The 224,540-nt window shown below is 59.5% G+C and carries 212 protein-coding genes, 3 tRNA genes and 6 pseudogenes (2 of these 221 cut by a window edge); 136 read left to right on the forward strand and 85 right to left on the reverse strand.

What is annotated here, in order from left to right; all coding sequences use genetic code 11:
• The 21 genes from pyrH to ispD form a co-directional block, all read left to right on the forward strand.
• Positions 1–434, forward strand: the 3' portion of a protein-coding gene (gene pyrH / locus EL257_RS05815; protein ID WP_003222124.1) for a UMP kinase. 310 nt of this gene lie to the left of the window's left edge; the window shows 434 of its 744 coding nt (coding positions 311–744); its start codon lies beyond the left edge, outside the window; its stop codon occupies positions 432–434.
• Positions 431–988 (forward strand): ribosome recycling factor, encoded by a 558-nt coding sequence (gene frr / locus EL257_RS05820; protein ID WP_126360635.1) that lies wholly within the window; start codon positions 431–433, stop codon positions 986–988. Before pyrH ends, frr begins: the two co-directional genes overlap by 4 nt.
• A 14-nt stretch (positions 989–1,002) precedes the next feature.
• Entirely contained in the window at positions 1,003–1,758 is a 756-nt protein-coding gene (gene uppS, locus EL257_RS05825) for a polyprenyl diphosphate synthase (RefSeq protein ID WP_016771475.1), read from the forward strand.
• A complete protein-coding gene (locus tag EL257_RS05830) occupies positions 1,758–2,564 on the forward strand; it encodes a phosphatidate cytidylyltransferase (RefSeq protein WP_126360637.1) in 807 nt (268 codons plus the stop codon). Before uppS ends, EL257_RS05830 begins: the two co-directional genes overlap by 1 nt.
• Complete coding sequence (gene ispC / locus EL257_RS05835) at positions 2,561–3,751, forward strand: 1-deoxy-D-xylulose-5-phosphate reductoisomerase (RefSeq protein ID WP_126360639.1); 1,191 nt, start codon at positions 2,561–2,563, stop codon at positions 3,749–3,751. Before EL257_RS05830 ends, ispC begins: the two co-directional genes overlap by 4 nt.
• A gap of 54 nt (positions 3,752–3,805) precedes the next feature.
• Positions 3,806–5,158: a sigma E protease regulator RseP gene (gene rseP, locus EL257_RS05840; RefSeq protein WP_126360641.1), complete on the forward strand. Its 1,353-nt coding sequence runs from the start codon at positions 3,806–3,808 to the stop codon at positions 5,156–5,158.
• A gap of 74 nt (positions 5,159–5,232) precedes the next feature.
• A complete protein-coding gene (gene bamA / locus EL257_RS05845) occupies positions 5,233–7,623 on the forward strand; it encodes an outer membrane protein assembly factor BamA (RefSeq protein WP_126360643.1) in 2,391 nt (796 codons plus the stop codon).
• A gap of 45 nt (positions 7,624–7,668) precedes the next feature.
• Entirely contained in the window at positions 7,669–8,172 is a 504-nt protein-coding gene (locus tag EL257_RS05850; protein ID WP_126360645.1) for an OmpH family outer membrane protein, read from the forward strand.
• A 3-nt stretch (positions 8,173–8,175) separates the two neighbouring features.
• Positions 8,176–9,231: a UDP-3-O-(3-hydroxymyristoyl)glucosamine N-acyltransferase gene (lpxD, locus tag EL257_RS05855; RefSeq protein WP_126360647.1), complete on the forward strand. Its 1,056-nt coding sequence runs from the start codon at positions 8,176–8,178 to the stop codon at positions 9,229–9,231.
• A 106-nt stretch (positions 9,232–9,337) separates the two neighbouring features.
• Positions 9,338–9,778, forward strand: a complete 441-nt coding sequence (gene fabZ / locus EL257_RS05860; RefSeq protein ID WP_003222142.1) for a 3-hydroxyacyl-ACP dehydratase FabZ — start codon at positions 9,338–9,340, stop codon at positions 9,776–9,778.
• A complete protein-coding gene (lpxA, locus tag EL257_RS05865) occupies positions 9,775–10,551 on the forward strand; it encodes an acyl-ACP--UDP-N-acetylglucosamine O-acyltransferase (RefSeq protein WP_126360648.1) in 777 nt (258 codons plus the stop codon). Before fabZ ends, lpxA begins: the two co-directional genes overlap by 4 nt.
• 2 nt (positions 10,552–10,553) lie before the next feature.
• On the forward strand, positions 10,554–11,684 hold the full coding sequence (gene lpxB / locus EL257_RS05870) for a lipid-A-disaccharide synthase (protein WP_126360651.1): 1,131 nt from the start codon (positions 10,554–10,556) through the stop codon (positions 11,682–11,684).
• 11 nt (positions 11,685–11,695) lie between these two features.
• Positions 11,696–12,322 carry a ribonuclease HII gene (gene rnhB / locus EL257_RS05875; RefSeq protein WP_126368010.1) on the forward strand — a complete coding sequence of 209 codons (627 nt, stop codon included), beginning with the start codon at positions 11,696–11,698 and terminating at the stop codon, positions 12,320–12,322.
• 76 nt (positions 12,323–12,398) lie between these two features.
• Positions 12,399–15,920 (forward strand): DNA polymerase III subunit alpha, encoded by a 3,522-nt coding sequence (dnaE, locus tag EL257_RS05880; RefSeq protein ID WP_126360653.1) that lies wholly within the window; start codon positions 12,399–12,401, stop codon positions 15,918–15,920.
• A gap of 139 nt (positions 15,921–16,059) precedes the next feature.
• Positions 16,060–17,007, forward strand: coding sequence for an acetyl-CoA carboxylase carboxyltransferase subunit alpha (locus tag EL257_RS05885; RefSeq protein ID WP_126360655.1), 948 nt, complete (start codon positions 16,060–16,062; stop codon positions 17,005–17,007).
• 108 nt (positions 17,008–17,115) lie between these two features.
• Positions 17,116–18,444, forward strand: coding sequence for a tRNA lysidine(34) synthetase TilS (tilS, locus tag EL257_RS05890; protein ID WP_126360657.1), 1,329 nt, complete (start codon positions 17,116–17,118; stop codon positions 18,442–18,444).
• A gap of 274 nt (positions 18,445–18,718) precedes the next feature.
• On the forward strand, positions 18,719–20,350 hold the full coding sequence (locus EL257_RS05895) for a CTP synthase (protein WP_126360660.1): 1,632 nt from the start codon (positions 18,719–18,721) through the stop codon (positions 20,348–20,350).
• A 5-nt stretch (positions 20,351–20,355) separates the two neighbouring features.
• Positions 20,356–21,201 (forward strand): 3-deoxy-8-phosphooctulonate synthase, encoded by an 846-nt coding sequence (gene kdsA / locus EL257_RS05900; protein WP_007908840.1) that lies wholly within the window; start codon positions 20,356–20,358, stop codon positions 21,199–21,201.
• A 156-nt stretch (positions 21,202–21,357) separates the two neighbouring features.
• Positions 21,358–22,647, forward strand: a complete 1,290-nt coding sequence (gene eno / locus EL257_RS05905) for a phosphopyruvate hydratase (RefSeq protein ID WP_126360662.1) — start codon at positions 21,358–21,360, stop codon at positions 22,645–22,647.
• 169 nt (positions 22,648–22,816) lie between these two features.
• Complete coding sequence (ftsB, locus tag EL257_RS05910) at positions 22,817–23,095, forward strand: cell division protein FtsB (protein WP_007908838.1); 279 nt, start codon at positions 22,817–22,819, stop codon at positions 23,093–23,095.
• Complete coding sequence (gene ispD, locus EL257_RS05915; RefSeq protein WP_126360664.1) at positions 23,092–23,799, forward strand: 2-C-methyl-D-erythritol 4-phosphate cytidylyltransferase; 708 nt, start codon at positions 23,092–23,094, stop codon at positions 23,797–23,799. The genes ftsB and ispD overlap by 4 nt, the downstream gene beginning before the upstream one ends.
• A gap of 78 nt (positions 23,800–23,877) precedes the next feature.
• Here the strand turns inward: ispD and EL257_RS05920 are convergent, their stop codons facing one another.
• Positions 23,878–24,774, reverse strand: coding sequence for a LysR substrate-binding domain-containing protein (locus EL257_RS05920; protein ID WP_126360666.1), 897 nt, complete (start codon positions 24,772–24,774; stop codon positions 23,878–23,880).
• Between the two features lie 116 nt (positions 24,775–24,890).
• Here EL257_RS05920 and EL257_RS05925 point away from each other — a divergent pair, with 116 nt between their 5' ends.
• The 8 genes from EL257_RS05925 (at position 24,891) to rpoS (ending at position 32,133) form a co-directional block, all read left to right on the forward strand.
• On the forward strand, positions 24,891–26,003 hold the full coding sequence (locus EL257_RS05925) for an S-(hydroxymethyl)glutathione dehydrogenase/class III alcohol dehydrogenase (protein WP_007908835.1): 1,113 nt from the start codon (positions 24,891–24,893) through the stop codon (positions 26,001–26,003).
• Between the two features lie 103 nt (positions 26,004–26,106).
• A complete protein-coding gene (gene fghA, locus EL257_RS05930; RefSeq protein ID WP_126360668.1) occupies positions 26,107–26,952 on the forward strand; it encodes an S-formylglutathione hydrolase in 846 nt (281 codons plus the stop codon).
• A 43-nt stretch (positions 26,953–26,995) separates the two neighbouring features.
• On the forward strand, positions 26,996–27,469 hold the full coding sequence (gene ispF, locus EL257_RS05935) for a 2-C-methyl-D-erythritol 2,4-cyclodiphosphate synthase (RefSeq protein WP_126360670.1): 474 nt from the start codon (positions 26,996–26,998) through the stop codon (positions 27,467–27,469).
• Positions 27,466–28,524 (forward strand): tRNA pseudouridine(13) synthase TruD, encoded by a 1,059-nt coding sequence (gene truD, locus EL257_RS05940; RefSeq protein WP_126360672.1) that lies wholly within the window; start codon positions 27,466–27,468, stop codon positions 28,522–28,524. Before ispF ends, truD begins: the two co-directional genes overlap by 4 nt.
• A complete protein-coding gene (gene surE, locus EL257_RS05945) occupies positions 28,512–29,261 on the forward strand; it encodes a 5'/3'-nucleotidase SurE (protein WP_126360674.1) in 750 nt (249 codons plus the stop codon). The genes truD and surE overlap by 13 nt, the downstream gene beginning before the upstream one ends.
• Before the next feature lie 41 nt (positions 29,262–29,302).
• Positions 29,303–29,938 (forward strand): protein-L-isoaspartate(D-aspartate) O-methyltransferase, encoded by a 636-nt coding sequence (locus EL257_RS05950; RefSeq protein WP_172604539.1) that lies wholly within the window; start codon positions 29,303–29,305, stop codon positions 29,936–29,938.
• A gap of 211 nt (positions 29,939–30,149) precedes the next feature.
• Positions 30,150–31,019: a peptidoglycan DD-metalloendopeptidase family protein gene (locus tag EL257_RS05955; RefSeq protein ID WP_126360678.1), complete on the forward strand. Its 870-nt coding sequence runs from the start codon at positions 30,150–30,152 to the stop codon at positions 31,017–31,019.
• A gap of 106 nt (positions 31,020–31,125) precedes the next feature.
• Entirely contained in the window at positions 31,126–32,133 is a 1,008-nt protein-coding gene (rpoS, locus tag EL257_RS05960; protein WP_126360680.1) for an RNA polymerase sigma factor RpoS, read from the forward strand.
• 557 nt (positions 32,134–32,690) lie between these two features.
• Here rpoS and fdxA read toward each other — a convergent pair.
• Positions 32,691–33,014: a ferredoxin FdxA gene (gene fdxA / locus EL257_RS05965; protein ID WP_126360682.1), complete on the reverse strand. Its 324-nt coding sequence runs from the start codon at positions 33,012–33,014 to the stop codon at positions 32,691–32,693.
• 163 nt (positions 33,015–33,177) lie between these two features.
• Positions 33,178–35,760, reverse strand: coding sequence for a DNA mismatch repair protein MutS (gene mutS / locus EL257_RS05970; protein WP_126360684.1), 2,583 nt, complete (start codon positions 35,758–35,760; stop codon positions 33,178–33,180).
• Between the two features lie 201 nt (positions 35,761–35,961).
• Here mutS and EL257_RS05975 point away from each other — a divergent pair, with 201 nt between their 5' ends.
• From EL257_RS05975 to recX, 22 genes are all read left to right on the forward strand, one after another.
• Positions 35,962–36,714 (forward strand): LexA family transcriptional regulator, encoded by a 753-nt coding sequence (locus EL257_RS05975; RefSeq protein WP_126368012.1) that lies wholly within the window; start codon positions 35,962–35,964, stop codon positions 36,712–36,714.
• A gap of 527 nt (positions 36,715–37,241) precedes the next feature.
• Positions 37,242–37,580, forward strand: a complete 339-nt coding sequence (locus EL257_RS05980) for a phage holin family protein (RefSeq protein ID WP_126360686.1) — start codon at positions 37,242–37,244, stop codon at positions 37,578–37,580.
• 69 nt (positions 37,581–37,649) lie between these two features.
• Positions 37,650–38,162 (forward strand): hypothetical protein, encoded by a 513-nt coding sequence (locus EL257_RS05985; protein ID WP_126360688.1) that lies wholly within the window; start codon positions 37,650–37,652, stop codon positions 38,160–38,162.
• Positions 38,163–38,165: 3 nt separating this feature from the next.
• Complete coding sequence (locus EL257_RS05990; RefSeq protein ID WP_126360691.1) at positions 38,166–38,774, forward strand: phage baseplate assembly protein V; 609 nt, start codon at positions 38,166–38,168, stop codon at positions 38,772–38,774.
• A gap of 14 nt (positions 38,775–38,788) precedes the next feature.
• Positions 38,789–39,121, forward strand: a complete 333-nt coding sequence (locus EL257_RS05995; RefSeq protein WP_126360693.1) for a phage baseplate protein — start codon at positions 38,789–38,791, stop codon at positions 39,119–39,121.
• Complete coding sequence (locus EL257_RS06000) at positions 39,118–40,113, forward strand: baseplate J/gp47 family protein (protein ID WP_126360695.1); 996 nt, start codon at positions 39,118–39,120, stop codon at positions 40,111–40,113. Before EL257_RS05995 ends, EL257_RS06000 begins: the two co-directional genes overlap by 4 nt.
• Positions 40,110–40,745 (forward strand): phage tail protein I, encoded by a 636-nt coding sequence (locus tag EL257_RS06005; protein ID WP_126360697.1) that lies wholly within the window; start codon positions 40,110–40,112, stop codon positions 40,743–40,745. Before EL257_RS06000 ends, EL257_RS06005 begins: the two co-directional genes overlap by 4 nt.
• Positions 40,746–43,178, forward strand: a complete 2,433-nt coding sequence (locus tag EL257_RS06010; RefSeq protein WP_126360699.1) for a phage tail protein — start codon at positions 40,746–40,748, stop codon at positions 43,176–43,178.
• 11 nt (positions 43,179–43,189) lie between these two features.
• Positions 43,190–43,594 carry a hypothetical protein gene (locus tag EL257_RS06015; RefSeq protein ID WP_126360701.1) on the forward strand — a complete coding sequence of 135 codons (405 nt, stop codon included), beginning with the start codon at positions 43,190–43,192 and terminating at the stop codon, positions 43,592–43,594.
• 101 nt (positions 43,595–43,695) lie between these two features.
• A complete protein-coding gene (locus EL257_RS06020) occupies positions 43,696–43,881 on the forward strand; it encodes a hypothetical protein (RefSeq protein ID WP_126360702.1) in 186 nt (61 codons plus the stop codon).
• A 2-nt stretch (positions 43,882–43,883) separates the two neighbouring features.
• Entirely contained in the window at positions 43,884–45,050 is a 1,167-nt protein-coding gene (locus EL257_RS06025) for a phage tail protein (RefSeq protein ID WP_126360705.1), read from the forward strand.
• The gene (locus tag EL257_RS06030; RefSeq protein WP_126360707.1) at positions 45,050–45,556 is read left to right on the forward strand and encodes a phage major tail tube protein; all 507 of its coding nucleotides are present in this window, start codon (positions 45,050–45,052) and stop codon (positions 45,554–45,556) included. Before EL257_RS06025 ends, EL257_RS06030 begins: the two co-directional genes overlap by 1 nt.
• Before the next feature lie 151 nt (positions 45,557–45,707).
• Complete coding sequence (locus EL257_RS06035) at positions 45,708–46,289, forward strand: phage tail assembly protein (RefSeq protein WP_126360709.1); 582 nt, start codon at positions 45,708–45,710, stop codon at positions 46,287–46,289.
• A 129-nt stretch (positions 46,290–46,418) separates the two neighbouring features.
• Positions 46,419–48,611 carry a phage tail tape measure protein gene (locus EL257_RS06040; RefSeq protein ID WP_126360711.1) on the forward strand — a complete coding sequence of 731 codons (2,193 nt, stop codon included), beginning with the start codon at positions 46,419–46,421 and terminating at the stop codon, positions 48,609–48,611.
• The gene (locus EL257_RS06045) at positions 48,611–48,994 is read left to right on the forward strand and encodes a phage tail protein (protein WP_126360713.1); all 384 of its coding nucleotides are present in this window, start codon (positions 48,611–48,613) and stop codon (positions 48,992–48,994) included. The genes EL257_RS06040 and EL257_RS06045 overlap by 1 nt, the downstream gene beginning before the upstream one ends.
• Positions 48,987–49,199 carry a tail protein X gene (locus EL257_RS06050; RefSeq protein ID WP_126360715.1) on the forward strand — a complete coding sequence of 71 codons (213 nt, stop codon included), beginning with the start codon at positions 48,987–48,989 and terminating at the stop codon, positions 49,197–49,199. Before EL257_RS06045 ends, EL257_RS06050 begins: the two co-directional genes overlap by 8 nt.
• Positions 49,200–49,208: 9 nt before the next feature.
• Complete coding sequence (locus EL257_RS06055; protein WP_126360717.1) at positions 49,209–50,240, forward strand: phage late control D family protein; 1,032 nt, start codon at positions 49,209–49,211, stop codon at positions 50,238–50,240.
• A gap of 174 nt (positions 50,241–50,414) precedes the next feature.
• Positions 50,415–50,981, forward strand: a complete 567-nt coding sequence (locus tag EL257_RS06060; protein ID WP_126360719.1) for a glycoside hydrolase family 19 protein — start codon at positions 50,415–50,417, stop codon at positions 50,979–50,981.
• Positions 50,960–51,478: a lysis system i-spanin subunit Rz gene (locus EL257_RS06065; RefSeq protein ID WP_126360721.1), complete on the forward strand. Its 519-nt coding sequence runs from the start codon at positions 50,960–50,962 to the stop codon at positions 51,476–51,478. Before EL257_RS06060 ends, EL257_RS06065 begins: the two co-directional genes overlap by 22 nt.
• 67 nt (positions 51,479–51,545) lie before the next feature.
• The gene (locus tag EL257_RS06070) at positions 51,546–52,046 is read left to right on the forward strand and encodes a CinA family protein (protein WP_126360723.1); all 501 of its coding nucleotides are present in this window, start codon (positions 51,546–51,548) and stop codon (positions 52,044–52,046) included.
• 83 nt (positions 52,047–52,129) lie between these two features.
• Complete coding sequence (gene recA, locus EL257_RS06075; protein WP_007908746.1) at positions 52,130–53,185, forward strand: recombinase RecA; 1,056 nt, start codon at positions 52,130–52,132, stop codon at positions 53,183–53,185.
• Between the two features lie 8 nt (positions 53,186–53,193).
• Positions 53,194–53,664, forward strand: a complete 471-nt coding sequence (recX, locus tag EL257_RS06080) for a recombination regulator RecX (protein WP_126360725.1) — start codon at positions 53,194–53,196, stop codon at positions 53,662–53,664.
• Between the two features lie 43 nt (positions 53,665–53,707).
• On the opposite strand, the pseudogene EL257_RS06085 reads toward recX, so the two are convergent.
• Positions 53,708–54,040 (reverse strand): annotated as a pseudogene (locus EL257_RS06085) (cytochrome D ubiquinol oxidase subunit II); the annotation flags it as partial.
• Between the two features lie 43 nt (positions 54,041–54,083).
• Between EL257_RS06085 and EL257_RS06090 the strand changes: the two are divergent.
• From EL257_RS06090 to EL257_RS06115, 6 genes are all read left to right on the forward strand, one after another.
• Complete coding sequence (locus EL257_RS06090) at positions 54,084–55,568, forward strand: tyrosine-type recombinase/integrase (RefSeq protein WP_126360727.1); 1,485 nt, start codon at positions 54,084–54,086, stop codon at positions 55,566–55,568.
• 328 nt (positions 55,569–55,896) lie between these two features.
• The gene (locus EL257_RS06095) at positions 55,897–56,511 is read left to right on the forward strand and encodes a Bro-N domain-containing protein (RefSeq protein ID WP_126360729.1); all 615 of its coding nucleotides are present in this window, start codon (positions 55,897–55,899) and stop codon (positions 56,509–56,511) included.
• 587 nt (positions 56,512–57,098) lie between these two features.
• Positions 57,099–57,380 (forward strand): hypothetical protein, encoded by a 282-nt coding sequence (locus tag EL257_RS06100; protein ID WP_060519988.1) that lies wholly within the window; start codon positions 57,099–57,101, stop codon positions 57,378–57,380.
• A 176-nt stretch (positions 57,381–57,556) separates the two neighbouring features.
• On the forward strand, positions 57,557–57,943 hold the full coding sequence (locus EL257_RS06105) for a hypothetical protein (protein ID WP_060520003.1): 387 nt from the start codon (positions 57,557–57,559) through the stop codon (positions 57,941–57,943).
• A gap of 41 nt (positions 57,944–57,984) precedes the next feature.
• Complete coding sequence (locus EL257_RS06110) at positions 57,985–58,995, forward strand: hypothetical protein (RefSeq protein WP_060519990.1); 1,011 nt, start codon at positions 57,985–57,987, stop codon at positions 58,993–58,995.
• 226 nt (positions 58,996–59,221) lie between these two features.
• Positions 59,222–59,767, forward strand: coding sequence for a hypothetical protein (locus EL257_RS06115; protein ID WP_082422076.1), 546 nt, complete (start codon positions 59,222–59,224; stop codon positions 59,765–59,767).
• 580 nt (positions 59,768–60,347) lie between these two features.
• On the opposite strand, the pseudogene EL257_RS28355 reads toward EL257_RS06115, so the two are convergent.
• A pseudogene (locus tag EL257_RS28355) lies at positions 60,348–60,536 on the reverse strand (L-aspartate oxidase); the annotation flags it as partial.
• 51 nt (positions 60,537–60,587) lie between these two features.
• Positions 60,588–61,319: pseudogene (locus EL257_RS06120) on the reverse strand (LOG family protein); the annotation flags it as partial.
• A gap of 349 nt (positions 61,320–61,668) precedes the next feature.
• On the opposite strand from EL257_RS06120, the gene EL257_RS06125 reads away from it, so the two are divergent.
• Complete coding sequence (locus tag EL257_RS06125; RefSeq protein WP_126360733.1) at positions 61,669–61,863, forward strand: hypothetical protein; 195 nt, start codon at positions 61,669–61,671, stop codon at positions 61,861–61,863.
• Here the strand turns inward: EL257_RS06125 and EL257_RS06130 are convergent, their stop codons facing one another.
• Entirely contained in the window at positions 61,864–62,289 is a 426-nt protein-coding gene (locus tag EL257_RS06130) for a PA3611 family quorum-sensing-regulated virulence factor (protein WP_034154935.1), read from the reverse strand.
• 189 nt (positions 62,290–62,478) lie between these two features.
• Between EL257_RS06130 and EL257_RS06135 the strand changes: the two genes are divergently transcribed.
• Positions 62,479–63,225 (forward strand): tRNA-uridine aminocarboxypropyltransferase, encoded by a 747-nt coding sequence (locus tag EL257_RS06135; protein ID WP_126360735.1) that lies wholly within the window; start codon positions 62,479–62,481, stop codon positions 63,223–63,225.
• A gap of 72 nt (positions 63,226–63,297) precedes the next feature.
• Here EL257_RS06135 and EL257_RS27680 read toward each other — a convergent pair whose 3' ends face one another.
• Positions 63,298–63,456 carry a hypothetical protein gene (locus EL257_RS27680; RefSeq protein ID WP_172604455.1) on the reverse strand — a complete coding sequence of 53 codons (159 nt, stop codon included), beginning with the start codon at positions 63,454–63,456 and terminating at the stop codon, positions 63,298–63,300.
• Between EL257_RS27680 and erdR the strand changes: the two genes are divergently transcribed.
• Complete coding sequence (gene erdR, locus EL257_RS06140; protein ID WP_126360737.1) at positions 63,449–64,099, forward strand: response regulator transcription factor ErdR; 651 nt, start codon at positions 63,449–63,451, stop codon at positions 64,097–64,099. The genes EL257_RS27680 and erdR overlap by 8 nt on opposite strands.
• Before the next feature lie 74 nt (positions 64,100–64,173).
• Positions 64,174–64,536: a diacylglycerol kinase gene (locus tag EL257_RS06145; RefSeq protein ID WP_126360739.1), complete on the forward strand. Its 363-nt coding sequence runs from the start codon at positions 64,174–64,176 to the stop codon at positions 64,534–64,536.
• Here EL257_RS06145 and EL257_RS06150 read toward each other — a convergent pair.
• Positions 64,533–65,459: a LysR family transcriptional regulator gene (locus tag EL257_RS06150; protein ID WP_126360741.1), complete on the reverse strand. Its 927-nt coding sequence runs from the start codon at positions 65,457–65,459 to the stop codon at positions 64,533–64,535. The genes EL257_RS06145 and EL257_RS06150 overlap by 4 nt on opposite strands.
• A 131-nt stretch (positions 65,460–65,590) precedes the next feature.
• Between EL257_RS06150 and fpr the strand changes: the two genes are divergently transcribed.
• Complete coding sequence (gene fpr / locus EL257_RS06155; RefSeq protein ID WP_007908723.1) at positions 65,591–66,370, forward strand: ferredoxin-NADP reductase; 780 nt, start codon at positions 65,591–65,593, stop codon at positions 66,368–66,370.
• A 191-nt stretch (positions 66,371–66,561) separates the two neighbouring features.
• On the opposite strand, the gene tsaA is transcribed toward fpr, so the two are convergent.
• From tsaA to rimO, 6 genes are all read right to left on the reverse strand, one after another.
• Complete coding sequence (gene tsaA / locus EL257_RS06165; RefSeq protein ID WP_126360745.1) at positions 66,562–67,260, reverse strand: tRNA (N6-threonylcarbamoyladenosine(37)-N6)-methyltransferase TrmO; 699 nt, start codon at positions 67,258–67,260, stop codon at positions 66,562–66,564.
• A 159-nt stretch (positions 67,261–67,419) separates the two neighbouring features.
• The gene (locus tag EL257_RS06170) at positions 67,420–68,145 is read right to left on the reverse strand and encodes an SDR family NAD(P)-dependent oxidoreductase (RefSeq protein WP_126360747.1); all 726 of its coding nucleotides are present in this window, start codon (positions 68,143–68,145) and stop codon (positions 67,420–67,422) included.
• A gap of 169 nt (positions 68,146–68,314) precedes the next feature.
• Positions 68,315–68,782, reverse strand: a complete 468-nt coding sequence (locus tag EL257_RS06175; RefSeq protein ID WP_126360749.1) for a DUF1456 family protein — start codon at positions 68,780–68,782, stop codon at positions 68,315–68,317.
• A 70-nt stretch (positions 68,783–68,852) separates the two neighbouring features.
• Positions 68,853–69,563 (reverse strand): rRNA pseudouridine synthase, encoded by a 711-nt coding sequence (locus EL257_RS06180; protein ID WP_126360751.1) that lies wholly within the window; start codon positions 69,561–69,563, stop codon positions 68,853–68,855.
• A 156-nt stretch (positions 69,564–69,719) separates the two neighbouring features.
• Positions 69,720–70,193 (reverse strand): GNAT family N-acetyltransferase, encoded by a 474-nt coding sequence (locus EL257_RS06190; protein WP_126360755.1) that lies wholly within the window; start codon positions 70,191–70,193, stop codon positions 69,720–69,722.
• 226 nt (positions 70,194–70,419) lie between these two features.
• Positions 70,420–71,757 carry a 30S ribosomal protein S12 methylthiotransferase RimO gene (gene rimO / locus EL257_RS06195; RefSeq protein ID WP_126360757.1) on the reverse strand — a complete coding sequence of 446 codons (1,338 nt, stop codon included), beginning with the start codon at positions 71,755–71,757 and terminating at the stop codon, positions 70,420–70,422.
• Between the two features lie 349 nt (positions 71,758–72,106).
• Between rimO and EL257_RS06200 the strand changes: the two genes are divergently transcribed.
• Positions 72,107–73,948 carry a potassium transporter Kup gene (locus tag EL257_RS06200; RefSeq protein WP_419866613.1) on the forward strand — a complete coding sequence of 614 codons (1,842 nt, stop codon included), beginning with the start codon at positions 72,107–72,109 and terminating at the stop codon, positions 73,946–73,948.
• 674 nt (positions 73,949–74,622) lie between these two features.
• On the opposite strand, the gene EL257_RS06210 is transcribed toward EL257_RS06200, so the two are convergent.
• From EL257_RS06210 to EL257_RS06225, 4 genes are all read right to left on the reverse strand, one after another.
• Entirely contained in the window at positions 74,623–75,918 is a 1,296-nt protein-coding gene (locus tag EL257_RS06210; RefSeq protein WP_126360761.1) for a virulence factor family protein, read from the reverse strand.
• Positions 75,918–78,557, reverse strand: a complete 2,640-nt coding sequence (gene mprF / locus EL257_RS06215; protein WP_126360763.1) for a bifunctional lysylphosphatidylglycerol flippase/synthetase MprF — start codon at positions 78,555–78,557, stop codon at positions 75,918–75,920. Before mprF ends, EL257_RS06210 begins: the two co-directional genes overlap by 1 nt.
• A 279-nt stretch (positions 78,558–78,836) precedes the next feature.
• Positions 78,837–78,913, reverse strand: a tRNA-Met gene (locus tag EL257_RS06220).
• Between the two features lie 218 nt (positions 78,914–79,131).
• A tRNA-Met gene (locus EL257_RS06225) sits at positions 79,132–79,208 on the reverse strand.
• A gap of 278 nt (positions 79,209–79,486) precedes the next feature.
• Between EL257_RS06225 and dinB the strand changes: the two genes are divergently transcribed.
• Entirely contained in the window at positions 79,487–80,542 is a 1,056-nt protein-coding gene (gene dinB, locus EL257_RS06230; protein WP_126360765.1) for a DNA polymerase IV, read from the forward strand.
• Positions 80,543–80,637: 95 nt separating this feature from the next.
• Here the strand turns inward: dinB and EL257_RS06235 are convergent, their stop codons facing one another.
• The 4 genes from EL257_RS06235 to EL257_RS06250 all read right to left on the reverse strand — a co-directional run bounded on the left by EL257_RS06235 (position 80,638) and on the right by EL257_RS06250 (position 85,410).
• Positions 80,638–81,591, reverse strand: coding sequence for a hypothetical protein (locus tag EL257_RS06235; RefSeq protein WP_126360767.1), 954 nt, complete (start codon positions 81,589–81,591; stop codon positions 80,638–80,640).
• Between the two features lie 17 nt (positions 81,592–81,608).
• Entirely contained in the window at positions 81,609–83,324 is a 1,716-nt protein-coding gene (locus EL257_RS06240; RefSeq protein ID WP_126360769.1) for a proline--tRNA ligase, read from the reverse strand.
• A 129-nt stretch (positions 83,325–83,453) separates the two neighbouring features.
• The gene (locus EL257_RS06245; RefSeq protein WP_126360771.1) at positions 83,454–85,013 is read right to left on the reverse strand and encodes an AmpG family muropeptide MFS transporter; all 1,560 of its coding nucleotides are present in this window, start codon (positions 85,011–85,013) and stop codon (positions 83,454–83,456) included.
• Between the two features lie 43 nt (positions 85,014–85,056).
• Entirely contained in the window at positions 85,057–85,410 is a 354-nt protein-coding gene (locus EL257_RS06250) for an MGMT family protein (RefSeq protein ID WP_126360773.1), read from the reverse strand.
• Between the two features lie 164 nt (positions 85,411–85,574).
• Between EL257_RS06250 and EL257_RS06255 the strand changes: the two genes are divergently transcribed.
• Positions 85,575–86,582, forward strand: coding sequence for a DUF481 domain-containing protein (locus EL257_RS06255; protein ID WP_126360775.1), 1,008 nt, complete (start codon positions 85,575–85,577; stop codon positions 86,580–86,582).
• Between the two features lie 168 nt (positions 86,583–86,750).
• Here the strand turns inward: EL257_RS06255 and EL257_RS06260 are convergent, their stop codons facing one another.
• Complete coding sequence (locus EL257_RS06260) at positions 86,751–86,960, reverse strand: cold-shock protein (protein WP_002554837.1); 210 nt, start codon at positions 86,958–86,960, stop codon at positions 86,751–86,753.
• A gap of 355 nt (positions 86,961–87,315) precedes the next feature.
• Between EL257_RS06260 and dcd the strand changes: the two genes are divergently transcribed.
• Both dcd and EL257_RS06270 read left to right on the forward strand, forming a co-directional pair.
• Positions 87,316–87,882, forward strand: a complete 567-nt coding sequence (gene dcd, locus EL257_RS06265) for a dCTP deaminase (protein ID WP_007904652.1) — start codon at positions 87,316–87,318, stop codon at positions 87,880–87,882.
• A gap of 107 nt (positions 87,883–87,989) precedes the next feature.
• Entirely contained in the window at positions 87,990–88,199 is a 210-nt protein-coding gene (locus tag EL257_RS06270; protein ID WP_126360777.1) for a hypothetical protein, read from the forward strand.
• Between the two features lie 27 nt (positions 88,200–88,226).
• Here EL257_RS06270 and pdeM read toward each other — a convergent pair whose 3' ends face one another.
• From pdeM to EL257_RS06325, 10 genes are all read right to left on the reverse strand, one after another.
• Positions 88,227–88,883: a ligase-associated DNA damage response endonuclease PdeM gene (gene pdeM / locus EL257_RS06275; RefSeq protein WP_126360779.1), complete on the reverse strand. Its 657-nt coding sequence runs from the start codon at positions 88,881–88,883 to the stop codon at positions 88,227–88,229.
• Positions 88,880–91,369, reverse strand: a complete 2,490-nt coding sequence (locus tag EL257_RS06280; protein ID WP_126360781.1) for a ligase-associated DNA damage response DEXH box helicase — start codon at positions 91,367–91,369, stop codon at positions 88,880–88,882. The genes pdeM and EL257_RS06280 overlap by 4 nt, the downstream gene beginning before the upstream one ends.
• A gap of 174 nt (positions 91,370–91,543) precedes the next feature.
• Positions 91,544–92,308: an ABC transporter ATP-binding protein gene (locus EL257_RS06290; protein ID WP_126360783.1), complete on the reverse strand. Its 765-nt coding sequence runs from the start codon at positions 92,306–92,308 to the stop codon at positions 91,544–91,546.
• A 13-nt stretch (positions 92,309–92,321) separates the two neighbouring features.
• Entirely contained in the window at positions 92,322–93,440 is a 1,119-nt protein-coding gene (locus tag EL257_RS06295; RefSeq protein WP_126360785.1) for a succinylglutamate desuccinylase/aspartoacylase family protein, read from the reverse strand.
• 13 nt (positions 93,441–93,453) lie between these two features.
• On the reverse strand, positions 93,454–94,164 hold the full coding sequence (locus tag EL257_RS06300; RefSeq protein ID WP_126360787.1) for an ABC transporter permease: 711 nt from the start codon (positions 94,162–94,164) through the stop codon (positions 93,454–93,456).
• Complete coding sequence (locus EL257_RS06305; protein WP_126360789.1) at positions 94,161–94,889, reverse strand: ABC transporter permease; 729 nt, start codon at positions 94,887–94,889, stop codon at positions 94,161–94,163. Before EL257_RS06305 ends, EL257_RS06300 begins: the two co-directional genes overlap by 4 nt.
• A gap of 56 nt (positions 94,890–94,945) precedes the next feature.
• On the reverse strand, positions 94,946–95,728 hold the full coding sequence (locus EL257_RS06310; RefSeq protein ID WP_126360791.1) for a transporter substrate-binding domain-containing protein: 783 nt from the start codon (positions 95,726–95,728) through the stop codon (positions 94,946–94,948).
• Between the two features lie 387 nt (positions 95,729–96,115).
• On the reverse strand, positions 96,116–97,804 hold the full coding sequence (locus tag EL257_RS06315; RefSeq protein ID WP_126360793.1) for an ATP-dependent DNA ligase: 1,689 nt from the start codon (positions 97,802–97,804) through the stop codon (positions 96,116–96,118).
• Positions 97,801–98,835 carry a ligase-associated DNA damage response exonuclease gene (locus EL257_RS06320; RefSeq protein WP_126360795.1) on the reverse strand — a complete coding sequence of 345 codons (1,035 nt, stop codon included), beginning with the start codon at positions 98,833–98,835 and terminating at the stop codon, positions 97,801–97,803. Before EL257_RS06320 ends, EL257_RS06315 begins: the two co-directional genes overlap by 4 nt.
• Positions 98,836–98,996: 161 nt before the next feature.
• Positions 98,997–101,444, reverse strand: a complete 2,448-nt coding sequence (locus tag EL257_RS06325) for a penicillin acylase family protein (RefSeq protein ID WP_126360797.1) — start codon at positions 101,442–101,444, stop codon at positions 98,997–98,999.
• 201 nt (positions 101,445–101,645) lie between these two features.
• On the opposite strand from EL257_RS06325, the gene EL257_RS06330 reads away from it, so the two are divergent.
• On the forward strand, positions 101,646–102,203 hold the full coding sequence (locus EL257_RS06330; protein ID WP_126360799.1) for a cysteine hydrolase family protein: 558 nt from the start codon (positions 101,646–101,648) through the stop codon (positions 102,201–102,203).
• Positions 102,204–102,387: 184 nt separating this feature from the next.
• Here EL257_RS06330 and EL257_RS06335 read toward each other — a convergent pair whose 3' ends face one another.
• From EL257_RS06335 to EL257_RS06350, 4 genes are all read right to left on the reverse strand, one after another.
• A complete protein-coding gene (locus EL257_RS06335) occupies positions 102,388–102,597 on the reverse strand; it encodes an SEC-C metal-binding domain-containing protein (RefSeq protein WP_008083915.1) in 210 nt (69 codons plus the stop codon).
• On the reverse strand, positions 102,594–103,088 hold the full coding sequence (locus EL257_RS06340; RefSeq protein ID WP_126360801.1) for an LEA type 2 family protein: 495 nt from the start codon (positions 103,086–103,088) through the stop codon (positions 102,594–102,596). The genes EL257_RS06335 and EL257_RS06340 overlap by 4 nt, the downstream gene beginning before the upstream one ends.
• A gap of 118 nt (positions 103,089–103,206) precedes the next feature.
• Entirely contained in the window at positions 103,207–103,683 is a 477-nt protein-coding gene (locus tag EL257_RS06345) for a YchJ family protein (protein ID WP_126360803.1), read from the reverse strand.
• A gap of 4 nt (positions 103,684–103,687) precedes the next feature.
• A complete protein-coding gene (locus EL257_RS06350; RefSeq protein ID WP_126360805.1) occupies positions 103,688–104,185 on the reverse strand; it encodes a DUF6231 family protein in 498 nt (165 codons plus the stop codon).
• 199 nt (positions 104,186–104,384) lie between these two features.
• Here EL257_RS06350 and EL257_RS06355 point away from each other — a divergent pair, with 199 nt between their 5' ends.
• The 4 genes from EL257_RS06355 (at position 104,385) to EL257_RS06370 (ending at position 107,088) form a co-directional block, all read left to right on the forward strand.
• Entirely contained in the window at positions 104,385–105,080 is a 696-nt protein-coding gene (locus tag EL257_RS06355) for an OmpA family protein (protein WP_126360807.1), read from the forward strand.
• 90 nt (positions 105,081–105,170) lie between these two features.
• Positions 105,171–105,893 (forward strand): OmpA family protein, encoded by a 723-nt coding sequence (locus EL257_RS06360; protein ID WP_126360809.1) that lies wholly within the window; start codon positions 105,171–105,173, stop codon positions 105,891–105,893.
• Between the two features lie 162 nt (positions 105,894–106,055).
• Positions 106,056–106,337: a DUF1145 domain-containing protein gene (locus EL257_RS06365; protein WP_126360811.1), complete on the forward strand. Its 282-nt coding sequence runs from the start codon at positions 106,056–106,058 to the stop codon at positions 106,335–106,337.
• A complete protein-coding gene (locus EL257_RS06370) occupies positions 106,330–107,088 on the forward strand; it encodes a collagen-like protein (protein ID WP_126360813.1) in 759 nt (252 codons plus the stop codon). Before EL257_RS06365 ends, EL257_RS06370 begins: the two co-directional genes overlap by 8 nt.
• 215 nt (positions 107,089–107,303) lie before the next feature.
• Here the strand turns inward: EL257_RS06370 and EL257_RS06375 are convergent, their stop codons facing one another.
• A complete protein-coding gene (locus EL257_RS06375) occupies positions 107,304–107,768 on the reverse strand; it encodes a DUF2269 family protein (RefSeq protein WP_126360815.1) in 465 nt (154 codons plus the stop codon).
• 98 nt (positions 107,769–107,866) lie between these two features.
• Between EL257_RS06375 and dinG the strand changes: the two genes are divergently transcribed.
• The 6 genes from dinG (at position 107,867) to EL257_RS06405 (ending at position 116,394) form a co-directional block, all read left to right on the forward strand.
• The gene (dinG, locus tag EL257_RS06380) at positions 107,867–110,011 is read left to right on the forward strand and encodes an ATP-dependent DNA helicase DinG (protein ID WP_126360817.1); all 2,145 of its coding nucleotides are present in this window, start codon (positions 107,867–107,869) and stop codon (positions 110,009–110,011) included.
• Between the two features lie 95 nt (positions 110,012–110,106).
• The gene (locus tag EL257_RS06385; protein WP_126360820.1) at positions 110,107–112,578 is read left to right on the forward strand and encodes a beta-galactosidase; all 2,472 of its coding nucleotides are present in this window, start codon (positions 110,107–110,109) and stop codon (positions 112,576–112,578) included.
• 143 nt (positions 112,579–112,721) lie between these two features.
• Entirely contained in the window at positions 112,722–113,867 is a 1,146-nt protein-coding gene (locus EL257_RS06390) for a serine hydrolase domain-containing protein (RefSeq protein WP_126360822.1), read from the forward strand.
• 113 nt (positions 113,868–113,980) lie between these two features.
• A complete protein-coding gene (locus EL257_RS06395) occupies positions 113,981–115,078 on the forward strand; it encodes an OmpA family protein (RefSeq protein WP_126360824.1) in 1,098 nt (365 codons plus the stop codon).
• 24 nt (positions 115,079–115,102) lie between these two features.
• Complete coding sequence (gene pdxH, locus EL257_RS06400; protein WP_126360826.1) at positions 115,103–115,750, forward strand: pyridoxamine 5'-phosphate oxidase; 648 nt, start codon at positions 115,103–115,105, stop codon at positions 115,748–115,750.
• 179 nt (positions 115,751–115,929) lie between these two features.
• A complete protein-coding gene (locus EL257_RS06405; protein WP_016771369.1) occupies positions 115,930–116,394 on the forward strand; it encodes a glycine zipper 2TM domain-containing protein in 465 nt (154 codons plus the stop codon).
• 67 nt (positions 116,395–116,461) lie between these two features.
• On the opposite strand, the pseudogene EL257_RS27890 reads toward EL257_RS06405, so the two are convergent.
• Both EL257_RS27890 and nhaA read right to left on the reverse strand, forming a co-directional pair.
• Positions 116,462–116,530 (reverse strand): annotated as a pseudogene (locus EL257_RS27890) (hypothetical protein); the annotation flags it as partial.
• A 383-nt stretch (positions 116,531–116,913) separates the two neighbouring features.
• Positions 116,914–118,107 (reverse strand): Na+/H+ antiporter NhaA, encoded by a 1,194-nt coding sequence (gene nhaA, locus EL257_RS06415; protein WP_126360828.1) that lies wholly within the window; start codon positions 118,105–118,107, stop codon positions 116,914–116,916.
• Between the two features lie 251 nt (positions 118,108–118,358).
• On the opposite strand from nhaA, the gene EL257_RS06420 reads away from it, so the two are divergent.
• Positions 118,359–119,453, forward strand: coding sequence for a PLP-dependent cysteine synthase family protein (locus tag EL257_RS06420; protein WP_126360830.1), 1,095 nt, complete (start codon positions 118,359–118,361; stop codon positions 119,451–119,453).
• 185 nt (positions 119,454–119,638) lie between these two features.
• Here EL257_RS06420 and EL257_RS06425 read toward each other — a convergent pair whose 3' ends face one another.
• The 3 genes from EL257_RS06425 to EL257_RS06435 all read right to left on the reverse strand — a co-directional run bounded on the left by EL257_RS06425 (position 119,639) and on the right by EL257_RS06435 (position 122,791).
• Complete coding sequence (locus EL257_RS06425) at positions 119,639–121,252, reverse strand: NAD(P)/FAD-dependent oxidoreductase (protein ID WP_126360832.1); 1,614 nt, start codon at positions 121,250–121,252, stop codon at positions 119,639–119,641.
• A gap of 96 nt (positions 121,253–121,348) precedes the next feature.
• On the reverse strand, positions 121,349–122,002 hold the full coding sequence (locus EL257_RS06430) for a COG3650 family protein (RefSeq protein WP_126360834.1): 654 nt from the start codon (positions 122,000–122,002) through the stop codon (positions 121,349–121,351).
• A gap of 189 nt (positions 122,003–122,191) precedes the next feature.
• Positions 122,192–122,791: a short chain dehydrogenase gene (locus tag EL257_RS06435; protein ID WP_126360836.1), complete on the reverse strand. Its 600-nt coding sequence runs from the start codon at positions 122,789–122,791 to the stop codon at positions 122,192–122,194.
• Between the two features lie 112 nt (positions 122,792–122,903).
• Here EL257_RS06435 and EL257_RS06440 point away from each other — a divergent pair, with 112 nt between their 5' ends.
• Positions 122,904–123,809 carry a LysR family transcriptional regulator gene (locus EL257_RS06440; protein ID WP_126360838.1) on the forward strand — a complete coding sequence of 302 codons (906 nt, stop codon included), beginning with the start codon at positions 122,904–122,906 and terminating at the stop codon, positions 123,807–123,809.
• 169 nt (positions 123,810–123,978) lie between these two features.
• Here the strand turns inward: EL257_RS06440 and EL257_RS06445 are convergent, their stop codons facing one another.
• The 5 genes from EL257_RS06445 to EL257_RS06465 form a co-directional block, all read right to left on the reverse strand.
• Entirely contained in the window at positions 123,979–124,680 is a 702-nt protein-coding gene (locus EL257_RS06445; RefSeq protein ID WP_003222380.1) for an ABC transporter ATP-binding protein, read from the reverse strand.
• Positions 124,681–125,448 carry a high-affinity branched-chain amino acid ABC transporter ATP-binding protein LivG gene (livG, locus tag EL257_RS06450; RefSeq protein WP_041478028.1) on the reverse strand — a complete coding sequence of 256 codons (768 nt, stop codon included), beginning with the start codon at positions 125,446–125,448 and terminating at the stop codon, positions 124,681–124,683.
• Positions 125,445–126,701 (reverse strand): high-affinity branched-chain amino acid ABC transporter permease LivM, encoded by a 1,257-nt coding sequence (locus EL257_RS06455; RefSeq protein WP_126360840.1) that lies wholly within the window; start codon positions 126,699–126,701, stop codon positions 125,445–125,447. Before EL257_RS06455 ends, livG begins: the two co-directional genes overlap by 4 nt.
• Complete coding sequence (gene livH / locus EL257_RS06460) at positions 126,698–127,621, reverse strand: high-affinity branched-chain amino acid ABC transporter permease LivH (RefSeq protein ID WP_090282129.1); 924 nt, start codon at positions 127,619–127,621, stop codon at positions 126,698–126,700. Before livH ends, EL257_RS06455 begins: the two co-directional genes overlap by 4 nt.
• Before the next feature lie 230 nt (positions 127,622–127,851).
• Positions 127,852–128,979 carry a branched-chain amino acid ABC transporter substrate-binding protein gene (locus EL257_RS06465; protein WP_126360842.1) on the reverse strand — a complete coding sequence of 376 codons (1,128 nt, stop codon included), beginning with the start codon at positions 128,977–128,979 and terminating at the stop codon, positions 127,852–127,854.
• Positions 128,980–129,330: 351 nt separating this feature from the next.
• Here EL257_RS06465 and EL257_RS06470 point away from each other — a divergent pair, with 351 nt between their 5' ends.
• The gene (locus EL257_RS06470; protein ID WP_126368014.1) at positions 129,331–129,651 is read left to right on the forward strand and encodes a DUF2288 domain-containing protein; all 321 of its coding nucleotides are present in this window, start codon (positions 129,331–129,333) and stop codon (positions 129,649–129,651) included.
• 241 nt (positions 129,652–129,892) lie between these two features.
• On the opposite strand, the gene EL257_RS06475 is transcribed toward EL257_RS06470, so the two are convergent.
• On the reverse strand, positions 129,893–132,085 hold the full coding sequence (locus EL257_RS06475; RefSeq protein WP_126360844.1) for a hypothetical protein: 2,193 nt from the start codon (positions 132,083–132,085) through the stop codon (positions 129,893–129,895).
• Between the two features lie 196 nt (positions 132,086–132,281).
• Here EL257_RS06475 and EL257_RS06480 point away from each other — a divergent pair, with 196 nt between their 5' ends.
• The gene (locus EL257_RS06480; RefSeq protein WP_172604456.1) at positions 132,282–133,178 is read left to right on the forward strand and encodes an NAD(P)-dependent oxidoreductase; all 897 of its coding nucleotides are present in this window, start codon (positions 132,282–132,284) and stop codon (positions 133,176–133,178) included.
• On the opposite strand, the pseudogene EL257_RS06485 reads toward EL257_RS06480, so the two are convergent.
• Positions 133,069–135,351 (reverse strand): annotated as a pseudogene (locus EL257_RS06485) (putative bifunctional diguanylate cyclase/phosphodiesterase). The gene EL257_RS06480 and the pseudogene EL257_RS06485 sit on opposite strands and share 110 nt — an antisense overlap.
• 149 nt (positions 135,352–135,500) lie before the next feature.
• The gene (locus EL257_RS06490) at positions 135,501–135,869 is read right to left on the reverse strand and encodes a YkgJ family cysteine cluster protein (protein ID WP_126360846.1); all 369 of its coding nucleotides are present in this window, start codon (positions 135,867–135,869) and stop codon (positions 135,501–135,503) included.
• Between the two features lie 301 nt (positions 135,870–136,170).
• On the opposite strand from EL257_RS06490, the gene EL257_RS06495 reads away from it, so the two are divergent.
• A complete protein-coding gene (locus tag EL257_RS06495) occupies positions 136,171–137,520 on the forward strand; it encodes a spinster family MFS transporter (protein ID WP_126360848.1) in 1,350 nt (449 codons plus the stop codon).
• A gap of 153 nt (positions 137,521–137,673) precedes the next feature.
• Here EL257_RS06495 and rapA read toward each other — a convergent pair whose 3' ends face one another.
• On the reverse strand, positions 137,674–140,520 hold the full coding sequence (rapA, locus tag EL257_RS06500; protein WP_126360850.1) for an RNA polymerase-associated protein RapA: 2,847 nt from the start codon (positions 140,518–140,520) through the stop codon (positions 137,674–137,676).
• 267 nt (positions 140,521–140,787) lie between these two features.
• Here rapA and EL257_RS06505 point away from each other — a divergent pair, with 267 nt between their 5' ends.
• From EL257_RS06505 to ccoM, 3 genes are all read left to right on the forward strand, one after another.
• On the forward strand, positions 140,788–141,129 hold the full coding sequence (locus EL257_RS06505) for an aspartate-semialdehyde dehydrogenase (RefSeq protein WP_126360852.1): 342 nt from the start codon (positions 140,788–140,790) through the stop codon (positions 141,127–141,129).
• Positions 141,130–141,263: 134 nt separating this feature from the next.
• Positions 141,264–141,425 (forward strand): hypothetical protein, encoded by a 162-nt coding sequence (locus EL257_RS27685; RefSeq protein ID WP_007918490.1) that lies wholly within the window; start codon positions 141,264–141,266, stop codon positions 141,423–141,425.
• 146 nt (positions 141,426–141,571) lie between these two features.
• On the forward strand, positions 141,572–141,685 hold the full coding sequence (gene ccoM, locus EL257_RS28245; protein WP_331852531.1) for a cytochrome c oxidase subunit CcoM: 114 nt from the start codon (positions 141,572–141,574) through the stop codon (positions 141,683–141,685).
• Positions 141,686–142,664: 979 nt separating this feature from the next.
• Here the strand turns inward: ccoM and EL257_RS06510 are convergent.
• Together EL257_RS06510 and EL257_RS06515 are read right to left on the reverse strand one after the other, a co-directional pair.
• Positions 142,665–144,140, reverse strand: a complete 1,476-nt coding sequence (locus tag EL257_RS06510; protein ID WP_101158410.1) for an inorganic phosphate transporter — start codon at positions 144,138–144,140, stop codon at positions 142,665–142,667.
• A gap of 370 nt (positions 144,141–144,510) precedes the next feature.
• A complete protein-coding gene (locus EL257_RS06515; RefSeq protein ID WP_126360854.1) occupies positions 144,511–144,711 on the reverse strand; it encodes a hypothetical protein in 201 nt (66 codons plus the stop codon).
• Positions 144,712–145,349: 638 nt separating this feature from the next.
• Here EL257_RS06515 and pcaR point away from each other — a divergent pair.
• The 11 genes from pcaR (at position 145,350) to pcaC (ending at position 156,313) form a co-directional block, all read left to right on the forward strand.
• The gene (pcaR, locus tag EL257_RS06520; RefSeq protein WP_122591571.1) at positions 145,350–146,192 is read left to right on the forward strand and encodes a pca regulon transcriptional regulator PcaR; all 843 of its coding nucleotides are present in this window, start codon (positions 145,350–145,352) and stop codon (positions 146,190–146,192) included.
• A 293-nt stretch (positions 146,193–146,485) separates the two neighbouring features.
• Entirely contained in the window at positions 146,486–147,832 is a 1,347-nt protein-coding gene (locus tag EL257_RS06525) for an MFS transporter (protein WP_126360856.1), read from the forward strand.
• 263 nt (positions 147,833–148,095) lie between these two features.
• A complete protein-coding gene (locus tag EL257_RS06530; protein ID WP_073475850.1) occupies positions 148,096–148,953 on the forward strand; it encodes a CoA transferase subunit A in 858 nt (285 codons plus the stop codon).
• On the forward strand, positions 148,950–149,732 hold the full coding sequence (locus EL257_RS06535) for a CoA-transferase subunit beta (protein ID WP_172604540.1): 783 nt from the start codon (positions 148,950–148,952) through the stop codon (positions 149,730–149,732). The genes EL257_RS06530 and EL257_RS06535 overlap by 4 nt, the downstream gene beginning before the upstream one ends.
• Positions 149,729–150,934 (forward strand): 3-oxoadipyl-CoA thiolase, encoded by a 1,206-nt coding sequence (gene pcaF, locus EL257_RS06540; protein WP_172604457.1) that lies wholly within the window; start codon positions 149,729–149,731, stop codon positions 150,932–150,934. The genes EL257_RS06535 and pcaF overlap by 4 nt, the downstream gene beginning before the upstream one ends.
• Before the next feature lie 36 nt (positions 150,935–150,970).
• Complete coding sequence (gene pcaH, locus EL257_RS06545) at positions 150,971–151,675, forward strand: protocatechuate 3,4-dioxygenase subunit beta (RefSeq protein WP_126360860.1); 705 nt, start codon at positions 150,971–150,973, stop codon at positions 151,673–151,675.
• Between the two features lies 1 nt (position 151,676).
• Complete coding sequence (gene pcaG / locus EL257_RS06550; protein WP_126360862.1) at positions 151,677–152,243, forward strand: protocatechuate 3,4-dioxygenase subunit alpha; 567 nt, start codon at positions 151,677–151,679, stop codon at positions 152,241–152,243.
• A gap of 157 nt (positions 152,244–152,400) precedes the next feature.
• Positions 152,401–153,696: an MFS family transporter gene (locus tag EL257_RS06555; RefSeq protein ID WP_126360864.1), complete on the forward strand. Its 1,296-nt coding sequence runs from the start codon at positions 152,401–152,403 to the stop codon at positions 153,694–153,696.
• A gap of 46 nt (positions 153,697–153,742) precedes the next feature.
• Positions 153,743–155,107 (forward strand): 3-carboxy-cis,cis-muconate cycloisomerase, encoded by a 1,365-nt coding sequence (locus tag EL257_RS06560; protein WP_126360866.1) that lies wholly within the window; start codon positions 153,743–153,745, stop codon positions 155,105–155,107.
• A gap of 11 nt (positions 155,108–155,118) precedes the next feature.
• Positions 155,119–155,910, forward strand: coding sequence for a 3-oxoadipate enol-lactonase (gene pcaD, locus EL257_RS06565; RefSeq protein ID WP_126360868.1), 792 nt, complete (start codon positions 155,119–155,121; stop codon positions 155,908–155,910).
• A gap of 10 nt (positions 155,911–155,920) precedes the next feature.
• Complete coding sequence (gene pcaC, locus EL257_RS06570; protein WP_007917093.1) at positions 155,921–156,313, forward strand: 4-carboxymuconolactone decarboxylase; 393 nt, start codon at positions 155,921–155,923, stop codon at positions 156,311–156,313.
• Between the two features lie 157 nt (positions 156,314–156,470).
• Here pcaC and EL257_RS06575 read toward each other — a convergent pair whose 3' ends face one another.
• The 4 genes from EL257_RS06575 to emhA form a co-directional block, all read right to left on the reverse strand.
• Positions 156,471–157,730, reverse strand: a complete 1,260-nt coding sequence (locus tag EL257_RS06575; protein WP_126360870.1) for an OprD family porin — start codon at positions 157,728–157,730, stop codon at positions 156,471–156,473.
• A 441-nt stretch (positions 157,731–158,171) separates the two neighbouring features.
• Positions 158,172–159,632, reverse strand: coding sequence for an efflux RND transporter outer membrane subunit EmhC (gene emhC, locus EL257_RS06580; protein ID WP_126360872.1), 1,461 nt, complete (start codon positions 159,630–159,632; stop codon positions 158,172–158,174).
• A complete protein-coding gene (gene emhB, locus EL257_RS06585; protein ID WP_126360874.1) occupies positions 159,629–162,793 on the reverse strand; it encodes an efflux RND transporter permease subunit EmhB in 3,165 nt (1,054 codons plus the stop codon). Before emhB ends, emhC begins: the two co-directional genes overlap by 4 nt.
• A gap of 3 nt (positions 162,794–162,796) precedes the next feature.
• Positions 162,797–163,954 (reverse strand): efflux RND transporter periplasmic adaptor subunit EmhA, encoded by a 1,158-nt coding sequence (gene emhA, locus EL257_RS06590; protein WP_126360877.1) that lies wholly within the window; start codon positions 163,952–163,954, stop codon positions 162,797–162,799.
• A 266-nt stretch (positions 163,955–164,220) separates the two neighbouring features.
• Between emhA and emhR the strand changes: the two genes are divergently transcribed.
• Positions 164,221–164,853, forward strand: a complete 633-nt coding sequence (gene emhR / locus EL257_RS06595; protein ID WP_126360879.1) for an efflux system transcriptional repressor EmhR — start codon at positions 164,221–164,223, stop codon at positions 164,851–164,853.
• A 392-nt stretch (positions 164,854–165,245) separates the two neighbouring features.
• Here emhR and EL257_RS06600 read toward each other — a convergent pair whose 3' ends face one another.
• Genes EL257_RS06600 through EL257_RS06610 form a run of 3 tightly spaced genes read right to left on the reverse strand, consistent with a single transcriptional unit; the run spans position 165,246 to position 167,827 of the window.
• On the reverse strand, positions 165,246–166,295 hold the full coding sequence (locus EL257_RS06600; RefSeq protein ID WP_126360881.1) for an alkene reductase: 1,050 nt from the start codon (positions 166,293–166,295) through the stop codon (positions 165,246–165,248).
• Positions 166,296–166,323: 28 nt separating this feature from the next.
• The gene (locus tag EL257_RS06605; protein ID WP_126360883.1) at positions 166,324–167,490 is read right to left on the reverse strand and encodes an MFS transporter; all 1,167 of its coding nucleotides are present in this window, start codon (positions 167,488–167,490) and stop codon (positions 166,324–166,326) included.
• Between the two features lie 34 nt (positions 167,491–167,524).
• On the reverse strand, positions 167,525–167,827 hold the full coding sequence (locus EL257_RS06610; RefSeq protein ID WP_126360885.1) for an ArsR/SmtB family transcription factor: 303 nt from the start codon (positions 167,825–167,827) through the stop codon (positions 167,525–167,527).
• Positions 167,828–167,995: 168 nt separating this feature from the next.
• On the opposite strand from EL257_RS06610, the gene EL257_RS06615 reads away from it, so the two are divergent.
• Positions 167,996–168,568 carry an ACP phosphodiesterase gene (locus tag EL257_RS06615; protein ID WP_126360887.1) on the forward strand — a complete coding sequence of 191 codons (573 nt, stop codon included), beginning with the start codon at positions 167,996–167,998 and terminating at the stop codon, positions 168,566–168,568.
• Between the two features lie 82 nt (positions 168,569–168,650).
• On the opposite strand, the gene EL257_RS06620 is transcribed toward EL257_RS06615, so the two are convergent.
• Together EL257_RS06620 and olsB are read right to left on the reverse strand one after the other, a co-directional pair.
• The gene (locus tag EL257_RS06620; protein WP_126360889.1) at positions 168,651–169,445 is read right to left on the reverse strand and encodes a lysophospholipid acyltransferase family protein; all 795 of its coding nucleotides are present in this window, start codon (positions 169,443–169,445) and stop codon (positions 168,651–168,653) included.
• Positions 169,445–170,200 carry an L-ornithine N(alpha)-acyltransferase gene (gene olsB, locus EL257_RS06625; protein WP_126360892.1) on the reverse strand — a complete coding sequence of 252 codons (756 nt, stop codon included), beginning with the start codon at positions 170,198–170,200 and terminating at the stop codon, positions 169,445–169,447. Before olsB ends, EL257_RS06620 begins: the two co-directional genes overlap by 1 nt.
• A gap of 153 nt (positions 170,201–170,353) precedes the next feature.
• Between olsB and EL257_RS06630 the strand changes: the two genes are divergently transcribed.
• The 5 genes from EL257_RS06630 (at position 170,354) to EL257_RS06650 (ending at position 174,671) form a co-directional block, all read left to right on the forward strand.
• Complete coding sequence (locus tag EL257_RS06630; protein WP_126360894.1) at positions 170,354–171,232, forward strand: acyl-CoA dehydrogenase family protein; 879 nt, start codon at positions 170,354–170,356, stop codon at positions 171,230–171,232.
• Positions 171,233–171,412: 180 nt separating this feature from the next.
• Positions 171,413–172,486 (forward strand): serine hydrolase domain-containing protein, encoded by a 1,074-nt coding sequence (locus tag EL257_RS06635; RefSeq protein WP_126360896.1) that lies wholly within the window; start codon positions 171,413–171,415, stop codon positions 172,484–172,486.
• On the forward strand, positions 172,483–172,779 hold the full coding sequence (locus EL257_RS06640; protein WP_126360898.1) for an amidase: 297 nt from the start codon (positions 172,483–172,485) through the stop codon (positions 172,777–172,779). Before EL257_RS06635 ends, EL257_RS06640 begins: the two co-directional genes overlap by 4 nt.
• Positions 172,780–172,921: 142 nt before the next feature.
• On the forward strand, positions 172,922–173,512 hold the full coding sequence (locus EL257_RS06645; RefSeq protein WP_126360900.1) for a YceI family protein: 591 nt from the start codon (positions 172,922–172,924) through the stop codon (positions 173,510–173,512).
• 1 nt (position 173,513) lies between these two features.
• Positions 173,514–174,671, forward strand: a complete 1,158-nt coding sequence (locus tag EL257_RS06650; RefSeq protein ID WP_126360902.1) for a phospholipase D-like domain-containing protein — start codon at positions 173,514–173,516, stop codon at positions 174,669–174,671.
• Positions 174,672–174,794: 123 nt separating this feature from the next.
• Here the strand turns inward: EL257_RS06650 and bglX are convergent, their stop codons facing one another.
• Complete coding sequence (gene bglX, locus EL257_RS06655) at positions 174,795–177,086, reverse strand: beta-glucosidase BglX (RefSeq protein WP_126360904.1); 2,292 nt, start codon at positions 177,084–177,086, stop codon at positions 174,795–174,797.
• Between the two features lie 260 nt (positions 177,087–177,346).
• On the opposite strand from bglX, the gene EL257_RS06660 reads away from it, so the two are divergent.
• From EL257_RS06660 to EL257_RS06685, 6 genes are all read left to right on the forward strand, one after another.
• Positions 177,347–177,955, forward strand: coding sequence for a LemA family protein (locus EL257_RS06660; RefSeq protein WP_126360906.1), 609 nt, complete (start codon positions 177,347–177,349; stop codon positions 177,953–177,955).
• Positions 177,956–178,073: 118 nt separating this feature from the next.
• Positions 178,074–178,826 carry a TPM domain-containing protein gene (locus tag EL257_RS06665; RefSeq protein ID WP_126360908.1) on the forward strand — a complete coding sequence of 251 codons (753 nt, stop codon included), beginning with the start codon at positions 178,074–178,076 and terminating at the stop codon, positions 178,824–178,826.
• 33 nt (positions 178,827–178,859) lie between these two features.
• On the forward strand, positions 178,860–179,477 hold the full coding sequence (locus EL257_RS06670) for a TPM domain-containing protein (protein ID WP_126360910.1): 618 nt from the start codon (positions 178,860–178,862) through the stop codon (positions 179,475–179,477).
• A gap of 452 nt (positions 179,478–179,929) precedes the next feature.
• Complete coding sequence (locus EL257_RS06675; RefSeq protein WP_126360912.1) at positions 179,930–181,156, forward strand: class I SAM-dependent methyltransferase; 1,227 nt, start codon at positions 179,930–179,932, stop codon at positions 181,154–181,156.
• Between the two features lie 200 nt (positions 181,157–181,356).
• Positions 181,357–181,938 (forward strand): DJ-1/PfpI family protein, encoded by a 582-nt coding sequence (locus EL257_RS06680; protein ID WP_126360914.1) that lies wholly within the window; start codon positions 181,357–181,359, stop codon positions 181,936–181,938.
• A gap of 80 nt (positions 181,939–182,018) precedes the next feature.
• On the forward strand, positions 182,019–182,363 hold the full coding sequence (locus tag EL257_RS06685; protein ID WP_126360916.1) for a YegP family protein: 345 nt from the start codon (positions 182,019–182,021) through the stop codon (positions 182,361–182,363).
• Positions 182,364–182,570: 207 nt separating this feature from the next.
• Here EL257_RS06685 and EL257_RS06690 read toward each other — a convergent pair whose 3' ends face one another.
• Positions 182,571–183,590 carry a DUF4917 family protein gene (locus EL257_RS06690; RefSeq protein WP_126360917.1) on the reverse strand — a complete coding sequence of 340 codons (1,020 nt, stop codon included), beginning with the start codon at positions 183,588–183,590 and terminating at the stop codon, positions 182,571–182,573.
• Positions 183,591–183,741: 151 nt separating this feature from the next.
• On the opposite strand from EL257_RS06690, the gene yiaY reads away from it, so the two are divergent.
• The 10 genes from yiaY (at position 183,742) to EL257_RS06745 (ending at position 193,199) form a co-directional block, all read left to right on the forward strand.
• Positions 183,742–184,890, forward strand: a complete 1,149-nt coding sequence (gene yiaY / locus EL257_RS06695; RefSeq protein ID WP_126360919.1) for an L-threonine dehydrogenase — start codon at positions 183,742–183,744, stop codon at positions 184,888–184,890.
• Positions 184,891–184,958: 68 nt separating this feature from the next.
• The gene (locus tag EL257_RS06700; protein WP_126360921.1) at positions 184,959–185,870 is read left to right on the forward strand and encodes a LysR family transcriptional regulator; all 912 of its coding nucleotides are present in this window, start codon (positions 184,959–184,961) and stop codon (positions 185,868–185,870) included.
• 252 nt (positions 185,871–186,122) lie between these two features.
• Positions 186,123–187,316 carry a CaiB/BaiF CoA transferase family protein gene (locus EL257_RS06705; RefSeq protein WP_126360923.1) on the forward strand — a complete coding sequence of 398 codons (1,194 nt, stop codon included), beginning with the start codon at positions 186,123–186,125 and terminating at the stop codon, positions 187,314–187,316.
• Entirely contained in the window at positions 187,313–188,239 is a 927-nt protein-coding gene (locus EL257_RS06710; RefSeq protein ID WP_126360925.1) for a hydroxymethylglutaryl-CoA lyase, read from the forward strand. The genes EL257_RS06705 and EL257_RS06710 overlap by 4 nt, the downstream gene beginning before the upstream one ends.
• Positions 188,240–188,425: 186 nt before the next feature.
• Complete coding sequence (locus tag EL257_RS06720) at positions 188,426–189,757, forward strand: MFS transporter (RefSeq protein WP_126360927.1); 1,332 nt, start codon at positions 188,426–188,428, stop codon at positions 189,755–189,757.
• Between the two features lie 193 nt (positions 189,758–189,950).
• Complete coding sequence (locus EL257_RS06725) at positions 189,951–190,685, forward strand: hypothetical protein (protein WP_126360930.1); 735 nt, start codon at positions 189,951–189,953, stop codon at positions 190,683–190,685.
• A gap of 36 nt (positions 190,686–190,721) precedes the next feature.
• Positions 190,722–191,441: a hypothetical protein gene (locus tag EL257_RS06730; protein WP_126360932.1), complete on the forward strand. Its 720-nt coding sequence runs from the start codon at positions 190,722–190,724 to the stop codon at positions 191,439–191,441.
• A 4-nt stretch (positions 191,442–191,445) separates the two neighbouring features.
• On the forward strand, positions 191,446–191,862 hold the full coding sequence (gene fos, locus EL257_RS06735) for a fosfomycin resistance glutathione transferase (RefSeq protein ID WP_126360934.1): 417 nt from the start codon (positions 191,446–191,448) through the stop codon (positions 191,860–191,862).
• A gap of 61 nt (positions 191,863–191,923) precedes the next feature.
• The gene (locus tag EL257_RS06740) at positions 191,924–192,562 is read left to right on the forward strand and encodes a LysE family translocator (protein WP_126360936.1); all 639 of its coding nucleotides are present in this window, start codon (positions 191,924–191,926) and stop codon (positions 192,560–192,562) included.
• 133 nt (positions 192,563–192,695) lie between these two features.
• Complete coding sequence (locus EL257_RS06745; protein WP_126360938.1) at positions 192,696–193,199, forward strand: DUF4142 domain-containing protein; 504 nt, start codon at positions 192,696–192,698, stop codon at positions 193,197–193,199.
• 132 nt (positions 193,200–193,331) lie between these two features.
• Here EL257_RS06745 and EL257_RS06750 read toward each other — a convergent pair whose 3' ends face one another.
• Positions 193,332–193,742: a low affinity iron permease family protein gene (locus EL257_RS06750; RefSeq protein WP_016771301.1), complete on the reverse strand. Its 411-nt coding sequence runs from the start codon at positions 193,740–193,742 to the stop codon at positions 193,332–193,334.
• A 173-nt stretch (positions 193,743–193,915) separates the two neighbouring features.
• Between EL257_RS06750 and tam the strand changes: the two genes are divergently transcribed.
• Entirely contained in the window at positions 193,916–194,686 is a 771-nt protein-coding gene (tam, locus tag EL257_RS06755; RefSeq protein ID WP_126360940.1) for a trans-aconitate 2-methyltransferase, read from the forward strand.
• Positions 194,687–194,931: 245 nt separating this feature from the next.
• Here the strand turns inward: tam and EL257_RS06760 are convergent, their stop codons facing one another.
• The 7 genes and pseudogenes from EL257_RS06760 to EL257_RS06790 all read right to left on the reverse strand — a co-directional run bounded on the left by EL257_RS06760 (position 194,932) and on the right by EL257_RS06790 (position 199,389).
• Positions 194,932–195,288, reverse strand: a complete 357-nt coding sequence (locus tag EL257_RS06760) for a helix-turn-helix domain-containing protein (protein WP_126360942.1) — start codon at positions 195,286–195,288, stop codon at positions 194,932–194,934.
• Positions 195,288–195,428, reverse strand: a pseudogene (locus tag EL257_RS06765) (type II toxin-antitoxin system HigB family toxin); the annotation flags it as partial. The gene EL257_RS06760 and the pseudogene EL257_RS06765, both read right to left, overlap by 1 nt.
• Positions 195,429–195,520: 92 nt before the next feature.
• Positions 195,521–195,594, reverse strand: a tRNA-Gly gene (locus tag EL257_RS06770).
• 158 nt (positions 195,595–195,752) lie between these two features.
• Complete coding sequence (locus EL257_RS06775; RefSeq protein ID WP_126360944.1) at positions 195,753–196,637, reverse strand: alpha/beta fold hydrolase; 885 nt, start codon at positions 196,635–196,637, stop codon at positions 195,753–195,755.
• A gap of 315 nt (positions 196,638–196,952) precedes the next feature.
• Positions 196,953–197,645, reverse strand: a complete 693-nt coding sequence (locus EL257_RS06780; protein ID WP_126360946.1) for a pseudouridine synthase — start codon at positions 197,643–197,645, stop codon at positions 196,953–196,955.
• Positions 197,646–197,678: 33 nt separating this feature from the next.
• On the reverse strand, positions 197,679–197,909 hold the full coding sequence (locus EL257_RS06785) for a cysteine-rich CWC family protein (protein ID WP_126360948.1): 231 nt from the start codon (positions 197,907–197,909) through the stop codon (positions 197,679–197,681).
• On the reverse strand, positions 197,902–199,389 hold the full coding sequence (locus EL257_RS06790) for a sensor domain-containing diguanylate cyclase (RefSeq protein WP_126360950.1): 1,488 nt from the start codon (positions 199,387–199,389) through the stop codon (positions 197,902–197,904). Before EL257_RS06790 ends, EL257_RS06785 begins: the two co-directional genes overlap by 8 nt.
• A gap of 324 nt (positions 199,390–199,713) precedes the next feature.
• Here EL257_RS06790 and EL257_RS06795 point away from each other — a divergent pair, with 324 nt between their 5' ends.
• Complete coding sequence (locus tag EL257_RS06795) at positions 199,714–200,121, forward strand: hypothetical protein (protein WP_126360952.1); 408 nt, start codon at positions 199,714–199,716, stop codon at positions 200,119–200,121.
• Between the two features lie 61 nt (positions 200,122–200,182).
• Here the strand turns inward: EL257_RS06795 and EL257_RS06800 are convergent, their stop codons facing one another.
• A complete protein-coding gene (locus tag EL257_RS06800) occupies positions 200,183–201,295 on the reverse strand; it encodes an enoyl-CoA hydratase/isomerase family protein (protein WP_126360954.1) in 1,113 nt (370 codons plus the stop codon).
• 132 nt (positions 201,296–201,427) lie between these two features.
• Here EL257_RS06800 and ung point away from each other — a divergent pair, with 132 nt between their 5' ends.
• A complete protein-coding gene (gene ung / locus EL257_RS06805; RefSeq protein WP_126360956.1) occupies positions 201,428–202,120 on the forward strand; it encodes a uracil-DNA glycosylase in 693 nt (230 codons plus the stop codon).
• 125 nt (positions 202,121–202,245) lie between these two features.
• On the opposite strand, the gene EL257_RS06810 is transcribed toward ung, so the two are convergent.
• Genes EL257_RS06810 through EL257_RS06825 form a run of 4 tightly spaced genes read right to left on the reverse strand, consistent with a single transcriptional unit; the run spans position 202,246 to position 206,280 of the window.
• Entirely contained in the window at positions 202,246–203,280 is a 1,035-nt protein-coding gene (locus EL257_RS06810; RefSeq protein ID WP_126360958.1) for an AbrB family transcriptional regulator, read from the reverse strand.
• Positions 203,273–204,787 (reverse strand): tripartite tricarboxylate transporter permease, encoded by a 1,515-nt coding sequence (locus EL257_RS06815; RefSeq protein ID WP_126360960.1) that lies wholly within the window; start codon positions 204,785–204,787, stop codon positions 203,273–203,275. The genes EL257_RS06810 and EL257_RS06815 overlap by 8 nt, the downstream gene beginning before the upstream one ends.
• A gap of 1 nt (position 204,788) precedes the next feature.
• Positions 204,789–205,247, reverse strand: coding sequence for a tripartite tricarboxylate transporter TctB family protein (locus EL257_RS06820; RefSeq protein WP_126360962.1), 459 nt, complete (start codon positions 205,245–205,247; stop codon positions 204,789–204,791).
• A gap of 55 nt (positions 205,248–205,302) precedes the next feature.
• Positions 205,303–206,280 (reverse strand): Bug family tripartite tricarboxylate transporter substrate binding protein, encoded by a 978-nt coding sequence (locus tag EL257_RS06825; protein ID WP_126360964.1) that lies wholly within the window; start codon positions 206,278–206,280, stop codon positions 205,303–205,305.
• A gap of 442 nt (positions 206,281–206,722) precedes the next feature.
• On the opposite strand from EL257_RS06825, the gene EL257_RS06830 reads away from it, so the two are divergent.
• A complete protein-coding gene (locus EL257_RS06830; RefSeq protein WP_126360966.1) occupies positions 206,723–207,394 on the forward strand; it encodes a response regulator in 672 nt (223 codons plus the stop codon).
• Positions 207,387–208,772: a sensor histidine kinase gene (locus EL257_RS06835; protein WP_126360968.1), complete on the forward strand. Its 1,386-nt coding sequence runs from the start codon at positions 207,387–207,389 to the stop codon at positions 208,770–208,772. The genes EL257_RS06830 and EL257_RS06835 overlap by 8 nt, the downstream gene beginning before the upstream one ends.
• A gap of 169 nt (positions 208,773–208,941) precedes the next feature.
• Here the strand turns inward: EL257_RS06835 and EL257_RS06840 are convergent, their stop codons facing one another.
• On the reverse strand, positions 208,942–209,763 hold the full coding sequence (locus EL257_RS06840; RefSeq protein WP_126360970.1) for an HDOD domain-containing protein: 822 nt from the start codon (positions 209,761–209,763) through the stop codon (positions 208,942–208,944).
• Between the two features lie 35 nt (positions 209,764–209,798).
• Positions 209,799–210,740 carry a YgfZ/GcvT domain-containing protein gene (locus EL257_RS06845; RefSeq protein ID WP_126360972.1) on the reverse strand — a complete coding sequence of 314 codons (942 nt, stop codon included), beginning with the start codon at positions 210,738–210,740 and terminating at the stop codon, positions 209,799–209,801.
• A gap of 150 nt (positions 210,741–210,890) precedes the next feature.
• On the opposite strand from EL257_RS06845, the gene EL257_RS06850 reads away from it, so the two are divergent.
• The gene (locus tag EL257_RS06850; protein WP_101158472.1) at positions 210,891–211,145 is read left to right on the forward strand and encodes a succinate dehydrogenase assembly factor 2; all 255 of its coding nucleotides are present in this window, start codon (positions 210,891–210,893) and stop codon (positions 211,143–211,145) included.
• Complete coding sequence (locus tag EL257_RS06855) at positions 211,129–211,581, forward strand: protein YgfX (RefSeq protein ID WP_126360974.1); 453 nt, start codon at positions 211,129–211,131, stop codon at positions 211,579–211,581. Before EL257_RS06850 ends, EL257_RS06855 begins: the two co-directional genes overlap by 17 nt.
• Here EL257_RS06855 and nadB read toward each other — a convergent pair.
• Positions 211,550–213,166, reverse strand: a complete 1,617-nt coding sequence (gene nadB / locus EL257_RS06860; protein ID WP_126360976.1) for an L-aspartate oxidase — start codon at positions 213,164–213,166, stop codon at positions 211,550–211,552. The genes EL257_RS06855 and nadB overlap by 32 nt on opposite strands.
• Positions 213,167–213,720: 554 nt before the next feature.
• On the opposite strand from nadB, the gene rpoE reads away from it, so the two are divergent.
• The 4 genes from rpoE (at position 213,721) to EL257_RS06880 (ending at position 217,534) form a co-directional block, all read left to right on the forward strand.
• Positions 213,721–214,302: an RNA polymerase sigma factor RpoE gene (rpoE, locus tag EL257_RS06865; RefSeq protein ID WP_003172477.1), complete on the forward strand. Its 582-nt coding sequence runs from the start codon at positions 213,721–213,723 to the stop codon at positions 214,300–214,302.
• A 30-nt stretch (positions 214,303–214,332) separates the two neighbouring features.
• Entirely contained in the window at positions 214,333–214,920 is a 588-nt protein-coding gene (locus EL257_RS06870) for a sigma-E factor negative regulatory protein (RefSeq protein WP_126360978.1), read from the forward strand.
• An 8-nt stretch (positions 214,921–214,928) separates the two neighbouring features.
• On the forward strand, positions 214,929–215,894 hold the full coding sequence (locus EL257_RS06875; protein WP_126360980.1) for a MucB/RseB C-terminal domain-containing protein: 966 nt from the start codon (positions 214,929–214,931) through the stop codon (positions 215,892–215,894).
• Between the two features lie 260 nt (positions 215,895–216,154).
• Entirely contained in the window at positions 216,155–217,534 is a 1,380-nt protein-coding gene (locus EL257_RS06880) for a DegQ family serine endoprotease (RefSeq protein WP_419866614.1), read from the forward strand.
• Between the two features lie 83 nt (positions 217,535–217,617).
• On the opposite strand, the gene EL257_RS06885 is transcribed toward EL257_RS06880, so the two are convergent.
• A complete protein-coding gene (locus EL257_RS06885) occupies positions 217,618–219,051 on the reverse strand; it encodes a M48 family metalloprotease (RefSeq protein ID WP_126360984.1) in 1,434 nt (477 codons plus the stop codon).
• Between the two features lie 98 nt (positions 219,052–219,149).
• Here EL257_RS06885 and EL257_RS06890 point away from each other — a divergent pair, with 98 nt between their 5' ends.
• Positions 219,150–219,389 carry a sulfurtransferase TusA family protein gene (locus tag EL257_RS06890; RefSeq protein ID WP_041478863.1) on the forward strand — a complete coding sequence of 80 codons (240 nt, stop codon included), beginning with the start codon at positions 219,150–219,152 and terminating at the stop codon, positions 219,387–219,389.
• Positions 219,390–219,421: 32 nt separating this feature from the next.
• Positions 219,422–220,492 carry an AI-2E family transporter gene (locus EL257_RS06895; protein ID WP_126360987.1) on the forward strand — a complete coding sequence of 357 codons (1,071 nt, stop codon included), beginning with the start codon at positions 219,422–219,424 and terminating at the stop codon, positions 220,490–220,492.
• 100 nt (positions 220,493–220,592) lie between these two features.
• Here the strand turns inward: EL257_RS06895 and EL257_RS06900 are convergent, their stop codons facing one another.
• Positions 220,593–221,066, reverse strand: coding sequence for a peroxiredoxin (locus tag EL257_RS06900; RefSeq protein WP_126360996.1), 474 nt, complete (start codon positions 221,064–221,066; stop codon positions 220,593–220,595).
• 10 nt (positions 221,067–221,076) lie between these two features.
• Positions 221,077–221,637, reverse strand: coding sequence for a glycine cleavage system protein R (locus EL257_RS06905; protein WP_126360998.1), 561 nt, complete (start codon positions 221,635–221,637; stop codon positions 221,077–221,079).
• A gap of 324 nt (positions 221,638–221,961) precedes the next feature.
• Between EL257_RS06905 and dapA the strand changes: the two genes are divergently transcribed.
• The 3 genes in view from dapA to EL257_RS06925 are tightly spaced (at most 17 nt apart) and all read left to right on the forward strand, a layout consistent with a single transcriptional unit that may run on beyond the window.
• Positions 221,962–222,840, forward strand: a complete 879-nt coding sequence (dapA, locus tag EL257_RS06915; RefSeq protein WP_126361000.1) for a 4-hydroxy-tetrahydrodipicolinate synthase — start codon at positions 221,962–221,964, stop codon at positions 222,838–222,840.
• Between the two features lie 17 nt (positions 222,841–222,857).
• On the forward strand, positions 222,858–223,973 hold the full coding sequence (gene bamC / locus EL257_RS06920) for an outer membrane protein assembly factor BamC (RefSeq protein WP_126361002.1): 1,116 nt from the start codon (positions 222,858–222,860) through the stop codon (positions 223,971–223,973).
• Between the two features lie 6 nt (positions 223,974–223,979).
• Positions 223,980–224,540, forward strand: the 5' portion of a protein-coding gene (locus tag EL257_RS06925) for an MBL fold metallo-hydrolase (RefSeq protein WP_126361004.1). The gene runs 201 nt beyond the window's last position; 561 of the gene's 762 nt are visible here — the first part of the coding sequence; the start codon lies at positions 223,980–223,982; the stop codon falls past the right edge of the window.

Genomic DNA, 224,540 nt, shown 5'->3' on the forward strand with positions numbered 1-224,540 from the left:
CGGCCATCGTCATGTCGGCGATTTCCATGGTTGGCGTGACCGATCACTATGATCGTCGCAAGGCCATGCGCCATTTGAACTCCAAAGACGTCGTGATCTTCGCGGCGGGTACCGGCAATCCGTTCTTCACCACGGATTCGGCAGCCTGCCTGCGTGCTATCGAAATCGACGCCGACGTTGTGCTCAAAGCAACCAAGGTCGATGGCGTTTACACTGCAGACCCGTTCAAAGACCCGCATGCCGAGAAGTTCGATCATCTGACTTATGATGAAGTGCTGGATCGCAAGCTGGGTGTGATGGATCTGACCGCTATCTGCCTGTGCCGCGACCACAAAATGCCGTTGCGCGTATTCAACATGAACAAGCCCGGCGCCCTGCTGAATATCGTCCACGGCGGCGCTGAAGGCACTCTGATCGAGGAAGGCCAACAATGATCAACGAAATCAAAAAAGACGCCCAAGCGCGCATGCAAAAATCCCTCGAGTCTCTGAACCATGCGTTCGGTCAGATTCGTACCGGCAAGGCTCACCCGAGCATTCTTGGTAGCGTGATGGTGCCTTACTACGGCACTGATACCCCGCTGAGCGGCGTCGCCAACGTTACCGTGAAAGACTCGCGCACTCTTCAAGTCGTGGCCTTCGAGCGCAACATGCTCGCTGCTGTCGACAAAGCGATCCAGAGCGCTGGCCTGAACCTCAACCCGACCAACCTTGGCGAGTTGCTGCTGATCCCGATGCCTGCCCTCACCGAAGAAACCCGCAAAGGTTTCACCAAGCAGGCACGTAGCGCAGCGGAAGACGCCCGTGTTGCGGTGCGCAACATTCGTCGCGATGCGTTGGGTGAGCTGAAGAAGCTGGTCAAGGACAAGGAGATCAGCGAAGACGAAGAGCGTCGTGCTGTCGCTGATATCGACAAGCTGACCAAAGATGCCGAGGCCCAGATCACCAAGGCCACGGACGAGAAAGAAAAAGACCTGATGGCCGTATAAGGGTCGAGCTTTAAATGGACAAGACCAAGCAGACTGCGCCGTCCGCGGTGCCGCGCCATGTCGCGATCATCATGGATGGCAATAATCGCTGGGCGAAAAAACGCTTCATGCCCGGTGTCGCCGGGCATAAAGCGGGCGTGGACGCTGTGCGGGCCGTGATCGAGGTGTGCGCTGAGGCCAAGGTCGAAGTGTTGACGCTGTTCGCGTTCTCCAGTGAGAACTGGCAGCGCCCGGCCGATGAAGTGAGCGCCTTGATGGACCTGTTCTTCAAGGCGTTGCGTCGTGAGGCCAAGCGCCTGAACGACAACAACATCAGCCTGCGCATCATCGGTGACCGCTCGCGCTTCCATCCGGAGCTGCAAGCGGCGATGCGTGAAGCCGAAGCCATGACCGTCGGCGCCAACCGCTTTGTCCTGCAGATCGCTGCCAACTATGGCGGTCAGTGGGACATCGCCCAGGCTGCACAGCGTCTGGCGCGTGAAGTTCAGGCGGGCCATTTGCGCCCCGAGGACATCACGCCCGATCTGCTGCAGACGTGCCTGGCGACCGGCGATCTGCCGTTGCCGGACCTGTGCATCCGCACGGGTGGCGAGCACCGCATCAGCAATTTCCTGCTGTGGCAGCTGGCCTACGCCGAGTTGTACTTCTCCGACCTGTTCTGGCCGGACTTCAAACACGATGCCATGCGCACTGCGCTGGCCGATTTCGCTTCGCGCCAGCGTCGCTTCGGTAAAACGAGCGAGCAGGTTGAAGCTGGAGCCCGGGTTTAATGCTTAAACAACGAATCATCACTGCACTGATCCTGCTGCCCATCGCCTTGTGCGGATTTTTTCTGCTCGAAGGCTCCGCGTTCGCATTGTTCATCGGGCTGGTCGTCACGCTCGGTGCCTGGGAATGGGCGCGGCTGGCGGGCTTCACGGCTCAGTCGTTCCGCGTTGGCTTCGCCGCCGTCGTCGCGTTGATGTTGTTAGTGATGCATCTGCGCCCCGGGCTTGCACCGTGGGTCCTGGGCGCCTCCGTGCTGTGGTGGGCTGTCGCAACGTACCTGGTGTTGACTTATCCACAGTCCAGCAAGCGTTGGTCCAGCGCCGCCACCAAGTTGGCGATTGGCCTGTTGATCCTGCTGCCGGCCTGGCAAGGCTTGGTGCAGATCAAGCAGTATCCGCTGGGCAACTGGCTGATCATGGCGGTGATGGTCTTGGTGTGGGGCGCTGATATAGGCGCGTATTTTTCCGGCCGTGCTTTCGGCAAGCGCAAACTCGCGCCTCAAGTGAGCCCCGGTAAAAGCTGGGAGGGCGTCTATGGCGGCCTCGCCTTGAGTCTGGTGATCACCGCGATTGTCGGTCTGGTGCGGGACTGGGCGGTGGCTGAGCTGCTCAAAGGCCTGATCGGGGCTGCGTTGATCGTGTTCATTTCCGTGGTGGGCGACCTGACCGAAAGCATGTTCAAGCGCCAGTCCGGTATCAAGGACAGCAGTAATCTGTTGCCCGGTCATGGCGGTGTGCTGGATCGCATCGACAGTCTGACTGCAGCCATTCCGGTGTTCGCCGTCCTCCTGTGGATGGCCGCACCGTGAGCCGTCCCCAGCAGATCACCGTTCTTGGCGCTACCGGTTCGATCGGTCTGAGCACCCTTGATGTGATTGCGCGGCACCCTGAGCGCTATCAGGTTTTCGCATTGACCGGCTTCACTCGATTGAGTGAGTTGTTCGCGTTGTGTGTGCGCCATGTGCCGCAGTTTGCGGTGGTGCCGCAGATCGAATCCGCTCGAGGCTTGCAGGATGATCTGCGTGCCGCCGGTTTGCCGACCCGTGTTCTGGTTGGTGAAGAGGGCTTGTGCCAAGTCGCCTCCGCGCCGGAAGTCGACGCCGTGATGGCGGCGATTGTCGGGGCGGCAGGGCTTCGCCCGACGCTGGCTGCGGTCGAGGCTGGCAAAAAAATTCTTCTGGCTAATAAAGAGGCGCTGGTGATGTCCGGCGCCTTGTTCATGCAGGCGGTGCGCAAAAGTGGTTCTGTATTGCTGCCGATCGACAGCGAACACAACGCAATTTTTCAGTGCATGCCGCGGGATTTTTCGCGCGGACTGAGCGCGGTGGGTGTGCGGCGGATTTTGCTTACAGCCTCTGGTGGTCCTTTCCGGCAGACGCCGATGAGCGAACTGGAGCATGTTTCACCGGACCAGGCCTGTGCGCATCCGAACTGGTCCATGGGGCGCAAGATCTCCGTGGATTCGGCGAGCATGATGAACAAGGGGCTCGAGCTGATCGAAGCCTGCTGGTTGTTCGACGCCAAGCCTTCACAGGTCGAGGTGGTGATCCATCCGCAAAGCGTGATTCACTCGCTGGTCGACTATGTGGATGGCTCGGTTCTGGCGCAATTGGGTAACCCTGACATGCGCACACCGATCGCCAACGCGCTGGCCTGGCCCGAGCGCATTGATTCAGGTGTGGCACCGCTGGACCTGTTTGCAATTGCGCGTCTGGATTTCGAAGCGCCGGACGAACAGCGCTTCCCGTGCCTGCGTCTCGCACGGCAAGCCGCCGAGGCGGGTGACAGCGCGCCGGCAATGTTGAACGCGGCCAATGAAGTCGCTGTGGCTGCGTTTCTCGACAGGCGGGTTCGCTACCTCGAAATCGCGAGTATCATCGAGGACGTATTGAGCCGAGAGCCGGTGGTTGCGCTGGGTGATCTCGATAGCGTATTCACTGCCGATGCCAGGGCTCGCGTTCTGGCCGAGGAATGGCTGAAGCGATACGGCCGATAGGTTTTGCAACACAATGGCTGCATGCGGCACTGAACGGGATTGCGGAGAAAGTAGATGAGCGCGCTCTATATGATTGCCGGCACCCTGATCGCTTTGGGTGTTCTGGTCACCTTTCACGAATTCGGCCACTTCTGGGTCGCGCGTCGCTGTGGCGTCAAGGTTCTGCGCTTCTCCGTGGGCTTCGGCATGCCACTGCTGCGCTGGCATGACAAGCAAGGCACGGAATTCGTTGTCGCGGCGATTCCGTTGGGTGGCTACGTCAAAATGCTCGACGAGCGCGAAGGCGAAGTCCCGGTCGATCAGCTTGATCAGTCGTTCAATCGCAAGTCGGTTCGCCAGCGTATCGCTATCGTAGCGGCGGGTCCGATCGCCAATTTTCTTTTGGCCCTGGTGTTTTTCTGGGTGCTGGCCATGCTCGGCAGTGAGCAGGTTCGTCCGGTCATCGGTGCCGTCGAGTCCGGCAGTATTGCTGCCAAGGCAGGGTTGAGTCCGGGGCAGGAGATCATCGCCATTGACGGTGAGCCGACTTCGGGTTGGGCTGCGGTCAATTTGCAATTGGTGCGTCGCCTCGGCGAGAGCGGCTCTCTGCAACTGATGGTGCGCGAGCAGGGCGCTACGGCGGAATCACCTCGTGAGCTGGCGCTGGATAACTGGCTGAAAGGCGCCGATGAGCCTGATCCGATTCGCTCACTTGGCATTCGTCCATGGCGCCCGGCGCTGCCACCCGTGCTGGCCGAACTTGATCCGAAAGGCCCGGCCCAGGCTGCGGGCTTGAAGACCGGCGATCGGTTGCTGGCGCTCGATGGTCAGTCGTTGAATGACTGGCAGCAGGTGGTCGACACCGTTCGTACGCGTCCTGATACCAAAATCATGCTGCGCATCGAGCGCGACAGTGCTCAAATCGACGTCCCGGTGACCTTGGCTGCACGTGGCGACAGTAAATCGCCGAGCGGTTATCTCGGTGCTGGGGTGAAGGCGATCGACTGGCCGCCGGAGATGATCCGCGAGGTCAGCTACGGCCCATTGGCTGCGATTGGCGAGGGTGCCCGACGCACCTGGACCATGAGCATCCTGACGCTGGATTCACTGAAGAAAATGCTGTTCGGCGAGCTCTCGGTAAAAAACTTGAGTGGACCGATAACCATTGCTAAAGTGGCGGGCGCTTCTGCCCAGTCGGGCGTCGCTGATTTCCTGAATTTCCTTGCTTATCTGAGTATTAGCCTGGGTGTTCTGAATTTGCTGCCCATTCCTGTACTGGATGGGGGACATTTGTTGTTTTATCTGATCGAGTGGGTGCGTGGTCGCCCCTTGTCGGATCGGGTGCAAGGTTGGGGGATACAGATCGGTATCAGTTTGGTGGTCGGGGTGATGTTGCTTGCTCTGGTCAACGATCTGGGTCGACTGTAACGCTTCGCTGAATTGCGAATCTGCCGCATTTTGCGGCAGTTTGTTTATTGCCAGTTGGAATAAGAAAGGACTTCATGAAACGTCTGCTGCTAACTGCGGTTCTCACCGTATTGATGATCGCCGAAGTTCACGCCGAGTCCTTCACTATCTCTGATATTCGCGTCAATGGCCTCCAGCGGGTCTCCGCGGGTAGTGTCTTTGGTGCCTTGCCGTTGAACGTCGGCGAGCAGGCGGATGATCGTCGCCTGGTGGAATCCACTCGTGCGTTGTTCAAGACCGGTTTCTTTCAAGATATCCAGCTGGGCCGCGAAGGCAACGTTCTGGTGATCACGGTCGTCGAGCGCCCATCCGTCGCCAGTATCGAGATCGAAGGCAACAAGGCGATCTCCACAGAAGACCTGATGAAAGGTCTCAAGCAATCCGGTCTGGCCGAAGGCGAGATCTTCCAGCGTGCCACCCTTGAGGGTGTGCGTAACGAGCTGCAGCGTCAATACGTCGCTCAGGGCCGCTATTCGGCGACCGTCGATACCGAAGTAGTCTCGCAGCCACGTAACCGCGTTGGTCTGAAAGTGAATATCAACGAAGGTACCGTTGCCGCCATCCAGCACATCAACGTGGTGGGCAACACGGTTTTCCCTGAAGAAGACCTGACCGACCTGTTCGAACTGAAAACCACCAACTGGCTGTCGTTCTTCAAGAACGATGACAAGTACGCCCGTGAAAAACTGTCCGGTGACCTGGAGCGTCTGCGTTCCTACTACCTGGACCGTGGCTACATCAATATGGATATCGCTTCGACGCAGGTGTCCATCACCCCTGACAAGAAGCACGTCTACATCACGGTCAACGTGACCGAAGGCGAAAAATACACCGTTCGTGACGTCAAGCTCAGCGGCGACCTGAAAGTCCCTGAAGACCAGGTCAAATCGTTGCTGCTGGTGCAGAAGGGCCAAGTGTTCTCGCGCAAGCTGATGACCACCACTTCCGAGCTGATCACCCGTCGTCTGGGTAACGAGGGTTACACCTTCGCCAACGTCAACGGCGTGCCGCAGCCGCACGATGATGATCACACGGTAGACATTCTGTTTGCTGTCGATCCAGGCAAGCGCGCTTACGTCAATCGCATCAACTTCCGTGGCAACACCAAGTCGGAAGACGAAGTGCTGCGTCGTGAAATGCGTCAGATGGAAGGTGGCTGGGCTTCGACGTACCTGATCGATCAATCCAAGACCCGTCTCGAGCGTCTGGGCTTCTTCAAGGAAGTCAACGTTGAAACCCCGGCTGTGCCAGGTGTCGACGATCAGGTCGACGTGAACTACAGCGTGGAAGAACAGGCTTCCGGCTCGATCACCGCCAGCGTCGGTTTCGCTCAGAGCGCCGGTCTGATCCTCGGTGGTTCGATCACTCAGAACAACTTCCTCGGTACCGGTAACCGCGTCAGCGTCGGCCTGACCCGAAGCGAATACCAGAGCCGCTACAACTTCGGCTACGTTGACCCGTACTGGACCGCCGATGGCGTGAGCCTGGGTTACAACGCGTTCTATCGCACCACTGACTACGATGACCTTGATGTCGACGTAGCAAGCTATGCGGTAGACAGCCTGGGTGCTGGCGTAAACGTCGGCTATCCGATCAGCGAGACTTCGCGTCTGACTTTCGGTCTGTCCGTTCAACAGGATGAGATCAAGACCGGTCAGTACACCGTTGACGAGATTTTCGACTTCGTTAACCAGGAAGGCGACAAGTACTTGAACTTCAAGGCTTCGGCCGGTTGGTCCGAATCGACCTTGAACAAAGGCGTCTTGCCAACCCGTGGTCGTTCGCAGAGCCTGACGCTGGAATCGACGATTCCTGGCAGTGACCTGTCGTTCTTCAAGCTCGATTACCGTGGTCAGTTGTTCCAGCCGATCACTGAAAACTACACCCTGCGTCTGCACACCGAATTGGGTTATGGCGACGGTTACGGTTCGACTGACGGCTTGCCGTTCTATGAAAACTACTATGCTGGTGGTTTCAACTCGGTTCGTGGCTTTAAGGACAGTACTCTTGGTCCTCGCAGTACCCCGAGCCGTGGCCAAGGGGTAACCGGTAACACAGGCACACTCGCTGACCCGGATCAGGATCCACTGCCGTTCGGTGGTAACGTGTTGATCCAGGGTGGTGTTGAAGTTCTGTTCCCGCTGCCGTTTGTTAAAGATCAGCGCTCCCTGCGTACCTCGGTATTCTGGGACGTCGGTAACGTATTCGACTCCAAGTGCGACAAGACTTCCAACGCTGCAGCCGGTTCTTCTTCCAGCACGCAGTGCAACGACATCAGCCTGAGCAACATGGCGAGTTCCGTTGGTGTAGGCGTGACCTGGGTCACCGCACTGGGTCCTCTGAGCTTCGCGCTGGCCATGCCGATCAAGAAACCGGATGAAGCTGAAACTCAAGTGTTCCAATTCTCCCTTGGCCAGACCTTCTAAGCGTCTGACCCTAGATAACGACAATGGATTTTGTAGGAGTGCATCGTGCGTAAGTTGACTCAATTGGTTCTCCTGGCCTCCGTGCTGGTGGCAGGCCCGGCATTTGCCGACATGAAAATCGCCGTTCTGAACTATCAGATGGCTCTGCTCGAATCCGACGCCGCCAAGAAATACGCCGTGGATGCCGAGAAGAAGTTTGGCCCGCAACTGTCCAAGCTGAAGACCCTGGAAAGCAGTGCCAAAGGTATTCAGGATCGTCTGATGGCCGGTGGCGACAAAATGCAGCAAGGCGAGCGTGAGCGTCTGGAACTGGAATTCAAGCAAAAGGCCCGCGACTTCCAGTTCCAGTCCAAGGAACTGAACGAAGCCAAAGCCGTTGCCGACCGCGAGATGCTCAAGCAACTGAAGCCGAAACTGGACAGCGCTGTGGAAGAAGTCATCAAGAAAGGTGGTTTTGACCTGGTGTTCGAGCGTGGCGCAGTGATCGATGTCAAACCTCAGTACGACATCACGCGCCAGGTTATCGAGCGCATGAATCAGCTGAAGTAACCCATGACCGCGACTATCAAGCTCGGCCAGTTGGCCGAGTTCCTCGGCGCCACCCTGCGTGGCGACCCGGAGAAGCCAATTACTGGGCTGGCCACTTTGCAAGAGGCCGGCCCAGCTCAGTTGAGCTTTCTGGCAAATCCTCAATACCGCAAATTCCTGGCCGGTTCCCAGGCAGCAGCACTGTTGCTCAAGGAAGCCGATGCCGATGGTTTTACCGGTAATGCGCTGGTGGTGCCTGATCCTTATCTGGCTTACGCGCGTATCTCGCATTTGTTCGATTCCAAGCCAAAAGCTTCGCCCGGCATTCATCCGACAGCGGTGATCGCAGCGGACGCAGTGGTCGATCCAACTGCCAGCATTGGTCCCTTCGTGGTGATCGAGACTGGCGCGCGAATCGGTGCGCAGGTGACGCTGGGTGCGCATTGTGTCGTCGGCGCCCGCAGCGAAATCGGTGAGGGTGGTTGGCTCGCGCCCCGCGTGACGCTTTATCACGACGTCCGTATCGGCAAGCGCGTGGTCATTCAGTCAGGGGCAGTGCTAGGCGGGGAAGGCTTTGGCTTTGCCAACGAAAAAGGCGTCTGGCAGAAGATCGCGCAGATCGGTGGCGTGACCATTGGCGACGATGTGGAGATTGGCGTGAATACCGCCATCGACCGCGGCGCCCTGGCCGATACCGTGATCGGCAATGGCGTAAAGCTCGACAACCAGATTCAGATTGCGCACAACGTCCAGGTGGGTGACCACACCGCAATGGCCGCGTGCGTGGGCATCTCCGGCAGCACCAAAATCGGCAAGCACTGCATGCTGGCTGGCGGTGTTGGCCTGGTTGGCCACATCGACATTTGCGACAACGTTTTCCTCACCGGAATGACCATGGTGACTCACTCGATTACCGAGCCGGGCGCTTATTCTTCCGGCACAGCCATGCAACCGGCGGCCGAGTGGCGCAAGAGCGCGGCCCGCATTCGTCAGCTCGATGATATTGCGCGACGTTTGAAACAGCTGGAAAAGCGCGTAGGGGAAGTGACCCCTGACGGCAATGCTTCATCAGATGGCTGATACCATTTCCATATCAAGTGTGCACAGCCTCTAGACTGCCTCCTTGATTTGCTAGAGGAGTGCGCGTCAGTCGCGCTCCCAATCTTTACATAGGCTTCCCCCCGAAATGATGGACATCAACGAGATTCGCGAATACCTGCCTCACCGTTACCCGTTCCTGCTGGTGGACCGGGTGGTGGAACTGGACACTGAAGGCAAGCGCATTCGCGCCTACAAGAATGTCAGCATCAATGAGCCGTTCTTCAATGGTCATTTCCCTGCGCATCCAATCATGCCGGGCGTGCTGATCATCGAAGCAATGGCACAGGCTGCCGGGATCCTCGGTTTCAAAATGCTTGATGTGAAGCCTGCCGACGGCACGCTTTATTACTTCGTCGGCTCCGACAAGCTGCGTTTCCGCCAGCCTGTGCTGCCAGGCGATCAGTTGATCCTGGAAGCCAAGTTCATCAGTTGCAAGCGCCAGATCTGGAAGTTCGAATGCCAGGCTTCGGTCGATGGCAAGCCAGTCTGCTCCGCTGAAATCATCTGTGCGGAACGCAAGCTATGAGTTTGATTGACCCTCGCGCAATCATCGATCCGTCGGCCGTTCTGGCTGACGGCGTCGAGGTCGGCCCGTGGTCGATCATCGGCGCAGGTGTGGAAATCGGCGAGGGTACCGTGATCGGGCCGCATGTGATCCTCAAGGGCCCGACCCGCATCGGCAAGCACAATCGCATCTACCAGTTTTCCTCGGTAGGCGAAGACACGCCCGATCTGAAATACAAAGGTGAAGAAACCCGTCTGGTCATTGGTGACCACAACGTCATCCGTGAAGGCGTGACCATTCACCGCGGCACTGTGCAGGACCGTTCGGAAACGACGCTGGGCGATCACAACCTGATCATGGCCTATGCGCATATCGGTCACGACAGCGTCATCGGCAACCACTGCATTCTGGTCAATAACACGGCGTTGGCCGGGCATGTGCACGTTGATGACTGGGCGATTCTTTCCGGCTTCACACTGGTGCACCAGTATTGCCACATTGGCGCTCACAGCTTTTCCGGCATGGGCACCGCGATCGGCAAGGATGTTCCGGCGTTCGTCACCGTGTTCGGCAACCCTGCCGAAGCGCGCAGCATGAACTTCGAGGGCATGCGCCGTCGCGGTTTCAGCGAAGACGCGATCCACACCCTGCGTCGTGCGTATAAAACTGTCTATCGTCAAGGGCTGACGGTCGAACAGGCGCTGGCTGAACTGGCCGAATCGGCTGCACAGTTTCCGGAAGTCGCGATATTCCGCGACTCCATTCAGTCGTCGACTCGCGGCATCACCCGCTGATCATGGCCAGTTTGCGTATTGCGCTGGTGGCGGGTGAAGCTTCCGGTGACATTCTCGGCGCCGGTCTCATGCGCGCGCTCAAGGCCCAACACCCCTCGATCGAGTTCATCGGTGTCGGCGGTCCGTTGATGCAGGATGAAGGCTTGACGTCGTACTTTCCGATGGAGCGTTTGTCGGTCATGGGGCTGGTGGAGGTTCTTGGGCGCCTTCGCGAGTTGCTCAAGCGTCGCAAAGACCTGATCGCCACATTGATCGCTGCCAAACCGGATGTGTTCATCGGGATCGATGCGCCTGATTTCAACCTCAATATCGAACTCAAGCTGCGTCAGGCCGGGATCAAGACCGTGCATTACGTCAGCCCGTCGGTGTGGGCGTGGCGGCAGAAGCGCGTACTGAAGATCCGCGAAGGCTGCGATCTGATGTTGACGCTGCTGCCGTTCGAAGCCAGATTTTACGAAGAGAAGGGCGTGCCGGTACGGTTTGTCGGTCACACGCTCGCCGATACCATTCCACTGGAAGCGGATCGCGCTGCTGCCCGCGCTGAACTGGGCTTGTCGGACGGGCCGCTGGTGGCATTGATGCCGGGCAGCCGTGGCGGTGAAGTCAGTCGCCTCGGCGCGCTGTTCCTCGATACTGCCGAGCGCTTGCGTGCGATGCGCCCGGGGCTGCGCTTTGTCATGCCTTGCGCCAACCCGGAGCGCCGTGCGCAGCTTGAACAGCTGCTTGCCGGGCGTGATCTGCCGGTGACGTTGCTCGATGGTCAATCGCATCTGGCGCTGGCGGCGTGCAACGCAGTATTGATCGCTTCCGGCACTGCGACTCTGGAAGCGCTGCTGTACAAGCGGCCGATGGTGGTGGCTTATCGTCTGGCGCCGCTGACGTTCTGGATTCTCAAACGCATGGTCAAGAGCCCGTACGTGTCGTTGCCGAACCTGCTGGCCCAGCGCCTGCTGGTGCCAGAATTGTTGCAGGACGATGCGACGGTCGAAGCCCTCGCGCAAACCCTGTCGCCGCTGATCGAAGGCGGCGAAGAGCAGACGCGCGGCTTCGACGAGATCCACCGCACGCTGCGACGGGATGCTTCCAATCAGGCGGCGGACGCCGTCCTTAACCTGATCGGTCAAACGCGATGAGCAAAACAACGATGCAAATGGGCTTGGATTTCACCCTCGTCGCCGAAGTCGAAGAACTGGTCGCCGGCGTCGACGAAGTCGGTCGTGGCCCCTTGTGCGGCGCGGTTGTAACGGCGGCGGTCATCCTCGATCCAAACCGACCGATCCTCGGTCTCGACGATTCGAAGAAACTCACCGAAGCCAAGCGCGAAAAACTCTATGACGAGATCATCGAGAAATCCCTGAGCTGGTGTATCGCCCGTGCCGAAGTCGAAGAAATCGACGAGCTGAACATCCTTCACGCGACCATGCTCGCCATGCAGCGCGCGGTTGCCGGCCTGCACATTCAGCCAAAACTGGCGATGATCGATGGCAATCGCTGCCCGCATTTGCCGATGCGCGCCGAGGCCGTGATTCAGGGTGACGGCAAGGTGCCGGCGATTGCCGCGGCGTCGATTCTGGCCAAGGTCAGCCGCGATCGCGAGATGGCGGCGTTCGAACTGATCTATCCGGGCTACGGCATCGGAGGCCATAAAGGCTATCCGACGCCCGTTCATCTGGAAGCGCTGGCGCGGCTCGGCCCGACGCCGATTCACCGCCGCTCGTTCGCCCCGGTACGCCTGGCTTACGAAGCGCTGGAAAGCCTGGCGCAGGTTTAGTCGCAAGGCTGATGTTTTATTCAAGGCCCGGTACAATCCGGGCCTTGTTGTCTCTCTGTAACTGGACAGGATCACTATGCCGGCTTCATTCGTTCATCTACGCCTGCACACTGAATACTCCCTGGTCGACGGGCTGGTGCGGATCAAGCCGCTGGTCAAGGCGCTGGCCGGCATGAACATGCCGGCGGTCGCGGTCACCGATCAGAACAACATGTGTTCCCTGGTCAAGTTCTATAAAAACGCCATGGGCGCAGGCATCAAGCCGATCTGCGGCGCCGACCTGTGGCTGTCGAACAAGGATCCGGATGCGCCGTTGAGCCGGATCAGCCTGTTGGTGATGAATGCCAAAGGCTATCGCAACCTCACCGAGTTGATTTCCCGCGGCTTCATCGAAGGCCAGCGCAACGGCATGGTCATTGTCGAGCGCGAGTGGGTGGCCGAAGCCAACGAAGGCCTGATCATGTTGTCCGCCGCCAAAGAAGGCGAGATCGGCATGGCGATGATTGGCGGCAATCCGGCCGAAGCCGAAGCCCTGGCACGCGCCTGGATGGCGGTATTCCCGAATCGGTTCTACCTGGAAATCCAGCGCACCAACCGCCCTAACGATGAAGAGCAACTGCACGGCGCCGTAGCTTTGGCTGACAAGCTCGGCGCGCCGCTGGTCGCGACCAACGATGTGCGGTTCATCAAGCAGGAAGACTTCGCCGCCCACGAAACCCGCGTTTGCATCGGTGAGGGGCGGGCCCTCGACGATCCGCGGCGTTCGAAGAATTACAGCGATCAGCAATACCTCAAAAGCGCCGAGGAAATGATCGAGCTGTTCAGCGATATTCCCGACGCAATCGAAAACACCATCGAGATCGCCAAGCGCTGCAACATCGATGTGAAACTGGGCACGCACTTCTTGCCCAACTTCCCGATTCCCGATGGCATGACCATCGACGAATATTTCCGCAAGGTTTCCTTCGAAGGTCTGGAAGAACGTCTGGCGGTGCTGTTGCCCAAGGACACCACCGAAGACTACGAAGCCAAGCGTCAGGTCTATGTTGATCGCCTGAATTTCGAGCTGGATATCATCATCCAGATGGGGTTCCCCGGTTACTTCCTGATCGTGATGGACTTTATCCAGTGGGCGAAGAACAACGGCGTACCGGTCGGTCCGGGCCGTGGGTCGGGTGCCGGTTCGCTGGTGGCCTATGTACAGAAGATCACCGACCTCGACCCGTTGGAATACGACCTGCTGTTCGAACGTTTCCTTAACCCGGAACGGGTCTCGATGCCCGACTTCGACGTCGACTTCTGCATGGATGGCCGTGACCGGGTCATTGACTACGTGGCCGAGAAGTACGGGCGCAACGCGGTGAGCCAGATCATCACCTTCGGTTCCATGGCCGCCAAGGCTGTGGTCCGCGACGTGGCGCGGGTGCAAGGCAAGTCCTACGGGCTGGCGGATCGTCTGTCGAAGATGATTCCGTTCGAAGTCGGCATGACCCTGGAAAAAGCCTACGAGCAGGAAGAGATCCTGCGGGACTTCATCAAGGTCGATGAAGAGGCGGCGGAAATCTGGGAGATGGCGCGCAAGCTCGAAGGCGTCGTGCGTAACGTCGGTAAACACGCCGGTGGCGTGGTGATCGCCCCGACCAAGCTGACCGACTTCTCGCCGATCTACTGCGACGAGGCCGGTGACGGCCTGGTGACCCAGTTCGACAAGGACGATGTCGAGGCCGCCGGTCTGGTGAAATTCGACTTCCTCGGCCTGCGCACCCTGACGATCATCGATTGGGCGTTGAAGACCATCAACCGTGATCGCGCCAAGGTTGACGAGCCGCCGCTGGATATCGCTTTCATTCCTCTGGATGACAAGCCGACTTATCAGTTGCTGCAAAAGGCCGAAACCACGGCGGTGTTCCAGCTTGAATCCCGCGGCATGAAAGAGCTGATCAAAAAGCTCAAGCCCGACTGCCTGGAAGACTTGATCGCACTGGTGGCGTTGTTCCGTCCGGGCCCGCTGCAGTCGGGCATGGTGGACGACTTCATCAACCGTAAGCACGGTCGCGCCGAACTGGCCTATCCGCACTCGGATTATCAGTACGAAGGCCTCAAACCGGTATTGGCACCGACCTACGGCATCATCCTGTATCAGGAACAGGTGATGCAGATTGCCCAGGTCATGGCGGGCTACACCCTCGGCGGCGCGGACATGCTGCGTCGGGCGATGGGTAAGAAAAAGCCCGAAGAAATGGCCAAGCAGCGCGGCGGTTTCATTGAAGGTTGCGCCACCAACGGCATCGATGCCGACTTGGCCGGTAACATTTTCGACCTGGTGGAAAAATTCGCCGGTTACGGCTTCAACAAATCCCACTCCGCTGCTTACGGTCTGGTGTCATATCAGACGGCTTGGCTGAAAGCGCATTACCCGGCGCCGTTCATGGCCGCGGTACTCTCGGCGGACATGCACAACACCGACAAGGTCGTGACCTTGATCGAAGAAGTGCGGACGATGAAGCTGCGCCTCGACGCGCCGGACGTGAACACTTCGGAGTTCAAGTTCACGGTGAACGACGACGGCCGCATCGTCTACGGCCTCGGCGCGATCAAAGGCGTCGGTGAAGGCCCGGTTGAAGCGATCACCGAAGCGCGACAGGAAGGTCCGTTCAAGGACCTGTTCGATTTCTGCGCTCGAGTCGACCTCAAACGCATCAACAAGCGCACGCTGGATGGTCTGATTCGCAGCGGCGCGCTTGATCGTCTCGGTCCGTATTTCCACGACGAACAAAAAGCCTATCAAGCCAACATCGATCGCAACCGCGCCGTGCTGCTGGCGGCGATGGAGGAAGCGATCAAAGCTGCGGAGCAGACCGCGCGCACCCACGATTCCGGTCACGCCGATCTGTTTGGTGGCTTGTTCGTCGAGGAAGATGCCGACGTTTACGCGTCCCATCGCAAGGCCAAAGAGCTGACCCTCAAGGAGCGTCTCAAAGGTGAAAAAGACACCTTGGGCCTGTACCTGACCGGTCACCCGATTGACGAATACGAAGGCGAGATTCGCCGCTTCGCCCGTCAGCGCATCATCGACCTGAAACCAGCCCGCGACACACAGACCGTGGCCGGGATGATCATTGCCCTGCGCGTGATGAAGAACAAAAAGGGCGACAAGATGGGCTTCATCACCCTCGACGACCGCTCGGGGCGGATCGAGGCGTCGCTGTTTGCCGATGCGTTCCATTCGGCGCAATCGCTGCTGCAGACCGATGCAATGGTCGTGGTCGAAGGCGAAGTCAGCAACGACGATTTCTCCGGTGGCCTGCGCCTGCGGGTCAAGCGCGTGATGAGCATGGAAGATGCGCGCACCAATCTGGCGGAAAGCCTGCGCCTGAAGCTGCAAACCCGGGATCTGAAAGGCGATCAGCTACGCTGGTTGGGGGATCTGCTAAAGCGCCATCGCGGCGCGTGCCCGATCACCATGGAATACACCAGCCCGGATGCGAAGACCTTGCTGCAGTTCGGCGAGACGTGGCGGATCGACCCGGCCGATGCCTTGATTCAGGCACTGCGTGACCAGTTCGGGCGAGACAACGTCTTCCTCCAATACCGTTGACCGGCGAGCGCCATCATGGCGCTTGCCCGAAACCTGAATTTTTAATCTCGACCTCAGCGCGCCTCTCCCTTAAGGTAGGGCGCGAATAGACAACCGGCCGGCCCAAGCTCATTTGGGACACGACCCAAGACGGACGCCTATGAACCCGAATTTTCTAGATTTCGAACAGCCGATCGCCGACCTGCAAGCCAAGATCGAAGAGTTGCGCTTGGTCGGTAATGACAATTCGCTGAATATCGGCGATGAGATCTCCCGCCTGCAGGACAAGAGCAAAACGCTGACCGAGGACATCTTCGGCAAGCTGACCAGCTGGCAGATCGCACGCCTGGCGCGTCACCCGAAACGCCCGTACACCCTGGACTACATCGAACATATCTTCACCGAGTTCGACGAGTTGCATGGCGACCGTCACTTCTCCGACGACGCTGCCATTGTTGGCGGCATCGCGCGTCTGGAAGACCAGCCGGTGATGATCATCGGTCATCAGAAGGGCCGTGAAGTGCGCGAAAAAGTTCGCCGCAATTTCGGCATGCCGCGTCCGGAAGGCTATCGCAAGGCCTGCCGTCTGATGGAAATGGCCGAACGCTTCAAAATGCCAATTCTGACCTTCATCGATACTCCGGGAGCCTATCCGGGTATCGACGCTGAAGAGCGCAACCAGAGCGAAGCGATCGCCTGGAACCTGCGCGTGATGTCGCGTCTGAAGACGCCGATCATCGCCACCGTGATCGGTGAAGGTGGTTCCGGCGGCGCACTCGCCATCGGCGTGTGCGATCAACTGAACATGTTGCAGTACTCGACCTATGCGGTTATCTCGCCGGAAGGTTGCGCGTCGATCCTGTGGAAAACCGCGGAAAAAGCACCGGATGCCGCTGAAGCGATGGGTATCACCGCCGAGCGTTTGAAGGGCTTGGGCATCGTCGACAAAGTGATCGGCGAGCCTTTGGGCGGCGCCCACCGCGACCCGGCCGCTGCCGCTGCTTCGATCCGTGCCGAACTGAGTTCGCAACTGGCGATGCTCAAGCAGTTTGATAACGAAGCGCTGCTCAAGCGCCGTTATGATCGCCTGATGAGCTACGGTCTCTAAGTCGAACGCAGTACCCCTGTAGGAGCTGCCGAAGGCTGCGATCTTTCAAGATCAAAAGATCGCAGCCTTCGGCAGCTCCTACAGGATCCTTGAGAAGCGACCCTCTCCATGAATTCTTCGAAGCGTGATTTGCCATCCCGTCTTCTGCTGAACCTTGAGCCCTGGCGCGACGCCGCTCACTGGCGCATCGCCTTCTCCGGCGGCCTCGATTCCACCGTCCTTCTGCATCTGCTCGCCACCCTGGCGAAAACCGAATCCTTCCCTGCGCTAAGCGCAATCCACATTCACCACGGCCTTCAAGCGGTGGCGGACGCATGGCCGCAGCATTGCCAGATTATCTGTGATGCGCTGGGTATCGCGTTACAAGTTGAGCAGGTGACGGTGCAAAAGGGCGCGAGCCTGGAGCGGGCGGCACGGGATGCGCGTTATGCGGTGTTTAGTGCGCTGACCGAAAGCAATGACGTGCTGCTGACCGGCCAGCATCGTGACGATCAAGCGGAAACCCTGTTGTTCCGGTTGATGCGCGGCGCCGGTGTGCGCGGTTTGTCAGGCATTCCTGCGCAACGTCCCGTGGGGCAGGGGATTCTGGTTCGCCCGTTGCTGGACTTTTCGCGGGCCGAGCTGGAGGCGTACGCCAACGCCCACGAACTGACCTGGGTCGAAGATCCGTCGAACCAGAATCGGCATTTCTCACGCAATTATCTCCGCCATCAAGTCATACCGATGCTCACCCAGCGCTGGCCGCAGGCGCAGGCCAGCATGGCGCGCACGGCTGCGCATCTGCGTGAGGCGCAAGGCCTGCTTGATGAGCTGGCGCAGATCGATCTCGCACAAGCTGAAACGGTCCATGAATTCGCTTGGCTGGGCGTCCCATCACTTGCGTTAGCGCCGTTGGCTGCAATATCTGACGCACGCCAGCGAAATTCCCTTAGCCACTGGCTCGAACCGTTGACCAGTCTGCCAGATGCTGACCATTGGTCGGGTTGGATCAACCTGCGCGATGCCACCACCGATGCCTCACCGATCTGGCGTCTGGCCGATGGCGAATTGCACCGCGGCGCCGGTCGCGTCTGGTGGCTCAGCGCCGACTGGCTGCAAGCGCCGGTCATCGGCGTCGAGTGGCTGAGGCCATCGTCAGCGCTACGCTTGCCCGGCAACGGACATGTCAGGTTCAGCGGGCCGACGCCTTCGGGGCCGTTGCGCATTGGCTATCGGCAGGGCGGTGAAGTCATGCACCTGGCCGATCGTGGCCATCGCGATCTCAAACGCCTGCTCAATGAGCGTGGTGTGCCAGGTTTTGTGCGTGGCAGATTGCCGCTGCTGTTTCGTGGTGAAGAATTGCTCGCGGTGGCGAACCTGTCGGGTCTTGATGGTCAGATGGATGCAGGCTGGACATTGCACTGGCAGCCAACAGACGAAGATCAAGGTTTGAGATGAAAGGGGCATTCCGGTAGACTACGCTCCCTTCTTGATACAACTTCTGTGGATTCGCCTGAATTGCAGGAGTTGCCGATTACCAAGCAGTCTTTGCTGGGCGATTCCAAAAAATGTGTAGCGAGCAACGTACCGGTGTTTCATCTGCCGGTCTGTCCCAACGCGGCGGTTTTTTTGAAAGGTGCACTGTGATTAATGCAGGTGATCGGGGGCTTCGGCCTTCCTTCGCTTTCCCCGGCGGCTCGTACCGCTTTAACGCAGACTTCTAGGGTTTTTCATGACGCGCTACATATTCGTCACGGGCGGTGTTGTTTCTTCATTGGGGAAAGGCATTGCCTCGGCTTCATTGGCGGCTATCCTGGAGGCGCGGGGGCTTAAGGTCACCATGCTTAAGCTGGATCCGTACATCAACGTTGACCCGGGCACCATGAGCCCGTTCCAGCATGGTGAAGTGTTCGTCACCCACGACGGCGCCGAGACCGACCTGGACCTGGGCCACTACGAGCGGTTTATCCGCACGACCATGACCCAGAACAACAACTTCACCACTGGCCGTGTCTACGAGCACGTGCTGCGCAAAGAGCGCCGTGGTGACTACCTGGGTGCAACCATCCAGGTGATTCCGCACATCACCGACGAAATCAAGCGCCGCATCATCAAGGGTGCCGGCGACGCTGACGTGGCCATGGTCGAAATCGGTGGCACCGTGGGCGACATCGAGTCGCAACCGTTCCTCGAAGCCATCCGCCAGCTGCGTTTCGAAGTCGGCGCTAAGCGCGCGATGCTGATGCACCTGACGCTGGTGCCGTACATCGCCACTGCCGGCGAGACCAAGACCAAGCCGACTCAACACTCGGTAAAAGAACTGCGTTCGATCGGTCTGCAGCCGGACGTCCTGGTGTGCCGTTCCGATCATCCGATCGACATCTCGTCGCGTCGCAAGATCGCTCAGTTCACCAACGTTGAAGAACGTGCGGTGATCGCGCTGGAAGACGCCGACACCATCTACAAGATTCCGGGCATCCTGCATTCGCAGGGTCTGGACGATTTCGTTGTCGAGCGTTTTGGCCTGCAATGCGGCAGCGCCGATCTGTCCGAGTGGGAAGCGGTGGTTGACGCCAAGCTGAACCCGGAACACGAAGTGACCATCGCGATGGTCGGCAAGTACATGGAGCTGCTGGACGCTTACAAATCGCTGATCGAAGCGATGAGTCATGCCGGTATCAGCAACCGCACCAAGGTCAATCTGCGTTACATCGATTCCGAAGACATCGAAAACCAGGGCACTGCGCTGCTCGAAGGTGTCGATGCGATTCTGGTCCCGGGCGGGTTCGGTCTGCGTGGCGTGGAAGGCAAGATCACTGCTGTTCAGTACGCTCGCGAAAACAAGGTGCCTTACCTGGGTATCTGCCTGGGTATGCAAGTGGCGGTCATCGAATTCGCCCGTAACGTGATGGGCTGGAAAGACGCCAACTCCACCGAGTTCGATCGTGCCAGCGGCCATCCGGTCGTCGGTCTGATCACCGAGTGGGAAGACGCCACCGGCGCTGTCGAAGTGCGTACCGAATCGTCCGATCTTGGCGGCACCATGCGCCTCGGCGCGCAGGATTGCCTGCTTGAGCCAGGCTCCAAAGTCCATGATTGCTACGGCAAGGACGTGATCGTCGAGCGTCACCGTCACCGCTACGAAGTGAACAACAACCTGCTGCCGCAGATCATCGAAGCCGGCCTGAAAATCTCCGGTCGCTCCGCCGATGCCGCGCTGGTCGAAGTGGTCGAAGCGCCGGATCATCCATGGTTTGTCGCTTGCCAGTTCCACCCTGAGTTCACCTCGACCCCGCGCGATGGTCATCCGCTATTCAGCGGTTTTGTCAAAGCTGCGTTGGCTCAACACCAGAAGAAGGCGTAACCCCGATGGCACAGAAGATCATCCGCGTCGGCGACATCGAGATTGCCAACGACAAACCCATGGTGCTGTTCGGCGGCATGAACGTGCTGGAAAGCCGTGACATGGCCATGCAGGTTTGCGAAGAGTATGTGAAGGTCACCGAGAAACTCGGGATCCCTTACGTGTTCAAGGCCAGCTTCGACAAGGCCAACCGGTCTTCTGTGACCTCTTATCGCGGGCCTGGCCTGGAAGAGGGCATGCGCATCTTCCAGGACATCAAGCAAGCCTTCGGCGTGCCGATCATCACCGACGTCCATGAGCCTGAACAGGCCGCGGTCGTCGCTGAGGTCTGCGACATCATTCAGCTGCCGGCCTTTCTGTCGCGCCAGACCGATCTGGTCGTCGCGATGGCCAAGACCAACGCGGTGATCAATATCAAGAAAGCCCAGTTTCTCGCGCCTCAGGAAATGAAACACATCCTGAACAAGTGCGTGGAAGCGGGTAACGATCAACTGATTCTCTGCGAGCGCGGTTCAAGCTTCGGCTACAACAACCTCGTGGTCGACATGCTCGGCTTCGGCATCATGAAGCAGTTCGAGTACCCGGTATTCTTCGACGTGACCCACGCGCTGCAAATGCCGGGTGGTCGCGCCGACTCCGCCGGCGGTCGCCGTGCGCAGGTTCTGGATCTGGCCAAGGCGGGCATGAGCCAGTCGCTGGCGGGCCTGTTCCTGGAAGCCCATCCGGACCCGGACAACGCCAAATGCGACGGCCCTTGCGCCTTGCGTCTGGACAAACTGGAGCCTTTCCTGGCCCAGCTCAAAGCTTTGGACGAATTGGTGAAGAGTTTTCCGACGGTAGAAACCGCGTAACGCTCGATTCTCCGGTAAAGTACCGCACGATTTGTCGCTCATGCCCTCGGGCGTGAGCGTTGTCGTCTGCAAGCTGCCCGCTGCACACCACTTGCCGACGGTAAAAAGGTTTCCTCTAGCTGCGTCGTTTTCGTCAACTTTGGAGTGTTTACAACAATGGCAAAAATCGTCGACATCAAAGGTCGTGAAGTTCTCGACTCCCGTGGCAATCCCACCGTGGAAGCGGACGTGCTTCTCGACAACGGCATCATCGGCAGCGCTTGCGCGCCGTCCGGTGCATCCACTGGCTCGCGTGAAGCGCTCGAGCTGCGTGATGGCGACAAGAGCCGTTATTTGGGCAAAGGCGTGCTCAAAGCGGTAGCCAACATCAACGGTCCGATCCGCGATCTGCTGCTGGGCACCGACCCAAGCGACCAGAAATCGCTGGATCAGGCGATGATCAAGCTCGACGGTACCGAAAACAAAGCGACCCTGGGCGCCAACGCCATCCTCGCGGTGTCCCTGGCTGCGGCCAAGGCTGCTGCACAGGATCAGGATCTGCCGCTGTACGCACACATCGCCAACCTGAACGGCACGCCGGGTGTTTATTCGATGCCGGTCCCGATGATGAACATCATCAACGGTGGCGAGCACGCCGATAACAACGTCGACATCCAGGAATTCATGGTTCAGCCGGTTGGCGCCAAGTCTTTCTCGGAAGGTCTGCGCATGGGCACCGAGATTTTCCATCACTTGAAAGCCGTGCTGAAGGCCCGTGGCCTGAGCACTGCCGTTGGCGACGAAGGCGGTTTTGCACCGAACCTGGCGTCCAACGAAGACGCGCTGAAAGTGATCTCCGAAGCGGTAGCGAACGCCGGTTACAAGCTGGGCACCGACGTGACCCTGGCCCTCGACTGCGCAGCCAGCGAATTCTACGAAGACGGCAAGTACAACCTGTCCGGCGAAGGTCAGGTGTTCACCGCTGAAGGTTTCGCCGACTACCTCAAAGGCTTGACCGAGCGTTATCCGATCATCTCGATCGAAGACGGTCTGGACGAGTCCGACTGGGCTGGCTGGAAGATTCTCACCGACAAGATCGGCGAGAAGGTGCAACTGGTCGGCGACGACCTGTTCGTGACCAACACCAAGATCCTCAAGGAAGGCATCGATAAAAAGATCGCCAACTCGATCCTGATCAAGTTCAACCAGATCGGCACCCTGACCGAAACCCTGGAAGCCATTCAGATGGCCAAGGCTGCCGGTTACACTGCAGTGATCTCGCACCGTTCGGGCGAAACCGAAGATTCGACCATTGCCGACCTGGCTGTGGGCACTTCGGCTGGCCAGATCAAGACCGGTTCGCTGTGCCGTTCCGACCGCGTTTCCAAGTACAACCAACTGCTGCGTATTGAAGAGCAGTTGAATGGCAAGGCCAAGTACAACGGTCGTGCCGAGTTCCGCGGCTGATTCGTACCTGATGAAAGACACCGGATTGTGTCGAAAAAGTCGTGACAGCGATGGATTTGCCACTAATCTGATGCCTTAAGCACAAAGCCTGGATCTTTCCAGGCTTCGTGCTATCAGATGCTTCAAGTTTTCGCGTGGCTGTCTTTTTTCACTGGATACCTGATATTCGATGCGCAGTCCTTACTGGTTGTTTCTCGTTTTGCTCTTGCTGCTGGCCGGTCTGCAGTACCGCCTGTGGGTGGGCAATGGCAGTCTGGCGCAGGTCGCCGAGCTGAATCAGCAGATTGCTGATCAGCACGCCGAGAACGAGGGTTTGCTTGAGCGCAACCGGGTGATGGACGCTGAAGTCAGCGAGCTGAAAAAAGGCATGGAAACCGTCGAAGAGCGGGCTCGTCACGAACTGGGCATGGTCAAGGACGGCGAAACCCTTTACCAGTTGGCCCAATGATTTTTTCCCTGCCGGCCTTCTGGGCCGTGATTCCTGCCGCGGGCGTCGGTGCCCGAATGGCCGCGGACCGTCCCAAGCAATACTTGCAACTGGGCGGACGCACAATTCTCGAACACAGCCTCGGCTGTTTCCTCGATCATCCGAGCCTCAAGGGTTTGGTGGTCAGTCTTGCTGTCGATGATCCCTATTGGCCTAACCTGGCCTGCGCTGCCGACTCGCGAATTCAGCGGGTCGAGGGCGGCGCCGAACGTTCGGCTTCGGTGCTCAACGCCTTGCTGCATTTGCATGCCCTAGGCGCCGCTGATGAAGATTGGGTGCTGGTGCACGACGCGGCCCGGCCGAATCTCAGTCGTGACGATCTCGACAAGTTGCTCGCTGAACTGGCTGATGACCCGGTGGGCGGTTTGCTCGCAGTGCCGGCGCGCGACACGTTGAAACGCGTCGATAAACACGGGCGAGTTGTTGAAACCGTGGATCGCAGCGTGATCTGGCAGGCGTATACGCCGCAGATGTTTCGTCTCGGCGCGTTGCATCGGGCGTTGGCGGACAGTTTGGTGGCGGATGCGGTGATAACCGATGAAGCGTCGGCGATGGAGTGGGCCGGTCTGGCACCGCGACTGATTGAGGGGAGGGCGGATAACCTCAAGGTGACCCGCCCGGAAGATCTGGAGTGGTTGCGCCAGCGTTGGGCTAACCGTCGCTAAAAGATCGCAGCCTTCGGCAGCTGTTACATGGGATCGCATTCCTTTGTAGGAGCTGCCGAAGGCTGCGATCTTTTGCTTTCAACCGCGATATTCCGGCCGCTCAGCCAATCCTTCCTTGAGATAATCCACCAACTTGCGCACCTTCGGCGATAAATGCCGCTGCTGCGGATACAGCGCCCACACTGCGGTATTTGGCGGTTGATGCGCTTCCAGCAAGGAAATCAACGCGCCGCTGTGCAGATGCTCCAGCACGTAATAGTCCGGCAGCTGGCACAACCCCACCCCCTGCAACGCCGCATCCAGCACCGCTTGCCCACTGTTGCAACGCCAGTTTCCCTGCACACGCTGGGAAAATTCCCGCCCGTTCTGTTCCAGTTGCCAGATGTCCGAACTGCCGATGAGGCAATTGTGCCTACTCAATTCCGACAAACTGTGCGGGCGTCCGTAGCGTTCCAGATAGGACGGCGAGGCGCACAGATACATTCGCCGTGGCGCCAGGCGCGCAGCGACCAGACGAGAATCCTGTAACCGACCCAAGCGGATCGCCAGATCCAGACCTTCGTGCACCAGATCCAGCTGACGGTTGCTCAGCTCGATATCGATGCGCAGTTGCGGATAAAGCCCCATGAAACGCGTCACCAGCGGCACGATAAAACGCTCGCCGTACGCCACGGCGCAGGTCATGCGCAGCATGCCTTTCGGTTCACTGGCCAGGTCACCCACCGCACGTAAGGCTTCTTCGCGACCATCCTGCAAGCGCTGACAATGCTGCAAGAACGTCTGCCCGGCCTCGGTCAGCGTCACCCGGCGAGTACTGCGATAGAGCAGGCGTGTCTGCAACCGCTCTTCGAGCCGTACGATTTGTCGACTGACGTGGGAGGAAGAAACCCCCAGACGCTCAGCGGCGGCAGTGAACTGGCTGCATTCGGCAACGGCGACGAACTCGTCGATGCCTTCCCAGCGGTTTTCGGACATCAGGATTATCCCTGTGGGGCAATAATGTTTTGCTTTCGTCCGGATTATTAATCACCAGACGCTGAACTACACTGTTTGTCTGGTTTTTTATTCAATGGATTCACTGGAGAGTCAGCATGATCAAGTCGCGCGCCGCCGTTGCCTTCGAGGCCAAAAAGCCGCTGGAAATCGTAGAAGTCGACGTCGCCATGCCCAAGGCCGGTGAAGTATTGCTGCGTGTAGTGGCTTCCGGGGTTTGCCACACCGACGCCTATACCTTGTCCGGCGCCGACCCGGAAGGTATCTTCCCGTCCATCCTCGGCCACGAAGGTGGCGCCATTGTTGAAGCCATCGGTGAAGGCGTGACCTCGGTTGCCGTTGGCGATCACGTGATTCCGCTGTACACCCCGGAATGCGGACAGTGCAAATTCTGTAAGTCGGGTAAGACCAACCTGTGTCAGGCGATTCGCGCGACCCAAGGCAAGGGCTTGATGCCGGACGGCACTTCGCGCTTTTCCTACAAGGGCGAGACGATTTTCCATTACATGGGTACGTCGACCTTCTCTGAATACACAGTGCTGCCGGAAATTTCCGTGGCCAAGATCTCCAAGGACGCGCCGCTGGAAAAGGTCTGCCTGCTCGGTTGCGGTGTCACCACCGGTATTGGCGCAGTACTCAACACTGCCAAGGTCAAACCGGGCGACACCGTGGCCATTTTCGGTCTGGGTGGCATCGGCTTGTCGGCGGTGATTGGCGCGGTGAAGGCCAAGGCTGCGCGCATCATTGCCATCGACATCAACCCGGCCAAATTCGAAATCGCCAAACAACTGGGCGCCACCGATTGCGTGAACCCGAAGGATTTCGATCGCCCGATCCAGGAAGTGATCGTCGACATGACCGATGGCGGCGTCGACTTTTCCTTCGAATGTATCGGCAATGTGCAACTGATGCGTGCCGCGCTTGAGTGCTGCCACAAAGGCTGGGGCGAGTCGGTGATCATCGGTGTTGCCGGTGCCGGTCAGGAAATCGCTACCCGTCCGTTCCAACTGGTTACCGGTCGCGTCTGGCGCGGTTCGGCTTTCGGCGGCGTCCGTGGCCGTACCGAACTGCCAAGCTATGTCGACATGGCCCAGAGCGGCGAAATCCCGCTGGATACTTTCATCACCCACACCATGGGTCTGGAAGATATCAACAAGGCTTTCGACCTGATGCATGAAGGCAAAAGCATCCGTACCGTCATACATTTCTAACAGCAGCCCCAAGTTTCAAGCTTCAAGCTGCAAGTAAAGGCGTCGGTGCTTTTTCTTGAAGCTTGCGGCTTGCGGCTTGCAGCTTGCAGCTGGGGAGAACCCCTTGAACCTGGAAAACATTTCCTGTCAGAAGAGTTTCGGTGGCTGGCACAAGCGCTACCGCCATCGCTCCGAGGTGCTGGATTGCGACATGGTCTTTGCCGTCTACCTTCCGCCGCAAGCGGAGCAGGGCGGCAAGCTGCCGGTGCTGTACTGGTTGTCAGGCCTGACCTGCACCGATGAAAATTTCATGCAGAAGGCCGGCGCGCTGCGCATGGCCGCCGAGCTCGGTTTGATCATCGTCGCACCGGATACCAGCCCGCGTGGCCCGGATGTCCCGGACGATTCGGACAAGGCTTGGGATTTTGGTCTGGGCGCCGGCTTCTATCTGAATGCCACGCAGGAACCATGGGCGCGTCATTATCGGATGCATGACTATGTCGTGCAGGAATTGCCTTCACTGGTTGAAGCGCATTTCCCGGCGTCGGACAAACGCAGCATCAGCGGACATTCCATGGGCGGCCACGGCGCATTGGTCTGCGCCTTGCGCAATCCGGGGCGTTACCAATCGGTGTCGGCGTTTTCGCCGATTACCCATCCGATCGATTGCCCATGGGGCCAGAAAGCTTTCTCCAATTACCTGGGCGAAGACCGTTCGAAGTGGAAAGAGTGGGACGCCTGCGCGCTGATTGCCGAGGCGACCGAGAAGTTGCCGTTGCTGGTTGATCAAGGTGATCGCGACGATTTCCTCGCCACCCAGCTCAAGCCCGAAGCCTTGCAACACGCAGCAAAACAAGCGGGGCATCCGCTTGAGCTGCGCCTGCAACCGGGCTACGACCACAGCTATTTCTTCATCTCGAGCTTCATTGACGACCACTTGCAGCATCACGCACGCGCCCTTCAGGTGTAATGCAGGTAGAATCACGCCCTGACAAAAATCGGGGCGTTTTTTTATGCGTATTGGCCACGGCTATGATGTGCACCGTTTCGCTGAAGGCGATTTCATTACTCTGGGCGGCGTGCGCATTGCACACAGCTTCGGGCTGCTCGCTCATTCCGACGGTGACGTCCTGCTGCACGCCTTGAGCGATGCCTTGCTCGGCGCAGCGGCGCTGGGTGATATCGGCAAACATTTCCCGGATACCGACCCGCAATTCAAGGGCGCGGACAGCCGGGCGCTGCTGCGTCATGTGGTCAGTCTGATCCACGCCAAAGGCTGGAAAGTCGGCAATGTCGACAACACCATCGTTGCCCAGGCACCGAAAATGGCCCCGCATATCGAATCGATGCGTGCGCTGATTGCGGCGGATCTTCAAGTTGAGTTGGATCAAGTGAACGTGAAAGCCACCACCACCGAAAAGCTTGGCTTTGTCGGTCGCGAAGAAGGTATTGCCGTGCATTCCGTTGCCTTGTTGCTGCGCGCATGAACGAACTGCAATTGCTCGGCCCCAAGGCTTATGGCGAACCTCTCGGCACTGCAGTCCTGAAAGCCATCGCGGAAGATTTCCAGGTCGATGAAGTGCTGGACATTCCATTCAGTGGCGACGGCGAGCATCTGTGGATCTGGGTGGAAAAACGCGGTCTGAACACTGAAGAAGCAGCGCGGCGGATCGCCAAGGCGGCCGGCGTGCCGTTGCGCACGGTCAGCTACGCAGGGCTCAAGGATCGTCAGGCGCTGACCCGGCAATGGTTCAGCGTGCAATTGCCGGGCAAGGCCGATCCTGATCTGGCGGCGGCAGAAAACGACACGCTAAAGATCCTCAAGACCACTCGCCACAAGCGCAAGCTGCAACGCGGTGCGCACTCGGCCAACGGCTTCACTTTGCGTCTCACCCAGTTTGCTGGCGACAAGGCTGCGATCGAACAGCGTCTGCAGTTGATTGCCAGCCAGGGCATTCCCAATTATTTCGGCACTCAGCGATTCGGCCACGATGGCGGCAACGTCGTCGATGCGCGTTCTTGGGCGGCGCGCAAAGCCCTGCCGGAGCAGCGCAATGTGCGTTCCCGGCTGCTGTCCACGGCGCGCAGTTTTCTTTTCAATAATGTGCTGGCTGCGCGGGTGGCTGACGGCACTTGGCAAAAAGCACAAGTCGGCGATCTGCTGGCCTTTACCGACAGCCGCAGCTTTTTCCCGGCGGGCGAGGCTGAATGCAACGATCCGCGTCTGGCGATTCTCGATCTGCATCCAACCGGTCCGCAGTGGGGCGAAGGTGACTCGCCGGCGGCGGGCGCTGTCCATGATCTGGAACAGGGGATTGCCAGCGACGAAGCCGAGCTGCGCGATTGGTTGGTTCACGCCGGTATGAGCCACGAACGTCGCATCCTGCGTCTGCCCATTGGCGGGTTGACGTGGCATTATCCCCAGCCTGACATTCTGCAACTGGAATTCGTCCTCCCGGCCGGATGCTTCGCCACCGTATTGGTGCGCGAACTCGTTGATCTGGTGCCGGTGGGGCAGACGGACAGCCCATGCGTATTCTGATTTCTAACGACGATGGGGTAACCGCACCCGGTCTCGCCGCGCTTTATGCTGCGCTGGCGGATTACACCGAATGCGTGGTTATCGCCCCGGAGCAGGACAAAAGTGGTGCCAGCAGTTCGCTGACGCTCGACCGTCCGCTGCACCCGCAATACCTGGCCAATGGCTTTATCAGCCTCAACGGCACACCGACCGACTGCGTCCATCTGGGCATTAACGGCCTGCTGGAGCGCGAGGCGGACATGGTGGTTTCCGGGATCAATCTTGGCGCCAACCTGGGTGATGACGTTTTGTATTCCGGAACCGTCGCGGCAGCGCTTGAAGGGCGATTCCTTGAACGGCCATCGTTTGCTTTTTCGCTGGTCTCCCGCCAAGTGGATAATCTGCCGACAGCGGCCTACTTCGCGCGCAAACTGGTCGAAGCCCACGCCACTCTCGACCTGCCCCCGCGCACGGTGCTCAACGTGAACATTCCCAATCTGCCGATCGACCACATTCGCGGTATTCAACTGACCCGGCTCGGTCACCGCGCGAGGGCGGCGGCGCCGATGAAAGTGGTGGATCCGCGTGGCAAGGCCGGTTACTGGATTGCCGCTGCCGGTGATGCCGAAGATGGCGGTGCCGGGACTGACTTTCATGCGGTGATGCAGGGCTATGTTTCCATCACGCCGCTGCAGCTCGATCGCACCTTCAACGACGCCTTCAGAAGTCTCGACGGCTGGCTCGGAGGACTAGGCTGATGGCGCGTGAACATGAAGACCGCCTGCGCAGCGGCATTGGCATGACGTCGCAGCGTACGCGCGAACGACTCATCCAGCGTTTATATGAAGAAGGCGTGACAAACGCCAAGGTGCTGGAAGTGATCCGGCGCACGCCACGTCATCTGTTCGTCGACGAGGCGCTGGCGCATCGCGCGTATGAAGACACCGCGCTGCCGATCGGTAACAACCAGACGATTTCCCAGCCTTATATGGTGGCGCGCATGAGCGAGCTGCTGCTGGAGGCGGGGCCGCTGGATAAAGTGCTGGAAATCGGCACGGGGTCCGGTTATCAGACGGCGGTTTTGTCACAGTTGGTCGAGCGGGTTTTTTCGGTCGAGCGCATCAAGGTGCTGCAGGATCGCGCCAAGGAACGTCTGATCGAACTGAACCTGCGCAACGTGGTGTTTCGTTGGGGCGATGGCTGGGAAGGCTGGCCGGCGCTGGCACCGTACAACGGCATCATCGTCACCGCCGTGGCGACCGACGTGCCGCAGGCGCTGCTTGATCAACTGGCACCGGGGGGACGCATGGTGATTCCGGTGGGCTCGGGAGAAGTACAACAACTGATGCTGATCGTGCGCGAAGAACATGGCTTTTCCCGGCATGTTTTGGGCGCTGTTCGTTTCGTGCCTTTGCTCAACGGCCCACTGGCCTGAGCATTTGTTTAAGGGCGCTGAATTCCTTTTAACGGCGCCGGTCTTACATCGGCAGCCACGGTTTAAACGCAGCGTACTTACTACTTGCAAACGTGTGCGCACGGGGATTTCGCTTCATTAAAGGTAAAGCCGTTTCGGCCCGTTATACTTGCGACACTTCATGCCGAAACGCGGCATTCAGAATTTTCAGCCACCACAAAGGGAGCGGCGGGTGAGTCTCACAGTCATTGCGCAGCGTATGGGTAACACGAGCTTTCAGCGCCTGGTGACTGGCCTCGTCTTGAGCACCTTGCTGGTCGGATGCTCCAGCACCAAATCCAGCAATGTGCGCGTTGTCGATCGCAACAACGCGGTCGCGCAACGTCCGACCGTGACGACCGGGCAGTATGTAGTCCGTCCTGGCGATACTTTGTTTTCGATCGCATTTCGTTACGGCTGGGACTACAAAACCCTCGCTGCCCGGAACAACATTCCTACGCCATATACGATCCATCCGGGTCAGACAATTCGCTTTGACGGCCGCACCGGTTCAACGCCGACTGCGGTGGTCAGCAACAGCAGTTCTTCGCCTTCCTCGTCGAGTAAAACCACGGTAATCCGACGTCAGGCAAATGGCACCACGACCACCACGACCACTGGCTCTGCGGGCGCGGCACCGTCCGTCGCCAGCAAGCCAACCCCCGCTCCGATGCCCCCAGCGGGCCCGGCCCCGACCGGCTGGGGATGGCCATCTAATGGCATTCTGATTGGTAAATTCTCTTCAAACGGTAGTTTGAATAAAGGAATTGATATCGCCGGAGATTTGGGACAGCCTGTTTTAGCTGCGTCTGATGGGACGGTTGTTTACGCCGGAAGTGGCTTAAGGGGCTACGGCGAATTAGTCATCATCAAACACAGCGAAACCTACGTCAGTGCTTACGGACATAACCGCAGGCTGTTGGTTCGGGAGGGGCAGCAGGTCAAGGTCGGACAGACAATTGCCGAAATGGGGTCAACGGGTACAGACCGGGTGAAACTGCATTTTGAGATTCGCCGCCAAGGTAAACCAGTGGATCCGCTGCAGTTCCTGCCCAGCCGTTGATTTGTAAGCCAGCCTGTTCCGTCGCGTAGAGGGGACAGGCTCCAGCGCTGCCAAGGATAAAGGCGTCGCTTGAGCTTGGGGTCGAACTCACCAAAGGACTATAACAATGGCTCTCAGTAAAGAAGTGCCGGAGTTTGACATCGACGATGAGGTTCTCCTTATGGAGACCGGCATCGATTCGGATTCGATGTCGAATGATGAAGGGGCTGCTCCACCTTCCGTTCGTTCCAAATCCAAACACTCCGCTTCACTTAAACAACATAAATACATCGATTACACGCGTGCACTTGATGCCACGCAGTTGTATCTCAACGAAATCGGCTTTTCCCCATTGCTCTCACCGGAAGAAGAAGTTCATTTTGCGCGCTTGTCGCAAAGTGGCGATCCGGCCGGGCGCAAGCGCATGATTGAAAGTAACCTGCGGCTGGTGGTCAAAATCGCCCGGCGTTACGTCAATCGGGGGCTGTCGCTGCTGGATCTGATCGAAGAGGGCAACCTCGGGTTGATCCGGGCGGTGGAAAAGTTCGATCCCGAGCGCGGCTTCCGCTTCTCGACCTACGCAACCTGGTGGATCCGTCAGACCATCGAGCGCGCGATCATGAATCAAACCCGGACCATCCGGTTGCCGATCCATGTGGTCAAGGAGCTCAACGTGTACCTGCGGGCGGCACGGGAGCTGACGCAAAAACTCGACCACGAACCTTCACCCGAAGAAATCGCCAACCTGCTGGAAAAGCCGGTGGCCGAGGTCAAGCGCATGCTGGGCCTGAACGAACGGGTTTCTTCGGTCGACGTCTCGCTGGGTCCGGATTCGGATAAAACCCTGCTGGACACTCTCACTGATGATCGTCCTACCGATCCGTGCGAACTGCTGCAGGATGACGACCTGTCGCAGAGCATCGATCAATGGCTGTCTGAATTGACCGACAAGCAGCGCGAGGTGGTCGTACGCCGCTTCGGCCTGCGCGGCCATGAAAGCAGTACGCTGGAAGATGTCGGCCTGGAGATCGGCCTGACCCGGGAACGGGTGCGGCAGATCCAGGTGGAAGGACTCAAGCGCCTTCGTGAAATTCTCGAAAAAAATGGCCTGTCGAGCGAATCGCTGTTCCAGTAAGCGTTTCAAGTGACCGCCCGCAAAAAGCCCCGACTGGTTCGGGGCTTTTTGTTGTCCTCTGAAATCTGCATATGTAGGAGCTGCCGCAGGCTGCGATCTTTTGATCGTCCGAACGCGGCCCGAGCCTGCGGCAGCTCCTACAGGGACAAGTTGTAGTCTTGCTCTGTAAGCCTTGGCTTACTGTTTCGTAAGTGTTCGTTATTTTTACACTGTGGCAGACGACGATGATGTCCGGCGTAGGTGTATAACTTCTTGATTTATATATTTATTATTTGCTGTTAAGCGCTTATGGCAGGCGATTTCATTCCCAAAGGCAAATTGCTCTGCGCCGGGAAATCGCTAGTATCTGAACTGTGTCGACGGACAGACACGCCCTTCAAGGACGAGGGGAACGGACATCGCAGGACGCGATTCATCAGGACGATGAAAAGGAATACAGGGAATAGGGAAAAAATGTGGGCGGGTCATACCGCCCCTTTTTTTGTCTGCAGAAAAGTGAAATCCGCAAAAGCAAAAAGGCCCGCAAGGGGCCTTTTCCAATTCGAGCGCGGGGCAGATCAGCGTTCGAGTTGTTCGATCTTGTTCGGCTTGCCATCCCACTCGGCGGAATCCGGAAGAGGATCCTTGCGCTCGGTGATGTTAGGCCAGACATCTGCCAGCTCGGCGTTGAGCTGGATGAAGTTTTCCATACCGTTTGGCACTTCATCTTCCGAGAAGATGGCCACAGCCGGGCATTCCGGTTCGCACAGGGCGCAGTCGATGCACTCATCCGGGTGAATCACCAGGAAGTTCGGGCCTTCGTAAAAGCAGTCCACCGGACACACTTCTACGCAGTCGGTGTACTTGCACTTGATGCAGTTGTCGGTGACGACGAAGGTCATTTCTAATTTTCTCCTCAGGCGGCGGCAGCGTTGCCCCTTCACGGTTGGGGTCGCCAGGTTTGGGAGCGATACCTGCTGGCCAGGCTATGAACCAGCAGCATCCCAAACCGCGCGAGATTCTAACAGCTTGGAGCCGTTTGCGTTATATCCGCTTCTTCAGTGCTTATATCCGGTTCTTTAGTGCGTAGAGCATTTCCAGCGCGCGACGCGGAGTCATGTCGTCCAGATCGATCTTCGCCAGGTCGTCCAGCACCGGGTGCGGCAGGCTCGCGAACATGTCGCTTTGCTGTGGCGCCGCCGGTTTGCCTTTGACCGCAGGCTTCGGCGCTTCATGAGGCAGCGCGGTGTCCTCCAGACGGCTCAAGTGTTCGCGTGCGCGCGTGATCACTTCGCTCGGCACGCCGGCCAACTGCGCCACCGCCAAGCCATAACTCTGGCTTGCAGGCCCTGGCAGCACATGGTGCAGGAACACGATGCGCTCGTTGTGCTCAGTCGCGTTGAGATGCACGTTGGCCACCAAAGGCTCGGCCTCCGGCAGTACTGTCAGTTCGAAATAGTGAGTGGCGAACAACGTATAGGCGCGCAGTTGTGCCAAACGTTCCGCCGCAGCCCACGCCAGCGACAAACCGTCGAAGGTGCTGGTGCCGCGGCCGACTTCGTCCATCAACACCAGGCTGCGCTCGGTAGCGTTGTGCAGGATATTGGCGGTCTCGCTCATTTCCACCATGAACGTCGAGCGCCCACCGGCCAGATCGTCGCTGGAACCGATGCGGGTGAAGATCCGGTCGACCAGCGACAATTCGCAACTGGCCGCGGGCACGAAGCTGCCGATATGCGCCAGCAGCACGATCAGCGCAGTCTGCCGCATGTAAGTGGATTTACCGCCCATGTTCGGGCCGGTGATCACCAGCATGCGCGTGTTGTCATCAAGGCTCAGGTCGTTGGCCACGAACGGTGTGGTCAGCACTTGCTCGACCACTGGATGACGCCCCTGGGTTATGCGCATGCACGGTTCACTGACGAAGCGCGGGCAGTTCAGATCAAGGTTCAGCGCGCGCTCGGCCAGGTTGCTCAGCACGTCCAGTTCGGCCAGCGCCGCAGCGGTGTCCTGCAAGGGTGGCAACTGGCTGATGAGATCTTCCAGCAGCGCCTCATAAAGCATTTTCTCGCGGGCGAGGGCGCGGCTCTTGGCCGACAGCGCTTTGTCCTCGAAGGCTTTCAGTTCCGGCGTGATGAAACGCTCGGCGCCTTTGAGCGTCTGGCGACGGATGTAGTCGGCCGGCGCCGATTCTGCCTGTTTGCTCGGCAGTTCAATGAAGTAACCGTGAATGCGGTTGTAGCCGACTTTCAAGTGGCTCAGGCCGGTGCGGGCTTTCTCCCGAGCCTCGAGGTCGATGAGGAACTGACCGGCGTTTTCGCTCAGCGATTGCAGTTCGTCGAGTTCGCTGTCGTAGCCGGTTTTCAGCACGCCGCCGTCACGGATCACCGCTGGCGGATTATCGATAATGGCTTTTTCCAGTAGCGCCGCCAATTCCGGATAAGTGCTGGCGGTAGTCGCCAGGCGCTGCAAGTGCGGCGCTTCCAGCTCGGACATCGCCACTTGCAATTGCGGCAGGGCGCCGAGGGCGTCACGCAGACGTGCGAGGTCGCGAGGACGCGCATTGCGCAGGCCGATCCGCGCCAGAATCCGCTCGATGTCCCCGATCTCCTTGAGCTGCGGTTGCAGCTTTTCAAAGCGGTAATGATCGAGCAGGCAAGTGATCGAGGTCTGCCGCGACAACAGTACGGTGAGATCGCGCAGCGGTCGGTTCAGCCAACGGGTGAGCAGACGGCTACCCATGGCGGTCTGGCAGCGATCGACCACCGATTGCAGGGTGTTGTCGCGGCCGCCGGCGAGATTGGTGTCGAGTTCCAGGTTACGGCGGCTGGCGCCATCGAGCACAACCGTGTCGTCGAGACGTTCGTGGCGCAGGCTGCGCAAATGCGGCAGCGCGGTGCGCTGGGTTTCCTTGGCGTAGGCGAGCAGGCAACCTGCGGCACCGATGGCCAGGGTCAGATTCTCGCAGCCGAAGCCTTTCAGATCCTGAGTGGAAAATTGCTGGCAGAGACTTTTCAGCGCCGAGTCACGCTCGAAATCCCACGGCGCCCGACGACGTACGCCGCGGCGTTTTTCCGCTGGCAGGTCCTTTGGCCAATCGTCCGGAATCAACAATTCCACCGGATTGACCCGCTCCAGTTCGGCCAGCAGGTTTTCCCAGCCCTTGATCTCGAGCACGGTGAAGTTGCCGCTGGTAATGTCGAGAACGGCCAGGCCAAACAGGCGTTCGTCGCCCAGAACCGCGGCGATCAGATTGTCGCGACGCTCATCGAGCAACGCCTCATCACTGACCGTGCCCGGCGTGATAATCCGCACCACCTGGCGTTCGACCGGGCCTTTACTTGTGGCGGGATCGCCGACCTGCTCGCAAATCACCACGGATTCGCCAAGCTTGACCAGTTTCGCCAGGTAACCTTCCGCCGCATGGTAAGGAATCCCACACATCGGAATGGCCTGTCCCGCCGATTGCCCGCGCGCGGTCAGCGTGATGTCGAGCAACTTGGCGGCCTTCTTCGCATCTTCGTAGAAGATCTCGTAGAAATCGCCCATGCGGTAGAACATCAGCTGATCGGGGTGCTGGTTCTTCAGCCGCCAGTATTGCTGCATCATCGGAGTGTGGGAGGACAGGTCGGAGACGGCTTTATTCATCGGATTGTCGGGCAACTCGTTAAAAGATGTAGGGCGAAGCGCGGACAATCGCCGGGCTTTTCCGCGATGGGCGCAAGGTTACCATGGGCGGTCTGCGCTACGCAGGCGCTGCGGTCGGGTGATCGTCTGCTTTCATGGAAAAGTTACTTATGCATGATTTATGCAAATCAGCATTTGTCTTCGCGAAAAACTTCAAGCACTATGCGCGTTATGCAAAAACGCAACGTAGCCTCCGTCTTAAGAGCCTTGCTCGATCAACACGGGATCTCCCCCACGGAGCTTCACCGTCGTACCGGCGTGCCTCAATCCACTCTCTCGCGAATTCTCAGCGGGAAGATCGTCGATCCCTCGGATAAACATATTTCGAAGATCGCTGAGTACTTCAATGTCAGCACCGATCAGTTGCGCGGGCGCGCCGACGTCGCGCCCGCGCCCGCGGCCGGTGCCGCCGCACGCGCTGACGTGCATGCTGAACTCAAGGACATAAGCCTGTGGGACGACGACACGCCTGTCGATGATGATGAGGTGTCGGTGCCCTTTCTTCGCGAGGTTGAATTGGCTGCTGGATCAGGAAGATTCGTCATCGAAGAGAGCGAACGCTCCAGCCTGCGTTTCGGCAAGCGCAGCTTGCGCCATAACGGTGTGCAGTTCGATCAGGCCAAATGCGTGACGGTACGCGGCAACAGCATGTTGCCGGTGCTGCGTGACGGCGCAACCGTCGGCGTGAACGCGGGCAAATGTGGTATCGGCGACATCATTGATGGCGACCTCTATGCAATCAATCACAACGGCCAGTTGCGCGTGAAGCAGCTCTACCGCCTGCCGACCGGCATTCGTCTGCGCAGCTTCAATCGCGACGAGCATCCGGACGAGGATTACAGCTTCCAGGAAATTCAGGAAGAGCAGATCGCCATACTCGGTCATGTCTTCTGGTGGGGCATGTACGCCCGCTGACCTTGTCCTTCTCAAATCAGACCCGCCTCGATGGCGGGTTTTTTTTCGCCTGTTGAAGCGCGCCAGCCCTTTGCTGGCGGGGCTTTCATGCGCTCATGCATTTCAGGTGCATAAATAAATGCATTTACGCATTGACTGTATATGCATCCATGCATATTCTTGCAACCAAGCCGCTCGACAAAGCGGCTGGCAAGACAAGCTCTTTAGTTCCAAAAGAACAGGCAGCGATGAACCGGCCTTAACGGTTCAGAGGGTTGGCAACTGACCCGGGTGTGCAGCGTAAAGCACCAGAAGCAGTTATCCGGCGGGCAGGGACCGCGGTCGGAAAAACAATTTAAATGGACTCGTACCGCGCCAGTAGCGCCGAAAAGTCAGCTTCCTTTCACATTTACAGGACTAAAGGGAAGGCGAAGGAGCGCATTACTGAAAAGCCCGGTGTGCAAGCGCCGGGCTTTTTGGAATGCCTGCCTCATGAGAACCCGTTGAACCCAACAAACAAAATCATTCATCACACCAGGAGGCGTGACATGACAAACGAGCAACAAGCGTTGGCGGACATGCCGATCTGGCTGGTGATCCTTCTTGCCGTGATTGGCGGGGTGTCCGGCGAGATGTGGCGCGCCGACAAGGAGGGCGCCCACGGCTGGTCGCTTATCCGCCGTCTGGCCCTGCGCTCGGGCGCCTGCATGATCTGCGGTGTGTCGGCGATCATGCTGCTCTACGCCGCAGGCCTGTCCATCTGGGCCGCCGGCGCATTCGGCTGCCTCACCGCCATGGCCGGTGCCGACGTGGCCATCGGCTTGTACGAACGCTGGGCGGCCAAACGCATCGGCGTCTGCGAACTGCCACCCCGCGACCAGCCTTAACCTCGAACCTGTTCGTGCCGCCCTTTGGGCGGCAGGGCTGCGCGTGGACGATAGAAAAGGAGGTCATGTATGCCCACACCGATCCAACAGCCGTCGCAACTGTTTACAGCCATCGCGACGACGCTGCGCAACACCGCCGGGCTTGACATCAATGTCGGCAATCAAGACGACTTCACTGCGCCGGGCGATCAGGCCTGGGTGTTGATCGGCTTCGACCGCAACGCATCAGGGTGGCGCGCCGCTGACGGGCGTATCGCTCATGTCATGACGGTGTCGTTGCAAGTCATCCCGGCGCTTGCTGCGACCGCGTTTTCAGCCTGCGATCTGATCGCCGTGCTGAAAAATCTGATCACCGACAATCGCTGGGGCGTGCCCGGCGAGCAGTGTGATCTGCCAACCAACATCGATGGCTTGCCGTCATTGCTCGGCCAGCAATACAAGGCCCGGACCCTGACATTCGAGCAGACCCTCTATCTCGGCCCGATCTTGCTCGACGATCCGCTCGGCACGCCGAAATTCGCCCGCACCTGGGAAGTCAGCGATATCGACGATCCCGATCAATACACCGCGCTGGAGGGCTGACCGATGCTCGACGCATTATTGCGCATGCAACTGGGCCCGATCATCGAACGTCTGGCGGAGATGGAGGCAGAAATCGAAGACCTGCATCGCCGTGCCGAAAACTACTGCCGCATCGGCATTTGCCAGACCGTCGACGCAGCGAGCAACACCTGCCAGGTCAGTCACGGCGGCTTGCTCACACCGGCCATAAGGTTCTTTAACCCGAGTGCCGGCGCGCAGAGCGAATCGCGCATTCCCAGCGTAGGTGAGCAATGTCTGCTGCTGAACTACGGCAGCGGCGAAAGCGGCGCGCAAAGTGTCGCGCTGTTCGGGCTGAACAGTGATCGTTTTCCCCCGGCCTCGACCATCCCGACGTTGACTCGTCGGGTGCATCAGGACGGCAGCGAAAGCGGCTACGACGATGCAACGCACACCTTGCACTGGCAGAACGGCCCGGCGCACTTCAACGGTTCACGGGAAACGCTCGAGCTGAGCATCGGCCCGGCGCACCTGCTGATGACGCCCCAAGTCATCACCCTGCAACTGGGCGCGGTCGGCCTGACCCTCGACGCTTCCGGCGCGCACTTCAACGGCCCGTTGGTCGATCACCAGGGCCGGGTCATCAGCCCCTGATTCAAGAGCTAACCATGATCGGAATCGATAGAGACAGCGGGGCCACGGTCGACGACTGGCTGCAGTTTGTGCAGCGCGCGACCCGAGCCCTGACCACGCCGCTGGGCACCCGGCAAAAACGGCCCTTGTACGGATCGCTGATCCCCTCGCTGCTGGGGCAAAACCTCGGTGATGACGTCCTGCTTTTGGCGCAGAGCCACGCGGCGCAAGCGTTCTACAACGCGCAGAACGGCATCAGCGATTTTCAGCCGCAAGTCATCGTCGCCAGTCGGCAGGGCGCCGGTTTGTTGCTGCGCTTCGCCGGCATCTGGAAAAACCGCCAACAAACCTTCGAGGTCGTGACATGAGCATGTTGATCCCCGGTCAGAATCAACTGGCCGAACCTTCGCTGATCAAGGTCGAGGCCTTTGAGGATCTGCTCGCCGAGTTCAAGGCGTTCGTCGTCGAATACGTCGCTGCGCGCTCGCCGGACAGTGCAGCAAAACTCAAAACCAGCCTGGAAAACGAAAGCGAACTGCTGACGCTCGCTTTGCAAGCGTTCTGCGTGCGTCTGCAAATCCACGAACGCAAATACAATGCGCGCATCAAGCAGATGCTGGCGTGGTGGGCCACCGGCAGCAATCTTGATGCGCGGCTGGCGGACATGGGCCTTGAGCGGCAGTTGCTGGATCCCGGTGACCCCGCAGCATTCACGCCGGTGCCGGCGATTTATGAAAGCGACGATGACGCCCGTTTGCGTTATTACCTGGCGCCGCATGCACCGGCAGCGGGGTCGCGGATGCAGTATCGCCGGGAAGTGTTCACCCTCGGCGAGCGGCCAGCGGTGAACGTCGAATCCAGCGATGCCGGGGTGGTGACGGTGACCTACACCTTCAACCCGGACGGTCTCGCTGCTCAGGTCAAGGATGGCAACGGTCGACGCACCGCTCCCGGCGAAGTGCAGGTTACGGTGCTGTCGCGAGAAGGCGACGGCACAGCGTCCGAAGCCCTGCTCGAGGATGTGCGTCAGCACTTTGCCCGCGCCGACGTGCGACCGGAAACTGACCTCGTCACCGTCAAGTCTGCCGATATTCAGCGCTACCAGATTCGCGTCGTGGCCAAAATCAATTCCGGCCCCGATTCGGGCCTGACCAAAGTCGCGGCGCAAGCGCAGTTGCAGGCCTACGCCGACAGCTGTCACCGCCTCGAAGGTCGGGTTGATCCGAGCTGGATCGACTTCACGCTGCACAACGCCGGCGCCGTCCAACTACAGATTCTCGAGCCGCTGGCGCCGATCATCACCACTGCTTTCCAGGCGCCGTACTGCACGGCGGTGGAAGTCGAGGTGCTGACCCTATGAGTGAAAAAACTCAGCGCCCGACGCTGTTGCCCGCCAACAGCTCGGCCCTCGAGCGCGGTCTGGATCTGGGCTTCGGCGCCTTGCTCGATCGCATCGCACCGCCGTTTCCCGAACTGATGAACCCCAGCGAAACGCCGGTGGCTTTTCTGCCGTATCTGGCAGCGGATCGTGGGGTCGCCGAATGGAGCACCGATGCACCGCAAGCAGAAAAACGTCTGACCGTCGAACTCGCTTGGCCCACTGCGCGGCAAGCCGGCACTCGCACGGCGCTGGAAAACGCCGCCAAGGGTTTGCAACTGCGTCCGGAAATCCGCGCCTGGTATGAACAGACACCGCCCGGCGCGCCCTACAGTTTTTCCGTGCGCGCCTTCAGCGAACAACCCTACAGCGAAACCATCGATGCCCGTCTTGATCGACGCCTGGCCGATGCCAAAAGCGAACGGGATGTGCTGTCGGTCTCGGTGGGGCTCAGTGCGTTCGGCAATCACGTGATCGGCGCCGCGACGTTCTGCGGGGAGCTGACCACGGTTTATCCGATCGTTATCGAAGGGCTCGAAACCTCGGGCGAAGCGTTCATCGCGGCGGCGCTGTACACCGTCGAAACATCCACTATTTATCCTCAGGGGGCCTGAATGGCTGACTATTACACCCTGCTCACCAACGCAGGGATTGCCTACGAAACGGCGTGCAAAGCCGCGGGCACGCCGATCAAGCTGACGCAGATTTCCGTCGGCGATGGCGGCGGCGCGGTCTACAACCCAGCGGCCACCGCCACCGCGCTGAAACGCGAAGTCTGGCGCGGACCGCTCAACGCGCTGTTCCAAGACGAGAAAAATCCGAGCTGGCTGCTCGCGGAAGTGACTATTCCGCCGGACGTCGGCGGCTGGTATGTGCGCGAAGCGGGGCTGTGGACCGACACCGGCGTGCTCTACGCCATCGTCAAATATCCGGAATCGTTCAAACCGGTTCTGGCCACTTCGGGCTCGGGCAAAGAGTTCTACATTCGCTCGATTTTCGAGACAAGTAATGCGTCGCTGGTGACGTTGTTGATTGATGACACCGTGGTCAAGGCTACTCGTGCCTGGGTCATGAGTTATCTCGCCGAAGAACTCGGCAAACTCGATGGCAAGCACTCGGTACGCGTTGCGGCGACTGGCAATGTCGTACTGAACGGTGCGCAGCAAATCGACGGTGTCGCCGTGGTTGCTGGCGATCGTGTGCTGCTGCCGAGCCAGACCCTGGCCAAGGACAACGGCCTGTGGATCGTCGCCAATGGCGAATGGCTGCGGGCGACCGATGCCAACAGCAGCGCCAAGGTAACGCCCGGCCTGACAGTAATGGTCGAGGAGGGCGTGGCGAATGGAGATTCGTTGTGGCACCTGACTACCAATGCGCCGATCACCCTTGGCACCACGGCACTGACGTTCAAGATGCTCGCGGGGCGGACCGGGATTGCTGCCGGGACTTACAAGAGTCTGACGGTTGATGAATATGGCCGGGCGACTGCCGGGGCAAATCCCGAGACGCTCGCAGGATTTGGAATCAAGGATTCGTACACCAAGGCTGAAGTTGAGGCGTTGATTGCCAAGGCGTCGGCGTTGCCGGTGGGATCGATTGTGGCGTTCCCGGTTGATACGCCGCCGCCGGGTTTTCTGGAGCTGGATAACAGCGTCAAGAGCAGCGCGACTTACCCGGACTTGAGCGCTTATCTGGGCGGTAAGTTTAATAAGGGTGATGAGGGGGCTGGAAATTTCCGGTTGCCGGAGACTCGCGGGGAGTTTTTGCGGGGTTGGGATCATGGGCGGGGGGTGGATGCCGGTCGCCAGCTTGGTACGGCTCAACTCGATGCAATGCAGCGTCTCACTGGTGCGATATCTGCAGCAGACTCTACTGGTATGGGTCAAATACTCAACGGTGTATACGGTGGGACGAAATCCGGCGTGTCGAAGGGTGTTAATGCTGCGGCCGACGCCTACACTTCCATAGATTTTGACAACGCGCGACAAGCCCGGACATCGGCAGAAAACCGCCCACGTAACGTCACCGTCATGTGGTGCATCAAAGCTTGGAATGCCCCGATCAACCAAGGAAACATTGACGTAGCGGCACTCGTTAAAGAGGTTTCACGTCTTGGCTCTGCAGTACCCGTAGGTGCTGTTATGGCCTTCCCTACGGGAATCGTGCCTCCCGGATTTCTGGAACTGGATGGCAGCGTGCAAAGCTCCGCAACCTATCCGGATCTGGCATCTTACTTGGGCGCTACCTACGTCAAGGGTGATGAGGGCGCGGGAAATTTCCGTTTGCCAGATTCACGCGGCGAGTTTCTCCGTGGTTGGGATCATGCGCGTGGAACAGATCCGGGACGAAACATAGGTAGCTATCAGGCTGGTACAAAAACTCAGGGCGATAATGGAGACGCTCCAGCCGTTCAGGGGATTGGCAACTCGAATGCAATCGACGCTGACCCCGCACCGGATTTCAAAGGCGATATTTACTACACAACCACAGGCGCAACAGTCGGCAGCTTCACAGGCTCGTATTGGAAAACTGTCCGTCCGCGCAACTTGGCGGTGATGTGGTGTATCAAGGCCTGGAACGCGCCGATCAATCAGGGAAACATTGATATCGGCGGGCTCTCTGCATTGGCGCAACAAGCCTCTGAAAGCAATCAAGGCACAGCGAAAGTTGCCACCCAAGCCCTTACAGACTCAGGCACCGATGACGCGACGATCGTCACGCCGAAAAAGTTGCGCTTGGGCTTTCAGATTCTCAAGGCTGCCAATGGCTATGTGGTTTTTCCATCTTGGCTAGGGAGTTTTATTATCCAGTGGGGTTACGCTTCAATTCCCGCTACGTTAACGACGGTCCCATTTTCACTGAGCTATCCAAATGCGTGTCTCTGCGTGCAGACCTCAGGGGTCAGCACATCGGCTGCAGCGGATGTTATTGAGTTGATTCCGTTGAATGGCAAAAACGGATTTACGGCAGTCGGAGTGAGTTCGGGGGTTTCAGGATCTCCTGTGCAAACAGCGACCAATTTCTATTGGCTTTCGATTGGGCATTGATGGTGGAAAAAATGAAATACGTGACATTTGACTCCCAAGGTGTTCTTGAATCGCGCCTTATTCGCGGGCTAAACGATATTCCAGAAGGTGCTGTCGAGGTTAATGAACGCCTGTGGATGCGCATTACTCAGGAACTTGATGGCGTATGGAAATTGGCGGATGACGGCGCCATTACCAAGCATGCGCTTCCCGAATTACAACCCGTCGAATATTCCGCTGAGGAAATTGAAGCTCTGAGGCGTCGTGCGTACGCCGACCCCATTACCGGATCCGACCGGCTATTCGCTGAAGCCCAGCGCATGCAGGTTATGGACGAACCCGGTTGGGAAACCGTTCGCACGGCGGGCATAAAACGATTCAAGGAAATTCAGCAAGAGTTTCCTTGGGTGAAACCCTCAGCACAATCCTTGAACTAAACGCCCCGAACCCCGGGGCGTTTTCTTGCCCGCCCCACAACATTCAACACCCACCAAGCCCCTCCCCACGAGGGGCTTTTCCGTTTATGGAGAAACGAAAAATGGCAAACCGCCAAACCTACACCGTGCTCGTCCCATTCCCCACCGGCGGTGGGCATTGGTCGAGCATCGGCCAAGAACTCGATCTGCTCGACGTCGAGGCCAGTGCGCTGCACTTCGCCGGTCGACTGGAACTGAACACCCAATCCACCCAGGCCAAAACGGCCGCTGCCAAGAAGGCTGACTGAACATGGCTGAGGTTTTGAACTTCGAGCACAACGGCATTACCGTCAATGCCACCGAGTCCCCCGAGGCCATGGGCGGCCTGGGTGACAATGTCATCGGTTTGATCGGCACCGCGCCGAACGCCGATCCGCTGATTCCGCGTAACGCACCGTTCCGCATCAACAGCTTCACCACCCATGCGTTGCTCGATCCGACCGGGTCGGAAGAGGGCACGCTGTACCACGCGGTCTACCAGATTCTCAAAGTGGTGAAAGTGCCGGTGTACGTGGTGATCGTCGAAGCGGGCGCGACCCCGGCCGATACGGTCAACAATGTGATCGGCGGTGTCGAGCCGGCGACCGGGCGCAAGCTCGGTCTGGCGGCGCTGGGCAGTGTCCCTGAAGACCTGACCATCATCGGCGCGCCGGGCTTTACCGGCAGCAAAGCCGTGGCCGGCGAGTTCGCCTCGTTCGGCAAACGCATCAAGGCCCGTGTGGTGCTCGACGGCAAGGATGTCTCGGTGGCCGATCAGGTGCTGTACAGCCAGGAACTCGGTGGCGCTGAGCTCGGTTTCGACCGTTGCCTGGTGGTGCACAACATGCCGGCCGTGTATTCGAAAGCCGCGAAGAAAAACGTCTTTCTGTCGCCGTCCAGTCTGGCGATTGCCGCGCTGGCCAAGGTCAAACAGTGGGAAAGCCCGGGCAACCAGGTGACCTATGCCGAAGACGTTTCGCGGGTCGTTGAATACAACATTCTCGACACTTCCACCGAAGGCGATCTGCTCAACCGCTACGGCGTCAGCTACTACGCCCGCACCGTGCTCGGCGGCTTCTCGCTGCTGGGTAACCGCTCGGTTACCGGCAAGTTCATCAGCTACGTCGGCCTCGAAGATGCAATCAGCCGCAAGCTGGTCAAGGCCGGCCAGAAAGCCATGGCCAAGAACCTCACCAAGTCGTTCATGGATCAAGAGGTCAAGCGCATCAACGACTGGCTGCAGACTTTGGTTGCCGACGAAACCATTCCCGGCGGCAGCGTTTATCTGCACCCGGAACTCAACAGCGTCGAGAAATACAAGAACGGCACCTGGTACGTGGTCATCGATTACGGCCGCTACGCGCCGAATGAACACATGGTTTATCAACTCAACGCCCGCGATGAAATCATCGAGCAGTTCCTGGAGGACGTTCTCTAATGTTTACCAACCGCGTAAGACAGGCCATCGCGGCCACTCTGCAAGGCCTGCCGTTGTCGGCGACCGTTGAAGAATTCACCCCGCCGAAAATCGATTTCGATATGGAGAGCATGACCGGCGGACGTTTCATCGTTGAAGAAATGGCGAAAAGCGCCAAAGCGCTCAATGCCAAGTTGATTGTCCAGGGCGTCGGCGCCGAAGTGATGCTGGCGCTGGGCGTGAAGCTGGGTGACGACATCCTGCTGAACGTGCGGGAAGCCGGTCAGGATCAGGACGGCAACACCTGGTTCACTTATCACACTGTGGGCGGCAAATTGAAATCCCTGGAGGAAGCCGTGCTGAAAATGGGTGAGAAACCCAAGACCACGCTGGAGCTGTCCTGCCGCACCTACAACCGTCTGGAAAACGGCGTGCCGGTGATCGACATCGACGTACGCACCCAGAAGTTCGTGCTCAACGGCGTCGACATCCTCGGTGATGCCCGGCGTGCGGTGTTGATGCCGTAAACCGCGGTTTACCAGCAATCACAAAACCCTGTGGGAGCGAGCTTGCTCGCGAAAGCGGTCGTTCAGTCACATGAATGTCGAATGTGCCGAAGCCTTCGCGAGCAGGCTCGCTCCCACAGTGGATCTGGACAAAACTTTCAGGAATTCATCCATGTCATGGACACCTCCCCTGCACGAGCTGCTGTCGCCGATCACCGGCGATGACGGTTCGCAAATCGAAACCCTGCAGCTCAAACCGCTGTTCTACGCCGCACAAAAAGAAGCGCTGGAACGCGCCGGTGATGACGAAGATGACCAGTTCTTCGAGCTGGCGCTGCTCGCCACCGGCCTGTCGGTCAAGGAACTCGACCAGCTCAAACGTCCGGACTACGTGAGCATCGCCCAGTACGTGCATGAGATGTCGACTCAACCGTCCTCGCATTTTCTCGATCAGGTCGAAGACGCGGAAAAATCCGCCGATCCCGATCAGGTGCAACTGCTGCAACCGCTCGCCGTGAGCGGCCGCACCGTGACATCGCTGAGCCTGGAAATGCCCGTGCTGCGCGCCACCAAAGTGATGAAGAAATTGAAAACGGCCAAGGAACGCGCCGAATTCATCACCGCCCATTGCACCGGCCTGATGATCCCCGATCTGGCCCTGATGACCGTCCCGGACTGGACGCAACTGCAGGTGCGCATAGACGATTTTTTAAACCAGCCGGCGGCCTACTTTCGGAACGCGACATCGAAGTAATCCTCGATATCGTCCCGCTCATTTACCCGGTAAGTGAAGCGGAAATTCTGGAATGGGACGCCGAAAAGGCGTTGCGCCGCTACGACATAGCGATCACTCGCCTTGGCGTAAAACAGGAGTAGAGCGGCAATGGCAGAGAGTAAATATGCGCCGGCTCACGCTGATCTGAGTGGAAGCGCGGCGGACGCGTTGCCGGATAGCCTGGGCAAATCGCTGCAGGACCTGAACGTGACGCTGTCCCTGGCAAGCGTGGACATTCGTCTGCTGACTCAGGAACAGATCAAGCTGCGCGAACAGTTGGTCAGTCAGCATTCTTTGTTCAAGGTCGTGGCAGCGACACCGGCTGCCAATAGTGAGCCGAAGTCAAAGCTCAAGGCAGAAATCGAGCAGCGTCAGCCACCGAAAAAACTGCAGTCGGCGATGGCAAATGAGACCGCGCTGGTGGAGCTTGATCAGGTATTGCAGCTGAATAAGACATCGCTTCAGGCGCTTTCGGAAAAGAACCTGGAAATCGCCAGCGAGAAACGGATTGCGCCGAGTGGTGCAACGGGCGCGGATTTGCTGCAAGTGCAACTGGCTGCGGCCCGATCCGGCATCGGCGATGGTTTGAAGGGTGAGCAAAGGACGGATGAACTACAAGGTTTCGCCAGCGATGCCGCAACCAATGCGTCGGCGTTCAAGATTGACGTCAAGGACGCCGGTGAAATGCTGGCGAGCTGGCGCACTTCGCTGAAGCTCAATCGCTTGCAAGGTCAGGATCTTGCTGACGTAACCAATTATCTTGGCAACAGTGGGCTGAACGCCAAAGCCGCAGACATCGGTTCAGTGGTTCAAAGCACTGGCGAAGATGCAAAAGCGGCGGGGCTCAAGCCCGAGCACATCGCGGCGCTGGCCGCAGCGTTCCTCAATAGCGGGGCTGGCAAGGCTGATGCTGGCGCTGCACTGAAAACTCTGGCCAGCGTGTTGGGCAAAGGCGAATCGGCATCGTCGGCGCAACGTGGAGCATGGGCGGAGATCGGGCTTAATCCCGAGTCGCTCGCGCGCGGTCTCAGTGACGATGCTCCCGAAACGATCAAGCTGGTACTTGAACAACTCAAACAACAACCGGATGACAAACAAGCTTCACTGACCAAGACATTGTTCGGCGATAACGCTGCAATCCTCGATCTGTTGAAGAAGCCTCAGGACGTTCAAACAGCGTTCAGGCTGGTGGGTGACAAGACTCGTTATGCGACATCGGTGCGGGGGGCGGGTGCAGGTTCGGCAACCGAAACTGCCGAGGCGTACGGCAACACATCTCAGGGACGCTGGAATGCACTGGATGCGAGTCTCAATCGGCTTTCCACAGCGGTCGGTAACGCACTGGCTCCAGTGACTGACGGTATGGCGGTGGCGCTTACTGCATTGGCCAATGGCGTCAGTGCGGCGGCCGAGACCTTCCCCGCGCTTACGGCAGGGCTGGTGTTATTTGGCGCAGCGGCAATGCCGTTTGTGGGTGGTGCATTGAAATCCGGCGTGACTTCGGTACTCGACGCTGTCACCTCCAGACTGTTGCGTCTGGCAACTGCGCGACTGCCGCCAGGGATACGCGACGCAATCAACGACGACGATGGCGATGATAGGCGCAACAAGAAACGCTCCGGACGTGCGAAAAAATCCAAACCACCGTCCAAGGCCGTGCAGCCCCGCACAAGCGCTGTACGGTCAGGCCTGGGCGCACGATTGCGCAGCGCCGCAACCAAGGTCATGCCTGCTATCAAAGGGGCTGCCTCCAATGTCGGACCGATGATCAAGAACGCAGGCTCGAAAGTTACGCCGTTGCTGGCGCGGGCGGCACCGTTAGCCAGATTTGCCGTGCCACTGACGGTCGCTCATGCCGCTTACAAGGGTCTGAAGGGCTGGCGCGAAGGCGATAATCAGGCGGTTGCCGGAGCCACAGGTGAACTCGCGGGGACTGCCATCGGTGCCGTCGTCGGGTCGCTTTTCCTTCCTGGGATCGGGACCGCCATTGGTGGTGTCGTGGGTGGCGCCATTGGTTCGTTTCTGGGTGAAAAACTGGCTGATCCTCCTGCCGACAAATTGGCCCCGCCGGGTGATGTCGCCAAGAACCTCGTCAACGCGCCAAACCAGAACCAGTCGCAGCAAGTCACCTTCTCGCCGTTGATTCAGGTCACCTGCCCGGCACCGGATACTGCCGAACAGATTCGTACGATCATCGGCCAGCAACTCAGCGGGCAATTCCACGGTCAGTTCCTGCCGCTGTTGACCAACAACGCCCTCGCCACCCGCCGCGATGCAGCCCTCACCGATGGAGTCGCCTGATGAAACAACAAATGGCATTGGGCAGTTTCATCTTCGGCCTCTCACGAAGTTTTGCGTACCACCAGTTGTTGCGCAAAACCGATGGCGGCTGGATGGAATTGCCGATCCTCACCAGCAAGCCCAAATCCAGTCAAACCGGACAGAAAACGGAAACCCTGACCATCACCGGCAAATCGATGTACGCCGTCGCCATGGATCGGCTCGATGAATTGCGTGCCTTGCAGGCGCTGCGTATTCCGCTGCCGCTGATTGACGGCATCGGTCGCAATTGGGGGCTGTGGCGAATCAGCAACGTTCAGGAAACCCAGACCCAGATCATCGATGACGGCACGGCGATGGTGGTCGATTGGGTCATCGAATTGGCGGAGTTCAACAATGCGTAAGGTACGAAGCGTGGCTGGTGATTCGGTGAATCTGCTGCTCTACCGCGAAACCGGGCGCAGCGATGACGCCGCCGAAGAAGCGCTGTGGAAACTTAACCCGACCCTGGCCGAGCACGGCGCGGTTCTGCCCGCAGGCATCTGGGTGGTGCTTCCCGAATTTGACGCGCAACCCGCCGCGATCAAAACGCTCACGGCCTGGGATTAAGGAGGTTGTATGGCACTGGGTTTTACCCCGCTCGTGCAGATTTATGGCGCAAACGCGGATCTGCTCAACAAGCGTCTGATCAGTTGGGAGCACATCGATGCCGCTGGTATCGAGTCGGATCAACTGACCCTGACCATTGATCTGGAAGGCCTCGAAGGGCTGCCAAATCTCGGCGGAAAAATTGGCCTGTTGGTGGGTTACCAGGAAATGGACGAGATGGTCGACAAGGGGCAGTTCAAAGTCACTCGCCTGACGCCGACGCTGTTTCCGTTTCGCCTGACTTTGGTGGCCACGGCAGCGCCATTCAGCAAGGATGACGAAACCGGCTTCAAGCAGCGCCGGACCGCCAGTCACGGGCCCACGACGCTCGGTCAATTGTTTAGCAAACTGGTGTCGGCGCACGGCTTTTCGTCGCGTGTCGCAGCGGACGTGTCGTTGATCAAGATTGCCCACGTCGACCAGTCCAATGAAACCGACATGGGCTTTCTGACGCGGCTGGCCAGGAAATACAACCTGGTCGCCAAACCCTATGGCGATGCGTATGTGCTGGCCCGGCCCGGTCAGATCAAATCAATCTCGGGCCAGAAACTGACGGATGTAACGTTGTCGGTCACCCACGATAATCGTCCCGGGGATCACGCCTTTATCAGCGCCACCCTGGAAGAAGGCGCCCGCGAACAGACCCAAGGCTGCAAGACCTGTTTCTGGGATGCGGCGGCGGCTGTGGTGCGCTGGATTGAAACCGGCGTGGCACCGCACAAGGTCATCCGCCAGCAGCAGCCCAACGAAGCCGACGCCATCGCGGTCGGCGAGGGCGAAGTGCGCAAGATGTTGCGCAAGAAATTCAAGGTGAAAATCACCTGTCCGGGTAATCCGCTACTGACCGCCGAAGGATTGTTGTTGCTCGACGACACCTGGCCGGACTTCATGCGTGGGCGCTGGTCGATCGAAAAAGTCACTGCCAATGGCAATCGCGAAAACAGTTATCGCTGCGTGATTGATGCCGCCTGCCTCGATCCCAAGGCCGAAGGCAAAGATTGATTCAGCTATTTCTTGCGAAGCGCGCACGCGACTTTGGTCACTTCAGCAGGGTTTTCACAGCGCCCGAGAGGATGGCCCCTCACAGTCTTTTGAAAATCCTGGAAAGAAATGGCTGGCCCGCATCAATCGTCAGCCGTGCTTCAATCGGAGCGTATCCAGGGAGGATCAAGCATCATGCAAATAACTGAAAACAACCTTATCGACATCATGCCCAACGCCCGCTCCCAAGCGGGCGTTTTTGTTTCTGCGCTCAACGCCGCCATGACTCGGCGCCGCATCGACACGCCCAAACGCATGGCTGCGTTTCTGGCGCAAATTGGCCATGAATCCGGCCAACTGCGCTATGTGCGGGAACTGGGGAACAACCAATATCTGAGCAAATACGACACCGGTACGCTGGCCTTGCGTCTGGGCAACACTCCGGAGGCTGACGGCGACGGGCAAAGGTACCGCGGACGTGGACTGATACAAATCACTGGCCGTAGCAATTATCGCCAATGCAGCGTTGGCCTGTTTGGTGACGAACGCCTGTTGACCTTGCCCGAACTGCTCGAACAACCGCAATGGGCGGCGGAGTCCGCTGCGTGGTTCTGGGAGCAGAACGGCTTGAATGAACTGGCCGACCGTGATCAGTTCAACACCATCACCCGTCGCATCAACGGCGGGTTGAACGGTTTACAGGATCGTCTGGAAATCTGGGCGCGGGCGAGGGCGGTGCTATGCCAATCCCCTGGCGCGTGATCGGAATCTCGTTGTTGGCGCTGGGGGCGTTTGCCGCGGCCTGGCAGTTTCAGGGCTGGCGCTACGGGCAACAATTGGCCGAGCAGGCGCGGTTCAACGCCGAAACGCTCAATCAACTGACTCTCTCCGCTGCCACCGCGCAACGGGTTGAACAGGATAAACGTCTGGCGCTGGCGCAACGGCTCGCGACCAGTGAACAAAGCCATTACCGAGCATTGAGCGATGCCCAACGTGATCAGGATCGCCTGCGCGATCGCCTTGCCACTGCTGATGTGCGCCTGTCAGTCCTTCTCGACACCAGCGAGATTGCCCCAGGCTGCAACGTGCCACCCGCCGCCGGCGCCGGCCGCGTGGATCCTGCAACCGTACGCGCCCGACTTGACCCGGCGCATGCTCAACGAATTATCGCCATCACCGCCGCCGGCGATCGTGGATTGATCGCTTTGCAGGCCTGTCAGGCGTATGTCAGAGCGCTCGCGCCCCAACATTTTGAATGAGTCGGTGTATTGAAAGCGCGACCGGCTCGTGTACGGTGGAGGCATTCCACATGCTTCGGAGCTCGCCGTGAAAGAGACCACCCAACTGGCCGCTGATTTGGGCCGACGTCTGCAAGTGCTCAATGCCCACGTGACCACCGCCGAGTCTTGCACCGGCGGCGGGATTGCCGAAGCGATCACGCGAATTCCGGGCAGTTCGGCCTGGTTCGAGGCGGGCTACGTGACGTACTCCAATCGGCAGAAAACCCGACAGTTGAATGTGCCGGGCGATCTGTTCGAGACGGTGGGGGCGGTCAGTCGCGAGGTGGTCGAGGCGATGGTCCGCGGTGCGCAGCAGCAAAGCCTGGCGCATTTTGCCGTGGCGGTCAGCGGCGTCGCCGGGCCTGACGGTGGCACGCCGAACAAACCGGTGGGTACGGTGTGGCTGGCCTGGGCCGTGGGCGATGCTGTTTACAGCGAGGTTCAGCACTTCCCGGGTAACCGCGATGAGGTTCGCCGACAAACGGTGAAGGCCGCGCTAGAGGGGCTTGCGCGACTAGCGGCACGAGAAATCGAAAATCAGGGGTAGGCGATCTTCGAGCGCTGTGGAATAATACTGTCTACTTATACAGGTGTTGGCCGTCAGGCCTTATTGATTACGTGAGGACTTTAATGGACGACAACAAGAAGAAAGCCTTGGCTGCGGCCCTGGGTCAGATCGAACGTCAATTCGGCAAGGGTGCCGTAATGCGTATGGGCGATCAGGATCGTCAGGCGATCCCGGCCATTTCCACTGGCTCTCTGGGTCTGGACATCGCACTCGGCATCGGCGGTCTGCCAAAAGGCCGTATTGTTGAAATCTACGGTCCTGAATCCTCCGGTAAAACCACACTGACCTTGTCCGTGATCGCTCAGGCGCAAAAAGCCGGTGCGACCTGCGCATTCGTCGACGCCGAGCACGCCCTCGATCCAGAATACGCCGGCAAGCTGGGCGTCAACGTCGATGACCTGCTGGTGTCCCAGCCGGACACCGGTGAACAGGCTCTGGAAATCACCGACATGCTGGTGCGCTCCAACGCCGTTGACGTAATCATCGTCGACTCCGTGGCAGCACTGGTTCCGAAGGCTGAAATCGAAGGCGAAATGGGTGACATGCACGTGGGCCTGCAAGCCCGTCTGATGTCCCAGGCGCTGCGCAAGATCACCGGTAACATCAAGAACGCGAACTGCCTGGTGATCTTCATCAACCAGATCCGTATGAAGATCGGCGTGATGTTCGGTAGCCCGGAAACCACCACCGGTGGTAACGCGCTGAAGTTCTACGCTTCGGTTCGTCTCGACATCCGCCGTACCGGCGCGGTGAAGGAAGGCGACGAAGTTGTCGGCAGCGAAACCCGCGTCAAGGTTGTGAAGAACAAAGTGGCTTCGCCGTTCCGTCAGGCCGAGTTCCAGATTCTTTACGGCAAAGGCATTTACCTCAATGGCGAGATGATCGACCTGGGTGTGTTGCACGGTTTCGTCGAGAAGTCCGGCGCCTGGTATGCCTATGAAGGCACCAAAATCGGTCAGGGCAAGGCCAACTCGGCCAAGTTCCTGGCAGATAACCCGGAAATCGCCGCGAAGCTCGAGAAGCAACTGCGTGACAAGCTGTTGACACCAGCAGTGATCGACTCCAAGGCTTCTGCAGTCAAAGAGACCGAAGACGATCTGGCCGACGCTGATATCTGATTGCAGCGATGACCACCGCCGTACTCGATACCCTCGTCGCTGTGCGGCGAACCGCGATGGACCTGCTCGCGCGCCGCGAGCATGGTCGAGTCGAGCTGACGCGTAAATTGCGTCAGCGCGGCGCTGAGGCAGAGATGATCGAAACAGCTCTCGACCGTTTGACGGAAGAGGGCCTGCTTTCCGAAGCCCGCTACCTTGAAAGCTTTGTTTCCTATCGTGCGCGTTCCGGTTACGGCCCGTTGCGGATTCGTGAAGAGCTCAGCCAGCGCGGTTTGCAACGCCCCGATATCGAACTTGCCTTGCGCGAAAGCGGTATCAATTGGCAGGAGCAGCTTCGCGAAACCTGGCAACGAAAATTTGCCGGACATTTGCCGATAGATGCCAAGGAACGGGCCAAGCAAGGTCGATTCCTCGCTTATCGAGGGTTCTCGATGGAGATGATCAACCGCTTGTTCAGCGGCAGAGGGGTGGATGATTAAAATAACGGCCCGCTATGAAAATAGCGGGCCGTTTTTTTTGCATTCAAATCATCTTTGACGGTTCGCGAGAACGCTGGATTGCTTGCTGCGGCGGCGAGTCGGCCCAGTTTTGCGGCAGGTTGATGTAATCGATCAACTCTCTCAAGCGTCCGTGAGTGCGGGCGTTGAAGGCGAAGGCAAGTCGCGCCAGATGGCTGTATTGCGCTTCGTCGTGTTCCTCGCCGCTGTAGGCGTGTTGATGAAAGCGGTCACTCAGGCACAAGTCGGCGAACGCTTCCTGCATCTGTTCCAGTGCTTGATCGCTGAGCTTGTGATTCATGCGGATCACGAACTGCCGCTTGAGCCAGCGGCTGGAGTGAAAGTTGCTGTAGAACTCGACCCAATGAGGCTAAACCCAATGGATACAGGGGTTTCAGCCGATGAGCGTCCTCAAGAGTCCCCAAAATGGGACAAACCTGTTACAAACCGCCCTTGCCAAGCCGTACCACTATCGTCGGTCTGGCCGCTATTACCTTCGCCTTCGCCCGCAAGGCGCCACTCAAGGCTTCTTTACGTTATCGCTTAGGACCACCGATAAGGCCACCGCAATGCAAATCTCGAAGGACATCCTCAAGACCCTCTCTCTTTTCCACTTGGATAACCCAAAGGCCTCCTGGAGGGAGCTTAAAGAGCGCCTGATTACCATCGCTGAGGAGTGCCTTACGATGGCCCACGGAGACGACTCCTTGGTGGCCTATGAGATGATCTATGACGAGCTTCGGTTGTCCTTACGTGAGGCCTCGGCTAAAGAACCGTTGACCGTTGACCAACAAAGGGCTGCCGGTAAGTACGTGGAGGTCCTTGAGGCTGCTCAGGAGCGTTTGAAGGGCAGACCTCAGAAGCTGGTAGAGATCATAAGAGAGCTGAAGGGTGAGTCTTGTGGCACGTCAATGGCCCCATATCTGCCCCTATCTGTATTGCCGTCCACACCAGTGGCGCTCAGCACACCGATGACCTTCAAGACCCTCTCGGGGCTCTACATGGACGAGCGCAAAGACAGCATTCAGGCCAGCACCATGAGGGACGTGAAGTCCTCGTGTGAGGCTATCGGTTCGATCCTTGGGGACCTGAACTTGAGGACCCACACAAGGGAGGACATGAGGAATCTGAGGGATAAACTCTTGGAGGACCGCAAAGCTTCGACGGTGAAGAAGCTGCTCACCAGATTCTCGACTGTAATGGACTGGGCTGTGAACAATGGCTATCTCGAAAAGAGCCTTGATAAGGGCTTGAAGCCAACTAAGGGAGCCGATAGCTCTCGTGAGCCGTTCTCTCGGGATCAGGTGAAAGCCCTGATGGATCACGCGAAGACCCTTCCAGTAGACGCATGGCAGCGCTGGGCGTTGTCCCTTGGGGTCATCACTGGGGCTCGCATCGAGGAAATCAGGCAGTTGACCAAGGCGGACATCAAGGAGGTCCCAGGTGTCAGTGGTGCGAACCGCACTTGGGTCATCGACATAAACAGGAACGATGGGAAGTCAGTTAAGACCAATAGCTCAGTGAGGGTCATTCCGTTGACCGATGGGGCCTATGGGTTTGATCTTCAAGCGTTCCTTGAGTTTGTCGCAAAGGCCGACTCTCGGTTGTTCACGTTGGGCGCTGGGCAGTTCTCCGGGGTGCTCAATGGGACCCTTAGGGAAGTCCTGGGCCTCAAGACTGATAGAACACAAACCTTCCACTCACTGCGTCACTCTCTCGCGGGAGCCTTGAAGGCCGCTGAGGTCCCTGTGGGCACCGCCGAGTCGATCTTGGGGCATTCCTCGGGGTCGATCAGTTACGACCTTTATGGGGCCGGGAGTGCCGTAGAGGTGGGGCGGATGGCTGAGGCATTGAGGGCAGCCTTCAAGATGGAGGCCGCACAATGAGCAAAGTGACCATCACTAACAATCCACTGGTCGCGCTTCGCTTGGGTCTACCTTTCCGGCTATGCCGTCTGCCTGACAAAGGGCCTCAATTCGGCCACGGTGTTTATATACCGCCAGGGCACCTACAGCGATTCATGACAATGCACGCTATGTCTCTAATTGAGGACTTGGAGGCCTTGGCGATACGCGATGAGATGATGCAAGAAGAAGTTGATAGGCTTCGGCTCAGTATCGACACTCGACGGGCTACTTGTGGACTTTCTCCAAGGGCACTGGTGGGGCATACCGAGCAATCGGACATAGTGGGGCGCGTGGAGGTCGCACTGTAATGACGATGAAATTCGTTAAGCAGAACTTTATGGGCATCGAACTGGATGTCCTAATTGGGCATCCTGAACATAGACTTCTGTTTATCGCTACGCAGGTCGCTAAGGCTGCTGGGTTGAAGAACCCGGCTGTAGCTATCAACGTGGCACGCCGCAACCACGGTTCTGGCGGGGCTTTGGAGACACTAATACTGCCAGATAGTATTAGTCTCCCGGTGGACTCTAAGGGCGCAGTGAATAAGGCTCGGCGCTATCGGGGTGCGGGGATGCAGCTTCTTGAGGCACTGGTGGCGGAAAACGCCACTTGTGAACTACCACTCGACCAGGGAGGGAAGAAGTACCGCATCACCACCACGCTTTTCACTGAGGCTGAGACCTATCAGATGCTCCTTCGGGGTCACGCCCCAGCCTCTGAACCATTCCGCAAGTGGGTCACTGAGGAGGTTCTCCCTTCGATCCGCAAGACTGGCACCTACAACATCCACGAAAGCGAAACTAAGGAAGCCCAGCAGTTCGCGGGGGAGTTCGCACAGCTCCACTCGGCAATCTCTGAGCTGACCAGTGAGGTCCTCAGTCTCAAGGAGATCATCGCGGGCTTCCAAAAACCCTCACTATAAGGGGAACCCAAGGATGGGACCCCGAGTGTGTGCGTGTGAGGTGAGGCCTGAATTAAAAACCCTCACTATAAGGGGGACAGGAGGATAAGCCCGCTTGGTTAAACCAAGTGGCACCTTCTGCCCACCTACTGCCAGTCCTTTGGGCTGGTCACTGCTGACCCATTGCCTGTGTCTCTGGGTCGCCTTCTTGTCTATCGCCAGTCGCTGCCCCTCGGGGTCATGCCAAGGTGGGCAACGGGAGGACAATCGGGAGCTATGAGCCCGAGCCTAAGGCAGACAGGCGTATCGTGGTGTTCGCTCAATGTGACCTGGTGTTCACTTTGGGCCTTTTCGAGAACTGGGGGCGCTCGAACTGACCACGAGAACAGGGGGGGCTTAAAGAACTTAAAGATTAACTAAGAGGTTCTCTTGGAGATCATTAATTATCTTGTGTAAACAAGTAATTAAATCTTTAGGTTTATCTTTGGGTCTTAGTGATTAACTTTAAGTTTCTCTCTTGGTGTCTTAAGGTTAGGACGGGTCTTGTCAGACCACGAACCTGGGAACTTCGAGGTAGCTCAAAGAGCAAACAAAAGGAGCCTGTATACATGACCAAAAAGATAGTCCCGAGACCTGATGCCTCAGAGGAGCACTTGGCGATTATAGGGTCTCTCCGTGAGGCCATCGACGTGCCCGCTAAGTTGCACCTGCTAATTGACCTGAGGTCTTCCTATAAGCCCCACCGTGAGTGGAGCCGGGAGGAGCAGTACCTCATTGACCACCATAGGTCGCCACTGCTGCCCAAGCTGATAGCGTCCCTTGGAGCTGCTGGTGTCTCACTTCGGGACGCCCTGAGCGTGCCACTGTTATTCAAGATGAACGCGAAGTAATTACACCGGTTGTCCTCACAGCGTTAGCCGCACTAACCAAGGGCACTTAATAGAAATCAAGAATCCATAGAGCAACTTTCAGGGTAGGCGTATCGTCCGTCTTCTCCGTGTCTTGTCGTGCGCTCTACGTGCGGACTGAAAGTTGCTCTATGGGTAGGTCGGAGAAATATACCCAAATGAACATCAACATCACCGCTGTAACTCCCTCTAAGGCCACCGTGAACGGTCAGCCAATGGCCCGAGAGTATGTCGAGACTTTGTTGTTGCCCCTATTGGTGGCAGCACACGGCAAGAACTACTCGGGAATCCTTCAGGTTGCTCAAGTATTTGCCGCTGCTGGTCTGTCCCTGAGTGCATCCCCTGAGGCCGCTCGTAGTTATCGAGAGCATATGGCCGAGAAGGCAGCACTTGAAGCTCGTCAGATTGCTGAGGCTAAGGCCAACGCTGAGCGGTGCCGTGTGCCGACCCCACAGGAAATCGCAGAGAAGAAGGCCGAGCGTGCGCGTCAGGCTCAAGCCATCCGTGAGCGCGGTGAGCGTCTCCGTGCCCAGCTTGGCCGCTGATAGCAACCACACCCATTCATAACCTTTAGGAGTTACAAGCAATGAAGCCTTTTCAATACAAGACCCCTGAGCGGGTCTACACCCAATCCGTGAAGTCCCTCGGGCTTACCCAAGCGACATTCCACAGTTCGGACATTCGGGCCGAAGAGGTGGCTGCAAGCGACCCAGCAGTCTACGCCTTGGCAATGCAGGAAGCCGCCGATGAGCACCTGAATGGCGAAGAGTGGCGGGAGGACATGAACAATGCTTTCCCGTCCGAAGTGCGCCCTTATGGTTCAATCCCAACGTGCCCCCAAGTTGCCCTGATGGCTGATCGGTCAGTGACCTTCGATCCCCGGCAGACCTACGATGGTCGCACAGTGACCAAGGGTGTAGCTCTGGCAGGCTCGCTTGTGTCCATGGAGGCCCCTGAGGTCGGCGTGTTGGTGTCGGCTCGAATCTCTATCCTCGACCACACCGTCCAGTTTGGTTTCACTGAGCGGAGCATGGAGCAGACCGCCAATAAGGTCCTAAATGACCTTGAGCTGACCATGGCTGGTAAGATCGCTGAGAGCCTGGAGAGCCAACCCTCGGTCTCTAAGGTCTACGTTGGGCCACTCACTGGCACACCGGCTGCCCAGGCTGAGGACTTCCTTGACCTCATCGCCACCCACCTGGACACCTACTGGGGCCGTGACATCTCAGAGTTTGGCGTTCTGATTCCCGTGAGTCTTCGCCCTGTTCTTAATCGTGCCGCCCAAAGGGCAGGCTTGGAGGACATCGACGAATTGGTGGGCACTCGTGTGCAGGTCTACAGCGGACCAGATCGAGGCATCTTCTTGGCACCCAAAGCGTTCGCTCTGTTGTCCTTTCGTGAGAACCGTGAAGGCGACGTGTGGCGCATTGAGCTGAGCCGCAATAGTGCCTCGCTGAGCTGGGAGCTGGAGGTCAGCGCAGTGGTAGACGTAATGGCTACCGCTATGGTCGAGGTGAAGGTAAACGGTTCTGACTGGGAGACCACCCCAGTGGCCTTGCCTCTCATCAAGCAGATCGTCCTTTCGGATGCGCCTTGAGGGACCCGCAAGTAGGGCCTAAAGGGTCCCCTCAAGTCTGAGGGGGCCTCGCTGGATTCCATCAATCAACGAGTCCAAATCTGGACCGGTTAACGCCCGTCGCTGGGCATTCATCAAACACAGTCTTTCTGTTTGCTCTCTGTGCCATCGATCAGAGCCCGTCATGGGGCCTGTGTGCTGGTCTGTGGGAGCGAACTCAGAGAGCAAACAAAAGGAAAACATGAACATGATCGATATCAAACACAAGCACGCGGCCCACGTAATCATCATTGAGGGTAAACCTTTCAAGGCTAATGACTCGGGTATGTGGGACCTGACTGACATCTGGCGGACCCTGAAGCTACCCAAAGGCAAACAACCGGGTAAGTGGGTAGACACCAAGAAGGCCAAGACCTTGGAACAAACCGGAAATATCGGTTCGTTAAACAAGGGGCGAGCAGGCTCCGTGACTCAGGCCACCAAGCGGGCCACTCTGGCATATGCCGGATGGGTCTCAGATGAGTTCGAGGCAATGGTCTATGACGCCTTCGAGGCGATCCTTGAGATGCCTGAGGTCGCCTTACTGGTGGCCGACAAGATGCGCAACATGGGCAATGACCATAGTGCTGCAATCCTTGAGCGGTCCGCCTTCAATGATCGCTGTGACTGGAGGGCTCTCAAAGCTCCCCACAAGAACACCCAAAAGGGGCTGAGGGCTGCTGTAGCCAAGGGCAACCTGTCCCTTGAGCGAGCCATTGGTTTAGGCCTCAATAGGTCCCCGCTTAGAGCGTGAAGTTGCTATGCTCAGCCGCTAAACACTCCAACGTAAGGTCAGCCATGAGCTTCACGCTGTGTTTCACTTACAACAATAAACGAGTGGTCACGAAGGTGTCAGTCGATCATCTGACCCCATATGCGGCTGTTTGTTTTGCCCTGCTTCAGTCGGGAGCCACCAACGACTCAAGCCGTGGAGGCTGGCCTGACTCCTATGAGGGCATCCTTGAGGTTGCCAAGCATTACGGCCTTACAAACTTCAGCTTCCACCACTCCCTGAAATCATAGGTGACCTCATGGACCGCTTGCAGGCCCTTTACTGGGTCTGTGTGGCTGTGCATATGGCCTTATGGTGCGTCAACGCGTGCCGTTGGCTATACGGACACCTCAAAGACCCTTGATGAAAAACTGACAGAAAAATCTGAGACCCCATTCCACACAATGTCTTCCCAGGCTTTCCCCCGTATGCCCCTCCCTGGAGACCCCGGACGAATGAGCCGAGGACTGGGACAAAGGTGGAACAAAGGTGGGACAAAGGTGGGACAAACCTGTTGCAAAACGGGGTCTCTCCTCGCTAACCTGAAGGCTCCTAACGTGCCTCAAAAGGTCGGTGTGAGGATCGTATCCTTCGCCTCTGGCAGCATCTCCGGGTAGTCCAAAGTGTAGTGCAGGCCCCGAGATTCCTTGCGTTCCATGGCAGACCGGATCATCAGTTCCGCTACCTGAGCAAGGTTCCTCAATTCGATCAGGTCTCTGCTTACTCGGTAATTGCTGTAGAACTGGTTGATCTGTTCCACCGCCTCGTCAACGCTGTAGACCAGTCGCATCAGCTTCATGTCGGTCGGCAGGATATAACGGTTTTCCTCCAGTTGCTGGCGGATGAAATCCAGCGCGCCTTGCCAGAATGTCCCGCCCGGAACATCCAGCAACACCACCGGCACCAATGGGCTTTTGCCGGTCTGAATCAACGTCAGAACTTCCAGGGCTTCATCCAGGGTGCCGAACCCACCAGGGCATAAAACCAGTGCGTCAGCCTCTTTGACGAAGAACAGCTTACGCGTGAAGAAGAAATGGAACGGCAGCAGATTGCCCGTGCCATCGACAGTGGGGTTGGCATGTTGCTCGAAGGGCAGGGTGATGTTGAAACCCAGGCTGTGGTCACGCCCGGCGCCTTCGTGTGCCGCGGCCATGATGCCGCCGCCAGCACCGGTGATGACCATCATGTCTGAGCGCGTCAGCGCTGCGCCCAATTCTCGGGCCATGGCATACAAGGGATGCTCGACCGGTGTTCGCGCCGAGCCGAAAACGGTGACTTTGCGCCGTCCCTTGAATTGCTCCAGCACCCGAAACGCCTGCTCCAGTTCACGCAGCGCTTGCAGGGTGATCTTGGCGTTCCAGCGATTGTGGTCTTCCTGGGCCATGCGCAGCACGGTCAGGATCATGTCGCGGTAAATGGGGATATTCGGGCTGTCGGGGGAAACACGGCTGAGTTGTGCTTCGACCTGGCTGATGAGGTCGGGGCCGCTTTCCTGAAAATGACGACTGAGCAGGTCATTCGGTTGGTAAGGCATTCAACTTCTCCTTCTGCACAAAGCGACTGGCCCCAACAATCAACGTCCGGGCCGCGCTGCAAAAACGCACACGGCGGCAGTTCCATTTCTGCCGTTCAAGAATGATCGAGATACTTTGAATCTAGACCCTCGCACGCATTTGCGCTGACTTGAACAGTGCGCTGTAACGTTTTGCCTAGCAAACGCTTATCGGTTTTTAGTCGAGGCATCGCCGCTCGTCTGAACATACGACCTGGCGCGAACCCTCTGATTTACTCAAGTACAGATGTCATACGACAACTTTGCGTCAGCGCGCATACGCAAGGTGCAGGCAATTGAAGGATTCGTGGATGGCAAGGAGGCGGGATGCATGGCCAGAGTGGTTCTGGAAATCGATACGCAGCTGTATCGAATGCTGAAGGCATCAGCCGAGGCCAATCAAGTCAGTCTCGAGGAGGAGTGTTGCCGGCGGTTGGCGGGTGGCGAGCGCCGTTCGCGCTATCTGCAGGCCTTGTTGGCCGAACTGCGCGCCGAGGATGAACAGCGGCGCGCCAATTCGCGATGATTACTTCTTCTTCGCCGGGCCGGCTTTCGGGCAATCCGATTCCTGGTAGCTGGCAGAGCCGATCGCCTTGTTGGTTTTCACTTCGGTGAAGTCGTAACGCATGATCGCGCCCTTGGCCATCAGCTTGCGGAACGACGGGTTGTTGCACACCGAGGCGCCCAACTGGAAATACACGGCTTTGGGATCAGCGCGCATCTTGTCGGCATGGCTCTTTTGCACGCTCAGATGGTTGATCAGCTGAGTGCCTTCGACGGTGTAGCCCTGATCGAGAATGTCTTCATTGATGGCCCGTGGCGTGCCGACGCTGCTTTGGGCGGCGACGTTGCGCAGCTCTCTGTTCAGATTCTGCTCACTCAGGGATGCAGCCTGAGCGGTGAAGGACGACGCCAGCAGAATGGCAGCGGTGGGAACGATAAGGCGCAGCATGAAACTCTCCTGATTCGGTGACTGGTGGTTCGACCAGCCTCGGGGCTGTGCGTTCAGTGGCGGCGAATTATAGGGGAGCCGGTCGGGAGGGTACAGGCTTGTGCCCATCGCTCTGGTAAACTGCCGGCCTTTATTGCCCTGCCGAGTGTCGTTCGTGTCGAGTTTTCCAGCTTTTCGGCCTTGCCCGAGATGAATCATGCGTCCAATGCCGTCGCCCGCCTGCGCGATCAGCGCGAAGATGAAGGCATCAAGCCGATTCAGGCCCGTGGCTTTCGCTCCGAGCGTTGCCGTGATTGCCGGGTGATCATCAGCCATTGCCTGTGTGCCTGGCGGCCGAACGTCGAAACGCGTTCGGGCGTGTGCCTGATCATGACCGGCAAGGAAGTGTTCAAACCGAGCAATACCGGTTGGCTGATTGCCGATGTGGTGCGCGACAACCATGCCTTTATCTGGTCACGCACTGAGCCCGATCCGCAAATGCTCGCGTTGCTCAATGATCCGCAATGGCAGCCGTATCTGGTATTTCCGGGCGAATATGTCGAGCCGTCACGGGTGACCAACACCGTGGCCGTCGATCACAGCAAGCGCCCGCTGTTTATTCTGCTCGATGCTACGTGGACCGAGGCGCGCAAGATCTTTCGCAAAAGTCCCTATTTCGACCGCCTGCCGATCCTCAGCCTCCTGCCCGACAAACTCTCGCGCTACCGACTGCGCCGTTCGACCCGCAGCGAGCATTTGTGCACCGCCGAAGTCGCGGCGTTGTGTCTGGAACTGGCCGGTGACAGCGATGCAGCCTCAGCACTCGACGCTTATTTCGATGTGTTCAGCCAGCATTATCTCGGCGCCAAACAACAACTGGACATGAATGAATCGACACCCGCTCACGCCGAGCTGCTGCCCTATATACGAAAGCCGCAGCCTGAGTTGGCCCAATAGTGGCCCATACTGTCGAGAGGGCTGGCCGTGTTGCTTGACCACCCCGGTTTCGCTGGGCATGCTTGGCGCCGATTAGGGTGCGGCCAAGGTTTGATACGCCGTTTTTGCTGATGATTGGCGTTGAACGTGCCCCTGTGGATAGCGCTTCGAAGCGCTATCTCGAGTTGTTTTGGCCAGAGCGGAATGCACCGCGTCTGCCATCAAAAACAGGATCATTTGAATAATGGCCACATACGACATCCTGATTGCCGACGATCACCCCCTGTTTCGTAGCGCCCTGCATCAAGCGGTGACGCTGGGCCTTGGCCCGGATGTGCGATTGGTGGAAGTGGCAAGCATCGCTGAATTGGAAGTTCGCCTGACCGAAAAGGCCGACTGGGATCTGGTCCTGCTCGACCTGAACATGCCCGGCGCTTATGGGTTTTCCGGACTGGTGCTGCTGCGCGGGCAATACCCGCAGATTCCGGTGGTGATGGTTTCGGCGCAGGAAGAAGCTTCGGTGATGGTCAAATCCCGCGAATTTGGCGCCAGTGGCTTTATTCCCAAATCCAGCGACCTCAGCGTGATTCAGGATGCGGTGCGTAAAGTGCTTGATGGCGATGTGTTCTGGCCACCCCAGGCGTTCGAAGCTGTCAGTGTCTCCGACGAAGCCAAAGCCGCCAGCGATGGCCTCGCCAGCCTGACGCCACAGCAGTTTCGGGTGCTGACCATGGTCTGCGAGGGCCTGCTGAACAAGCAGATCGCTTATGAGTTGAGCGTGTCGGAAGCGACGATCAAAGCTCACGTCACGGCAATTTTTCGCAAACTGAATGTGCGCACTCGCACGCAAGCGGCTTTACTGCTGCAACAACTTGAGTCAATTCCGAGCCAGTAATGGCTGGTGGTTTCACGCTTTTTTGACTTTTGTTGATCTAGCTTCCCCACTCCTTTTTGGTTGGTTTCTTCCTTATGTCACCTTTCAAGGGCCAGACCGGCCTGAAACGAATCCTCAACGCTTCCGGCTATTCGCTCGACGGCCTGCGCGCCGCCTTCACCGGCGAAGCGGCGTTCCGCCAATTGGTATTGCTCAATGTCGTGCTGATTCCGCTGACGTTCTTCCTGAACGTCAGCCGTGTCGAACAGGCGCTGCTGATTGCGGTGTGTTTGCTGGCGCTGATTGTCGAGCTGCTGAATTCGGCAGTGGAAGCGGCCATCGACCGCATCTCGCTGGAGTTGCACCCGCTGTCGAAGAATGCCAAGGACATGGGCAGCGCCGCGCAGTTTGTTGCGCTGACCATGATCGGGCTGGTGTGGGCGGTGATTCTGCTTTAAGCAATGGTCGGCAAGACGATCTCGTCGCTGCGCTGCACCCCGGCGGTGAACGCGCGGCACAGCTCGAGAAACTCGCGCATCGCTGAGGTCTGGTATTTCTGCTTGTGCCAGATGAAATAGAACTGCCGGGCCAGATCCAGGTCCGGCGTCTCCACCGGCACCAGGCTGCCGCGGCGGAAAGCATCGCGCAGCGCCAGCCGCGAAATGCAGCCAATCCCCAGACCTGATTCCACCGCGCGTTTGATCGCTTCGGTGTGCTCGAGCTCGAGACGAATGTTCAGCGCGCTGCGGTGGTGGCGCATGGCTTGGTCGAAGGTGAGGCGGGTGCCAGAGCCTTGTTCGCGCAGAATCCACGCCTCGTGGGTCAACTCTTCCATGCTCGCACTGCCGCGCTTGGCCAATGGATGCTGCGGCGCGCAGAAAACCACCAGCTCATCCTCGACCCAACTTTGCACTTCGATGTCCGGATGGCTGCAATCGCCTTCGATCAGACCCAGATCAATTTCGTAGTGGGCGACTTGTTGCACGATATTAGCTGTGTTCTGAACATGCAGCTTCACCTGGCTTTCCGGGTGCCGCTGCATGAAGCTGCCGATCAGCAGTGTCGCCAGATAGTTGCCAATGGTCAGCGTCGCCCCCACTGATAAAGAACCGAAACCGGATTTGCCGTTGAGCAGGTCTTCGATCTCCTTGGCTTGATCGAGCAAGGCCACGGCTTGCGGCAACAGCTGTTTACCGAGGGCGTTGAGGCTCAGCCGTTTGCCGGCGCGGTCGAACAGCTGGCAGCTGGACTGGCGCTCAAGCTCGGTGATCGAGGTGCTGGCCGCCGATTGCGAAAGGTTCAGCAGACCCGCAGCACGGGATACGCTTTCCTGCTGGGCGACGGCGACGAAAACTTGCAGTTGACGGAGAGTGAATCGCATATCGATATAACCGATAACCCTTATCTTAATAATCCAGTTAACAGATATTGTCGTCGCTATTAGAATGCGATGCAATTGCGCACGTAAGCCTTATTGAGCCGCGCAGACCAATCTCCAGGAGTCAAACGTACATGAGCAACATGAACCACGAGCGTGTCCTCAGTGTTCATCACTGGAACGACACTCTGTTCAGCTTCAAGTGCACCCGCGATCCAGGCCTGCGCTTCGAGAACGGTCAGTTCGTGATGATCGGCCTGCAGCAGCCCAACGGCCGCCCGCTTATGCGCGCTTACTCGATCGCCAGCCCGAACTGGGAAGAGCATCTCGAATTCTTCAGCATCAAAGTGCAGGACGGTCCGCTGACGTCCCAGCTGCAGCATTTGAAGGAAGGCGACGAGATCATCATCTCGAAGAAGCCTACCGGCACCCTGGTTCTTGACGACCTGAACCCGGGCAAGCATTTGTACCTGCTGAGCACCGGCACCGGTCTGGCGCCGTTCATGAGCGTGATCCAGGATCCGGAAACCTACGAGCGCTTCGAAAAAGTGATCCTGGTTCACGGTGTGCGTTACGTCAACGAAGTCGCCTACCGCGAGTTCATCACCGAGCACCTGCCGCAGAACGAGTTCTTCGGCGAAGCGCTGCGTGACAAGCTGATCTACTACCCGACCGTGACCCGCGAGCCGTTCGAGAATCAGGGCCGTCTGACCGACCTGATGCGCAGCGGCAAGCTGTTCAGCGACATCGGCCTGCCTCCGATCAACCCGCAGGATGACCGCGCGATGATCTGCGGCAGCCCTAGCATGCTCGACGAGACCAGCGAAGTGCTCGACAGCTTCGGCCTGAAGATCTCGGCGCGTATGCGTGAGCCGGGTGATTACCTGATCGAGCGTGCATTCGTCGAGAAGTAAGCCTCACTGAAAAAGCCCCCATTGCCAGCACAGGCAACGGGGGCTTTTTCATGCCCGAAATATTTCATTCATATCTGCCACGACCCATGTAGGAGCTGCCGAAGGCTGCGATCTTTTGATCTTGTTTTTCAAGATCAAGATCAAGATCAAAAGATCGCAGCCTTCGGCAGCTCCTACATCGACCGCGAGCATCAATCCCCGGCACGGATGACTTCCAGCACGCGGATCTGCTCGGGCGTCGGATAATGCCAGCGCACATCCAGATCCCAGAACTGCGCACCATATTCACGTTCCGGCGCCGGTGCCTGATACGCCGGACGCGGATCCTGCGCCAGACACTGTTCGATCAGCTCAACCAGCGGCTCGTCGAGGCGCTGAGCGTGTGTGTGCGCCTGTTTCAAAGCCGAATCCGTCCACTGCACATCAATCAGCTGTGGCGCGGCACTGGCGATCTCGTTGGTCGCGCCCGGAATGATATCGGCGTACGGCACATACGGTTTGATATCCAGCACCGGCGTGCCATCGAGTAGATCGATGCCGGAAATAAACAGTCGATGCCCTTCAACCTTGTCCAGTCTCACCACTGATTGGCCGATGCCATTGGGGCGGTGCGTGGCGCGCGTGGCAAACACGCCCATCGACTTGTTGCCGCCCAAGCGAGGCGGGCGCACCTTCAGGCGTGGTTTGTCCTCCAAAGCCTGATGGAACAGGAACAACAGCCACACGTGACTGACCTGTTCCAGGCCCTGCACGGCATCACCCTGATCGAACGGCGCTACCAGTTCCAGCACGCCGCGGGCGGCCGGGGCCAGTTGTGGCTGGCGGGGAATGGCGAACTTCTCCTTGAAGCAGGAGCGCACGAAGCCGATGGGGGAGACGCTGTAAGTCATGGTTTTGGATCGAAGCGGAGTAGGGCGGGAATGATGCCCTAAAGATCAAAAGATCGCAGCCTTCGGCAGCTCCTACACTTTCGTCCTGTAGGAGCTGCCGCAGGCTGCGATCTTTTACAGGCTGAACCCACCGTCCAACGGGATGACATTGCCGGTCATCTATGCTCCAGCGGTACTCGCCAGGCTAATCGCCAGTGCCGCCATCTCTTCCTCCCGCCCCCAACGCTTCATCGGAATCAGCGCGGTATCTTCAGCCAGCGCCTGCTCATCATTTTCAATGTGCTGAGTCATCTTGCTCGGAAACCGTCCCGGCGCAATCACATTGACATTGATGTGCTGGCTCACCAGTTCCCGCGCGAGAATCCGTGACAGTTGGTGCAGGGCCGCTTTGCTGGGTCCGTAGGCATACGCCTGCTCGCCGAAGGAAGAGATGCCCGCCACCGAGCCAATATTGATAATCCGCGCCGGATTCGCCGCCGAGCCAGCCTTGCGCAGCAGCGGTAGAAATTGCTGAATGCAACTGAACACAGACGTTACGTTGAGCTGCATGACCTTTTCCCAGCCTTTGACTGGATAACTTTCGAGCGGCGCACCCCACGTGGTTCCGGCGTTGTTCACCAGAATATCCAGATGCGGAATCTGCTCGCCCAGACGCGCTGCCAGCTCCTGAACCCCTTCTTCAGTGGCCAGATTCGCCGCGACGCCGTGGCAAACGCCCAGCGCGCCGAGTTCTTCAGCGGTTTGATGACAGGCTTCGGCGTCGCGCGAGCAGACGTAGACGTGAGCGCCGGCCTCGACGAAGGCTTTGGCAATCATTTTGCCGATACCGCGAGTGCCGCCGGTCACCAGAGCGGTGCGGCCTTGCAGGGAAAAGTAGGGGTGCATGGCGAGTCCTGAGGGCTAGGGATCCATACACCCTAGTCGCCAGTCGCGCAAAGCGGAGCCACTATTTTCGGAGGGAATGAGGGGCCATGCGGCCAGCTTCGAGCTGCAAGCCACAAGCGGCAAGTTAAAGCGGGGCAGTAACTTGCAGCTTGCAGTTTGCAGCTGCTGTTTACGCTCTCACGCGCAGCGTGAGCCCTTTGAGGAAGTTGCGCAGCAACTGGTCGCCGCACGGGCGATAGTTGGTGTGGCCGACCTTGCGGAACAGTGCGCTCAGCTCAGGCTTGGATACCGGGAACTCGGCAGCCTTGAGGATCGCATGCATGTCGTCTTCTTTCAGCTCGAAAGCCACACGCAGTTTTTTCAGGATGATGTTGTTGGTCACCGGAACTTCGATCGGCTGTGGCGGACGGCTTTCGTCCTTGCCACGTTTGAAGATCACCAGGCCATCGAGGAAGTGCGCGATGACTTCGTCCGGGCAGCGCACGAAACCTTCTTCGTCTTCTTCTTTCTTGTCGAGCCAGGTCAGCACGTCAGCGAGCGCCACGTCCATGCCGCCCAGTTTGATGATCTCGACGACTTTCTTGTCGCTGATGTCGAGCATGTAGCGCACGCTGCGCAGTACGTCGTTATGAACCATGTCGGTATTCCTGATGCGTTGTTGGCAGCGCTCGCGAGCGCTGCCGAAATGTGGGGCGGCAGTGCAAGTGTCAGAACTTCTCTTTGCCGGACAGGTAGCGCCACTGACCGAGCGGAACCTTGCCGATCGAGACGCCGCCGATGCGGATGCGGCGGATGCCGATGACCTTCAGGCCGACCGCTTCGCAGAACTGCGCGATGATTCCCGGCTGCGGGTTTTTCATGGCGAAGCGCAGGCGATTTTCGTTCTGCCAGCTGGCCTTGACCGGCGGCAACTCCTTGCCCTTGTGCGTCAGGCCGTGCTGCAAGCGATTTAGGCCGTGGGCAACCATGTCGCCTTCAACTTCGACGATGTATTCCTGCTCGATCTTCGCAGCGTCGGCGGTGAGCTTGCGCAGGATTTTCCAGTCCTGGGTGAACACCAGCAGGCCACTGGCCTTGGGCTGCAGGTCGGCGCTGGCGGTCAGGCGCAGGAAGTGGCCACGCAGCGGGCGCTTGCCGTAGCGGTGTTCTTCGCTGAGGGTCTCGGCGCTCAGCGATTGCATGGCGCTTTCGACATCAATACCCGCCGGCGCGTTGAGCAGGATTGTCACCGGCTCCGGCGCAGTGGCCTGGGCATCCTTGTCCAGCTCGACTTTTTGCTCGCCGACTTTGTATTGCGGCTCGTCAATCACTTCGCCGTCGACGGTGACCCAGCCGCCCTCGATGAACAGCTCGGCCTCCCGACGGGAGCAACCAACCAGTTCGATGAGGCGTTTGGAGAGGCGAATCGGGTCAGTCATGACAGGGCCGTAACAAAAAAGGGGTTGGCATTGTACCTGTGTGGCGCCGGTTAAGCCCGGTTCCATTTGTAGGAGCTGCCGAAGGCTGCGATCTTTTGATCTTTAAAAAGCAAAGATCGCAGCCTTCGGCAGCTCCTACAAGAGTTCTGTGGTGTGTCAGGCGTGGCTTGAGCGTTGCTGGTTCTGCCGCAGGCGCATGTGCAGCAGCGGATACGGCTGGCCCATGCCATCGACTTCGGAGCGGCCGATCATCTCGAATCCCTGCTTTTCATAAAAGCCCAGCGCCTGCGGATTCTGTTCGTTGACGTCGAGTTCATCGGCATTGAGCCGTTCGATCGCATATCGGAGCAGCTGCTTGCCCAGTCCCTGATTACGATGCTCGGGATCGATGAACAACATTTCAATCTTGCCCGCCGCGACACCGGCGAACCCGGTAATGCGTTGCTGGCGGTCGCGGGTACAGATCAGCATCACCGCATCGAGATAGCGGGTGAGCACCAGATTGCGCAGCAGCTCGATGTAGCTGTCCGGCAGAAACTGGTGAGTGGCACGAACCGAGGCCTCCCAGACCCGGGTCAGTTCTTCGTAATCGCTGGTTTTCGGCGTGTGGATGACCGAATGCTGACGCATGTGCGTGTGTCTCTTGTGCGGTTCAAGGGAGTCCGTCCCCCGCTAAACGATAGCCGTAAAAAAGCCCCGCATCTCGGAAAAAGAGCGGGGCTTTTCAATACAGCGCTATCGCGAATCCCTGTAGGAGCTGACGAGTGTAACGAGGCTGCGATCTTTTGTTTTTCAAGATCAAAAGATCGTCCGTTCGCGCCCCGAGCCTTCGGCAGCTCCTACAGGGTATGCGGTGCTAGATCTGCTCAGCCCACAAATCGTATTCGTCAGCATCCGTCACCTTGCACCAGACCTTGTCGCCCGGCTTCAGGTTGCTGCCATTGTCGATAAACACGTTACCGTCGATTTCCGGTGCGTCGAAGAAGCAACGACCGACTGCGCCTTGCTCGTCAACTTCGTCCACCAGCACTTCGATCTCACGACCAACGCGCATTTGCAGACGTGCCGAGCTGATCGCCTGCTGGTGAGCCATGAAGCGCTCCCAACGGTCCTGCTTGACGTCGTCCGGAACCACTTCCAGATCCAGATCATTGGCCGGCGCGCCTTCCACCGGCGAGTACTGGAAGCAGCCAACGCGGTCGAGCTGCGCTTCGGTCAGCCAGTTCAGCAGGTACTGGAAGTCTTCTTCGGTTTCGCCCGGGAAGCCGACGATGAAGGTCGAACGGATGATCAGGTCCGGGCAGATCTCGCGCCAGTTCTTGATCCGCGCCAGGGTCTTGTCTTCGAACGCCGGGCGTTTCATCGACTTCAACACTTTCGGGCTGGCGTGCTGGAACGGGATGTCCAGGTACGGCAGGATCTTGCCGGCGGCCATCAGCGGGATCAGCTCGTCGACGTGCGGGTACGGGTAAACGTAGTGCAAGCGGACCCAGACGCCCAGCGTGCTCAAGGCTTCGCACAGCTCGGTCATGCGAGTTTTCACCGGCGCGCCGTTCCAGAAACCGGTGCGATATTTCACGTCGACGCCGTAGGCGCTGGTGTCTTGCGAGATCACCAACAGCTCTTTGACGCCGGATTTGACCAGGCGCTGAGCTTCGTCGAGCACATCACCGACCGGACGGCTGACCAGTTTGCCGCGCATCGACGGGATGATGCAGAAGGAGCAGCTGTGGTTGCAGCCTTCGGAAATCTTCAGATACGCGTAGTGGCGCGGGGTCAGCTTGATGCCTTGCGGCGGCACCAGGTCGATCAGCGGGTTGTGATCCTGACGCGGCGGCACCACGTCGTGCACGGCATTGACCACTTGCTCATATTGCTGCGGGCCGGTCACGGCCAGCACGCTCGGGTGCACGTTGCGGATGTTGCCTTCTTCCACGCCCATGCAACCGGTGACGATGACCTTGCCGTTTTCCTTGATCGCTTCGCCGATCACTTCCAAAGACTCAGCCTTGGCCGAATCGATGAAACCGCAGGTGTTGACCACCACGACATCGGCGTCCTGATAGGTCGACACCACGTCATAGCCTTCCATGCGCAGCTGGGTCAGGATGCGCTCGGAGTCGACCAGTGCTTTCGGGCAACCCAGAGATACGAAGCCAACCTTGGGATTGGCCGGCGCAGGAGTGGTGGACATGTCTAACCTCGGTGTTTTGTGACGTCGCTTTCGGGGTATCAAAACCGACGGATGGGCGCTTGAGATGCGCCTCTGATCAAAAAGTGCGCAATTCTAGCGGCGGGCAACGCACTTGACCAGCTTTATACGGGGAAATACGACGAGTGCTGCGCTATGCTTCGCGCCGTTGAGCTTTACCGATTTCGTGCAGTCAATCATTGGTCTGTAACAACAGGTAAAACAGCGCATGCTGCAAGACAAAGCATAGTGCTTCCTTCAAAGAAGCCGGTATCGAGATCAGGAGTGTTGGATGGGTCAGGCAAGTAGTCATGCGGCGGGCGCCGAGGGTTCGGCAAGCAGGCCGCTGAGCATGCTGGTCGCGGCAGTCGGGGTAGTTTACGGCGACATCGGCACGAGCCCGTTGTACACCCTCAAGGAAGTGTTTTCGGGCGGTTACGGTGTACCGGTCAACCACGACGGCGTGCTGGGCATTCTGTCGTTGATCTTCTGGTCGCTGATCTGGGTGGTCTCGATCAAATACATGATGTTCGTCCTGCGCGCCGACAACCAGGGCGAGGGTGGGATCATGGCGCTCACCGCGCTGGCCCGGCGCGCCGCAGGACATCGCAAGAAGCTGCGGTCATTGCTGGTGGTGTGCGGGCTGATCGGTGCGGCGCTGTTTTATGGCGACAGCATGATTACCCCGGCCATTTCCGTGCTGTCGGCGATTGAAGGTCTTGGACTGGCGTTCGATGGCATCGATCACTGGGTGGTGCCGCTGTCGCTGGTGGTGCTGGTTGCGCTGTTTCTGATCCAGCGCCACGGCACCGCGCGGATCGGTATTCTGTTCGGGCCGATCATGGTTACCTGGTTCGTCGTCCTCGGCGCGCTCGGCGTCTATGGCATCAGCCACACGCCAGAGGTGCTGCACGCGATTAACCCGATGTGGGCAGTGAATTTCTTCATCGTGCATCCGGGCATGGGCGTGGCGATTCTCGGCGCCGTGGTGCTGGCTTTGACCGGCGCCGAAGCACTGTATGCCGACATGGGGCACTTCGGCCGTAAACCGATCGCCCGCGCGTGGTTTTTGCTGGTGCTGCCGGCGCTGGTGCTCAATTACTTCGGTCAGGGTGCGTTGCTGCTGGAGCATCCCGACGCTGCGCGTAACCCGTTTTACCTGCTGGCGCCGAGCTGGGCGCTGATTCCATTGGTCGGTCTATCGACCATGGCCACGGTGATCGCCTCGCAAGCGGTGATTTCCGGCGCGTTCTCCCTGACCCGTCAGGCGATTCAACTCGGCTACATTCCGCGCATGTATATCCAGCACACCTCCAGCGACGAGCAGGGCCAGATCTATATCGGTGCGGTGAACTGGGCGCTGATGGTCGGCGTGGTGCTGCTGGTGATTGGGTTCGAATCCTCCGGCGCGCTGGCCTCGGCCTACGGCGTGGCAGTGACGGGCACCATGCTGATGACCACTATTCTGGTGTCGGCGGTGATGCTGCTGCTGTGGAAGTGGCCGCCGATTCTCGCGGTCCCGGTGCTGCTCGGCTGCTTGCTGGTGGACGGCCTGTACTTTGCCGCGAACGTGCCAAAGATCATCCAGGGCGGCGCGTTCCCGGTCATTGCCGGTATCGCCCTGTTCGTACTGATGACCACCTGGAAACGCGGCAAACAACTGCTGGTCGAACGCCTCGACGAAGGCGCGCTGCCGCTGCCGATCTTCATCAGCAGCATCCGCGTGCAGCCCCCGCATCGCGTGCAGGGCACCGCCGTGTTCCTCACCGCGCGCTCCGACGCCGTGCCGCATGCGCTGTTGCACAACTTGCTGCATAACCAGGTGCTGCACGAACAAGTGGTGCTACTGACAGTGGTCTACGAAGACATCCCGCGCGTACCGCCATCACGACGCTTTGAGGTCGAAGCGCACGGGGAGGGGTTCTTCCGGGTGATCCTGCACTTCGGCTTCACCGACGAGCCGGACGTGCCGCAGGCGCTGAAGCTGTGTCATCTGGATGATTTGGATTTCAGCCCGATGCGCACCACGTACTTCCTCAGCCGGGAAACGGTGATTGCCTCGAAACTTGAGGGCATGGCGCGTTGGCGTGAAGCGCTGTTTGCGTTCATGTTGAAGAATGCCAATGGGAATTTGCGGTTCTTTAATTTGCCGTTGAACCGGGTGATTGAGTTGGGGACGCAGGTCGAGATGTAAAGCCCCCGCCGCAATTGAAAAGCCCCCGTCAGCCTCGCAGCTGGCGGGGGCTTTTTTGTGGGCGGCAACTTCAGAGCAAAAGATCGCAGCCTTCGGCAGCTCCTACAGGTTTCGCATTTCATGTAGGAGCTGCCGAAGGCTGCGATCTTTTGATCTTCAAACCTCTACAAGCTTTCAGGCATTTCCATTTCAGGCTCGGTCTTAGTCCGCACAGGTCGTGGGATCAGCGCTTGGGTCACGTCATCAACCGAGGCTTTGCCCATCACCGTCAGGTAATGCGCACGCCACGTCCTCGGCTAAGGATTCTGCGAGGAATAGCAGGTCAGACGCGTATGACGGCATCATCGGAACACGAAAAGGATGATCATGAGAACCTTCGAATTGAAGCCGAAGCGATGGAACGATTGATCAGCCTGGATCCGGCTGAAGTGATCAGCCATGACGATCTGCGGGCAAGGTACGCTTGCGAGGGTTGATGATTATTCGAATCCAGCGCAATTCCCTGTAGGAGTGAGCCTGCTCGCGATAGCGTTGTGTCAGCTAATAATTGGGTGACCGACACTACGCTATCGCGAGCAGGCTCACTCCTACAGGGGGAATGGTTTGACCCTTGAGATGTAATAAAGCCCCCGTCATCGTGAGATGGCGGGGGCTTTTTGGTGGTGCGGCTCAGATCACTCTTCCGCCACCGAGTCCTTGCTCTGGCGCTTTTGAATCAGATCCACCAAACGCTTGGCCAGCGCCGGGTAGTTCTCATCAAAGTGATGCCCGCCAGGCAGCTTCACCGGTTCGCCGACGGCAGTCTTGTCGGTGCAGCCACTCTCATCCGTCTCTTCTTCACCGTAAATGCACACAACCTTGGCCGCTGGCAGCTTGGCCATTTCCGGCCCGGTGGCGGCTTCTTTGCCGGCGTTACCCAGCCAGCCTTCAACTTCGATCTCGAAGCTGCCGGTGCGGGCGAAGGCGAGCAGGATGATCGCGTCGACGCGCTGCTGTTCGTTCTCTGGCAGGCGGTTGTAGATGGCTGGCAAGACGTCAGCGCCGAACGAGTAACCGGTGAGGATGAAGCGCTTGGTGCCCCATTTCTGCCGGTAGTGCTGCATCAGTTCGGTGAGGTCCAGGGCGCTTTGCTCCGGGCTTTTGTGCTGCCAGTAGTAGCGCAGGGTGTCGATGCCGACGACCGGATAGCCGATCTTGGCCATTTCACCGGCCACGTCGCGGTCGAGGTCGCGCCAGCCGCCGTCGCCGGAAAGGAACAGGGTTACGGTGTCGTTGGCCTGACCGGCCGGCACTTCAACCACCGGGATCGCCAGGCCGCCGTTGGCCTTGTCGCCGCCAACGAGGATTTTGCGCAGTTCGTTGTTCAGTACTTGCGGCAGATTGATGTCGTAGTCGCTGATGCTGGTTTCCGCGTTCGGTTGGTCGCGCACGAAGCCTGCGCTGGCGTCGTCCGGGTTGTCGTTCCAGGCGACGAGCCAATGGCCATGGGCGGCAGATTTCGGCAGCAGGTGAGTGCAGCCGGGTTTTTCCAGGGCCAGATCGACGGACACGGCCTGGGCCTTGTCGTCTTTCTGTTCCGCCAACCAGCGCCACGCCAGCACCGCACCCGGGCCGATGCCGCTGACTAAAGTGGCCGGGCCGTTCAGTTCGCGCAGGCCCGATTGCAAGGCGCGGCTCTGCAGCAGGCAGTCCTTGGGCAGGATCACCTGAACCAGTTGCGCCGAGGCGCTGCGGCTCAGCGTAGTCAGTTGTTTTTCGGAGAGCTTCTGTTCGTCGCTTACGGCGATCAGCACCTGCGCCTTGGGCTTGGTGCCGGGGATGACACGGGTCATCGTCGCGCCATCGGCGGGTTTCAGCTGTTCGACGGTCGGTTCCGGTGCCGGGCGTTTAAGGTACCAGTAACCGCCGCCGGCAATCACGGCCAGCACCAGCAGCGCGGCCAGGATGTACTTCAGGGAGCGTTGAATCATCAGCGTTTCACCAATCCAGTCAAGCCGCCCGCGATCAGGGCAGCAGTGTCGGCCAGCGCCACCAGCGGATCGAGTCCGGCGGGCACGGCCATATAACGAGGTTCCCAGTCAGGCTGGAATTTGTCTTTGAAACGGCGCAAGCCTTGGAAGTTGTACAGCTGCTCACCACGGCGGAATACCATCGAGCCCAGTCGCTGGGTCAGCGGTGCACCACGCCGGGGTTGCAACCCCGACAACGGCACCATGCCCAGGCTGAAGCGCGCGTATCCGTGACTCTTATAATGTTGAATCAGGCCGACCATCATGAATTCCATGGTCAGCTTCGGCGCTTCCGGGTGCGCACGCATCAGGTCGAGACTGGCCAGATCGTGGTTGTAGGTCTCGAGCAGATTGGCGAACGCCACCGGGCGACCTTCGAAGCGAATCACCGCGATGCGGAAATGCTTCAGGTAATCGTCGCTGAAACGGCCCAGGGAGAAACCTTTCTCGCGCACATTCTTGCCGGTCAGCCAGGCATCGGAAATCACCTTCAGCTCATCCATCGGCGCCTGCCCCGGTTCATGGATTTCCAGCGACAAGCCATCGCGGGTGCCTCGGTTCCAGGTGTAGCGCAGATCCTTCATCTCTTTGCCCTTGGCTTCGAGGTCAAAGCGCAGCAGATCGACCCGGGCTTCCTCGCCAAGCTTGATCGCGGTCAGGCCGATGTCCATGTAGTACGGCAGATTCTCCGCGCGCACTTGGTAGAACACCGGCCGAGCGTGATGGATGTCGCACAGGTCGCGGAACTGCCAGATCATCTCGGCGCGTTGTTGGCTCGGCCCGATCGGGTCGTACAGCGCAACGAGACTGCGGCCACGACGGGCGTACATGAGAAAGGCCTCGTCGTTCGGGTGAAATAGCAGCGCTTTGTCACCGGTCAAGGCAAGGCCGCCGTCGGGTTGCGATGAGGCCATCAGTATTTTGGCTGCGCGATCCAGTTCGTCACGTGTCGGCAGATGAATGACCGGGCGCGCGGTGCGCAGCAGCCAGGTCAGGGCGATGACCAGTAAAAGCACGGCGGCCCCGAGCAGGGAGCGCAGGCCCCGTGGCGCGTCGGCGTCGAGCGTGAACTGCCACCACAGTTGATGGCTGTACGGCACGTCTTGATAGGCGAACAGCAGCAGCCACGTCGATGCGCCAAGTACGCACAGGCTGGCCACCAGATACAGCGGCGAGAAAGGCAGTTCGGTCAGACGGCTCGGGCGATAGAACGAACGGCGGAATACACCGAGCAGCGCAGCCGTCAGCGTCATCAGCGTGGCTTCTTCCCAGTCGAAACCTTTAAGCAGCGAGAGCAGGGCGCCGACCAGCAGCAGAATGGTGGTCAGCATCCACGCCGCCGACAGGCGCCGACGCAGGCCCTGCGCGAGCAACAGGCAAAGCACGCCGATCAGGCTGGCGCCGAAGTGCGACGCGTCGACCAGACGATGCGGGATCAGAAAACCGATGTGCTCCAAGCGCGTGTCGATTTCCGGGGTGGCGCCGGAAAACAGCAGCACCACGCCGGACAAGAACACCAGCACCGCCAGAATCGGCGCAGCCAGACCGGAGGCTGCGCGCATCGTCTGGGTCTGAAACAGCCGCTGGCCTTCGTTGATCAGCAGCAGGACACAAGCCACCAGCAGCGGCAGCACCACATAAATCAGGCGATACAGCAGCAGGGCGGCGGCCAATGGCGCGGCGCCGAGCTTGTCGGCGAAAGCCGCCAGCAGGATCGCTTCGAACACGCCGACGCCGCCCGGCACATGGCTGAGTACACCGGCGGCCAGGGCCAACAGGTAGACCAGCAGGAATGGCGCAAAGGGCGGCGCTTCAGGTAGCAGCAAATACAGCACGGTGGCGGCAGCCGCGACGTCGAGTGCGGTGATCAGCAGTTGCAGGAGCGTCAGGCGGCGACCTGGCAAGCGCAGCGTGCGGCGCCCGGCTTTGACCAGCAGGTTGTCCGGGATCGGTTGTTCCGGCAAGCGGCGGCGATAGATGCCGACTGCCAGAATCGCGCCGAGCACCAGCACGGCGGCGGCGACGCTTCCCAACAAAACCTCCGACAGCCCCAGCGCCTGGGACGCAGCAGGCAGGTTGCTCAAGGTGGCCAGCGCAGCCAGCGGCGGCAAGGCGCAGCCCAGCGAGAGGCTGGCGAACAGGGTCATGTGCGCAACTTCCGACGCACCGACGCCCAATCGCGCATACAGACGGTAGCGAACCGAACCGCCCGACAGCAGCGACAGGCCAATCGCATTACCGATTGCAAACGCGGTGAAGCCGCCGAGCGCCAACATGCGTGGCGGTAAATTTACGCCGGCATAACGGCTGGCCGACCATTCGTAGCCCAACAGAATAATAAAGCCGATGACCGTCGCGCCGAGCGCGCCGAGGAGGGCGGGTTTCGGCACATCGAGAATCGAGTCGTGCAAGGCGTCGAGATCGAGTTCGGCCAGCAGATGACGGCAGGCAATCAGCGCAATGGCGAACAGCAACAAAGTGACCGCCAGACCGATCGGTTGCCGGTATTTGCTCAACCGATCAAGCAAGCGCAGGCGCTCGGGTTTGATCGGTTGTTCCGCTGTGACGGTGTCTTGTGGATCAGACGAGTTGGCGCGCATCAATCACCTCTTGGATTGTGCGCGACAGGATGGAGGTATCCAGCCAAGTTACCAATCCCTGTAGAAAAAAATAATCACAAAATACTACGCCTCTCGTCGGGCATCGGCGAGGGCAGTTCCTGGATTGCAGAAGCCCTGTCTGCGACTCAAGCATAGTCGCAAGTCAGCGGTTCTGATGATCCCCAGCGGTTCACTGCACAGTGACAGATCATTGTTGCGAAAGGACTTTTTCGACAGATACAAAAAAGGCCACTCTTTCGAGTAGCCTTTTTTGATGTTTGGTTGCGGGAGCCGGATTTGAACCGACGACCTTCGGGTTATGAGCCCGACGAGCTACCAGACTGCTCCATCCCGCGTCTGTGTGGCGGCATTCTACAGGCGAACGGCGAGGTGTCAACCGCTAATCCCATAAAGGGTCAAATAAGTGTGCAATCGCGTCAAACGGTCGCAGGCGCTGCATTAACTTAAGGAAGTGCAACGAATTCCTGTTAGCGGATCGGCCTGGCAGTGATGTCGCTGACAAAACAAGCGCGCACAAAAAAGGCCACTCTTTCGAGTAGCCTTTTTTGATGTTTGGTTGCGGGAGCCGGATTTGAACCGACGACCTTCGGGTTATGAGCCCGACGAGCTACCAGACTGCTCCATCCCGCGTCTGTGTGTCGGCATTCTACAGAGGATCGCGAGGCTGTCAACCTTCAATGTGCATAAAAGTGTTCAGCTTCAATCGCTTAGCGCGTTTTCGGCGCTGTCGATTAGCGTGCAGGGCAGGCGGTGCAAGGCCTCCAGCTCTATTGACCATTGATTCGTGATTGAGAAAACAAATTCATACGACATTTCCTACGGTCGGAAAAGAACGTTCGACCACTGGTGCTATATACAGGTGTCAGTGAGATACTGCCGATCCGGCTTGCCACGTTTCCTTTTCTGACATGACTCAGCGAAAAATCATCCACATCGACTGCGATTGTTTCTACGCCGCCATCGAAATGCGCGATGACCCGCGTCTGGCCGGCAAGCCGTTGGCGGTGGGCGGTTCGGCGGACCGGCGCGGGGTTATTGCGACCTGCAATTATGAAGCGCGCGCCTATGGTGTGCGCTCGGCGATGGCCTCTGGGCATGCCTTGAAACTGTGTCCGGACCTGACCATCGTTAAACCGCGGATGGATGCGTACCGTGAAGCATCCAAAGAGATACACACCATCTTCACTGACTACACCGATCTGATCGAGCCGCTGTCACTGGACGAGGCTTATCTCGATGTCTCCGATAGCGCGCATTTCGGCGGCAGCGCCACGCGCATCGCCCAGGACATTCGCCGGCGCGTCTCCAATCAATTGCACATCACCGTTTCTGCTGGCGTTGCACCAAACAAGTTTCTGGCGAAGATCGCGAGTGACTGGAAGAAACCCAATGGCTTGTTCGTGATCACCCCGGATCAGGTCGAAGATTTTGTCAGCGGTTTGCCCGTAAGCAAGTTGCACGGCGTCGGCAAGGTCACCGCTGACAAGCTCGGCAAGCTGGGGATTGTGGATTGCCAGCACCTGCGCGAGTGGGATCGGCTGGCGTTGGTGCGCGAATTCGGCAGTTTCGGCGAGCGCTTGTGGAATCTGGCCCGTGGGATTGATGACCGACTGGTACACAACGACAGTCGTCGTCAGTCGATCAGTGTGGAAAATACCTACGACGTCGATCTGCCCGATCTGCGCAGTTGCCTGGACAAGTTGCCGGAGCTGCTGGAAACTTTGAAAACCCGCATGGCGCGAATCGACAGCAGTTATCGACCGGGCAAGCCGTTCGTCAAAGTGAAATTCCATGATTTCACCCAGACCACATTGGAGCAGGCCGGGGCAGGGCGCGACCTGGGCAGCTATCAGTTGATGCTGACGCAGGCATTCAATCGCGGCGGCAAACCGGTGCGGTTGTTGGGGGTAGGGGTGAGGCTGGAAGATTTGCGCGGCGGGTTTGAGCAGATGGAGTTGTTCTAAAGTTAAAAATCAAAAGATCGCAGCCTGCGGCAGCTCCTACATTGGGATGCGATCCCCTGTAGGAGCTGCCGCAGGCTGCGATCTTTTAATAGACGTCAGTTCGGTCCCGGATCAGCCACTAAACGCCCAGCGTCCTTGGTCAATGCCTTGAGAAATTCAGCCTGCAGTTCAGGATCATTGCGCGTCAGTTCGATCAGGCTTTGTTCGAGTTCGCTGGCTTCTTCTTCCAGGCCCAGTTCCGACAGGCGTTTGACCCGGTGCACCCACTGGCTCACCTCGTCATCTTCCAGATCGTCATAAATCAGCCCATGCGCCTCCAGCAGTTTGTCGCGAAGGTGGCCGCTGAGCATCAGGGTCGAGTCGGAATGCACATCGTCCTTGGCGTCTTCGACACTGATTTGCAAACGGCCGATATGATTGAGGTCATGTTCGGCAAACGGACTATCGAGCAAGTTCAAGCGCAGCACGCCATTGCGGTCGGTAGTCATGTCGAACGTCTGCTTGCCGGCCTTGACCTGCACCGGTCGCTCGCTCCACGGCAGGCTCGAATACTCCGTGCGCTTGTCGCGCTGGACTTCATCGATGCCGGCGAGGTTTTGCTGCGCACGGCCGTTGGACTGCACGTTCATGAACGGGTTTAGCCCGGCAAAACCGTAGCTCAACCAGTCCTTGGTCACGCTGTCGGGCAGGCTGCCCAACGCAAACACATTGACCACGTTCGCGCCAACACCGCCGACCACAGCCACAGCGCCAAGCGGAATCTCGTAAGCTTCGCGCCAGGGTTGGTAAGGTGTGTAACGGTCGTAACGCCGGGTGACCTCGAACTCGGTGACTTCGAAAGTCTTCTGTTCGTTGATCTTCACGCGACGTTGCGGCAGCTCAAGCACCTTGGGCTCACCGACATCAATCTGCAGGCTGTGGTCGAGCAGCTTTCGCTCGACCCGCTCTTCGTGCTCGCTGCGTTGTGACATTTGATTGGCACAGCCGCTGACCAGCAGGGCACCGCACAGGGCGGTGCCACCGAGGCCTAAGGTGTTTCGCTTGAACATGACGTCTCTATCTGGTTTCAGCGGCGGATACGGGCCTGCAGGAAAGACAGTACATCGGCGACCGGCAATGCTTGCGCCTCGCCTTCGGTACGACTCTTGTATTCCACGTTGCCTTCGGCGAGGCCGCGGTCGCTGACCACGATCCGGTGTGGAATGCCGATCAGCTCCATGTCCGCAAACTTGATGCCCGGGCTGGTTTTCTTGTCGCGATCGTCCAGCAGCACTTCGAAACCGGCCGCCGTCAATTCGGCGTACAGCTTGTCGGTGGCTTCGCGCACCTGCTCGGTTTCATAGCGCAGCGGTACCAATGCGATCTGGAAAGGCGCGAGGGTGTCGCTCCAGATGATGCCGTTGGCGTCGTTGCCCTGCTCAATTGCCGCAGCCACCACGCGGGATACGCCGATGCCGTAGCAACCCATTTCAAGGGTGACTGGCTTGCCGTTCTCGCCCAGCACTTCGCACTTCATCGCTTTGCTGTACTTGTTGCCCAGCTGGAAGATGTGCCCGACTTCGATGCCGCGCTTGATTTCCAGAGTGCCTTTGCCATCCGGGCTTGGGTCGCCAGCGACGACATTGCGCAGGTCAGCAACGGTCGGAACTGGCAGATCACGCTCCCAGTTCACGCCGAAGTAATGCTTGTCGTCGATGTTCGCGCCGATGCCGAAGTCGCTCATCATCTCGACCGAACGGTCGATGATGATCGGCAGCGGCAGGTTCAGCGGGCCGAGCGAACCGGCGCCGGCGCCAATCGCGTCACGCAGTTCGGCATCGGTGGCCATGACCAGCGGGCTGGCCACGCCAGGCTGGTTCGCAGCCTTGATTTCGTTCAGCTCGTGATCGCCACGAATCACCAGCGCGATCAGCTTGCCTTCTTCTTCGGCGCGCACGATCAGGGTCTTGATGGTCTTTTCAATCGGCAGATTGAATTTTTCCACCAGCGCCGCGATGGTTTTGGTGTCTGGAGTGTCGACCAGACGCAGCTCTTCGGTCGGTGCAGGACGCGAGGTTTCGCGTGGCACGGCTTCGGCTTTTTCGATGTTTGCGGCGTAGTCGGAGCCGTTGCTGAAGACGATATCGTCTTCGCCGGACTCGGCCAGCACGTGGAATTCATGGGAGCCGGCGCCGCCGATCGAACCGTTGTCGGCTTCTACCGGACGGAATTTCAGGCCCAGACGCGTAAAAATGTTGCAATAGGCTTCGTGCATACGGTCATAGGTGACCTGCAGCGACGCCTGGTCGGCGTGGAAGGAGTACGAGTCCTTCATGATGAATTCGCGGCCGCGCATCAAACCGAAGCGTGGGCGGATTTCGTCACGGAATTTGGTCTGGATCTGGTACAGGTTGATTGGCAGCTGTTTATAGCTGCTCAATTCGTTGCGCATCAGATCGGTGATCACTTCTTCGTGGGTCGGGCCCGCGCAGAAATCACGACCGTGGCGGTCTTTGATGCGCAGCAGCTCAGGGCCGTATTCTTCCCAGCGCCCCGATTCCTGCCACAATTCGGCCGGTTGGGTGCTCGGCATCAACACTTCCAGAGAGCCGGCAGCGTTCATCTCTTCGCGAACGATGGCTTCAACCTTGCGCATGACCCGCAGGCCCATGGGCAGCCAGGTGTACAGGCCCGAGGCGAGTTTGCGGATCATGCCGGCGCGCAGCATCAACTGATGGCTGATCACGACCGCATCGGAAGGCGTTTCTTTCTGTGTGGCGAGCAAAAATTGACTGGTGCGCATGGTTGGCCGTTGTCGGTTGCTATGACTGGAAATGACGCAGCAGTGTACCGGCGAGTGTTGCCGACGTACAGGCGTGCGGTCGGTGGGGCAGCACGACGGCGGGATTCCTCCCGCCGTTGGCGAAACGTCTTACGATTCTTCGACGGCAGACGTCGGCGCTGGCTCTGGAGTAGGTGTCGGGCCTGCGCGGCGGCTTTCCTGAAACCAGTGCAGGGCGATCAACAGCAGGGTCGGCACGCCAAGCAGCGCGGTGATCAGGAAGAAACTGTGATAGCCGAACTTCTCTACCAGGACTCCGGAATAGCCGCCCATCAAGCGTGGCAGCAGGAGCATGATCGAGCTGAGCAACGCGTACTGCGTGGCCGAGAACTTCAGGTTGGTCAGGCTCGACAGGTAGGCAACGAAGGCCGAGGTGGCGAGGCCGGAACTGAAGTTATCAAGGGAAATGGTCACCACCAGCATTTGCAGGTTTGCGCCCATGTCCGCGAGCATCACGAACAGCAGGTTGGTCGCCGCCGAAGCGACGCCGCCGATAAACAGAATCGGCAGGATGCCGAAACGCACGATCAACAGTCCACCCATGCCGGCACCGACGAGGGTCATGATCAGCCCGAAAATCTTGCTGACGCTGGCGATCTGATCCTTGGTAAAGCCTTGGTCGATGTAGAAAACGTTGGCCATCACGCCCATCACCGTGTCGGACATGCGATAGGTGGCGATCAGGCCGAGCAGCAGCAATGCCTGCCAGCGGTAGCGCAGAATGAAGTCATTGACCGGCGTCAGCACCGGCGCCAGCCCGCGCCGACCCATGGCTGAGAGACACAGGCCGGTGAGGAGGGTGTAGAGGATAGCGCGCAGGAAGGCGCGGTCCTCGAGCAGCAGATCCAGCGGACTCATGTCGCCGAACAGCACGCCGGCGAAGTCGGTGTTGTACAGTTGGGTGAACATGGCCGGCACTGACACCAGCAATACGATCAGCACGAACACCGACATCAATTGATGCATGAACGTGTAGCGACCTGCTTGCAACTGCGTGCGCAGCGGCACCGGCGGTTCGCGCATGAACAGCGTCGTCAGCAGCGCGGGCACCATCAATGCACCGAACAGCACGTAAGTGCCGGTCCACGCTGCGTGCTTGTAGTTGAAACCGGTGGAGCCGAAACCTTCAGCGAAGAACAACGCCCCGGCGGTGGCGAGCAGGGCCGCGACACGGTAACCGGACATATAGCTGGCGGCGAGGGCGGCCTGGCGGCTGTCGTCGGCGATTTCCAGGCGATAGGCGTCGACCGCAATGTCCTGAGTGGCGGAGGCGAAGGCGACGACGACGGCGATGGCGATCAGCCAGGACAAGTGCTTTTGCGGATCGCAGAAGCCCATGCCGATCAGGCCGAGAATCACCAGCGCTTGCGACAGCACCAACCACGAGCGGCGTCGGCCGAGCTTGCCCAGCAAGGGCAGGCGCCATTGGTCGAGCAGCGGCGACCAGACCCATTTGAACGCGTAGGCCAGGCCGATAAGGCTGGCGTAACCGATGGTTTCGCGGGCGACACCGGCCTCACGCAGCCATACCGACAACGTTGAAAACACCAGCATGTACGGCAGGCCGGCAGCGAAACCGAGCAACAACAGCACGAGCGTCGAAGGACTGGCATAGGCGGCGAGCGCGGCGCGCCAGGTTTTACGGGGCATGGGCTGAAGTCTGCCTCAAAATTGCGAAAACAAAGCGCGCACTCTAACCGCTGTGCTCTACCGGGCGCCAGCCATGACGCTGAATATCCACACGATTGTTCAGGATGGTAATGCCTTCCATGCGCAGTCGTGCACGTTGTTCGTCGCCCGATGCGCTGCCCGTTGGCAAGCTGATCCGGCCGCCGGCGCCGAGCACGCGATGCCACGGCAACTTCGTATCACCGGGCAATTGGCTCAGGGTGCGGCCGACCCAGCGGGCGGCGCGGCCCAGCCCGGCAAGTTCCGCCAGCTGACCGTAACTGACCACTTTGCCTTCGGGCACTTGTGCCAGGGTCGAGTAGAGCGCCGTGCGTCGGATTTGCGCTTCGCTGTCATCTGCATGGATCCGGTCTGTCACGGGCGTAGTTCCTCAACATGGGCGAAATAAGCGCGTTCAGGGTAGCCCGTCGCTGCGCAGTTGAGAAATGAACTCATCGGGATTCGTCCGGTCAGTGCTTGTCAGAGGTTTATTCCTACGGATAATGCCGACCTTTTCTCGCAAATTTGAGCCTAAATTCGCTTATGTTGCCCAGAACTTTGCTGTGCCTTGCTGTTTTCAGCGCGTCCACGCCCTTGCTTGCCGACACCGTCTGGTTGAAGAACGGTGACAAGTTGAGCGGCACCATTACCGTGTTCGATGGCGGCAAGCTGTTGATCCAGACCAAATACGCTGGCGCAGTCTCGATCGACTGGAAAGAGGTCAAGACGCTGGACAGCGATCAGCACCTGCTGGTAAAGCAGGATGCCTACGCCGGCGAAGTGTCGAAGTCGCTCACGGCGGCGGACGACGGCAAGGTGACCCTGGCCAACGGCGAGGCGCCGAAGACCGTTGAGCTGGCCAGCATTCAGCAGATCCTCAAGCCCAAGCCGATCGTCACCGACCTGGTGTGGAAGGGCAACGTCGATATGGCGCTGGACTATCAGCGCGCCGAAAAAGACACCGACGATTACGACGTTGGCTTCAAGACCTCCGCACGGCATGGTCGCTGGCGGCATACCGCCGAGGGCGAGTACAACCGCGAAGTCCAGGATGCCGAAACCACGACCAACAACTGGCGCGCCGAATACTCCCTCGACCGCTTCCTCACCGATCAGTGGTTCTGGCAAGGGCGCATCAACTACAAACGCGATCACATCGAAGAGCTGGCCCGCCAGCGTGTGGTCGGTACCGGTCCGGGTTACCAGTTCTGGGACGATGAACTTGGCGCTTTCTCGCTGGGCTCGCTGCTCAACCGCACCGACTACGAGTATCGCGATGGCAGCAAGGACAACTTCTATTCCGTGGCCATGAAGTGGGATTACAACCGCTATCTGATCGGCAAGAAAGTCGAGTTCTTCACCAACGGCGAAGTCGGCAAGCCGTTGTCGGGTGTTGCCGATTACGCACTGGATGCTGAATTGGGGTTGCGCTACAAGGTCACGGACTGGGCTTCGCTTAACCTTAAGGCCGAGCGCGATATCATCAGTGGCACCAACGATGCGGATTTGAACAAGACCCGTTATACCGCAGGGTTTGGCGTGGCCTGGTAAAGGCCAGAGCAAAAAGATCGCAGCCTGCGGCAGCTCCTACAGAGGATTGATGTACATCCTGTAGGAGCTGCCGAAGGCTGCGATCTTTTTTTCGCGCCATGAAAAAACAGGCGCCCACAAAAAAGCCCCGCTTTTAAGGGCGGGGCTCTTTTCTAAAGAAGCTACAAGTTAGATAACTTGTACTTCTTCAGCTTGCATGCCTTTCTGACCGCGGGTAGCGATGAAAGAAACCTGTTGGCCTTCTTTCAGGCTTTTGAAGCCGTCGGATTGGATAGCTTTGAAGTGAACGAACAGGTCGTCACCGGATTGTGGAGTGATGAAGCCGAAGCCTTTTTCATCGTTGAACCACTTAACGGTACCGGTTTGGCGATTAGACATGGTGTAACTCCTTGAACAAAGATAACTGCGACTCAGGAAGAACCCTGGCCGAGACTGAGTGCAAAGAGCAGGAAAAATTCTTGTAGATGGTTGGATCGAAATTCAACATATCGTGTAGAGATTCTCAGTGACACAAGCAGCACAGTGGCGCCACCTTAACTCTTTTTCCGGAACGTGCCAATGCTTCTTGCAAAGGTTTCTGTGTTTTAGGGATCGGCGGTGCGACGGTTCGTCGCCACACCGCGTAAATACGGGGTGTTCGCCGAGAATTGCGTTGCGCACTTTGAAGGAGGCGATGCGCCCGGTAAGATGCCGGACAGAATTTTTCCACCTCGCTATTCAGGACAACCCCGCCATGAGCATCAAATCGGACAAGTGGATTCGCCGCATGGCGCAGGAACACGGCATGATCGAACCGTTCGTCGAGCGCCAGGTGCGCGGCAGCGATGACAGCCGGGTGATCTCCTATGGTGTGTCGAGCTACGGCTACGACGTGCGTTGCACCAACCACTTCAAAGTGTTCACCAATATCAATTCCGCCATCGTCGACCCGAAAAACTTCGACGCCGGCAGCTTCGTCGACATTCACAGCGACGTCTGCATCATCCCGCCGAACTCCTTCGCACTCGCCAGTACCGTCGAATACTTCCGCATCCCGCGCAACGTATTGACCATCTGCCTGGGCAAGAGCACCTACGCGCGCTGCGGCATCATCGTCAACGTCACACCGCTTGAGCCCGAGTGGGAAGGCCACGTGACGCTGGAGTTCTCGAACACGACCAACCTGCCGGCGAAAATCTACGCCAACGAAGGCGTCGCACAGATGCTGTTCCTCGAATCCGACGAGGAATGCGAAGTGTCCTACAAGGACCGTGGCGGCAAATACCAAGGGCAGCGCGGCGTGACACTGCCGCGCACCTGAGGTATCCGTCCGGCGGATCCCGGGAATTCTTTGGCGGGCAGACACTCTATGAGGTGTACTGCCCGTTTTTGTTTGCGCAAATGCGGGCCTTCACCGAGGAGTGCCCTATGAAGATCAATCCGCAAATCACTGCCGAGCTGGCAAGGCTTGAGCCCAATCAGATAGGCGTAATGGCCTGGTCCTTGTTGGCGAATCCGTCTTTGAGCCTGGCGGGCGGCGTGCCTGGGCAGCCCGATCCCGATACTCCCAATGAACAACCGACCGAGCCGGGCGAGCCGACCCTTCCGGATGAGCCGCCACCGGCCCCTGTCGCCTGATTTCGCTGCACTTGTGGCCAGTCAATCTCAGTTGACTGGCCACACTTCGTTGTCGCCGATGACAAAGATCCTGCACGTGTTGTCCTGCTCGACGGCGTAGCCGCCGGTAAACGCGCCGAACGCCGGCATCAGGCTGATTCGCTCGCCGAGCCGGAAACACGCCAGGCGCAATCGCTGCCGTCCCTTACCGTATAAGTGATAGACCGGGTGTACGTGGCCCGCGAGTACGTGGCGCTCGGGATGTGGATCCGGCTCGTGCTGCAGGGCAAACGGCCCGAGCAGCATGGGCTCGGGCACCACGCGGATGTTCAGCGAGGCGGGTGGGTCGCCGGCGCGCTTGTCGTGATTACCGCGAATCAGCGTCATCGGCAGGTCGGCGTGGCGGCTGCGCCACCCGGCTAACGCATTGAGTGTGCCCGCAGCATGCGAACCGGGGCCGTGAAGGAAGTCGCCGAGGAATATGAGTTGCCGGCAGGGCAGTTTCGCCAGCAATTGGTCGATCAGCGCAATGTTGGCTGACGTCGTGCCCTGCGGCACCGGCTGACCGAGGCTGCGATAAGCCGCCGCTTTGCCGAAGTGCACGTCGGCAATCAGCAGCGCCTCTTGCGCGGGCCAATACAGCGCTTTCTCCGGCAGCAACCAGAGCTCTTCACCCGCCAGACGCACCGGATACGCCGCACTCACGACGATTTTCCGTTATCAGCGGTTTTTTCCAGGTCACCGACCATTCTTCTGATCCTGTCAGCCAGTTTTTCCGAACTCATACTCTCGCGCATCCGCTCCACCAGCAGCGGAAAACCCAGCGGCGTAGGCCGTTTAACCTGATGCACGTCGAGTTTCATCTGATTGATGCGTTCCAATGTCTGCTCCAAGCGGCGAATATCCAATTCTTCGCGTAGGACTTCTTCCCCGGCCTGCGCCAGCAGCAGGTTCTCGGCGTCATATTGCTTGAACACTTCAAAGAACAAACCGCTCGAAGCTTGCACTTGTCGAGTGCTTTTTGGTGCGCCCGGATATCCGGCAAACACCAGGCCGGCAATCCGCGCAATTTCACGAAAGCGGCGCAATGCCAGTTCACCGGCGTTGAGGCTGGCCAGCACGTCGAGCAACAAATCTTCGGCATTGAACAGCGACCTATTCAGATGGGTTGCCCAATCCACCGGCGTGGCGCTGAGCAACTCCAGACCATAATCGTTGACCGCGATCGAGAAGGTCACTGGCTGGCGCTGACTGACGCGCCACGCCAACAGGCTCGCCAGGCCCAGATGCACTTGCCGCCCGGCAAACGGATAGAGGAACAAGTGCCAGCCTTCGCGAGATTTCAGCACCTCGGCCAACAGGTTCTTTGTGGTGGGCAGGCCAGACCAGCGCATCTGTGTCTCCAGCAGCGGGCGCAGCGCCTGCATTTCCGGACCAGTGAACTCACCGTCAGCGGCGGCGCTGAAGCGCGTGACCACCGCTTCGGCCAACTCGTTGGATAGCGGCATGCGCCCGCCATTCCAGCGCGGCACGGCGGCTTTTTTCGTGGTGCTGCGTTTGACATAGGCAGTCATGTTTTCCACCCGCACCAATTCCCGCAGACGGCCGGCAAACAGAAAGCCGTCGCCCGGTTTAAGCCGCGCGATGAAGCCTTCTTCGACACTGCCCAACTGTTTGCCGCCGCCTCCCTTGCTCCAGAATTTCAGGTTGATGCTCGCATCGCTGACGATGGTGCCGATGCTCATGCGGTGCCGCCGCGCCAGGCGCGCATCCGGGACGCGCCAGACGCCGTGCTCGTCCGGTTCGACGCGGCGATAATCCGGATAGGCTGTCAGCGACATTCCACCATGGCGTACGAAAGCCAGCGCCCAGGCCCAGTCAGCCGGCGTGAGGTCACGATAGGCCCAGGCGCCACGGACTTCTTCGTACAGATTCTCGGGAACAAATCCGCCGCCCAGCGCCATGCTGACCAGATGCTGCACCAGCACGTCCAGTGGCTTGTGCGGTGACTGCCGCGGTTCGATGCGCCGCTGTTCGACGGCATCCCGCGCGGCAACGGCCTCGACCAGCTCAAGACTGTGGGTCGGCACCAGAGTCACCCGCGAAGTGCGCCCCGGCGCGTGTCCCGAGCGTCCGGCACGTTGCATCAAACGCGCGACACCCTTCGCGGAGCCGATTTGCAGGACGCGCTCCACCGGCAAAAAATCCACGCCCAAATCCAGGCTGGACGTGCAGACCACGGCTTTCAGGTGGCCGTCTTTCAACGCTTGCTCCACCCAGTCGCGGGTATCTCGCGACAGTGAGCTGTGATGCAGCGCGATCAGTCCGGCCCAGTCCGGGCGGGCTTCGAGCAAGGCCTGATACCAGATTTCCGACTGCGCCCGAGTGTTGGTGAACACCAGCGTGCTGGCGCAGGCGTCGAGCTCGGCGACGACCTGCGGCAGCATCTTCAGACCGATATGCCCGGCCCACGGAAAACGCTCGATGGTCGGTGGGAGCAGGGTATCAACCTTCAGCGATTTTTCGTTTTGGCCCTGAACGCTGATGCTGCCGCCCTGTGGGATCAGCACTTGCTCGGCGTGGGATTGATTACCGAGGGTGGCGGATACGCCCCAGACGATCAGCTCGGATTGCCAGTGCCGCAGGCGTGCCAGTGCCAATTGCAGTTGCACGCCGCGTTTGTTACCGAGCAATTCGTGCCATTCATCGACGACGATCATGCGCAAGGTCGACAGCGCGGTGCGAGCATCGGCACGGGCCAAGAGCAAGGTCAGGCTTTCCGGGGTGGTGATGAGCGTGGTCGGCAGGCGTCGGCCTTGCCGGGCGCGTTCGCTGCTGCTGGTGTCGCCGGTGCGCAGACCGATGCTCCACGGAATCTGCAAGTCATCGACCGGGCGTTGCAAGGCGCGTGCGGTGTCGGCGGCGAGGGCGCGCATTGGCGTGATCCACAGCACTGTCAACGGTTCGGCCGGTGCCTTGCGTTTGCGTGGCGGCGCATCGACAGGCCGGGTTTTGGCGAAACGATTGAGGGCAGCGAACCATACCGCGTAGGTTTTACCGGCACCGGTGCTGGCATGCAGCAGCCCTGATTTGCCGTTTTTTACCGCAGCCCACACCTCTTTCTGAAAGGCGAAGGGCTTCCACTCGCGGGCGCTGAACCAGGTTTTTGCAAAGTCGGGGGATTTCGCCATGCCGGCTGCGTGCGCTCTGGAGGTGTTGTTTCAGAGACCACAGCGACAGACCAAAGGTTTAAAACAACACGGCACCTGTGTAGGAGCTGCCGCAGGCTGCGATCTTTTGATCTTGTCTTTAAAAAGCAAAATCAAAGGATCGCAGCCTTCGGCAGCTCCTACAGGGGCATTGTGTTATTTCAGGTTGCCGCTGAGGAACTGCTTCAGGCGTTCACTCTTGGGATTGCCAAGCACTTCTTCGGGGGAGCCTTCTTCTTCAACCAGGCCTTGATGCAGGAACAGCACCTGGCTGGACACCTTGCGTGCAAAGCTCATCTCATGCGTCACCATGATCATTGTCCGGCCTTCCTCGGCCAGCCCCTGGATCACCTTCAACACTTCCCCGACCAACTCCGGATCGAGCGCTGAAGTCGGTTCATCGAACAGCATCACCTCCGGCTCCATCGCCAGTGCCCGGGCAATCGCTACGCGCTGTTGCTGGCCGCCGGACAGGAAGGCCGGGTACTGATCGGCGACCCGCGCCGGCAGACCGACTTTGTCCAGATAACGCCGGGCGCGGTCGTCAGCCTCCTGTTTGCTGCAACCCAGCACCCGGCGTGGCGCCATGGTGATGTTTTCCAGCACCGTCATGTGACTCCACAGGTTGAAATGCTGGAAGACCATCGCCAAGCGCGTGCGCAGGCGTTGCAGTTCATCGGCGTCGGCCACGTGCATGCCGTGACGGTCGGTGACCATGCGGATCGCCTGGCCATCGAGGCTCATGGCGCCGTAATTCGGTTGTTCGAGAAAATTGATGCAGCGCAAAAAGGTACTTTTGCCCGAGCCGCTGGCGCCGATCAGGCTGATCACGTCGCCGGTCTTGGCTTTGAGCGAAACGCCTCGAAGCACCTGATGATCGCCATAGCTTTTGTGCAGGCCTTCAACGGTCAGTTTGTACATGGGACGAGCATCCTCAAGGCGAAAGTAGGTAGCCGCTGCGATAGGCTTCGGCGCCCGCGACGTGGGCGATGACCATGCCGGCGGTGGCCATGCGCCGCAACGAGCGGGCGTAGAGCAGGCCGGCGGCGGTGCAATGAATGGGGGTGACCCGGTCGTGGATCGGGTCGATGATTTCGGCGATCTGCTGACCGGCTTCGAGGTATTGCCCTGCTGCGGCGGTGTACACCAGCAGCCCGCCGACCGGAGTGGTCACCGGTTCTACGCCCGCCAGCGGCGTGGCGGGGCGCGGCAGTGGCGGCTGCGGTTTGGTCTCGCCGACAATCGCGTCAGACTGAATCAGATAGTCGATCAACGCCTGGCAATCGCGGCTGGCCAGTGGGTGATTGACGTCACCCTGGCCGCGCAATTCGACGGTCACCGAAAAACTCCCCTGCGGAATCTCGAACTGTTCGCCGAACCGCTCGCGCAATTGCCACCACAGCAGGGTGAAGCATTCGTCGAATGACTGGCCGCCGGAGTCGGTGGTCAGCAGACTCGCCTGCGCTTCGAGGTAACGCGCCAATGGCTCGACCTGCGGCCACGCTTCGGGCGTGGTGTAAAGGTGCACCACCGATTCGAAGTCGCAGTGCAAGTCCAGCACCATGTCGGCATCGCAGGCCAGGCGTTGCAGGATCAGGCGCTGGGACTGCAGTTGCGTGGTCGCGGTCTGGCGGGCGAGGGCATTGCGCAGCTGAGCGCGGATCAGCTCAAGGTTGTGATGCGGGTCGTCGCTGAGCTTGCCCTCGATGGCATTGCCGATTTCTTCACTGAGATCGACGAACCAGCGGTTGAAGTTTTGTCCGCTCTCCAGCTCGTAGCGGCCCAGCGGCACGTCCATCAGCACTTGTTCGAGGCCGACCGGATTGGCCACCGGCACCAATACGATTTCGCTGCGCAGGCGGCCGGCGGCTTCCAGCTCGGCCAGGCGTTGCTTGAGATGCCAGGCGACGAGCATGCCGGGCAGTTCATCGGCATGCAGCGAGGACTGGATGTAGACCTTGCCCTTGGCCTGCTCCGGGCCGAAGTGAAAGCTGTGGATCTGTCGTGCGGTCCCCGGCAGTGGGGCCAGCAGGTCATGAATCAGGTGGCGCATTTGCGGTGTTGTCCTAGTGAGTCGGGCCGAGGAAGGCCAGCCATCGGCGTTCGGCGAGACGGAACAGGCCGACCAGTGCAAAGGTGATGGTCAGGTAAATCAGCGCGGCGATGCCGAACGACTGGAACGTCAGGAAGGTTGCCGAGTTGGCATCCCGCGCGACTTTCAGAATATCGGGGATGGTCGCGGTGAAGGCCACGGTGGTCGAGTGCAGCATCAGGATCACTTCGTTGCTGTAATACGGCAATGAACGGCGCAGTGCCGACGGCATGATCACATAGGCATAGAGTTTCCAGCCGGTCAGGCCATAGGCCTTGGCGGCTTCGACTTCGCCGTGGTTCATGCTGCGAATCGCCCCGGCGAAAATCTCCGTGGTGTAGGCGCAGGTGTTCAAGGCAAAGGCGAGGATGGTGCAGTTCATCGCATCGCGAAAGAAACTGTCGAGCAGCGGCTGCTCACGTACGGCGGCAAGGCTGTAGATCCCGGTGTAGCAGATCAGCAACTGGATATACAACGGCGTGCCACGGAACAGGTAGGTATAGAACTGCACCGGCCAGCGAATGTAGAAGCGCGGCGAAACGCGGGCGATGGACAGCGGAATCGAGACGATAAAACCGATGCAGATCGATGCGCTCAGCAGCCACATGGTCATGGCCAGCCCGGTGATGTTCTGGCCGTCGGTATAAAGGAAGGCGCGCCAGTATTCCTGCAGGAGCTCGATCATCGTACGGCCTCCCGGGAACCGGCGGCATAACGGCGTTCGAGCCAGCGCAGAATGAAGTTCGAGGCGCTGGTGATCAGCAGATAGATCAACGCGGCAAGCACCAGAAAGTAAAACAGTTGATAAGTGCTTTTACCGGCGTCCTGCGCCGCTTTGACCAGATCGGCCAAGCCGATGATCGATACCAGCGCAGTGGCCTTGAGCATCACCATCCAGTTATTGCCGATGCCCGGCAGGGCGAAGCGCATCATTTGCGGGAACACCACGAAACGGAAACGCTGGCCGCGCTTGAGACCGTAGGCCGTGGCCGCTTCGACCTGACCACGCGGCACGGCGAGGATCGCGCCGCGAAACGTCTCGGTGAAATACGCGCCATATATGAAGCCCAGCGTCAGCACCCCGGCACTGAACGGATTGATCTCGATGTATTCCCATTCCATGTAATCGGTGAGGGAGGTCAGCCAAGTCTGCAGGCTGTAGAAGATCAACAGCATCAGGACCAGATCCGGCACGCCGCGAATCAGTGTGGTGTAGAGCTGGGCCGGCAGGCGCACCAGTTTTATTTTCGACAGTTTGGCGCTGGCGCCGAGCAGGCCGAGTAATACGGCCACCAGCAGCGACAGCGCCGATAATTTGATGGTCATCCAGGTGCCTTGCAGCAACAGCGGGCCGAAGCCTTGCAGGCTGAACGAGGCAAGCCCCAGATTTTGCAGGAGGGTTTCAAACATAAATCAGCAACCTGAGCGGATGGAAAAGGCGCCCATCGAGGATGGGCGCCGGGGCATTATTTGCCGCTGTACAGATTCAGATCGCCAAAGTGTTTCTTTTGAATCTCGGCGTATTTGCCGTCGTCGTGTAACGCTTTGATACCTTTATCCAAAAGTGCTTTCAGCTCAGTGTTACCTTTCTTGATACCGATAGCGGTTTTTGCTGGCAGCAATTCGCTGTCGACTGGCTCGCTGATTTGGTAATCAGCGCCTTTTGGCGACTTCAGAAAGCCCAGTTCGGCTTGCAGCATGTCTTGAATACCGGCATCGAGACGGCCGGATGTCAGGTCGGAATACACCTGATCCTGGTTCTGATAGGCCTGGGTTTTCACGCCGGCCTTGTCCAATACGGCTTTGGCGTAGGCTTCCTGAATGGTGCCTTGCTCGTAACCCACGGTTTTGCCCTTCAGCGAAGCGACGTCTTCGGTGATCCCAGAGCCCTTTTTGAACACGTAAGCGGTAGGGCCTGAAAACAGCTCGTTGGAGAAGTCGATGACTTTCTCGCGGGCCGGGGTCACGGTCATCGACGAGATAACACCGTCGAATTTGTTGGCCTTGAGGCCCGGAATCATGCCGTCGAAATCGCTTTCGACCCACTTGCACTTGACCTTCAGCTCGGCGCAGATCGCGTTGCCCAGGTCGATGTCGAAGCCCACCAGGCTGCCGTCGGCCGCTTTCGACTCGAACGGTGCATACGAAGGGTCAACGCCGAAGCGCAGCTCTTTGTATTCCTTGGCCAGCGCGGAGCCAGCGGCCATGCACAACGCCAGTGCAGAAAGGGTCAGCAATGCTTTTTTCATTATTCAATCCCTAAGAACCAATATGAGCGCTTGTGGCGCAGAATTATTGTTACTGCAACGCTTACGACCTATAGAAAGTAGCAATTTCCGAACCAGAGTCCCGAACAAGTGTTTTAAAAGGTTGGGCGGGCAGAGGCAAGGGGGATTGCATGCCCGAAAATGGGCATCGCCATATCGATGCACCGTTTCGGATCAAATGCGCAGCGCAGGGCAGGTGAAAACTGTGGTGAGAGGATTCCTGTGGCGAGGGAGCTTGCTCCCGCTCGACTGCGCAGCAGGCGCAAGCCTGCAACTTGAGTTTCTAAGGGAAAACGCCGGGGAGTGCTTCGCCCTCCAGCGGGAGCAAGCTCCCTTGCCACAGGATTTACGTGCAGCTTCGAGAGCGGGTCAGGCCAGCAGATCCTGCAAAGTGGCCAGGCTGTCGGCTTCTTCCACGGTCTTGTCCTTGCGCCAGCGCAGCATCCGTGGAAAGCGCACGGCGATGCCGCTTTTGTGCCGCCGGGACAACGCGATGCCTTCAAAGCCCAGCTCAAATACCAGACTCGGCGTCACACTGCTCACCGGGCCGAATTTCTCTATCGTGGTTTTGCGCACAATGCTGTCCACCTGGCGCATTTCCTCGTCCGTCAGCCCCGAGTAGGCTTTGGCGAACGGCACCAACGAGCGTTGACTGGATTCCGGCGGCCCGTCCCACACGGCAAAGGTGTAATCGCTGTACAGACTGGCGCGCCGACCGTGGCCGCGCTGGGCGTAAATCAACACGGCGTCGACGCTGAACGGATCGACCTTCCACTTCCACCACACGCCCATGTCCTTGGTTCGGCCGACGCCATACAACGAATCCCGCGCCTTGAGCATCATGCCCTCGACGCCGAGTTTGCGTGAGGCTTCGCGCTGACGGGCGAGGTCGAGCCAGTCCGTGCCGGTCAGCACCGGTGACTGCAGCAACACCGGGCTGTTGCAACGCGCGATCACCTGTTCCAGCTGCGCACGCCGCTTGACCTGCGGCTGGTTGCGCCAGTCCTCACCCTGCCACTCCAGCAGGTCATAGGCGAGCACGACCACCGGCACGTCTTCGAGAATTTTCCGGTCGAGGGTTTTGCGCCCGATGCGTTGCTGCAGCAGGGCGAACGGCTGCACTGCCGGTGGTTCGCTCGATTGCGGATTGAAGGCATCTTCGGTGGTGGGATGGGTGCTTTTCCAGACGACGATTTCGCCATCGATCACCGTGCCGTCGGGCAATCCGTGAACCAGCACATCGAGTTCGGGAAAACGCTCGGTGACCAGTTCTTCACCGCGCGACCATACCCACAAACGCCCGTCGCGCTTGACCACTTGCGCGCGAATGCCATCCCACTTCCATTCGATCTGCCAGTCACTGGCAGGCCCGATCAGAGTGTCGAATTCCTCTACCGGTTGCGACAACGCGTGGGCCAGGAAGAACGGGTACGGCTGCCCACCGCGCTGGGCGTGTTCATCGGCGGATTCGGCAGCGATCAGTTTCAGATAACTCGCCGCGTCAGGTCGGTTCGACAGATCGGTATAGCCCACCAGTCGTTGCGCGACGCGTTTGCTGTCGAGCCCGGCCATCGAAGCCAAAGCCCGCGTCACGAGTAATTTCGACACGCCAACGCGAAAGCTGCCGGTAATCAGCTTGATGCACAGCATCAGGCTGGGCCGGTCCAGTTGCGCCCACAGCGCTGGTAATTGTCGCGCCAGATAATCCGGGGTTTCGCCGCGCAACGGCAGCAATTTTTCCTCTATCCACGTGGCCAGGCCGGCCTCCGAACTGTGAGAGTTTTCCGGCAGCACAAGGGAAATTGTCTCTGCCAGATCGCCTACGGCTTGATAGCTTTCCTCGAACAACCAGGGTTCCAGCCCGGAAACCTCGACCGCGACCTCACGCAGCACGCGCACCGGCACCAATTGCCGCGGCCGGCCACCCGAGAGGAAATACACCGCCCACGCAGCATCCTCTGGCGCCGCCATGGCGAAATAAGCCTGCATTGCCGCCAGTTTGGCGTTGCTCGAGGTGGTGGCGTCTAGTTCGGCATAGAGATCGGCGAAGGCTTTCATGCAGACGTCTCGGCAGCGGTGGGCTCGGTGGCGATGTTGTCTTCTTCGTCGTCACCGTATTCGGTAGTGAAACCCTGGGCATCGAGGCCCTGTTCGCGCAGATGACGCACCAGAACGCCAATCGAGCCGTGGGTGACCATCACCCGTTCGGCGCCGGTCTGGTTGATTGCCCATAACAGGCCGGGCCAGTCGGCGTGATCGGACAGTACGAAACCGCGATCCACCCCGCGTCTGCGGCGAGTGCCGCGCAAGCGCATCCAGCCGCTGGCGAAAGCGTCGCTGTAGTCACCGAAGCGGCGCATCCAGCTGCTGCCGCCAGCCGAGGGCGGGGCGATGACCAGCGCTTGGCGCATCATCGGATCATTTTTGGCGACGTCGCCGGCGTAGAGAGTTGGTGGCAAGTACACGCCAGCCTCGCGATACACACGATTCAGCGGCTCGACCGCGCCGTGGCTGAGGATCGGGCCAAGGGTTTCATCGATGCCATGGAGAATCCGCTGGGCCTTGCCGAACGAATAGCAGAACAGCACGCTGGCCTTGCCGGCGGCGATATTTTCCGACCACCACTGATTGATCTCGGCAAACATTTGCGCCTGTGGCTGCCAGCGATAGATCGGCAGGCCGAACGTCGATTCGGTGATGAACGTGTGGCAGCGCACCGGTTCGAACGCCGCGCAGGTGCCATCCGGCTCGATCTTGTAATCGCCAGACGCGACCCAGACTTCGCCGCCATACTCGAGACGCACCTGCGCCGAGCCGAGCACGTGGCCGGCCGGATGAAAACTCAAGGTGACGCCGTGGTGGATCAGGCGCTGGCCATAGGCGAGGGTCTGCAGGTTGATGTCCTGACCGAGTCGCGCGCGCAGAATCCCTTCGCTGGCGCTGCTCGACAAGTATTGCTGGTTGCCAGTGCGTGCGTGATCGCCGTGGGCATGAGTGATCACCGAGCGCTCGACCGGGCGCCAGGGATCGATATAGAAATCCCCCGCGGGGCAATACAAACCTTCGGGACGCGCGATAACAAGGTCCATGTCGTTACCTGAATGGAGGGCTTGTCAGTTATGAGGCTGGCGCTGAGCCGGAAGTTCTATCGGGTTTTCGCAGATTTGAAAGCAAAAGATCGCAGCCTTCGGCAGCTCCTACATTCATCTGTGCAGGAGCTGCCGAAGGCTGCGATCTTTTGATCTTGCGGTTACTTACCCGGTGTCAGGGTCAATCGGGTCTTGCCATACACCCGATCAAAATTCTGCGGCTGCATCGGCAAACCGATGTACTGCCCCTTCAGCCACGCATCGATCCCGTTGAGATAATTCGGGCTCATGGGGTTGCCCGACTGTCCCGTGCCGTTTTGCCCCATCAACGGCTCGCTCTGGCCGAAGTCGACGATAAAACGCATCGACGGCGCACGCGTGGTGACGAAATCCTGGCCCCAGGCGAACGCCGCGGTGTTCAGGGTGGTGTGGTCACCGCCCGCAGCCAGCGGCCCGCGAACATTCTGTCCTGCGGCATTCTTCCATTGGTAGCCGTGAAGTTTGCCCCACTGCCAGCCGCGGCGGTCAGCGCCCAGTTGACTGTCGCCCGCGCTGATTGCCGCCGCGAGGCTGCGAGCGAGGATCACCGCTTTGTCTTCCTTCTGCGGCGTGCGCAGGTCATCCCAGAACGGGCTGTCCTCTCGGCCCAGCAAGTGGTCGGCCTGCGCCGCATAGGAAAAATCGCCGCTGGCAACAAAAGCTTTCCACGCCGCACTGGACTCGGGGCCCAGTTCGTCGAGGAAGATTTGCTTCATGCTTTCCTGCAGGAACAACTCATAAATCGCCGCATCTGCCGAGGTCGGGCTGAGCTTGCCGTCGAATGCCATCAATCGGGTAAACGCCTCGCGGGCCTTGCTGCGATCAGCCTCCGGCAGGCCATCGATGGCTTGTTTCAATGGCTGTTTCATGCCCGGCGCCTCGAACATTTTCTTCAACTTGGCGGCGAACGTGGTGGTCTGATCGTATTGCATGGCGATCACGCTGCGACCGTCATGCTTGCCGCTACCAGCCAGTTCGGCCAAGCGTTCGCCGCGCTCCGGCGCCGCCCAGGATTTCGACAGTTGCATGCCGTAACCGTCGGGGATGACGCGCTGGTTGGCGGTGCCGAGCCAGCCTTGTGCCGGATCTTGATCGTACGGATGCAGCATCGGGTCGGCGTAACCATCCCAGTCAAAGCGACCGTCCCAGCCCGGCGACGGCAGCAAGCCTTCGCCTTCGCGGCGGTTGGGGAAGCGTCCGGTGACCTGCCAACCGATATTGCTCGCGTCGGCGAACACCAGATTCAGAGTGATGGCGCGGATTTCGCGGCTGGCGTCCGAGGCGCGTTCAACGGTCTGCGCGCGGGTCAGATCGAAGAATGCATCCAGCGATTTGTCGTCGGTGAAACCCGGCGTTTGCAAGGCCAGGCCGAAACCACTGCCCTGCGCCACTTGGGCGCTGTTGAGCAGCGCACCGTGACGGGTTTCGTACACCGCTTCGCGAATCGGCCGCTGACCTTTGACGAAGTAGGTTTCGTTGCGCACTGTCAGCGGCTGCCATTTGCCATTGACCTCATAGCTGAGGCTGTTGCCCTGACGGCGGACTTTTTCCAGGAACAGGTCCTGGTTATCGCCGAGCACGCTGGTGGTGCTCCAGGCAACTTTGCCGTTGAAGCCGCCGAGGACGATTGGCAAACCGGCGACGGTGACACCCGCTGCCTGATATTTCGGCGCACGAATCTGCACGAAATTCCACAGCGACGGCGCGGCCAGCGGCCCATGGGCATCGCTGGCGAGCAGGCTTTTCCCGCTGCGGCTGCGTTGCGGGGCAATCGCCCAGTTGTTCGAAGATGACGCGCCCAGCAGGTTCAGTGCCGACAGTTGCTGGCTGGCGTTGCTCAGCTCGGTCAGGCCCGGAATCTGCCCAGTGAGTTTCAGGCCTTGCAGCTTGTCGGCTTCGGCCAGCGGCAGGTTCTCGTCGGGGGCGGAGGGTGTCAGCCAGGCGAGTTTGTCGGTGGTCACGGTTTGCGCGAGCACCAACGAGGAGATTTCTTCTGGCAGGTTGGCCGACTGGCTGAAATTCAACAGCGCAAAAATCAGCGCCGAATCTTCCGGTTTCCAGTATTCGGGCTTGTAACCGCTGGCGGCGAGGTCGCCCGGCAACTTGTCGGCATAGCGGAACAGGTAGGCGTTGACGCCCCGCGCATAGACTTCAAAGAAACGCTTGAGACGTGGCGACGAAGCCTTGTACAACTCGCCGGCGCTTTTCTTCAGATTGACCGCACGCATGTAGCGGTCGGCATCGAGCATCGACGCGCCAGACATTTCCGCCAGACGACCCTGAGCCAGCAGGCGCAGGGTGACCATCTGATTGATGCGGTCACTGGCGTGCACATAGCCGAGGCTGAACAGGGCATCGTGGAACGTGTTGCTCTCGATCAACGGCATGCCCATGGCATTGCGGCGCACCGAAACGTTCTGCGCCAGGCCCTTGAGCGGTTGCACGCCGGAGGTCGGCGGCAGGCTGTCCTGAGCGTTCCAGGTCTGGCAACCGGACAGGCTCAAGACACCGGCCACTGCTGCGGCAACGCCGAACCGGGGAAGAAAATGTGTGAGGGCTGGCGAGGCCATGGCGAAGCTCCTGCGGGGGTATAAGGCTGGGGGCGCAATAAAGCCGCTACGTTAGTGAGCGCGCGAGAGCCGCGCAAGCGGGGCAAGTGGTTATTTGTGCAGTTGTCGGCTGGCCGGTCGGAGGGTTGGCAGTTGCCTGTCGCAAACCGCTGATGTTGAACTACGGAAAAATCCCAAGACCTTGCAGGAGAAAAAAACGCCATGGAGCTCGAGGCCAGCGCTGCGCTGATCATCATTGATCAACAGAAAGGCATTTTGCATCCGCGCCTTGGACGGCGGAATAACCCTCACGCCGAAGAGCGAATGCTGGAGTTGCTGGCGCTGTGGCGCCACACCGGACGGCCGGTCATTCACGTACAGCACCTGTCGCGCTCGCCGGATTCGGTGTTCTGGCCCGAGCAGGATGGAGTCGAGTTCCAGCCGCGGTTTTTGCCGCAGGACGGCGAATGGCTGATCCAGAAACAGGTACCCGATGCGTTTTGCGCGACCGGACTGGAAGGGCGCTTGCGCGAGGCGGGGATCGGGCAATTGATCATTGTCGGCGTGGCGACCCATAACTCGGTTGAATCAACCGCGCGCACAGCGGGCAATCTGGGTTTCGACGCTTGGGTAGCGGAGGATGCGTGCTTTACCTTCGACAAGGCCGATTATTTCGGCACATTGCGTACGGCTGAAGAAGTGCACGGGATGTCGCTGGGGAATCTGGATGGGGAGTATGCGACGGTGGTCAGCTGTGCGCAGATTTTGACAGCCGACTGATAAACCTGTGGGAGCTGGCTTGCCAGCGATAGCGGTGTGTCAGCTGACATCAATGTTGAAGTTGCTGGCCTCATCGCTGGCAAGCCAGCTCCCACAGGGTCTGCGGGTCGGCGCAGATCTAATGTGGGAGCGAGCTTGCTCGCGAAGGCGGCGGGTCAGGCGAAGAGGGCCTTCGCCGCAGGCATCAAGCCCCGTGGCACTTCTTGAATTTCTTGCCGTTGCCGCATGGGCAAGGGTCGTTGCGGCCGACGTCTTTCAGGGCGTTGCGCACCGGTTCCTGGTGAGCGTGGCCGCAATTCGGGCCGTGCACATGGCCGTGGTCATGATCGTGATGATGGTCATGGTCATGGTCGTGGTTGCAGTCAGGGCCGTGGACGTGAGGTTGCTGGGTCATCGGTGTTGCTCCGGAATTAAATCGGCGGGGATTATCACGCCATTGCGCTCAAGGTGCACGTAGTGAGCGATGAATAAACCGGTTTCCATCTCGCCTTGCAGTCGATAGGGAATCTGCTGTTTGGAATTTTTCAGCATCTTCACCACGTCCTTGACCTTCGGCCACAGGTTGGTGCGGATCGGCACTTTGAAATACGCACTGCGTTTCGGTCCGACGCTGAACCAGTGCTCGTGCTCGCCCTCGGCCAACAGCATATCGGCCAGATGAATGCGGTATTCGAGGCCGCGCACGGTCAGCTCACTGTCGTTGGGGTTGTCGACGCGAAAGTGCAGGATGAATCTCTGCTCGAGCAGTTTGGCCCGCACCACCTCGACTTTCACCAGATGCACGGCGGGTTCGACGCTGTCATCACTGAACCACGAGGCGCAGCCGCCGAGGTTGAGGATCAGCATCAGAATGAAGCATTGGCAGGTGCGCCGACGACCGAGCATGGTTTGACTCCCTTTGGTGCCAGTCTAGACGCTAAAAGATCGCAGCCTTCGGCAGCTCCTACATGAGATCCCGTAACCCAAGGAGCTGCCGCAGGCTGCGATCTTTTGATCTTCAACCTCAAGCGCCAAAATAACCCGCACAGCATTTCTTGAACTTCTGCCCGCTGGCGCACGGGCAGCTGTCATTGCGCCCCAGCTTCAACTGCACCGTTGGATCGATGAAGTACCAGCGCCCGGCGTTCTGTACGAACGAGGAGCGCTCGCGGTGACTGTGCTCGCCCTGGCTGTCGTGCCAGCGTGCGGTGAAGGTGACGAAGGCGTGCTCCGGTTGGCCGCCGAAGACTTCCGAGCTTTCGACCTCGAGGCCAAGCCAGGTGCTCTGCGCACTCCAGTCACCGATCGATTGCCGGTTCAGACCCGCTTGCTGGGCGGGCAGGGTGGTCGTCACCAGATAGTCGACCAGGCCCAACACGTAAGCGCTGTAGCGTGAGCGCATCAACGCTTCGGCGCACGGGGCCGGATGGCCTGCATGATAATGACCGCAGCAGGCATCCAGCAGATTGCCGCTGCCGCAAGGGCAAATGGCTGTACTCATCGCATTACCACCAGTATTTCCCGAAGTTTTCCGGATTGGCCCAGAAGCGTGAATTGAGCCAGTCGGGGACTTGTTTGTAGTCAAGCAGATCGTAGGTGAACAGGGTCAGCACCTGATCCTCGCGCTGGAACCGCTCGCTGGCTTGCAGTGCCAGTGAATAGAAGTCGGTTTCCTGCCAGCCGCTGGCGCTCAGATCGGCCAGCACGGCAATGCGACTGGCATTGAGGTTGCGAATCCCACCCAGGAGATTCAGGCCGTCGCGCTTGGGCAACTGTTCCAGGCAATCGACCATCAGCGCCAGATCGAAACGCTGGGCCGCGAGTTCGGCGGGCAATGCGCCAGGCGCGGCGTGGGCGACGACGCTTTCCGTGTGCGCCTGTTTGAAAGCGCTGAGCGCCGGAAATTCGCTGGCGCCAATCAGCAACAGTCGCGCCGGGGCGTAGCGATCCAGCAAAGCGGCCAACGCCTGTTGCGGCGTGCGGGAAGAAATGGCGACGTTCATCGAAGCTCCTCAATCAGACCGCCAAGACTAGCCTGCCTGACTGCAGCGGCAAAGGGCCCTGTCTCGCCGGTTTGCGCGAAAAGCGGCAAAGTCCTGTGAACAGGGTCGCAAACAGCAGTGGCCTATTGCTGGCGGAGATTAAAACTCCGGTCTTTACTCCCTGCATCGGTTTTGAGCCGATCCCTCAGGAGAAAACCAGATGAGCATAGTTCGGACAGCATTACCTTTGATTCTGCTAACCAGTGTGTTGACGGGTTGTGCAGGTTTGCAGAAAACCGATTGGCCGACGTGTGCGGCGGTCGGTGGTGTTGTCGGTGCCGGTCTCGGCGCGACCGAAAGTTCGGCGTGGGCCGGCTACGGCGCGTTGCTGGTCGGCGGTACCGCAGCGGCCTATTGCTGGGTGCACGGTGATGGCGACGAGGACGGCGATGGTGTACCGGACAGTCGCGACAAGTGCCCGGGCACGCCAAAAGGCGTACAGGTCGATGCTGACGGTTGCCCTCCACCTGCCCCTGCGCCAGTGGTTGAAGAAGCCGTTGTAGTCAAAGAAGAAACCATCGTCATTCGCGATGTGCATTTCGAGTTCGACAAAGCCACGCTGACCGGTCCTGACAAGCAAGTGCTGGACAAGGTTGCCGATCGCCTGAGACAGGAAGCCTCTACCGCGCAACTGACCGTGACCGGTCACACCGACAGCGTCGGCAGCGATGCCTACAACAAAAAACTCTCGGATCGTCGCGCGCACTCGGTGGTGGAATACCTGATCCAGCAGGGCGTGCCACGTGCCAGCTTTGTGTCGGTGTCCGGCATGGGTGAAAGCCAGCCAGTGGCCGACAACAAATCCGCTGACGGCCGCGCGCAGAACCGTCGTACCGAAATCAAGATTCAACGTTGAGCCCCCTCGCATCCGCGGCTTGTGCAGTCGCGGATGCGGGTCTTTACTCCTGTGTAACCGGTATGGGCCGGTGACACAGGAGCTTTCACAATGTCTGCTTTCTCAAGGTCCGTCTTGCCGGTGCTGTTGCTTGGCAGCTTGCTCACGGGTTGCGCCACGCACAGCGATGGCACTGCACCCCTCAATCAACGTACATGGCCGATCTGCAGCGTCATCGGCGGGCTGGTCGGCGGCGGTCTTGGCGCCATCGAAAGTGCGGGCTGGGCCGGTGGCGGCGCGGCGTTGGGGATCCTCACCGGTGGACTGATCTGCTATGCCCAGGACGGCGACGAAGACGACGACGGTGTTTTCGACCGCCGCGACCGTTGCCCGGACACCCCGCAAAATACCGAAGTCGATCACCGTGGCTGCCCGTTGCCACAGTATCCCGTCACGCCAAAAGCGCCTGAGCCGGCGCCGCAAACCGAAGTCATCACGTTGAGTGATGCCGGCGACGTGCTGTTCGAGTTCGACAAGTCTGACCTTACCCCCGGCGCCCAGGCGCAGCTCGATACGCTGATGGACAAGCTGCGCAATGCCGACGTGGTCAGCATCAAGGTCGTCGGGCACACCGACAGCAAAGGTTCGGATGGGTATAACCAGGCCTTGTCGGAGCGGCGGGCGAGCAGCGTTGCGGCGTATCTGCTGAGTCAGGGCCTGGCGCCGAACAAATTGACCAGCGAAGGACGCGGCGAAAGTGAACCCGTCGCCGACAATGCTACCGATGAGGGCCGCGCGCAAAATCGTCGCGTGGAATTGCACATCAACCGCTAGGATGCCTCTGTAGGACACGGGCTAGAGCTGCCGGACGAATATCCTCATCGTCCGGCAGCCATTTGCCGACGCAACGAAGTTTTTTCATTTGGCCCTCTGGCTTATCCCCCGCAGAAGCCGTTACTGTGCGTCCAAAGAATAATTCGCAACACGGGGGAGCGTATGAAAGTGTTCTGGGGGCTGGGGCGTTTGTTGACCCTGCTGTTCTGCTGCGTGGTGCTGGCCAATCAACTGGTGCCGTTCGTACATCCGCTGCACCTGCTGGTCAATCTGGCCGGCGGCCTGCTGTTGCTGATTCATGTAATTGAAGTGCTGCTGTGCAATCGCAGCCTCAAAGGCCGTCCGCACCCTTGGCGTGACCGTGGCCGTATTCTGTTGTTTGGCGTTTTCCACCTGCAAACCATCCCGGCCCCGGCCGCTCCGGAGGCTAATTCCCATGCGTAAACTTTGCTTGCTCGCTGCATTGATCAGCCCGTTGGCCTGTGCCCAAGTGGTCAGTGTCGAAACCAATTCGCTGATGCGTCTGCCCACCAACGCCAGCACTTTGCAGTTGGAGAAACTGGAAGTCGCCGATTACGGCACGCTGCTGATTCCTTCCAACGTAACCGAGTTGAGCGTCGGCGAGCTGCGCCTCGGCCACGAAGCTCGCATTGCCATCGTTCCGGGGGAGAGGGCGCTGGACATGAAAGTTGCCCACGCCGAGCTGAGCGACGGCAGCCAGATCACTGCGCGGGGTGCGCCGGGGACCTATGAAAAAGCGGCGCGGGCAGGGCGCAATCTGAATCTGCAATTCAAGGCACTGAACGCGCCGCAGCTGCTGGTCGACGCCCGTGGCGGCACCGGGGCGCCGGGTTTTGTCGGTCTCGATGGCGGTAACGGTGAAGACCCCGGCTGCACTTATGGTTCGGCCGGACATGGTTCTGATGGCAGTGACGGCAGCGACGGTCAACCCGGCGCACCGGGCGCGCTGGTACGCCTCGAAGTACCCCGCGATTTTCCTGCCGAGCTGATCAAGGTCAACGTGGCTGGCGGTGCCGGTGGCCCGGCGGGTGTGGGTGGCAAGGCCGGGAAAGGCGGGAAGTCCAAGGGCTGCCTGGTGTATCGCGCCGATGGCGGCAAGAATGGCAAGGCCGGCGCTGATGGCCAGCCGGGGCCGGTGGGGGCGGCAGGGGCTGTGACTGTGCAGCGTCTTTAAAGGCAGACCCTCATCGGAACGCCGCCCAGCCCTCTCCCAGAGGGAGAGGGGGCCGACCGAGGTGACTCAGGCTATCCATCGACCTGAACAACCGTGTCGGTTATGGATTCAAAGCTAGTACTTCAGGTCAGCGTAACTCTGCAATATCCCCCATTCAGTCCCCTCTCCCTCCGGGAGAGGGCTAGGGTGAGGGGCTCTTGATCTTTACCCCAACTTCAGAACATCGGCCGAGCCGCCGCAATCGCCACCAGCGCCAACCCGACAATCAGATTAAGCCCGACCACCCGGCGAATCCGCCCCAACACCGCCGCACCCGTCGGCCAGTCCTTCGCCTCAACTGCCTCGCGCAATTCCGGCAGCATCAACCCCTGAATGCGGATAAACAGCGCGGTCATCACCACATACAACCCGATCATGATCTGCACATACTTCGGTGCAGTTTCAAACCCGACCTGCTGCAAATGGAGCATGCCAACGCCGCTGATCGGCAACAGAATCACCGCGACCCAGACCCAACGAAAAAAACCTTGAAACACTTCCACCCACAAGGTCAGGCGGGCAGGGCCGTCGAGCGCCTTCATGGCTGCGGGGCGCAGGACCATCCAGGCGAAAAACATGCCGCCGACCCACACCAGAGCGGCGAGGACATGCAGCGGGTAAACGAGGCTAAAAGGTGTCATTGGGTTACTCCGTTCTGCGCGGGATCGATTCGCGGGGTATGATAGCCGCCGAATCAAACCACTGAAAATTTATCCAGCGTTTTTGCGCCCGACACTCAATGATCAGCACTGAACTCAAAACCACGATCCAGGGCGCCTACTCGCGTTTTCTAGAGGCCAAGAGCCTCAAACCGCGCTACGGCCAGCGCCTGATGATCGCTGAAATTGCGAAAGTCCTCGGCGATATCGACACCGACGACGAAGGCCGGCGCAGTGGCGACCCGGCAATTGTCGCGGTGGAAGCCGGCACTGGTACCGGCAAGACCGTGGCCTACAGCATGGCCGCGATCCCCACGGCCAAAGCCGCCGGCAAACGTCTGGTCATCGCCACCGCGACCGTCGCGCTGCAAGAGCAGATCGTCTACAAGGATCTGCCCGACTTGATGCGCAACAGCGGGCTGAACTTCACGTTCGCCCTCGCCAAAGGTCGTGGCCGCTACATGTGCCTGTCCAAGCTCGACATGCTCTTGCAGGAAGGTCACGCGCAAACCGCCACTGCCCAGCTGTTCGAAGAAGAAGGCTTCAAGATCGAGGTCGATGAGGCCAGTCAGAAGCTCTTCACCAGCATGATCGAAAAACTCGCCGGCAATAAATGGGACGGCGACCGTGACAGCTGGCCGAATGCGCTGGAAGACGCCGACTGGGCACGCCTGACCACCGATCACAGCCAATGCACCAACCGTCATTGCCCGAACTTCGGCCAGTGCGCGTTCTACAAGGCGCGCGAAGGCATGGGCAAGGTCGACGTGATCGTCACCAACCACGACATGGTCCTGGCTGATCTGGCATTGGGCGGTGGCGCCGTGTTGCCGGATCCGCGCGATACCATCTATGTATTCGACGAAGGTCACCACCTGCCGGACAAGGCCATCGGCCATTTCGCCCACTACACGCGCCTGCGCTCCACCGCCGACTGGCTGGAAACCACCGCCAAGAACCTCACCAAACTGCTCGCTCAGCATCCGCTGCCGGGCGATCTCGGCAAGTTGATCGAGCAGGTGCCGGAGCTGGCGCGGGAAATCAAAGCGCAGCAGCAGTTCATGTTCAGCGCTTGCGAACAGGTCGCCGACTTCAAGCCTGGCGAAGATGTCGAAGGCCGCGAGCGACCACGGCATCGTTTTGTCGCCGGGGTGATTCCCGAACACATGCGCGAAATGGGCATCGAGCTGAAAAAGGGCTTCTCGCGCTTGAACGATCTTTTCACCCGCCTGACCGATTTGCTCAAGGAAGGCATGGACGGCGAGGTCAACATCGGCATCGCCAGCAATCAGGCCGAAGAATGGTATCCGCTGTTCGGTAGCCTGTTGTCCCGTGCTTCCGGCAACTGGGAACTGTGGACCGCGTTCACCGCCGAAGACCCGGAAGACAGCCCGCCCATGGCGCGTTGGCTGACCCTGGCTGAAAGCGGTTCGCTGTTCGACATCGAGGTCAACGCCAGTCCGATTCTGGCGGCGGAAACCTTGCGTCGCAGTCTGTGGAATGTCGCTTACGGCTGTCTGGTGACCTCGGCGACGCTGACGGCGCTGGGCACTTTCGACCGCTTCCGCATGCGCGCCGGTCTGCCGAAAAAAGCCGTCACGGCGGTGGTGCCGAGCCCGTTCCATCACGCCGATGCGGGTGTGTTGCGGGTGCCGGATCTGAAAGCCGATCCGCGCGATGCCGCCGCACACACGGCGGCGATCATTCGTGAACTGCCGGATCTGGTCGAAGGCTCGCGCGGCACGCTGGTGCTGTTCTCCTCACGCAAACAGATGCAGGACGTGTTCGACGGCCTCGATCGCGACTGGCGCAAGCGAGTGTTCATTCAAGGCAACCTGTCGAAACAGGAAACCCTGAACAAGCACAAGGCGCGGGTCGACGGCGGTGATTCCAGCGTGCTGTTCGGTCTGGCCAGTTTCGCCGAAGGGGTCGACTTGCCGGGCGCGTACTGCGAGCACGTGGTCATCGCCAAGATTCCATTTTCGGTGCCGGACGATCCGGTCGAAGCGGCGCTTTCGGAGTGGATCGAAGCCCGCGGCGGCAACCCGTTCATGGAGATTTCCGTGCCCGATGCCTCGCTGAAGCTGGTTCAGGCCTGCGGTCGTCTGCTGCGCACCGAAGAGGACCGCGGCACCATCACCTTGCTTGATCGGCGCCTGGTCACCCAGCGCTACGGCAAGGCGATCCTCAATGCGCTGCCTCCTTTCCGTCGTGAAATATCCTGAGACAACGGTGGGCCGTTTTGCCCACTGTGTTGTCTATCTCTCTGCCACCGCTTTTCCATTGGCCATGTATGGTCGTTAGGGAGAACTCCGTTCTTATGATCCGCCGTTCGTTGCCTGCCGTATTCGCCTTGATCTTCGCTGCGCCGTTGTTGGCAGCGCCTGCCGGTCAGCAGACCCTGTTCAACTTCGTTCGCCCCGCCGATGTGGTCAAAGTGGTGACCGAAAACGCTGATCTGCCGCAAGCCAACGCCGAGCAGACCGCAGAAGGCGAAGTGTTGCGCCGGGTGACGTTCAATCCGGTGGCTCGGCCGACCCTGCGCTTGACGCCGCAGAGCGGTGCCTGGGACTGGTCGCAGTCCTCGATGATGACCCTGCGTTTGCAAAGTGCAATGAACTGGGCTGTCACTGTTTATGTGCAAATCCAGAGTAACGATGGCCGCACGCTGACCAGTCGCGTCGATCTCCCGGCCGGGCCCGCCCAGACGTTGCTGGTGCCGCTGGTGGCATCGACGCCTTTGAGTCAGGGCATGAAGGCCGGCCCGCCGATGCCGATGACTGTCGAGGGTCAGCGGATCCTGCTCGCCAGCAGTAGCGGTGAAGTCGATCGCAGCCAAGTGGTGTCGGTGAGCCTGTCGATGGATCAGCCGAAAGTCGCGCAAAGCTTGCTGCTCGAGCGTTTCGGCGTGCAGGAAGGCGATGCGGTTACCCATGCGGTATACGGCAATCTGGTCGATGCGTACGGGCAATCGACCCGCAGCAAATGGCCGGAAAAAGTCGCCAGCGATGAGCAACTCAAATCCGCAGCAGTCAAAGAACAGCAACAGTTGAACAGCTGGCTGGCCGAGCGGCAGAAGTCCTCGCTGGACAAGTTCGGTGGCTGGAACGAAGGCCCGGTGTTCAAGGCCAGCGGTTTCTTCCGCACCGAAAAGCGTGACGGCCGCTGGTTCCTGGTCACGCCGCAAGGGCATCCGTTTTATTCGCTGGGCGTGAACACGGTCAGCGCAGACGTCAGCCGGACTTATGTGGCCGGCCGCGAATACATGTTCGAATCCTTGCCCAAGCCTGAGGAGCCGTTGGCCATTCACTTCGGCGAAGGCGACAACCGTGGCGGCAACGGCGCCGATCAGGGGCGCGGCTACGGCAACGGGCGCTGGTATGACTTCTACGCTGCCAACCTGCAGCGTTTGTATGGCGAACCGTGCAAAGCCCACAGCCAAGGCAAATCCGGGGTCGCTGAGGCGGCGAAAAGCGAAGCCGCACAGACCGCCGCATTGGAAACCGCAGAACCTGCCACCGTGCCAGCCGAGCCAAAAGCCGGGGTTGCCGAAGCCGCCAAGACCGACGCGGAGCAAGTGACCCGCGAACAAATCAGCGTGCCGTGCAAAGCGACCATCGACGAACCGCGATGGGCCAGCCATACCCTGGATCGTCTGCAAGCCTGGGGTTTCAACACGGTCGGCAATTGGAGTGCACCGTCGCTGGCTGATGCCGAGCGCGTGCCCTATACCTTGCCGCTGTCGATTGTCGGCGATTACACCAGCATCAGCACCGGCAGCGACTGGTGGGGCGGCATGCCCGATCCGTTTGATCCACGTTTCGCCATGGCCACCGAACGTGCCGTGGCCATCGCCGCCCGCGATCACCGCGATGATCCGTGGCTGATCGGCTATTACGCCGACAACGAACTGGCCTGGGCCGGACCTGGCGACGATCCGCAGTCACGTTACGCCTTGGCGCTCGGCACGTTGAAGATGACCACCGATGTGCCGGCCAAGCGCGCATTTCTCAAGCAGCTGCGTGACAAGTACCGCAATCAGGCCGGACTCTCGAAAGCCTGGGGCATCGATCTGCCGGCATGGGAGCTGATGGAGGATCCGGGATTCGTGCCGCCGCTGCCGAATCCTGAACATCCGGAAATCGAAGCTGACTTCAGATACTTCCAGAAAGTCTTCGCCGATACCTACTTCAAGACCATCTCCGACTCGTTGAAATGGCACGCCCCCAACCAAATGTTGCTGGGCGGCCGTTTCGCCGTCAGTACGCCTGAAGCCGTGGCGTCCTGTGCGCAGTATTGCGACGTGCTGAGCTTCAACATGTACACGCTCAAGCCGCAGGACGGCTACGACTTCGCGACGCTGGGCGCGTTGGACAAACCGGTGCTGATCACCGAATTCAACTTCGGCTCGGCCGATCGCGGCCCGTTCTGGGGCGGGGTGACGCAGCTGGCCAGGGAAGAAGATCGCGGCCCGGCCTACGCCAACTTCCTCAAACAGGCGCTGAGCGAGCCATCGATTGTCGGCGTGCACTGGTTCCAGTATCTGGATCAACCGGTGAGCGGTCGTCTGCTCGATGGCGAGAATGGTCATTTCGGCCTGGTCGGGGTCACGGATCTGCCGTATCAAGGCTTCGTCGAAACCGTGCGCAAGAGCAATTTGCAGGCGATTGAGCAGTTGGGCGCGGAGGCGCAGAAAGCCCCCGAGCATGAAGCGCAGGGTGGCCGCAAAGGTGACGCAGGCAAAGCGGCGGGGGCAGGGCATGCGGGTGGGCATTCGGGGAATGGTCATTAAGGCGTGACGCCCTCAAAGATCGCAGCCTTCGGACGATCTTTTGATTTGGCTTTTAACCGTCTGGCCCGCGCCTGTTCCCAAATCCCTCAAGGGCTGGAACAATGCGGGCCACTTTGTAGAGCGTTTTTGCGGGGGAGTTGCGGGTGCAGATTCAGGGACATTACGAGCTTCAATTCGAAGCGGTGCGCGAAGCTTTCGCTGCACTGTTCGACGATCCCCAGGAACGCGGCGCAGCCCTGTGCATCAAGGTCGGTGGAGAAACCGTCGTCGATCTCTGGTCCGGTACCGCCGACAAGGATGGCGCCGAGGCCTGGCACAGCGACACCATCGCCAATCTGTTTTCCTGCACCAAAACCTTCACTGCGGTCACCGCACTCCAGTTGGTCGCCGAAGGCAAGCTGCAACTGGACGCCCCGGTGGCTCGCTACTGGCCGGAGTTCGCTGCAGCTGGCAAAGAATCCGTAACCCTGCGCCAATTGCTCTGCCATCAGGCCGGTCTGCCGGCTCTGCGCGAATTGCTCGGCCCCGAAGCCCTCTACGACTGGCAAACCATGGTCGATGCCCTCGCCGCCGAGGCCCCGTGGTGGACGCCGGGCACCGGTCACGGTTACGCCGCGATCACCTACGGCTGGCTGGTGGGCGAGTTGCTGCGGCGCGCCGATGGACGCGGTCCCGGCGAATCCATCGTCGCCCGCGTCGCCAAACCGCTGGGGCTGGATTTCCATGTAGGCCTGGCCGATGAAGAATTTCATCGCGTGGCGCATATCGCCCGTGGCAAAGGCAATCCTGGCGATGCCGCCGCTCAGCGCCTGCTGCAAGTGACGATGCGCGAGCCGACGGCCATGAGCACCCGCGCTTTCACCAATCCGCCTTCGGTCCTCACCAGCACCAATAAGCCGGAATGGCGCCGTATGCAGCAACCCGCGGCCAACGGACACGGCAATGCGCGCAGCCTCGCCGGGTTCTATGCCGGGCTTCTCGACGGCAGCCTGCTCGAAAGCGATATGCTGCAAGAGCTGACCCGCGAACACAGCCTCGGTGAAGACAAGACCTTGCTCACGCGCACCCGTTTCGGCCTCGGCTGCATGCTCGATCAACCAAACGTGCCCAATGCCACTTATGGCCTGGGCCCGCGAGCATTCGGCCATCCGGGCGCGGGCGGCTCCATCGGCTTCGCGGATCCAGAGCATGATGTGGCCTTCGGGTTCGTGACAAATACCTTGGGGCCTTATGTTTTGATGGATCCGCGTGCGCAGAAGCTCGCGCGGGTGCTTGCCACTTGTCTGTAAAGTTTCACCTGAGGCTCCAGGGTCGGAACCTCGCTGGCTTTTTAGTTTCAAAGCGACTGTTTATCCGGGCGAAAGTGCTCTGATTTTTCATTACTTTATTTTGTGGATTTTCAATGTCATCTAAAAAGACCCTCGCCCTGGCCCTGTGTGTAGCGATCACCGGTTGCGCACAGACCCCGAAAAACGAAGCGGACGGCGGCAGTTGGTGGCCGTTCGGTTCTTCCGACAAAGTAGCCGCCAAAGAGCCAGCTCCCGCGCCTTCGAAACCCGTCGCCACTGCCCCTGTGACAAAAGCCGAGAGCAGTAATCCATGGTACTGGCCGTTCGGTTCCAGCGATGAAGCGGTCAAGGCCGATTTGAAAGCAGAAGTGCAGCCTGAAGCCAAACCGGCGGCGGTGGCCAAGGCTGACGCTGAGTCCGGCGGTAAATGGTGGTGGCCGTTCGGCGGCAAGGATCAGCCGACCGCCAAAGCCGTGCCGATGCCCGATCCGAAAGTGACCCAGGCCTGGCTCGACGACTACGAGCCGCGTCTGCGTGAAGCGGTCAAGGACAGCAATCTGCAACTTGAGCGCCGTGAAAACGTGCTGGTCGTCACCGCGCCGGTGGAAGGCTCGTTCAACCCGGATCGTCCGGCGATGTTGCTGCCTGTGACACTCGGCCCGTTCACCCGCGTGGCGAAAATTCTCGAAGCCGATCCGAAAACCGCTGTGCTGGTTCTTGGCCACAGCGACACCAGCGGTTCCGCACCGGCCAACATCAAACTGAGCCAGGAACGTGCGCAGTCCATCGCGGCGATTTTCCGCCTCAGTGGCTTGCAGCGTGATCGCCTGATGCTGCGTGGCATGGGTTCCGAAGCACCGCGTGCGGCCAACGACAGCGTTGAAGGCCGTGCGCTTAACCGTCGCGTTGAACTGCTGGTGACCCCGCAGAACACCATGGTTGCGCTGTTGAGCAAATACAACATGCCGGCGCCTAAGCCAGTCACACTGGTTGCTGCGCAGGACGTCAAGCCAGTGGCCAAGCCGGCGACTCCGGCGCCTGTGGTGAAAAAAGCCGCTGCGCCGGCGGCGAAGAAGGCTCCTGCCAAGAAGGCCGCTGCCAAGGCTCCAGCGAAAAAGACCCCGGCGAAAACTCCGGCTAAAAAGACTGCGCCTGCCAAGGCCGCTGCGACCGACAAGAAGGTCGCCGCGACTGACGCGACCAAGAAGTGATCCGCTAACGAAAAGGAATGCGCCATGACCCAGGCTCTGGCCGATATGCGTCGCGACTACACCCGTGACGGTTTGACTGAGGCGCAAGCCCCGGCCGAGCCGTTTGCGCTGTTTCACCAGTGGTTCGCCGATGCGGTTAAAACCGAGCAGGCGCCGGTGGAAGCCAACGCCATGACCCTGGCCACGGTCGATGCACAGGGACGTCCGCATTGTCGCATTTTGCTGCTCAAGGGCCTGGACGCGCAGGGCTTTACCTTTTTCACCAACTACGACAGCGCCAAGGGCCAGCAGCTGCTGGCCAATCCGTTTGCCGCCATGACTTTCTTCTGGCCGACCCTGGAGCGCCAGGTGCGCATCGAAGGGCGGGTGGTGAAAGTTACGCCGCAAGAGTCCGATGCCTATTATCAGGTGCGCCCGCTGGGCAGTCGCCTCGGTGCTTGGGCATCGCCGCAAAGCCGGGTCATCAACGGTCGCGGCGAACTGGAAGATTTGCTCAAAGCCACTGAGCGACGCTTCAGCGACACCCAGCCGCACTGCCCGGAACATTGGGGCGGTTACCGCCTGCTGCCCGAGCGCATCGAGTTCTGGCAGGGCCGTTCGAGCCGCCTGCATGATCGCCTCAACTACCGCGCACAGAGCGCCGCCTGGATTCTTGAACGTCTGGCACCCTGAGCAGTCTACCGAGCGGATAGAGTGTGATCGCGCAGGATCAATGATTTGGCGCTACCGTGAGTGGACGCTGGCAGGCATCTGTACCCAGCCTGAATGGAAGCCGATTTTATCCGGCTGGTGCCGTGACAGGCGCCGAGCCACGGAGTTTAATGAACACATGTTCTTTTGGAGTTGATGCTATGCGTAAGTCTGTTCTGCTGGTTGCTTCCTTTTCCACGATGGCGATGTTGCTGACCGGCTGCCAATCAAGCCTCACCGGCGACTCCTACTCCCGTGACGAAGCGCGTCGTGTGCAGACGATTCGCATGGGCACCATCGAATCCCTGCGACCGGTAAAAATCGAAGGCACAAAAACCCCGATTGGCGGCGCAGCAGGCGCAGTGGTCGGCGGCGTCGGCGGTAGCGCCATCGGCGGCGGCAAGGGCAGTATCGTTGCTGCCGTTATCGGCGCAGTGGCCGGCGGCCTGCTGGGCTCGGCCACCGAAGAAGGCCTGACCCGGACTCAAGGTGTGGAAATCACCGTGCGTGAAGACGACGGCAGCATGCGTGCCTACGTCCAGCAAGTGCAGGAGAATGAAGTATTCCGCGTTGGCGAGCGGGTGCGGATTTCGACTGTTGGCGGGACCAGCCGCGTTTCGCACTAAGCGGGATTTCAGGTAAAGAAAAACCCCGATCAGGTGACTGGTCGGGGTTTTTCTTTGCTTGAGTTGCTCATTCAGTATGTGGCGCCGGTGGATCTATCTGCTCACCAGTTCTGTGGTCGTAAGAGCCTAAATGGCTACCATCGCTTGCGCGGTAGGCTTCAAGCTCGCCATGTAAATAGTCCCATTTCGGCCAGTTCCGTGGCCGTCATGTAGCGATAAGTGATGTGATGCCCATCGCCTTGCGGCGGGTTTGGCACCCGCGGAATGTCCTTTTTGCCAGCCACTGATCGTCCTTTCGTACATCCATCGACCGCCCTCCGCAAAGGGCAGCGCAACGTTAACGAGACAGAGAAATTGTGGCTGTAGGACGCGTCTCTAAAGACGGGGGATAGATCGCTGAGTAACTCAGCAAAAGGCATCTGTGGCGAGGGAGCTGACTTCCGCTGGACTGCGCGGCAAGCGCATCATCCAGAGGCGCTGCGCCCCTCAGCGGGAGCGAGCTCCCTCGCCACAGTTATGTTAGGTATTCAGCGATCCGGCGCTGTTGCGCCGACTCGCCCCCGCCGTCACCGCGTAACCAATCAATGCCGCGAGAATCGACCCGGTCAAAATGCCCATGCGATCCATGCCGGCGTAATCACTCACGCCCGGTTCGAAGGCCAGCGAGCCGACGAACAGGCTCATGGTGAAGCCGATGCCGCAGAGTATCGCGACGCCGAGGACCTGGCCCCAGTTGGCGCCTTGGGGCAGGGCGGCGATGCCGATCTTGACCGCCAGCCAGGTCAGGCCGAACACGCCGATGGTCTTGCCCAGCAGCAGGCCGATAGCGATGCCCATCGGTACGTCGTGGGTGAAGCTTTCGACGGTAACGCCGCTCAGCGACAGTCCGGCATTGGCGAAGGCGAACAGCGGCAGGATGCCGTAGGCGACCCATGGGTGCAGCGCATGCTCAAGGGTCAGCAGCGGCGACGGTTCAGCGTTTTTCGTGCGCAGCGGGATGCAGAAGGCCAGAGTCACGCCGGCCAGCGTCGCGTGGACGCCGCTTTTCAGCACGCAGACCCACAGGATCAAGCCGATGATCATGTATGGCCCGAGTTTGACCACGCCAAGCCGGTTCATCGCCACCAATGCCGCGATACACGCCGCCGCGAGGCCCAGCGACAGGGTCGAAAGCTCGCCCGAGTAGAAGATCGCGATGATCACAATGGCGCCGAGGTCATCGATGATCGCCAGGGTCATCAGGAACAGCTTCAGCGACACCGGTACGCGCTTGCCGAGCAAGGCGAGAACGCCAAGGGCGAAAGCAATGTCAGTGGCGGTCGGGATGGCCCAGCCGCTCAGGGCGGCGGGGTTGTCGCGGTTGAGGAACCAGTAGATCAGCGCAGGCACCAGCATGCCGCCGATTGCCGCTGCACCGGGCAGGACGATTTGCGAAGGTTTCGATAGCTGGCCGTCGAGCACTTCACGCTTCACTTCCAGCCCGATGAGCAGGAAGAACATCGCCATCAGACCGTCGTTGATCCACAGCAATAGCGGTTTGGCGATTTTCAACGCGCCGATCTGCGCCACCACCGGGGTGTCGAGCAAACCGGTGTAGAGCCACGACAGCGGCGAGTTGTTGATGATCAGTGCGAGGATGGCTGCAGCGATCAATAACAGACCGCTGGCAGCTTCCAACTGAAAGAAACGCGTGAAAGTGCTACGCAGAGGCAAGGTCGCTCTCCATCGAAACTGAAAAAAGGTGGGATACCCTAACCCGTACCGTTAGTTGTTAAAACAAAAGTTATATTCTTTTTTGTTATATGTCGTTACAAGGTGCCCTGCTCAAGCCACGCTGAGCCTAGCAGTTGTCTGACACATTGAGACTCAGCTGTATCTTTGCCGTCTGCAGGATTTTTCCTAAGCTGACGGGAGACCATTTTCAGGAGACCGATCTCCTGCCTGATTCAACGAGAACCGAGACCATGAGCGACAACCGCCAGTGGGCCCGCGAAGCCATCCGTATCATTGAAGCGGATTTTCAGCGCAGCGCCGACACCCACCTGATCCCTTTGCCGCTGCCTGGTTTTGCCGGCATCGAGTTGTATTTCAAGGACGAGTCCAGCCATCCCACCGGCAGCCTCAAACATCGCCTGGCCCGCTCGCTGTTTCTATACGCGCTGTGTAACGGCTGGCTGAAGCCCGGCGCACCGGTGATCGAAGCATCGAGCGGTTCGACGGCGATTTCCGAAGCCTATTTTGCGCGCATGCTTGGTTTACCGTTCATTGCGGTGATGCCATCGACCACTTCGAAAGAGAAGATCGCGCAGATCGCCTTCTATGGTGGACAGAGTCATCTGGTAACGGATCCGACGCAAATCTACGCCGAGTCCGAACGGCTGGCTCGTGAGCATGGCGGCCATTTCATTGATCAGTTCACCTATGCCGAGCGCGCCACCGACTGGCGCGCGAACAACAACATCGCCGAATCGATCTTTCAGCAGATGCGCTACGAAACACATCCTGAACCGAGCTGGCTGATCTCAAGTCCCGGCACCGGCGGCACCACCGCGACCCTCGGTCGTTACGTGCGCTATCGGCAGCACGGCACCCGCGTGTTGTGCGCCGATGCCGAGCGTTCGGTGTTCTTCGATTTTTATCAGACCGGTGATGCCAACCTGCGTCTCGATTGCGGCTCGCGAATTGAGGGCATTGGCCGGCCGCGTGTCGAGGCGTCGTTTCTGCCCAAGGTGATTGATGCGATGGTCAAAGTGCCGGACGCGTTGTCGCTCGCGGCCATGCATTACCTGGCGCAGCGTCTGGGACGTCATGTTGGCGGGTCGAGCGGGACCAATCTGATTGGCGCCCTGATGGCGGCGCAACAGATGAAAGCGGCGGGGGAGTCAGGGTCGATCGTGGCGATCCTGTGCGATGGCGGCGAGCGTTATGCCGACACGTATTACGATCAGGCGTGGCTGAAAGCGCAGGGGTATGAGCTGGACTGGTTGATCGCAGCGGTGGCGGCGAGTGCCGAGCGGGGGGAAGCGCTGCCGACGTCAGTTCTTCGCGCGAATATCTGATAAAGCTAAAGATCGCAGCCTCCGGCAGCTCCTACATGGAATGCAAAACCTGTAGGAGCTGCCGAAGGCTGCGATCTTCTGATCCTGTTACGCTTCCAGGCCCAGAATGTACCGCGCCTCCGGCAGCTCCTACATGGAATGCAAAATCTGTAGGAGCTGCCGAAGGCTGCGATCTTTTGATCCTGTTACGCTTCCAGGCCCAGGATATCCCGCGCCACGGCCTCGGCAATGCGGATCCCGTCGACCCCTGCCGAGAGAATTCCGCCGGCATAACCGGCGCCTTCACCGGCCGGGAACAGGCCTTTGACGTTCATGCTCTGCAGCGATTCGTTGCGGGTGATGCGCAGCGGTGATGACGTACGGGTTTCGATCCCGGTCAGCACGGCATCGTGCAACGAATAACCGCGAATCTGCTTCTCGAACGCCGGCAGCGCTTCACGAATCGCTTCAATGGCGAAATCCGGCAGCGCCAAGGCCAGATCGCCCAGCGCGACGCCCGGTTTGTACGATGGCTCGACTTCGCCCAATTCCGTGGAAGGAATGTCGTTGATGAAGTCGCCGACCAGTTGCGCCGGGGCCTTGTAGTCGCTGCCGCCGAGAATGAAAGCGTGGGATTCCAGACGTTCCTGCAGCTCGATACCGGCGAGCGGGCCGCCCGGATAATCGACTTCGGGAGTGATGCCGACAACGATGCCGGAGTTGGCGTTGCGCTCGTTACGCGAGTACTGGCTCATGCCGTTGGTGACCACCCGGTTCGGTTCGGACGTCGCCGCGACCACGGTGCCGCCGGGGCACATGCAGAAGCTGTAGACCGAACGGCCGTTCTTGGCGTGGTGCACCAGTTTGTAATCAGCAGCGCCAAGCTTGGGATGGCCGGCGTACTTGCCGAGCCGCGCACGGTCGATCAGCGATTGCGGGTGTTCGATGCGGAAGCCCACCGAAAACGGCTTGGCTTCCATGAACACGCCACGGCTGTGCAGCATGCGGAACGTGTCGCGGGCGCTGTGGCCGAGGGCCAGAACCACGTGTTTCGAATGCAGCGTTTCGCCGCTGGCCAGTTGCACGCCGACCAGTTGCCCGTCATCGATCAACACGTCGGTGACGCGCTCCTGAAAGCGCACTTCGCCGCCCAGTTCACGGATCTGTTCGCGCATGTTTTCAACCATGCCGGTGAGGCGGAACGTACCGATGTGCGGTTTGCTGACGTAGAGAATTTCTTCCGGCGCGCCGGCCTTGACGAACTCATGCAAGACTTTGCGCCCGAGAAACTTCGGATCCTTGATCTGGCTGTATAGCTTGCCGTCGGAAAACGTGCCCGCGCCGCCTTCGCCGAACTGCACGTTCGACTCGGGGTTGAGCACGCTTTTACGCCACAGTCCCCAAGTGTCTTTGGTGCGCTGACGCACTTCGGTGCCGCGTTCGAGAACGATCGGCTTGAAGCCCATTTGCGCCAACAGCAGGCCGGCAAAGATTCCGCATGGGCCGAAACCGACGACGATCGGACGCTGGCTCAGATCGCTCGGTGCCTGGCCGACGAACTTGTAGCTGACATCCGGCGCCATGTTGACGTTGCGGTCGTCGGCGAACTTGCTCAATACCTTGGCTTCGTCGCGCACTTGGAGGTCGATGGTGTAGATGAAGCACAGTTCGGAGGACTTTTTGCGCGCATCGTAGCTGCGCTTGAACAAGGTGAAATCGAGCAGATCATCGCTGGCGATGCCCAGGCGTTGCACGATGGCCACGCGCAGGTCTTCTTCGGGATGGTCGATTGGCAGCTTGAGTTCAGTGATTCGTAACATGGCGAGGATCCGGGTTCGCGGGGCGCACAACTGCGCCAAGGCGTTTGAAGGCGGCGATTATAAGCCGCCGCGACCGGATCCGTGGGGGAAAAACGATCAGTCGTTACGCGCGCCGCCGAAATAGCCGCAGCCACGCTGCACCTGGCCGTCGATGCGCAACTCGGCGCTCATGTGCTGGACGCTGCCGGTGCTGCTGTCGACGCAACGCTGCGGCGCGACCCACAATTCGATGCGCTGATTGTTGGCTTCGCTGCTGAGATTGAAGCGGCCGTCGCCCAGTTGTTCTTCAACATAGGGCACAGCGAGCGGCGGCTGGCCTTCGCGATCGATGACCATGCCTTTGCCGCTGACTTTGACGTTCCACGCTGGGGTGTGGCCGGCTGCGCGGAGGATCAGCAGTTTGAAATTCGGATCATCGCAAGCCGTGCCGGAGCGCTCGACTCGGTATAGTTGAGTCAGGTCGAGGCGATCGCCCGAGGCCTTGCCGCGGACATCAGCGAACAGTTTGCCTTGCTCGTCGGCGAGGGTCGCGGCCTCTTGAAGAACGCTGGTGCCGCCGATGTCGTTGACTATCAGTTGGCGTTGTTCCTGGCATGGCTGGAACACCAGTTTGCCGTCGGCGGCGGTCAGTTGCCCCTGCATCCGCGTTTGCCCTGCGTGCGAAGCACTTTCTCGCGGACCATCGAACAACTGGCAAGCGGCAAACAGCGGCAGCAGGGCAACAACCACTAACGAACGGGCAACACGCATCTTCGGCTCTCCTGACAAGTGCCGCCACGTTACGCAGCCTGTCGGCCAAATGCAAAAGATCGCAGCCTGCGGCAGCTCCTACACGGCAACGCACGCATCGCGGATATTTAACGAACACAAAATATCGCAGCTCCCGCACGAGGACCCAACTCCCGTGTAGGAGCTGCCGAAGGCTGCGATCTTTTGATCTCAACCGACGTGGAACGTCTGACCGGTCTGCAAGCCCTCGACGCTTTTCGCGTAGGCCAGCGCCACGTCCGCCGCAGGCACAGGCTTGTAGCCACGGAAATACGGCGCGTAGCTGCCCATCGCTTCGAGCAGCACCGTCGGACTGATCGAGTTCACGCGCAGGCCGCGTGGCAACTCGATGGCGGCCGCACGAACAAAACTGTCGAGGGCGCCATTGACCAGCGCTGCCGACGCGCCGCTGCGGATCGGATCGTGACTGAGCACGCCCGTGGTAAAAGTGAACGAAGCGCCGTCATTGGCAAACTCGCGGCCAATCAACAGCAAATTGACCTGGCCCATCAATTTGTCTTTGAGGCCCAGGGCGAAGCTGTCTTCAGTCATCTCGCCCAGCGGCGCGAAAGTCACGTTACCGGCGGCGCAGATCAGTGCGTCGAACGTGCCGGTCTGCTCGAACAGCCGGCGAATCGAGGCGCTGTCGCTGATATCCACGTGAAAATCACCGCTGTTGCGGCCAATGCGGATGACTTCGTGGCGCTGCGACAATTCTTTGTCCACCGCCGAACCGATGGTGCCGCCAGAGCCGATCAATAGAATTTTCATCAAACTGTACCTCAGTGAATGAACGAGGTTGCAGTCTAGAGTGGTTTTTTCTGCGGATAAGCGCACTAATAGGCAACCTTTGGTTTTCATTTGGAAACAATCGACGAGCGAGATGGATGACCTGGCGGCGTTCGCCGTGCTGATCGAGGCCGGCAGTTTTACCCTCGCCGCGCAGCGACTCGGTTGCAGCAAAGGGCAATTATCCAAGCGCATCAGCCAACTTGAAGCGCAGTTTTCCGTGGTGCTGCTGCAACGTACCACGCGGCGCTTGAGCCTGACGGCAGCGGGCGCGGCGTTGTTGCCGCAAGCTCAGGCGCTGGTAGTCCAGGTGGCCAAGGCGCGTCAGGCATTGGCGCGCTTGAACGACGATATGGCCGGCTCGGTGCGTATCACCGTGCCGGTATCGCTGGGCGAAACCTTCTTCGACGGCCTCTTAATGGAATTCTCGCAGACGTATCCCGAGGTGCAGATCGAGCTCGAGCTGAACAACAGTTACCGTGATCTGTCCCGTGATGGTTTTGATCTGGGGATTCGCGCCGAAGTGGCCAACGATGATCGACTGGTCGCCAAGCCATTGCTCGCCTGGCAGGAAATGACCTGCGCCAGTCCGGCTTATCTGGAACGCTTCGGCGAGCCGCTGACACCGAGCGCGCTGGCCGAACACCGCTGCCTGCTCAACAGTCACTACAGCGGGCGCGAAGAATGGTTATACCACCAGCAACACGAATTGCTGCGAGTGCGGGTATCGGGGCCGTTTGCCAGCAATCACTACAGCCTGTTAAAAAAAGCCGCACTGTCCGGCGCCGGCATCGCTCGCTTGCCGTCATATCTGCTGCAAACGGAATTGGCGGACGGCCGATTGCGCTGGCTCCTACGCGATTTTCAGACCCGGCGCATGCCGATGTACCTGGTGCATCCGTATCAGGGCGGCTTGCCGAAACGCACGCAGGTGCTGGCGGATTATCTGATCGGCTGGTTCAAGCGCAGTGGTGAAGCGCTGGATCGCCTCTCACGCTGAATGTAGTCCTCTGTAGGAGCTGACGAGTGAAACGAGGCTACGATCTTTTGTTTTTGCGTTGAAAATCAAGATCAAAAGATCGCAGCCTTCGGCAGCTCCTACAGGAGGCTTCACTGAATTTGAATAAAAAAAACGGCCCGAAGGCCGTTTTTTTGTGCAGCAATTAAACTCAACCGCCCAGATACGCTTCGCGCACTTTCGGGTCGGTCAGCAGCGCTTCACCGGTGCCTTGCATGACCACGCGGCCGTTTTCCAGAACGTAGGCGCGGTCGGCAATTTTCAGTGCCTGATTGGCGTTCTGCTCGACCAGAAACACCGTCACGCCGTCCTTGCGCAGCTGTTCGATGATATCGAAGATCTGCTGGATGATGATCGGTGCCAGGCCCAGCGACGGCTCGTCGAGCAACAGCAATTTCGGCTTGCTCATCAGCGCACGACCGATGGCGAGCATTTGCTGTTCGCCGCCGGACATAGTGCCGCCACGCTGGTTGAAGCGCTCTTTCAGGCGTGGGAAAAGTCCGAGAACCTTGTCCATCTGTTCCTGATAGTCGCCCTTGTCGGTGAAGAATCCGCCCATCGACAGGTTTTCTTCCACGGTCAGACGGGCAAATACCCGACGACCTTCCGGCACTACGGCGATGCTCTTGCGCATGATCTGCGACGAGTCCTGGCCGACCAGTTCCTCACCCATATAGCGGATGCTGCCGCTGTGCGCCTGCGGCGAACCGCAAAGCGTCATCAGCAGCGTGGACTTGCCAGCACCGTTGGCGCCGATCAGCGTGACGATTTCGCCCTGACGGACTTCGACGTTGACGCTGTGCAGCGCCTGGATCTTGCCGTAGAAGGTGGAAACGTTTTCGAACTGCAGCATTTACGCTTCCCCCAGGTAGGCTTTGATCACTTCAGGATTGTCGCGGATCTGTTCCGGCGTACCGTCGGCCAACGGCGTGCCCTGGTTGATCACGACGATATGGTCGGAGATGCTCATGACCAGTTTCATGTCGTGTTCGATCAGCAGCACGGTGACGTTGTGCTCTTCGCGCAGCACGCCGATCAACGCCTTGAGGTCTTCGGTTTCCTTCGGGTTCAGGCCGGCGGCCGGTTCGTCGAGCATGAGGATCCGCGGGCGGGTCATCATGCAGCGAGCGATTTCCAGACGCCGCTGCTGGCCGTAGGCGAGGGTGCCAGCGGTGCGGTTGGCAAACTCTTTGAGGTTGACCTTTTCCAGCCAGTACTCGGCAAATTCCATGGCCTCGCGCTCGCTTTTGCGGAACGCCGGGGTCTTGAACAGACCGGCCAGGAAGTTGGTGTTCAAGTGACGGTGCTGGGCGATCAACAGGTTCTCGACCGCGGTCATGTCCTTGAACAGCCGCACGTTCTGGAACGTCCGCACCACGCCTTTGAGCGCAATCTTGTGTCCCGGCAGGCCCTGAATCGGTTCGCCGTCGAGCAGGATGCTGCCGCCGGTAGGCTGATAGAAACCGGTCAGGCAGTTGAACACCGTGGTCTTGCCGGCGCCGTTAGGCCCGATCAAAGCTACAACCTGTTTTTCCTTGACGGTCAGCGCCACGCCGTTCACCGCCAGCAAGCCGCCAAAGCGCATGCTCAGATTTTCGACTTTAAGAATCTCGCGGCTCATTTGCGCAACTCCATGTGTGGGCGTTGCATCGGCAGCAGACCTTGTGGACGCCAGATCATCATCAACACCATCAGCGCACCGAACATCAACATGCGGTACTCGCTGAACTCACGCATCATTTCCGGCAACAGGATCATCACCACCGCAGCCAGAATCACACCCAGTTGCGAGCCCATGCCACCCAATACGACGATGGCAAGAATGATTGCCGACTCGATGAAGGTGAACGATTCCGGAGTTACCAGACCCTGGCGTGCTGCAAAGAAGCTACCGGCGAAACCGGCGAATGCAGCGCCGAGGGTGAACGCGGACAATTTGATGATCGTCGGATTCAGGCCCAGCGCACGGCAGGCGATTTCGTCTTCACGCAGCGCTTCCCACGCACGGCCGATCGGCATGCGCAGCAAACGGTTGATGACGAACAGCGCCGCCAGCGCCAGCAACAGCGCAACCAGGTAAAGGAAGATCACCTTGTTGATCGAGTTGTATTGCAGGCCGAAATACTCGTGGAACGTCTGCAGGCCTTCGGCGGCTTTACGCTCGAAGGTCAGGCCGAAGAACGTCGGTTTTTCGATGTTGCTGATGCCGTTCGGGCCGCCGGTGATATCCGTCAGGTTACGCAGGAACAGACGGATGATCTCGCCGAAACCAAGGGTCACGATCGCCAGATAGTCGCCACGCAAACGCAACACCGGGAAGCCCAGCAGGAAGCCGAACGTCGCCGCCATCAGACCGGCAATTGGCAGGCAGATCCAAAAGCTCAGGCCGTAGTAATGCGACAGCAGCGCGTAGCTGTAGGCGCCGACGGCGTAGAAGCCGACGTAACCGAGGTCGAGCAGGCCGGCCAGACCGACGACGATGTTCAGACCGAGGCCGAGCATCACGTAGATCAGGATCAGCGTGGCGATGTCCACCGCGCCACGGGAGCCGAAGAACGGCCACACCAGCGCCAGCACGATCAACGCAATGATGAAATAGCGCTGGGTGGTCGGCAGGGTCAGGAAGTTGCTGGCCTTGGCCGGGATCAGCGGCAGGCCCGGCGAGGAGCGCCAGGCTTTGCTGATCTGCTGGTTGAACAGCACGCGCAGGAACATCAGCACCGAGCAGATCGCGATGGTCGCGAGGATGGCCGGGCTGGTGTTGTGCACTTCCAGATTGATGCCGACGATGGTCAGTTTCAGACCCAATACCGGGTAGGCCACGGCCCACACCAGCAAGGCACTGAACAGTGCCTGTTTAAGATTCCTAGTCATACTTTCTCAACCTCCGGACGGCCCAGAATGCCGGTCGGACGGAACAACAGCACCAGAACCAGCAGGCCGAACGCGACGACGTCCTTGTACTGGTCGCCGAAGATATCAGCACCGAACGCTTCCGCTACACCGAGCACCAACCCGCCGAGCATCGCGCCGGGAATGCTGCCGATGCCGCCCAGTACCGCAGCGGTGAAGGCCTTGAGGCCGACGAGGAAACCGGCGTTGGGGTTGATCACGCCGTATTGCATGCTCAGCAGCACAGCCGCAACGGCCGCCAGTGCAGCACCAATGACGAAGGTCAGGGCGATGATGTTGTTGGTGTTGATGCCGAGCAGGTTGGCCATCTTGATGTCTTCGGCGCAGGCGCGGCAGGCGCGGCCCAGGCGGGAACGGGAGATGAACAAGGTCAGGCCAAGCATGGCGATCAGGGTCACCACGAACACCACGATTTGCATGTAGGAAATCAGCACTTCTTGTGCGCCACCCGGACCGAAGGCGAGGTTGCCCGGGATCAGGTTGGGGATAGCTTTGTCCTTGGAGTCTTGCGCCAGCAGAACGGTGTTCTGCAGGAAGATCGACATACCGATGGCAGAAATCAGCGGGATCAGACGGTTGCTGCCGCGCAGGGGGCGGTAGGCGATCCGTTCGATGCTGTAACCGTAGGAGCTGGTGACGACGATGCTGGCGATGAACGCCGCGGTCATCAACAGCGGGACACTGTCGAGTCCCATCATGGTCAGCCCGGCGATAGCGATGAACGCCACGTAGGAACCGATCATGTACACCTCGCCGTGGGCGAAGTTGATCATTCCAATGATGCCGTAAACCATCGTGTAGCCGATGGCGATCAAGGCATACATGCTGCCAACGTTGAGGCCGTTAACCAGCTGTTGGAAGAAGTGATAGAGGTCAGGCATTACAGCGCTCCTAAAAACCTGATACGCATTTCACTGGTGGAGTCATTTTCCCGCCCGGCCCCGTGGATCTCTATCCACTTCGAATCCGGGTTTTGCCAGCGAACCGCTGATGACGGTTTTGAGATTTTCAGGTGGGGAGACTGGCGGATCACGCCAGCGCGGCCCATAAATTCGCAAAACAAAGCCCACGGCACGCCGTGGGCTTTATTGGCAGTCAGTCAGGCAAGGCCTTACTGAGGCGAAACTTCGGTTTTAGGTTTGCCGTTGTGCCACTCGTAAACCACGAATTTGAAGTCTTTCAGGTCGCCCTTGTCGTCGAAGCTCAAGTCGCCGGTCGGGGTCTTGAAAGTACCGGCGTGGATGGCTTCAGCCACTTTGGTCGCGTCTTCGGACTTGGCAGCCTTGATGCCTTCGGCAATCACGGTCACCGCGGAGTAGGACGGGAACACGAACGGGCCGCTCGGATCTTCCTTCTTCGCTTTGAACGCGTCAGCCAGAGCAACGTTGGCCGGATCCTGGTCGAAGGACTTCGGCAGGGTCACCAGCAGGCCTTCGGACGCATCCTTGGCAATCTGGGTGATCGAGTCGTTACCCACGCCTTCCGGACCCATGAACTTGGCTTTCAGGCCTTTTTCCTGTGCTTGACGCAGGATCAGGCCCAGCTCCGGGTGGTAGCCGCCGTAGTAGACGAAGTCGACGTTGGCTTGCTTGAGCTTGGCAATGATCGCGGAGAAATCCTTGTCGCCAGCATTGACGCCTTCGAAGACGGCAACCTTGGTGCCTTTCTTCTCGAGGGTCGATTTGACGGCGGTGGCGATGCCTTCACCGTACTGCTGTTTGTCGTGCAGCACACCAACCACTTTCGGTTTGACGTGATCAGCGATGTAGTTACCGGCGGCAGGGCCCTGGGCGCTGTCCAGACCGATGGTACGGAAGATCATTTTGTAGCCACGGGCGGTGATGTCCGGGCTGGTGGCAGCCGGGGTGATCATGATCACGCCTTCGTCTTCGTAGATGTCCGAAGCTGGCTGAGTGGAGCTGGAGCACAGGTGACCGACGACGAACTTGACGCCGTCGTTGACGACCTTGTTCGCTACCGCTACCGCTTGTTTCGGATCGCAGGCATCGTCGTATTCAACGGCTTGCAGTTGCTTGCCGTCGACGCCGCCCTTGGCGTTGATTTGCTCGATGGCCATTTTCGCGCCACTGAACTGCATGTCGCCGTACTGGGCTACTGGACCGGTTTTAGGGCCGGCGATACCGATTTTGATGGTGTCAGCTGCGAACGAATGGCTGGCAACCCCGGCCAGAACCATAGCGGCAAACAGTTTGGAAATCTGCTTAGTAGCCTTAGTCATAGTGCTCCACTCTTACTGTTGTATTTTTTAGAGTTCTGGCGCCGCAGCAGCAGAACCGGGTCAGATATCTTCGCGATACCCTCCGGAAATGCCCCCGGCAACTGTACCGGTACAGTGTAGAGCGCCGCTTGATCAACTGGGAAGCGGGCGCCACGGGGCAAAACTTGGGGGTGTCGCATTTTTGAATGAAAGAGACAGAATTGCGGCGGGGCAATCGGGGGCATATATCCCAAAGGGCAGCTTTCCTTGGCATTCCTGCTCTTTTCGTTCGGTGAAGCGATTTGCAACCGGGTTTTTCTGACGGACCACCAACGTTATTATTCGCGTCGATTTCTTTTCCGGACAGTTCCCATGAATCAAGAACCTAGCACCCTCTATGCCAAGCTGCTTGGTGAAACCGCATCTATCACCTGGAAAGAGCTCGAGCCGTTCTTTGCCAAGGGTGCCCTATTGTGGGTCGACCCTACGCTGGATCTGATCGCCGCCGCCGAGGCCGTGGCATCGGATGATGGCGATAAAGTGGCCGCCTGGCTGGCTGAAGATAAGGTCGCCAAGCTGTCTGAAACGCGGGCGCTGGATATTTTCGAACGCGATCCGGCATTGTGGGCCGTGGTGGTTTCGCCGTGGATTCTGATCCAGGAAAGGGCGGCGACTTCGAGCGATGCACCTTGATGGTGCGGTGAGCGGTTCGTGAAAGTGTGTAGCGGAGTAGCGTGATGGCACCTTGCCGTGGAGAAACACCACGCATCACGGTGACGTAAACGTAACGGGAACAGTTTAATGAGCAGCCTGATGGCTGCTCAATTGTTTCCGGATATTGGCAAAGCAAAAGATCGCAGCCTTCGGCAGCTCCTACAGGAGTGCGGGTTTCACTGTAGGAGCTGCCGAAGGCTGCGATCTTTTCCGGCTTGGGTCAGAACGACTTGCCGGTATGGTTATTCAGCGAAATGACCTTGGTCTTGCCAATCCGGTGACGATAGATCTCGCGCAAGTATTTGATCGACTTCTTCACACAATCACGCGACAACCGAATGTCATTGATCGAGACAAACTTCTCTTTGTCGTTGATCAGTTCGCGGTACTTCTTTTCGTACATCGGTTTGATCGCATACCAGTTGGTGTCGAGAATCTTCGCCGGGTTTTCGAACTCGTTGAGCAGTTCGTCAATGCGCTCTTCGTCGAATTCTTCGTTGATGATGAAATCGAGGATCGAGTTGTCCAGCGTCTCGTCGAACCGGTACGGGTTCTTCGCGAAGCAGCGCTTGATGAACGCCACAATCAGCGTCAGGAAGTCATCGGACAGGCACGGGCTCTTGGCGATAAGGGTGGTCAGCGACAGGTTGGCCGACGCGCCGATCACCAGCGCGTAACGCTTGAGTGTGGTGTTGGGGAACAGGCTGTTGAGGTGAGTCTTCAACCGGTTCAGGTCCATGTACGACAGCTTGTAGTCCTTGGGCAGCGAAACGATCGAGACCACCGACGAGCAGTTCTTGAAGAAGTGCAGGTCATGCAGTGCAGCGGCGTCGTAGCCGGAATTCTTGTACTGCTCGAGAGAAGCACGATAGCGCTTGGATTCGATCGGCAACAGGCTGATGCCTTCGATGGCCTGAGTGACCTTGTTGAAGTGCGGCAGGTCGATCGAACGGAAAAACAGATCGTCGATGTTCAGGCGCTGCGGCTCTTTATCGAAGACCTTGAACTTGTCGTTGCTCGGCGGCGGGGTTTCCGGCACCACGGATTCGGCGTAGGCAATCGCCACCGGGCCGGCGAGACTCATGAACAGGTCGTTGGCGTCGAGGCGAATGGTTTCGCCGATGTCGATGCCGGCGCGACGGAAGTAGTTCTGGTCGTAATCCGTGGTGACCGCTTGGGCGGTGAGAATGTTGAAGATCTGCTGCGAAATGTACTGGTTGGCGTGCTTTTCCATCGCATTGACATCAATGTTCTGGATGTTGCCGTCATCGCTTTCTTCGGCGTAACGCATGATGTCGTTGGAGATCAGCATCATCGCGTTCCATGGGCGGATACGCCCCATCACGCTGGCTTCGCTGCTGTCTTCGTTGGCGAAGTTGTAGGAGAAATCCCATTCCTCCGAAAGGTATTTGCACAGCAGGCGCCCGGCGTTGATGTGCAGCGCCTCGGACATTTCGCTACGGTGATCGGAAATGTTCGGCAGCACGCAAATGCCACTGGTGAAGATCGGCTCGAATACAAACGAATGACCGCTCTTGCCGTCATGTTCGTCCATCGGCTTGGTGTCGAACGTCTTGTTCATGTACGAGTGCTGCTGGGCCAGGCCGAATTCCGAAGCCATGCCCGAACCGGTACCGCCGCCGGCACTGAAGATCGAGAAATACAGGCGCGACTGGTTGGCCTTGATGCCGCAGCTGTCGATCAGGTACGAGTGGATCATTTTCCAGTCGGGGCTGGAGAAGCGCTGGGTGTCCTTGTTGAGGATGATCTTCGCCAGGTATTGGCCGAGGATCGGCGCGTTACCGGCGCCACCGGCATGGACTTCGGACAAGTCCATGATCTTCATTTTGCTGTAGTCGCGCAGGAACCCGCTTTTTTCGCCCTTGCGTGAAAAACGGATGCGCCCGGCGATGTCCTTGTCGAGGTCGCCGAGCATCACCAGCGGTTCGACCAGAAACACTGGTTTGGCCGACTTGTTGGTGCCGATGCGCAGGTTGTTCTTGATCCACTGCGCCGGGCTGTAGCCTTTTTCGGGCAAGCGCCGATCCGCAGCACGATCTTCGTTGTTGAATTCGTTGAGGTAGAACTTGCGCGCGTTGTACACCAGTTCCGCAACATCCAGAGCGATGTTGGAGCCGCAGCGACCGAGACCGATCAGGCACACCGAAGGGAATTCCTGATCGCTGTGCGGCTCGTTGTCACCTTCCTGATGCGCCGGGCGCGGGAATACCGAATCGCGCAGGCCATCGAGGTTATCGAGGATGCGGTCGGTGTTGGTTTCGGTGAAGTACAAATATTGCTGAGTCGACAGCGGACGCGACGGCACCAATGGCTTCGGCGATGACGGGCTGTTGGCAGCGGGGCTCAAGCTCAGATCGGACATCGCAGGGGCGGGATTGTTTTTGGAAGTCATTGTGCGCCATGTACCTGGACTGGGTTGGCTCGCTGACCATTGCCGGCGAACCTCACGGAATAAGATCTCGCGTCTTTTGTGCGCGAATAAGGCCCGGACGTCAGAGTGCTGGCTTGTGTGATGGCCGGGCGGAATCCTTTCCTGATCGCTGATGAATCGGCCATTATTCGGCGATCTTTAATCGAAAAGAGGCAAAATGATGTCAACGCTACCTTCGTTGGGGTTTGCCGGAATCGGCCTGATGGGCCTGCCGATGTGCCGACGTCTGTTGGCCGCGGGTTATCCGCTGACCGTGTGGAATCGCAATCCGGACAAGTGCGCACCGCTGGTTGCTGCCGGTGCCCGGCAAGTGGCAACCCCGGCCGAACTGTGCGAGCACGCCGATGTGCTGATGTTGTGCCTGGCCGATACGGCGGTGGTGCGCGAGGTGGTATTCGGCCCGGCCGGTGTCGCCGCAGGTGGGAAAAAGGGCCAGTTGCTGGTGGATTTTTCCAGCCTCGAACCGACCGCCACGCGCGAAATGGCCGCGCAATTGGCGCAGCGCACCGGCATGGCGTGGCTGGACTCGCCGGTATCCGGCGGTGTGGTTGGTGCCGAGGCGGGCAGCCTGGCGATCATGGTCGGTGGTGAACCGGCGGACCTTGAGCGGGTGCGGCCGATGCTGCTCACCCTTGGCCAGCGCGTCACGCACATGGGCGGCGTCGGCGCCGGGCAGGTGACCAAAGCGTGCAATCAAATGATCGTCGCCTGCAACGCGCTGGTAATCGCCGAAGTGGTGGCCCTTGCTGAACAGGCCGGTGTCGATGCGACACTCATCGCCGAGGCGCTGGCCGGTGGTTTTGCCGATTCCAAGCCGTTGCAGATCCTCGCTCCGCAAATGGCCGAGAGTCGTTTCCAGCCGATCAAATGGCATGTGCGCACGCTGCTCAAGGATCTCGACACGGCGGTGAAATTTTCACGCGAGCAGGGTTCGGCGACGCCGATCAGCGGATTGGCCGCACAACTGATGCGCCTGCATGGGGCGCAAGGCTTTTTAGCGCAGGATCCAGCGACCCTGGTGCAAATGTATCGCGCGCCAGAGTCAGCGGATTGAGAACACGTGAAGGCTTGCGCTGATTGATTTCTTCCAGCACCGGGCGCAGCTCGTCCAGCGGCACCGGGCGGCTGAGCAGGTAGCCTTGAATGAAGTCTCAGCCCGAACGCTCAAGAAATTCGTACTGCTCCAGGCTTTCCACCCCTTCGGTGACCACCTGCAGATGCAGGGTGTGCGCCATGACGATGATCGCCTGGACAATTTCCATGTCCGCCGTGGCGGTGGGGATGTCGAGGATGAACGAGCGATCGATCTTCAAGGTGTTGAGCGGCAAACGCTTGAGGTAAGCGAGGGACGAATAGCCGGTGCCGAAATCATCGATCGACAGCGACACGCCGAGTGCGCGAATCTGCCGCAAAAGCACCAGGGTATTGGCGATATTGCCCATCAGGGCGTTTTCGGTTACTTCCAGTTCGAGCCGCTCCGGCGCAACACCGGCGATCCGCAGCGCGTTTTCGATCTCATCCGCCAGCTCCTCGCGGCCAAGGTTCAGCGGCGAGCAGTTCCAGGCGATCTTCAGATCCGCCCAGCCATGCCGCGACAGCTCGCCGAGATCCTGGCAGGCGCGGCGCAGCACCCAGTTATCCAGCTCGGCGATCAGACCGTTGTTTTCGGCGATGCCGATAAAGCGATCCGGGGTCAGCAAACCCTGCACCGGGTGCTGCCAGCGAATCAGCGCCTCAAGCTTGGTCACGCGCCCGGTTTTCAGCTCGAAAATCGGCTGGTAGTAGAGCATCAGCGCATCGTCTTCGCGCAGTGCGCTGCGCAGTTCTTCTTCCAGTTGCAGCTCGAAACTGGCGCGGGTCTTGAGGCTTGAATTGAAGAAATGCAGCCCGTTGCGTCCGGCAGCCTTGGATTGATAAAGCGCGAGATCAGCGTGTTTGAGCAGTTCTTCGCAGGTGGTGCCGTCCTCGGGAAACAGACTGATGCCGATGCTGGTGGTCATCACCATGCGGCGGCCGGCGAGTTCGATCGGTTCTTTCATCTTCAGCATGATGCGCTGGGCCATGCCGCGCGCCTCTTCGCGGTCGCGCAGGCTGATCAGGATGCAGAATTCATCGCCGCCGAACCGCGCAACCACGTCTTCGTGACTGCGCACCGAGCTTTTGATGTGCTGGGCGATGACTTTCAGCAGAGCATCGCCGGCGTCATGGCCGAGGCTATCGTTGATGCGTTTGAAGTGGTCGATGTCGAGAAACATCACCGCGAGCATGCCGCCCTCGCTGATCTTCTGACTGAGCTTCTCGGCGAACATCTGGTTGAAACCACGGCGGTTGATCAGGTTGGTCAGCGCATCGTAATTGGCCGCTTGCTGTAACGACATGCGCGCCTGATCGAGCTGGCTGAGCAAGGCGTTGACCCGGCGCAGATCCTGTTCCTTGTTTTGCAGCTTCTTGTCAGCGAGGGCGGCGCTGACGGCGCTGCCCAGAATCACCAGGGTAATCAGCGCCACGGTCAGCCCCAGTTGCAGGTGGCCGTTTTCGCCGCCGCTGGTTGCCGGGCCATCCTCGGGAATGACCAGATCCAGCGCGGCCATGCCGGTGAAGTGCATGCTGATGATGCCAGCGCCGAGAATCAGCGCCGCGCTGTATTTGAGCAATTGATGCGCCACGCCGCTGCCTTCGCTCAGATAGCGCGCGACACACAGGGCGGTGAAGCTGGCGCCGATGGCAATCGCCACCGACAGCGCAAACAGCCACGGTTGATAGTAGGCGGTGGCACTCGATTTCATTGCGGCCATGCCAACGTAATGCATGCCCGCGATGCCCAGCCCAATGAGAAACGCGGTTTTCAGGCAGTGCACCGCACTGGTCTGCGCATCGCTCAAGGTGTGCATGGCCAGCCACGAGGCGAGCAGCGCGATCAGCAAAGAGAGGAGGGTGATACCGAGGTCGTACTGAATGTCGATCGGCGTTTGGAAAGCCAGCATGCCAATGAAATGCATGGCCCAGATGCCGCCGGCCAGGCAGGTCGCGCCGATCCAGCGCCACAGCCGTCGCGAGCCCGGATCCTCGGCGTGCACCACGCGTTCGGCCATGTCGAGAGTGGCAAAACTCGCCGCGCAGGCGATCAGATAGGCCACCAGCACCAGCAAGGGGTTGTGGCTGCAGTCGAGCAGCACTTGCCCGCTCTCTGGTAGCTCGGTACCGATCTGCAAACCAAGCCAATCCATTGCATGCCCCGTCTTCGAAGTCGTCCTGACTGCGTCGTCGACGCAGGCGAATGACAGGAGTATAGAGGCGGTTTGCAGGCTGCAAGGCGTAGTGGCACATTGGCGCTAATGATTTCGGCATTAGCGCAATAGCGTTTTGCGCTAAGAAATCAGGCGATCTGTTCGAGCGGGATCTGCGCCCAGTCCGGTTGCAGCGGTGGCAAGCCGAAACGCGCGCGCGCCTTGTCGCAGTCGACGTTCTTTTCGCCGTTTTCCCATGACGATTCGAACTCGCGGCAAGGGCTGGAACGCAGCTCGTATATCGAACACTTCACTTCACTACCGACATCCCCCACCAGTGCCGTGCAACGCGGCGACTTGCAGTCGGTGCCGTTCATCGCTACCCGGCTGGGGCTGATCTGGGTGACCAGTTCATCGGGCACCGTGCCGCCTGAGGAAGCGCACTCACCCCAGAAAAAAGACACGCGAAAATGGGAACAGCAGGCACCGCAATTCAGACACGGACTGACTTCGGACATGGACGGGGGTATCAAAGGGATTGATCGGAAGATCCGGGCGGATCCGGCGGCCATTCTAGGCTTTGCCATGGCGTTGGGAAGGGGGGCGCGAAACTATTTTTTTGTCGCCGGATTTTGCCGGAAAAGCCCCGTATTTCGGGGTATTGCTGACATATCAAAGGCTTACGTTTCGTTACGGAGGGATGGGCCGATATCAGGCTGACGAATGATGACAGACAGCCCTCGCGCGGCTGACTAGATTGCACATTCCGGGCTCAAACGCGCTGGCAGTGAAGCCCCATAACAATAAAGAGACGGACCCATGCAGAACTCGACCCAAGCGGCGAATGCCTGGCGCATTCTGTTCCTGCTGTTCCTGGCCAACCTGTTCAACTTCTTCGACCGCACCATTCCGGCGATCATCATCGAACCGATTCGAATGGAATGGCACCTCAGCGACTTTCAGCTGGGGATTGTCGGCACCGCGTTCACCATCGTCTATGCAATTGCCGGTCTGCCGCTGGGTCGGATGGCTGACACCGGTTCGCGCAGCAAATTGATGGGCTGGGGCCTGGCGACTTGGAGTGCGCTGACCGCAGTCAACGGTCTGGTCGGCAGCTTCTGGAGTTTTCTGATCGTGCGCATGGGAATCGGCATCGGCGAAGCCAGTTATGCGCCGGCCGCCAACTCGCTGATTGGCGATCTGTTTCCGGCGCATCGCCGAGCGCGGGCCATGGGCATTTTCATGTTGGGGTTGCCGTTAGGGTTGTTGCTGGCGTTCTTCACCATTGGCTGGATGGTCAAGGCGTTCGACAGCTGGCGCGCACCGTTCTTTATTGCGGCGGTGCCGGGGCTGGTTCTGGCGATCTTCATGTTCTTCATCAAGGAACCGAAGCGTGGCGCGGCGGAAACCGTGCAGGTCTCGCAGGAGAAAGTCGACAAGCCGATCCGCCGGATTCTCGCGGTGCCGACCTTTCTGTGGCTGGTGATGGCCGGTTTGTGCTTCAACTTCGCGACGTATGCCTGCAACTCGTTCCTGGTGCCAATGCTGCAGCGCTATTTCCTCATGCCCTTGCAGGAAGCGGCGGTGGCGACCGGGGTAATCGTCGGGGTGACCGGGCTGGTCGGGCTGACACTCGGCGGCTGGGTCGCCGACAAGATTCATCAGCGCGTAGCCAATGGACGGCTGTTGTTTGCCGCCTGCAGCCTGATCATTTCAACCTTGTGCACGGCGTGGGCGCTGCATGCCGGGCGTATCGAGATTGGTGTGTTCGTTGCGGTATTCAGCGTCGGCTGGCTGTTTGCCTACAACTTTTACACCTGCGTTTATACGGCGATTCAGGACGTGGTCGAACCGCGCCTGCGGGCCACAGCGATGGCGTTGTTCTTTGCCGGGTTGTATTTGCTCGGCGGTGGTCTCGGACCGGTGGTGGTTGGCGGTTTGTCGGATCATTTCGCGCACACGGCGATGGCGGCGGCGGGCGCTGAGCAGATGACCGAGGCGTTCAAAGCGGTCGGTTTGCACGATGCGATGTATCTGATCCCAGTGGCGCTGTTCCTGACCATGGTGTTTCTGTTTCTCGCGGCGCGGTGTTTTGTGCGGGATGCGCAGCGAATGAAAGAGGGATTGGTGGCGGTGGTTGAGCCAGAGGTTGCAGTGGCGACTGCTTAAGATCAAAAGATCGCAGCCTTCGGCAGCTCCTACACGGGAAACGCATTCACATGTAGGAGCTGCCGAAGGCTGCGATCTTTTGCTTTTGCTTCTGAAATAAAAAAGGCCCGCATCACTGCGGGCCTCTTGGTTTTCAGCGGTGGAGCGGGGCGGTTAGCCCGCCACCAGCACCCGAATCGCTTCCAGACGCAACGCTGCTTTATCCAGCATCGCCAGGCCTTGTTCACGCTGGGTGCGTAAAGCCTCCAGTTCGCTGTCGCGCACGGTCGGGTTGACCGCTTGCAACGCGGTCAGGCGCGCCAGTTCTTCGTCGGTATCGGCCGCCAGACGACGACGCGCCTCGGCGACGCGTTCGGCGTGCCGCGGGGCGATTTTGTCTTCACCGGCGTTGATCCGTGGCGTCAACTGATCGCGCTGGGCCTGGATGAACTTGTTGGCGCTGGCGCGCGGCACGCTTTCGAGCTGATCGTTCAAGGTTTCGAACGAGACCCGAGGCGACAGGTCGTTGCCATTGGCGTCGAGCAGGCAGCGCAGGGCAGCCGGCGGCAAGTAGCGGCCCAGTTGCAATGCACGCGGCGCAACCACTTCGCTGACGTAGAGCAATTCCAGCAATACGGTGCCCGGTTTCAGCGCCTTGTTCTTGATCAGCGCGACGGCCGTGTTGCCCATCGAACCGGACAGCACCAGATCCATCCCGCCCTGCACCATCGGGTGTTCCCAGGTAATGAACTGCATGTCTTCACGCGACAGCGCCTGGTTGCGGTCGTAGGTGATGGTCACGCCTTCGTCGTCGCCCAGCGGGAAACTGGCGTCCAGCATCTTCTCGCTCGGCTTGAGGATCAGGGCGTTTTCCGAATGGTCTTCGCTGTCGATGCCGAACGCGTCGAACAGGGTTTCCATGTAGATCGGCAGAGCGAACTGATCGTCTTGCTCAAGGATGTTCTCGACCAGCGCTTCACCTTCGCCCGCGCCACCGGAGTTGAGTTCCAGCAAACGGTCGCGACCGGTGTGCAGCTCGGCTTCCAGACGTTCACGCTCGGCGCGTGCTTCGTCGATCAGCGCTTGCCACTCGCCGTCGTCGGCTTCTTCGAGCAGCGGCAGCAGGCGGGGGCCGAACTGATGCTGCAAGGCGTTGCCGGTCGGGCAGGTATTGAGGAAAGCGTTCAGCGCTTCGTGATACCACTGGAACAGGCGCTCTTGCGGGCTGGTTTCCAAATAAGGCACATGCAACTCAATGATGTGTTTCTGGCCGATCCGGTCGAGACGCCCGATGCGCTGTTCGAGCAGATCCGGGTGCGATGGCAGATCGAACAGCACCAGGTGATGAGCGAACTGGAAGTTGCGCCCTTCGCTGCCGATTTCCGAGCAGATCAGCACTTGCGCACCAAACTCTTCGTCGGCGAAGTAAGCGGCGGCGCGGTCACGCTCAAGGATGTTCATGCCTTCATGGAACACCGTGGCCGGGATGCCGGAGCGCACGCGCAGGGCGTCTTCAAGGTCCATCGCGGTTTCGGCGTGGGCGCAGATCACCAGCACTTTGGTGCGCTTGAGCATTTTCAGCTGATCGATCAGCCATTCGACGCGCGGATCGAATTTCCACCAGCGCTCTTCTTCGCTGGCGTCCGGCTGGGCCTGGAAGCTGACCTCCGGGTACAGCTCGGCATGTTCGCCCAGCGGCAGCTCGAGGTATTCATCCGGGCACGGCAGCGGGTAAGGATGCAGCTTGCGCTCCGGGAAACCCTGCACGGCGGCACGCGTGTTACGGAACAGCACGCGACCGGTGCCGTGACGATCGAGCAGTTCACGGACGAGGCGGGCGCTGGCTTCGGTGTCGCCATCGTTGACCGCGGTCAGCAGGGCTTCGCCTTCGTTGCCGAGGAAACCGTGAATGGTCTTGTGCGCTTCGGCCGAAAGTCGGCCCTTGTCGAGCAATTCCTGAACGGCTTCGGCCACCGGGCGATAGTTCTCGCTTTCTGCGCGAAACGCGGCCAGGTCGTGGAAACGGTTTGGATCGAGCAGTCGCAGACGGGCAAAGTGGCTGTCCTGGCCGAGTTGTTCCGGGGTGGCGGTGAGCAGCAGCACGCCGGGAATCACTTCGGCCAGTTGCTCGACCAGCGAATATTCCGCGCTGGCTTTTTCTTCGTGCCAGACCAGGTGATGCGCTTCGTCGACCACCAGCAGGTCCCAACCGGCGGCGAACAGGGCGTCCTGGGCTTTCTCGTCGTCGACCAGCCATTCCAGCGCGACCAGCGCCAGTTGCGTGTCTTCGAACGGGTTGCTGGCATCGCTCTCGATAAAGCGCTCTTCATCGAACAGCGCAACCTGCAGGTTGAAACGCCGGCGCATTTCCACCAGCCATTGGTGCTGAAGGTTTTCCGGCACGAGGATCAGCACGCGGTTGGCGCGGCCCGAAAGCAGTTGGCGATGGATCACCAGACCGGCTTCGATGGTTTTACCCAGCCCCACTTCATCTGCCAGCAATACCCGCGGCGCGATACGGTCAGCGACCTCGCGAGCAATGTGCAATTGGTGGGCGATTGGCTGCGCACGCACGCCACCCAGGCCCCACAGCGAAGATTGCAGCTGGCGACTGGTGTGTTCGAGGGTGTTGTAGCGCAGGGAGAACCACGGCAGCGGGTCGATCTGCCCGGCGAACAGGCGGTCGCTGGCCAGACGGAACTGAATGAAGTTCGACAGTTGGGTTTCCGGCAGGGTGACGGCTTCGTTCTGCTCGTTGAGACCGTGATAGACCATCAGCCCGTCGACATCGTCGACTTGCTGCACAGTCATCTTCCAGCCTTCGAAGTGAGTGATGCTGTCACCCGGCGAAAATCGCACGCGGGTCAGGGGCGCATTCCGTAGCGCGTACTGGCGGGTTTCGCCAGTGGCCGGGTAAAGCACGGTCAACAAGCGGCCGTCCTGTGCCAGAACGGTGCCTAAACCAAGCTCTGCTTCGCTGTCACTGATCCAGCGTTGCCCCGGTTGATACTGCTGCGCCATGCTGCCTGACTCCCACCTTGAAAAAGCGGGCTATCTTAACGGAATGCGGGCTTAAGGGCCAAAGATTACTAGGTAGCAGCTGCCAAAGGCTCGGGCCGCGTTCGGACGATCTTTTGATCTTGGGGGAACACTTGGAATCCGTGTTGTCCCATTAAAAGATCGCAGCCTGCGGCAGCTCCTACAGTGCCAACCCGGTCACAAGTTTGCGACCGACGGCTCAAGCCATCATTGCCCAAGCCGATAGCCTGCAGACAGGAGACCCTACATATGTTCCCACCGATGCTCCCCTTGAGCGCTGTGCCGATCACTTCCCAGCAGGATCCGATCCGCCAGCGGCCGGATATTCCGCCGGTGGTGCCTGTGCAGGAAAGCTCCAACGAAAGCACAATCGATCTGCAAAAGCGTGATCCGGAAGAGGATCGGCTGATGGCGCGTGAAGAACAGCGTCGTCAGCAGGAACGTGATCGGCGGCGTCGCGAGGCGGACGAAGATCCCGAAGAGCATCTGGCAGTGCCCGGCACTGAGCTGAACGCCGACAACACTGTGCCGGTGGTGCCGCTGATGGACGATCAGCCACGACAGGGGCTGTGGGTTGATATCGAGATCTGACATTCATCGGTTACATGAATTGTTTGAGAGCGTTTAATCCGGTGGCTGGTCAGCGTGTTGGCGAGTCGGCATTATGAGTGCAGCCCTGCTGATGACTGGCAGTTGTGATTCATTCAAGCGATGTACCGAGCGCCATGAGCCAAGATGACAAACTGATCGACCTCAGCACCGAGCGCGCCAAGCGGGTGCATGACATCAAAGAAAAACGCCTGAATGAAGTGCGTCAGGCTTTCGAGCAAGCCATGCCGTTGGGAAAGGCCAAGAAAAAGTCGAAGAACAAACCGAAAAAGCGTTGATTTCACCGCTGCATCCATTGATGCAGGTCAGTTATTTCCCCTCCTTTGGTTCCAGTCGCTGCGGATATTGATCTCGGTCAATGTGTGCGCCTGTGTGTTTGATAACTTGATCCCATCGCAGCAAGGCAGCGCTCAGGAGGCCAGTCATGTTTTTCGATAACGTGGTGTTTGCCGGGGTTCTGACGGTGGGGCTCATGCTTCTGTTTTTTGCAGGGTTTGGATTTTTTATCTGGAAGGAAGCGCATAAGCGGCGTAAGTGAGTTCTTCCGGGTTGATGGGCACGCAAGGCATTTTGGGGCGACTTCGGTTGCCCCTTTTTTTTGTGCCTTGGCGGCCTTTGGGCCGACCAGGCTGTTGGGGTTTGAGTGAATATCCGTTGCTTCGGTAGCGGCTGCTGGCGGTTTCGCCTGACGGCGACTTACTTTTTTACAAGCGCCAAAAAAAGTAAGCAAAAAACGCTTGCTCCTGCGTTCGGCCCGCTCGCTGGGGCTCGGGATCCCTTCGCTCCGGGATCGATCCGGGCGCAGCGGCTCCGGTTTGCTTCGCTGCACCTCCTTCCGCTGTGTACGACTGCGTCGTACGGTCGCTGCGCTCCCACGCCCGGATCAATCCCTCCACTCAGCCTTCCGACGTCGCCTGGGGTCAAGATCAAGAGCGGTACGCGAGCTTGCGCTCATTGTGGAGTGGTGAAGAGCGCGGGTGTTCCGCCCCTCACCCCAACCCTCTCCCGAGGGAGAGGGAGCCGATTTGTGAGCTCTTCAGAATCTGAGTTCGACGCGATATAGCACGTCGGCGTACCTTCCCCCAAACACCTCGGTTAGTCCCCTCTCCCTCCGGGAGAGGGCTAGGGTGAGGGGCTCTTGATCTTGATCTTGATCTTGCTTTGGCTCTTGATCTTTTGCCCCTTCGGCAGGCTTCGTTACGGGATCGATCCGGGCGTGGGAGCGTAGCGACCGTACGACGCAGTCGTACACAGCGGGAGGAGGTGCAGCGAAGCAAACCGGAGACGCTGCGCCCGGATCGGTCCCGTAACGAAGGTACCCCGAGCCCCAGCGAGCGGGCCGTACGCCGGGGCAAAGCCTTTTGGTTCCTTTTTGGCGTTTGAAAAAGGGACTCGCTGTAAGAGCGAAACCGCCAGCGGCAGCACCCGCAGCAATGGATATGCCCCCAATCCCAACCCCACGTAACAAAAAAGGCGCGATTCCAAAGAATCGCGCCTCCTTCACAAGCAGCTATAGATCAACTACCCAAAGCCTTCGAAGCCAGCCAGAACAACCCAGCCGACAGCGCCACAGTCGCTGGCAAGGTCAACACCCAAGCCAGCAAAATAGTCTTGACCGTACCGCCCTGCAGGCCGCTTTTATTGGCAACCATGGTCCCGGCGACACCCGAAGACAGCACGTGAGTGGTCGACACCGGCAGGCTGAAAATGTTGGCCATACCGATCAAGCTCGCCGTGGTGATCTGCGCCGACATGCCCTGAGAATAGGTCATGCCCTGCTTGCCGATCTTCTCGCCAATAGTCAGCACCACGCGCTTCCAGCCAACCATCGTGCCCAGACCCAAGGCCAGCGCGACCGCCAGAATCACCCAGAACGGCGCGTATTCAGTTGTGGTGGTCAGGTCTTTGCGCAGTTTGTCCAGGTCAGCCTTTTCACGGGCTTCCAGACCAGGCAATTTGCCGACTTTCTTCGCCGTATCATCCAGGCAGAGCAGGTAGCGGCGCACTTCGATGCGGCTATCCGATGACAGCGAATGGTAGTCCGCTACGCCTTTAAGCGTGTGCAGCAGGGCGGAGATGGTCGGTTCGGTCTGCTGCGGGTTGCAGCGGAACTTCTCCGGCAAGTCGCCTTCCACGCTTTTGCCCAACGCCAGGAATTCACCCAGCGAATCGGCGTTGCGCTGGTAGAACTGGCTCAGGTGCAACGTCGCGTCGCGGGTGCGTTCGATCTGGTAGGTGGTGCTGTTCAGGTCGAGCACGAACTGCGCTGGGACGATACCGATCAACACCAGCATGATCAGGCCGATGCCTTTCTGGCCGTCGTTGGAACCGTGCACGAAGCTCACGGCCATGGCCGAGATCACCAGAACCAGGCGGTTCCAGAACGGTGGGTGCTTCTTGTCGTCGATCTTGCGGCGCTGTTCCGGCGTCTTGTGCATCTTCGACAGCGGGCGCCACCACTTCAGGCCGATCAGCACCAGCGCGGCGATGAGGAAGCCGGCCATCGGCGAGAACACCAGCGAGGCGCCGATGTCGATCGCTTTCTGCCAGTTGACGCCATCTCTCAACGGGATGTCGTTGATCAGAGCGTTGGCCAGGCCGACACCGAGGATCGAGCCGATCAGGGTGTGCGAGCTGGACGCCGGGATACCGAAGTACCACGTGCCAAGGTTCCAGGCGATTGCCGCGGCGAGCAACGAGAACACCATCGCCAGACCATGGCCGGTGTTCACATTGATCAGCAGCTCAACCGGCAGCAAATGGACAATGGCATACGCCACGCCAACGCCGCCCAACAGCACGCCGAGAAAATTGAACACACCGGAGAAGAACACCGCCAGGTGCGGCGGCATGGCTTTGGTGTAGATAACAGTGGCTACCGCGTTAGCGGTGTCATGAAATCCATTGATGAACTCGAAGGCGAGGACAAACGTCAGGGCGAGCAAGAGGCTCACAAGCACCCAAGCATCCAGTCCGCTGAATAAATCGATCATGAAGGTTTTCTGACCCGGTCGTAAGGGGGCGCGATTATGCCAGAAAAGACAGGAAATCGATGCCCTCCCTGCTCATCGGTATCACTCTTCTTTCAGTTATTTTGTTGCAGCGCATTAATGCCGATTGATCTGGCTACGCTTTTAACTCATTGATTCTATTGGAAAAAGATATCCGAGATGGGCTTTTTTACCGGCGCTCGCAAGGCTCAAACGCTTGTCTGAAATATCTGTGAAACCTGTAGGAAGCTCTCGTTAGGCCCGTGTAGCGGCGAGTTAGCCGCCGCCCGCGGGTAGCGGGCGCACATGGCATGGTCGTCACACTGCAGGGGTGAGCAATGTGTAAGTGACCTGCGCATCTCAGATCCGCGGCTCATGGCTCATCGGATTTGAGTTCCTTTTCGATTTTCTCGATTTCCTGCTTGAAGACCTGATCCTGAACGGTGGGGCGCTTGCGCCACGCCTTGCGTTCCGGTTCTGGCTGAGCGGCGTAGGTGGTGACTTCCCCGCCGTAAACTTCCTTGTAACGTTGTTCCTGGCGCTCAAGTTCCGCGCGCAGTTCGTCTTTCGTCACAGTGCTACCTGTTTGAGTTGAGTTGAATGTCTGGTGAAACGCTCTGCAACGAGTTCCTCGAGCGGCCCCCTCGAACCGCAACACCTGAAAAGGCATCGGGTAAATCGGCAGGGCAGTTCAGGACTTCCGTGTTACAGGCGGCTACGGCACCAGATTAAAAACTGACGCAGCATCAGTTTCCTGTTTCAGCGAGCGCTGTCGTTACATGGATCATGAGCGTCAGACGCTTGCCGGAGCTGGCCGCGATGGCATCGCGTCAGCGGATGGCGACCGAGTTCGATGAAAACGGCTGCCGGTGCGTTGCATTATAGCGGTCCATTCGGGAATGACTATCTTTGCCAAGTTAAAAACGGTTCTGGATGTGTGATTGTTTTGTTACTCGCAAGTTTCCCGAGAAGTTGAAGTGCAGGCAAACGTTTACTTGTCAGCGTTCTGTTTTTGACGCCATTTAGTCGATCAACTAAATCTCGATTCAAAGTTGCACAAACGTCTCAGATCGCGCGACGAGCCTTTCAGCTCCGATTGCGATTATCGACCGCCGGTTCGATAATCGCCCAATGTCGTCGGTTCGCTGCTTGAACGTTCGCCGACGAGCCGTTTGTATAGCCATTGATCCGTGCCGGACACAAGGACAAGAAATGAACGATCAAATGCGCAACTCCTTCACCTCGGTAGCGCCACCGATTGTCGCCTCGCCGGCCAAGCGGATTCAGGCGCTGACCGGTGACCCGGATTTCATGACCTCGCTGGCCCGCGGGCTGGCAGTGGTGCAGGCATTCCAGGAGCGCAAACGCCATCTGACCATCGCGCAGATCAGCCACCGCACGGAAATCCCCCGCGCCGCCGTGCGCCGGTGCCTGCACACGCTGATCAAACTCGGCTACGCCACCACGGACGGGCGCACTTATTCATTACTGCCGAAAGTGCTGACCCTCGGCCATGCTTACCTGTCGTCGACGCCGCTGGCGGTGTCTGCTCAGCCTTACCTCGACCGCATGAGCGAGCAACTGCACGAAGCCTGCAACATGGCCACGCTGGAGGGCGACGACATTCTCTATATCGCGCGCTCGGCGACGACGCAGCGCCTGATTTCCGTGGATCTGTCGGTCGGCGGACGCTTGCCCGCCTATTGCACATCGATGGGCCGAATCCTCCTGGCGGCACTGGACGACACGTCATTGGGCGAATACCTCGACCACGCCGAACTCGTCGCCAAAACCAGCCGCACGATTCATACGCCCGACGCTTTGCTTGAATGTCTGCAGGAAGTACGGCAGCAGGGCTGGTGCATCGTCGATCAGGAACTCGAGCAAGGTCTGCGCTCGATTGCCGTGCCGGTCTACGACGCCTCGGGCCAGGTGGTGGCGGCGCTCAACGTCAGCACCCATGCCGGCCGCGTCAGCCGCACCGAGTTGGAACAGCGCTTCCTGCCCGGGCTGCTCAGCGCCAGTCGCGATCTCAGTGCGCAATTGTTTGCCTGAGGAAGCTGTTCGATAAACGCACAGTGTTGCGTTTATCGAATTGACGCTAAAACCCTCGGATCATTAATGTCGCGGCAGCGTCATCCGGCGCTGATGTGATGAGCCTGCCGGATTGTCGATCCCCATAATAATGACAAGAGGCAACTCACCATGCGCATTCCCCTCGACTGTCTCAGCCTTCGCCCCTGTTGCCGGATGCAACGCAACGCCTGAATCCAATCTTCTATTCTTGTGCCCGTGCCGCTCTGTGGCCGGTCGCCGTTCGACTGCGTTTTTTGCGTGGAATAAAAATAATGAACCAGCCTCAGTCCGCTGTGGGTCACTGCCTCGACGTGCAGACCTTCATCAACGCCCAACCGATCTCGCGCTATCAGTGGCGGGTGGTGATCCTGTGTTTCCTGATTGTCTTTCTTGATGGCCTCGACACCGCCGCCATGGGCTTCATTGCTCCGGCGTTGTCGCAGGACTGGGGCATCGACCGCGCCAGCCTCGGCCCGGTGATGAGCGCCGCGTTGATCGGCATGGTCTTCGGCGCACTCGGCTCCGGCCCTTTGGCTGACCGCTTCGGGCGAAAAGTCGTACTCGTCGGTGCCGTGGTTCTGTTCGGTGCGTTCAGCCTCGCATCGGCGTACAGCACCAACGTCGAACAGCTTTTGGTACTGCGCTTTCTCACTGGCCTGGGCCTCGGCGCGGGTATGCCGAACGCCACCACGCTGCTGTCGGAGTACACCCCGGAGCGCAAAAAGTCGCTGCTGGTGACCAGCATGTTCTGCGGTTTCAACCTTGGCATGGCTGGCGGTGGATTCATTTCCGCGAAGCTGATCCCGGCTTTCGGCTGGCACGCCCTGTTGCTGATCGGCGGGATTCTGCCGCTGATCCTTGCCGTGGTGCTGCTGTTCTGGTTGCCGGAGTCGGCGCGTTATCTGGTCGTGCGTAACCGTGGCACGGACAAGGTGCGCAAAACCCTGGCGCCGATCGACCCGGTCACCGTCGCCCAGGCTGCGAGTTTCAGCGTGCCGGAACAGAAAACCGTGAAGGCGCGCAACGTGTTCGCGGTGATTTTTTCGGGCACCTATAGCACCGGCACCTTATTGTTGTGGCTGACCTATTTCATGGGCCTGGTAATTGTGTACCTGCTGACCAGTTGGCTGCCGACGTTGATGCGCGACAGTGGCGCGAGCATGGAACAGGCCGCGTTCATCGGTGCGTTGTTCCAGTTTGGCGGGGTGCTGAGCGCGGTCGCTGTGGGATGGGCGATGGACCGCTTCAATCCGCACAAAGTGATCGGCGTTTTCTACCTGCTGGCCGGGGTGTTTGCCTACGCCGTCGGGCAGAGCCTGGGCAATATCACCTTACTGGCGACGCTGGTATTGGTGGCGGGCATGTGCGTGAACGGCGCGCAGTCGGCGATGCCGTCGCTGGCAGCGCGGTTTTATCCAACTCAGGGCCGCGCCACCGGCGTTTCGTGGATGCTCGGCATTGGCCGCTTTGGCGCGATTCTCGGCGCATGGATGGGCGCGACGTTACTGGGCCTCGGCTGGAATTTCGAGCAGGTGCTGACCGCGTTGGTCATCCCGGCCGGTCTGGCGACTGCGGCGGTGCTGATCAAGGGCATGGTCAGTCACGCCGATGCCACCTGATATTTCGGTTTAGAGCGAAAAGATCGCAGCCTTCGGCAGCTCCTACATGGGAATGCATTCCAGGTGCAGGAGCTGCCGCAGGCTGCGATCTTTTGCATTCAGCGCGCAACTTCGGATTAACAACAATATGTTCGATAAACGAACACTCAGTCGATTATCGGATTGTTTGGCAGTTTTTCCAGGCTTAATCTTCAGTCACTCCGGCGCTGAACCTCGCGCCTTTTTATCACTGGCGATTCATTACAAGAACGGGAGCCCGCTCCATGGCTGAGATCCTTTCGCTGCACGACGCGGTGAAGCAATTCGTCAATGACGGTGACACTGTCGCACTCGAAGGCTTCACTCACTTGATCCCTACGGCAGCGGGTCATGAAATCATTCGTCAGGGCAAGAAAGATCTGACGCTGGTGCGGATGACCCCTGACCTGATCTACGACCAACTGATCGGTGCCGGTTGCGCACGCAAACTGATCTTCTCCTGGGGCGGAAACCCTGGCGTGGGTTCGCTGCACCGTCTGCGCGATGCAGTCGAGAAGCAGTGGCCACATCCTCTGGAAATCGAAGAACACAGCCATGCCGACCTCGCCAATGCCTACGTCGCCGGCGCATCCGGCCTGCCGTTCGCGGTGCTGCGCGCTTACGCTGGCTCGGACCTGCCGAAGGTCAATCCGCTGATCAAAACCGTAACGTGTCCGTTCACCGGTGAAGTGCTGGCCGCCGTGCCGTCGGTGCGTCCGGATGTGACCGTGATCCATGCGCAGAAAGCCGATCGCAAAGGCAACGTGCTGCTGTGGGGCATTCTCGGCGTACAGAAAGAGGCCGCGCTCGCCGCCAAACGCTGCATCGTCACCGTGGAAGAAATCGTCGACGACCTCAACGCGCCGATGAACGCCTGCGTATTGCCGACCTGGGCCTTGAGCGCAGTGTGCCACGTGCCGGGTGGCGCGCATCCGTCCTACGCTCACGGTTACACCGAGCGCGACAATCGTTTCTATCAGGCGTGGGATCCGATTGCCCGCGACCGTGAGACGTTTACCGCGTGGATCAACGAATACATCCATGGCTGCGCTGACTTCAGCGAGTTCCAGGCCAAGTTGGCCGCTGCTTCGGAGGCCAAATAATGACTTACACCACCAATGAAATGATGACCGTCGCTGCGGCCCGGCGCCTGAAGAACGGCTCGGTGTGCTTCGTCGGCATCGGCCTGCCGTCGAAAGCCGCCAACCTCGCGCGTCTGACTTCCTCGCCAGACGTGGTGCTGATTTACGAATCCGGCCCGATTGGTGCCAAGCCGAGCGTGCTGCCACTGTCCATTGGTGACGGCGAGTTGGCGGAAACCGCAGATACCGTGGTGCCGACCGGTGAGATTTTTCGCTATTGGCTGCAGGGCGGGCGCATCGACGTCGGTTTTCTCGGCGCTGCGCAGGTCGACCGTTTCGGCAACATCAACACCACCGTGGTCGGCGACTACCACGCACCGAAAGTGCGTCTGCCGGGTGCCGGTGGCGCGCCGGAGATTGCCGGTTCGGCGAAGAGCGTGTTGATCATTCTTAAACAGTCGGCGCGCTCGTTCGTAGACAAACTCGATTTCATCACCTCGGTCGGTCACGGCGAGGGCGGTGATTCGCGCAAACGTCTGGGCCTGCCGGGCGCCGGTCCGGTGGGGATCATCACCGACCTGTGCATCATGGAGCCGGAGGAGGGTAGCCACGAATTTGTGGTCACCGCGCTGCATCCGGGCGTGACCCGTGAGCAAGTCGTAGCCGCGACCGGTTGGGCGATCCGTTTTGCCGACTCTGTTGAAACCACCGCTGAGCCGACCGAAGTCGAGCTGACCGCGCTGCGTGATCTCGAAGCGCGCACCGCTGCCGCCCACGGCCAGGCACCGGGAGAAGCATGATGCGTGAAGTGTATATCTGCGACGCGATTCGCACCCCTATCGGCCGTTTCGGCGGCGGACTGTCTGCCGTGCGCGCCGATGATTTGGCCGCTGTACCGATCAAGGCGCTGATGGAGCGCAATCCATCGGTGGACTGGAATGCCATCGATGAAGTGTTCCTCGGCTGTGCCAACCAGGCCGGCGAAGACAACCGCAACGTGGCGCGCATGGCGTTGCTGCTTGCGGGGCTGCCGGAAACCGTGCCGGGCGTGACCCTCAATCGCCTCTGCGCTTCGGGCATGGACGCGATCGGCACGGCGTTTCGCGCCATCGCCAGCGGCGAGATGGAGCTGGCGATTGCCGGTGGCGTCGAGTCGATGTCCCGCGCGCCGTTCGTGATGGGCAAGGCTGACGCCGGGTTCTCGCGCAATATGAAACTGGAAGACACCACCATCGGCTGGCGTTTCATCAACCCATTGATGAAAGCGCAATACGGCGTCGACGCGATGCCGCAGACGGCTGACAACGTCGCTGATGACTTTAAAGTCTCGCGCGAAGATCAGGACGCCTTTGCCCTGCGCAGTCAGCAACGTACCGCCGCCGCTCAGGCTGCCGGCTATTTCGCTGAAGAAATCGTTGAAGTGCGCATCGCCCACAAGAAGGGCGAAACCGTGGTCAGCCAAGATGAACATCCGCGCGCCGACACCACGCTGGAAGCGCTGACCAAGCTGAAACCGGTCAATGGCGCAGACAAAACCGTCACTGCCGGCAACGCCTCTGGAGTCAACGATGGCGCTGCGGCACTGATCCTGGCCTCAGCCGAAGCAGTGAAAAAACACGGCCTGACAGCCCGCGCGAAAGTGCTCGGCATGGCCAGCGCTGGCGTTGCGCCGCGAGTGATGGGCATCGGTCCGGTGCCGGCAGTGCGCAAGCTCACCGAGCGCCTCGGCGTGGCGGTCAGCGATTTTGACGTGATCGAACTCAACGAGGCGTTTGCCAGCCAAGGTCTGGCAGTGTTGCGCGAGTTGGGTCTGGCCGACGATGCGCCGCAGGTCAACCCGAATGGCGGCGCGATTGCCCTCGGTCACCCGTTGGGCATGAGCGGTGCGCGGCTGGTGCTGACCGCGCTGCATCATCTGGAAAAGACCGGTGGCAAGAAAGGTCTGGCGACCATGTGCGTCGGCGTCGGCCAAGGTCTGGCCCTGGCCATCGAACGCGTCTGACGCGTTGCGGCACTTATAAGAACTGAGGAAAGCGAAATGTCTGACAAGCCTGGTTACCGTCGCCCGCAGGAAGGCACGCAGCCTGAATACCTGCACCCGACGTATCAATCCACCAACCTGCGCTCGCCGTCCAAGCCTTTGGTGTACCTGCCCCATTCCCTCTCGGAAATCACCGGGCCGACCATCGGCGCCGAGCATGTTGCCGAGAAGGACAATGACCTGACCGCACAGCACGACGCCGAGCCGTTGGGCGAGCGCATCATCATCCACGGTCGCGTGCTCGACGAAGACGGTCTGCCGGTGCCAGGGATTCTGGTGGAAATCTGGCAGGCCAACGCCGCCGGCCGCTACAACCACGCCCGTGATCTGCACGACGCACCGCTGGACCCGAACTTCACCGGCACCGGGCGCACGGTCACCGATGCCGACGGCTGGTATCAGTTCCAGACCATCAAGCCTGGCGCCTATCCGTGGGGCAACCACCACAACGCGTGGCGTCCGGCGCACATCCACTTTTCGCTATTCGGGCCGAGCATCCTCACGCGTCTGGTCACGCAAATGTACTTCCCGGGCGATCCGCTGCTGGCTTATGACCCGATCTACAACTGCGTGCCGGACACTTCGGCCAAGGAGCGCCTGATCGCCAGTTTCGATCTGGACAAAACCATTCCGTCCTACGCCCTCGGTTATCGCTGGGACATCGTGCTGCGCGGGCGTGAAGCCACGCCGATGGAGAAATAAGATGACGCTGAATGCGACCACGTCCCACACCGTCGGGCCGTATTACCACATCGGTCTGACCTGGCTGAACCGCGAAGACCTTGCCAGTGAGCTGGCCCTTGGCGAGCGCGTGGCGATCACCGGGCGAGTGGTGGATGGCAACGGCGATATCGTCAACGACGCCATGCTTGAAGTCTGGCAGGCCAACGCTGCCGGCAAATATGACCACCCGGAAGACCATCAGGACAAGCCACTCGATCCGAATTTCGAAGGCTTTGGCCGGGTGCCGGTGGACGCCGAAGGGCGTTTCCGTTTCACCACGATCAAACCGGGCACCGTGCAAGGCCTGAAAGGCTCGACGCAGGCACCGCATCTGGTGGTGCTGGTGTTTGCCCGTGGGTTGGTGAAGCATTTGCTGACGCGAATTTATTTCGATGGCGAACCGGCGAACGTTGCCGATCCGTTGCTGGAGTGTGTGCCGGCCGAACGTCGCGCGACGTTGCTGGCGAAACAGGATGCGGCCGGTGTGTACCAGTGGAATGTGATTCTGCAGGGCACCGATGCCGAGACGGTGTTCTTCGATTATTAAGATCAAAAGATCGCAGCCTGCGGCAGCTCCTACAGGGTGTACTCCTGCCCAATGTAGGAGCTGCCGGAGGCTGCGATCTTTTGATGTTTCGCCTTGTGGAACGGGACTGTTGCAAAGTATGTCTAGACTGTGACTGTCCCTATCGAGTGAAAAAACAATGACAACGCCCACCTCTCATTACACCGGCGAAGAGCGCAGCAAGCGCATCTTCGCCATCGTCGGCGCTTCGTCCGGCAACCTTGTCGAATGGTTCGACTTTTACGTCTACGCCTTCTGCGCGATCTACTTCGCCCCGGCGTTTTTTCCCTCCGACAACCCGACCGTGCAACTGGTCAACACCGCTGGCGTGTTCGCCGCCGGGTTCCTGATGCGACCGATTGGCGGCTGGATTTTCGGCCGGGTCGCGGACAAGCACGGCCGCAAGAATTCGATGCTCATCTCGATTCTGATGATGTGCTTCGGCTCGTTGTTGATCGCCTGCCTGCCGACCTACAAGGACATCGGCGTCTGGGCGCCGGTGCTATTGCTGTTCGCACGTTTGCTGCAAGGTCTGTCGGTGGGCGGCGAGTACGGCACCACTGCGACCTACATGAGCGAAGTCGCCCTCAAGGGCCAGCGCGGTTTCTTCGCTTCGTTCCAGTACGTGACGCTGATCGGCGGGCAGTTGCTGGCGGTGTCGCTGGTGGTGGTGCTGCAGCAGTTCCTGACTGAAGAAGACTTGCGTGCCTACGGCTGGCGGATCCCGTTCGTGGTCGGTGCGGTGGCGGCGCTGATTTCGCTGTTCCTGCGGCGCTCGCTGAAAGAAACCACCAACAAGGAAACTCGCGCGCACAAAGATGCCGGCAGCATTTCCGCACTGTTCCGCGACCATAAAGCGGCGTTCATCACCGTGCTCGGTTACACCGCGGGCGGCTCGCTGATTTTCTACACGTTCACCACCTACATGCAGAAATATCTGGTGAACACTGCCGGCATGCACGCCAAGACCGCCAGCTACATCATGACCGGCGCGCTGTTCCTTTATATGTGCATGCAGCCGCTGTTCGGCATGCTCGCCGACAAGATCGGCCGACGTAATTCGATGCTCTGGTTCGGCGCGCTTGGCACGCTGTTCACCGTGCCGATTCTGCTCAGCCTGAAAAGCGTCAGCAGCCCATTCCTGGCCTTCGTGCTGATCACCTTGGCGCTGGCGATTGTCAGCTTCTACACGTCGATCAGCGGTCTGGTGAAAGCCGAAATGTTCCCGCCGGAAGTTCGCGCCCTCGGCGTCGGTCTGGCCTATGCGGTGGCGAATGCGATTTTCGGCGGCTCGGCGGAATTCGTCGCCCTGAGCCTGAAAAACATCGGCATGGAGAATTCGTTCTACTGGTACGTGACGGCGATGATGGCCATCGCGTTCCTGTTCAGTTTGCGTTTGCCGAAACAGGCAGCCTACTTGCACCACGATCTCTAACCCGAAGTGCGCGGGCCGTCATGGCCCGCGCTGGCAAGGACTGTTTATGACTCAGCGACCGGGCAATCAGTTGTTCGATGCCTATTTCACCGCCCGTGACATGCGCGAAGTATTTTGCGATCAGGGCCGCGTGCAAGCGATGCTCGATTTCGAAGCGGCACTGGCCCGGGCCGAGGCGCGTGTTGGCCTGATCCCTTCTTCCGCCGTGGCACCGATTGCGGCGGCATGCGCTGCGGATCTGTATGACTTCGCGGCGCTGGGCGAGGCGATTGCGACGGCCGGCAATTCGGCGATTCCGCTGGTCAAGGCGCTGGGCAAACAGATTGCCGCAACCGATGCCGAAGCCGAGCGCTATGTGCATCTGGGCGCGACCAGTCAGGACGTGATGGACTCGGGGCTGGTGCTGCAATTGCGTCAGGCGTTGGCATTGATCGAGAGCGAACTGGCGCAACTGGCCGACTCGCTCGCCGCGCAAGCACAACGTTTCGCCACCACGCCGCTGGCGGGGCGCACCTGGCTGCAGCATGCAACCCCGGTGACCCTAGGTATGAAAATAGCCGGTTGGTTGGGCGCCGTGACACGCAGCCGTCAACGTTTGCAGGAATTGAAACCGCGTCTGCTGGTGCTGCAATTTGGCGGTGCCTCGGGAACGCTCGCGGCACTCGGCGAAGACGCTTTGCCGATTGCACAAGCGCTGGCTGCGGAACTGCAACTGACACTGCCGGAACAACCGTGGCACACCCAGCGCGATCGTATCGTCGAGTTCGCTGCGGTGCTGGGTTCGATCGCCGGCAGCCTGGGGAAATTCGGCCGCGACATCAGCCTGTTGATGCAGACCGAAGCGGCGGAAGTGTTCGAGCCGGCCGCACCGGGCAAGGGCGGATCGTCGACCATGCCGCACAAACGCAACCCGGTCGGCGCGGCGGTGTTGATCGGCGCGGCAACGCGGGTGCCGGGGCTTGTGTCGACGCTGTTCAGCGCGATGCCCCAGGAGCACGAACGCAGCCTCGGTTTGTGGCACGCCGAATGGGAAACCCTGCCGGAAATCTGCTGCCTGGTTTCCGGTTCGTTGCAACAGGCGCGCTTGTTGGCCGAGGGCCTGGAAGTCGACGCCGCACGCATGGCGCGCAATCTCGAATTGACCCAAGGGTTGGTGCTGGCCGAGGCGGTCAGCATTGTCCTCGCCCAGCGCGTCGGCCGCGACACTGCCCATCATCTGCTCGAGCAGTGCTGCAAGCGTGCGGTGGCCGAGCAACGTCATCTGCGTGCTGTGCTGGGCGACGAACCGCAAGTCACCGCCGAACTCAGCGCCGCTGAGCTCGATGATCTGCTGAACCCCGCGCATTACCTCGGTCAGGCGCACGTCTGGGTCGAGCGCGCGGTGGCCGAACACAACGCTTTGACTGTCTGAAGGAGAGGGCTGTGGCTTTCGTTCAACTCGCCGATGGCGAACTGCACTATGAGATTCAAGGCCCGGCGGAGGCGCCGGTACTGATGCTGTCCAACTCGCTGGGCACCGACCTGCATATGTGGGATGCACAAATGCCGGCGTTCACCGAGCAATTTCGCGTGCTGCGTTTTGACACTCGCGGCCACGGTCAATCGCTGGTCACCGAGGGGCCCTACAGCATCGAGCAACTCGGCCACGACGTGCTCGCGCTGCTGGATGCGCTGCAGATCGAGCGCGCGCATTTCTGTGGATTGTCGATGGGCGGGTTGATCGGCCAATGGCTGGGCATCAACGCCGGCCAGCGTCTGCACAAGCTGATCGTTTGCAACACCGCAGCGAAAATCGGTGACCCGTCAGTGTGGAATCCACGCATCGAAACCGTGTTGCGCGACGGCCCGGCGGCGATGGTTGCGTTGCGTGATGCGTCGATTGCGCGCTGGTTCACCCCGGACTTTTCCGCTGCCCATCCGGCAGCCGCAAAGAAAATTACCGACATGCTCGCGGCCACTTCGCCTGAAGGCTACGCGGCCAATTGCGCCGCTGTGCGCGATGCCGATTTTCGTGAGCAACTCGCTTCGATCAACGTGCCGTTGCTGGTGATTGCCGGAAGCGAAGATGCGGTGACGCCGCCGTCCGGTGGGCATTTCATTCGCGACCGCGTGCGCGGTGCCGAATACGCCGAGTTCTACGCGGCGCACCTGTCCAACGTGCAGGCTGGCGCCGATTTCAGCGAACGTGTGCTGGCGTTTTTGCAGGCTCAGTGAGGAAGATTTTGTGGACGAGAAACAACGTTACGACGAAGGCATGCAGGTTCGCCGCGCGGTATTGGGCGATGCTCACGTCGATCGCAGCCTGACCACGCTAACCGAGTTCAACTCGGAATTTCAGGAGATGATCACCCGCCACGCCTGGGGCGACATCTGGACCCGCCCGGGCCTGCCACGGCATACGCGCAGCCTGATCACCATCGCCATGCTGATTGGCATGAACCGCGAAGGCGAGCTGAAACTGCACCTGCGTGCAGCGGCCAACAATGGCGTGAGCCGGGGGGAGATCAAGGAAGTGATCATGCAGAGCGCGATTTACTGCGGAATCCCGGCGGCGAATGCGACGTTTCATCTGGCCGAATCGGTGTGGGATGAATTGGGTGTTGAATCCCGCGAGTGATGTTGGCCGAGCAGCCGCTTTCGCGAGCAGGCTCGCTCCCACCTTGGAATGCCTTCCCCTGTAGGAGCTGCCGAAGGCTGCGATCTTTTGATCTTGTTTAAAAAAAATCAAGGTCAAAAGATCGCAGCCTGCGGCAGCTCCTACAGGGGATCGGTGTTTATAGCAGGCTGATCGGGTAGCTGACGATCAGGCGGTTTTCGTCGAACTCGTTATTGCTGAAATCGCGACGCATGGTCGAGTTGCGCCATCTGACGTTGAGGTTTTTGAGCGTACCGCTCTGCACCGTGTAGCCCAGTTCCGATTCGCGGCCCCATTCCTTGCCGTCGGTGATCGTCCCGGTGTGCACGTTGTCGCCGCTGATGTAGCGGTTCATCAGGGTCAGGCCGGGAATGCCCATGGCCGCGAAATTGTAGTCGTGGCGCAACTGCCACGAGCGTTCCTGAGCGTTGTCGTAGCTGGCGTTGTAACTGTCGTTGGCCAGCGTCCCGCCGCTGGTGCCGTTGACGCGCATCCAGGCGCTGTCGCCGGTGAGTTTTTGCAGGCCGAGGTAAAACGTGTTGCCGCCGTAGTTGGCGGAAAACATGCCGTACCAGGTCTTGTTATCGAGGTCGCCGGCGCGGGCGCTGCCATCGTCCTTGCCGTAGAAGAAACCGAGGTTGGCGCCCAGCGTCCACTTGCCGAGCGGCTGGCTGTGCAGCACATTCAGGTACTGCTGGCTGTAGATGTCCTTGAGCTGCGCGTTCCAGAGGCCGATTTGCGTGCGCTTGTCGTTGAACACATATTCGCCACCCTGAAAGTTGAAACGATCAGAGGTGAACTCCGCTTTGCCGGTCATCGACATGTCGCTCATGCTGCTGTCGTCGCGCGGACTGTTGGCGCGGAACTGGCCGCCGTACAGGGTCAGGCCATCGATTTCCTTCGAAGTGATCTGCCCGCCGCGGAAGGTTTGCGGTAGTGAACGTCCGTCGTCCGAACGCAGGATCGGCAGCACCGGCATCCATTCGCCGACCTTCACTTCAGTCTGCGAAAACCTGGCCTTGAACGCGACGTTGGTGCGCCCGAAGTTATCCGCCGGGCGGCCGTCACGATCCAGCGGCAACAGTTGCGTGCCGCCCGTGCCCTTGCCGCCATCAAGCTTGACCGAGTACAGGCCGAGCACGTCCATGCCGAAGCCGACGGTACCTTGGGTGAAGCCGGATTTGGCGTCGAGAATAAAACTCTGCGTCCACTCCTCAGCCTTGCCCTGGGTTTTGCTCGGATTGGTGAAGTTGCGATTGATGTAGAAGTTGCGCAGGTTCAGGTTGACCTTGGCGCCTTCGATGAAACCGGATTCTTCGGCGCTCGCGGGCAGAGCCACACCGGAAATGGCCAAGGCGATCAGGCCGGGCAATGCATAAGGCACGGGGAAAACATTCATGAACTTGGGACTCTCTTGTTTTTGTAAGGCGAACGGCTGCGCTGTCGCGGGAGGTGCGGCGCAGGCGGGGTGATGCAAGTCAGGGATAGAGCGGCGGCGGTCAGCCGGGCGGTGCAGGGCGCTGGAGCATGGTGTTGAACCTTGTTGTTATTGGCGTTCTGGGCTGAATGGTGAAGGGCTTGCAGGTCCGCGTTCAATTGCTGAAAGCGGGTTTTGGGCGATTACCGAACGCAAGATTCGGCCGGTTTTTGGGGGAATGTGAGGGCCTCATCGCTGGCAAGCCAGCTCCCACAGATTTTTGCATCGCTCACAAATTTGGGTACACCACGAAACATTGTGGGAGCTGGCTTGCCAGCGATGAGGCCAGACAAGACAACGCAGTTTTATGGCAGGCAACAAAAAGCCCACCAAAATGGTGGGCTTGATGTGTTCAGCCGATGATCAGAACAGCTTCATCTTCGGCGCTTCTTCTTTCAGCGGTTCGTTCTGCGCGGTTTGCGCATTCCAGCCACCGCCCAAGGCCTTGTACAGATTGACCGCACTGGTCAGCTGCGCGAGCCGGTCGGTGATCAGCGACTGTTGCGCGCTGAACAACTGACGCTGGGCATCGAGGAAGGTCAGGTTGCTGTCGACGCCAATGCGATAACGACGCTCGGCCAGACGGTAGTAATCCTGGTTGGCCTGAACGAAGTCACGTTGCGCTTGCAACTGCTCGGTGTAGGTCTGGCGTGCGGCGAGGCCGTCGGCGACTTCCTGGAAGGCTGTCTGAATCGACTTCTCGTAGTTCGCCACGCCGATATCCTTCTGGATCTTGGCGTAGTCGAGGCTGGCGCGCAGGCTGCCGGCGTTGAAGATCGGCAGGTTGATCTGCGGCTGGAACAGCCACGTCCCCGAACCACCCTTGAACAGGCCGGACAGATCCGGGCTCAGGCTGCCCGCGTTGGCGGTCAGGCTGATGCTCGGGAAGAACGCTGCACGTGCCGCGCCGATGTTGGCGTTGGCCGCCTTCAGGTTGTACTCGGCCTGCAGAATGTCCGGACGACGTTGCAACAGATCCGACGGCAGACCGGCCGGCACATCGCTGAGCAGGTCATCGGACAGCGGTTTGGCCGCTTGCAGGTTGGCCGGAATACCGGTGCCGAGCAGCAGGGTCAGGCTGTTTTCATCCTGCGCAACCTGGCGGGTGTAACGCGCCAGTTGTGCGCGAGCGTTTTCCACGGAAGTGCGCGACTGCGCCAGGTCCAGTGCCGAAGCCACACCGACTTCGTTGCTGCGACTGGTCAGCTTGTAGCTTTCTTCGAAGGCACCGAGGGTGTCTTGCGTCAGCTTGAGCAGTTCCTTGTCCGCTTGCCAGGTCAAGTAAGCATTGGCGACGTTGGCGACCAGACTGATCTGTGTGCTGCGGCGCGCTTCTTCGGTAGCGAAGTACTGTTGCAGCGCTTGCTCGCTAAGGCTGCGCACCCGACCGAACAGGTCGAGTTCATAGGCGCTGATGCCGACGGTAGCCGAGTACGAACTGGTAATGCCCGACTCGCCAGTTTGCGAGGCACGCGCCGGCAGACGCTGGCGGCTGCCAGCGGCATTCGCCGAGACTGCCGGGAACAGGTCCGCGCGCTGGATACGGTATTGCGCCGCGTAGGCATCGATGTTCAACGCCGCGACACGCAGGTCGCGGTTGTTTTCCAGGGAAATCTGGATCAGCTGTTGCAGCGCAGGGTCATGGAAAAACTGCTTCCAGCCCTGCTCGGCAGCGGCTTGCGCTGGTGCCTGCGCCGGCGAATACGCCGGCCCTTGCGGGTACTGGCCTGCGACCGGAGCCTCAGGCTGCTGATAATCAGGTATCAGCGAGCAACCGCTCAGCACGAAGGCGGCGACTGCGATGGAGAGTAGCGACTTGCTCATTGGCCAGCCTCTTTAGGAGTTTCAGTAGTCTCGTGCGCGTCGGTCTTTTTGCGCTGACCGATGGACGACACAGTAACGAAGAACAGTGGGACCCAGAAGATCGCCAGGATCGTGGCCGTGAGCATACCGCCAATCACGCCGGTACCGATCGCATGTTGACTGCCTGAACCTGCGCCGGTGGAAATCGCCAGCGGTACGACACCGAGGACGAAGGCCAGCGAGGTCATGATGATCGGGCGCAGACGCATGCGGCAGGCTTCAATCGCCGCTTCACGCAGGGTGCGTCCCTGTTCATGCAGTTCCTTGGCGAATTCGACAATCAGAATGGCGTTTTTAGCCGCCAGGCCGATGGTCGTCAACAGGCCCACCTGGAAGTACACGTCGTTGGACAACCCGCGCAGGCTGGTGGCCATCAAGGCGCCGATGATCCCCAGCGGTACCACGAGCATGACCGCGATCGGAATCGACCAGCTTTCATACAACGCCGCCAGACACAGGAACACCATAAGCAACGACAGGGCGTACAGCGCTGGTGCCTGCGAGCCGGACAGACGTTCCTCGTAGGACAGACCGGTCCAGGAGATACCGACACCGGACGGCAGCTTCTTGGCGATCGCCTCGACTTCGGCCATCGCTTCACCGGTGGAATAACCCGGCGCCGGAGCCCCGAGAATTTCCAAGGCTTCCACACCGTTGTAACGCGCCAGTTTTGGCGAACCGTAGATCCACTCGCCCTTGGCGAACGCCGAGAACGGAACCATGGTGCCGGCGGCGTTGCGCACGTACCACTTTTTCAGGTCTTCGGGGCTCATGCGCGAATCCGGCTGGCCCTGCACATACACTTTTTTCACTCGACCACGGTCGATGAAGTCGTTCACGTAGCTACTGCCCAGCGCAATCGACAGGGTGTTGTTGATGTCGCCGATGGTGATGCCGAGGGCGCTGGCCTTCTCGTCGTCGATTTCCAGCTGAAACTGCGGTTCATCGTTCAGGCCGTTCGGACGCACCTGGGTCAGCACCTTGCTTTGCGAGGCCATGCCGAGGAACTGGTTGCGCGCTTCCATCAGTTTTTCGTGCCCGATACCGGCGCGATCCTGCAGGAACACGTCGAAACCTGTGGCGTTACCCAATTCCAGTACCGCTGGCGGGGCGAAAGCAAACACCATCGCGTCGCGGAAGCTGAAGAAGTGTTGCTGGGCACGCGCCGCGAGTTTGAACACGCTGTTGTCAGCGTCACGTTCGCCCCACGGCTTGAGCATGATGAACGCCATACCCGAACTCTGACCACGGCCGGCGAAGTTGAAGCCGGTCACAGTGAACACCGACGCCACCGCGTCTGCCTCACCGCCGTCCTTGTTCGGGCGCAGCAGGTATTCACGCATTTCATCAACGACCACTTGCGTGCGCTGGGCGCTGGAACCGGCCGGGGTCTGCACCTGAGCGAACAGAACGCCCTGGTCTTCCTCCGGCAGGAACGCGGTCGGGATGCGGGTGAACAGCCAGATCATGCCGACCACGATCAGCAGATAGGCGAGCAGGTACGGCGCCTTGCGGGTCAGCATGTTGCCGACGCCACGCTCGTAGCTCTGCACACCACGGTCGAAGTTGCGGTTGAACCAGCCAAAGAAACCTTTCTTCGGCGTGCCGTGCTCACCTTTCGGAATCGGCTTGAGCATGGTCGCGCACAGCGCCGGGGTGAAGATCAAAGCAACCAGTACCGACAGGGCCATCGCCGAAACGATGGTGATCGAGAACTGTTTGTAGATCACACCGGTCGAGCCGCTGAAGAATGCCATTGGCAGCAATACCGCCGAAAGAACGAGGGCGATACCGACCAGCGCTCCCTGGATCTGGCCCATGGATTTCTTCGTCGCTTCTTTCGGTGACAAGCCTTCTTCGCTCATCACCCGCTCGACGTTTTCCACCACAACGATGGCGTCGTCCACCAACAGACCGATGGCCAGCACCATGCCGAACATGGTCAGGGTGTTGATGCTGAAACCGGCGGCGGCGAGGATGCCGAACGTACCGAGCAATACCACCGGCACGGTCATCGTGGTGATGACGGTGGCGCGGAAGTTCTGCAGGAACAGGAACATCACCAGGAACACCAGCGCGATCGCTTCGACCAGCGTGTGCACCACGCCTTTGATCGATTCGGTCACCACCGGGGTGGTGTCGTACGGGAACACCACTTCCATGCCTTGCGGGAAGAACGGCTTGAGGCTGTCGATGGTGTTGCGCAGCGCCTTGGCCGTGTCGAGGGCGTTGGCACCATTGGCCAGTTTCACCGCCAGACCGGAGGCCGGGCTGCCGTTGAACTGGGCGCTGATCGCGTAGTTCTCACCGCCGAGGCCGACTTCAGCCACGTCTTTGAGGCGGACCTGCGAGCCGTCCTTATTGACCTTGAGGAGGATTTCCTTGAACTGCTCGGCAGTCTGCAGACGGGTCTTGCCGATGATCGTCGCGTTCAGTTGCTGGCCCTGCACGGCAGGCAAGCCACCGAGCTGACCGGACGACACCTGGACGTTCTGCGCAGCAATGGCGTTTTTCACGTCGACCGGGGTCAGGCTGAAGTTGTTCAACTTGGCCGGGTCGAGCCAGATACGCATTGCGTACTGCGCACCGAAGACCTGGAAGTCACCAACACCGGCGGTCCGCGAGATCGGATCCTGCATGTTCGACACGATGTAGTTGGACAGGTCGTCCTTGCTCATGCTGCCGTCGCGCGAGACCACACCGATCACCAGCAGGAAGTTCTTCACTGCCTTGGTTACGCGGATACCCTGTTGCTGCACTTCCTGCGGCAACAGCGGGGTGGCCAGGTTCAGCTTGTTCTGCACCTGTACCTGCGCGGTGTCGGAGTTGGTGCCTTGCTCGAAGGTCGCGGTGATGGTCATGCTGCCGTCGGAGTTACTTTCCGACGATACATAACGCAGGTTATCGATACCGTTGAGCTGCTGCTCGATGACCTGAACCACGGTGTCCTGCACGGTTTGTGCGGATGCGCCTGGGTAGGTCACCTGGATCGCAATGGCCGGTGGCGCGATGCTCGGGTATTGGTTGATCGGCAATTTCAGGATCGAAAGTGCCCCGACCAACATGATCACCAGGGCAATTACCCAGGCGAAAATCGGACGGTCGATGAAGAATTTTGACATGGGTTACTCCCCTTTGCCGCCGGCGGCTTTGTCAGCTGCCTGGGCGGGGGCCGGGTTCTTGGTGCCAACGTTAGTCGCTTCGGTCGCTTTGACCTCGACGCCCGGTTTGACGTACTGCAGCCCTTCGGTGATCAGACGATCGCCGGCCTTGAGGCCGTCTTCGATCAGCCACTGGCTGCCGACGGTGCGGCTGGCCTTGAGCTGACGCAACTCGACCTTGTTGTCGGCGCCGACGACCAGCGCGGTCGGGGTGCCTTTGAGGTCGCGGGTCACGCCTTGCTGCGGCGCGAGAATCGCTGCGCTGTTGACGCCGGCCTGCAACTGGGCGTGGACGAACATGCCCGGCAGCAGGGTGTGATCCGGGTTCGGGAATACCGCGCGCAGGGTCACCGAACCAGTGGTCTGGTCAACCGAGACTTCGGAGAATTCCAGTTTACCGTCGAGCTTGTACTGGCTGCCGTCTTCCAGGGTCAGCTTGACTGCAGCGGCGTTGTCGCCAGCCTTCTGCAGGCGGCCGCTTTCCAGTTCACGGCGCAGTTCCAGCAGTTCCACCGACGATTGAGTCACGTCGACGTAGATCGGGTCGAGCTGCTGAATCACTGCCATCGCATCGGTCTGGCCATTGCTGACCAGTGCGCCTTCGGTCACCGAAGAACGACCGATACGGCCGGAAATTGGCGCGTAGACCTTGGTGTAACGCACGTTGATCTGCGCGGTTTGCAACGACGCTTCCGATTGCAGGCGGTTGGCCAGCGCGGTGTCGTACTCCTGACGGCTGACCGCTTGCTCATCGACCAACTGCTTGTAGCGGTCGGAGATCGACTTGGTCGAACGCAGGTTGGCTTCGGCGCTTTTCAGGGTCGCTTCATAGACCGAAGGATCGATCTGATACAGCTGCTGGCCGGCTTTGACATCGGCGCCTTCCTTGAACAGGCGCTTGAGAATGATGCCGTTGACCTGCGGGCGAACTTCAGCGATGCGGAACGCACTGGTGCGGCCCGGCAGTTCGGAGGTGAGGGTAAAGGCTTGTGGTTGCAGGGTGACGACGCCGACCTGAGGGGGCGGAGCGGCAGGTGCCGCTTCTTCCTTTTTACATCCGCTGAGCAGCGATGCCAGGGCGACGGCAGTGACCAGAGCGGTAACAGCTGGCTTGAATTGCATGAAGATCCTCGGGTCAGGCGCGCAAGGAGCGCACAAGAAGTTTGAAAGAGTAAAAATCGGGCACCGGGTGGATAAGTAGCTTGCTAAGTAATATACTTACGTTCATGGTTGTTTGTAAACACCTGCGCCGCGTACCCACCCTGTTACAAAAAACGTCGCAAGGTTCGAGATTGTAGGCCGGGGAGCCGATTCATGAGAGATCGCCCCCACATTATTCAGCGGATATTCAGCCATCCCTGAAACATCCTGTTTGAGGTTTTACTGCCATGGTCCGTCGTACCAAAGAGGAAGCTCAGGAAACCCGCAGCCAGATTCTGGAAGCGGCGGAGAAAGCCTTTTATGAAAGGGGGGTCGCCCGCACCACCCTGGCGGACATCGCAACCATGGCCGGCGTGACGCGCGGCGCCATTTACTGGCATTTCAGCAACAAGGCCGATCTGGTTCAGGCGATGCTCGACAGCCTGCACGAACCGCTGGATGAACTGGCCAAGGCCAGCGAAAGCGAGGACGAACCGGACCCACTCGGGTGCATGCGGCAATTGCTGATTCATTTGTTTCATCAAGTTGCACTGGACCCGAAAACCCGGCGCATCAACGAAATTCTGTTTCATAAGTGCGAATTCACCGATGAAATGTGCGATTTGCGCCAGCAGCGCCGGACGGCCAGTCTCGATTGCAACCTGCGCATCGGCCTGACCCTGCGTAATGCGGTGAATCGCGGTCAGTTGCCCGAAGATCTCGACACCGCCCGCGCAGCCATCAGCATTCATGCCTACATCGACGGCCTGTTGTACGGCTGGCTTCTCGCGCCGGACAGCTTCGAACTGCACGCCGAGGCTGAACGCTGGGTCGATACAGGGTTGGACATGCTGCGCCTGAGCCCGAGCCTGCGCAAATGAGAGAAAATGCGCAATTGCCCGGCAGGGTGTCAATCAGCCGGCATGGCTGATGATCGCGGCGGGGAGTTTAAACGTAGCCAGCCGTGGATTTTGTAGGGAAATTGTGTCGCTCTTGTGAATCCGTGTTTCGCCGCTTTTCCCTCACCCTAGCCCTCTCCCAGAGGGAGAGGGGACCGACCGGGTTGCTCTTTCGAGTTACGCCGACCTGAAATATCCCGCCGAACCAAAAATCCGGAAACCCCACAAATCTGCTCCCTTTCCCCTCGCCCCCTTGGGGGAGAGGGCTGGGGTGAGGGGGATCGATTCGAGCCACACCGCATTATCCCGTCCAAACAAAAAAGCCCCTGACTCTCACAAGTCAGGGGCTTTTTCATTGCTGCGCTACCGCGTGATTACAGCGTCGGATAGTCGATATAACCCACCGGGCCTTTGCCGTAGAAAGTTTCCGGATGCGGCTCGTTCAGCGGCGCATCGGCCTGCAGACGTGCCGGCAGATCCGGGTTGGCAATGAACGGCACGCCGAAGGCGACGGCGTCTGCCTTGCCAGCGGCCAGCCACTCGTTGGCGCTTTGCTTGGTGAATTTCTCGTTGGCGATGTACGGGCCGCCGAACGCTTCTTTCAGTTGCGGGCCGAGGCTGTCGGCGCCTTCTTTTTCGCGCGAACAAATGAACGCGATGCCACGCTTGCCCAGTTCGCGGGCGACGTAAGTGAAGGTCTCAGCCAGATTGTCATCGCCCATGTCATGGGAATCTGCACGCGGTGCCAAGTGCACACCGACGCGGCCGGCGCCCCAGACTTCGATTGCAGCATCGGTCACTTCCAGCAGCAGGCGCGCGCGGTTTTCCAGCGAGCCACCGTAGTTGTCGGTGCGCTGGTTGGTGCTGCTTTGCAGGAACTGGTCGAGCAGGTAGCCGTTGGCGCCGTGGATTTCCACGCCGTCGAAACCGGCAGCCTTGGCGTTCTCGGCACCGGTGCGGTAGGCATCGACGATGTCGGCGATTTCAGCGGTTTCCAGAGCGCGCGGGGTTGGATAGTCGGCCAGCGGGCGAACCAGGCTGACGTGACCTTTGGGTTGCAGAGCGCTCGGCGCAACCGGTGTTTCACCGTTCAGGTACGAAGGATGGGAGATACGGCCAACGTGCCACAGCTGCAGGAAAATCTTGCCGCCGGCACCGTGAATCGCCTTGGTGACGTTGGCCCAGCCACGCACTTGATCGTTGGACCAGATGCCCGGGGTATCCGGGTAGCCGACGCCCATTGGCGTTACCGAAGTGGCTTCGCTGAGGATCAGGCCGGCCGAGGCGCGTTGTACGTAGTATTCGGCCATCAGCGCATTCGGCACGCGGCCTTCGTCGGCGCGGCAGCGGGTCAGCGGGGCCATGATGATGCGGTTGTTCAGCTCGATGTCGCCGAGTTTGATCGGGTCGAAAATAGTCGCCATGTCTAAAACCTCTTGAATGGAAAGTTGATCAGTTGGAAGCAGGAGCCAGTTCGGCATTGCCGTTCTGGCGGAAAGTAATCAGGGTCACCAGCAGGGCCAGCACCGCGAGTGCAGCCGCCGCCAGCGGAACGCTGGTCAGGCCGTAACCGTGGGCGATGACGCTGCCACCGACCCAGGCGCCGAGGGCGTTGCCGACGTTGAATGCGCCAATGTTCAGAGTCGAAACCAGATTCGGCGCAGCTTTGCCGAAGGTCACCACGTTGACTTGCAGCGCCGGCACAGCGGCGAAACACGCGGTAGCCCAAAGGAACAGGGTGATTTCGGTCGGGATCAGCGCGACGCTGGTCCAGGTCAGCACCGTGGACACTACGGCCATGGCGATGAACACGCCGATCAACGTAGCGGCCATGCCTTTGTCGGCCAGTTTGCCGCCGATGATGTTGCCGACGGTCAGGCCCAGGCCGATCAGCATCAGCGTCCAGGTCACGCCACGCGGAGATACGCCGGTGACTTCGCCGAGCAGTGGAGCGACGTAGGTGAACAGGGTGAAGACCGAGGCGGAGAACAGCGCGGTCATGCTCAGCGACAGCCAGATGCCGGCGCCTTTGAGGGCGGCGAGTTCGGCGCGCATGTCGAGTTTTTCTTCGTCACGCTTGGCCGGCAGGAAGCGAATCAGACCGATCAGCGCGATCACGCCGATAACGGTCACGGCCCAGAAGGTCGAGCGCCAGCCGTATTGTTGACCCAATGCAGTGCCCAGCGGCACACCGAGGACGTTGGCCAGGGTCAGGCCGGTAAACATCAACGCTACGGCCGAGGCGCGTTTGTTGGCCGGCACCAGATTGGCCGCCACCACCGAACCGATGCCGAAGAACGCGCCGTGGCAAAGCGCAGTGATGACTCGGGCAAACATCAGCACGTTGTAATCACTGGCCATTGCACACAGCAGGTTGCCGATAATGAAAATGCCCATCAACGCGACCAAAGCTGCCTTGCGCGGCAGTTTGGCGGTGGCCATGGCCATGAACGGCGCACCGATCGCCACGCCCAAGGCGTAACCGGTGACCAGCCAGCCGGCGCCCGGGATCGACACACCGAGGTCGGTCGCCACGTCGGGCAACAGGCCCATGATGACGAATTCGGTGGTGCCGATGGCGAAGGCGCTCAGGGCCAGTATGAGAAGCGAGAGGGGCATGCGGGTTTCCTTGTCGGCTGGCTGACGTTAAGGGTCAGAGCTCTTTACTGAGGGTGTTGAGAAACGCCTGAATGACGTCCTCGTTCCGTTTGAAAAAGTGCCACTGCCCGGCCTTCTGGCTGCTGATCAACCCGGCCCGTTGCAGGGTCGCCAAATGCGCGGACACGGTGGATTGCGACAGGCCGCAACGCTGATCGATCTGCCCGGCACAGATACCGTACTCGTGGTTGTGCAACTGCTCGGGGAATTCGTTTTTCGGGTCTTTCAGCCAGTTGAGGATGTCTCGCCGTACTGGGTGCGCCAGGGCTTTTATTATTTCGTCGAGGTCAAGGTTCATGGCATGGGCTCATGTGGGCAGTGGCGATATATCGCGATGGAGCGAACTTTAAATCGTTGAATCGCGATATACCAATATGAATTCGGTCTGAGCATCGTATAAATCGCTATATCGGGTTATAACGATATGGAGGTGCTGCATCAGCGGACGCAGTGCTAAGCTGCGCTCATGAACTATCTCGCGCATTTGCATCTCGGCGGCCAGCGCCCCGGTCAGTTACTCGGCAGCCTCTATGGCGACTTCGTCAAAGGGCGACTGCAAGGGCAGTTTGCGCCGGAGGTCGAAGCGGCGATCCAACTGCATCGGCGTATCGACGTGTTCACCGATCGCCACCCGTTGGTGGACATCGCCTTGGGCCGGTTTACCGAGACGCGGCGGCGCTATGCCGGGATCGTCCTCGATGTATTTTTCGACCACTGCCTGGCGCGAGACTGGACGCTGTACGCCGACCGGCCGCTGGAGCTGTTCACCGCTGACGTTTATCGGGTGCTGTCGCGCGAGCGGCAATTGCCAGAACGGCTGGCGAAGATCGCGCCGCACATGGTTGCCCATGACTGGTTGGGGTCGTATCGCGAATTTGAGGTGCTGGAGCAGGTGTTGCGCGGGATTTCACGGCGGTTGTCCCGGCCTGAGGAACTGGCGGGGGCGATGCAGGAGTTGCGGCGGTTGTATGAGCCTTTGAGCGAAGACTTTAGCCTGTTCTACCCGCAACTTCAGGACTTCGTAGCGTCACAGAGGTAGGCAAAAATCAAAAGATCGCAGCCTGCGGCAGCTCCTACATCGACCTCTGTAGGAGCTGCCGCAGGCTGCGATCTTTTGATTGTCAGGCGGCGATCAGGTCGCCAGCGCGACGCGGTTCGGCAGGTTTCGCTACTTCGCCAAACAACACCCGCTGCACCGCCTGCTGCGCTTCGAACGCCAGCGCCGCACGCTCGCGCCCCTGACAGGCGATCGGCTTGAGCACATGCACTTCGACATCCCCGCAGTCATGGCTGAACAGGCGCATCAGGTGCGAGAGCAAATCATCGTCACCAATGAATGGCGCCAGCGTATCGATCTCGCCGTCACGCAGATAACGGATCGCCACCGGTTGCAGCATCACCTCTGAATCAATCGCCGCCGCCAGCAGGCGACCGTGAAAAGTGCGCAGTGATCGGCCATCGGTGGTCGTGCCTTCGGGGAACATCAGCAAGGCGTGATCGGTTTGCAAATGACGGGTCATCTGCTTGCGGATCAACTGGCTGTCGCCCGAGCCGCGACGGATAAACAGACTGCCAGCCTTCGCTGCCAGCCAGCCCGCCACCGGCCAGGTGCGCACTTCCGCCTTGGACAGAAATGACAGCGGCGTGAGCATGCCCAGCAGCGGAATATCCGTCCACGACACATGATTGCTGACCCACAGCATCGGCTCTTTCGGCAGCTCACCGTGCACGGTCACGCGAAAGGGCAGGGCATTGCTCAGCCGAGCCATGAAGAAGCGCGACCAGCGCTGGCGACGCTCCATCGAATGCGCCAGGCCGATGCGCTCAAACACGCCGAAGACGCTGGCCATGGTCAGCCCCAGCGACACCACGAAAAGCACTCGAGCGATTCGCGCGTACACCCGCAACCGGCTCATCACACGGCCGCCTTGAAGTGTTTGGCGTAACGCGGGCAGAGTTCGTCGCGCTTGAGCAGGATGAAGACGTCGGCGACCTGGAAGTCTTCGTCCCAGCATGGCTCGCCGCAGATCTTCGCGCCCAGACGCATGTAAGCCTTGAGCAGTGGCGGCATTTCCGCGATGACGTTGGACGGAATATCCAGCGTCGGCAGCGGATTTTTCGGCTCGGCGCGCAGGTGTTCGGTGCACAGATAGCGCTCGCGCAGGCGCTGCATGATCGCGTGGGCCTGAATGCCGCCGTCCTGCATCGGAATGCTCGCGCAACCCATCAGATAGCTGTAACCGCCCTGATTCAATACTTCGGCCAACTCGCCCCAGAGTACGGCAATGGTGCCGCCGTTGCGGTACGCCGGATCGACGCAGGTGCGGCCGATTTCCAGGATCGGCCCTTGCAGATGCGCGAGGCCGTGCAGGCTGAATTCTTCCTCACTGTAGAACTTGCCGAGGCTGCTGGCGGCGGTGTGATCGAGCAGACGCGTGGTCGCTACAAGGCGCCCGGTGTTCAGATCACGTACGCCGATGTGGCTGCAGTGAACATCATAATCATCCATGTCCAGACCCAGTTCCGCGCCTTTCAATTTGGCGTTGAACTCGCCACTGAAGACGTTGAAGCGCAGGGCCTGGGCTTGCTGCAAGGCCTCGGTGCCGATCAGGCGTTCGGCTTGCAGGCGGCGTTCATTGCCGGTGTCGCTGATGCGGGCGATTTGCGTCATGTGACTCTCCGTACGGGCCTTTAACCCGTCGTGGGTTGCAGCCGATCGACTTTCTTTATGCAGCCGTGTTGTGCAAAGTCAGGCTATGTAGCCCCGGTGTCATCGCCATGAACGTTCGGTGATGCTTATATGACAGCCCACAAGGAGGCGCTTATGCCCTGGTCAGATCTGCTGCAAAGCCGTGAACGATTGCCCGCCGTTGCTGATTTGGCCGAAGGATTTGCAACCTTGCTGCAGGCGCTGGGCAGCGTCACGCCGTTTGAGCTGGCGGTCGCAGGGGGGCGGCGCATGGCGACGCCGGGGCTGGCGTTTCTGGTCGGTTATCAGGCGGCGCTGCGCATGTTGTGGCCGAGTGCACCGCTGAGCCTCGGCGCTTTGTGCGCGACTGAACAGCGCAGCCTGCGCCCGGCGGATATGCAAACGCGGCTGAGCGATTTGCGCTTGAGCGGGCGCAAGGATTTCGTCACGGCGGGCGATGCGGCGGACTGGTTGTTGATCGCCGCGCGCAGTGAAGAACCTGGCGAAATACCGCGTCTGAGTCTGGCCGTGGTCTATCCCGGCGAACCCGGCGTGAAGGTCGAAAAATTGCCAGCGCTGCCGTTGATGCCAGACATCAGCCACGGTCGCCTGCACCTCGACGGCGCCCTGTGCGAATTGCTTGCGGGCGACGGCTGGGATGCTTACGTCAAACCGTTCCGCACCCTCGAAGATGTCTATGTCCTGAGCGCAATGACCGCGTGGCTGTACGGCGTCGGCCAGGACAGCGATTGGCCGCAACCCCTGCAACTGCGATTGCTGGCGCTGCTGGCCGGATGTGCCGAAGCGAGCCGGCAAGCGCCGAACAATCCGTCAGGGCATGTGTTGTTGGGCGGTTTGTTTGCGCAGTTTGAATCACTCGCGGGGGAGGTGGATCAGGCGCTGGCAGATGGCCCAGTGGAATGGGCGCAGATGTGGCACCGGGATAAAGGCGTGATGCAATTGGCGGCGGGGGCGCGGGCCAAGCGGTTGGCCAAGGCTTTGGCGGCGGGCTGAAGGGCCTCATCGCTGGCAAGCCAGCTCCCACAAGGTTCTTTGGTGGATACAAATTTTGTGAACACCTGTGAAACCTGTGGGAGTTGGCTTGCCAGCGATGGCGACTTCATGGAAAGCAAAATCTCAAAGTTGTCATGAGTCCCGACTAGTCTCAGCAGGTTCTCTCCACGAGCCCTCACCATGTTCAAAGGCTTGCCGCTGTTCCTGCTGCTGATCAGCTTCACCGCCCACGCCGAACAATGGCCGGATGAACAATGGCCAACCGCCCCGGCAATGACCAACGTCGAAGCACTGGAGACGTACGCCTTCCCACCCCGCGACGACGCAACCCGCCAAGGCATCCGCACCGACGCCTTGCTGATCATCCGCGACGGTCAAATCATCTACGAACGCTACGCCGCGCCGACCACCGAACAGACCCCGCACCTGACCTGGTCGATTAGCAAAAGCCTGATGGCCACCGTTCTCGGTGTGGCGTACGGCGAGGGCCTGTTCAAACTCGACGATTCTGCCGCGAAGTTTTACCCGTCACTGGAAAAACACCCAGCGATCAGCCTCGGCCATCTGCTGAACTGGGCCTCCGGTCTCGACTGGCAGGAAGACTACGAATACGCCCCGCTGAAATCCTCGGTGGTGGCGATGCTCTACACCCGAGGCCGTGGTGACATGGCCGCATTTACCGCCGAACACGACACTTACGCAGCGCCGGGGCAGGCGTTCCGGTATTCCAGCGGCGACAGCAACCTGCTCGCCGCCGCTTTGAAAACCATGGTCGGCCCGCAGCGTTATCCGGACTATCCGTGGACGGCGCTGTTCGAACCCCTGGGCATTCGCCACGCCGTATGGGAAGCCGATGCCAGCGGCACTTTTGTCGCCTCGTCCTACGCCTATCTCACCGCCCGGGATCTGGCGCGGGTCGGTTTGCTGATCGCGCGCAACGGACGCTGGCACGACCGGCAATTGCTGCCCAGGGATTGGATCGCCTTCAACCTCAAACCCTTCGCCGGCTACGAGGCGCATCAGGACGAGGCCGTGCCCGGCGCTCATTGGTGGCTCAATCGCCCGCTCGGTGGCGCGACGTCACCGTGGCCCGACGCCCCAACCGACACCTTCGCTGCCCTCGGCCATTGGGGCCAGGCGCTATACGTGATTCCCAGCGAGAAACTGGTGATCGTGCGTTACGGTGATGACCGTGATGGCAGCTATAAGCACAACGAACTGCTCAAACGCGTGCTGCAGGCGGTGCGGCCATGAGGCGATTTCTGCTGTTGCTGCTGATCGTGCTGGTCGGCTGGGGCGTTTATGAACGCGAAAACCTCTGGGCCTTCCCGGACATCATCAGCGCCTACACCGCCAAGGAATATTGCTCGTGCAGATATGTGATGAATAACGATGGCGAGTATTGCCGTGGCTATGTGAAGCAATGGCTGCCCATCAGCCAGTTCACCGATGACAGCGCCAGCAAAACCATCACCGTCAGCGGCATGGGGCGCAGCAATAGTGCGCAGTGGTTGAGCGAACGGCAAGGCTGCCGTTTGCAGCCTTAAAGATCGCAGCCTTCGGCAGCTCCTACAGGGTTGGGTACGCTCGGTAGGAGCTGCCGAAGGCTGCGATCTTTTGATCTTGATGTTGCAATAAACCCACGGGCGGTTAAGGTTCGTGCAGGTTTATCGCGCCCAAGAGTGTTCAATGTTCAACCGCTCCCTTCATCAAGTCTTCGCCTGTCTGTTATTGACCGCCGCGGCATTGCCGGCTCAGGCCAATTGGTATCTGGACGGCGAGTCGTCGCGCCTTTCTTTCGTCAGCACGAAAAACGCCAGCGTGTCTGAAGTGCAGCGCTTCCTGGTGCTGCACGGCAAGGTTGACCCCAACGGTCGCGCCGAAGTCGAAGTCGAGCTGGATTCGATCAACAGCGGCATCCCGTTGCGCGATGAGCGCATGCGCAAAGAGCTGTTCCAGATCGAGCAATTCCCCGACGCGACCATTACCACGCAAATCGACCTGCGCCCGATCAACGATCTGGCGCCCGGCGCGCAACTGGAGCTGCGCCTGCCGCTGACCGTCAACCTGCACGGCAAGCAGCACGAATATCCCGCTGAACTGCTGGCGACGCGTCTTGATGATCGGCGTTTTCAAGTGGTGACCCTGGAGCCGCTGGTGATCAACGCTGCGGATTTCGATCTGGCGCCGGGGCTGGAAAGCCTGCGCAAACTCGCCGACCTGTCGGCTATCAGTCTGTCGGTGCCGGTGGGTGCGGTGCTGATCTTCACGGCGCGCTGACATGCGTGGCGCGGTGTTTCCGTGGCGCGACGGCAACCGTTTCGAACTGTTGATCGACGGCCCGCAATTTTTCCCGCGGATGCTTGAGCACATCGCCGGCGCCAAGCAGCAGATTGAACTCGAGCTGTATCTGGTCGAGGCCGGGGCCTGTGCCGAGGCCATTGTGCAAGCGTTGGTGCAGGCCGCAGAACGTGGCGTGCGCGTGCGCTGCCTGTTCGATGATTACGGTAGCCTCGCGTTCACCCTCAATTTGCGTCAGCGCCTGACTCAGGCCCGGGTCGAGCTGCGCTTCTACAACCGGCTGAGCTGGCGGCGCTGGGTCGGCAACTTTTACCGTGATCACCGCAAGTTGTTGCTGGTCGATCAGTGTCTGGCGGTGGTCGGCGGCACTGGCGTTACCGATGAATTCTGGACGCCGGGCCACGATGTCAGCGAATGGCACGAGGTGATGGTCGAGATCAGCGGCCCATTGGTGATCGACTGGCAATTGCTGTTCGATCGCCAATGGATCGCCAACCGCTACCGCCGGGCCTGGCGTCCCGCCGCGCATTTCGGTTTGCCGCGTCTGCCGCGCGTGCCGGACAAGGGCGAGGGCATGGGCCGCGTGGCCTACGCCGACGCCCGCCAGCATCGTGACATTCTGCAGTCGCTGTTCCGTGCGCTGAACAGCGGCCAGCGACGCATCTGGATGGCCACGCCGTATTTCCTGCCGACCTGGAAAATTCGCCGCTCCCTGCGCAAGGCGGCGGCGCGCGGTGTCGATGTGCGCTTGCTGCTGACCGGGCCGCGCACTGATCACCCGTCGGTGCGCTACGCCGGGCATCGCTACTACCCGCGATTGCTCAAAGCCGGGGTGCAGATCTTCGAATATCAACCGTGCTTTCTGCATTTGAAAATGGTCTTGGTGGACGATTGGGTGAGCATCGGTTCGTGCAACTTCGACCACTGGAATCTGCGCTTCAATCTGGAGGCGAATCTGGAGGCGCTGGATCCCGCGCTGACGGCGGCGGTCGAGGCGAGTTTCGTGAAGGATTTCGGCTTGAGTCAGCTGGTGAGCCTGGAAGCGTGGCAGCGCCGACCGTTGTGGCGGCGGGTCAAGCAGCGGGTGTGGGGCTGGGTGGATCGGTTGGTGGTCAACTTTCTCGACCGCCGCGGTTGAAGCAAGATCAAAAGATCGCAGCCTTCGGCAGCTCCTACAATGGCATGGTGTTCACCCTGTAGGAGCTGCCGAAGGCTGCGATCTTGATCGTTCCCACGCGGAGTGTGGGAACGATCAAAAAACCTACAGCAATTCGAAGCTCTGCTGCGTCACGTCCTGGGAATCCAGGCCGATCTGTACGTTGAATTTGCCAGGCTCGGCGGCGTACTTGAGCTGGGCGTTGTAGAACTTCAGGTCTTCCTCGGTGATGGTGAAGTGCACAACTTTCTGTTCGCCTGCCTTGAGCATGATCTTCTGGAAGTTCTTCAGTTCTTTCACCGGACGAATCATCGAACCGGTGACGTCCTGAATGTACAACTGCACCACGGTTTCGCCGTCACGCTTGCCGGTGTTTTTCACCATCACGCTGGCGTCGAGCTTGCCGGTGGCGTTCAGCGTGGTCGACGACAGCGCCATATCGCTCAGGGCGAACGTGGTGTAGCTCAGGCCATAACCGAACGGAAACAGCGGGCCGGTGGTGTCATCGAAATACTGCGAGGTGTAATTGCCCGGTTTGCCCGGCGTGAACGGTCGGCCGATGCTCAGGTGATTGTAGTAAGTCGGGATCTGGCCCACGGAACGCGGGAAGGTCACCGGCAGTTTGCCCGACGGGTTGTAGTCGCCGAACAGTACGTCAGCGATGGCGTTACCGCCCTCGGTGCCGCTGAACCAGGTTTCCAGAATCGCGTCAGCCGACTGATTCTCTTCGAGAATGGTCAGTGGACGGCCGTTCATCAACACCAGCACCAGCGGTTTGCCCGTGGCTTTCAGCGCGCGGATCAGCTCACGCTGGTTTTGCGGGATGTTCAGGTCGGTGCGGCTCGAGGATTCGTGGGACATGCCACGGGACTCGCCGACAGCAGCGACGATCACATCAGCGTCTTTCGCCGCTTTCACCGCCTCGTCGATCAACACACTGGCCGGGCGCGGGTCATCGACCACTTCCGGGGCATCGAAGTTGAGGAAGTTCAGGTAGTCGAGAACCTTCTTGTCGCCCGTGATGTTGGCGCCACGGGCGTAGATCAGATTGGCTTTGTCGCCGATCAGCGAATGCATGCCATCGAACAAGGTGACCGATTGCGCCGGACGCCCGGCGGCGGCCCAACTGCCCATCATGTCGATCGGCGCTTTCGCCAATGGACCGACCAGCGCGATTTTCGCGTCTTTTTTCAACGGCAGGGTTTCGTTCTGGTTCTTCAGCAGCACCAGACTGCGACGCGCCACTTCGCGGGCCTCAGCGCGGTGCAGGCGGCTTTCGGCGTAGGTGTCCGCCGGGTCATCTTCTGCCTTGCCGATGCGCAGGTACGGGTCCTTGAACAGGCCCATGTCGTACTTGGCCGCGAGCACTTCGCGCACGGCGTTGTCGATGTCTTTCTGTTCGATCTCGCCGGACTTGAGCAGCCCCGGCAGTTCTTTGCCGTACAGGGTGTCGTTCATGCTCATGTCGATGCCGGCCTTGATCGCCAGCTTCGCCGCTTCGCGACCGTCGCGAGCGACGCCGTGCTTGATCAGCTCGAAAATGGCGCCGTGGTCGCTGACCGCCAGGCCTTTGAAGCCCCAGTCCTTGCGCAGCAAGTCGTTCATCAGCCAAGTGTTGGCGGTGGCGGGAATGCCATTGATCGAGTTCAAGGCGACCATCACGCCACCGGCGCCAGCATCGATCGCAGCACGGTACGGCGGCAGGTAATCCTGATACATCTTCACCGGACTCATGTCGACGGTGTTGTAGTCGCGACCACCCTCGACCGCGCCGTACAGGGCGAAGTGCTTGACGCTGGCCATGATGCTGTCGGCAGCGCTCGGAGTTTCGCCCTGATACGCCTTGACCATGACTTTGGCGATGCGCGAGGTCAGGTAGGTGTCTTCACCGAAACCTTCGGAGCTGCGGCCCCAGCGCGGATCGCGGGAAATATCGACCATCGGCGCGAAGGTGATATCGAGGCTGTCAGCGGCGGCTTCTTTTGCCGCAACGCGACCGGACTGGCCGATGGCATCCATGTCCCAGCTCGACGCGAGAGCCAGCGGAATCGGGAAAATCGTCCGGTGACCGTGAATCACGTCGTAGGCGAAAAACATCGGAATCTTCAGGCGGCTGCGCATGGCAGCGTCCTGCATCGGCCGGTTTTCCGGACGGGTGATCGAGTTGAACGTGCCGCCGATGTTGCCGGCGGCGATTTCCTTGCGGATCAGCTCGCGGGGCATTTCCGGGCCGATGCTGATCAGGCGCAACTGGCCGATCTTCTCGTCGAGGGTCATTTGTTTCATCAGATTGCTGATGAAAGCGTCCTTGTTCTCCAGAGGTACCGGGGTCGTGGCGGCCAGTACCTGATGACTGGCCAGGCTGACGAACAAACCCAGCAAACACAGCTTCTTCATGAATTCTTTTCTCTAGGGCCCAAACGGTGATGCAACACCGGCCGGCCAAAATGTAGGGAGCGACTATTGTTGTTCGGGTGCCGGCTGAAAAAAACCGAGCCGGAAAACCGCAGCCGATAGCGGCAACGTAAACGCGAAGGGCACTTTTTAGCCGATAAGCCCGTCGCATGCCAGTGGCGGCGCCGATTATGCCCCAACCGCTGGCCGGGAATGCCCAGCGCTCGGTTTTTAAATCAAATGTGTCATGGAGCATCACTGCAATGAATATCAGCGCAACCTCTCGTTCACGGCTACAAGTCGCCACTTTGCTGGTGCTCGCCACGCTGTTGACCGCGTGCGGCATCAACAATATCCCGACTCTCGACGAACAGGCGAAAGCCGCCTGGGGCCAGGTGCAGAACCAATACCAGCGGCGCGCCGACCTGATTCCCAATCTGGTGGAAACAGTGAAGGGCTACGCTGCGCACGAACAGGAAACCCTGACCGCGGTGATCGAGGCGCGGGCCAAGGCCACGTCGATCCAGGTCGACGCCAGCACCCTCGACAATCCCGAGAAGCTCAAGCAGTTCCAGCAGGCGCAAGATCAACTGACCGGCGCGCTGAGCCGTTTGATGGTGGTGTCCGAGCGCTACCCGGACCTGAAGGCCAACCAGAACTTCCTTGCTCTGCAATCGCAACTCGAAGGCACGGAAAACCGGATCGCCGTAGCGCGGCGCGACTTCATTCTGGCGGTGCAGAAATACAACACCGAGATCCGCACCTTCCCGGGACGCCTGTGGCATAGCGTGATGTACAGCGATCTGCCGATGCGCGAAACCTTCGAAGCCACCACGCCGGATGCCGATAAGGCACCCCAGGTTAAATTCTGAAAACACACCTGTGTAGGAGCTGCCGCAGGCTGCGATCTTTTGATCTTGTTTTTTATAAACCAACGTCAAAAGATCGCAGCCTGCGGCAGCTCCTACACGGAGAGGGTGGGAGTGGTTCATGCGTGTGTTGAAAATAGGCCTCGTGCTGATGTTCTGGCTGTTCGCCGTCAGCGCGCGGGCCGAGTTGACGTTCCCGGCGCTGAGCGGACGTGTGGTCGATCAGGCGCAGATGCTCGATCCGTCAGTGAGCGCGCAACTGAGCCAGCAATTGCAGGCTCACGAGCAGGCGACCGGCGAGCAATTGGTCGTCGTGACCGTGCCGGATCTGCAGGGGACCACCATCGAAGATTTCGGTGTGCAGCTCGGTCGGCACTGGGGCATCGGCCAGAAAGACAAGAACAACGGCGCCTTGCTGATCGTCGCCCGTGACGAGCGCAAGCTGCGCATCGAAGTCGGTTATGGCTTGGAGGATCGCCTCACCGATGCGCAGTCTTCGGTGATCATTCACCAGGTCATCACCCCGGCGTTCAAGGCCGGCAACTTCAGCAAGGGCATCAGCGACGGCGTCGGAGCCATGCTGGTGGTGCTTGGCGGCAATCCGCTGGACGAGCCGTCGACCGTGTATGAATCCAGCGGCGATCCTGCTGATGACTTCATGTCGCGGCATCCGACTTTGTTCGTGTTTTTAGTCATGCTGTTCATCCTGACGGTGTTTGTCTGCCAGATGCTCGGTATCCTGCCCACCGGTCGTGGCGGCTCCGGGGGAGGCGGCGGCTTTGGCGGTGGTGGCTTTGGCGGCGGCGGAGGCGGTGGCGGCTTCAGCGGTGGTGGCGGCAGTTTCGGGGGCGGCGGTTCGTCCGGCGGCTGGTAACGATAGAAGAACAATGAGCAGGCATTTTTCAACATGGCATTACTGACTGAACACGAACAGCGCAAAGTCGCCGAAGCGATTGCTCGGGTCGAGCGCGACACCGACGCCGAGCTGGTGACTGTCCTCGCCGCCCGCGCCGACGACTACGCGTACATCCCGCTGCTGTGGGCCAGCCTGCTGGCGCTGATGGTGCCGGGCATCGTTCATTACCTGACGGGATGGCTGACCATGCACAGCCTGTTGTTGGTGCAATGGATCAGCTTCATTGTGTTGTGCCTGTTGTTCCGGCTGCCAAAAATCACCACTCATCTGGTGCCGCGCCGCGTGCGGCACTGGCGCGCTTCAAACCTGGCGCGGCGGCAGTTTCTGGAGCAGAACCTGCACCACACCGTGGGCGGTACCGGCATGCTGATTTTTGTCTGTGAGGCTGAGCGCTATGTGGAGATTCTGGTGGATGAGGGCATCTCGCGGCGTCTGGAGAACAAGAACTGGGATGCAATCGTCGCGGCGTTCACCGAGCAGGTCCGGCAGGGGCGCACGCTGGAGGGGTTTGTCACGTGTATCGAGGCGTGTGGGGAGTTGCTGAAAGTGCACGTGCCGGTGACACAAGTGAGGAATGAGTTGCCGAATCGGTTGGCGATGTTGGGCTGAAAAGCCCCTCACCCCAGCCCTCTCCCGGAGGGAGAGGGAGCCGACCGCGGTGTCTAGCGCCCGATATCGACCTGAAAAACCGCGTCGATTTGCGAGTCGTTGTGATGATGCTTCATACCTGAGTTCGACTCGGTATTTCAGGTCGGTGCAACTCGATGGAACAACGCGTTCGGCCCCCTCTCCCTCCGGGAGAGGGTTGGGGTGAGGGTGCGTCTGTTAACCGTTGGGTCGATTTGCGAGTCGTTGTAATGATGCTTCATACCTGAGTTCGACTCGGTATTTCAGGTCGGTGCAACTCGATGGAACAACGCGGTCGGCCCCCCTCCCTCCGGGAGAGGGTTGGGGTGAGGGTGCGTCTGTTAACCGTTGGGTAAATAAGCACGTGTCCCCAACCCCCATCCCCCCTAAAATACCCGCCATTCCCGATTTCGCCCGCCCGAGGCCGCTTTTTCATGTCCGTTACCGCCCCATCCGCGCCGTCCGCAAAGGCTGCGCCCGACCATCACGCCCAGTTCATCGAGCTGCTGCAAACCAGCCTCGACGACAATGGCTTCATCAAACTGGTGCTGGCCAAATACGTCGGTGAAGAGGCGGATTTGCAGCGGGTCATCATCAAAGCGGTGACGGTCAAAGCGCAGCCGTGCCTGTCTTTCGTCTACCGCTACAAAACCCGCGATATCACCAAGAACCTGCCGCTCAGCGAGGGCGTGGCGACGATCGCAGCACTGTTGCCTGCCGCGTTCAAAAATGCGCATTTGCTTGCCGTCACCGATGAAGTCCAGCTTGAATACAGCAAAAAGGGCAAATCTTCGCTGTTCAAGAGCAAGCCTCAGCAATTGCGCGAAGCGCCGTCGGCGGAGCACAACCGCGAGAAAAACCGTTTTCTCGAATTGAGCCGACCGTTCCTCAAGGATCTGGGCGTGACCAACGCGCAACACGAGCTGATCCCGGCGATGTCGCGCAAGTGGAAGCAGATCAACAAATTCATCGAAGTCTTCAGCCATGCCCTGACTTCCTCGCCCCTGGCGCTGAACAAACCGGTGCGCGTCGCTGATTTCGGTTCGGGCAAGGGCTATCTGACGTTCGCCATTCACGATTACCTGCGCAACACCCTGAAAGCCGACGGTGAAGTCACCGGTGTCGAGTTGCGTGAGGAAATGGTCACCCTGTGCAACGCCGCCGCTGCGAAGCTCGAGCATCCGGGTCTGGTGTTCAAGTGCGGTGACGTGCGCACCGTCGCGCCGAGCGAACTGGACGTGATGATCGCCCTGCATGCCTGCGATATCGCTACCGATTACGCAATCCACACCGGCATTCGCTCGGGCGCGTCGATCATCATGTGTTCGCCGTGCTGCCACAAACAGATTCGCCTGCAGATCCAGAGCCCGGCGCTGCTCAAGCCAATGTTGCAATACGGTCTGCACCTCGGTCAGCAGGCCGAAATGGTCACCGACAGCTTGCGTGCGTTGTTCCTCGAGGCCTGTGGCTACGAAACCAAGGTCTTCGAATTCATTTCGCTGGAACACACCAACAAGAACAAGATGATTCTCGCGGTGAAACGCGCCGAACCGGTCGATCCGACGCAGTTGTTGGCAAAGATCGAAGAGCTCAAGGCCTTCTACCACATCAGCGAACACTGCCTGGAAACACTGCTGCGCGCTGACGGTTTCCTTGCCTGATAGCCTGAAATACACCCCTGTAGGAGCTGCCGAAGGCTGCGATCTTTTGATTCTGGTTATTTAAATGCAAGATCAAAAGATCGCAGCCTTCGGCGGCTCCTACATTTATCGCGATCGAGCGTAGTAAGCCTGGAATTACCGCAACCCTTGGATACGGTCTACCTTGAATACTCCCAGACCTTCCCCCGAGGAGTTTTCCCATGGCCGCGAAAAAGATCCTGATGCTGGTCGGCGATTACGTCGAAGACTATGAAGTGATGGTGCCGTTCCAGGCCCTGCAGATGGTCGGACACACGGTCCACGCCGTGTGCCCGGACAAGTCCGCCGGCAGCACCGTGCGCACGGCGATTCATGATTTTGAAGGTGATCAGACCTACAGCGAAAAACCCGGTCACCTGTTCGCGCTCAATTTCGACTTCTCCAAGGCCAGCGAAGCCGATTACGACGCGCTGCTGATTCCCGGCGGTCGAGCGCCGGAATACCTGCGACTGGACGACAAAGTCCTCGAACTGGTGCGCGCGTTCGACAACGCCGGCAAGCCCATCGCAGCGGTCTGCCATGGTGCGCAACTGCTCGCGGCGGCGGGCGTGCTCGAGGGGCGTGAGTGCAGCGCGTATCCGGCCTGCGCCCCTGAAGTACGTCTGGCGGGCGGCACCTACATCGACATTCCGGTGACCGACGGCCATGTTCAGGGCAATCTGGCCAGCGCTCCGGCGTGGCCGGCGCATCCGAAATGGCTGGCCGGTTTCCTCGGTCTGCTCGGTACGAAAATCACCTTGTAGTCGAGGCAGGCGACAGATCGCAGACGCTGGTCTTTACTCTGAAGCGCGAAATCTTTCAATCGCCCCAAGGAGAAACAGACATGTCCGGATGGTACGAAGTGAGCAAAAGCAGCAACGGCCAATTCAGGTTCGTGTTGAAAGCGGCGAATGCAGAAACGATTCTGACCAGCGAGCTCTACAGCACCCGCGCCGGCGCCGACGGTGGCATCGCCTCGGTGCAGGTCAACAGCCCGCTGGACGAGCGTTACGAGAAAAAATCGACCAAGGATGGCCACCCCTATTTCAATCTCAAGGCGGCCAATCACCAGGTCATCGGCAGCAGCGAGTCGTATTCATCAGATGGCGCGTGCGACAAGGGCATCGCCAGCGTGAAGACCAACGGCCCGACGAAAACCATCAAGGACAAGACCCTGCCTGTCCTCTGAGGCCACTACATTCCACAGGTGCAATGCATTCAACTGTGGGAGCTGGCTTGCCAGCGATGGCGACGGCATCTGCAACATCAATGTCGACTGGTTCACCGCTATCGCTGGCAAGCCAGCTCCCACAGGGATTTGGGATTGAAAGAAGATTGTTGGTTCGCCGTAAAACTCTGTGGGAGCCTGCTCGCGAAGGCGTCAGCCCGACCAATATCAAACCTCGACCGGCACCGACAGTTTCGGACTGCCCAGCGCGTGGCTCTTGGCATCGAAAAAACGTAACTCGACCGCCGTGCCCTCGAACACCTTCGCGTAATGGCGCTTCTGATGCTGAACGAACGCGGCACTGCGCGGATAAATCGAGATGGCCACGGTTTTCGGTTGCGCCAGGCGCAGGGCGCGAACGATGTGTGCGTCCTGCTCTCCCAGCGCCTGGCCGAAGATACACAGACTGTCGCCATGTCCGAGCAACTGCTCGTAACAGAACGACAGATAGTCCGAGCTGCGGATGGTCTTGAGCTTGTCGGCGCTCGGCCCTTCGGTGACGAACAACGGCACATCGTCGAGCGTCTTGAGGGTGTTGTTGATGGCGAAACTGCCGAGCAACGTCCCCTCGGTCGAGGTCAACTTGCGCGCGGTGCCGTCCTGATTGCGCACCAGGTGCAGGCCGCCGTGCAGGTACAGCAAGCGAGGCTTGTCGGTGTGGCTGTCGCACAGATCGAAGCTGGCATTCGGGCCATTGAACAGGTCGTCGATGGCGTCGCTGTGGTGCTGCAGCGCCCAATAGTTGAGCAGGTCGTAATTGGTGGTGAATACCGTGCGATAGCGCGCCAGCTCTTCATTGAGCGTCGTCAGCGTTGAAGCCTTGATCAGCCGCCACGGGATGTGCACCGCGTGCACCGTGTTGATCAGCGCTTCCTTGATCGCGTAATAGCGGTTGCGCGGCGCCGCCGAGCTGACGGCCAGGGCCTTGTTGACCCGACTCGTAGTCTTCAGCGCACCGAGCACCTGCTCGAAGCTGCGCGTCTGCATCGCGTCGAACACGGCCAGCTCCGACGCACTTAACGGTTTTTCTTCGACGGTGCGGGCATTTTCAAACAGCGAGTCGTAGCCGAAGTCGTCCCACACCGCGCGGCTGGCGCCATTGCCGACCAGCAAACCGTTGAATTCGGTCGCGGCGCGCAGGCTGTTCCAGTCTTCGAGGGTGGCGTCGACATCCAGAAAATCGGTCATTGCGCAGGTGTCTCAAAACAAAGGGCGGATGGACGGCAACTTTATCACGTGCGGGCATTGAGCCAGATCAACATCGTCCGTGACTGATCGGTCGATCCTTTGTACACCCGCCGGATCGGCGTCGATTCGGCCCCAGTCAAGGAGAGGCACGATGAGCAGCACGTTTTTCATTCCGGCGGTCAACATCATGGGCAATGGCTGCCTCGACGAAGCCATGGACGCGATCCGTAACTATGGTTTTCGCAAGGCGTTGATCGTCACGGATACAGGGCTGGCCAAGGCGGGCGTGGCGGCGATGATCGCCGAGAAACTGGCGATGCAGGACATCGATTCAGTGATCTTCGACGGCGCCAGACCGAACCCGAGCATCGCCAACGTCGAGTCTGGCCTGGGACTGCTCAAGGAACATCACTGTGATTTTGTCGTGTCGCTCGGCGGCGGTTCACCCCACGACTGCGCCAAGGGGATTGCCTTGTGCGCGACCAACGGTGGGCAGATCGGCGACTATGAAGGTGTCGATCAGTCGAGCAAACCGCAATTGCCGCTGATTGCCATCAACACCACCGCTGGCACCGCCAGTGAGATGACCCGGTTCTGCATCATCACCGACGAATCGCGTCACGTGAAAATGGCCATCGTCGACCGCAACGTCACGCCGCTGCTGTCGGTCAATGACCCGCAACTGATGGTCGCGATGCCCAAAGGCCTGACCGCCGCCACCGGCATGGACGCGCTGACCCACGCCATCGAAGCCTATGTGTCGACGGCCGCCAATCCGATCACCGATGCCTGCGCGTTGAAGGCGATGAGCCTCATCAGCAGCCATCTGCGTCTGGTGGTGCGCGATGGCGCCGACCTCGCCGCCCGGGAAAACATGGCCTACGCGCAATTTCTCGCCGGCATGGCATTCAACAATGCGTCGCTCGGCTATGTGCATGCGATGGCCCATCAACTTGGCGGTTTCTACGATCTGCCCCATGGTGTTTGCAACGCCGTGTTGCTGCCGCATGTGCAGACCTTCAATGCGCTGGTGTGCGCCGAGCGGCTCACCGATGTCGCCCACGCGATGGGCGCGGACGTTCGTGGTTTCAGCCCGGAAGAGGGCGCGCAAGCGGCGATCAATGCGATTCGTTGTCTGGCCAAAGACGTCGAGATTCCCGGCGGCTTGCGCGAGCTGGGTGCCAAGCTCAGCGACATCCCGGTACTTGCCGGCAATGCCTTGAAAGATGCTTGTGGACTGACCAATCCACGGGCGGCGGACCAGCGCCAGATCGAAGAGATTTTCCGCAGCGCGTTTTGAGACGGGCACACCACGAACGAACGGCGTTATCCTCGCCGTTCGTTCGCGTCACTACCGCCGAGTCTTCCATGCTGCAAAAAAGCCTGATACGCCGCCTCGACCTGATCACCTTGCAACTGTTCGTCGCCGTCCACGAAGAAGGCACGCTGACCCGTGCGGCTGCGCGCGAAGCCATCGCGGTATCGGCAGCGAGCAAGCGCCTGATGGAACTGGAGGAGGCGCTGGGCATTGCGCTGTTCGTGCGTCAGGCCAAAGGCATGATCCTCACGCCGGCCGGAGAAACGCTGCTGCACCACGCCCGGCAGATGCTTTTCAATGTCGAGAAGATGGGCCTGGAACTGGGTGAGCACAGCCACGGCGTGCGCGGTTATGTGCGCATGCTGGCCAATCTGTCGGCGATTATTCAGTTTCTGCCGGAAGACTTGCGCGATTTCTCGGCGCAGCATCCGCAGGTCAAGACCGATCTTGAAGAACGCCCCAGTGCCGGCGTGATTCAGGGGGTGCTTGATGGCGTGGCAGATCTGGGCATCTGCTCTGACGACAGCGACACCAAAGGGCTGTGCAGCGTGTTGTATCGGCAGGACAAGCTGGTGGTGGTAATGCTGGCGGAGCATCCGCTGGCAGCGCGCGAGTCGGTGGCCTTCAGCGAAACCCTCGACAGTGACTACGTCGGTTTGCACGCGGCGAGTTCAATCAACATGCGCACCCATGCGGCGGCGCGTCAGGCTGGCAAAGTTCTGCGCATTCGCATTCATGTGCCGGGGTTCGACGCGGTGTGCCGGATGGTTCAGGCGAACATGGGCATCGGGATTCTGCCGCAGCGTGCCTATGAGTTGTTCGGCCAGGCGTTGGGGTTGCGGGCGGTGTCGCTGACGGATGGCTGGGCGAATCGTGCGCTGATTGTGGTGGCGCGCGATGAGGCGGGGTTGTCGCCGGTGAGCCGGATGTTGTTTGAGCATTTGCGCGGGCAAGGCGCCTGAATCTCTATTGAACGAGCCGGCCTCTTCGCGGGCAAGCCCGCTCCCACAGTTTCCCGCGAGGATGCAAATTGTGCAGCTGACTTTGAACCCTGTGGGAGCGGGCTTGCCCGCGAAGGCGGCGCCGAATTCACCACGGAATCACAGCGGAGCATTCGCATTTCGCGAACGCCCATTGCCGAGAGACGGCTGGATTCGTCGATCACCGTTCCTCTAGCCTTGGCTGCAAATTCCAAGAACAAGAGGTACCCCACGATGACTGCCCCTTTGAGTGCGATCAAAGTGATCGAGATCGGCACGCTGATCGCCGCGCCGTTTGCCGCACGCATGCTCGCCGAGTTCGGCGCCGAGGTGATCAAGATCGAAGCCATGGGCCAAGGCGACCCGCTGCGCAAATGGCGCAAGCTGCACGAAGGCACTTCGCTGTGGTGGTACCTGCAATCGCGCAACAAGAAATCCTTAGCGCTCAATCTCAAATCCGCTGAAGGCATCGAACTGGTCAAGCAACTGGCCGGCGACGCCGATGTGATCATCGAAAACCTGCGTCCCGGTGCGCTGGAAAAACTCGGTCTGGGCTGGGATGTGTTGCATGCCTTGAATCCTGACCTGACCCTGGTGCGTATCTCCGGCTACGGCCAGACCGGCCCGTACCGCGACCGTCCCGGTTTCGGTGCGATTGGCGAGGCCATGGGCGGCATCCGCTACACCACGGGTAATCCCGACTCGCCACCGGCGCGGGTTGGCGTCAGTCTCGGCGATTCGTTGGCCTCGTTGCATGCGGTGATCGGTGCGCTGATGTCGCTCTTGCGAGTCAAGACCGGGCAGGGCGGTGGACAAATCGTCGATGTCTCACTGGCGGAAAGCGTCTTCAACGTCATGGAAAGCCTCGTCCCGGAATACGACATGCTTGGCCATGTCCGCGAACGCAGCGGCGGCGCCTTGCCGGGTATCGCGCCCTCCAATACTTACCTCACCGCCGACGGCGCCTATGTGGTGATCGCCGGCAACAGCGACCCGATCTACAAGCGCCTGATGCACACCATCGGCCGCGCTGATCTGGCCGACGCAGAGGAATTCGCCCATAACGACGGCCGCGCGGCGAAGAGCGGATTACTCGATGCGGCGATCACGCACTGGACCAGCAGCTTGCCGATCAACGAAGTACTGGCCGCTCTCGAAGCCGCTGAAGTGCCGGCCGGGCGCATTTACTCGGTGGCTGACATCGTCGCCGATCCGCATTATCAGGCGCGGGACATGCTGCTCAATGCCGAGTTGCCCGGCGGCGCAACGGTGAAAATGCCCGGCATCGTTCCCAAGCTTTCGGAGACCCCGGGCGGAGTGAACTGGTCCGGGCCGAAACTGGGCCAGCACACCGACGTTATTCTGGCCAGTCTTGGCCTGACAGAACTCGACATCGAACGCCTGAAAGGCCAAGGGGTGGTGCAATGATCACTGACTATTCACACAAACTCATCGTCCAGGAAGTGTCGCCGCGCGACGGCTTGCAGATCGAGCCGACGTGGGTCGAAACCACTGACAAGATCGCCTTGATCAATCAACTGTCGCAGGCCGGATTCAGCCGCATCGAGGCCGGCTCGTTCGTCTCGCCCAAAGCCATCCCGGCGCTGCGTGACGGTGAGCAGGTGTTCAACGGCATTCAGCGTCAGCCGGGGGTGATTTACGTGGCGTTGATCCCCAACCTCAAAGGCGCCCAGCGGGCATTGGCGGCGAATGCCGATGAACTGAATCTGGTGATGTCCGCCAGCCAGACGCACAACATGGCCAATATGCGCATGCGTTGCGAGGATTCGCTCGCGGCGTTCGGTGACATCGTTGCGTTTGTCAGCGGTTCGGGCGTGCGCCTGAACGGCAGTATCGCCACCACGTTCGGGTGCCCGTTCGAAGGCCGGATCGATGAGGATCGCGTGCTGCAAATCGTCGACGCCTATCAAGAACTCGGCATTCAGGGCATCAGCCTCGCCGACACCACGGGCATGGCCAATCCGCGTCAGGTCGATCGCCTGGTGCTGCGCGTTTTGCAGCGGGTTTCGCCGGCCGATCTGACCCTGCATTTCCACAATACTCGCGGCCTTGGGCTGTGCAATGTGCTGGCAGCTTACGAGGCCGGTGCCCGGCGCTTCGATGCGGCGCTCGGTGGCCTCGGTGGCTGCCCGTTTGCGCCGGGGGCGTCGGGCAATATTTGCACGGAAGACCTGGTGAATCTGTGCGAGGAAGTCGGGATTCCCACCGGCATCGACTTGCCGCTGCTGCTGAAACTTTCGCGCGGTTTGCCAGATCTGCTTGGTCACGAAGTCCCCGGCCAACTGGCCAAGGCCGGACGCAATTGCGATCTGCATCCGATGCCGACCTGAGACACACCAGCACCCCTGTGGGAGCGGGCTTGCCCGCGATGAGGGCAGCAAATTCAACGAAAGCGTTGGCTGAACTGACGCCATCGCTGGCAAGCCAGCTCCCACACAAAGGCGCTCCACAGTGAACGTCATCACCAGACAACAAAAACAATCGGACGCCCTCGGTAGTCCGCCTGGAGAAAACCTATGAGCCTCAATGTAATGGAGGCGGGCGTTAACCCGTCCGTTGATCACGACGCCGAAAAAGCCCTGGTCAGCAAAGTCGCCTGGCGTCTGATGCCGCTGATCATGGTCTGCTACCTGTTCGCCTTTTTCGATCGCATCAATATCAGTTTTGCCAAATTCCAGTTGCAGACTGACCTGAGCCTGAGCGACACCGCTTACGGTCTGGGCGCCGGGCTGTTCGTGGTCGGTTACGTACTGTTCGAAGTGCCGAGCAACATGATGCTGTACAAGGTCGGCGCGCGGCGCTGGATTGCGCGGATCATGATGTCGTGGGGCGTGGCGACGGCGGCGATGGTCTTCGTCAACAGCGAATGGCAATTCTATGCGCTGCGCTTTGTCATCGGCGCGATGGAAGCCGGGTTTGCCCCGGGCGTGTTGTATTACCTGACCTTGTGGTTCCCGCAGCACTTCCGTGGCCGCATTACATCGATGCTGTTTCTCGCATCGGCGTTCGCCGGCCTGGTCGGCGCGCCGTTCTCCGGGCTAGTGCTGCAACATCTTGACGGCGTATTGGAAATGCGCGGCTGGCACTGGCTGTTTTTGCTCGGTGGCGTACCGTGCATCGCTCTGGGTTTCCTGGTACTGACGCAACTCAAAGACCGCATCGAGGATGCGCACTGGCTGACCCCGGACGAGAAGAAATTGCTCTCCAGCCGCATCGCCCAGCATGAGCCGCACAAAAGCGGCGGCTCATTGCTCGCGGCGCTGAAAATTCCCGGTTTCCTGACGTTGGGATTGATCTACTTCCTGATTCAGGTCGCGTCCTACGGCCTGAATTTCTGGGCCCCGCAACTGATCCGCAGCGCCGGTACCGAAAGTCCCGTCATGATCGGTCTGCTGACCGCCATACCCTACATATGCGGCGCGATCAGCATGGTGGTGATCGGGCGCTTGTCAGACGCCACCGGTGAACGGCGCAAATTCGTCGCCGGGCTGGTGATCGTCGGCGCGATCGGCTTCTTCAGCGCGGGGATCTTCGCCAGCCACACGACGTTCCTGATCGTCGCGCTCGGACTGCTTGGCGCCGGCATCATCGCTTCGATCCCGAGCTTCTGGACCCTGCCACCGAAGTTACTTGCAGGCGCCGGTGCCGGCGCGGCAGGCGGAATCGCGGTGATCAATACCCTGGGGCAATTTGGCGGGATCGTCAGCCCGGTCATGGTCGGGCGCATCAAGGACCTCACCGGCAGCACCACTCCGGCGCTATACGTGATCGGCGTCGCCGCGCTGATCGCCGCAGCGCTGCTGCTGTGGGGCTTGCCACAGAAGTTGCGAACTCTCGACAAGTATTGAGCTTGGCGGCGCCTGCGATGACGCTTTCGCAAGCAGGCTCGCTCCCACATCTGGAATGCGCTTTCCTATGGGAACGAGCCTGCTCGCGAATTCCGCCTTCAGACATTTGAGCAGATTTGCGGGCCAGATCTGTTGAATCGCTCGATTCGGAAGGGGATAGTGCGCGGCTGGAAATATCATCAAGGAGCGGGAAGTGACAATGAAGTCCATATGGCTCGGCGCTGCAGCGCTTTGCGGGTGGTTGATTGCTGGGCCGGCGTGGGCTGATTGCACGCCGCCCGTGGTCAGCGGGGAAGCGGATTTTTCTGTGTGCAAGGATTGGCCGGCTTATCCGCAACTCACGATCACTGCGCTATCAACCTTCGTGCCGGATCCGGTCAATGGCCACGGCAGCAGAGTGGGCTCATACGATTTGAATTTGGCCGTAGTGACGGCTGGTACCGCCAAACCGTTGGCGACCTATGATCAGCCGTCGATGTTTCTTTCCGATGCCATCGCGCTGGAAAGCCTGGAGCTGGATACGGCGCGTTATAGACTCGCTCCCGACATCCGTGCATTCGGCGTACGCGCCCATTTCAAGGGCTCCTCACGCGTCAATCCGCTGGATGAGACCTTGCTTTCGCTTTATGTGAGGGAGGGCGGCAAACTGCGTCCGGTGCTGGATCGCTTGCTGGTCTACAGCTTCAGTGGCGAATGGGATGGCGATTGTGCAGGAGAGCGATCGGAGACGGTGCGCACGCTTGAGATGGGCAAAACCAGTTCCCATGGTTACGCGGATATCATTGTTCGCTCAGTCACCAGTAGCCTGTCCGGCGTGGGGCCACGCGAAACCTGCGAGTCGAAGACCAGCCACGAAAAGCCAGTGCTGACCACGCTGCGCTACGACGGCAAAACTTACGTTTTGCCGCGAGGTTTCAAAGGCGTTTGACCGGTGTCACTGCCACGAATTTTTCAAGGAAGAACCATGAATCTGCGTCTCAAGAGTTTTATTGTCCTCAGCTCGTTCGCGCTTACGGCGCAAGTTCATGCCGCTTGCGACGTGAACAAATTCAACGGCGAGACCCTCTCGCGCTGCAAAGCCTGGCCTGCGTTCAACAGTCAATCAATCGCAGCGAAGGCTACCTTCGTCCCGGATTCAGCGGGCGCTGAGGACGGCGTGTTCGACCTGCAGCTTTCAGTTATCAACTCTGCGACGGGCAATGCGTTCGCCAGTTATGCCAAACCCGGCGCTTACAACTCCGATGCGATCAGCTTCGATGACCTGATCATCGATACGGCGCGGTACCGCTTGGCGGCAGATGTCCGTGCATTCGGGCTGCGATCCAGATTCATGAGCCATGGTTCCAGAGCGAATCCGTACTCGAAAACCGACTTGGCGCTGTATGTTCGTGAGGGCAGCCGCTTGCGCCCAGTGCTGGAAGGTCTGGTGGTGCGCAAGGATTTCGGTGAAGGTACCGGGGAGTGCGAGACCAAAGACACTCGGATCCGCAGAACCATCGATATCGGCCCATCCAGCCACGGCGGTTTTGCCGATCTGATCGTAAGTTCCAGCGGTTCGGTGATGAAGTCTTTCAAGTCAGGTAAACAATGCGTTTCTACAACCACCCAGTTGAAGAATACTCAAGTCATCCTCACCTACGACGGCCAGCAATACACCGTTCCCGAAGACCTCAGAGGTTATTGAACCGATGCTCAGCGGACTCAACCATTTGACCCTGGCGGTCAGCGATCTGCAGCGCAGTCTGGCGTTTTACCGTGACGTGCTGCAGTTGCGCGTCGAAGCGACGTGGGATAGCGGCGCTTATTTGTCGCTGCCGGGGCTGTGGTTGTGCCTGTCGCTGGATCCGCTGCGCAAGGCCGAGTCCAGCGCCGACTACACGCATTACGCGTTCAGCGTTTCCAGCGAGCACTTTGCGTCTTTCGTGCAAACGCTGAATGCGGCGCACGTGCAGCCGTGGCGCGACAATCGCAGCGAGGGTGCGTCGTATTACTTCCTCGACCCCGACGGGCACAAGCTCGAAGTCCACGTCGGCGATCTGCAATCGCGGCTGGCGGCGTGTCGGCAAAAACCGTACGCCGGCATGCGTTTTTACGACGCGCAATGATCGGGCGCGCTCGGCTGATATAGACTGGCCGCCACGTGTTCTGGTGCTTGCAGGGTGTTTCATGACTCCATCGTTGCTGTTGGCCGTTCTGGCCTCGGGTTTCATTTATGGCATCACGCCGGGGCCGGGTGTGCTGGCGGTGTTCGGGATTGGCGCGGCGCACGGGCGGCGGGCCGGGGCGGGGTTTCTGTGCGGGCACCTGCTCGGCGATGTGATCTGGTGCAGCACGGCGCTGGTGGCGATCGTCGGTGCGCGGGAGATCGGCAGCACTGCGTTCGACGTGCTCGGTGTGCTCAGCGCGCTGTACCTGTTCTGGCTCGGCTGGCGTGCGGTGCGGGCCCAGCGCCGCAATGGCGACGAGGCGCAAGGCGCGGCGCGCCAGCCGTTCTGGCCCGGCATTGTGTTCGGTCTGACCAACCCCAAGGCCTACCCGGTGGCGGTGGCAACGTTTACCGCGTTGCTGTCGAGCCGCGCCGAATTGCTCAACTGGTCGATGCTGCCGGCATTGATCGCGCTGAGTTTCGTCGGCGGCGCGCTGGCTTACGCGATTCTCATCGGCGTTGTCGGCGCGCGGCGGGTGCGCACGGTGTATCAGCGTCACGAACTGCTGATCACGCGTTTATGCGGGGTGATGTTTATTGGATTTGCTATCAATGCGCTGATCCACGCTTTGCCCGGTTTGATGCCAAACAAGGGCTGACGGCGCGGATGTCGTAATGCACCGTTCGTCACGCCTGCGCCAGTTTTTCTAAACTTTTGATCGCCAAAGCCTTCCTAATTGGGGCGGGCGAATAATCGCCCGTTTTGAATTTTCAACGAAGGAGGGCGCGACCATGAGCCGGATGGCCACCCGTTTACGTAACGCCAGTTTTGCGACTCTGCTCGGCCTGTGTGCCAGCAGCGCGTTCGCCCAGTCGCCTGCCGAATTCATCAACGATGCATCCGCCAAAGGCATGGCCGACATCGAGGCCAGCCGTTTGGCCCACGGCAAGGCCGAGTCGAAAGAAGTCAAGGATTACACCATCGTGGTGATCAACGACCGCACCACGGCGAACCAGCATTTGGCAAAAATCGCCAAGAAGCTCGACCTGCCCGTGGCACCTCGCGATCAGCTTGCCGACAAGGCCAAAGCGCTGATGCCGGAAGTGAAGGATGGCGCGACCTTCGATCAGGCCTACGCCGCGAGTCAGGTGAAGGCCACGGAGGAGGCTATCAGCCAGATCGAGCAACAGGCGCAAACCACCGACGTGCCGGAGATCAAAGCGTTCGCCGATGAGACTTTGCCGAAACTGCAAAGCCATCTGGAAAGGGCCCGCGCGTTGCAGGCCAGTCGCTAGTTAATGGATGTATGAGTATCCCTTGTGGGAGCGAGCCTGCTCGCGAACGCGGTGTGTCAGACGAAACATGATTTCTGCCACACCGTTTTCGCGGGCAGGCTCGTTCCCACAGGTGTGTGTCCACCAGAGTGCTCAGCACTCATTCAAATCCTGCTTTGGCTTGCTCTTGTCGCCAAGCCCTTCAAGATCGAACACTTGGTTTTCGCCCAGCGCGCGGTAATGCCGACGCAGCGCTTCCAGCTGTTTCAAGTCCAGCGCCTCCAGCCCGAGCATCGCGTTTTGCGCTTCTTTGTTCACCCGCAATAGCTCATCGAGTTTCAAGTGCAGAATGTCGGTATCACGGTTCTGCGTGTTCTGGATCAGGAACACCATCAAAAACGTGATGATCGTGGTCGAGGTATTGATGATCAGTTGCCACGTGTCGTTGTAACCAAAAATCGGCCCGCTCAACCCCCACAACCCGATCAGGATCAACGCCCCCATGAAGGTCTTCGGGCTACCGGCCCACAGAGCGAGTTTTTGGGCAATTTTTGCGAATTTCATGATGGAAGTCCTTGTTTTGGGAGCTTGAAATACAGACATCGGCGTTGCGCTGAAAATTCTGTTTACAAAGCTTCGGCGCCGGACTTTGGTAGAGCAGGCACGTTGCGCGGATCGCTGTATCGTATCGCCAGCAGTTTTTCCACGTTGCCAGAACACCCTGACAGGAGAACGCAATGACTTGGTCCGCCAAACAATACGTCGCTTTCGAAGACGAACGCACTCGCCCGGCCCGTGATCTGCTTGCGGCGATTCCTACGCCGGCAGCAAGAACTGCGGTGGATATCGGTTGTGGGCCGGGCAATTCCACCGAGTTGTTGGTGCAGCGTTTTCCCGATGCCAGGGTCAGTGGTCTGGACAGCTCGGCCGACATGATCGCCGCCGCACGCGAGCGCTTGCCGCAGTTGCGGTTTGAATTGGTCGAGATTGACAAGTGGACCGCTGAAGGCCCGTTCGATGTGATCTTCGCCAACGCCGTGTTGCAATGGGTGCCGAACCACGCAACGTTGCTGCCAGCGCTGGCAGGCAAGTTGTCGGCCGGTGGCAGCCTGGCGATCCAGATGCCGGACAACCTCAATGAGCCATCCCACCGCTTGATGCGTGAAGTCGCCGCCAATGGGCCATGGGCGAGCAAGCTAGCGAGCGCTGCCGGACAACGCACCGAGATGGCCAGCGCCAGCGATTATTTTTCGATGCTGCGACCGCACTGTGCACGGGTCGACGTGTGGCGCACTACTTATCATCATCAATTGACCGGCGGGGCGGCGGGGGTGGTGGAGTGGTTCAAGGGCAGCGGGTTGATTCCGTTTCTGAGTCCTTTGACCGAGGAAGAGCGCGCGCAATATCTGCAGCAATATCTGACGGCGGTTTCGAACGCTTATCCAGCGTTGGCCGACGGTTCGGTGCTATTGCCGTTTCCACGTTTGTTTATTGTTGCGACGCGCTGAGTCACGCTTCTGGGGGGCTTGAGTTCGCCACGTTATCCGATCCGCGCATCTCTAGAGAACAACCCGTTCGGTCCCCTCTCACTCGGGAGAGGGCCAGGGTGAGGGGGCTTCTGGCGCAGAAATCCCGTCACCGTTGCGCCGGGACCTCTTTCGGACGAATATTGAAGCCCGCTGCGATCAAGCATTGATTTTCGGATAAAAAAGAAACCGGTCGTTGCGACCGGTTTTTCAGGCGATATATTTCTTCAGACACTGGCGAGCAGGCATTCATAAGGAATACGCAAGCCATCGTGCAGACGTTTGATCATTGCCAGACTCAGCTTGCGCTTGCGGTTCAATACTTCCGAAACACGGCCACTTGTACCAATAAAGGGCTCAAGATCCCGCGGCGTCAAACCTTGCTGATCCATACGAAATTTGATGGCTTCAATGGGATCAGAAGTCGGCATCGGAAAATGCTGTTCCTCATACTTTTCAATCAGCAGCGCGAGGATTTCCAGCTCATCGCCTTCCGGCGAGTCGATATCTGTACCCCACAGCTGTTCCATGCGCAGCAAAGCTGCGGTCAGGTCTTCCGGGCTACGAATGGGTTTGATGTTCATTAAACGGCCTCCGCGTTGATCTGGTCGTATTGAGCGTGAGTCCCAACGAAGCGGATAAAACCAAGTTGCCGTTGGTAGTCGATCGCCAGAATCACTCGATATTTATTCCCGCCGATATTGAATACCACCCTGGCTCCCCTGAAATCCCACGCACAAAAAAACCGGCTATCAAGGCCGGTTTTTCTGTTCCTGTATCTCTCGTCGGACAACACAACGCGAGATCAATATTTGGTGGAGCGGGTAGAGGGAATCGAACCCTCATCTAAAGCTTGGGAAGCTTTCGTTCTACCACTAAACTATACCCGCTCAGAGCGGCTGACTTTGTACCAGACTCGGGCACGGATTTGAAGTTTTCTTTTCTCTGCGATGGCTTTGCCACGCCGAAGTCGGTCAGTCGCGAGCAAGGGCTGGGCCGGCGGAAACAAACAATTAACGCTTGCAGCCCTGCCCGCGACGACGCTGTTTCAAATGGCCAATGCATGTTGATCCTGCACAAACGAGTAGCGCGTTCGGCTGGCTTGCGGCGCAGGTTTCAAAAAGCCCAGCAGGGCGTTCTGGCTATCGCGGCAGGCGGCCTTGTGCTCCATGTCGAGAAAGTGCCCAGTGGCTTGCAGGGTGGTAAACGTGCTCTGCGCAACGTGGTTGCCGAACAGGCGCGCATCGGCGGCGGCGGTGTATTCGTCCCACTCGCCGTTTAGAAACAGCACCGGCACGTTGATTTTTTTTGCCGCATTCAAATAGCACTGCCGATCGCTGTGCAGCACGTCGTTGATGTGGAAATGCATCTGCCCGTATTCATGCTCGGCCAGACTGCTGACGTGACGATAGTTGAAGCGCTTGAACAGCGAAGGCAAGTGTTTGCCGATCGTGTTGTTGACCAGATGGCCGACCCGGTCGCCGTCGCGGCTGCCGAGGTAGTCGACCCCGCGCTCGAGATAATCAAGCATGTGCGCATTGATCACCGGTGAGAACGAGCTGATCACGGCTTTTTCGATGCGCCGTGGCTGGTGGGCGAGGGCGACCAGTGTTGCGGCACCGCCCCACGAGAACGACAGCACGTGCTCGGCGGCGAAGTGGTCGATCAGCTCCAGCAGAATCTGCCCTTCGACTTCTTTCGTCAGATGTTTCTCATGACGGTTGTGGGCTTTTGACCGGCCCGCGTAGGGCTGGTCGTAGCAGACCACGTTGAATTGCGGGTGCAGGTTTTTCACGGTCTGTGCAAACGACGCAGTCGTGGCCATCGAGCCGTTGACCAGAATGATGGTCTTTTCTGCGGCGTCTGCGCGATAGAACTCCGTGTAAACCCGATACTGACCCTGTATATCCAGCACAGCGATTTCTGGCCTCATGTCATAAGACTCCTGGCAAGCAAGCGGGTATGCGCGCAATCGAGATTGCACGAGCTTTGTGACAGGTAGGCATACGCCTGGAATTTGCTGGCCCATGTCGATCCGGTACGGCAGGTCGACGGGTATTGTTATTGGCGGGCAGATTGCCGGCTGAGGCGCAGCCCTGAGGGCTGACGACCGGCAAAATGTTTCTTAGAGGTATGTGGTGACTCATCGGTCACATTCCGGCCGACGTCCTGATTCAAGCAGGGGAGTCAGGATCGCGCAAGGGCCGGCGGCAAATTGTTCGACAACTTCTGCTGAGCGGTCGCGCGCTTAGAACCAGTGAATCTCTTCGGTGCGCAAAGCGCGGTACTCGCCCGGTTTTAGCGCGTTATCGAGCGCCAGTTCACCCATGGATTCGCGGTGCAGGCGCAGCACTTTATTGTTGAAGAACCCGAACATCCGCTTGACCTGATGGTAGCGGCCTTCAACGATACTCAGCCGCGCCGAACGCGGACCGAGCAGCTCCAGATGCGCCGGTTGCGTGGTCAAATCCTCGAAAGCAAAGTAGATGCCTTCGGCAAACTTCGGTGCGTAGTCTGCGCTGATGTCCTGTTCGGTTTCGACGTAGTAAACCTTTGGCAGCTTGGTCTGCGGCTGAGTCAGACGTCGCGACCACGCGCCGTCATTGGTGATCAGCATCAGTCCGGTGGTGTTGAAATCCAGACGCCCGGCGATATGCAGGTCTTCTTTGTCCGGTTCATCAAGCAGGTCGAGTACGGTTGGATGCTGTGGATCGCGAGTGGCGCTGACGCAGCCAGGCGGTTTATGAAGCATGAAGTAGCGCGCGGTTTTGCCGCGCTGCAGAACCTCGTCGTCGACCTCGACACGGCTGAACTCCAATACATCACTGTGCGGATCGCTGACGATTTTTCCGTCAACCCGCACGCGCTTTTCCACCAGCAACAGACGAACCTGCTGACGGTTATAGCGGGGCAGGTTGCTGAGAAAACGGTCGACGCGCATGGTCAGAATTCAACGGATAAAGGGCCGCGCATCTTACGGGATCGACCGCTGGCCCGCTTGCAGTTGCGCTTCGACTTGCGCGCAACGCGGGCACAGACAGGATAGGTCGCGCAGCTCGGTCGGCAGCGCTTCGAGCACTGCCGGGTCGATGGTCACGGCGTAACACCAGCATTCGCGGTCGGAGGTGCGCGGGTCGGCCAGGCTGCAGTTGTTGCGGGCGCCGCAGGCCGGGCAATGGTCGGGTTTGACGTCGGTATCAGGCATAGGTCGAGTGGGGCAGTTCCATGCAGGTGCGGTTGCGCCCGGATTGCTTGGCGCGGTACATCGCATGATCGGCCCGCGACAGCAGACTGTGCAAGGTGTCATCGCGTTGCACGGTGGTGGCGCCGATGCTCACTGTCAGATGCAGGCTGTGGCCGTCGTAGGCATATTCGTGTTGTTCGACGTGCTGACGGATTTTCTCGGCAATTTTCTGACCGGTTTCGCCGTCAGTGTCTTTCAACAAAACGATGAATTCTTCACCGCCCCAGCGACAAACGATGTCGGCGTGGCGCAGACAACTTTGCAAATCCCGGGCAAAACCGATCAGCACCTGATCGCCGGCCATGTGCCCGTAGGTGTCGTTCAACGTTTTGAAATGATCAAGATCCAGCAACAGCGCGGTCAGCGGTTTGGTCTCGCGTTGTGCTTCGTGCAGCGCCTGCGCAGCGAGGATGTCGAAGCCGCGTCGATTGGGCAGCTCGGTGAGGCTGTCGAGGGTCGCATGCGCCTGAATCTTCGCCTGGAAGCGCTTGATCACCCGATTGAGCAACCCCAGCACAATCAGCGTCACCAACAGGCAGATCGCCAGATTGAGATACAGCGACTGGCGGATCTCGCTGAGCGCGCCGTCCTCGCGTTTATCGACAAACAGGTACCATTTCAACTCGGGAATAAACCGCACGTTGAGAAAGTGTCCCTGGCCATGAGTGGAGTATTCGTAGCTGCCGCTGTGCGGCTTGGGCAACTGGCTGACGAGGTTTTTCATGCTTTCCAGTTCGCCGAGACTCTGGCCAATGTGCGCACCTTCCGGACCACCCTCGGCGCCGGTCAAGACGAGGCGGCCGAAAGTGTCAACGAAGTACACGCTGCGTTGATAGCGCTGTTGATACTTGTCGATCAGCTTGATCACCGCATCCACCGTCAGGCCCACACCCGCCGCGCCGATGAACCGGTTGTGGTAGTCGTAGACCTTGTAGTTGATGAAAAAAGTCAGGTTGTCCTTGTTGGCCAGATCCGGGTCGACGTTGATCTCGTACGGGTCCTGCATATCGCGCACGCGGAAATACCAGGCATCGCGCGGTTCGTCGATTTTGACCTGCTTGAGCACGCCTTTGGCGTGGTAATAGGTGAGCGAGGCATTGGAAACGAAGAACGCGGTGTAGGCACCGTAGTGGGTCATGACCTCGTCGAGGTAACGGGTCATCTGTTCGGGATTCTGTTCGCCGTTGACCACCCAATCGCGCATGAAAGTGTCGCGAGACATCATCGAGGAAATCAGGATCGGCCGGACCAGGTCTTTCTGAATTTCCGAATAAACGGTGTCGGACGTCAACGGCAGTTCGGTGTTGACGATGTTGTCGCGGATCGATTCGCGAGAGGCGAAATAGCTTAACAGCGAGGTGGCGAGAAACCCGGCGCCGAGCAGGGCGACCAAAGTCAGTACCAGTGAACGTTGCGAGTACAAGGGAGAACGAAGCGGCATGGCAGTTCCGTTGGCAGTGGCCCGATGGCATGCATTCTAGTGGGATGGTTGGCAAAACACTGCGGGATTTGTGCCTGAAATGGCGGGGAATATGAACTGGAGGTGTGTCAGAGGATTCGCTGGCCTGACCCGGCCCGCTCTCGGTCATTCCTGCGGTGGAGCGAATCTACGGGTGAATAACCTTTCATCGACCACTTGTTTCAACTTGTTGCAAGAGCGCACCAGATTCCGAAAACGCTGTCTGATTCTTCGTCAGTCACTGAATTAATGACTGTCGCCTGCCAGCGTCGCTGGTGCGGCCAACCCGCGGTCCAGGAGGCCGCCATGTATAGACGAATTCTTCTGCTTGCAGCGTTGATGTTTTCCATCACCGGTTGCGCCCCGTATACCTACGCTGACTCGTACTACAGCTCCCAGGTCTACACTTCACCCGCACCGGCCTACTACAACACTGGCGGCACCTATTACAGAGGCGGCAACAGCTATTATTCGGCGCCGCGCTACTACCAACCAGCCCCGCGGTACTACCAGCAGCCGCGCTATTACCAGCAGGCGCCACGTCACTATCAACCGGCCCCGCGTTACTACGAAAGCCGTCGCTGGCACGGCAACGATCGCGGACGCTGGGACGGCCACCGTCGCGGCGGTTGGGATAACGACCGCCGTGGCCGCGGCAACTATGACCGCCACAGCGGTCGCGGAGACCACAACGGACGTGGTAACCGCTGGTAAACAACAGCAAATGAAAAAGCGGCGCATGAAGCGCCGCTTTTTTTTTGGTCTGGAAAACAGATCAGTAAGCCGTCAAATCCGCCAACGGATGCCGTCCTTCCCAAGCCTTCTGAAAGTGCGCCTCGACCACCGCGTCCGGCACGTTGCTGATATCCGGCCAGTGCCAGTGCGGCTTTTGATCCTTGTCGATCAACCGTGCACGTACGCCTTCACTGAACTCTGGATGCTGGCAGCAATTAAGGCTCAGGGTGTATTCCATCTGGAATACTTCGGCCAGCGACAGGTGCCGCGCGCGGATGATCTGTTCCCAGACCAGGTGCGCCGTCAGTGGCGAGCCCTCGGTCATGGTTTTTGCCGCGCGGGCGATCAGCGGATCGTGGCTGTCGCGCTGCAGGCTGATGGCTTTCCACGCACAGGTGACGTCGCTGACATCGAGCCATTCGTCGATCTGCTGACGGCGTGGCAGCCACTGCGCTTCGGGCATTTGCGCTACCGCTTCTTGCTGCAGCGCTTTGAGCAGGCTGTTGAGTTGCATCGCAGTCTGTTTCTGCCAGTTCAGTTGCAGCAGCCCTTCGATCAGTTGCGGCTGCTGTTCATCGAGCAGGAAGCGGTCGGCCAGATCCAGGTCCAGCGCATCTCGCCCGTTCATGTGCGCGCCGGTCAGCCCGAGAAACAAGCCGAGCTTGCCCGGCAGCCGTGAGAGAAACCAACTGGCGCCCACATCCGGATACAGGCCAATGCTGATTTCCGGCATGGCCAAGCGGCTGCTCGGCGTGACGATGCGCGTGCTCGCGCCTTGCAACAGGCCCATGCCACCGCCAAGCACATAACCATGACCCCAACAGATGAGCGGCTTCGGGTAAGTGTGCAAATGGTAATCAAGGCGGTATTCCGCGCTGAAAAACTGCGCAGCCAGCGGCGGCACTTCACCGGGATGGGCCCGACAGGCCTCGGCCAGGCTGCGTACCTCGCCACCGGCGCAGAAAGCCTTGACGCCGTTACCGCGCAGCAATACGCAGACGATTTGCGGGTCGTTTGCCCAGGCTTTGAGTTTGTCGCTGAGGGCGTTGATCATCGGTAAAGACAGCGCGTTCAGCGATTTTTCGGCATCCAGGCTGGCGATGCCGATGCGCGCGCCGTCGGTGCCGGTGAGTTCTTCGAAGTGCAGATTCATCGTGACCTCGATCGGGAATTTGAACGATCAGTATGATCGCTGTGGGGGAAAGTGCCGGATCTGCGTCAGATCAATTGACAAGCACGGTCGGCTTTCCTAGGGTTCGCCCCATTGTTTTTGCCGGATATGACCATGACTGCTGACGACCGTATCAAACTCGAACCGAGCTGGAAGGAGGCACTGCGTGCTGAGTTCGACCAGCCTTACATGGCAGAGTTGCGCAACTTTCTGCAGCAGGAGCGGGCGGCCGGCAAGGAGATCTACCCGCCGGGACCCCTGATTTTCAATGCGCTGAACTCGACGCCACTGGACAAGGTGAAAGTGGTGATCCTCGGTCAGGATCCGTATCACGGCCCGGGTCAGGCCCATGGTCTGTGCTTTTCGGTGCAACCGGGCGTGCCGGCGCCGCCGTCGCTGGTCAATATCTATAAAGAGCTGAAACGCGACCTGAACATCGACATTCCCAACCACGGTTACCTGCAGAGCTGGGCCGATCAGGGCGTGCTGATGCTCAACACCACCATGACCGTCGAGCGTGCCAACGCCAACGCGCACAAAGACAAGGGCTGGCAGCACTTCACCGACCGGATCATTGAAGTGGTCAGCGAAAAGCAGCCGCATCTGGTGTTCATGCTGTGGGGAGCACATGCGCAGAGCAAACAGAAGCTGATCGACGCGACCAAGCATCTGGTGCTGACGTCGGTGCATCCGTCGCCGTTGTCGGCATATCGCGGGTTTCTCGGTTGCGGGCACTTCGGCCGGGCAAACAAGTTTCTTGAGCAGAATGGCGAGACGCCGATCGAGTGGCGCTTGCCGCCCATCTGATGGGGATCTGAAGTGCCCCATCGCTGGCAAGCCAGCTCCCACAGGGTTTTGTGGGTGCCACAGATTATGTGAACACCCCAAAAACCTGTGGGAGCTGGCTTGCCAGCGATGGGGACGACGCGGTCTTATTCGGGATGACGATTCCAATACTTGAACAGCGGCTCCGCCAGAAACAGCACGAACAACAGGCGCATCACTTGCATCGCCGTCACCAGCGGCACCGATAATTGCAGCGTCTCCGCCGTCAGACTCATCTCGGCGATACCGCCGGGCATCATGCCTAGCGTCAGCGAGCGCAGATCCAGATGGGTCAGCGCACTCAAGCCAAGTGCCGCCAGTGTTGCGATCAACATGGTCAGCGCCGTGCCGATCAATGTCCGGCCCATGAACGAAGGTGCGCGGCGGAAGAACTGTCGATTGAAATGACAACCCAGGCCGCTACCAATCAACCACTGGCCGATCTGACTGCCGCCATCGGGCAAACCGAGGTGCAAATCCCACGTGATACTCACAGCTGCGCTAACGAGCAACGGCCCGAACAGCCACGGATTGGGTTGACGCAGACGTTGCCAGATCCAGGCGAGCAGGGCGCCCGCCGGAAACAGAATCGCCAGCCAACGCCAATCGACGCTGCCCGCGTGAGAAATTGGTGTGCCGTCACCCAACAGATACTTGAACGCTGCCGGCACGCACAGAACCACCACCAACACCCGCAAACTCTGCCCGGCCGCTACGTGGCTGAGCAGTGCACCGTTGCGCGCACCGAGGTTGACCATTTCGCCCGAGCCGCCGGGCATGCTTGAGAAAAACGCAGTGGCGCGATCTTCGCCGGTGCGGCGCATCAGCCACACACCGACCACCGCCGACAGGCTGGTCACCAGTGCGCCAAAGAAGATCAACCCGAAATGACCGAGCACCTGCTCCATCACCAGCGGTGTGAAGTGCAGGCCGATACCGATGCCGACGATCCACTGGCCGCACTTGCGGCCGCCAGGGATTTCCGCCAATTGCCACGGGGTCAGGCAGCGCACGAGGATGATCGCCAGCAACGAGCCGACCATCCACGGTAGCGGCCAGCCGATCTGGCTGGCGATGAAACCGCCAAGCAGACCGACCAGCGGGGTGCCCCACCAGGCTTTCAGGGACGAGCGATCAGACATCGGCGATGGCGCGACGCGCAGCCGAACGTTTACGCCAGATGCGCAGAAGCGGCATCAGCAGCATGATCGCGGTCAGGATCCAGCAACCGAAGGTGATCGGGCTCGACCAGAGGATTTCCAGCGCACCGTTGGAAATCGACAGAGCGCGACGCAGGTTCTGCTCCATCAGACCGCCGAGGATGAAGCCCAGCAGCAGCGGCGACAACGGGAAATCCAGCTTGCGCAGGATGTATCCGAAGATACCGATACCGATCATCAGGAACAGGTCGAAGGTGGTCGCGTGTACGGCGTAAACGCCGATCCCGGTGATGATCGCGATGATCGGCACCAGCGCCCAGTTCGGCACGGCGAGGATGCGGGTGAACACGCGGATCATCGGAATGTTGAGGATCACCAGCATGACGTTGGCGATGAACAACGAAGCGATCAGGCCCCAGACGATGTCGGGTTGCTGTTGGAACAGCAGTGGACCCGGGGTGATGTTGTACAGCGACAACGCGCCGATCATCACTGCGGTGGTACCCGAACCCGGAACGCCGAGGGTCAGCATCGGAACGAGAGCGCCGCACGCCGCGCCGCCGATAGCGGTTTCCGGCGCGGCCAGACCACGGGGGTCGCCTTCACCGAATTTGCCGCTGGAGCCAGCGATGCGTTTCTCGGTCATGTAGGCCACGGCACTGGCGAGCGTTGCGCCGGCACCCGGCAGCACGCCCATGATGAAACCGAGCACGCCGCAGCGGACGTTGACGACGAAAACCGACGCCGCTTCCTTGAAGTTGAACATCATCCGGCCGGTGGCTTTCACCGCTTCCTGGCCGTGGTGGGTTTTCTCCAGCAGCAGAAGGATTTCGCTGATCGAGAACAGACCCAGCACCAGCACGACGAACTGGATGCCGTCGGTCAGGTGAATGTTGTCGCCGGTAAAACGATATACGCCGCTGTTGGCATCGATGCCGACTGTCGAAAGGAACAGACCGATCAGCGCCGCGATAAAAGTCTTCAGCGGTCGATCGCCGGCCATGCCGCCGAGGCAGACAATCGCGAAAACCATCAATACAAAGTATTCCGCCGGTCCGAAGGCAATCGCCCATTTCGCCAGCAGCGGTGCAAACAGCACCATGCCGCAAGTGGCAATGAACGCACCGATGAACGAACTCCACGCCGACAGTGACAGGGCGACACCGGCCATGCCTTTGCGGGCCATCGGGTAGCCGTCGAGGGTGGTCATGACGGTGGAGGCTTCACCCGGAATGTTCAGCAGGATCGAGCTGATGCGCCCGCCATATTCGCAGCCCAGATAGACGGCTGCGAGCAGGATCAGCGCCGACTCCGGCGGCAGGCCGAGCGCAAATGCGATCGGAATCAGCAACGCCACGCCGTTGATCGGGCCCAGACCCGGCAGCAGCCCGACCACGGTGCCGATCAGCGTGCCGCACAACGCGGTCACCAGGTTATACGGGCTCAGCGCGACGCCAAAACCCTGACCCAAATAGCCAAGAGTATCCATATCAGTTCTCCAGAACGCTGAGCAGGCCGAGAGGCAGCGGAACGTCCATCACACGGTCGAACAACAGGTAAAGACCGATCGCCATCAGGCTGATGATCACCACGCTCGGCAGCCAGCGGCCACCGTAGAGGCGCGCCATCGGTACGCCGGTGAGGATGCTGGCGACGATAAAACCAAGGGGTTCGAAAGTGCCGGCGAACACCAGCAACAGCACCACGCAGATAGCGATCTTGGTCAGGGTTTCGCGATCCAGCGGCGGCTCGTCGTCATTGTGTTTGATCGGCGCCGGGCGGAATACCATGTACAGCAGCGCCAGGCCCATCAGGCCGAGCATCAGCAGCGGGAAGGCGCGTGGCCCCACCGGCTCGTAGGAAAAGGCCGCTTGGTACGGCCAGGCCATCAGTGCCAGGCCGGCGCAAACCAGCAGCAACACCGCAGCGAAAATGCGTTGAATAAGCATGAGAACTCCTGTGCGGCGTCCCCGCGTAGGAGACGCCGCCACTAGACAGAGACGATCACTGGATCAGGCCGAACTCTTTGGCCAGCACTTTGTAGTCCGCGACCTGCTTCTTCACGTAGGTGTCCAGTTCCGGGCCGGTCATGGCGAACGGGAACAGTTCACGCTGATCGCGCAGCTTGGCGAACTCGTCGGAGGCCAGCAGTTTGTCGAACGCGTCTTTCCACCAGGCGTAGTCTTCATCGCTGACTTTCGGCCCGAGGTAGAAACCGCGCACCACCGGCCAAACGATGTCGTAACCCTGTTCACGAGCGGTCGGGATGTCCTTCATTTCCGGCTCGTCCAGACGCTTGTCAGCGAATACCGCGAGCAGACGCATGTCGCCACTCTGAATGTGCGGCATGGAGTCGGAGATGTCGGTACTGCCGACCTGAATGTGGCCGCCGAGCAGCGCGGTGGCGATTTCACCGCCGCCTTCGAGCGCCACATAGCGCAGCTCACGCGGGTTGATCCCGGCAGCCTTGGCGATCAGTGCGGTCTGCATCCAGTCCTGGCTGCCGACGGTGCCGCCGGAACCGATGACTACCGAGCCTGGATCTTTCTTCAGCGCCTGAACGAGATCGTCCAGAGTCTTGTAGGGCGAATCGCTTTTCACCGCGATGGCGCCGTAGCTGGTGCCGACTGCTGCGAGCCAGCGCACGTTGGTTTCATCGAAGCGGCCGAATTTCCCTTGGGCCAGGTTCAACAGCGAACCGCTCGACCATGCGACGAGCGTGCCTGCGTCCGCCGGACGTTGCGCAACCACTGCGTTGTACGCCACCGCGCCGACGCCGCCAGGCATGTAGGTCACGCGCATCGGTTTGCTCAGCAGCTTCTGGTTGACCAGCGCGCTCTGCACCAGTTTGCAGGTCAGGTCGAAACCGCCGCCGGGGGAGGCCGGAGCGATACATTCGGGGCGTTTTGGTTCGGCCATCAGTTGGCCGGCAAACAGGATCGCGCCAGCGGCGAGAGCGACTTTACGCAGTGATACGTTCATTTGAGTCTCCAAAGGAGTTGTTGTTATGGATGGACCGAATGACCAAAGGGCAACGCTAAAGCTTAGTTGCAGGCGCGGTTTTTCCGCAGCGTGAGCGCAAATTCTGAGTTAACGGGGGGGGAACCGGGCTGCGGCAAGAAACCGACAGAGTTCTGGAATCGAGCAAGACGGGCAGGCATTAGAGCCTTGGTGCGCATGGACGGCATGCTGGGGTACTCCGTTATTGTTCTTATGGGTCGAAAACGCTTCATGGCGTTTTTCTAGCGCTGTCTGACGTCAGCGGCGGCAGTCGCAACTGCCCGTAAAGCCGACTGTAATCCGCTAACCTTTCGCTAACCTTTCAATTGGCTTTCTCGGTTTTCGGGCTTCACAGCAGCGGTTGCGGCTGTAAACTCCGCGGCAAAGCGTGGCGTCGGCCAACCCTGAACGAGGTAAAAAAACCATGCGTGTCCTGCTCGTCGAAGACCATCTGCAACTGGCCGAAAGCGTCGCTCAGGCGCTCAAGAGCACCGGTCTGACCGTGGATGTGCTGCACGATGGCGTGGCCGCCGATCTGGCGCTGGGCAGTGAGGAATATGCCGTGGTGATCCTCGATGTCGGCCTGCCGCGTATGGATGGCTTCGAAGTACTGGCGCGATTGCGTGCCCGCGGCAAGAACCTTCCGGTGTTGATGCTGACTGCACGCAGCGATGTCAAAGATCGCGTGCATGGCCTCAATCTCGGCGCCGACGATTACCTGGCCAAGCCTTTCGAATTGACTGAACTGGAAGCGCGGGTCAAAGCGCTGTTACGGCGCAGCGTGCTGGGCGGCGAGCGTCAACAGCGCTGCGGCGTGCTGGCCTATGACCTCGACACGCGGCGCTTCACACTCGGCGAAGAACTTCTGACCCTGACGTCCCGCGAGCAAGCGGTGCTCGAAGCGCTGATCGCCCGTCCCGGCCGTGTGATGAGCAAGGAACAACTGGCCGCGCAGGTGTTCGGCCTCGACGAAGAAGCCAGCCCCGACGCTATCGAAATCTACGTGCACCGTTTGCGCAAGAAGCTCGACGGTCATCCCGTCGCCATCGTGACCTTCCGCGGTCTCGGTTATCTGCTGGAAAGCCGCGATGCATAAGCCCAGCAGCCTGCGCTGGCGATTGCTGTGGAACCTCGGGTGGTTGTTGGTGCTGCTGATGCTCGCCAGCGGCTTGAGTGCTTACTGGAATGGTCGCGAAGCCGCCGATACGGCGTACGACCGCACCTTGCTCGCGTCGGCGCGAACCATCGCCGCTGGCTTGTCGCAACGTGACGGCAGCCTCAGCGCCGATGTGCCTTACGTTGCGCTGGATACGTTCGCCTATGACAGCGCCGGGCGCATCTATTACCAGGTCAACGACATCCACCAGAAACTGATTTCGGGTTACGAAAACCTGCCCGGGCCGCCGCCCGGCACGCCGCGCACCGACAGCTATCCGGCGCTGGCGCGGTTCTACAACGCTACCTATAACGGCCAGAACGTGCGCGTGGTCAGCCTGCTTAAAGCGGTGTCCGAGCCCAATATGAACGGTATGGCGGAAATCCGCGTGGCCGAAACCGACGAGGCGCGCGTGAGCATGGCGCGCAGTCTGGCGGCGGATACCTTGCTGCGTCTGGGCATGCTGGCCGTGGGTGCGTTGTTGCTGGTGTGGTTCGCGGTCAGCGCGGCGTTGCGCCCGCTGGAGCGCTTGCGCACTGCGGTGGAAGAGCGCCAGCCCGACGATTTGCGGCCGCTGCCGCTGGTCGAAGTGCAGCACGAATTGTGGCCATTGGTTCGCGCGCTCAACCATTTCACCGAACGCTTGCGCGGCCAGTTCGAGCGGCAGGCGCAGTTCATCGCTGATGCTGCGCACGAGTTGCGCACGCCGCTGGCGGCACTGAAAGCGCGGCTGGAATTGGGCTTGCGCTCCAGCGAGCCGGAGACCTGGCGCACGACGCTGGAATCTTCAGCGCAAGGCACAGATCGCCTGACCCATCTGGCCAATCAGTTGCTGTCGCTGGCCCGTGTCGAAAACGGCGCCCGGGCGATTGCCGAGGGTGGCGCGCAGTTGCTCGATTTGAGTCAGTTGGCACGGGAGTTGGGCATGGCCATGGCGCCCTTGGCGCACAAGCGTGGCGTGGCGTTGGCGCTGGAAGCGGACGAGCCGGTGTGGTTGCGCGGTGAGCCGACACTGCTCAATGAATTGCTGAGCAATCTGGTCGACAACGCACTGGCGCATACGCCGCCAGGGGGCAATGTGATTTTGCGAGTGACGGCGCCTGCGGTGCTGGAGGTGGAAGACGACGGGCCGGGCATTCCATTGGAGGAGCGGGATCGTGTGTTCGAGCGGTTTTATCGGCGTAATCAGCAAGTCGCCGGCTCAGGCTTGGGGCTGGCGATTGTCGGTGAAATCTGCCGCGCGCATCTGGCGCAGATCACCTTGCATGATGGCGAGCAGGCAGGGTTGAAGGTGCGGGTCAGTTTTATCGCCGGTTGATGTGGCGCCTTGGCGGGCCCCTTCGCGAGCAGGCTCGCTTCCACAGTGGGAATGCATTCCATGTGGGAGCGAGCCTGCTCGCGAAAGCCTCGCCTCGTTCGCTCCCACAATAGGCATGCATTCAATGTGGGAGCGAGCCTGCTCGCGAAAGCCTCGCCTCGGTCCCGGATCAGTAGAACATCGAGCGCGACTCTTCCAGATCCGCGCAGAGTTCCTTGTTCTCCGGGTCAATTCCCAGTTTCCTGAACGCCGGCACGCTCAGCGGATCAATCCGCGCAAAAGGGTGGTCGGTGCCTTTGTGACAATGCAGGCTCGCCACTTGCACCAGGTCGACGTAATCGATGGCAGCTGAATCACGCTTGAAATCCTGATACCGCCCCGGCAACTCGACCAGTCGTTCGGGAAAGTCCCAGACCCGCAGCAGTTTGCCGCCCAGCACTGGGTGAATCTGTTCGATCACATGGTTGAGGCTGACCGGATCAGCAAGCAATTCGTAGTGATCCTCGGCGTAAGTCAAAATCGGCAGTACGCCGATTTGATGCACCAGACCACCGAGCGCAGCCTGATCGGGCTTGAGTTGCGTATACCGGCGACACAGGGCGTAGCTGACGCCGGCGATTTCCAGACTTTTGCGCCAGACTTCGCGCATCTTCTGTTCGACCACCTCGGAGCGAGCGTGAAAGATCTGCTCCATCACCAGGCCGATTGCCAGATTGCTGCTGTAGTTGATGCCCAGTCGGGTGATTGCGGTGTGCAGGTCAGTCACTTCCTGCGCGGCGCGCAGCAGCGGACTGTTGACCACTTTGATCAGCCGCGCCGACAGCGCGGTATCGCGGCCGATCATCTTGCTCAGGTCGCTTACGCTGATTTCCGGGTCTTCAGCCGCCTTGCGGATTTGCAAGGCCACTTCCGGTAACGTTGGCAGAACCAGGTCATCGTTATCGATGGCCTCAACCAAATCCTGTTGGACCTTTTCCGCCAGTTCGCTCATGTGGACTCTCTAGGGTGCTGCAACAAAGGCTGCGATCAGCGCTGGATTTCGCGGTCGCGATCCAGTTCGTAGGGCAGATCGAGCAATTGCAGCGCGGGCCCTTCGAGGGTGCCCAGATGCAGATCGCCCGCTTCGGCAGCTTCGGCCTGCAACACGGCCAGGAGTTCAATGTTTCCCGCAGCGTTCGCCGCCAGCACCACTTCGCCGATCGAGCTGTTGTGGCTCGGCGCAAAAAGCTGCGTGCCCGGCTCCGGTAATTCGACGGCATCCAGGCTCAGGCGATACAGACGACGCTTGAGTTTGCCCAGGTATTGCATGCGCGCGACGATTTCCTGGCCGGTGTAACAGCCTTTCTTGAAGCTCACGCCGCCCACGGCTTGCAGGTTGAGCATCTGCGGGATGAACAGCTCGCGGGTGCTCGGCATGACTTGGCCGAGACCGGCGCGGATCTGGCCCAGCAGCCACAGGTTCAGCTCGGCTTCCGGCAAGGTTGCCGCCAGGCTGGCTTTGAGCGCATCAGCCTGAGCGGCGGGCGCCCAGAGTTCTGCGCGGTCCGGCGAGACGCGAATCGCGATCAAGCCATCGTTGCGCACTACGCTGTCGGTGTCTGCCGGCAGGTCGAGGCCAAGGCTGGCGAGGGCCGCGTCGCCGTGTTCCAGGCCAAAACGCACCCAGGCTGCGCTTTCGTCGGTCAGCTTCGATTTGGAAAACACTGCGTACTTTTTCAGATCCGCCAGTTGCGGTTCCAACAGCTCGCTGGCCATCGCCAGCAGCACGCCGTCGCCTTCGAGCAGAATGCGGAAACTCGACTGCATCCGGCCTTTCTGTGTGCAGCGGGCACCCAGGCTGGCGCGGGAGTCACTCAGGTAATTGATATTGCAGGTCAACTGGCCTTGCAGGAATTTTCCGGCGTCCGCACCGCGAACCGCGAGTACGCCTTCATGAGACAGGGTGCAGAAAAAAGCAGAATCGGCCATGGGTCTTCGCAGGGTAAATAGACTGGCGCACATCATAAGGGGGCAGGGTTGAAATGGGTAGTTGATAAAGGATGAGCGATGCCCGACCAAAGCCGACTGCGCGGCCCGCGTCTGGGCTGTATACTGCCCGGCAAATTTGAGGAGGGCTCCATGGTCGAACAAGTTGAACTGAATCGCCTCTTTTGGCACAGCCGCCGCGGCATGCTTGAGCTTGACGTATTGCTGGTGCCATTCGTGCAGGAAGTTTACGCGACGTTGAATCAGGTAGATCGCGATCTGTATGTGCGTCTGCTGACGTGCGAGGATCAGGACATGTTCGGCTGGTTCATGGAGCGCAGTGAGTCGCAAGACCCCGAGCTGCAGCGCATGGTCCGGATGATCCTGGACCGTGTCCAGCCCAAGTAATACCTTCGAATGCCGCTGGCATGCCTCACGGCAGTTGCTGGCGGCGTATCTGCTGGCCCAGGCGTTCGCCATGGGTGCGTTGTTTCTGCTGTCGATTCCGTTCTGGGCCAGTCTGCTCGGGGTTCTTGCCTGTGCGCTGCACGGCTTATGGGTGCTGCCGAGGCAGATTCTGCTCAATCATCCGCAGGCGTTTTGTGGGCTGCGGCGCGATGCCGATGGCTGGCAACTGTGGAATCAGGCGCAGGGCTGGCAGGCGGTGCAATTGCGCCCCGACAGTCTCGCGCTGCCGCTGATCGTGGTGTTGCGCTTTCGTTTGCGCGGGGAATGGCGGGTCAGATCGGTTTGCGTGCCCCGCGACGCACAAGCGGCCGATTTGCATCGACGCCTGCGCGTGCGGCTCAAGTTCAGCCGACGAAGGTGGGCGGCACCAGAATAGTGTCGAGCGCCTCGGGCAGCAGATCGGGATAGTCGAGGGTGTAATGCAGGCCGCGACTTTCCTTGCGCTCCATGGCTGAGCTGATCATCAATTCAGCGACCTGGGCCAGGTTGCGCAGCTCGATCAGGTCACGGCTGACTTTATAATTACTGTAGAACTCGTCGATCTCGTCCAGCAGCAAACGCACGCGATGCTGTGCACGTTGCAGGCGCTTGTTGGTGCGCACGATGCCGACGTAGTCCCACATGAATCGGCGCAGCTCATCCCAGTTATGCGCGATGATCACGTCTTCGTCTGAATCGGTGACCTGGCTGGCGTCCCAGACGGGCAGAGCGTTTGGCGCTGTGACCACGTCGAGCTGGGCGAGAATGTCGGCAGCGGCCGACCGGGCATAGACGAAACACTCCAACAGCGAGTTGCTGGCCATGCGGTTGGCGCCGTGAAGCCCGGTGAAACTGGTTTCGCCAATCGCGTACAGGCCTGGCACGTCGGTTCGTCCGTGCTGATCGACCATCACGCCGCCGCAGGTGTAATGCGCCGCTGGCACGACAGGAATCGGCTGTTTGGTAATGTCGATGCCGAAAGCGAGGCAACGCTCATAAACTGTTGGGAAGTGAGTCTTGATGAACTCTTCGGGCATGTGGCTGATGTCGAGATAGACGCAGTCGACGCCTAAACGCTTCATTTCATGGTCGATAGCGCGGGCGACGATGTCCCGCGGCGCCAGCTCGGCGCGCTTGTCGAAGCGATACATGAAGCGTTCGCCATTGGGCAGCTTCAAATGTGCGCCTTCACCGCGCAGGGCTTCGGTGATCAAAAAGCTTTTCGCCTGCGGGTGATACAGGCAAGTGGGATGGAACTGGTTGAATTCCAGGTTCGCGACCCGGCAGCCGGAGCGCCAGGCCATGGCAATGCCATCACCGCAGGCACCATCCGGGTTGCTGGTATAAAGGTAGACCTTGGCGGCGCCGCCCGAAGCGAGAATAACGAAGCGCGCGCCGTAGGTGTCGACTTCGCCGGTTTTTCGATTCAGAACGTAAGCGCCGAGGCAGCGATCACCTTCGAGCCCCAGGCGTCGCTCGGTGATGAGATCGACAGCCACGCGCTGTTCCAGCAGTTCGATGTTCGGGCGCTCTTTAGCCTGCGCGAGCAAGGTTTTGAAGATGGCCGCGCCCGTCGCGTCGGCGGCATGAATGATGCGCCGATGGCTGTGGCCGCCTTCGCGGGTCAGGTGAAACTCGAAACCGCCGTCTTCGGTACCGGATTGTTCGTCGCGGGTGAACGGTACGCCTTGATCGATCAGCCACTGGATGGCTTCGCGGCTGTGCTCGACAGTGAAGCGCACAGCGTCTTCGTGGCAAAGGCCGCCGCCGGCGTTAAGGGTGTCGTCGACGTGGGATTCGACAGTGTCGGTGTCGTCGAGTACCGCAGCGACGCCACCCTGGGCCCAAAAAGTCGAGCCGTTGGCGAGGTCACCTTTACTCAACACGGCAATGCGCAAATGCCCGGGGAGGGTCAACGCGAGACTCAAACCGGCAGCACCGCTGCCTATGACCAGAACATCATGTTGGAATTGTTGGCTCATTACAGGATTCCGCTCAAAGCGACCCGGGTCGGGGGTGGCGTCAGGCAGCCGGATCGGCTCCCGGGACCACACAGCCCACTAGTATATAGAGGGGTGGGGCGGCACAATAGTCGGCCACGTATGGCATTGTGAAACTACTGCGGTGGAAAAAATCGGGTGATTCGTCGGAAGATTTTTTCGCCTGTTCTGGGAAAAGACGACTGTATCGCCGCTGAAACAGCCTTTTTCAGCGCGGGGTTTCCCAATGTGCACGTGGTGCGGCTATAAATATTTGGAACTTTTGCCAGAGGCCAAAGATCAATAGACCGTTCAGAAACAAGGGACCGTATCGGGATCTGTGGAGGAGTCTGCGGCTGGATTTCTCTCGGCGAGACCGATAACAAGATTATTCGCGCAGCCAGTTTATCCCGCGCTGCGTTTTTCGTGCGTGCCAAATCAGAGCCCGCAGGAAACTTGCTTGGAGGGGGAGAACTTTTGCGAAAAGCCCGAGTCTATGTTTGCAAGTCTGGTCGTTTAGTAATGCAAGTCTCCTCCGGGCTTATCGAGGAGTGTTCATGCTAACCCAGGAAGAGGATCAGCAGCTGGTCGAGCGCGTTCAACGCGGCGACAAGCGAGCTTTCGATCTGTTGGTGCTGAAGTATCAGCACAAGATTCTCGGGTTGATCGTGCGGTTTGTGCACGACACCCATGAAGCCCAGGACGTGGCTCAGGAAGCCTTTATCAAGGCGTATCGAGCGCTTGGAAACTTTCGCGGTGACAGTGCGTTTTATACGTGGCTGTACCGTATTGCCATTAACACGGCGAAGAATTACCTGGTTTCGCGCGGCCGTCGGCCGCCGGACAGTGATGTAAGTTCCGAAGATGCAGAGTTCTACGACGGCGATCACGGCCTCAAGGATCTCGAATCGCCTGAACGAGCACTGCTGCGGGATGAGATCGAAGGTACCGTCCATCGAACCATCCAGCAACTGCCAGAGGATTTGCGTACGGCTTTAACTTTACGTGAATTCGATGGTCTGAGTTACGAGGACATTGCGAGCGTCATGCAGTGTCCGGTGGGTACCGTGCGCTCCCGGATTTTCCGCGCTCGGGAGGCCATCGACAAAGCCCTGCAACCGTTGTTGCAGGAAAACTGAGACAGCGGCGACAGCCAAGAGAGGAACGCCATGAGTCGTGAAGCCCTGCAGGAATCGCTGTCCGCAGTGATGGATAACGAAGCGGACGAACTGGAATTGCGTCGAGTGCTAACTGCACTGGATGACGTAGAAACCCGTGAGACCTGGGCTCGTTACCAGATCGCTCGGGCAGCCATGCACAAGGATCTGCTGCTGCCACGTCTGGATATCGCTGCGGCAGTGTCTGCTGCGCTGGAAGACGAAACGGCTCCGGCCAAAGTTTCTCGCAGCCCATGGCGCAACCTTGGCCGCCTGGCTGTTGCAGCTTCGGTTACGGTAGCGGTGCTGGCGGGTGTGCGGTTGTACAACCAGGATGAAATCGCTGGTGTCGAACTTGCCCAGCAGTCCAACCAGCCTACTCTGGCCACTCCACAGGTTAAAGGTCCGGCTGTTCTGGCGGGTTACAGTGAGAGTTCGGAAGCGACTGGTCCGATGGCTAACGGCGTGTTGCAAGGTCAGCCAGGCTGGCATGATCAGCGTCTGCCAGGCTATCTGCGTCAGCACGCTCAAGAGGCTGCACTGAAAGGTACTGAAAGCGCTCTGCCTTACGCACGTGCTGCAAGCCTGGAAAACCGTTAAGGAGGATCATGCGCGCCATACCTCTACTTTCGCTTTTGCTCAGCGGCTGGTTTGTTGTTCCAGCCCACGCCGACGAGGCCCAGGACTGGTTGATCCGTCTGGGCCAGGCCGAGCAGAAGCAAAGCTTTCACGGTACTTTCGTTTACGAGCGCAATGGCAGTTTTTCCACCCACAACATCTGGCATCGTGTCCAGAATGGCCAGGTCCGCGAGCGTTTACTCCAGCTCGACGGTTCGGCTCAGGAAGTCGTGCGCATTGATGGACATACTCAATGCGTCAGCGGCACCCTGATTGCCGGGTTAGGCGATTCGCCGAATTCTGCCGCTCGAACTCTCGATCCCAAAAAGCTGAAAAACTGGTATGACCTCGCCGTCATTGGCAAGTCGCGCGTGGCCGGGCGCGATGCGGTAATCGTGTCGCTGAGCCCCCGCGATCAGCATCGCTATGGTTTCGAACTGCACCTTGATAAACAGACCGGACTGCCACTCAAGTCGTTGTTGTTGAACGACAAGGGTCAGTTGCTTGAACGTTTCCAGTTCACCAGTCTCGATACCGATGAAGCGCCGTCTGACAAGGATCTGTTAGCCGACGCGGACTGCAAACCCGTCAAGCTCGACAGTGACAAGGCTTCGGCAGTGAAAACTGCTCAGGTCTGGCGCTCGGACTGGCTGCCACCGGGTTTCGAACTGACCAGCAGCTCATCGCACAAAGATGCCGAAACCAAATCGCAAGTTAACAGCTTGATGTACGACGATGGTCTTGCAAGGTTCTCGGTATTTCTTGAACCGTTGAATGGTGCCACTGTGACGGATACGCGTACTCAGTTGGGCCCGACTGTCGCGGTTTCCCGCCGTTTGACTACGCCGCAAGGCGAAGTGATGGTCACGGTGGTGGGCGAAATTCCGATTGGCACCGCCGAGCGAATTGCGCTGTCCATGCGTAATAATGATGCCACTGCAACCAGCAAGCAGTGAGCTGATTGCCGGCATTTCACCTCTTGTTCGAGACGTAAATGAAATGTTTGCTGAGCATTTTCATTTGCAAATACCCCGAAAATTTTTTATAGGTCAGAGCCTCACGGCTCTGGCCTTGTTTGTTGTTGCCGGAACAAAAATGCCGGTCGGTGGTTGCCGGTGTTCCTTGCTCCATATCGCTTAACCCTGCTCGTCGTAACGGGAGCTGTATGTCGATACCTAGCTTGAAATCGTATCTTTCCATTTTCGCCACGGTGCTAATGCTCGGGCAGGTGATTCCTGCAGCCCAAGCGGCCGATCTGCCTGACTTCACCCAATTGGTTGAACAGGCCTCGCCGGCGGTGGTGAATATCAGTACCACGCAGAAATTGCCGGATCGCAAAGTGAACCAGCAGATGCCTGATCTCGAAGGCTTGCCGCCGATGCTGCGCGAGTTCTTCGAGCGTGGCATGCCGCCTCAGCAGCGCTCGCCCGGTGGTGGTCGTCAGCGAGAAGCGCAGTCGCTGGGTTCGGGCTTCATCATTTCCCCGGATGGCTACATTCTCACCAACAATCACGTGATCGCTGATGCCGACGAGATTCTCGTCCGCCTGGCAGATCGCAGTGAGATGAAAGCCAAACTGATCGGCACTGATCCGCGTTCAGACGTGGCGCTGCTGAAGATCGAGGGCAAGGATCTGCCGGTGCTCAAGCTCGGCAAATCCCAAGACCTGAAGGCCGGCCAGTGGGTCGTGGCAATCGGTTCGCCGTTCGGCTTTGACCACACCGTGACTCAAGGCATCGTCAGCGCCGTGGGTCGCAGCCTGCCGAACGAAAACTATGTGCCGTTCATCCAGACCGACGTGCCAATCAACCCGGGCAACTCCGGTGGCCCGCTGTTCAACCTGAACGGTGAGGTGGTCGGCATCAACTCGCAGATCTACACCCGCTCCGGCGGCTTCATGGGCGTGTCGTTCGCGATCCCGATCGATGTGGCGATGGACGTCTCCAATCAGCTGAAAAGCGGTGGCAAAGTCAGCCGCGGCTGGCTGGGTGTGGTCATCCAGGAAGTGAACAAGGATCTGGCCGAGTCGTTCGGTCTGGAGCGTCCGGCCGGTGCGCTGGTCGCGCAGATCCAGGATGACGGTCCGGCAGCCAAGGGCGGCTTGCAAGTCGGCGACGTGATCCTGAGCATGAACGGTCAGCCAATCGTCATGTCCGCTGACCTGCCGCATTTGGTCGGTGCACTTAAGGCTGGCGCCAAAGCCAATCTGGAAGTGATTCGCGAAGGCAAGCGCAAGAACGTCGAGCTGACGGTGGGCGCGATCCCCGACGAAGATAAAGAACTGGATGCGCTGCCGAAGTCCGGCACAGAAAGCACCAGCAATCGCCTGGGTGTTTCGGTCGGCGAACTGACCGCCGAGCAGAAGAAAACCTACGACCTCAAAGGTGGTGTGGTGATCAAGGAAGTGCAGGACGGTCCTGCGGCGCTGATCGGTCTGCAACCCGGCGACGTGATCACGCATTTGAACAATCAGGCCATCGGCTCCGCCAAGGAGTTCGGCGAGATTGCCAAAGCGTTGCCGAAGAACCGCTCGGTGTCGATGCGCGTCCTGCGTCAAGGTCGCGCCAGCTTCATCACCTTCAAGCTGGCTGAGTAATTTGCCAGTCTGATCAAGGTAAAAAAACCGCCTCGAAAGAGGCGGTTTTTTTATGTCTGCAGTTTTTGATTCAGACAGAAGAGCTATCCCATCATGTCTTTGATCATGCGTTCCTGCTCCATCAGCTCGCGCTGGCGGGCGTCGATTCTCGAAGACAGGGGGAAATTGCTTCCGGCTTTGCGCTTGGCGAAGTCGAGCTGCTGGATGGCCTGACGGTAATCTCCGACCAAGGCAAAGTATTCCGCGCGAGCTTGATGCAGGCCGATGATGTTGCCCGATAAGCCACGGGTTTCAGCCACTTGATACCAAACGTCTGGATCATCCGGCCGCGATTTGAGCAGGCTTTCCAGCGCCTTTTCGGCGTCGGCCGCGCGATTCTGCTTGAGCAACAGATCGACGCGCACCTGATTGAGCGGATAGTTGGCAGGATATTGCGTAAGCATCCGGTCAACCCGTGATTGTGCATCCGCGAGGCGATTGTTGGTGATGTCCAGATCGACCTGCGCGAGGTTGTAAATGATTTCGTTCGGCGAGGTCGTGAGCAATTGCTTGAGGTTTTCGCGGGCCTCGTTCAACTGGCCACCCTTGATCTGGGCAATGGCCAGACCATAGCGCGCCACATCGTTTTTCGGGTTTTCATCCAGTTGCGCGCGGAAACGCTTGGCGCCTAGCCCGGGAGTTTCTTCGTAGATCAACTGAACGCGTGCACGGATCAATTGGTAGCGCTTGGAATCCTCGATGCCGCCCGGTTTGGCTTGTTCAGCGCGGTTGCGGGTGTCGGCGATACGCGATTCGGTGACCGGGTGCGTCAGGAGGAATTCCGGTGGCTTGGCGTCGAAGCGATACTGGCGCATCAGGCGCTCGAACATGGTCGGCATCGAGCGCGGATCGTATCCAGCCTTTTCCAGGTTGAGTATGCCGATGCGGTCGGCTTCCTGTTCGTTCTGGCGCGAGAAGGTTCGTTGCGCCTGAATTGCTGCGGCCTGGGACCCGGCGATGGCCGCAATTCCGGCGTCACCACCGCCGGCGGCTGCGATTACGATGCCGGCCAGCAGCGCAGCCATCATCGGCACTTGCATGCGTTGCGAGGCCTCGACGCCGCGCGCGAAGTGGCGTTGCGACAAGTGCGCCAGTTCGTGCGCCAGTACCGATGCGTATTCGCCTTCGGTCTGCGCATTGAGGAACAGGCCGCCATTGACCCCGACCACACCGCCCGGTGCTGCGAAAGCATTGAGCTGCGGACTGTTGATCAGGATGAACTCAAGACGTCGGTCGGTGACCTGGCTGGTCTCCACCAGTTTGTAGACGCTGGATTCGACGTAGTCCTTGAGTTGCGGATCATTGAGTTGTGAAACCTGGCTGCGCAACATTGCCAGCCATGCGCGACCGAGTTGATATTCCTGTTGCGGCGAGACAATGGCAGAACTGGCGTCGCCAAGTGACGGCAGATCGTCGGCAAAGCCCGGTGAGGCGAGCAGGCAAGCGAGCGTCAGCAGGGTAGGGCGCAAAAAAGTCATGCACAAAGCCTTAAAAGACAAAGACCTTACTGTAGCCGGACACCGAAGCTGCGACCAGATATTCTAGGCAGCCTGACAACCCGAACCGGAGTGACGCAATGACTGACGCTGTAGCCCATGACGTGGAACTGGACGCCAGTGGCCTGAACTGTCCGTTGCCGTTGCTCAAGGCGAAAATGGAACTGAATAAACTGCACAGCGGTGCGGTGCTCAAGGTGATTGCCACTGATGCAGGTTCGCAGCGCGACTTCCGCACATTTGCCAAACTCGCCGGCCATGCGCTGCTGCGCGAAGAAGACGAGGCGGGCGTTTACCGTTACTGGTTGAAAAAAGCCTGAAGCGACCGCGTTAAAATTCGAAGGGATTATTGATGTTCAAAGTGTTACGCGACTGGATTCAGCGCTACTTCTCAGATGAAGAAGCCGTGGTCCTGGCAGTGTTGCTGTTTCTCGCCTTTACTGCCGTGCTGACCCTCGGTGGCATGCTCGCGCCGGTACTGGCGGGCATGGTGCTGGCTTATCTCATGCAGGGTCTGGTGGTCACGCTCGAGCGACTGCGCGTACCGGGTGGCGTGGCGGTGGGGTTGGTGTTCGCGCTGTTCATGGGCGCGCTGATGCTGTTTATTGTCGTGGTGCTGCCGCTGCTTTGGCATCAGCTGATCACACTCTTCAACGAATTGCCCGGCATGCTCGCCAAGTGGCAATCGCTGCTGCTGCTGTTGCCGGAGCGTTATCCGCATCTGGTTTCGGACGAGCAGGTCTTGCAGGCCATCGAAGCCGCGCGGGGCGAGATCGGCAAGTTCGGCCAGTGGGCACTGACCTTCTCGTTGTCGAGTTTGCCGTTGCTGGTGAACATCATGATCTACCTGGTGCTGGTACCGATTCTGGTGTTTTTCTTCCTCAAGGATCGGGCAATGATCGGCGAGTGGGTGCGCGGTTACCTGCCTCGTGAGCGCGCGCTGATCACCCGCGTTGCCCAGGAAATGAACCGGCAGATCGCCAATTACATCCGCGGCAAAGGCATTGAAATCGTGATTTGCGGCGGCGTGACATACATCGCGTTTATCGCCCTGGGCCTCAACTATGCGGCATTGTTGGCGTTGCTGGTCGGCTTGTCGGTGGTTGTTCCGTATGTTGGTGCGGTAGTGGTGACCGTACCCGTGCTGCTGATTGCGTTGTTCCAGTGGGGCTGGAGCGATCAGTTCATTTATCTGATGGCGGTGTACGGAATCATTCAGACGCTGGACGGCAACGTGCTGGTGCCGCTGCTGTTCTCGGAAGCGGTGAACTTGCATCCGGTGGCGATCATCTGCGCGGTGCTGTTGTTTGGCGGGTTGTGGGGATTCTGGGGAGTTTTCTTTGCGATCCCGCTGGCGACGCTGTTCAAGGCGGTGCTGGATGCGTGGCCCCGCCAGGAACCGGCGGTGGCGCCTTTGCTTTAAAAGCAAAGATCGCAGCCTTCGGCAGCTCCTAAAATTGGGAATGCTTTCCCCCTGTAGGAGCTGCCGAAGGCTCGGGCCGCGATCGGACGATCTTTTGATCTTAGGCTTTGTTCAGGGCCTCAGCCGCCGCCAGCACGGCATCAACATGCCCGGGCACCTTCACACCGCGCCATTCCTGACGCAGCACACCGTCCTTATCAATCAGGAAGGTGCTGCGATCAACGCCCAGATATTCCTTGCCGTACAGCTTTTTCAACTTGATCACGTCGAACAACTGGCAAACCGCCTCGTCCTTGTCGCTGATCAGCTCGAAGGGGAATTCCTGTTTGCCTTTGAAGTTTTCGTGCGATTTCAGGCTGTCGCGGGAAATGCCGAAGACTTCGGTGTTGGCAGCTTTGAACGCTGCATATTGATCGCGAAAGCCCTGACCCTGAGTGGTGCAGCCCGGCGTGCTGTCCTTCGGGTAGAAATAGATCACCACTTGCTGCCCTTTCAGGGCGGACAGGCTCACGGTTTGCCCGCTGGTGGCAGGGGCTTCGAAATCGGCAACCGGTTGGTCGATGGCAACGGCCATGAAAGCTTCCTTACATTGGGTTTTGTGGGCGCCAAGGCTCGATCAGGGCATCCAGATTCATCGCGTCGGAGAAATCCAGGAACTGATCGCGCAGCCAACTGATCTGGGTGCCGGCCGGCAGGGTCACGGTGAACGTGGCGTTGAGCATGGTGCCGCCGGTCTGGGGTGCCTGATACGTGTCGCAGGTCAGGTTCTCCAGCTCGACATTGTGGTCCATGAAGAACTGGCACAGTTCGTTGATGATGTCCGGGCGATAGGCCGAACTGACGTAAGCCACGTATGGCAGGGCCTGCGGACGATTTTCCAGCGCCGCGCTACGCACCACGTTGACGGTGAACGCGTGTTTCTTGGCGAGGCCTGACAAGCTGCCTTCAAGGCGCGCGAGGGCGTCCCAGCTGCCGGAGACCTCAAGGACCAGCGCGCTGCACTCGCCGTGGCGGGTCAGGCGCGACGTTACCACGGCGCAGCGATTTTCATGGCTGGCGCGGCACAGGACGTTAGTCAGCTCCATGGGGTTGGCGCCAAGGGCACTGATGACAAGGAATTGTTCGCGAACTGTGGGGGTGGACATGCAGCATTCCTAAAGCGATGAGCGGTCGGTAGGTGACGGACGTTGGCCGTCGGGACACGCCTGTATCGGCGGTTCAAAATCCCCGGCAAGCGCTCGCGGCTCGCTCCACTGTGGCGGGAGCGCGTCAATGCGACGCTGAAACGAGGCCTGGGAGGCCGTAAAGGGAGGCTGGAACCCGGCGTACAAGCTGATCGGTACCGATCAAAGTCTGAAGGGTAGCGAAAAGCGGCGCCAAGGGGAATGGCGGCAGCGCAGTACTTCGCTTGTGCAAGCATCTTGGCGCCAGTACCATTACCGCTCTCTTTTTCCGGCAGGAGCGGTTTCATGATTGCGGGCAGTATGGTGGCACTGGTCACTCCCATGGATGCACAAGGGCGTCTTGACTGGGACAGCCTCAGCAAACTCGTGGACTTCCACCTCAAGAACGGCACCCATGCCATTGTCGCCGTCGGTACCACCGGCGAGTCGGCCACCCTTGACGTAGAAGAACACATCGCCGTCATCAAAGCCGTGGTCAAACAGGTTGCCGGCCGCATTCCGGTCATCGCCGGCACTGGCGCCAACTCTACCCGCGAAGCCGTCGAGCTGACCCGCAACGCCAAAGAGGCCGGCGCCGACGCCTGCCTGCTGGTCGTTCCGTATTACAACAAGCCGACTCAGGAAGGTCTGTACCAGCACTTCAAGCACATCGCTGAATCGGTCGACATTCCACAGATTCTCTATAACGTTCCCGGCCGCACCTCCTGCGACATGCAGGCCGAGACCGTGATTCGCCTGTCCACCGTGCCGAACATCATCGGCATCAAGGAAGCCACCGGCGACCTGAAACGCGCCAAAGCGATCATCGATGGTGTGAGCAAGGATTTCATCGTGCTGTCCGGCGATGATCCGACTGCCGTCGAACTGATCCTGCTGGGTGGCAAAGGCAACATCTCCGTGACCGCCAACGTCGCACCGCGCGAAATGGCCGACCTGTGCGAGGCCGCGCTCAAGGGCGACGCCGACACCGCACGGGCGATCAATGAAAAACTGATGCCGCTGCACAAAGACCTGTTCGTCGAGGCCAACCCGATTCCGGTGAAATGGGCTCTGGTCGAAATGGGCCTGATGCACGAAGGCATCCGCCTGCCACTGACCTGGCTGAGCACACCTTGTCATGAAACGCTGCGCTCGGCCCTGCGCCAATGCAGCGTCCTGGTTTAATTGAGGAAGTACAACGCATGAAGCGAATGGCCGGACTTTCCGCACTTGCCTTGATTATCTCCAGCACCAGTGGCTGCGGATGGGTCTGGGGGCCGGAAGGTTATTTCCGCGACCGTGGAAGCGATTACCTGCAGGCGCAACAGACTGCACCGATGCAACTGCCACCGGATGCGAACACCTCCAAGCGTCTGGATCCGCTGTTGCCGATCCCGCGTAACGTCGCCGACGACACCGCCACGGGCGAGTACATCGTGCCGCGTCCGCAGCCGTTGTCGGCAGTGGCCGATGCCAGCGATTACTCGCTGCAGAAAAGCGGCGATTCGCGTTGGGTCGTGGCCCAGCATCCACCGGCCGAAGTCTGGCCAGTGGCCGTGCAATTCTTCCAGGACAATGGTTTCCGTCTGGATGAACAGCGCCCGCAAACCGGCGAATTCACCACCACCTGGCAGCATTCCGACGAACTGTCCGCGTCCATGGCCAAGCGCCTGAGCGCAGCCGGTATCGGCAGCGACAGCGAAACCCGCGTTCGTGTGCGGATCGAGCCGGGCGTGCAGCGCAACACCAGCGAAATCTACGTGGTCAGCGCCGAGCGCGCTGCCGGCAGCACCGCTGATGTCGAGTTCACCAACCGTTCGGTCAACACGGGCCTGGACGCTGCGCTGGTCGACGACATGCTCGCGAGCATGAGCCGTACCTCCGAGAAGGGCGGTTCGGTGTCGATGCTGGCTTCGCGTGATTTCGATACTCCGAGCCGCGTCAGCCTCAGCGAAGACGGCAGCGGTAACCCGGTGTTGAACGTCGGCAACGATCTGGATCGTGCCTGGTCGAGCGTCGGTCGTGCGCTGGAACAGGGCGAGTGGCGCGTTGAAGACATCAACCGCAGCCTGGGCCTGTACTACATCAACCTGGCGGAAAAAGCCGAGAAGAAAGACGACAAGCCAGGCTTCTTCAGTAGCCTGTTCGGCAGCGCGCCGAGCAAGGAAGAAGTGGAAGCCCGTGCCGAGCGTTATCAGGTTCGCCTGAGCAAGGTTGGCGAGAACATTCAGGTCACCGTCGAGAAGAACATCAACACCGTCGCGCCGGCTGATGTCGCGCGTAAAGTGTTGAGCGTGATTCAGGACAATCTGGGCTGATCAATCATGCGTTTTGCCGTTCTCGGCAGCGGTAGCCAAGGGAACGGCACGCTGATCGCCAGTGCTGATACGTACGTGCTGGTGGATTGTGGTTTTTCCCTGCGGGAAACCGAAAAACGCCTGTTGCGCCTCGGGGTTCACCCGGCGCAACTGAGCGCGATACTCGTAACCCACGAACATGCCGACCACGTGCATGGCGTGGGTTTGCTGTCTCGGCGCTACAATCTGCCGGTCTACCTCAGTCGCGGCACACTGCGCGGGATGCGCAAACCGATTGAACCCGCAGGTTTTCTGGCCGGCGGCGAGCAACTGCAGATTGGTGCTCTGAACATCGGGGTCATTGCCGTGGCCCACGATGCGCAGGAACCGACCCAGTATGTCTTCAGTGATCTCGAACAGCGGCGCTTCGGCCTGCTGACCGACCTGGGTTCTTACTGCGAGCGGGTGCTGGACAGTTATCGCGACCTCGATGCGTTGATGATCGAGTCCAATCACTGCCGCGATATGCTGGCTCGAGGGCACTATCCGTACTTTCTCAAGCAGCGGGTGGGCGGCGAGCTGGGACAT

Source organism: Pseudomonas fluorescens (genome assembly GCF_900636825.1).
GTDB lineage: Bacteria > Pseudomonadota > Gammaproteobacteria > Pseudomonadales > Pseudomonadaceae > Aquipseudomonas > Aquipseudomonas fluorescens_BG.

What these genes read in the sequence shown, in the direction of transcription:
- frr (WP_126360635.1), top strand. Translation starts at nt 431, where the DNA reads ATGATCAACGAAATCAAAAAAGACGCCCAAGCGCGCATGCAAAAATCC.
- uppS (WP_016771475.1), top strand. Translation starts at nt 1,003, where the DNA reads ATGGACAAGACCAAGCAGACTGCGCCGTCCGCGGTGCCGCGCCATGTC.
- EL257_RS05830 (WP_126360637.1), top strand. Translation starts at nt 1,758, where the DNA reads ATGCTTAAACAACGAATCATCACTGCACTGATCCTGCTGCCCATCGCC.
- rseP (WP_126360641.1), top strand. Translation starts at nt 3,806, where the DNA reads ATGAGCGCGCTCTATATGATTGCCGGCACCCTGATCGCTTTGGGTGTT.
- bamA (WP_126360643.1), top strand. Translation starts at nt 5,233, where the DNA reads ATGAAACGTCTGCTGCTAACTGCGGTTCTCACCGTATTGATGATCGCC.
- lpxD (WP_126360647.1), top strand. Translation starts at nt 8,176, where the DNA reads ATGACCGCGACTATCAAGCTCGGCCAGTTGGCCGAGTTCCTCGGCGCC.
- fabZ (WP_003222142.1), top strand. Translation starts at nt 9,338, where the DNA reads ATGATGGACATCAACGAGATTCGCGAATACCTGCCTCACCGTTACCCG.
- lpxA (WP_126360648.1), top strand. Translation starts at nt 9,775, where the DNA reads ATGAGTTTGATTGACCCTCGCGCAATCATCGATCCGTCGGCCGTTCTG.
- lpxB (WP_126360651.1), top strand. Translation starts at nt 10,554, where the DNA reads ATGGCCAGTTTGCGTATTGCGCTGGTGGCGGGTGAAGCTTCCGGTGAC.
- rnhB (WP_126368010.1), top strand. Translation starts at nt 11,696, where the DNA reads ATGCAAATGGGCTTGGATTTCACCCTCGTCGCCGAAGTCGAAGAACTG.
- dnaE (WP_126360653.1), top strand. Translation starts at nt 12,399, where the DNA reads ATGCCGGCTTCATTCGTTCATCTACGCCTGCACACTGAATACTCCCTG.
- EL257_RS05885 (WP_126360655.1), top strand. Translation starts at nt 16,060, where the DNA reads ATGAACCCGAATTTTCTAGATTTCGAACAGCCGATCGCCGACCTGCAA.
- tilS (WP_126360657.1), top strand. Translation starts at nt 17,116, where the DNA reads ATGAATTCTTCGAAGCGTGATTTGCCATCCCGTCTTCTGCTGAACCTT.
- EL257_RS05895 (WP_126360660.1), top strand. Translation starts at nt 18,719, where the DNA reads ATGACGCGCTACATATTCGTCACGGGCGGTGTTGTTTCTTCATTGGGG.
- kdsA (WP_007908840.1), top strand. Translation starts at nt 20,356, where the DNA reads ATGGCACAGAAGATCATCCGCGTCGGCGACATCGAGATTGCCAACGAC.
- eno (WP_126360662.1), top strand. Translation starts at nt 21,358, where the DNA reads ATGGCAAAAATCGTCGACATCAAAGGTCGTGAAGTTCTCGACTCCCGT.
- ftsB (WP_007908838.1), top strand. Translation starts at nt 22,817, where the DNA reads ATGCGCAGTCCTTACTGGTTGTTTCTCGTTTTGCTCTTGCTGCTGGCC.
- ispD (WP_126360664.1), top strand. Translation starts at nt 23,092, where the DNA reads ATGATTTTTTCCCTGCCGGCCTTCTGGGCCGTGATTCCTGCCGCGGGC.
- EL257_RS05920 (WP_126360666.1), bottom strand. Translation starts at nt 24,774, where the DNA reads ATGTCCGAAAACCGCTGGGAAGGCATCGACGAGTTCGTCGCCGTTGCC.
- EL257_RS05925 (WP_007908835.1), top strand. Translation starts at nt 24,891, where the DNA reads ATGATCAAGTCGCGCGCCGCCGTTGCCTTCGAGGCCAAAAAGCCGCTG.
- ispF (WP_126360670.1), top strand. Translation starts at nt 26,996, where the DNA reads ATGCGTATTGGCCACGGCTATGATGTGCACCGTTTCGCTGAAGGCGAT.
- truD (WP_126360672.1), top strand. Translation starts at nt 27,466, where the DNA reads ATGAACGAACTGCAATTGCTCGGCCCCAAGGCTTATGGCGAACCTCTC.
- surE (WP_126360674.1), top strand. Translation starts at nt 28,512, where the DNA reads ATGCGTATTCTGATTTCTAACGACGATGGGGTAACCGCACCCGGTCTC.
- EL257_RS05950 (WP_172604539.1), top strand. Translation starts at nt 29,303, where the DNA reads ATGACGTCGCAGCGTACGCGCGAACGACTCATCCAGCGTTTATATGAA.
- rpoS (WP_126360680.1), top strand. Translation starts at nt 31,126, where the DNA reads ATGGCTCTCAGTAAAGAAGTGCCGGAGTTTGACATCGACGATGAGGTT.
- fdxA (WP_126360682.1), bottom strand. Translation starts at nt 33,014, where the DNA reads ATGACCTTCGTCGTCACCGACAACTGCATCAAGTGCAAGTACACCGAC.
- mutS (WP_126360684.1), bottom strand. Translation starts at nt 35,760, where the DNA reads ATGAATAAAGCCGTCTCCGACCTGTCCTCCCACACTCCGATGATGCAG.
- EL257_RS05975 (WP_126368012.1), top strand. Translation starts at nt 35,962, where the DNA reads ATGCGCGTTATGCAAAAACGCAACGTAGCCTCCGTCTTAAGAGCCTTG.
- EL257_RS05980 (WP_126360686.1), top strand. Translation starts at nt 37,242, where the DNA reads ATGACAAACGAGCAACAAGCGTTGGCGGACATGCCGATCTGGCTGGTG.
- EL257_RS05985 (WP_126360688.1), top strand. Translation starts at nt 37,650, where the DNA reads ATGCCCACACCGATCCAACAGCCGTCGCAACTGTTTACAGCCATCGCG.
- EL257_RS05990 (WP_126360691.1), top strand. Translation starts at nt 38,166, where the DNA reads ATGCTCGACGCATTATTGCGCATGCAACTGGGCCCGATCATCGAACGT.
- EL257_RS05995 (WP_126360693.1), top strand. Translation starts at nt 38,789, where the DNA reads ATGATCGGAATCGATAGAGACAGCGGGGCCACGGTCGACGACTGGCTG.
- EL257_RS06000 (WP_126360695.1), top strand. Translation starts at nt 39,118, where the DNA reads ATGAGCATGTTGATCCCCGGTCAGAATCAACTGGCCGAACCTTCGCTG.
- EL257_RS06005 (WP_126360697.1), top strand. Translation starts at nt 40,110, where the DNA reads ATGAGTGAAAAAACTCAGCGCCCGACGCTGTTGCCCGCCAACAGCTCG.
- EL257_RS06010 (WP_126360699.1), top strand. Translation starts at nt 40,746, where the DNA reads ATGGCTGACTATTACACCCTGCTCACCAACGCAGGGATTGCCTACGAA.
- EL257_RS06015 (WP_126360701.1), top strand. Translation starts at nt 43,190, where the DNA reads ATGAAATACGTGACATTTGACTCCCAAGGTGTTCTTGAATCGCGCCTT.
- EL257_RS06020 (WP_126360702.1), top strand. Translation starts at nt 43,696, where the DNA reads ATGGCAAACCGCCAAACCTACACCGTGCTCGTCCCATTCCCCACCGGC.
- EL257_RS06025 (WP_126360705.1), top strand. Translation starts at nt 43,884, where the DNA reads ATGGCTGAGGTTTTGAACTTCGAGCACAACGGCATTACCGTCAATGCC.
- EL257_RS06030 (WP_126360707.1), top strand. Translation starts at nt 45,050, where the DNA reads ATGTTTACCAACCGCGTAAGACAGGCCATCGCGGCCACTCTGCAAGGC.
- EL257_RS06035 (WP_126360709.1), top strand. Translation starts at nt 45,708, where the DNA reads ATGTCATGGACACCTCCCCTGCACGAGCTGCTGTCGCCGATCACCGGC.
- EL257_RS06040 (WP_126360711.1), top strand. Translation starts at nt 46,419, where the DNA reads ATGGCAGAGAGTAAATATGCGCCGGCTCACGCTGATCTGAGTGGAAGC.
- EL257_RS06045 (WP_126360713.1), top strand. Translation starts at nt 48,611, where the DNA reads ATGAAACAACAAATGGCATTGGGCAGTTTCATCTTCGGCCTCTCACGA.
- EL257_RS06050 (WP_126360715.1), top strand. Translation starts at nt 48,987, where the DNA reads ATGCGTAAGGTACGAAGCGTGGCTGGTGATTCGGTGAATCTGCTGCTC.
- EL257_RS06055 (WP_126360717.1), top strand. Translation starts at nt 49,209, where the DNA reads ATGGCACTGGGTTTTACCCCGCTCGTGCAGATTTATGGCGCAAACGCG.
- EL257_RS06060 (WP_126360719.1), top strand. Translation starts at nt 50,415, where the DNA reads ATGCAAATAACTGAAAACAACCTTATCGACATCATGCCCAACGCCCGC.
- EL257_RS06065 (WP_126360721.1), top strand. Translation starts at nt 50,960, where the DNA reads ATGCCAATCCCCTGGCGCGTGATCGGAATCTCGTTGTTGGCGCTGGGG.
- recA (WP_007908746.1), top strand. Translation starts at nt 52,130, where the DNA reads ATGGACGACAACAAGAAGAAAGCCTTGGCTGCGGCCCTGGGTCAGATC.
- recX (WP_126360725.1), top strand. Translation starts at nt 53,194, where the DNA reads ATGACCACCGCCGTACTCGATACCCTCGTCGCTGTGCGGCGAACCGCG.
- EL257_RS06090 (WP_126360727.1), top strand. Translation starts at nt 54,084, where the DNA reads ATGAGCGTCCTCAAGAGTCCCCAAAATGGGACAAACCTGTTACAAACC.
- EL257_RS06095 (WP_126360729.1), top strand. Translation starts at nt 55,897, where the DNA reads ATGACGATGAAATTCGTTAAGCAGAACTTTATGGGCATCGAACTGGAT.
- EL257_RS06100 (WP_060519988.1), top strand. Translation starts at nt 57,099, where the DNA reads ATGACCAAAAAGATAGTCCCGAGACCTGATGCCTCAGAGGAGCACTTG.
- EL257_RS06105 (WP_060520003.1), top strand. Translation starts at nt 57,557, where the DNA reads ATGAACATCAACATCACCGCTGTAACTCCCTCTAAGGCCACCGTGAAC.
- EL257_RS06110 (WP_060519990.1), top strand. Translation starts at nt 57,985, where the DNA reads ATGAAGCCTTTTCAATACAAGACCCCTGAGCGGGTCTACACCCAATCC.
- EL257_RS06115 (WP_082422076.1), top strand. Translation starts at nt 59,222, where the DNA reads ATGATCGATATCAAACACAAGCACGCGGCCCACGTAATCATCATTGAG.
- EL257_RS06125 (WP_126360733.1), top strand. Translation starts at nt 61,669, where the DNA reads ATGGCCAGAGTGGTTCTGGAAATCGATACGCAGCTGTATCGAATGCTG.
- EL257_RS06130 (WP_034154935.1), bottom strand. Translation starts at nt 62,289, where the DNA reads ATGCTGCGCCTTATCGTTCCCACCGCTGCCATTCTGCTGGCGTCGTCC.
- EL257_RS06135 (WP_126360735.1), top strand. Translation starts at nt 62,479, where the DNA reads ATGAATCATGCGTCCAATGCCGTCGCCCGCCTGCGCGATCAGCGCGAA.
- erdR (WP_126360737.1), top strand. Translation starts at nt 63,449, where the DNA reads ATGGCCACATACGACATCCTGATTGCCGACGATCACCCCCTGTTTCGT.
- EL257_RS06145 (WP_126360739.1), top strand. Translation starts at nt 64,174, where the DNA reads ATGTCACCTTTCAAGGGCCAGACCGGCCTGAAACGAATCCTCAACGCT.
- EL257_RS06150 (WP_126360741.1), bottom strand. Translation starts at nt 65,459, where the DNA reads ATGCGATTCACTCTCCGTCAACTGCAAGTTTTCGTCGCCGTCGCCCAG.
- fpr (WP_007908723.1), top strand. Translation starts at nt 65,591, where the DNA reads ATGAGCAACATGAACCACGAGCGTGTCCTCAGTGTTCATCACTGGAAC.
- tsaA (WP_126360745.1), bottom strand. Translation starts at nt 67,260, where the DNA reads ATGACTTACAGCGTCTCCCCCATCGGCTTCGTGCGCTCCTGCTTCAAG.
- EL257_RS06170 (WP_126360747.1), bottom strand. Translation starts at nt 68,145, where the DNA reads ATGCACCCCTACTTTTCCCTGCAAGGCCGCACCGCTCTGGTGACCGGC.
- EL257_RS06175 (WP_126360749.1), bottom strand. Translation starts at nt 68,782, where the DNA reads ATGGTTCATAACGACGTACTGCGCAGCGTGCGCTACATGCTCGACATC.
- EL257_RS06180 (WP_126360751.1), bottom strand. Translation starts at nt 69,563, where the DNA reads ATGACTGACCCGATTCGCCTCTCCAAACGCCTCATCGAACTGGTTGGT.
- EL257_RS06190 (WP_126360755.1), bottom strand. Translation starts at nt 70,193, where the DNA reads ATGCGTCAGCATTCGGTCATCCACACGCCGAAAACCAGCGATTACGAA.
- rimO (WP_126360757.1), bottom strand. Translation starts at nt 71,757, where the DNA reads ATGTCCACCACTCCTGCGCCGGCCAATCCCAAGGTTGGCTTCGTATCT.
- EL257_RS06200 (WP_419866613.1), top strand. Translation starts at nt 72,107, where the DNA reads ATGCTGGTCGCGGCAGTCGGGGTAGTTTACGGCGACATCGGCACGAGC.
- EL257_RS06210 (WP_126360761.1), bottom strand. Translation starts at nt 75,918, where the DNA reads ATGATTCAACGCTCCCTGAAGTACATCCTGGCCGCGCTGCTGGTGCTG.
- mprF (WP_126360763.1), bottom strand. Translation starts at nt 78,557, where the DNA reads ATGCGCGCCAACTCGTCTGATCCACAAGACACCGTCACAGCGGAACAA.
- dinB (WP_126360765.1), top strand. Translation starts at nt 79,487, where the DNA reads ATGACTCAGCGAAAAATCATCCACATCGACTGCGATTGTTTCTACGCC.
- EL257_RS06235 (WP_126360767.1), bottom strand. Translation starts at nt 81,591, where the DNA reads ATGTTCAAGCGAAACACCTTAGGCCTCGGTGGCACCGCCCTGTGCGGT.
- EL257_RS06240 (WP_126360769.1), bottom strand. Translation starts at nt 83,324, where the DNA reads ATGCGCACCAGTCAATTTTTGCTCGCCACACAGAAAGAAACGCCTTCC.
- EL257_RS06245 (WP_126360771.1), bottom strand. Translation starts at nt 85,013, where the DNA reads ATGCCCCGTAAAACCTGGCGCGCCGCGCTCGCCGCCTATGCCAGTCCT.
- EL257_RS06255 (WP_126360775.1), top strand. Translation starts at nt 85,575, where the DNA reads ATGTTGCCCAGAACTTTGCTGTGCCTTGCTGTTTTCAGCGCGTCCACG.
- EL257_RS06260 (WP_002554837.1), bottom strand. Translation starts at nt 86,960, where the DNA reads ATGTCTAATCGCCAAACCGGTACCGTTAAGTGGTTCAACGATGAAAAA.
- dcd (WP_007904652.1), top strand. Translation starts at nt 87,316, where the DNA reads ATGAGCATCAAATCGGACAAGTGGATTCGCCGCATGGCGCAGGAACAC.
- EL257_RS06270 (WP_126360777.1), top strand. Translation starts at nt 87,990, where the DNA reads ATGAAGATCAATCCGCAAATCACTGCCGAGCTGGCAAGGCTTGAGCCC.
- EL257_RS06280 (WP_126360781.1), bottom strand. Translation starts at nt 91,369, where the DNA reads ATGGCGAAATCCCCCGACTTTGCAAAAACCTGGTTCAGCGCCCGCGAG.
- EL257_RS06290 (WP_126360783.1), bottom strand. Translation starts at nt 92,308, where the DNA reads ATGTACAAACTGACCGTTGAAGGCCTGCACAAAAGCTATGGCGATCAT.
- EL257_RS06295 (WP_126360785.1), bottom strand. Translation starts at nt 93,440, where the DNA reads ATGCGCCACCTGATTCATGACCTGCTGGCCCCACTGCCGGGGACCGCA.
- EL257_RS06300 (WP_126360787.1), bottom strand. Translation starts at nt 94,164, where the DNA reads ATGATCGAGCTCCTGCAGGAATACTGGCGCGCCTTCCTTTATACCGAC.
- EL257_RS06305 (WP_126360789.1), bottom strand. Translation starts at nt 94,889, where the DNA reads ATGTTTGAAACCCTCCTGCAAAATCTGGGGCTTGCCTCGTTCAGCCTG.
- EL257_RS06310 (WP_126360791.1), bottom strand. Translation starts at nt 95,728, where the DNA reads ATGAAAAAAGCATTGCTGACCCTTTCTGCACTGGCGTTGTGCATGGCC.
- EL257_RS06315 (WP_126360793.1), bottom strand. Translation starts at nt 97,804, where the DNA reads ATGAAAGCCTTCGCCGATCTCTATGCCGAACTAGACGCCACCACCTCG.
- EL257_RS06320 (WP_126360795.1), bottom strand. Translation starts at nt 98,835, where the DNA reads ATGGACCTTGTTATCGCGCGTCCCGAAGGTTTGTATTGCCCCGCGGGG.
- EL257_RS06325 (WP_126360797.1), bottom strand. Translation starts at nt 101,444, where the DNA reads ATGGCCTCGCCAGCCCTCACACATTTTCTTCCCCGGTTCGGCGTTGCC.
- EL257_RS06330 (WP_126360799.1), top strand. Translation starts at nt 101,646, where the DNA reads ATGGAGCTCGAGGCCAGCGCTGCGCTGATCATCATTGATCAACAGAAA.
- EL257_RS06335 (WP_008083915.1), bottom strand. Translation starts at nt 102,597, where the DNA reads ATGACCCAGCAACCTCACGTCCACGGCCCTGACTGCAACCACGACCAT.
- EL257_RS06340 (WP_126360801.1), bottom strand. Translation starts at nt 103,088, where the DNA reads ATGCTCGGTCGTCGGCGCACCTGCCAATGCTTCATTCTGATGCTGATC.
- EL257_RS06345 (WP_126360803.1), bottom strand. Translation starts at nt 103,683, where the DNA reads ATGAGTACAGCCATTTGCCCTTGCGGCAGCGGCAATCTGCTGGATGCC.
- EL257_RS06350 (WP_126360805.1), bottom strand. Translation starts at nt 104,185, where the DNA reads ATGAACGTCGCCATTTCTTCCCGCACGCCGCAACAGGCGTTGGCCGCT.
- EL257_RS06355 (WP_126360807.1), top strand. Translation starts at nt 104,385, where the DNA reads ATGAGCATAGTTCGGACAGCATTACCTTTGATTCTGCTAACCAGTGTG.
- EL257_RS06360 (WP_126360809.1), top strand. Translation starts at nt 105,171, where the DNA reads ATGTCTGCTTTCTCAAGGTCCGTCTTGCCGGTGCTGTTGCTTGGCAGC.
- EL257_RS06365 (WP_126360811.1), top strand. Translation starts at nt 106,056, where the DNA reads ATGAAAGTGTTCTGGGGGCTGGGGCGTTTGTTGACCCTGCTGTTCTGC.
- EL257_RS06370 (WP_126360813.1), top strand. Translation starts at nt 106,330, where the DNA reads ATGCGTAAACTTTGCTTGCTCGCTGCATTGATCAGCCCGTTGGCCTGT.
- EL257_RS06375 (WP_126360815.1), bottom strand. Translation starts at nt 107,768, where the DNA reads ATGACACCTTTTAGCCTCGTTTACCCGCTGCATGTCCTCGCCGCTCTG.
- dinG (WP_126360817.1), top strand. Translation starts at nt 107,867, where the DNA reads ATGATCAGCACTGAACTCAAAACCACGATCCAGGGCGCCTACTCGCGT.
- EL257_RS06385 (WP_126360820.1), top strand. Translation starts at nt 110,107, where the DNA reads ATGATCCGCCGTTCGTTGCCTGCCGTATTCGCCTTGATCTTCGCTGCG.
- EL257_RS06395 (WP_126360824.1), top strand. Translation starts at nt 113,981, where the DNA reads ATGTCATCTAAAAAGACCCTCGCCCTGGCCCTGTGTGTAGCGATCACC.
- pdxH (WP_126360826.1), top strand. Translation starts at nt 115,103, where the DNA reads ATGACCCAGGCTCTGGCCGATATGCGTCGCGACTACACCCGTGACGGT.
- EL257_RS06405 (WP_016771369.1), top strand. Translation starts at nt 115,930, where the DNA reads ATGCGTAAGTCTGTTCTGCTGGTTGCTTCCTTTTCCACGATGGCGATG.
- EL257_RS06420 (WP_126360830.1), top strand. Translation starts at nt 118,359, where the DNA reads ATGAGCGACAACCGCCAGTGGGCCCGCGAAGCCATCCGTATCATTGAA.
- EL257_RS06425 (WP_126360832.1), bottom strand. Translation starts at nt 121,252, where the DNA reads ATGTTACGAATCACTGAACTCAAGCTGCCAATCGACCATCCCGAAGAA.
- EL257_RS06430 (WP_126360834.1), bottom strand. Translation starts at nt 122,002, where the DNA reads ATGCGTGTTGCCCGTTCGTTAGTGGTTGTTGCCCTGCTGCCGCTGTTT.
- EL257_RS06435 (WP_126360836.1), bottom strand. Translation starts at nt 122,791, where the DNA reads ATGAAAATTCTATTGATCGGCTCTGGCGGCACCATCGGTTCGGCGGTG.
- EL257_RS06440 (WP_126360838.1), top strand. Translation starts at nt 122,904, where the DNA reads ATGGATGACCTGGCGGCGTTCGCCGTGCTGATCGAGGCCGGCAGTTTT.
- EL257_RS06445 (WP_003222380.1), bottom strand. Translation starts at nt 124,680, where the DNA reads ATGCTGCAGTTCGAAAACGTTTCCACCTTCTACGGCAAGATCCAGGCG.
- livG (WP_041478028.1), bottom strand. Translation starts at nt 125,448, where the DNA reads ATGAGCCGCGAGATTCTTAAAGTCGAAAATCTGAGCATGCGCTTTGGC.
- EL257_RS06455 (WP_126360840.1), bottom strand. Translation starts at nt 126,701, where the DNA reads ATGACTAGGAATCTTAAACAGGCACTGTTCAGTGCCTTGCTGGTGTGG.
- livH (WP_090282129.1), bottom strand. Translation starts at nt 127,621, where the DNA reads ATGCCTGACCTCTATCACTTCTTCCAACAGCTGGTTAACGGCCTCAAC.
- EL257_RS06465 (WP_126360842.1), bottom strand. Translation starts at nt 128,979, where the DNA reads ATGACTAAGGCTACTAAGCAGATTTCCAAACTGTTTGCCGCTATGGTT.
- EL257_RS06470 (WP_126368014.1), top strand. Translation starts at nt 129,331, where the DNA reads ATGAATCAAGAACCTAGCACCCTCTATGCCAAGCTGCTTGGTGAAACC.
- EL257_RS06475 (WP_126360844.1), bottom strand. Translation starts at nt 132,085, where the DNA reads ATGACTTCCAAAAACAATCCCGCCCCTGCGATGTCCGATCTGAGCTTG.
- EL257_RS06480 (WP_172604456.1), top strand. Translation starts at nt 132,282, where the DNA reads ATGATGTCAACGCTACCTTCGTTGGGGTTTGCCGGAATCGGCCTGATG.
- EL257_RS06490 (WP_126360846.1), bottom strand. Translation starts at nt 135,869, where the DNA reads ATGTCCGAAGTCAGTCCGTGTCTGAATTGCGGTGCCTGCTGTTCCCAT.
- EL257_RS06495 (WP_126360848.1), top strand. Translation starts at nt 136,171, where the DNA reads ATGCAGAACTCGACCCAAGCGGCGAATGCCTGGCGCATTCTGTTCCTG.
- rapA (WP_126360850.1), bottom strand. Translation starts at nt 140,520, where the DNA reads ATGGCGCAGCAGTATCAACCGGGGCAACGCTGGATCAGTGACAGCGAA.
- EL257_RS06505 (WP_126360852.1), top strand. Translation starts at nt 140,788, where the DNA reads ATGTTCCCACCGATGCTCCCCTTGAGCGCTGTGCCGATCACTTCCCAG.
- EL257_RS27685 (WP_007918490.1), top strand. Translation starts at nt 141,264, where the DNA reads ATGAGCCAAGATGACAAACTGATCGACCTCAGCACCGAGCGCGCCAAG.
- ccoM (WP_331852531.1), top strand. Translation starts at nt 141,572, where the DNA reads ATGTTTTTCGATAACGTGGTGTTTGCCGGGGTTCTGACGGTGGGGCTC.
- EL257_RS06510 (WP_101158410.1), bottom strand. Translation starts at nt 144,140, where the DNA reads ATGATCGATTTATTCAGCGGACTGGATGCTTGGGTGCTTGTGAGCCTC.
- pcaR (WP_122591571.1), top strand. Translation starts at nt 145,350, where the DNA reads ATGAACGATCAAATGCGCAACTCCTTCACCTCGGTAGCGCCACCGATT.
- EL257_RS06525 (WP_126360856.1), top strand. Translation starts at nt 146,486, where the DNA reads ATGAACCAGCCTCAGTCCGCTGTGGGTCACTGCCTCGACGTGCAGACC.
- EL257_RS06530 (WP_073475850.1), top strand. Translation starts at nt 148,096, where the DNA reads ATGGCTGAGATCCTTTCGCTGCACGACGCGGTGAAGCAATTCGTCAAT.
- pcaF (WP_172604457.1), top strand. Translation starts at nt 149,729, where the DNA reads ATGATGCGTGAAGTGTATATCTGCGACGCGATTCGCACCCCTATCGGC.
- pcaH (WP_126360860.1), top strand. Translation starts at nt 150,971, where the DNA reads ATGTCTGACAAGCCTGGTTACCGTCGCCCGCAGGAAGGCACGCAGCCT.
- pcaG (WP_126360862.1), top strand. Translation starts at nt 151,677, where the DNA reads ATGACGCTGAATGCGACCACGTCCCACACCGTCGGGCCGTATTACCAC.
- EL257_RS06555 (WP_126360864.1), top strand. Translation starts at nt 152,401, where the DNA reads ATGACAACGCCCACCTCTCATTACACCGGCGAAGAGCGCAGCAAGCGC.
- EL257_RS06560 (WP_126360866.1), top strand. Translation starts at nt 153,743, where the DNA reads ATGACTCAGCGACCGGGCAATCAGTTGTTCGATGCCTATTTCACCGCC.
- EL257_RS06575 (WP_126360870.1), bottom strand. Translation starts at nt 157,730, where the DNA reads ATGAATGTTTTCCCCGTGCCTTATGCATTGCCCGGCCTGATCGCCTTG.
- emhC (WP_126360872.1), bottom strand. Translation starts at nt 159,632, where the DNA reads ATGAGCAAGTCGCTACTCTCCATCGCAGTCGCCGCCTTCGTGCTGAGC.
- emhB (WP_126360874.1), bottom strand. Translation starts at nt 162,793, where the DNA reads ATGTCAAAATTCTTCATCGACCGTCCGATTTTCGCCTGGGTAATTGCC.
- emhA (WP_126360877.1), bottom strand. Translation starts at nt 163,954, where the DNA reads ATGCAATTCAAGCCAGCTGTTACCGCTCTGGTCACTGCCGTCGCCCTG.
- emhR (WP_126360879.1), top strand. Translation starts at nt 164,221, where the DNA reads ATGGTCCGTCGTACCAAAGAGGAAGCTCAGGAAACCCGCAGCCAGATT.
- EL257_RS06600 (WP_126360881.1), bottom strand. Translation starts at nt 166,295, where the DNA reads ATGGCGACTATTTTCGACCCGATCAAACTCGGCGACATCGAGCTGAAC.
- EL257_RS06605 (WP_126360883.1), bottom strand. Translation starts at nt 167,490, where the DNA reads ATGCCCCTCTCGCTTCTCATACTGGCCCTGAGCGCCTTCGCCATCGGC.
- EL257_RS06610 (WP_126360885.1), bottom strand. Translation starts at nt 167,827, where the DNA reads ATGAACCTTGACCTCGACGAAATAATAAAAGCCCTGGCGCACCCAGTA.
- EL257_RS06615 (WP_126360887.1), top strand. Translation starts at nt 167,996, where the DNA reads ATGAACTATCTCGCGCATTTGCATCTCGGCGGCCAGCGCCCCGGTCAG.
- EL257_RS06620 (WP_126360889.1), bottom strand. Translation starts at nt 169,445, where the DNA reads ATGAGCCGGTTGCGGGTGTACGCGCGAATCGCTCGAGTGCTTTTCGTG.
- olsB (WP_126360892.1), bottom strand. Translation starts at nt 170,200, where the DNA reads ATGACGCAAATCGCCCGCATCAGCGACACCGGCAATGAACGCCGCCTG.
- EL257_RS06630 (WP_126360894.1), top strand. Translation starts at nt 170,354, where the DNA reads ATGCCCTGGTCAGATCTGCTGCAAAGCCGTGAACGATTGCCCGCCGTT.
- EL257_RS06635 (WP_126360896.1), top strand. Translation starts at nt 171,413, where the DNA reads ATGTTCAAAGGCTTGCCGCTGTTCCTGCTGCTGATCAGCTTCACCGCC.
- EL257_RS06640 (WP_126360898.1), top strand. Translation starts at nt 172,483, where the DNA reads ATGAGGCGATTTCTGCTGTTGCTGCTGATCGTGCTGGTCGGCTGGGGC.
- EL257_RS06645 (WP_126360900.1), top strand. Translation starts at nt 172,922, where the DNA reads ATGTTCAACCGCTCCCTTCATCAAGTCTTCGCCTGTCTGTTATTGACC.
- EL257_RS06650 (WP_126360902.1), top strand. Translation starts at nt 173,514, where the DNA reads ATGCGTGGCGCGGTGTTTCCGTGGCGCGACGGCAACCGTTTCGAACTG.
- bglX (WP_126360904.1), bottom strand. Translation starts at nt 177,086, where the DNA reads ATGAAGAAGCTGTGTTTGCTGGGTTTGTTCGTCAGCCTGGCCAGTCAT.
- EL257_RS06660 (WP_126360906.1), top strand. Translation starts at nt 177,347, where the DNA reads ATGAATATCAGCGCAACCTCTCGTTCACGGCTACAAGTCGCCACTTTG.
- EL257_RS06665 (WP_126360908.1), top strand. Translation starts at nt 178,074, where the DNA reads ATGCGTGTGTTGAAAATAGGCCTCGTGCTGATGTTCTGGCTGTTCGCC.
- EL257_RS06670 (WP_126360910.1), top strand. Translation starts at nt 178,860, where the DNA reads ATGGCATTACTGACTGAACACGAACAGCGCAAAGTCGCCGAAGCGATT.
- EL257_RS06675 (WP_126360912.1), top strand. Translation starts at nt 179,930, where the DNA reads ATGTCCGTTACCGCCCCATCCGCGCCGTCCGCAAAGGCTGCGCCCGAC.
- EL257_RS06680 (WP_126360914.1), top strand. Translation starts at nt 181,357, where the DNA reads ATGGCCGCGAAAAAGATCCTGATGCTGGTCGGCGATTACGTCGAAGAC.
- EL257_RS06685 (WP_126360916.1), top strand. Translation starts at nt 182,019, where the DNA reads ATGTCCGGATGGTACGAAGTGAGCAAAAGCAGCAACGGCCAATTCAGG.
- EL257_RS06690 (WP_126360917.1), bottom strand. Translation starts at nt 183,590, where the DNA reads ATGACCGATTTTCTGGATGTCGACGCCACCCTCGAAGACTGGAACAGC.
- yiaY (WP_126360919.1), top strand. Translation starts at nt 183,742, where the DNA reads ATGAGCAGCACGTTTTTCATTCCGGCGGTCAACATCATGGGCAATGGC.
- EL257_RS06700 (WP_126360921.1), top strand. Translation starts at nt 184,959, where the DNA reads ATGCTGCAAAAAAGCCTGATACGCCGCCTCGACCTGATCACCTTGCAA.
- EL257_RS06705 (WP_126360923.1), top strand. Translation starts at nt 186,123, where the DNA reads ATGACTGCCCCTTTGAGTGCGATCAAAGTGATCGAGATCGGCACGCTG.
- EL257_RS06710 (WP_126360925.1), top strand. Translation starts at nt 187,313, where the DNA reads ATGATCACTGACTATTCACACAAACTCATCGTCCAGGAAGTGTCGCCG.
- EL257_RS06720 (WP_126360927.1), top strand. Translation starts at nt 188,426, where the DNA reads ATGAGCCTCAATGTAATGGAGGCGGGCGTTAACCCGTCCGTTGATCAC.
- EL257_RS06730 (WP_126360932.1), top strand. Translation starts at nt 190,722, where the DNA reads ATGAATCTGCGTCTCAAGAGTTTTATTGTCCTCAGCTCGTTCGCGCTT.
- fos (WP_126360934.1), top strand. Translation starts at nt 191,446, where the DNA reads ATGCTCAGCGGACTCAACCATTTGACCCTGGCGGTCAGCGATCTGCAG.
- EL257_RS06740 (WP_126360936.1), top strand. Translation starts at nt 191,924, where the DNA reads ATGACTCCATCGTTGCTGTTGGCCGTTCTGGCCTCGGGTTTCATTTAT.
- EL257_RS06745 (WP_126360938.1), top strand. Translation starts at nt 192,696, where the DNA reads ATGAGCCGGATGGCCACCCGTTTACGTAACGCCAGTTTTGCGACTCTG.
- EL257_RS06750 (WP_016771301.1), bottom strand. Translation starts at nt 193,742, where the DNA reads ATGAAATTCGCAAAAATTGCCCAAAAACTCGCTCTGTGGGCCGGTAGC.
- tam (WP_126360940.1), top strand. Translation starts at nt 193,916, where the DNA reads ATGACTTGGTCCGCCAAACAATACGTCGCTTTCGAAGACGAACGCACT.
- EL257_RS06760 (WP_126360942.1), bottom strand. Translation starts at nt 195,288, where the DNA reads ATGAACATCAAACCCATTCGTAGCCCGGAAGACCTGACCGCAGCTTTG.
- EL257_RS06775 (WP_126360944.1), bottom strand. Translation starts at nt 196,637, where the DNA reads ATGAGGCCAGAAATCGCTGTGCTGGATATACAGGGTCAGTATCGGGTT.
- EL257_RS06780 (WP_126360946.1), bottom strand. Translation starts at nt 197,645, where the DNA reads ATGCGCGTCGACCGTTTTCTCAGCAACCTGCCCCGCTATAACCGTCAG.
- EL257_RS06785 (WP_126360948.1), bottom strand. Translation starts at nt 197,909, where the DNA reads ATGCCTGATACCGACGTCAAACCCGACCATTGCCCGGCCTGCGGCGCC.
- EL257_RS06790 (WP_126360950.1), bottom strand. Translation starts at nt 199,389, where the DNA reads ATGCCGCTTCGTTCTCCCTTGTACTCGCAACGTTCACTGGTACTGACT.
- EL257_RS06795 (WP_126360952.1), top strand. Translation starts at nt 199,714, where the DNA reads ATGTATAGACGAATTCTTCTGCTTGCAGCGTTGATGTTTTCCATCACC.
- EL257_RS06800 (WP_126360954.1), bottom strand. Translation starts at nt 201,295, where the DNA reads ATGAATCTGCACTTCGAAGAACTCACCGGCACCGACGGCGCGCGCATC.
- ung (WP_126360956.1), top strand. Translation starts at nt 201,428, where the DNA reads ATGACTGCTGACGACCGTATCAAACTCGAACCGAGCTGGAAGGAGGCA.
- EL257_RS06810 (WP_126360958.1), bottom strand. Translation starts at nt 203,280, where the DNA reads ATGTCTGATCGCTCGTCCCTGAAAGCCTGGTGGGGCACCCCGCTGGTC.
- EL257_RS06815 (WP_126360960.1), bottom strand. Translation starts at nt 204,787, where the DNA reads ATGGATACTCTTGGCTATTTGGGTCAGGGTTTTGGCGTCGCGCTGAGC.
- EL257_RS06820 (WP_126360962.1), bottom strand. Translation starts at nt 205,247, where the DNA reads ATGCTTATTCAACGCATTTTCGCTGCGGTGTTGCTGCTGGTTTGCGCC.
- EL257_RS06825 (WP_126360964.1), bottom strand. Translation starts at nt 206,280, where the DNA reads ATGAACGTATCACTGCGTAAAGTCGCTCTCGCCGCTGGCGCGATCCTG.
- EL257_RS06830 (WP_126360966.1), top strand. Translation starts at nt 206,723, where the DNA reads ATGCGTGTCCTGCTCGTCGAAGACCATCTGCAACTGGCCGAAAGCGTC.
- EL257_RS06835 (WP_126360968.1), top strand. Translation starts at nt 207,387, where the DNA reads ATGCATAAGCCCAGCAGCCTGCGCTGGCGATTGCTGTGGAACCTCGGG.
- EL257_RS06840 (WP_126360970.1), bottom strand. Translation starts at nt 209,763, where the DNA reads ATGAGCGAACTGGCGGAAAAGGTCCAACAGGATTTGGTTGAGGCCATC.
- EL257_RS06845 (WP_126360972.1), bottom strand. Translation starts at nt 210,740, where the DNA reads ATGGCCGATTCTGCTTTTTTCTGCACCCTGTCTCATGAAGGCGTACTC.
- EL257_RS06850 (WP_101158472.1), top strand. Translation starts at nt 210,891, where the DNA reads ATGGTCGAACAAGTTGAACTGAATCGCCTCTTTTGGCACAGCCGCCGC.
- nadB (WP_126360976.1), bottom strand. Translation starts at nt 213,166, where the DNA reads ATGAGCCAACAATTCCAACATGATGTTCTGGTCATAGGCAGCGGTGCT.
- rpoE (WP_003172477.1), top strand. Translation starts at nt 213,721, where the DNA reads ATGCTAACCCAGGAAGAGGATCAGCAGCTGGTCGAGCGCGTTCAACGC.
- EL257_RS06870 (WP_126360978.1), top strand. Translation starts at nt 214,333, where the DNA reads ATGAGTCGTGAAGCCCTGCAGGAATCGCTGTCCGCAGTGATGGATAAC.
- EL257_RS06875 (WP_126360980.1), top strand. Translation starts at nt 214,929, where the DNA reads ATGCGCGCCATACCTCTACTTTCGCTTTTGCTCAGCGGCTGGTTTGTT.
- EL257_RS06880 (WP_419866614.1), top strand. Translation starts at nt 216,155, where the DNA reads ATGCTCGGGCAGGTGATTCCTGCAGCCCAAGCGGCCGATCTGCCTGAC.
- EL257_RS06885 (WP_126360984.1), bottom strand. Translation starts at nt 219,051, where the DNA reads ATGACTTTTTTGCGCCCTACCCTGCTGACGCTCGCTTGCCTGCTCGCC.
- EL257_RS06890 (WP_041478863.1), top strand. Translation starts at nt 219,150, where the DNA reads ATGACTGACGCTGTAGCCCATGACGTGGAACTGGACGCCAGTGGCCTG.
- EL257_RS06895 (WP_126360987.1), top strand. Translation starts at nt 219,422, where the DNA reads ATGTTCAAAGTGTTACGCGACTGGATTCAGCGCTACTTCTCAGATGAA.
- EL257_RS06900 (WP_126360996.1), bottom strand. Translation starts at nt 221,066, where the DNA reads ATGGCCGTTGCCATCGACCAACCGGTTGCCGATTTCGAAGCCCCTGCC.
- EL257_RS06905 (WP_126360998.1), bottom strand. Translation starts at nt 221,637, where the DNA reads ATGTCCACCCCCACAGTTCGCGAACAATTCCTTGTCATCAGTGCCCTT.
- dapA (WP_126361000.1), top strand. Translation starts at nt 221,962, where the DNA reads ATGATTGCGGGCAGTATGGTGGCACTGGTCACTCCCATGGATGCACAA.
- bamC (WP_126361002.1), top strand. Translation starts at nt 222,858, where the DNA reads ATGAAGCGAATGGCCGGACTTTCCGCACTTGCCTTGATTATCTCCAGC.